This is a genomic window from Tsuneonella sp. HG094, assembly GCF_053819285.1.
In genome coordinates this window covers 112319-337437 of sequence record NZ_JBSORA010000001.1, presented here as the reverse complement: position 1 = coordinate 337437, position 225119 = coordinate 112319, and the positions used below count along the sequence as shown (strand labels likewise).

General features: G+C 67.1%; 219 protein-coding genes, 3 tRNA genes, 1 pseudogene and 1 riboswitch (2 of these 224 running past the window's edge). Of the genes and pseudogenes, 99 read left to right on the top strand and 124 right to left on the bottom strand.

From position 1 onward, the window contains the following. A protein-coding gene (locus ACWPMX_RS01690; RefSeq protein WP_455698318.1) for an outer membrane protein crosses the window boundary here: on the bottom strand, positions 1-97 show its 5' portion. Its footprint begins 575 nt before the window's first position; only the first 97 of its 672 coding nucleotides appear in the window; the start codon lies at positions 95-97; its stop codon lies beyond the left edge, outside the window. Positions 98-391: 294 nt separating this feature from the next. On the opposite strand from ACWPMX_RS01690, the gene rlmN reads away from it, so the two are divergent. Genes rlmN through ACWPMX_RS01675 form a run of 3 tightly spaced genes read left to right on the top strand, consistent with a single transcriptional unit; the run spans position 392 to position 2864 of the window. Then, complete coding sequence (gene rlmN, locus ACWPMX_RS01685; protein WP_455698317.1) at positions 392-1636, top strand: 23S rRNA (adenine(2503)-C(2))-methyltransferase RlmN; 1245 nt, start codon at positions 392-394, stop codon at positions 1634-1636. Next, a complete protein-coding gene (locus ACWPMX_RS01680; protein ID WP_455698316.1) occupies positions 1633-2271 on the top strand; it encodes an MOSC domain-containing protein in 639 nt (212 codons plus the stop codon). The genes rlmN and ACWPMX_RS01680 overlap by 4 nt, the downstream gene beginning before the upstream one ends. Beyond that, positions 2268-2864 carry a class I SAM-dependent methyltransferase gene (locus ACWPMX_RS01675; protein WP_455698315.1) on the top strand — a complete coding sequence of 199 codons (597 nt, stop codon included), beginning with the start codon at positions 2268-2270 and terminating at the stop codon, positions 2862-2864. Before ACWPMX_RS01680 ends, ACWPMX_RS01675 begins: the two co-directional genes overlap by 4 nt. A gap of 4 nt (positions 2865-2868) precedes the next feature. On the opposite strand, the gene ACWPMX_RS01670 is transcribed toward ACWPMX_RS01675, so the two are convergent. Then, positions 2869-3720, bottom strand: coding sequence for a PhzF family phenazine biosynthesis protein (locus ACWPMX_RS01670; protein ID WP_455698314.1), 852 nt, complete (start codon positions 3718-3720; stop codon positions 2869-2871). Positions 3721-3866: 146 nt separating this feature from the next. On the opposite strand from ACWPMX_RS01670, the gene ACWPMX_RS01665 reads away from it, so the two are divergent. From ACWPMX_RS01665 to ACWPMX_RS01635, 7 genes are all read left to right on the top strand, one after another. Beyond that, positions 3867-4220: a glycine zipper 2TM domain-containing protein gene (locus tag ACWPMX_RS01665; protein ID WP_455698313.1), complete on the top strand. Its 354-nt coding sequence runs from the start codon at positions 3867-3869 to the stop codon at positions 4218-4220. A 229-nt stretch (positions 4221-4449) separates the two neighbouring features. Next, positions 4450-4791: a glycine zipper 2TM domain-containing protein gene (locus tag ACWPMX_RS01660; protein ID WP_455698312.1), complete on the top strand. Its 342-nt coding sequence runs from the start codon at positions 4450-4452 to the stop codon at positions 4789-4791. 134 nt (positions 4792-4925) lie between these two features. Then, positions 4926-5684, top strand: coding sequence for an SDR family oxidoreductase (locus ACWPMX_RS01655; RefSeq protein WP_455698311.1), 759 nt, complete (start codon positions 4926-4928; stop codon positions 5682-5684). Next, positions 5681-6349 carry a cytochrome b/b6 domain-containing protein gene (locus tag ACWPMX_RS01650; RefSeq protein ID WP_455698310.1) on the top strand — a complete coding sequence of 223 codons (669 nt, stop codon included), beginning with the start codon at positions 5681-5683 and terminating at the stop codon, positions 6347-6349. Before ACWPMX_RS01655 ends, ACWPMX_RS01650 begins: the two co-directional genes overlap by 4 nt. Then, the gene (locus ACWPMX_RS01645; protein WP_455698309.1) at positions 6339-7076 is read left to right on the top strand and encodes a molybdopterin-dependent oxidoreductase; all 738 of its coding nucleotides are present in this window, start codon (positions 6339-6341) and stop codon (positions 7074-7076) included. Before ACWPMX_RS01650 ends, ACWPMX_RS01645 begins: the two co-directional genes overlap by 11 nt. A gap of 19 nt (positions 7077-7095) precedes the next feature. Next, positions 7096-8391, top strand: coding sequence for a class I SAM-dependent methyltransferase (locus ACWPMX_RS01640; protein WP_455698308.1), 1296 nt, complete (start codon positions 7096-7098; stop codon positions 8389-8391). Positions 8392-8464: 73 nt separating this feature from the next. After that, entirely contained in the window at positions 8465-9289 is an 825-nt protein-coding gene (locus ACWPMX_RS01635; RefSeq protein WP_455698307.1) for a phytanoyl-CoA dioxygenase family protein, read from the top strand. Here ACWPMX_RS01635 and ACWPMX_RS01630 read toward each other — a convergent pair. Continuing rightward, positions 9286-9792, bottom strand: coding sequence for a DUF1801 domain-containing protein (locus tag ACWPMX_RS01630; RefSeq protein ID WP_455698306.1), 507 nt, complete (start codon positions 9790-9792; stop codon positions 9286-9288). The two genes, ACWPMX_RS01635 and ACWPMX_RS01630, sit on opposite strands and share 4 nt — an antisense overlap. On the opposite strand from ACWPMX_RS01630, the gene ACWPMX_RS01625 reads away from it, so the two are divergent. After that, positions 9791-11005 carry an argininosuccinate synthase gene (locus ACWPMX_RS01625; protein ID WP_455698305.1) on the top strand — a complete coding sequence of 405 codons (1215 nt, stop codon included), beginning with the start codon at positions 9791-9793 and terminating at the stop codon, positions 11003-11005. The two genes, ACWPMX_RS01630 and ACWPMX_RS01625, sit on opposite strands and share 2 nt — an antisense overlap. Positions 11006-11823: 818 nt before the next feature. Then, the gene (locus ACWPMX_RS01620; protein WP_455698304.1) at positions 11824-12378 is read left to right on the top strand and encodes a septal ring lytic transglycosylase RlpA family protein; all 555 of its coding nucleotides are present in this window, start codon (positions 11824-11826) and stop codon (positions 12376-12378) included. A 50-nt stretch (positions 12379-12428) separates the two neighbouring features. On the opposite strand, the gene ACWPMX_RS01615 is transcribed toward ACWPMX_RS01620, so the two are convergent. Both ACWPMX_RS01615 and uvrA read right to left on the bottom strand, forming a co-directional pair. Then, positions 12429-12551: a hypothetical protein gene (locus ACWPMX_RS01615; RefSeq protein ID WP_455698303.1), complete on the bottom strand. Its 123-nt coding sequence runs from the start codon at positions 12549-12551 to the stop codon at positions 12429-12431. Positions 12552-12760: 209 nt separating this feature from the next. Further along, positions 12761-15691: an excinuclease ABC subunit UvrA gene (gene uvrA, locus ACWPMX_RS01610; RefSeq protein ID WP_455698302.1), complete on the bottom strand. Its 2931-nt coding sequence runs from the start codon at positions 15689-15691 to the stop codon at positions 12761-12763. Between the two features lie 343 nt (positions 15692-16034). Between uvrA and ACWPMX_RS01605 the strand changes: the two genes are divergently transcribed. The 8 genes from ACWPMX_RS01605 (at position 16035) to ACWPMX_RS01570 (ending at position 26198) form a co-directional block, all read left to right on the top strand. Then, positions 16035-18440, top strand: a complete 2406-nt coding sequence (locus tag ACWPMX_RS01605) for a YadA family autotransporter adhesin (protein WP_455698301.1) — start codon at positions 16035-16037, stop codon at positions 18438-18440. Positions 18441-18617: 177 nt separating this feature from the next. Next, entirely contained in the window at positions 18618-18926 is a 309-nt protein-coding gene (locus ACWPMX_RS01600) for a hypothetical protein (protein ID WP_455698300.1), read from the top strand. Positions 18927-19087: 161 nt separating this feature from the next. Further along, positions 19088-21172, top strand: coding sequence for a M13 family metallopeptidase (locus tag ACWPMX_RS01595; protein ID WP_455698299.1), 2085 nt, complete (start codon positions 19088-19090; stop codon positions 21170-21172). A gap of 50 nt (positions 21173-21222) precedes the next feature. Next, complete coding sequence (gene gntA / locus ACWPMX_RS01590) at positions 21223-21906, top strand: guanitoxin biosynthesis heme-dependent pre-guanitoxin N-hydroxylase GntA (RefSeq protein WP_455698298.1); 684 nt, start codon at positions 21223-21225, stop codon at positions 21904-21906. Continuing rightward, entirely contained in the window at positions 21903-22487 is a 585-nt protein-coding gene (locus ACWPMX_RS01585; RefSeq protein WP_455698297.1) for a DUF1989 domain-containing protein, read from the top strand. Before gntA ends, ACWPMX_RS01585 begins: the two co-directional genes overlap by 4 nt. Positions 22488-22489: 2 nt before the next feature. Beyond that, the gene (locus tag ACWPMX_RS01580) at positions 22490-23440 is read left to right on the top strand and encodes an ATP-grasp fold amidoligase family protein (RefSeq protein WP_455698296.1); all 951 of its coding nucleotides are present in this window, start codon (positions 22490-22492) and stop codon (positions 23438-23440) included. Then, entirely contained in the window at positions 23343-23888 is a 546-nt protein-coding gene (gene thpR / locus ACWPMX_RS01575; RefSeq protein ID WP_455698295.1) for an RNA 2',3'-cyclic phosphodiesterase, read from the top strand. Before ACWPMX_RS01580 ends, thpR begins: the two co-directional genes overlap by 98 nt. 129 nt (positions 23889-24017) lie before the next feature. Continuing rightward, positions 24018-26198, top strand: a complete 2181-nt coding sequence (locus ACWPMX_RS01570; RefSeq protein ID WP_455698294.1) for a M3 family metallopeptidase — start codon at positions 24018-24020, stop codon at positions 26196-26198. 3 nt (positions 26199-26201) lie between these two features. Here the strand turns inward: ACWPMX_RS01570 and ACWPMX_RS01565 are convergent, their stop codons facing one another. From ACWPMX_RS01565 to ACWPMX_RS01550, 4 genes are all read right to left on the bottom strand, one after another. Further along, positions 26202-26930, bottom strand: coding sequence for an ABC transporter ATP-binding protein (locus ACWPMX_RS01565; protein WP_455698293.1), 729 nt, complete (start codon positions 26928-26930; stop codon positions 26202-26204). Continuing rightward, positions 26927-27880: a FecCD family ABC transporter permease gene (locus tag ACWPMX_RS01560; RefSeq protein WP_455698292.1), complete on the bottom strand. Its 954-nt coding sequence runs from the start codon at positions 27878-27880 to the stop codon at positions 26927-26929. Before ACWPMX_RS01560 ends, ACWPMX_RS01565 begins: the two co-directional genes overlap by 4 nt. Beyond that, the gene (locus ACWPMX_RS01555; protein WP_455698291.1) at positions 27877-28608 is read right to left on the bottom strand and encodes an ABC transporter substrate-binding protein; all 732 of its coding nucleotides are present in this window, start codon (positions 28606-28608) and stop codon (positions 27877-27879) included. Before ACWPMX_RS01555 ends, ACWPMX_RS01560 begins: the two co-directional genes overlap by 4 nt. Before the next feature lie 71 nt (positions 28609-28679). Beyond that, positions 28680-30599, bottom strand: coding sequence for a TonB-dependent receptor plug domain-containing protein (locus ACWPMX_RS01550; protein ID WP_455698290.1), 1920 nt, complete (start codon positions 30597-30599; stop codon positions 28680-28682). 103 nt (positions 30600-30702) lie between these two features. Further along, positions 30703-30909, bottom strand: a riboswitch (cobalamin riboswitch). 113 nt (positions 30910-31022) lie between these two features. Here ACWPMX_RS01550 and ACWPMX_RS01545 point away from each other — a divergent pair. From ACWPMX_RS01545 to ACWPMX_RS01485, 13 genes are all read left to right on the top strand, one after another. Further along, positions 31023-32198, top strand: a complete 1176-nt coding sequence (locus tag ACWPMX_RS01545) for a cell wall hydrolase (RefSeq protein WP_455698289.1) — start codon at positions 31023-31025, stop codon at positions 32196-32198. Between the two features lie 110 nt (positions 32199-32308). Beyond that, positions 32309-32608, top strand: a complete 300-nt coding sequence (locus tag ACWPMX_RS01540; RefSeq protein WP_455698288.1) for a hypothetical protein — start codon at positions 32309-32311, stop codon at positions 32606-32608. 80 nt (positions 32609-32688) lie between these two features. Beyond that, on the top strand, positions 32689-34653 hold the full coding sequence (locus tag ACWPMX_RS01535; protein WP_455698287.1) for a putative bifunctional diguanylate cyclase/phosphodiesterase: 1965 nt from the start codon (positions 32689-32691) through the stop codon (positions 34651-34653). Between the two features lie 81 nt (positions 34654-34734). Beyond that, on the top strand, positions 34735-34896 hold the full coding sequence (locus ACWPMX_RS01530) for a hypothetical protein (protein ID WP_455698286.1): 162 nt from the start codon (positions 34735-34737) through the stop codon (positions 34894-34896). Between the two features lie 183 nt (positions 34897-35079). Further along, entirely contained in the window at positions 35080-36042 is a 963-nt protein-coding gene (mdh, locus tag ACWPMX_RS01525; protein ID WP_455698285.1) for a malate dehydrogenase, read from the top strand. A 113-nt stretch (positions 36043-36155) separates the two neighbouring features. Then, positions 36156-36374: a hypothetical protein gene (locus ACWPMX_RS01520; RefSeq protein ID WP_455698284.1), complete on the top strand. Its 219-nt coding sequence runs from the start codon at positions 36156-36158 to the stop codon at positions 36372-36374. Beyond that, a complete protein-coding gene (gene sucD / locus ACWPMX_RS01515) occupies positions 36371-37261 on the top strand; it encodes a succinate--CoA ligase subunit alpha (protein WP_455698283.1) in 891 nt (296 codons plus the stop codon). The genes ACWPMX_RS01520 and sucD overlap by 4 nt, the downstream gene beginning before the upstream one ends. 76 nt (positions 37262-37337) lie before the next feature. Further along, positions 37338-40151 (top strand): 2-oxoglutarate dehydrogenase E1 component, encoded by a 2814-nt coding sequence (locus ACWPMX_RS01510; protein ID WP_455698282.1) that lies wholly within the window; start codon positions 37338-37340, stop codon positions 40149-40151. A 10-nt stretch (positions 40152-40161) separates the two neighbouring features. Further along, complete coding sequence (gene odhB, locus ACWPMX_RS01505; RefSeq protein WP_455698281.1) at positions 40162-41445, top strand: 2-oxoglutarate dehydrogenase complex dihydrolipoyllysine-residue succinyltransferase; 1284 nt, start codon at positions 40162-40164, stop codon at positions 41443-41445. Between the two features lie 2 nt (positions 41446-41447). Then, positions 41448-41786 (top strand): hypothetical protein, encoded by a 339-nt coding sequence (locus ACWPMX_RS01500; protein ID WP_455698280.1) that lies wholly within the window; start codon positions 41448-41450, stop codon positions 41784-41786. A 4-nt stretch (positions 41787-41790) separates the two neighbouring features. Further along, a complete protein-coding gene (gene lpdA, locus ACWPMX_RS01495) occupies positions 41791-43194 on the top strand; it encodes a dihydrolipoyl dehydrogenase (RefSeq protein ID WP_455698279.1) in 1404 nt (467 codons plus the stop codon). 203 nt (positions 43195-43397) lie between these two features. Then, positions 43398-43850: a hypothetical protein gene (locus ACWPMX_RS01490; protein WP_455698278.1), complete on the top strand. Its 453-nt coding sequence runs from the start codon at positions 43398-43400 to the stop codon at positions 43848-43850. Positions 43851-43862: 12 nt separating this feature from the next. After that, the gene (locus ACWPMX_RS01485; RefSeq protein WP_455698277.1) at positions 43863-44474 is read left to right on the top strand and encodes a trimeric intracellular cation channel family protein; all 612 of its coding nucleotides are present in this window, start codon (positions 43863-43865) and stop codon (positions 44472-44474) included. On the opposite strand, the gene ACWPMX_RS01480 is transcribed toward ACWPMX_RS01485, so the two are convergent. The 36 genes from ACWPMX_RS01480 to rpsL all read right to left on the bottom strand — a co-directional run bounded on the left by ACWPMX_RS01480 (position 44471) and on the right by rpsL (position 69259). Next, complete coding sequence (locus tag ACWPMX_RS01480; protein ID WP_455698276.1) at positions 44471-45238, bottom strand: hypothetical protein; 768 nt, start codon at positions 45236-45238, stop codon at positions 44471-44473. The genes ACWPMX_RS01485 and ACWPMX_RS01480 overlap by 4 nt on opposite strands. 114 nt (positions 45239-45352) lie before the next feature. Continuing rightward, a complete protein-coding gene (locus tag ACWPMX_RS01475) occupies positions 45353-45937 on the bottom strand; it encodes a hypothetical protein (protein WP_455698275.1) in 585 nt (194 codons plus the stop codon). A 146-nt stretch (positions 45938-46083) separates the two neighbouring features. After that, positions 46084-47451: a serine hydrolase domain-containing protein gene (locus tag ACWPMX_RS01470; protein WP_455698274.1), complete on the bottom strand. Its 1368-nt coding sequence runs from the start codon at positions 47449-47451 to the stop codon at positions 46084-46086. An 86-nt stretch (positions 47452-47537) separates the two neighbouring features. Then, positions 47538-47963, bottom strand: coding sequence for a 50S ribosomal protein L17 (rplQ, locus tag ACWPMX_RS01465; protein ID WP_455698273.1), 426 nt, complete (start codon positions 47961-47963; stop codon positions 47538-47540). 89 nt (positions 47964-48052) lie between these two features. Beyond that, entirely contained in the window at positions 48053-49105 is a 1053-nt protein-coding gene (locus ACWPMX_RS01460) for a DNA-directed RNA polymerase subunit alpha (protein WP_455698272.1), read from the bottom strand. Between the two features lie 101 nt (positions 49106-49206). Next, positions 49207-49596 (bottom strand): 30S ribosomal protein S11, encoded by a 390-nt coding sequence (rpsK, locus tag ACWPMX_RS01455; protein ID WP_047820301.1) that lies wholly within the window; start codon positions 49594-49596, stop codon positions 49207-49209. A gap of 66 nt (positions 49597-49662) precedes the next feature. Continuing rightward, a complete protein-coding gene (rpsM, locus tag ACWPMX_RS01450; RefSeq protein WP_455698271.1) occupies positions 49663-50031 on the bottom strand; it encodes a 30S ribosomal protein S13 in 369 nt (122 codons plus the stop codon). Between the two features lie 297 nt (positions 50032-50328). Further along, positions 50329-51033, bottom strand: coding sequence for an SRPBCC family protein (locus tag ACWPMX_RS01445; RefSeq protein ID WP_455698270.1), 705 nt, complete (start codon positions 51031-51033; stop codon positions 50329-50331). A 54-nt stretch (positions 51034-51087) separates the two neighbouring features. Further along, a complete protein-coding gene (locus ACWPMX_RS01440) occupies positions 51088-51735 on the bottom strand; it encodes an adenylate kinase (protein ID WP_455698269.1) in 648 nt (215 codons plus the stop codon). Positions 51736-51768: 33 nt separating this feature from the next. Next, on the bottom strand, positions 51769-53133 hold the full coding sequence (gene secY, locus ACWPMX_RS01435; RefSeq protein ID WP_455698268.1) for a preprotein translocase subunit SecY: 1365 nt from the start codon (positions 53131-53133) through the stop codon (positions 51769-51771). A 101-nt stretch (positions 53134-53234) separates the two neighbouring features. Further along, complete coding sequence (gene rplO / locus ACWPMX_RS01430; RefSeq protein ID WP_455698267.1) at positions 53235-53762, bottom strand: 50S ribosomal protein L15; 528 nt, start codon at positions 53760-53762, stop codon at positions 53235-53237. A 75-nt stretch (positions 53763-53837) separates the two neighbouring features. After that, entirely contained in the window at positions 53838-54995 is a 1158-nt protein-coding gene (locus ACWPMX_RS01425; protein WP_455698266.1) for an acyltransferase family protein, read from the bottom strand. A 118-nt stretch (positions 54996-55113) separates the two neighbouring features. Continuing rightward, positions 55114-55290: a 50S ribosomal protein L30 gene (rpmD, locus tag ACWPMX_RS01420; RefSeq protein ID WP_455698265.1), complete on the bottom strand. Its 177-nt coding sequence runs from the start codon at positions 55288-55290 to the stop codon at positions 55114-55116. Between the two features lie 5 nt (positions 55291-55295). After that, positions 55296-56063, bottom strand: a complete 768-nt coding sequence (gene rpsE, locus ACWPMX_RS01415; protein WP_455698264.1) for a 30S ribosomal protein S5 — start codon at positions 56061-56063, stop codon at positions 55296-55298. 2 nt (positions 56064-56065) lie between these two features. After that, complete coding sequence (gene rplR, locus ACWPMX_RS01410; protein ID WP_455698263.1) at positions 56066-56410, bottom strand: 50S ribosomal protein L18; 345 nt, start codon at positions 56408-56410, stop codon at positions 56066-56068. 1 nt (position 56411) lies between these two features. Beyond that, positions 56412-56945 (bottom strand): 50S ribosomal protein L6, encoded by a 534-nt coding sequence (gene rplF / locus ACWPMX_RS01405; protein ID WP_455698262.1) that lies wholly within the window; start codon positions 56943-56945, stop codon positions 56412-56414. After that, positions 56945-57340 (bottom strand): 30S ribosomal protein S8, encoded by a 396-nt coding sequence (gene rpsH / locus ACWPMX_RS01400; RefSeq protein ID WP_455698261.1) that lies wholly within the window; start codon positions 57338-57340, stop codon positions 56945-56947. The genes rplF and rpsH overlap by 1 nt, the downstream gene beginning before the upstream one ends. 11 nt (positions 57341-57351) lie before the next feature. Beyond that, entirely contained in the window at positions 57352-57657 is a 306-nt protein-coding gene (rpsN, locus tag ACWPMX_RS01395) for a 30S ribosomal protein S14 (RefSeq protein ID WP_455698260.1), read from the bottom strand. A 29-nt stretch (positions 57658-57686) separates the two neighbouring features. Further along, the gene (gene rplE / locus ACWPMX_RS01390; RefSeq protein WP_455698259.1) at positions 57687-58277 is read right to left on the bottom strand and encodes a 50S ribosomal protein L5; all 591 of its coding nucleotides are present in this window, start codon (positions 58275-58277) and stop codon (positions 57687-57689) included. After that, positions 58270-58593 (bottom strand): 50S ribosomal protein L24, encoded by a 324-nt coding sequence (rplX, locus tag ACWPMX_RS01385; RefSeq protein WP_455698258.1) that lies wholly within the window; start codon positions 58591-58593, stop codon positions 58270-58272. Before rplX ends, rplE begins: the two co-directional genes overlap by 8 nt. Next, positions 58593-58961 (bottom strand): 50S ribosomal protein L14, encoded by a 369-nt coding sequence (rplN, locus tag ACWPMX_RS01380; RefSeq protein ID WP_057884052.1) that lies wholly within the window; start codon positions 58959-58961, stop codon positions 58593-58595. The genes rplX and rplN overlap by 1 nt, the downstream gene beginning before the upstream one ends. Before the next feature lie 62 nt (positions 58962-59023). Further along, complete coding sequence (gene rpsQ / locus ACWPMX_RS01375) at positions 59024-59314, bottom strand: 30S ribosomal protein S17 (protein WP_455698257.1); 291 nt, start codon at positions 59312-59314, stop codon at positions 59024-59026. A gap of 9 nt (positions 59315-59323) precedes the next feature. Beyond that, positions 59324-59575, bottom strand: a complete 252-nt coding sequence (rpmC, locus tag ACWPMX_RS01370) for a 50S ribosomal protein L29 (protein ID WP_455698256.1) — start codon at positions 59573-59575, stop codon at positions 59324-59326. Next, entirely contained in the window at positions 59575-60009 is a 435-nt protein-coding gene (gene rplP, locus ACWPMX_RS01365) for a 50S ribosomal protein L16 (RefSeq protein WP_455698255.1), read from the bottom strand. Before rplP ends, rpmC begins: the two co-directional genes overlap by 1 nt. 15 nt (positions 60010-60024) lie before the next feature. Next, the gene (gene rpsC, locus ACWPMX_RS01360) at positions 60025-60729 is read right to left on the bottom strand and encodes a 30S ribosomal protein S3 (protein ID WP_455698254.1); all 705 of its coding nucleotides are present in this window, start codon (positions 60727-60729) and stop codon (positions 60025-60027) included. Positions 60730-60732: 3 nt separating this feature from the next. Then, positions 60733-61110 (bottom strand): 50S ribosomal protein L22, encoded by a 378-nt coding sequence (rplV, locus tag ACWPMX_RS01355; RefSeq protein ID WP_067677488.1) that lies wholly within the window; start codon positions 61108-61110, stop codon positions 60733-60735. Beyond that, complete coding sequence (rpsS, locus tag ACWPMX_RS01350; protein ID WP_057884058.1) at positions 61110-61385, bottom strand: 30S ribosomal protein S19; 276 nt, start codon at positions 61383-61385, stop codon at positions 61110-61112. Before rpsS ends, rplV begins: the two co-directional genes overlap by 1 nt. A gap of 5 nt (positions 61386-61390) precedes the next feature. Further along, positions 61391-62227: a 50S ribosomal protein L2 gene (gene rplB, locus ACWPMX_RS01345; RefSeq protein ID WP_455698253.1), complete on the bottom strand. Its 837-nt coding sequence runs from the start codon at positions 62225-62227 to the stop codon at positions 61391-61393. 4 nt (positions 62228-62231) lie between these two features. Further along, positions 62232-62546, bottom strand: a complete 315-nt coding sequence (locus ACWPMX_RS01340; protein WP_455698252.1) for a 50S ribosomal protein L23 — start codon at positions 62544-62546, stop codon at positions 62232-62234. Beyond that, positions 62539-63162: a 50S ribosomal protein L4 gene (gene rplD, locus ACWPMX_RS01335; RefSeq protein ID WP_455698251.1), complete on the bottom strand. Its 624-nt coding sequence runs from the start codon at positions 63160-63162 to the stop codon at positions 62539-62541. The genes ACWPMX_RS01340 and rplD overlap by 8 nt, the downstream gene beginning before the upstream one ends. A gap of 3 nt (positions 63163-63165) precedes the next feature. Then, complete coding sequence (gene rplC, locus ACWPMX_RS01330; RefSeq protein ID WP_455698250.1) at positions 63166-64050, bottom strand: 50S ribosomal protein L3; 885 nt, start codon at positions 64048-64050, stop codon at positions 63166-63168. Between the two features lie 204 nt (positions 64051-64254). Then, positions 64255-64566, bottom strand: coding sequence for a 30S ribosomal protein S10 (gene rpsJ / locus ACWPMX_RS01325; RefSeq protein WP_160610002.1), 312 nt, complete (start codon positions 64564-64566; stop codon positions 64255-64257). Between the two features lie 314 nt (positions 64567-64880). Further along, on the bottom strand, positions 64881-66071 hold the full coding sequence (tuf, locus tag ACWPMX_RS01320; RefSeq protein ID WP_455698249.1) for an elongation factor Tu: 1191 nt from the start codon (positions 66069-66071) through the stop codon (positions 64881-64883). A gap of 91 nt (positions 66072-66162) precedes the next feature. Beyond that, positions 66163-68256 (bottom strand): elongation factor G, encoded by a 2094-nt coding sequence (gene fusA, locus ACWPMX_RS01315; RefSeq protein WP_455698248.1) that lies wholly within the window; start codon positions 68254-68256, stop codon positions 66163-66165. Positions 68257-68345: 89 nt separating this feature from the next. Further along, on the bottom strand, positions 68346-68816 hold the full coding sequence (rpsG, locus tag ACWPMX_RS01310; protein WP_455698247.1) for a 30S ribosomal protein S7: 471 nt from the start codon (positions 68814-68816) through the stop codon (positions 68346-68348). Between the two features lie 71 nt (positions 68817-68887). Next, entirely contained in the window at positions 68888-69259 is a 372-nt protein-coding gene (rpsL, locus tag ACWPMX_RS01305) for a 30S ribosomal protein S12 (RefSeq protein WP_160597809.1), read from the bottom strand. Positions 69260-69643: 384 nt separating this feature from the next. On the opposite strand from rpsL, the gene ACWPMX_RS01300 reads away from it, so the two are divergent. Next, complete coding sequence (locus ACWPMX_RS01300) at positions 69644-71572, top strand: AAA family ATPase (protein WP_455698246.1); 1929 nt, start codon at positions 69644-69646, stop codon at positions 71570-71572. Between the two features lie 292 nt (positions 71573-71864). Then, entirely contained in the window at positions 71865-72347 is a 483-nt protein-coding gene (locus tag ACWPMX_RS01295; protein WP_455698245.1) for a hypothetical protein, read from the top strand. A 370-nt stretch (positions 72348-72717) separates the two neighbouring features. Here the strand turns inward: ACWPMX_RS01295 and ACWPMX_RS01290 are convergent, their stop codons facing one another. From ACWPMX_RS01290 to ACWPMX_RS01270, 5 genes are all read right to left on the bottom strand, one after another. Continuing rightward, positions 72718-73506 (bottom strand): LysR family transcriptional regulator, encoded by a 789-nt coding sequence (locus ACWPMX_RS01290; RefSeq protein WP_455698244.1) that lies wholly within the window; start codon positions 73504-73506, stop codon positions 72718-72720. Positions 73507-73694: 188 nt separating this feature from the next. Further along, entirely contained in the window at positions 73695-74105 is a 411-nt protein-coding gene (gene apaG, locus ACWPMX_RS01285) for a Co2+/Mg2+ efflux protein ApaG (protein ID WP_455698243.1), read from the bottom strand. A gap of 54 nt (positions 74106-74159) precedes the next feature. Further along, positions 74160-75503 carry a PAS domain S-box protein gene (locus tag ACWPMX_RS01280; protein WP_455698242.1) on the bottom strand — a complete coding sequence of 448 codons (1344 nt, stop codon included), beginning with the start codon at positions 75501-75503 and terminating at the stop codon, positions 74160-74162. Between the two features lie 126 nt (positions 75504-75629). Beyond that, on the bottom strand, positions 75630-76841 hold the full coding sequence (locus tag ACWPMX_RS01275; RefSeq protein WP_455698241.1) for a trans-sulfuration enzyme family protein: 1212 nt from the start codon (positions 76839-76841) through the stop codon (positions 75630-75632). Positions 76842-76933: 92 nt separating this feature from the next. Further along, complete coding sequence (locus ACWPMX_RS01270; protein ID WP_455698240.1) at positions 76934-77146, bottom strand: hypothetical protein; 213 nt, start codon at positions 77144-77146, stop codon at positions 76934-76936. A gap of 171 nt (positions 77147-77317) precedes the next feature. Between ACWPMX_RS01270 and ACWPMX_RS01265 the strand changes: the two genes are divergently transcribed. Beyond that, positions 77318-78592: a phospholipid carrier-dependent glycosyltransferase gene (locus ACWPMX_RS01265; RefSeq protein ID WP_455698239.1), complete on the top strand. Its 1275-nt coding sequence runs from the start codon at positions 77318-77320 to the stop codon at positions 78590-78592. On the opposite strand, the gene ACWPMX_RS01260 is transcribed toward ACWPMX_RS01265, so the two are convergent. Genes ACWPMX_RS01260 through ACWPMX_RS01245 form a run of 4 tightly spaced genes read right to left on the bottom strand, consistent with a single transcriptional unit; the run spans position 78593 to position 82040 of the window. After that, on the bottom strand, positions 78593-79684 hold the full coding sequence (locus ACWPMX_RS01260) for a glycosyltransferase family 2 protein (RefSeq protein ID WP_455698238.1): 1092 nt from the start codon (positions 79682-79684) through the stop codon (positions 78593-78595). It abuts the gene before it with no gap. After that, entirely contained in the window at positions 79681-80739 is a 1059-nt protein-coding gene (leuB, locus tag ACWPMX_RS01255; RefSeq protein WP_455698237.1) for a 3-isopropylmalate dehydrogenase, read from the bottom strand. The genes ACWPMX_RS01260 and leuB overlap by 4 nt, the downstream gene beginning before the upstream one ends. Beyond that, the gene (gene recO, locus ACWPMX_RS01250) at positions 80736-81338 is read right to left on the bottom strand and encodes a DNA repair protein RecO (RefSeq protein WP_455698236.1); all 603 of its coding nucleotides are present in this window, start codon (positions 81336-81338) and stop codon (positions 80736-80738) included. The genes leuB and recO overlap by 4 nt, the downstream gene beginning before the upstream one ends. Beyond that, the gene (locus ACWPMX_RS01245) at positions 81339-82040 is read right to left on the bottom strand and encodes an arylesterase (protein WP_455698235.1); all 702 of its coding nucleotides are present in this window, start codon (positions 82038-82040) and stop codon (positions 81339-81341) included. A 55-nt stretch (positions 82041-82095) separates the two neighbouring features. On the opposite strand from ACWPMX_RS01245, the gene ACWPMX_RS01240 reads away from it, so the two are divergent. Beyond that, positions 82096-82785, top strand: a complete 690-nt coding sequence (locus ACWPMX_RS01240) for an ABC transporter ATP-binding protein (RefSeq protein ID WP_455698234.1) — start codon at positions 82096-82098, stop codon at positions 82783-82785. Positions 82786-82795: 10 nt separating this feature from the next. After that, positions 82796-85309 carry an ABC transporter permease gene (locus ACWPMX_RS01235; RefSeq protein ID WP_455698233.1) on the top strand — a complete coding sequence of 838 codons (2514 nt, stop codon included), beginning with the start codon at positions 82796-82798 and terminating at the stop codon, positions 85307-85309. Positions 85310-85313: 4 nt separating this feature from the next. Here ACWPMX_RS01235 and ACWPMX_RS01230 read toward each other — a convergent pair whose 3' ends face one another. From ACWPMX_RS01230 to ACWPMX_RS01220, 3 genes are all read right to left on the bottom strand, one after another. Continuing rightward, complete coding sequence (locus ACWPMX_RS01230) at positions 85314-85781, bottom strand: RDD family protein (RefSeq protein WP_455698232.1); 468 nt, start codon at positions 85779-85781, stop codon at positions 85314-85316. Between the two features lie 107 nt (positions 85782-85888). Further along, on the bottom strand, positions 85889-86338 hold the full coding sequence (locus ACWPMX_RS01225; protein WP_455698231.1) for a DUF805 domain-containing protein: 450 nt from the start codon (positions 86336-86338) through the stop codon (positions 85889-85891). Between the two features lie 117 nt (positions 86339-86455). Further along, entirely contained in the window at positions 86456-89110 is a 2655-nt protein-coding gene (locus ACWPMX_RS01220; RefSeq protein ID WP_455698230.1) for a TonB-dependent receptor, read from the bottom strand. A 251-nt stretch (positions 89111-89361) separates the two neighbouring features. On the opposite strand from ACWPMX_RS01220, the gene typA reads away from it, so the two are divergent. Beyond that, positions 89362-91191, top strand: a complete 1830-nt coding sequence (gene typA / locus ACWPMX_RS01215) for a translational GTPase TypA (protein ID WP_455698229.1) — start codon at positions 89362-89364, stop codon at positions 91189-91191. A 110-nt stretch (positions 91192-91301) separates the two neighbouring features. Here typA and ACWPMX_RS01210 read toward each other — a convergent pair whose 3' ends face one another. After that, a complete protein-coding gene (locus ACWPMX_RS01210) occupies positions 91302-94139 on the bottom strand; it encodes a TonB-dependent receptor domain-containing protein (RefSeq protein ID WP_455698228.1) in 2838 nt (945 codons plus the stop codon). A gap of 183 nt (positions 94140-94322) precedes the next feature. On the opposite strand from ACWPMX_RS01210, the gene putP reads away from it, so the two are divergent. Together putP and ACWPMX_RS01200 are read left to right on the top strand one after the other, a co-directional pair. Then, on the top strand, positions 94323-95765 hold the full coding sequence (gene putP, locus ACWPMX_RS01205; RefSeq protein ID WP_455698227.1) for a sodium/proline symporter PutP: 1443 nt from the start codon (positions 94323-94325) through the stop codon (positions 95763-95765). A 279-nt stretch (positions 95766-96044) separates the two neighbouring features. Beyond that, on the top strand, positions 96045-96818 hold the full coding sequence (locus tag ACWPMX_RS01200) for an NUDIX hydrolase (protein WP_455698226.1): 774 nt from the start codon (positions 96045-96047) through the stop codon (positions 96816-96818). A 133-nt stretch (positions 96819-96951) separates the two neighbouring features. Here ACWPMX_RS01200 and ACWPMX_RS01195 read toward each other — a convergent pair whose 3' ends face one another. Together ACWPMX_RS01195 and ACWPMX_RS01190 are read right to left on the bottom strand one after the other, a co-directional pair. Next, complete coding sequence (locus ACWPMX_RS01195) at positions 96952-97350, bottom strand: PilZ domain-containing protein (protein ID WP_455698225.1); 399 nt, start codon at positions 97348-97350, stop codon at positions 96952-96954. A 109-nt stretch (positions 97351-97459) separates the two neighbouring features. Further along, positions 97460-97536, bottom strand: a tRNA-Arg gene (locus ACWPMX_RS01190). A 92-nt stretch (positions 97537-97628) separates the two neighbouring features. Between ACWPMX_RS01190 and ACWPMX_RS01185 the strand changes: the two genes are divergently transcribed. Further along, positions 97629-98363, top strand: a complete 735-nt coding sequence (locus ACWPMX_RS01185; protein WP_455698224.1) for a queuosine precursor transporter — start codon at positions 97629-97631, stop codon at positions 98361-98363. 12 nt (positions 98364-98375) lie between these two features. Here ACWPMX_RS01185 and virB11 read toward each other — a convergent pair whose 3' ends face one another. The 9 genes from virB11 to ACWPMX_RS01140 all read right to left on the bottom strand — a co-directional run bounded on the left by virB11 (position 98376) and on the right by ACWPMX_RS01140 (position 106680). After that, positions 98376-99362, bottom strand: a complete 987-nt coding sequence (gene virB11 / locus ACWPMX_RS01180) for a P-type DNA transfer ATPase VirB11 (RefSeq protein WP_455698223.1) — start codon at positions 99360-99362, stop codon at positions 98376-98378. Between the two features lie 5 nt (positions 99363-99367). Then, on the bottom strand, positions 99368-100462 hold the full coding sequence (locus tag ACWPMX_RS01175) for a TrbI/VirB10 family protein (RefSeq protein ID WP_455698222.1): 1095 nt from the start codon (positions 100460-100462) through the stop codon (positions 99368-99370). 11 nt (positions 100463-100473) lie between these two features. Then, positions 100474-101271: a TrbG/VirB9 family P-type conjugative transfer protein gene (locus ACWPMX_RS01170; protein WP_455698221.1), complete on the bottom strand. Its 798-nt coding sequence runs from the start codon at positions 101269-101271 to the stop codon at positions 100474-100476. Continuing rightward, positions 101268-102452 (bottom strand): type IV secretion system protein, encoded by a 1185-nt coding sequence (locus ACWPMX_RS01165; RefSeq protein WP_455698220.1) that lies wholly within the window; start codon positions 102450-102452, stop codon positions 101268-101270. The genes ACWPMX_RS01170 and ACWPMX_RS01165 overlap by 4 nt, the downstream gene beginning before the upstream one ends. Beyond that, positions 102449-104881 (bottom strand): VirB4 family type IV secretion/conjugal transfer ATPase, encoded by a 2433-nt coding sequence (locus ACWPMX_RS01160; RefSeq protein ID WP_455698219.1) that lies wholly within the window; start codon positions 104879-104881, stop codon positions 102449-102451. Before ACWPMX_RS01160 ends, ACWPMX_RS01165 begins: the two co-directional genes overlap by 4 nt. A gap of 31 nt (positions 104882-104912) precedes the next feature. Continuing rightward, positions 104913-105197, bottom strand: coding sequence for a type IV secretion system protein VirB3 (locus ACWPMX_RS01155; RefSeq protein ID WP_455698218.1), 285 nt, complete (start codon positions 105195-105197; stop codon positions 104913-104915). 4 nt (positions 105198-105201) lie between these two features. Further along, positions 105202-105501, bottom strand: a complete 300-nt coding sequence (locus ACWPMX_RS01150; protein WP_455698217.1) for a TrbC/VirB2 family protein — start codon at positions 105499-105501, stop codon at positions 105202-105204. Between the two features lie 4 nt (positions 105502-105505). Then, positions 105506-106129: a lytic transglycosylase domain-containing protein gene (locus ACWPMX_RS01145; protein WP_455698216.1), complete on the bottom strand. Its 624-nt coding sequence runs from the start codon at positions 106127-106129 to the stop codon at positions 105506-105508. A gap of 179 nt (positions 106130-106308) precedes the next feature. Next, a complete protein-coding gene (locus ACWPMX_RS01140; protein ID WP_455698215.1) occupies positions 106309-106680 on the bottom strand; it encodes a hypothetical protein in 372 nt (123 codons plus the stop codon). 302 nt (positions 106681-106982) lie between these two features. On the opposite strand from ACWPMX_RS01140, the gene ACWPMX_RS01135 reads away from it, so the two are divergent. Both ACWPMX_RS01135 and ACWPMX_RS01130 read left to right on the top strand, forming a co-directional pair. After that, on the top strand, positions 106983-108575 hold the full coding sequence (locus tag ACWPMX_RS01135) for a hypothetical protein (RefSeq protein ID WP_455698214.1): 1593 nt from the start codon (positions 106983-106985) through the stop codon (positions 108573-108575). A 72-nt stretch (positions 108576-108647) separates the two neighbouring features. After that, positions 108648-111362 carry a TonB-dependent receptor domain-containing protein gene (locus ACWPMX_RS01130; RefSeq protein WP_455698213.1) on the top strand — a complete coding sequence of 905 codons (2715 nt, stop codon included), beginning with the start codon at positions 108648-108650 and terminating at the stop codon, positions 111360-111362. Between the two features lie 69 nt (positions 111363-111431). Here ACWPMX_RS01130 and ACWPMX_RS01125 read toward each other — a convergent pair whose 3' ends face one another. Together ACWPMX_RS01125 and ACWPMX_RS01120 are read right to left on the bottom strand one after the other, a co-directional pair. Continuing rightward, on the bottom strand, positions 111432-112106 hold the full coding sequence (locus ACWPMX_RS01125) for a response regulator transcription factor (protein ID WP_455698212.1): 675 nt from the start codon (positions 112104-112106) through the stop codon (positions 111432-111434). Between the two features lie 54 nt (positions 112107-112160). After that, positions 112161-114647, bottom strand: coding sequence for a DUF2339 domain-containing protein (locus ACWPMX_RS01120; protein ID WP_455698211.1), 2487 nt, complete (start codon positions 114645-114647; stop codon positions 112161-112163). 94 nt (positions 114648-114741) lie between these two features. Here ACWPMX_RS01120 and ACWPMX_RS01115 point away from each other — a divergent pair, with 94 nt between their 5' ends. Then, positions 114742-115506, top strand: a complete 765-nt coding sequence (locus tag ACWPMX_RS01115) for a Crp/Fnr family transcriptional regulator (protein ID WP_455698210.1) — start codon at positions 114742-114744, stop codon at positions 115504-115506. Between the two features lie 9 nt (positions 115507-115515). Here ACWPMX_RS01115 and ACWPMX_RS01110 read toward each other — a convergent pair whose 3' ends face one another. The 8 genes from ACWPMX_RS01110 to ACWPMX_RS01075 all read right to left on the bottom strand — a co-directional run bounded on the left by ACWPMX_RS01110 (position 115516) and on the right by ACWPMX_RS01075 (position 124980). Further along, on the bottom strand, positions 115516-118281 hold the full coding sequence (locus ACWPMX_RS01110; protein WP_455698209.1) for a phosphoenolpyruvate carboxylase: 2766 nt from the start codon (positions 118279-118281) through the stop codon (positions 115516-115518). Next, positions 118278-118892, bottom strand: coding sequence for a bifunctional 4-hydroxy-2-oxoglutarate aldolase/2-dehydro-3-deoxy-phosphogluconate aldolase (eda, locus tag ACWPMX_RS01105; protein ID WP_455698208.1), 615 nt, complete (start codon positions 118890-118892; stop codon positions 118278-118280). The genes ACWPMX_RS01110 and eda overlap by 4 nt, the downstream gene beginning before the upstream one ends. Continuing rightward, the gene (glk, locus tag ACWPMX_RS01100; RefSeq protein WP_455698207.1) at positions 118889-119860 is read right to left on the bottom strand and encodes a glucokinase; all 972 of its coding nucleotides are present in this window, start codon (positions 119858-119860) and stop codon (positions 118889-118891) included. Before glk ends, eda begins: the two co-directional genes overlap by 4 nt. Beyond that, complete coding sequence (edd, locus tag ACWPMX_RS01095; protein ID WP_455698206.1) at positions 119860-121665, bottom strand: phosphogluconate dehydratase; 1806 nt, start codon at positions 121663-121665, stop codon at positions 119860-119862. The genes glk and edd overlap by 1 nt, the downstream gene beginning before the upstream one ends. Beyond that, positions 121658-123118, bottom strand: coding sequence for a glucose-6-phosphate dehydrogenase (gene zwf, locus ACWPMX_RS01090; RefSeq protein WP_455698205.1), 1461 nt, complete (start codon positions 123116-123118; stop codon positions 121658-121660). The genes edd and zwf overlap by 8 nt, the downstream gene beginning before the upstream one ends. A 99-nt stretch (positions 123119-123217) precedes the next feature. Continuing rightward, the gene (locus ACWPMX_RS01085; protein ID WP_455698204.1) at positions 123218-123634 is read right to left on the bottom strand and encodes a secondary thiamine-phosphate synthase enzyme YjbQ; all 417 of its coding nucleotides are present in this window, start codon (positions 123632-123634) and stop codon (positions 123218-123220) included. Positions 123635-123640: 6 nt separating this feature from the next. Further along, entirely contained in the window at positions 123641-124531 is an 891-nt protein-coding gene (locus ACWPMX_RS01080) for an HpcH/HpaI aldolase/citrate lyase family protein (RefSeq protein WP_455698203.1), read from the bottom strand. Further along, complete coding sequence (locus ACWPMX_RS01075) at positions 124528-124980, bottom strand: MaoC family dehydratase (protein ID WP_455698202.1); 453 nt, start codon at positions 124978-124980, stop codon at positions 124528-124530. The genes ACWPMX_RS01080 and ACWPMX_RS01075 overlap by 4 nt, the downstream gene beginning before the upstream one ends. 97 nt (positions 124981-125077) lie before the next feature. Here ACWPMX_RS01075 and ACWPMX_RS01070 point away from each other — a divergent pair, with 97 nt between their 5' ends. Then, the gene (locus ACWPMX_RS01070) at positions 125078-125956 is read left to right on the top strand and encodes a transglutaminase-like domain-containing protein (RefSeq protein WP_455698201.1); all 879 of its coding nucleotides are present in this window, start codon (positions 125078-125080) and stop codon (positions 125954-125956) included. An 8-nt stretch (positions 125957-125964) separates the two neighbouring features. Then, positions 125965-126612: a L,D-transpeptidase family protein gene (locus tag ACWPMX_RS01065; protein WP_455698200.1), complete on the top strand. Its 648-nt coding sequence runs from the start codon at positions 125965-125967 to the stop codon at positions 126610-126612. A 2-nt stretch (positions 126613-126614) separates the two neighbouring features. Here ACWPMX_RS01065 and tilS read toward each other — a convergent pair whose 3' ends face one another. The 5 genes from tilS to ACWPMX_RS01040 form a co-directional block, all read right to left on the bottom strand. Continuing rightward, positions 126615-127517, bottom strand: a complete 903-nt coding sequence (gene tilS, locus ACWPMX_RS01060; RefSeq protein WP_455698199.1) for a tRNA lysidine(34) synthetase TilS — start codon at positions 127515-127517, stop codon at positions 126615-126617. Positions 127518-127611: 94 nt separating this feature from the next. Continuing rightward, positions 127612-128592 (bottom strand): tetratricopeptide repeat protein, encoded by a 981-nt coding sequence (locus tag ACWPMX_RS01055; RefSeq protein WP_455698198.1) that lies wholly within the window; start codon positions 128590-128592, stop codon positions 127612-127614. 144 nt (positions 128593-128736) lie between these two features. Continuing rightward, entirely contained in the window at positions 128737-129594 is an 858-nt protein-coding gene (locus ACWPMX_RS01050; protein WP_455698197.1) for a helix-turn-helix domain-containing protein, read from the bottom strand. A 126-nt stretch (positions 129595-129720) separates the two neighbouring features. After that, complete coding sequence (ptsP, locus tag ACWPMX_RS01045; protein ID WP_455698196.1) at positions 129721-131988, bottom strand: phosphoenolpyruvate--protein phosphotransferase; 2268 nt, start codon at positions 131986-131988, stop codon at positions 129721-129723. Positions 131989-132190: 202 nt separating this feature from the next. Further along, the gene (locus tag ACWPMX_RS01040) at positions 132191-132349 is read right to left on the bottom strand and encodes a YdcH family protein (protein WP_455698195.1); all 159 of its coding nucleotides are present in this window, start codon (positions 132347-132349) and stop codon (positions 132191-132193) included. Positions 132350-132546: 197 nt separating this feature from the next. Between ACWPMX_RS01040 and ACWPMX_RS01035 the strand changes: the two genes are divergently transcribed. Together ACWPMX_RS01035 and ACWPMX_RS01030 are read left to right on the top strand one after the other, a co-directional pair. Beyond that, positions 132547-132744 (top strand): YdcH family protein, encoded by a 198-nt coding sequence (locus ACWPMX_RS01035; protein WP_455698194.1) that lies wholly within the window; start codon positions 132547-132549, stop codon positions 132742-132744. A 234-nt stretch (positions 132745-132978) separates the two neighbouring features. Next, positions 132979-133434, top strand: coding sequence for a DUF1465 family protein (locus ACWPMX_RS01030; protein ID WP_455698193.1), 456 nt, complete (start codon positions 132979-132981; stop codon positions 133432-133434). Here ACWPMX_RS01030 and glpK read toward each other — a convergent pair. Then, positions 133431-134891, bottom strand: a complete 1461-nt coding sequence (glpK, locus tag ACWPMX_RS01025; protein WP_455698192.1) for a glycerol kinase GlpK — start codon at positions 134889-134891, stop codon at positions 133431-133433. The genes ACWPMX_RS01030 and glpK overlap by 4 nt on opposite strands. A 54-nt stretch (positions 134892-134945) precedes the next feature. On the opposite strand from glpK, the gene ACWPMX_RS01020 reads away from it, so the two are divergent. The 5 genes from ACWPMX_RS01020 to nadA all read left to right on the top strand — a co-directional run bounded on the left by ACWPMX_RS01020 (position 134946) and on the right by nadA (position 139855). Next, a complete protein-coding gene (locus tag ACWPMX_RS01020) occupies positions 134946-135818 on the top strand; it encodes an MBL fold metallo-hydrolase (RefSeq protein ID WP_455698191.1) in 873 nt (290 codons plus the stop codon). Continuing rightward, positions 135803-136486: a DUF4230 domain-containing protein gene (locus ACWPMX_RS01015; RefSeq protein ID WP_455698190.1), complete on the top strand. Its 684-nt coding sequence runs from the start codon at positions 135803-135805 to the stop codon at positions 136484-136486. Before ACWPMX_RS01020 ends, ACWPMX_RS01015 begins: the two co-directional genes overlap by 16 nt. Positions 136487-136580: 94 nt before the next feature. Then, positions 136581-137363 (top strand): hypothetical protein, encoded by a 783-nt coding sequence (locus ACWPMX_RS01010; RefSeq protein ID WP_455698189.1) that lies wholly within the window; start codon positions 136581-136583, stop codon positions 137361-137363. A gap of 24 nt (positions 137364-137387) precedes the next feature. Further along, a complete protein-coding gene (locus ACWPMX_RS01005) occupies positions 137388-138695 on the top strand; it encodes an MFS transporter (RefSeq protein ID WP_455698188.1) in 1308 nt (435 codons plus the stop codon). A 170-nt stretch (positions 138696-138865) separates the two neighbouring features. Beyond that, positions 138866-139855, top strand: coding sequence for a quinolinate synthase NadA (gene nadA / locus ACWPMX_RS01000; RefSeq protein WP_455698187.1), 990 nt, complete (start codon positions 138866-138868; stop codon positions 139853-139855). On the opposite strand, the gene ACWPMX_RS00995 is transcribed toward nadA, so the two are convergent. Further along, positions 139852-140742 (bottom strand): DMT family transporter, encoded by an 891-nt coding sequence (locus tag ACWPMX_RS00995; protein ID WP_455698186.1) that lies wholly within the window; start codon positions 140740-140742, stop codon positions 139852-139854. The two genes, nadA and ACWPMX_RS00995, sit on opposite strands and share 4 nt — an antisense overlap. Before the next feature lie 55 nt (positions 140743-140797). On the opposite strand from ACWPMX_RS00995, the gene ACWPMX_RS00990 reads away from it, so the two are divergent. Next, positions 140798-141907: an alkene reductase gene (locus tag ACWPMX_RS00990; RefSeq protein ID WP_455698185.1), complete on the top strand. Its 1110-nt coding sequence runs from the start codon at positions 140798-140800 to the stop codon at positions 141905-141907. Positions 141908-141910: 3 nt separating this feature from the next. Here the strand turns inward: ACWPMX_RS00990 and ACWPMX_RS00985 are convergent, their stop codons facing one another. Both ACWPMX_RS00985 and lipB read right to left on the bottom strand, forming a co-directional pair. Beyond that, positions 141911-142231, bottom strand: a complete 321-nt coding sequence (locus tag ACWPMX_RS00985) for a hypothetical protein (RefSeq protein ID WP_455698184.1) — start codon at positions 142229-142231, stop codon at positions 141911-141913. After that, positions 142231-142896 (bottom strand): lipoyl(octanoyl) transferase LipB, encoded by a 666-nt coding sequence (gene lipB / locus ACWPMX_RS00980; protein WP_455698183.1) that lies wholly within the window; start codon positions 142894-142896, stop codon positions 142231-142233. Before lipB ends, ACWPMX_RS00985 begins: the two co-directional genes overlap by 1 nt. A 67-nt stretch (positions 142897-142963) precedes the next feature. Here lipB and ACWPMX_RS00975 point away from each other — a divergent pair, with 67 nt between their 5' ends. Continuing rightward, positions 142964-143791 (top strand): glycerophosphoryl diester phosphodiesterase membrane domain-containing protein, encoded by an 828-nt coding sequence (locus ACWPMX_RS00975; protein ID WP_455698182.1) that lies wholly within the window; start codon positions 142964-142966, stop codon positions 143789-143791. A 4-nt stretch (positions 143792-143795) separates the two neighbouring features. Here the strand turns inward: ACWPMX_RS00975 and ACWPMX_RS00970 are convergent, their stop codons facing one another. Beyond that, the gene (locus tag ACWPMX_RS00970; RefSeq protein WP_455700709.1) at positions 143796-144398 is read right to left on the bottom strand and encodes a class I SAM-dependent methyltransferase; all 603 of its coding nucleotides are present in this window, start codon (positions 144396-144398) and stop codon (positions 143796-143798) included. Positions 144399-144533: 135 nt separating this feature from the next. Between ACWPMX_RS00970 and ACWPMX_RS00965 the strand changes: the two genes are divergently transcribed. Continuing rightward, complete coding sequence (locus tag ACWPMX_RS00965; protein ID WP_455698181.1) at positions 144534-145907, top strand: MFS transporter; 1374 nt, start codon at positions 144534-144536, stop codon at positions 145905-145907. On the opposite strand, the gene ACWPMX_RS00960 is transcribed toward ACWPMX_RS00965, so the two are convergent. The 9 genes from ACWPMX_RS00960 to ACWPMX_RS00920 form a co-directional block, all read right to left on the bottom strand. Continuing rightward, on the bottom strand, positions 145904-146248 hold the full coding sequence (locus tag ACWPMX_RS00960; protein WP_455698180.1) for an arsenate reductase family protein: 345 nt from the start codon (positions 146246-146248) through the stop codon (positions 145904-145906). The two genes, ACWPMX_RS00965 and ACWPMX_RS00960, sit on opposite strands and share 4 nt — an antisense overlap. 17 nt (positions 146249-146265) lie before the next feature. Then, on the bottom strand, positions 146266-146937 hold the full coding sequence (locus ACWPMX_RS00955) for a Fe2+-dependent dioxygenase (RefSeq protein ID WP_455698179.1): 672 nt from the start codon (positions 146935-146937) through the stop codon (positions 146266-146268). A 40-nt stretch (positions 146938-146977) separates the two neighbouring features. Further along, a complete protein-coding gene (locus ACWPMX_RS00950) occupies positions 146978-149257 on the bottom strand; it encodes a TonB-dependent receptor (RefSeq protein ID WP_455698178.1) in 2280 nt (759 codons plus the stop codon). A gap of 88 nt (positions 149258-149345) precedes the next feature. Beyond that, on the bottom strand, positions 149346-149882 hold the full coding sequence (locus ACWPMX_RS00945; protein ID WP_455698177.1) for a (2Fe-2S)-binding protein: 537 nt from the start codon (positions 149880-149882) through the stop codon (positions 149346-149348). Positions 149883-149895: 13 nt separating this feature from the next. Beyond that, positions 149896-150654: a class II aldolase/adducin family protein gene (locus tag ACWPMX_RS00940; protein WP_455698176.1), complete on the bottom strand. Its 759-nt coding sequence runs from the start codon at positions 150652-150654 to the stop codon at positions 149896-149898. A 31-nt stretch (positions 150655-150685) separates the two neighbouring features. After that, the gene (locus tag ACWPMX_RS00935; protein ID WP_455698175.1) at positions 150686-151675 is read right to left on the bottom strand and encodes a DUF2891 domain-containing protein; all 990 of its coding nucleotides are present in this window, start codon (positions 151673-151675) and stop codon (positions 150686-150688) included. Next, positions 151675-152616, bottom strand: coding sequence for a DUF979 domain-containing protein (locus tag ACWPMX_RS00930; protein ID WP_455698174.1), 942 nt, complete (start codon positions 152614-152616; stop codon positions 151675-151677). The genes ACWPMX_RS00935 and ACWPMX_RS00930 overlap by 1 nt, the downstream gene beginning before the upstream one ends. Then, entirely contained in the window at positions 152613-153290 is a 678-nt protein-coding gene (locus tag ACWPMX_RS00925) for a DUF969 domain-containing protein (protein ID WP_455698173.1), read from the bottom strand. The genes ACWPMX_RS00930 and ACWPMX_RS00925 overlap by 4 nt, the downstream gene beginning before the upstream one ends. Beyond that, positions 153290-156853 carry a hydantoinase B/oxoprolinase family protein gene (locus ACWPMX_RS00920; protein WP_455698172.1) on the bottom strand — a complete coding sequence of 1188 codons (3564 nt, stop codon included), beginning with the start codon at positions 156851-156853 and terminating at the stop codon, positions 153290-153292. Before ACWPMX_RS00920 ends, ACWPMX_RS00925 begins: the two co-directional genes overlap by 1 nt. Before the next feature lie 113 nt (positions 156854-156966). On the opposite strand from ACWPMX_RS00920, the gene ACWPMX_RS00915 reads away from it, so the two are divergent. From ACWPMX_RS00915 to ACWPMX_RS00885, 7 genes are all read left to right on the top strand, one after another. Beyond that, positions 156967-159312 carry a chemotaxis protein CheA gene (locus ACWPMX_RS00915; RefSeq protein ID WP_455698171.1) on the top strand — a complete coding sequence of 782 codons (2346 nt, stop codon included), beginning with the start codon at positions 156967-156969 and terminating at the stop codon, positions 159310-159312. Continuing rightward, entirely contained in the window at positions 159309-159746 is a 438-nt protein-coding gene (locus ACWPMX_RS00910; RefSeq protein ID WP_455698170.1) for a chemotaxis protein CheW, read from the top strand. The genes ACWPMX_RS00915 and ACWPMX_RS00910 overlap by 4 nt, the downstream gene beginning before the upstream one ends. A 66-nt stretch (positions 159747-159812) precedes the next feature. Beyond that, positions 159813-160178: a response regulator gene (locus tag ACWPMX_RS00905; protein WP_455698169.1), complete on the top strand. Its 366-nt coding sequence runs from the start codon at positions 159813-159815 to the stop codon at positions 160176-160178. Between the two features lie 77 nt (positions 160179-160255). Then, on the top strand, positions 160256-161293 hold the full coding sequence (gene cheB / locus ACWPMX_RS00900) for a chemotaxis-specific protein-glutamate methyltransferase CheB (protein WP_455698168.1): 1038 nt from the start codon (positions 160256-160258) through the stop codon (positions 161291-161293). After that, positions 161290-162144: a CheR family methyltransferase gene (locus ACWPMX_RS00895; RefSeq protein WP_455698167.1), complete on the top strand. Its 855-nt coding sequence runs from the start codon at positions 161290-161292 to the stop codon at positions 162142-162144. The genes cheB and ACWPMX_RS00895 overlap by 4 nt, the downstream gene beginning before the upstream one ends. A gap of 78 nt (positions 162145-162222) precedes the next feature. Beyond that, a complete protein-coding gene (locus tag ACWPMX_RS00890; RefSeq protein ID WP_455698166.1) occupies positions 162223-163746 on the top strand; it encodes a putative bifunctional diguanylate cyclase/phosphodiesterase in 1524 nt (507 codons plus the stop codon). Next, positions 163743-165092, top strand: a complete 1350-nt coding sequence (locus ACWPMX_RS00885) for a methyl-accepting chemotaxis protein (protein WP_455698165.1) — start codon at positions 163743-163745, stop codon at positions 165090-165092. The genes ACWPMX_RS00890 and ACWPMX_RS00885 overlap by 4 nt, the downstream gene beginning before the upstream one ends. A gap of 129 nt (positions 165093-165221) precedes the next feature. Here the strand turns inward: ACWPMX_RS00885 and ACWPMX_RS00880 are convergent, their stop codons facing one another. Further along, the gene (locus ACWPMX_RS00880) at positions 165222-168638 is read right to left on the bottom strand and encodes an amidohydrolase family protein (protein WP_455698164.1); all 3417 of its coding nucleotides are present in this window, start codon (positions 168636-168638) and stop codon (positions 165222-165224) included. A gap of 167 nt (positions 168639-168805) precedes the next feature. Here ACWPMX_RS00880 and ACWPMX_RS00875 point away from each other — a divergent pair, with 167 nt between their 5' ends. Genes ACWPMX_RS00875 through ACWPMX_RS00860 form a run of 4 tightly spaced genes read left to right on the top strand, consistent with a single transcriptional unit; the run spans position 168806 to position 174370 of the window. Then, entirely contained in the window at positions 168806-171145 is a 2340-nt protein-coding gene (locus ACWPMX_RS00875) for a DUF305 domain-containing protein (RefSeq protein ID WP_455698163.1), read from the top strand. Positions 171146-171152: 7 nt separating this feature from the next. Beyond that, on the top strand, positions 171153-172007 hold the full coding sequence (gene purU / locus ACWPMX_RS00870; protein ID WP_455698162.1) for a formyltetrahydrofolate deformylase: 855 nt from the start codon (positions 171153-171155) through the stop codon (positions 172005-172007). A 57-nt stretch (positions 172008-172064) separates the two neighbouring features. Further along, a complete protein-coding gene (locus ACWPMX_RS00865) occupies positions 172065-173555 on the top strand; it encodes a flavin-containing monooxygenase (protein ID WP_455698161.1) in 1491 nt (496 codons plus the stop codon). Positions 173556-173593: 38 nt separating this feature from the next. Further along, entirely contained in the window at positions 173594-174370 is a 777-nt protein-coding gene (locus ACWPMX_RS00860) for a competence/damage-inducible protein A (RefSeq protein WP_455698160.1), read from the top strand. 175 nt (positions 174371-174545) lie between these two features. Here ACWPMX_RS00860 and rplA read toward each other — a convergent pair whose 3' ends face one another. Both rplA and rplK read right to left on the bottom strand, forming a co-directional pair. Next, on the bottom strand, positions 174546-175241 hold the full coding sequence (gene rplA, locus ACWPMX_RS00855; protein WP_455698159.1) for a 50S ribosomal protein L1: 696 nt from the start codon (positions 175239-175241) through the stop codon (positions 174546-174548). 4 nt (positions 175242-175245) lie between these two features. After that, positions 175246-175677, bottom strand: a complete 432-nt coding sequence (rplK, locus tag ACWPMX_RS00850) for a 50S ribosomal protein L11 (RefSeq protein ID WP_455698158.1) — start codon at positions 175675-175677, stop codon at positions 175246-175248. Between the two features lie 275 nt (positions 175678-175952). Between rplK and ACWPMX_RS00845 the strand changes: the two genes are divergently transcribed. Next, positions 175953-177002, top strand: coding sequence for an aspartyl protease family protein (locus ACWPMX_RS00845; protein WP_455698157.1), 1050 nt, complete (start codon positions 175953-175955; stop codon positions 177000-177002). A gap of 38 nt (positions 177003-177040) precedes the next feature. Here ACWPMX_RS00845 and nusG read toward each other — a convergent pair whose 3' ends face one another. From nusG to ACWPMX_RS00825, 4 genes are all read right to left on the bottom strand, one after another. After that, positions 177041-177577: a transcription termination/antitermination protein NusG gene (gene nusG, locus ACWPMX_RS00840; protein WP_455698156.1), complete on the bottom strand. Its 537-nt coding sequence runs from the start codon at positions 177575-177577 to the stop codon at positions 177041-177043. Positions 177578-177602: 25 nt separating this feature from the next. Next, the gene (secE, locus tag ACWPMX_RS00835; protein WP_455698155.1) at positions 177603-177797 is read right to left on the bottom strand and encodes a preprotein translocase subunit SecE; all 195 of its coding nucleotides are present in this window, start codon (positions 177795-177797) and stop codon (positions 177603-177605) included. 205 nt (positions 177798-178002) lie between these two features. Next, positions 178003-178152, bottom strand: coding sequence for a hypothetical protein (locus ACWPMX_RS00830; protein ID WP_455698154.1), 150 nt, complete (start codon positions 178150-178152; stop codon positions 178003-178005). Between the two features lie 192 nt (positions 178153-178344). Then, positions 178345-178420 (bottom strand) — tRNA-Trp (locus tag ACWPMX_RS00825). A gap of 80 nt (positions 178421-178500) precedes the next feature. On the opposite strand from ACWPMX_RS00825, the gene aat reads away from it, so the two are divergent. After that, positions 178501-179220: a leucyl/phenylalanyl-tRNA--protein transferase gene (gene aat, locus ACWPMX_RS00820; RefSeq protein ID WP_455698153.1), complete on the top strand. Its 720-nt coding sequence runs from the start codon at positions 178501-178503 to the stop codon at positions 179218-179220. Positions 179221-179255: 35 nt separating this feature from the next. Here the strand turns inward: aat and ACWPMX_RS00815 are convergent. From ACWPMX_RS00815 to ACWPMX_RS00800, 4 genes and pseudogenes are all read right to left on the bottom strand, one after another. Further along, positions 179256-179432 (bottom strand): annotated as a pseudogene (locus tag ACWPMX_RS00815) (DUF2155 domain-containing protein); the annotation flags it as partial. A 218-nt stretch (positions 179433-179650) separates the two neighbouring features. After that, positions 179651-180064, bottom strand: a complete 414-nt coding sequence (locus ACWPMX_RS00810; protein WP_455698152.1) for an NADH:ubiquinone oxidoreductase subunit NDUFA12 — start codon at positions 180062-180064, stop codon at positions 179651-179653. 41 nt (positions 180065-180105) lie between these two features. Next, on the bottom strand, positions 180106-180585 hold the full coding sequence (locus tag ACWPMX_RS00805) for a DUF192 domain-containing protein (RefSeq protein ID WP_455698151.1): 480 nt from the start codon (positions 180583-180585) through the stop codon (positions 180106-180108). Continuing rightward, complete coding sequence (locus ACWPMX_RS00800) at positions 180582-181139, bottom strand: regulatory protein RecX (RefSeq protein WP_455698150.1); 558 nt, start codon at positions 181137-181139, stop codon at positions 180582-180584. The genes ACWPMX_RS00805 and ACWPMX_RS00800 overlap by 4 nt, the downstream gene beginning before the upstream one ends. Before the next feature lie 133 nt (positions 181140-181272). On the opposite strand from ACWPMX_RS00800, the gene ACWPMX_RS00795 reads away from it, so the two are divergent. The 4 genes from ACWPMX_RS00795 (at position 181273) to ACWPMX_RS00780 (ending at position 185473) form a co-directional block, all read left to right on the top strand. Next, positions 181273-183027 carry a fatty acyl-AMP ligase gene (locus ACWPMX_RS00795; RefSeq protein WP_455698149.1) on the top strand — a complete coding sequence of 585 codons (1755 nt, stop codon included), beginning with the start codon at positions 181273-181275 and terminating at the stop codon, positions 183025-183027. Between the two features lie 119 nt (positions 183028-183146). Beyond that, a complete protein-coding gene (locus ACWPMX_RS00790; protein ID WP_455698148.1) occupies positions 183147-184346 on the top strand; it encodes a toxic anion resistance protein in 1200 nt (399 codons plus the stop codon). 18 nt (positions 184347-184364) lie between these two features. Continuing rightward, a complete protein-coding gene (locus ACWPMX_RS00785; protein ID WP_455698147.1) occupies positions 184365-185168 on the top strand; it encodes a hypothetical protein in 804 nt (267 codons plus the stop codon). Next, positions 185168-185473 (top strand): polyhydroxyalkanoic acid system family protein, encoded by a 306-nt coding sequence (locus ACWPMX_RS00780; protein ID WP_455698146.1) that lies wholly within the window; start codon positions 185168-185170, stop codon positions 185471-185473. Before ACWPMX_RS00785 ends, ACWPMX_RS00780 begins: the two co-directional genes overlap by 1 nt. Here the strand turns inward: ACWPMX_RS00780 and ACWPMX_RS00775 are convergent. Next, positions 185470-185910 carry a DUF2721 domain-containing protein gene (locus ACWPMX_RS00775; RefSeq protein WP_455698145.1) on the bottom strand — a complete coding sequence of 147 codons (441 nt, stop codon included), beginning with the start codon at positions 185908-185910 and terminating at the stop codon, positions 185470-185472. The genes ACWPMX_RS00780 and ACWPMX_RS00775 overlap by 4 nt on opposite strands. Positions 185911-185991: 81 nt before the next feature. Here ACWPMX_RS00775 and ku point away from each other — a divergent pair, with 81 nt between their 5' ends. The 5 genes from ku (at position 185992) to ACWPMX_RS00750 (ending at position 190878) form a co-directional block, all read left to right on the top strand. Continuing rightward, the gene (gene ku / locus ACWPMX_RS00770) at positions 185992-186867 is read left to right on the top strand and encodes a non-homologous end joining protein Ku (protein WP_455698144.1); all 876 of its coding nucleotides are present in this window, start codon (positions 185992-185994) and stop codon (positions 186865-186867) included. Next, positions 186867-187337 (top strand): MgtC/SapB family protein, encoded by a 471-nt coding sequence (locus ACWPMX_RS00765; protein ID WP_455698143.1) that lies wholly within the window; start codon positions 186867-186869, stop codon positions 187335-187337. Before ku ends, ACWPMX_RS00765 begins: the two co-directional genes overlap by 1 nt. After that, a complete protein-coding gene (gene ligD, locus ACWPMX_RS00760; protein WP_455698142.1) occupies positions 187334-189952 on the top strand; it encodes a DNA ligase D in 2619 nt (872 codons plus the stop codon). Before ACWPMX_RS00765 ends, ligD begins: the two co-directional genes overlap by 4 nt. Before the next feature lie 51 nt (positions 189953-190003). Continuing rightward, on the top strand, positions 190004-190303 hold the full coding sequence (locus ACWPMX_RS00755) for a TFIIB-type zinc ribbon-containing protein (RefSeq protein WP_455698141.1): 300 nt from the start codon (positions 190004-190006) through the stop codon (positions 190301-190303). Between the two features lie 89 nt (positions 190304-190392). Next, positions 190393-190878 (top strand): PA2169 family four-helix-bundle protein, encoded by a 486-nt coding sequence (locus tag ACWPMX_RS00750; protein WP_455698140.1) that lies wholly within the window; start codon positions 190393-190395, stop codon positions 190876-190878. Between the two features lie 61 nt (positions 190879-190939). On the opposite strand, the gene ACWPMX_RS00745 is transcribed toward ACWPMX_RS00750, so the two are convergent. Next, the gene (locus tag ACWPMX_RS00745; protein WP_455698139.1) at positions 190940-191377 is read right to left on the bottom strand and encodes a nuclear transport factor 2 family protein; all 438 of its coding nucleotides are present in this window, start codon (positions 191375-191377) and stop codon (positions 190940-190942) included. 248 nt (positions 191378-191625) lie between these two features. Between ACWPMX_RS00745 and argB the strand changes: the two genes are divergently transcribed. The 7 genes from argB (at position 191626) to ACWPMX_RS00710 (ending at position 196592) form a co-directional block, all read left to right on the top strand. Continuing rightward, complete coding sequence (gene argB, locus ACWPMX_RS00740; RefSeq protein ID WP_455698138.1) at positions 191626-192525, top strand: acetylglutamate kinase; 900 nt, start codon at positions 191626-191628, stop codon at positions 192523-192525. Positions 192526-192532: 7 nt separating this feature from the next. Next, positions 192533-193078 (top strand): hypothetical protein, encoded by a 546-nt coding sequence (locus ACWPMX_RS00735; protein WP_455698137.1) that lies wholly within the window; start codon positions 192533-192535, stop codon positions 193076-193078. A gap of 80 nt (positions 193079-193158) precedes the next feature. Continuing rightward, a complete protein-coding gene (locus tag ACWPMX_RS00730) occupies positions 193159-193440 on the top strand; it encodes a YggT family protein (protein ID WP_455698136.1) in 282 nt (93 codons plus the stop codon). Next, positions 193440-194336, top strand: a complete 897-nt coding sequence (gene folD, locus ACWPMX_RS00725; RefSeq protein ID WP_455698135.1) for a bifunctional methylenetetrahydrofolate dehydrogenase/methenyltetrahydrofolate cyclohydrolase FolD — start codon at positions 193440-193442, stop codon at positions 194334-194336. Before ACWPMX_RS00730 ends, folD begins: the two co-directional genes overlap by 1 nt. A 45-nt stretch (positions 194337-194381) precedes the next feature. Then, entirely contained in the window at positions 194382-195098 is a 717-nt protein-coding gene (locus ACWPMX_RS00720; RefSeq protein WP_455698134.1) for a hypothetical protein, read from the top strand. A 7-nt stretch (positions 195099-195105) separates the two neighbouring features. Next, positions 195106-195741, top strand: a complete 636-nt coding sequence (locus tag ACWPMX_RS00715; protein ID WP_455698133.1) for a MarC family protein — start codon at positions 195106-195108, stop codon at positions 195739-195741. Further along, a complete protein-coding gene (locus tag ACWPMX_RS00710) occupies positions 195738-196592 on the top strand; it encodes an alpha/beta fold hydrolase (RefSeq protein WP_455698132.1) in 855 nt (284 codons plus the stop codon). The genes ACWPMX_RS00715 and ACWPMX_RS00710 overlap by 4 nt, the downstream gene beginning before the upstream one ends. A 3-nt stretch (positions 196593-196595) precedes the next feature. Here the strand turns inward: ACWPMX_RS00710 and ACWPMX_RS00705 are convergent, their stop codons facing one another. Together ACWPMX_RS00705 and ACWPMX_RS00700 are read right to left on the bottom strand one after the other, a co-directional pair. Next, positions 196596-197204 carry an LON peptidase substrate-binding domain-containing protein gene (locus ACWPMX_RS00705; protein WP_455700708.1) on the bottom strand — a complete coding sequence of 203 codons (609 nt, stop codon included), beginning with the start codon at positions 197202-197204 and terminating at the stop codon, positions 196596-196598. A 5-nt stretch (positions 197205-197209) separates the two neighbouring features. Then, complete coding sequence (locus ACWPMX_RS00700) at positions 197210-198109, bottom strand: tetratricopeptide repeat protein (RefSeq protein WP_455700707.1); 900 nt, start codon at positions 198107-198109, stop codon at positions 197210-197212. A 172-nt stretch (positions 198110-198281) separates the two neighbouring features. Between ACWPMX_RS00700 and ACWPMX_RS00695 the strand changes: the two genes are divergently transcribed. From ACWPMX_RS00695 to ACWPMX_RS00685, 3 genes are all read left to right on the top strand, one after another. Further along, positions 198282-198356 (top strand) — tRNA-Gly (locus ACWPMX_RS00695). A gap of 69 nt (positions 198357-198425) precedes the next feature. After that, a complete protein-coding gene (locus ACWPMX_RS00690; protein WP_455698131.1) occupies positions 198426-199280 on the top strand; it encodes an alpha/beta fold hydrolase in 855 nt (284 codons plus the stop codon). A gap of 174 nt (positions 199281-199454) precedes the next feature. After that, the gene (locus ACWPMX_RS00685; RefSeq protein WP_455698130.1) at positions 199455-201533 is read left to right on the top strand and encodes a TonB-dependent receptor; all 2079 of its coding nucleotides are present in this window, start codon (positions 199455-199457) and stop codon (positions 201531-201533) included. Here ACWPMX_RS00685 and ACWPMX_RS00680 read toward each other — a convergent pair. The 5 genes from ACWPMX_RS00680 to ACWPMX_RS00660 form a co-directional block, all read right to left on the bottom strand. Then, positions 201530-202042 carry a DoxX family protein gene (locus ACWPMX_RS00680; RefSeq protein WP_455698129.1) on the bottom strand — a complete coding sequence of 171 codons (513 nt, stop codon included), beginning with the start codon at positions 202040-202042 and terminating at the stop codon, positions 201530-201532. The two genes, ACWPMX_RS00685 and ACWPMX_RS00680, sit on opposite strands and share 4 nt — an antisense overlap. A 62-nt stretch (positions 202043-202104) precedes the next feature. After that, positions 202105-203307 (bottom strand): saccharopine dehydrogenase family protein, encoded by a 1203-nt coding sequence (locus ACWPMX_RS00675; protein WP_455698128.1) that lies wholly within the window; start codon positions 203305-203307, stop codon positions 202105-202107. A gap of 45 nt (positions 203308-203352) precedes the next feature. Continuing rightward, complete coding sequence (gene dcd / locus ACWPMX_RS00670) at positions 203353-203907, bottom strand: dCTP deaminase (protein WP_455698127.1); 555 nt, start codon at positions 203905-203907, stop codon at positions 203353-203355. Between the two features lie 56 nt (positions 203908-203963). Beyond that, complete coding sequence (locus ACWPMX_RS00665; protein ID WP_455698126.1) at positions 203964-204506, bottom strand: hypothetical protein; 543 nt, start codon at positions 204504-204506, stop codon at positions 203964-203966. Between the two features lie 58 nt (positions 204507-204564). Further along, the gene (locus ACWPMX_RS00660) at positions 204565-206985 is read right to left on the bottom strand and encodes a TonB-dependent receptor (RefSeq protein WP_455698125.1); all 2421 of its coding nucleotides are present in this window, start codon (positions 206983-206985) and stop codon (positions 204565-204567) included. Positions 206986-207113: 128 nt separating this feature from the next. Between ACWPMX_RS00660 and ACWPMX_RS00655 the strand changes: the two genes are divergently transcribed. Then, on the top strand, positions 207114-207758 hold the full coding sequence (locus tag ACWPMX_RS00655; RefSeq protein WP_455698124.1) for a TetR/AcrR family transcriptional regulator: 645 nt from the start codon (positions 207114-207116) through the stop codon (positions 207756-207758). Here ACWPMX_RS00655 and putA read toward each other — a convergent pair. Continuing rightward, the gene (putA, locus tag ACWPMX_RS00650) at positions 207755-210844 is read right to left on the bottom strand and encodes a bifunctional proline dehydrogenase/L-glutamate gamma-semialdehyde dehydrogenase PutA (protein ID WP_455698123.1); all 3090 of its coding nucleotides are present in this window, start codon (positions 210842-210844) and stop codon (positions 207755-207757) included. The two genes, ACWPMX_RS00655 and putA, sit on opposite strands and share 4 nt — an antisense overlap. 53 nt (positions 210845-210897) lie before the next feature. Further along, positions 210898-212094 carry a M20 metallopeptidase family protein gene (locus ACWPMX_RS00645; protein ID WP_455698122.1) on the bottom strand — a complete coding sequence of 399 codons (1197 nt, stop codon included), beginning with the start codon at positions 212092-212094 and terminating at the stop codon, positions 210898-210900. Between the two features lie 86 nt (positions 212095-212180). On the opposite strand from ACWPMX_RS00645, the gene ACWPMX_RS00640 reads away from it, so the two are divergent. Together ACWPMX_RS00640 and ACWPMX_RS00635 are read left to right on the top strand one after the other, a co-directional pair. After that, positions 212181-213161, top strand: coding sequence for a diacylglycerol/lipid kinase family protein (locus ACWPMX_RS00640; RefSeq protein ID WP_455698121.1), 981 nt, complete (start codon positions 212181-212183; stop codon positions 213159-213161). Next, positions 213158-214048 carry a hypothetical protein gene (locus ACWPMX_RS00635; protein ID WP_455698120.1) on the top strand — a complete coding sequence of 297 codons (891 nt, stop codon included), beginning with the start codon at positions 213158-213160 and terminating at the stop codon, positions 214046-214048. Before ACWPMX_RS00640 ends, ACWPMX_RS00635 begins: the two co-directional genes overlap by 4 nt. A 3-nt stretch (positions 214049-214051) precedes the next feature. On the opposite strand, the gene ACWPMX_RS00630 is transcribed toward ACWPMX_RS00635, so the two are convergent. Next, a complete protein-coding gene (locus ACWPMX_RS00630; RefSeq protein WP_455698119.1) occupies positions 214052-214549 on the bottom strand; it encodes a DUF2141 domain-containing protein in 498 nt (165 codons plus the stop codon). A 223-nt stretch (positions 214550-214772) separates the two neighbouring features. Here ACWPMX_RS00630 and rpe point away from each other — a divergent pair, with 223 nt between their 5' ends. From rpe to purH, 3 genes are read left to right on the top strand one after another with little or no spacing between them, the layout of a single operon-like run. After that, entirely contained in the window at positions 214773-215447 is a 675-nt protein-coding gene (rpe, locus tag ACWPMX_RS00625; RefSeq protein ID WP_455698118.1) for a ribulose-phosphate 3-epimerase, read from the top strand. Beyond that, positions 215447-217303, top strand: a complete 1857-nt coding sequence (locus ACWPMX_RS00620; RefSeq protein ID WP_455698117.1) for a heparinase II/III family protein — start codon at positions 215447-215449, stop codon at positions 217301-217303. Before rpe ends, ACWPMX_RS00620 begins: the two co-directional genes overlap by 1 nt. Before the next feature lie 8 nt (positions 217304-217311). After that, positions 217312-218901 carry a bifunctional phosphoribosylaminoimidazolecarboxamide formyltransferase/IMP cyclohydrolase gene (gene purH, locus ACWPMX_RS00615; protein WP_455698116.1) on the top strand — a complete coding sequence of 530 codons (1590 nt, stop codon included), beginning with the start codon at positions 217312-217314 and terminating at the stop codon, positions 218899-218901. A gap of 172 nt (positions 218902-219073) precedes the next feature. Here purH and ACWPMX_RS00610 read toward each other — a convergent pair whose 3' ends face one another. After that, a complete protein-coding gene (locus ACWPMX_RS00610) occupies positions 219074-220684 on the bottom strand; it encodes a phytoene desaturase family protein (protein WP_455698115.1) in 1611 nt (536 codons plus the stop codon). A 62-nt stretch (positions 220685-220746) separates the two neighbouring features. On the opposite strand from ACWPMX_RS00610, the gene ACWPMX_RS00605 reads away from it, so the two are divergent. Genes ACWPMX_RS00605 through ACWPMX_RS00595 form a run of 3 tightly spaced genes read left to right on the top strand, consistent with a single transcriptional unit; the run spans position 220747 to position 222078 of the window. Beyond that, positions 220747-220896, top strand: a complete 150-nt coding sequence (locus tag ACWPMX_RS00605; RefSeq protein ID WP_455698114.1) for a hypothetical protein — start codon at positions 220747-220749, stop codon at positions 220894-220896. Next, on the top strand, positions 220896-221570 hold the full coding sequence (msrA, locus tag ACWPMX_RS00600; protein WP_455698113.1) for a peptide-methionine (S)-S-oxide reductase MsrA: 675 nt from the start codon (positions 220896-220898) through the stop codon (positions 221568-221570). The genes ACWPMX_RS00605 and msrA overlap by 1 nt, the downstream gene beginning before the upstream one ends. 49 nt (positions 221571-221619) lie before the next feature. Then, positions 221620-222078 (top strand): Fur family transcriptional regulator, encoded by a 459-nt coding sequence (locus tag ACWPMX_RS00595; RefSeq protein ID WP_455698112.1) that lies wholly within the window; start codon positions 221620-221622, stop codon positions 222076-222078. Between the two features lies 1 nt (position 222079). On the opposite strand, the gene ACWPMX_RS00590 is transcribed toward ACWPMX_RS00595, so the two are convergent. Then, positions 222080-222616 carry a GNAT family N-acetyltransferase gene (locus ACWPMX_RS00590; RefSeq protein WP_455698111.1) on the bottom strand — a complete coding sequence of 179 codons (537 nt, stop codon included), beginning with the start codon at positions 222614-222616 and terminating at the stop codon, positions 222080-222082. A gap of 129 nt (positions 222617-222745) precedes the next feature. Between ACWPMX_RS00590 and dxs the strand changes: the two genes are divergently transcribed. After that, the gene (gene dxs, locus ACWPMX_RS00585; protein WP_455698110.1) at positions 222746-224665 is read left to right on the top strand and encodes a 1-deoxy-D-xylulose-5-phosphate synthase; all 1920 of its coding nucleotides are present in this window, start codon (positions 222746-222748) and stop codon (positions 224663-224665) included. 1 nt (position 224666) lies between these two features. On the opposite strand, the gene ACWPMX_RS00580 is transcribed toward dxs, so the two are convergent. Then, positions 224667-225119, bottom strand: the 3' portion of a protein-coding gene (locus tag ACWPMX_RS00580; protein WP_455698109.1) for an NnrU family protein. It continues 225 nt past the right edge of the window; only the last 453 of its 678 coding nucleotides appear in the window; its start codon lies off the right edge, out of view; its stop codon occupies positions 224667-224669.

Below are 225119 nucleotides of genomic sequence, written 5' to 3'. Positions count from 1 at the left end.
GGCCGGTGAAGGCCGTGTCGTCCGCCGTCTGGGCCATAGCCGGGGTGGCCAGCGCCGCAAGCGAAGCGGCGACGAGCGAAGCAATCTTGGTATTCATGGGGTACTCCAGTCTTTCCTTTTCCTACCGGCCGAGCAGCCGGCATGGACCCGCTCAACGGGGTGGACAGGGACTGGTTTCATGAACCTCACACAACGACGAACCTGTTGTTTTTCAGTCACATTCTCATCGATGAGACGAGCTTGCTTGCCGACGAACGGCGGGAACCGCAGGCCAAATCGGTTGTTCGCGTGTTGCGCGCGTACGTAATATTGTTTCGCTTCAACGATTTGGCGAAGCGGCTCGTCGACGGGCTTTGCGTGCAGGCTCGGTCCGCCCTATATGCGCCACGCAATGGCCGATACCGCCCTCATGTCGATCCCCGGAACCGTGGATCCGGTACCCGTCGCGCGCGACATTACTCCGCGCGCCGACGGTCGAACCGATCTCATGGGACTGTCAAAGAAGCGCTTGATCGAGTTGCTGGAAAGCGCTGGATTGGATGCCAAACAGGCAAAACTGCGTGCCAAGCAGGTCTTCCACTGGTTGTACCACCGCGGCGTGACCGAGTTCGAGGCGATGACCGACATCGCCAAGACCATGCGGCCGTGGCTTTCCGAGCGCTTCGTGATCGGCCGGCCCGAAGTGGTCGAGGCCCAGCATTCGACCGACGGCACCCGCAAATGGCTGCTCCGCACCGCCGACGGCCACGATTTCGAGATGGTCTTCATTCCCGATGCAGACCGCGGCACGCTGTGCGTATCGAGCCAGGTCGGCTGCACGCTCAATTGCCGGTTCTGCCACACCGGCACGATGAAGCTGGTGCGTAACCTGACCCCGGGTGAGATCGTCGGCCAGGTCATGCTCGCCCGTGACGCGCTGGGCGAGTGGCCCAAGGGCAGCATGGCCGGACTCGAGGACGATGAGAATGCCGGTCATTATTCGTCCGACGGGCGCCTGCTGACCAACATCGTGATGATGGGCATGGGCGAGCCGCTCTACAATTTCGACAACGTCCGCGACGCGCTCAAGCTGGTCATGGACGGTGACGGGCTGGCGCTCAGCAAGCGGCGCATCACGCTCTCGACCAGCGGCGTCGTGCCGATGATGGACAGGTGCGGCGAAGAGATCGGGGTCAACCTCGCGGTCTCGCTCCACGCAGTGACCAAGGAAGTCCGCGACGAGATCGTGCCGCTCAACAAGAAATACGGCATCGACGAACTGCTGACCGCCTGCGCCGCCTATCCCGGCGCGTCGAACGCCCGGCGGATCACGTTCGAATACGTGATGCTCAAGGACAAGAACGACAGCGACGACGACGCGCGAGAGCTTGTCCGGCTGATCAAGCAGTACAAGCTGCCCGCCAAGGTCAACCTGATCCCGTTCAACCCGTGGCCGGGCGCGGCCTACGACACTTCGACCCCCGAGCGCGTGCGGCGCTTCTCCGAGATCGTCTTCGAGCATGGCATCAGCGCGCCGGTGCGCACCCCGCGCGGTCGCGACATCGATGCCGCCTGCGGCCAGCTCAAGACCGCCGCCGAGAAGAAGAGCCGCGCGGAACGCGACCGCGAGGCTGCGGCGCAGGCAGGCGAGGCTTGATCGTCGAGGCGATCTGCGCGGGACGTCCCGCGCCCATTGCCGGGGGCAAGACAAGCGCGATCGCGAAGTCGGCGATTACCGGACCGGCGACCATCGGGTTTGCGGGCGTCGAGGGAGACACGCAGGTCGACCGCGTCCATCACGGCTATCCGGCGATGGCGGTCCATCTTTATCCCGCCGATCATTACGCCTGGCTGCGGGACACGTTCGATGCTCCGGCAGCCCTTAACGGCCCAGGCAGCATGGGCGAAAACCTGTTCGTCCACGGGATCGACGAGATCGGAGTGCGGATCGGCGACCGGTACCGGCTCGGGACCGCATTGATAGAGGCCACCCAGCCCCGCCAGCCGTGCGCGACCATCGAGCGACACTTCGACCGCAAGGGTGTCGTCAAGGCGATCGTCCAGAGCGGCCGCTGCGGGATGTTCTTCCGCGTGCTGGAACCGGGAACGGCCACGGCAGGCGACAGCCTCGAACTGGTAGCACGCGGACCAGACGAGTGGACGATCCGGCGGGCGTTTTTCCTCGTCTACGGCAGTGGCAGGCCCGATCCGGCGGAACTCGCCGATTTGGCGGCGCTTCCGGGCGTGTCCGACCGCCTCGTTCGCGACATCGTGCGCAAGCACCAAGGGTGAGCGCCGATCCCGCTACGATCGCCTGGTACACGGCGAACGCGGCGCGCTATACACCCGGCTTCGACCGGACGCCGAGCCGTGAACTCGACCCATTCCTCGATCGACTGGAGCCCGGCGCACGCGTCCTTGAACTTGGCTGCGGCGGTGGGCGCGACAGTGCCCGTATCGCCGAGCGGGGTTTCGCGCTCGATGCGACCGACGGTACCGCCGCGATGGTCGATGCCACGCGAAGTGTGGCCGGAGTACCCGCGCGCCATATGGCCTTCGATCAATTGGTCGCCGTCGATGCATACGACGCGGTCTGGGCGCAGGCGTGCCTGATTCACGTCCCGCGGCAGTCGTTCGCCGATGTCGTTGGTCGCATTCGCGCCGCAATGCGTCCGGAAGGCTGGCATTTCGCCAGCTTCAAGCTGGGGAGCAGCGAAGGGCGGGACAGCTTCGGGCGGCTGCACAACTTCCCCACGAAGGACTGGCTCGAAGCCGCCTACCGCGCTGGGGGCTTCGACATCAAGGATAGTGTGGTCTTCGCGGGCCAGGGTGCTGATGGAGTCCAGCGCGACTGGCTCGCACTGACGCTCCGCAAGCCGAACTGACCGGTCAACCTCGCGCAAAGGCCGGCAGGTCGGCCCCTGCGGCAATCGTGTCGCAACGTCCCCCGACCCACACCGACCCATCGGGGTCCTGCTCGCATACGACGCGTCCGTTGGCACCGGTCTTGCGCCCTTGCGCGGCGATGTAGCGGCCGCTTGCCAGGCCCGACCCGAACAGGTGGCGCGCGACGCCCGCGTTGAAGCTCCCGGTCACCGGATCTTCGCGCAGGCGACCGTGCTGGTCGGCGAAGAAAGCGCGGAGTTCCCAGTCTGCCCCCGAATCCGCCGCGGCGGGAGCAGCCAGACCGATGTCGGTGCCGATCGGTGCCTCGGGAAGCGGCTTTGCAGACAGGACCTCTGCGGCACTGTCGAGCCGGAGCAGACGCCACTGCGGACCATTGGCGACGTGGACGGCCTCGACGATCGCTGTCGGGTCCACCCCGGCGAGCCGCGCGCATTCGGCCTTCTCTACCGGATCGAGCGGGCCGGACCGCGTAAAGTCGGGTGCCTTGAGCGCAAGCGTTGCACCATCGCCGCGCACGGTAACGAGACCGACACCGCACTCTTGCACGTAGCTTCCAGGCGAGCGCGCCTTGCCCCCTGCCCGCAACCAGGCATGGCACGTCCCCAGCGTCGGATGTCCGGCGAACGGCAGTTCGCCCGCCGGATAGAAGATGCGCACCCGGTAATCGGCCTGCGGATCGATCGGCGAGAGGATGAAAGTCGTTTCCGAAAAACCGAGCCACTGGGTGAGCCGCAGCATCTCGTCGGCGGTCAGGTCGTCCGCGCCGTGCACCACGCCTAGCTGGTTGCCCCTGAGCGGCGCCGATCCGAAAACGTCCACCAGATCGAGTTTCATTTCGCCTCCCTCCGTTTGTCGGCCCTCCGGTGCACTCTGGCGCCCGGTCTGGCCATGGCTAATCCGGCGTTAAAGCGACTTGTTCATCGCAGGTTCGCGGGACGACAGGCAATGTCGTCCCACAGGTTTCCCGGAGGAAAGACAAAATGAAGAAGACCATCCTCGCCATCGCCGCCGCCGCAATCGCGCTGCCGGCCGCTCCCGCCCTCGCCGATCCGCCGCCGTGGGCCCCCGCGCACGGCAAGCGTGCGAAGCAGGGCTATCAGCAGCGCTACTACCAGTCGCCGCGCGGCGTGCAGTATTGGCAGGGCGATGATGGCCGCTATTACTGCAAGCGCTCGAACGGCACGACCGGTCTGATAATCGGCGCCGCCGCCGGCGCTCTCGCCGGACGCGCGGTCGACACGCGCGGCGAACGGACGACCGGCACGATCCTCGGCGCCGCCGCTGGCGCGCTGCTCGGTCGCCAGATCGATCGCGGCGAGGTGCGCTGCCGCTAACGCGGTGCGCGAACCCGCTAGCAAGGCAAAGCGCGTCGCCCGGAAGAGGGCGGCGCGCTTTTTCTTTCGTCCCTGCGGTGTCAGAAATTTGCTCGCTTCACCTTTCCTTGCGGGCGGCTCGTCGTGGAATCGCAAGTACAACGGGGCGTTCATCTGGCGTTGTGGACCCCAACTTCAATTCAATCGTCGTCTGACCGAAACGATTTGAAAGAGGGAAAGGAAGACCCCCATGAAGAAGATGTTCCTCGCCGCCGCCGTCGCCAGCCTGGCGATCCCCACCGCTCCCGCGATGGCCGACCATACGCGTCGCCATTACGAAGAGCAGCGGGCCCAGCGCTATTACACTACCGATAACGGGATCCGTTACTGGCAGGGCAACGACGGTCGCTACTACTGCAAGAAGTCGAACGGTACGACCGGCCTGATCATCGGCGCTGCCGGTGGCGCACTCCTCGGCCGGGCCATCGACACCCGCGGGTCGCGTGCGACCGGTACGATCGTCGGTGCCGCCGCTGGCGCGCTCCTCGGCCGCCACGTCCAGCGCAACTCGTCAAGCGCGCGCTGCCGCTAAGCGACACAGTTTCCGGTCGCATCCGGAAGAACGAGGCGCGTCGTCCCACGGGACGGCGCGCCTTTCGCGTTTCCTGCGCCGTGTAGTTGTGCTTTGATGTGCGCGATGGCCTCTCGATCTCTCGCGACAAACCTTTGATCAAGCCCGCGGTCCTCGTCACGGGCGGCGCCAAGCGCATCGGTGCGGCGGTCGCGCGGGCCTACGCGGCGGCGGGCTGGCAGGTCGTGATTCACTACGGTCGGTCTGCCGATGCGGCGGAAGCACTCGCCGCCGAACTGCCCGGCGCGATCGCGATCCATTGCAACCTCGCCGATATCGACCATTCGCGCGACATGGTCGAACGGCTGGCGAACTATCTGCCCGACTGGCGCGTGCTGGTGAATTGCGCCGCGATCTTCGAGCCCGACGACGTGAAGGGGCTGGAGATGGACAACTTCCGCCGTACCCTGCGCGTCAATGCGGGTAGCCCGGCACGCATGGCCCAGGAATTCCTCGCTCGTGCCCGGGCTGGCGGCGGACGGCGGGTGATCCAGTTCACCGACCAGAAGCTCGCCAATCCGAACCCCGATTTCTTCAGCTACACGATGAGCAAGCACGCGCTGGCCAGCACGATCCCGATGCTCGCGATGGGCGCCGCAGGGCCGCTGGACCGCGTCTATGGCCTTGCGCCCGGCGCGATCCTCGCCAGCCACGACCAGACCGACGAAGAGGTCGAGATCAGCCACCGAATGAATCTGCTCAACCGGCGCACCGATGTGCAGGAAGTCGCGGACGCCTGCCTGTGGCTCGCCGATGGCTGGCTCGCAAGCGGGCAGACGCTGTTCGTCGACAGCGGCCAGCACCTGCTCTCGCAGCCCCGCGACGTGATCTACCTCGCCCGGGGCGCGGGTTGAGGCGTCACGCGCTCTCGACCCGACTGTGGCACTGGGTAAACCTTGCCTGCGTGGTGATCCTGTTCATGTCGGGCCTCAATATCTCGAACGCCCATCCCCGCCTCTACTGGGGTGACTGGGGCTTCGCAGCGGCGGATGCATGGCTGATCCTGCCGCGTTTCCCGGGCTGGATGACAATCCCCGGCCACTACAGCCTGGCGGGCGCACGCGAGTGGCACGTCCTGATGGCCTGGCCGTTCGCGCTAGGGCTCATGTTCATGTGGGCCGCGATGCTGCTCAACCGCCACTTCCGCCGCGACCTCGCGACGGCCCGCGCCGAATGGCGCTGGCCCGCGATCAAGGCCGACGTGATCAAGCACCTCAAGCTCGATTTCCACCACGAAGGATCGAAGTTCAACTTCCTCCAGAAGCTCGCCTACGGCCTCGTCCTGGGCGTACTGCTGCCCGCGATGATCGTGACCGGCATGGGGATAAGCCCGGGCATGTCTCCGCAGCTGTCATGGCTCGTGGATCTGTTGGGCGGACGGCAGTCGGTGCGCTCGCTGCATTTCATCTTCGCCTGGCTGCTGTTCGGGTTCTTCGTGCTCCACGTGGCGCTGGTCCTGTTGTCGAACCCGCTGAAGCAACTGCGCGAGATGATCACCGGAGGCCGGGATGGAGCGTAGGGGGTTCGTCGCCGGAGCCGCGGCTCTATTCCTCGGCGCCTGCTCGAAGGTTGCCGACAGCGCGGCGGGCCAGTCGCTCTTCCGCGCGTCCGAACGCTGGCACCGCGGCGCGCAACGACTGCTCGGCGGTGGCGGCCTCGTGAAGGAATACGCGAAGAGCGAGATCTCGCCGGTGTTTCGCGGGAACGGGTCGCAATCGGTCGATACTCCGGCCTACGCCGCGGCTGAGGCTGCCGGGTTCGCCGACTGGCGCCTGGCGGTGGGCGGCCTGGTTGCGCATCCGCTTTCGCTCAGCCTCGACAACCTCCGCCGCCTGCCCCAGCGCACCCAGATAACCCGGCACGACTGCGTCGAGGGGTGGAGCGCGATCGGCGAATGGACCGGACCGCAGCTCTCCACGATCCTCGACGGGGCGCAGCTGCTGCCCGAGGCGCGCTATATCGTGTTCCGCTGCGCCGATACGCTCGACGGGATAGACTACTACGAAAGCATCGACCTCGACGATGCCTATCACCCGCAGACGATCATCGCGCATCTGCTCAACGGAGAGCCGCTGCCGGTCAAGAACGGCGCACCGCTGCGCCTGCGGGTCGAACGCCAGCTCGGCTACAAACACGCCAAGTACTTGACCGCAATCGAGGCTGTCGCCAGCCTCGACCGGATCGGCAAGGGTCACGGCGGATACTGGGAAGATCGCTCGGGGTATCACTGGTACGCGGGCATCTGAGCTTAGGAGACGAAGACGGATGTGGCTGCTCGATCAATTCCTCTCGCGGGCCATCAAGCGCGGCAAGCTGATCGTCACCGATCACGACGGGAAGGTTTACGACTACGGCCCCGGCCCCGCGCTCGACGACAAGGGACCCATCCGCCTGCGGCTGACCGATGCCAAGGCCGCGAACCACATCGCCCGCTATCCGCAGATCGGCGCGGGCGAGGCTTACATGTGGGGCTGGCTGCTGATCGAGGAGCCGCACGACATCCGCGACCTCGTGCTGTTCGTCACGATGAATTCCAAGAAGCTGGGCGACGCATCGCTTCATGCGAAGGGACCGGTTCGCAAGGCGGTGCAGAAGCTGCTCGCCAAGGCCGACAGCTTCAACCCGCGCGGCAAGGCGGCGGCGAATGCCAAGCACACCTACAACCTGACCCGCCGGCTCTACGAACTGTTCCTCGACGAGGACCGGCAGTACACGATGGCCTATTACCGGGGCGATCCGGAGACGACTTCGCTCGAGCAGGCACAGCTCGACAAGAAGGCGCATATGGCCGCCAAAATGTACCTCAAGCCCGGCATGAAGGTGCTCGACATCGGCTGCGGCTGGGGCGGGTTCGCGCTCTACCTCCACAAGCACTACGGCGTCGAAGTGCTCGGCGTCGCGCTGGCCGAGGACCAGATCGCATTCTGCAAGGAGCGCGCAGAGGCCGAGGGCGTGGCCGACAAGGTCAAGTTCGCGCTGATGGACTATCGCGACGTCCAGGGGCAGTTTGACCGGATCAGTTCGGTGGGCCTGCTCGAGCATGTCGGCACGCCTCACTATCCGCAGTTCTTCGAGCACACCGCGCGGCTGCTTGCCCCAGGCGGGGTCATGTTCAGCCATTGCTGCGGCCGTGCCAACGGACCCGGGGCGACCGACGCGTGGACCCGCAAGTACATCTTCCCGGGCGGCTACATTCCCGCGTTGAGCGAACTCGTCAGCCAATCGGAAAAGGCGGGCTGGCAGGTGATGGACGTGGAGGCGATGCGCTTCCATTACTCCTACACGCTCGAGGAATGGTACAACCGCACCGTCTTGCACAAGGACGAGATCGTCGGGATGTACGACGAGCAATTCTACCGGATGTGGCAGTATTATCTCGCGGGGGCCGAGCAGGCGTTCCGCAACGGCAAGATGGTCAACTGGCAGATCGTCTACGTGAAGGACCGCGAGGCGATCCCGATGACACGTGAGTTCATGCACGAGGAAAGCGCCCGCTTGCGTGCCGGCGACACGCCGCCTGCATGGCACCTCGACCCCGCTCTGCGCGAGGCGGCCGAGTAGCCATAGCGCGCGGGCATACCGCTCCGGCGCGTTCGCACTTGAGCGACGGGCGCGCCGGTCGGAGAATGCGGCGATGACGACCGAGACTGCGCTTGCCGAGCAATATTTCCGCGATGGCTACGCCGTCGTCCGCGGTGTTTTCCCGGCGGGCGCGATCGCCGAATTGTCCTCCGCGGTCGACGAAGTCCACGCGGAGGCGGCGGCGCTGGGCCGGAGCTTTCGCTACGGCAACCTCAACTACCGGCTCGACTGCGGCGAAGTGCGGATGGCGCAGTGGGCGTCGTACCACAACGTCGTGCTCGACCGGTTTCGCATCGCCGCGCGGATCGGCGCGACCCTGCGCCCGCTGATCGGCGAGGACGTCAAGCAGATCATCAACCAGGTTCACTGGAAGAAGCCCGGCGGCAAGGGCGACTTCGCGTTTCACCAGGATTCGCGCTTTCGCCGTCCCGACAGCGCCTATCGCAACCTCGGCACGAGCTACATCCAGACCGGGCTCGCCATCGACCCGCATACCCGGGAAAGCGGTGCGATGCGGGTCCTGCCCGGCAGCCACCTCGCCGGCCCGCTGGAATTGGCAACGAGCGGCACCTCGGTGATGGACAGCGTGGTCGAGACTGCAGCGCTGGAAGCGGCGGGTCTCGATCCCACGCACCTTGTCGACATGGAACTCGAGCCGGGTGACTTGGCGCTGTGGAGTCCGTACCTCGTCCACGGCTCAGGCTCGAACGCTGCCGATCACTACCGCCGGTTCTACATCAACGGCTATGTTCGTGCCGAGGACTGCGGCCGGGGCGAATGGGCGTTCCGGCGCGGCCAGCCGCAGCCGCTGGGTCCCCGCCCCAACCTCGTCCATTTCGAAAGTCTCTACGAACGACCGGGGCCGCATTTCACCTAGTCGGGGTAAGTCGCGTTCATCACGTCCCAGCTCAACCGCACCAGACCTTCCAGCGCGTCCATGTCTACATCGGCGAGCTTGTTGATGTAGAGGCACGATTTGCCGGTCTTGTGCTTGCCGAGCCGGCCAAAAAGCGCATCCGCCTCGGGCTGGCGGTCGCAGTAGTTGCCCATCAGGTAGATCGTCATCGCCCCTTTGCGCGGACTGAACCCGGCGCGCAGCGATTCGCCTTCGTGCCCGCTGTCGTAACGATAGTGGTAGCGGCCGTAGCCGATCATCGACGGGCCCCACATCTTCGGTTCCAGCCCGGTAACCCTGCGGTGGAGCGCGTCGACTTGCGCGGCCTCGGTTCGCTTGCGTTCGTCGGGAAGCGCCGCGATGTAGTCCGCCGGCGCAACCTCGGTCGCCTTCGTTTTCGCCTCGTACTTCGCCAACACCGCCTCCCTTGCCGCAGGGGGCAGCTTGCCATAGGGCGCGCGCGACTCGAACCGGAAAATGCTCATGTCCGATATCAAGAAAGTCGTCCTCGCGTACTCCGGCGGGCTCGACACCAGCGTCATCCTCAAGTGGCTGCAGGTCACTTACAATTGCGAGGTGGTGACGTTCACCGCCGACCTCGGCCAGGGCGAGGAGCTGGAGCCTGCGCGCGCCAAGGCGAAGCTGATGGGCCTGCCCGACGCGAACATCTACATCGACGACCTGCGCGAGGAATTCGTGCGCGACTTCGTGTTCCCGATGATGCGCGCCAACGCCCGCTACGAAGGCGACTACCTGCTCGGCACCAGCATCGCGCGACCGCTCATCTCCAAGCGCCTGATCGAAATCGCGCGCGAAACCGGCGCCGACGCGATCGCCCACGGCGCGACCGGCAAGGGCAACGACCAGGTCCGCTTCGAACTGTCGGCCTATTCCCTCGACCCCGACATCAAGGTCATCGCCCCGTGGCGCGAGTGGGACCTCACGAGCCGCACCGCGCTGATCGCCTGGGCCGAATCGCATCAGATTCCGGTGCCGAAGGACAAGCGCGGCGAGAGCCCGTTCTCAACCGACGCGAACCTCCTGCACACCTCGTCCGAGGGCAAGGTGCTCGAGGATCCGTGGGAGGAAGTGCCCGACTACGTCTTCTCGCGCACCGACAACCCCGAGGACGCGCCAGACGCGCCCGAGTACATCACCATCGACTTCGAGAAGGGTGACGGGGTGGCGCTGAATGGCGAGGCGATGAGCCCCGCAACCCTTCTGGCCGCGCTCAACGATCTCGGCCGTAAGCACGGCATCGGGCGGCTCGACCTCGTCGAGAACCGCTTCGTAGGCATGAAGAGCCGCGGGATGTACGAAACCCCGGGCGGCGAGATCTATGCGCGCGCACACCGGGGCATCGAGCAAATCACGCTCGATCGCGGCGCGGCGCACCTCAAGGACGAGCTCATGCCGAAGTACGCCGAGCTCATCTACAACGGCTTCTGGTTCGCCCCCGAGCGCGAGATGCTGCAGGCGGCGATCGACCTCAGCCAGACGAAGGTATCGGGTACCGTCCGGCTCAAGCTCTACAAGGGGCTGGCGCAGGTGGTGGGGCGCAAGTCGCCGAACTCGCTCTATTCCGAACGGCACGTCACCTTCGAGGACGACGCGGGCGCCTACGACCAGACCGACGCGCAGGGGTTCATCAAGCTCAATGCGCTGCGGTTGCGGCTGCTGGCCCAACGCGATCGGTGAACTTGCGACAGGACGTTGAGTTATCCACTCGCGTCCACAGGCAAAAACGCCGTCGGTGGAAAACCCGCCCGGAATCCGCTTGCGCGACTCGGTCCGGAAGCGCAGCTTTAAGTCATCGAGAGGGCGCGGAAGCCACGGAACTGACAAGCCTAACAACCTGAAAGTTCGAAGTTTTCTTCACCCGATCGAGATGGCGGCAACTGTCCGCGCGGTCCTTTAGATCGCCATGCAGAGGGCTTCGGCTCAAAGCAAGGTCGGTCGTTCGAGAGGAACGCGAAGCGAGCCACCATCGGCCGGTTCGTCCGGCTTGACGCCGAGGAGGCGTGGCAAAGGCTTCGGCCGAAGCGACGCAGCCGTTCGAGGCGGAAGGCCAATGGAAAGCCGGTCTCGGAACCGCCTGGCGGACCAGGAAAGGATCTTCGGATCCGGACCGACCGCCAGACGGAACCGGATGCCGGTGCGAGCACCGGTGACAGCGCCGAACGGAGTCGACTTCGGTCGGAAACCGACGGCACAGACACCGGGCGCCAAGCGCTTCCTTCGGGAAGACCACGCAACGGTGAGAGTGGGGTCGACCTTCGGGTCGGCCCCATTTGCTTTGGACGAGCGGGACGCTCACCAGGCCGATTTCCCGGCCGGTCCGAACCCCTTCCAGATCACGGCGACTCGGGCGCGACTCGCCCTGCCAGACTCGGCGCGTTGTAGAGAAACGGTTTTCCCGACCGGCGGGAATCATGGTTAATCTGCAGACACCCTACGATGAACGGTGGCGAGTCCGGGGTGGGGGGAGCCCGAGGGGGTGCCGAAATGGGAACCGGATGGGTAAACCGCTGCCCATGGACGGAACAGCCAATCGGACCCGCGGCGCGCGTGTGCTGGCCTTTGCCGCAGCCCTGATGCTGCCGGCTTCGGCAAGCGTGCGGGCCGACGACGGCGTGCGTCAGGCGGCTCCCGCTTTCGCTAGCTCGTTCGCCGACATTGCCGCCCCCGCCGCGCACCAGCCGGTCGAGGGTGCGGTCGACGTGACCGCGATCGACCCGGCCGACGAAGCCGCGCCCGGCCTCGGCGGCGGCGACTGGGATGCGATCGGCGGCGGTATCGCCAGCTACTACGCCGACAAGTTCAACGGTCGCCGAACCGCCAGCGGCGAGACGTTCAGCAACGGTGCGATGACCGCGGCGCATCGCAGCCTGCCCTTCGGCAGCAAGGTCCGCGTGACGAACCCGGCGAACGGCCGCTCGGTTGTGGTACGCATCAACGATCGCGGCCCGTTCCACGGCAACCGCCTGATCGACCTCAGCAAGTCCGCCGCTTCAACGCTCGGGATCATCCAGCGCGGCAGTGGCCGGGTCGAGCTCGCCCTGCTCGACTGAGCGACCTTCGGCGCGCTCGCGCTGAACCGGTCCCCAGCCTTTTCCGATCGCTAGCCTTCGGCTCCCTCGTCGAACGAGTGCGCGCGGGCCAGCCATTCGCTGGCGAGATAGGCGAGGCCGCAGGCCGCAACGGCCAGCAGCACCAGGATCATGACGAGGGTAGAATCGGACAAGGACATGCTCCGGAAACAAGGCGGGAGCACATACGAGGCGTCTCTCTGTCGCTGCTGGGGCCAAGGGGGTCAGGTGCAGCGATGCGCGCAGCCCTAGCACAGGTCCCCCGGTTGACCTAATCGCCGCCGCCGAGGCGTCCTCCGCCCAGTGCCATTCATCCGGATCGCCCCCCTCGCCACAGGCTGATGCGCTCCATTTCAGTCACGGCCTACGCCGGGGCAGGCTGTAATTGCCGTTCCAGCATCGGCGCGAGGTAGGAGCCGGTGAACGACCGTTTCACCTTGGCGACCGCTTCGGGTGTGCCTTCGGCGATTATCTCCCCGCCCCGCACGCCGCCTTCCGGGCCGAGGTCGACGATCCAGTCGGCGGTCTTGATCACGTCGAGGTTGTGTTCGATCACCACGACCGAGTTCCCCCCGTCGACCAGCCGCTGGAGCACTTCGAGGAGCTTGCGGACGTCCTCGAAGTGCAAGCCGGTGGTCGGCTCGTCGAGGATATACAGCGTCTGCCCGGTGCTGCGGCGGCTGAGTTCCTTGGCGAGTTTCACTCGCTGCGCCTCACCGCCCGATAGCGTCGTCGCCTGCTGGCCAACCTTGACGTAGCCGAGGCCGACCTCGTTCAGCATGTGCATCTTGTCGCGGATCGGCGGGACAGCCTTGAAGAATTCCTCCGCGTCCTCGATCGTCATGTCGAGCACGTCGGCGATGCTGAGGCCCTTGAACTTCACCTCCAGCGTCTCGCGGTTGTAGCGCTTGCCGTGGCATTCCTCGCACGTGACATAGACGTCGGGCAGGAAGTGCATCTCGATCTTGATGAGGCCGTCGCCCTGGCACGCCTCGCACCGGCCGCCCTTGACGTTGAAGCTGAAGCGCCCCGCCTTGTACCCGCGCGCCTGGCTTTCGGGCAGGCCCGCGAACCAGTCGCGGATCTGCGTGAAGGCGCCGGTGTAGGTCGCCGGGTTGGAGCGCGGGGTGCGGCCGATCGGCGACTGGTCGATCTCGATCACCTTGTCGCACAGCTCGAGGCCGGTGACCTTGTCGTGCGGGCCGGCGATCACCCGCGCGCCGTTCAGCGTGCGCGCGGCGGCGGCGTAGAGCGTGTCGATGGTGAAGCTCGACTTGCCCGAGCCGCTGACCCCGGTGATGCAGCAGAACGTGCCGAGCGGGATCGACGCAGTGACGTTGCGCAGGTTGTTCGCCCGCGCGCCGTGGACGGTGATCTTGTGCCCGTTGCCCTTGCGGCGCGTCCTGGGCATCGCGATCTCGCGCCGCCCGGTGAGGTAGTCGGCGGTGAGGCTGTTCTTGCTCTTGAGCACCTGCTTGAGCGTGCCCTGCGCCACGATCTCGCCCCCGTGGACACCCGCTCCGGGGCCGAGATCGACCACGTGGTCGGCAGCGCGGATCGCGTCCTCGTCATGCTCGACCACGATCACCGTATTGCCGAGGTCGCGCAGGCGCTTGAGCGTTTCGAGCAGCCGGTCGTTGTCGCGCTGGTGGAGGCCGATCGAGGGCTCATCGAGCACGTAGAGCACGCCGCTGAGACCCGAGCCGATCTGGCTGGCGAGGCGGATGCGCTGGCTCTCGCCCCCGCTGAGAGTGCCGCTGGTGCGATCGAGGTTGAGGTAGTCGAGCCCGACGTTGTCGAGGAAGCCCAGCCGCGCGTTGATTTCCTTCAGGATCGCGCGGGCGATCTGGTTCTGCGTATCGGTGAGCTGTTCGGGCAGCGCGAGGAACCAGTCCTTCGCGGCCGTCACGCTCATCTGCACCGGGGTGGCAATGTCGGTCGCCTCGTCCGGCCGGCCGATCTTCACCGCCAGCGCCTTTTCATTGAGGCGCTTGCCGTGGCACGTCTCGCAGGCTTGCGCGGTCTGGTACTTGCCCAGCTCCTCGCGCATCCACGCGCTCTCGGTCTGCAGCATCCTGCGGTTGAGGTTGCCGATCACCCCCTCGAACGCCTTGCGCACGGTGTATTCCTTGCGCCCGTCCTTGAACGTGAGCGGCACCGCCTTGCCCTTCGTGCCGTGGAGGATGACCTGCTGGTTGTCCTCGCCCAGCGCGTCCCACGGGGTGGTGAGGTCGAACTTGTACTCCTTCGCAAGGCTGCCGAGCACCTGCATGTAGTAGGGCGACGGCGGGTTGGACTTCGCCCACGGCACCACCGCGCCTTGCTTGAGCGTCAGGTGCTCGTTCGGGACGACCAGTTGCGGATCGAACAGCAGCTTTTCGCCGAGGCCGTCGCACGCCGGGCACGCGCCCTGCGGGGCGTTGAACGAGAAGAGGCGCGGCTCGACCTCCTCGATCGTGAAGCCACTGACCGGACACGCGAACTTCTCGGAGAACACGATGCGGTTGGGCGGGAGCCCTGCGCCCTTCATCGCGCCACCGGCCGCGTCCTCGACTTCGCGCCCGGGCACCACCCCGTCGGCCAGGTCGACATACGCGAGACCCTCGGCGAGCTTGAGCGCTTGCTCGAAGCTGTCCGCCAGCCGCGTCTGGATGCCATCCTTCACCGCTAGGCGGTCGACCACCACCTCGATGTCGTGCTTGAACTTCTTGTCGAGCGCCGGCGCCTCGCCGATCTCAACCATCTCGCCGTCGATGCGGACGCGGGTGAAACCCGCCTTCTGCCATTCGGCCAGTTCCTTGCGGTATTCGCCTTTGCGCCCGCGCACGACGGGAGCGAGCAGGTAGAGCCGCGTCCCTTCGGGCAAGGCCATCACCCGGTCGACCATATTGCTGACCGTCTGCGCCTCGATCGGAAGGCCGGTAGCGGGCGAGTACGGCACGCCGACACGCGCCCACAGCAGGCGCATGTAGTCGTAGATCTCGGTCACCGTCGCCACGGTCGAACGCGGGTTGCGGCTGGTGGTCTTCTGCTCGATCGAAATCGCGGGAGAAAGCCCGTCGATATGCTCGACATCGGGCTTCTGCATCATTTCCAGGAACTGGCGCGCATAGGCGCTCAGCGATTCCACATAGCGCCGCTGCCCTTCGGCATAGATCGTGTCGAACGCGAGGCTCGACTTGCCGGAGCCCGAAAGCCCGGTGATCACGATCAGCGCATCGCGCGGCAGGTCGATGTCGATGCCCTTGAGGTTGTGCTCACGGGCGCCGCGGACGGAAATATGGGTCAGACTCATCGAGAATGAATGTTCCGCAAATGTTCGGGTTGGTCAAGGCCGCAAAGGCTTGCGGTCAAATGGTGATCGAACCTGAAAATGCCACCTCGCGATTGCTAATATCGAGACTGCGACAACGGTTGATGGTGAAAAAAGTTCGCCGTGCCAGACTAACCAGAATGTCGAATGTTTTCAACCGATCGCCTGTTGTCCAAAATATACAAAATCGAATAGAATCAATATAACAACAGAAGAGATCGACCTGCGTGAAGTCGAGTCCAGTTAAAACTTTCGTTAACCGGAGCCGCATACACCCCATTTTGATCGCACAGCACTTTCGGCAGCAATGTCGAGGAGATGGTTGTTGGCGCTCAACAGATACAACGTCCGCATGGAACTGCTGGTCGGCGCAAGTGCGCTGGCGGCAGTTGCAATTTTCGCACCCGAGAAAACCGAGGCCCAAGCGCTCCAGCCCGTGGTCGATGTCTGCACCGGCGTCGGCATCGACGATTCGGCGCTCCGCACATTGCTCCAGAGAACGCTCGTGCCGACCGCGCAAGGCGTCGAGAACCTGTTCGACGACCTGCTGACGGTCAGCATCCTCGGCACGCCGCTGCTTTCGATCCCGGACGTGAACCTGGGCGTTGCCCAGACGACCGCGGACCTTGCCGCGGGCAACACCGTCTCGCTCCAGGTTCTCGATACCGACGGCAACGTCGTCGGCTCGGGCACCTGCAACGTGACGACCGACGGCTACGCTCTCAATACGCCCAAAGGCGTCTCGATCGGCGGCAACCAATTGACGGGCCTCGGTTCGGGTACGGCGGCCAATGCCGGTGCGCTCGACGCGGTTGCGATCGGCAATGGCGCGACGACCAGCGCGCCCGCCGCCGGCGCGGTGGCGATCGGCAACGGCGCGAGCGTCACTGCCGCAAACGGTGTGGCACTGGGCGCGGGATCGACCAACGATCGCGGCGCCCTTTCGGGATATACCGCCTATGGCATCAGCGGGACATCCAACGCGGCGGGAACGGTCTCGATCGGCGAGGCAGGATCTGAGCGTCAGCTCACCAACGTCGCCCCCGGCACCGCCGCGACCGACGCTGCCACCGTGGGCCAGGTGCAGGGCGCGATCATCGCCGCGACCGACGGCCTGATCGGCTACGACGACGGCACGCACGGCGTGGTCACGCTCGACGGAGCAGGCGGCACGCGGATAACCGGGGTCGCCGCGGGCACGCTCTCGGCAAGTTCGAGCGACGCGGTCAACGGCGCGCAACTTAATGCGACCAACCAGGCCGTGGCTGCCAACGCCGGCGCGATCACCACCCTGCAAGGCCAGGTCGGAACCAACACGAGCGATATCGCGACCTTGCAGGGCCAGGTCACCACGATCGACGGCACGGTGACGACGCTGCAGGGTCAGGTCGGCACCAACACCGGCGACATTGCCACGCTTCAGGGGCAGGTCTCGACCAACACCGGCAATATCGCGAACCTACAGGGCCAGGTGACGACAATCGCCGGCGACGTGACCACGCTGCAAGGCCAGGTCGCCACCAACACCGGCGCGATCACGACCCTTCAGGGACAAGTCGCGACCAATACCGGCGATATCGCCACCCTGCAGGGGCAGGTCAGCACCAACGCGGGCAACATCGCCAGCGTGCAGGCCCAGGTATCCGCCACGAACAGCAATCTTGCCGCGCTCGACGCGCAGGCCGTGAAATACGACGATCCCTCGCGCACCGCGATCACGCTCGGGGGAGGCGCCGCCGGCACCACGATCGGCAATCTTGCCGACGGGGCGCTGGCGGCCAATTCGCGCGATGCGGTGAATGGCGGGCAGCTCCATGCCACCAACCAGCAGGTCGGCGCGAACACCGCGTCGCTGACGATCGCCTATTCGCGGCTCGACGGGCTCGACGCGACCGTGACCACGATCGACAACCGGGTGACCGCCAACACCAGCCAGCTCGCGGTCGTACAAGCGCAAGTGGCCAACATCCCGGTGGGTTACGTATCCAACGCCGACGGCACGACGCCGAGCGCTACGCCGACCGACACCGCTGCGTTCCGCGGCGGGGCGGGCGGCCCCGTGCGGGTCACCAACGTGGCGGCGGGCACACTCGCTTCCGGATCGACCGATGCAGTCAACGGCGGCCAGCTTGCCGCGACGAACGCGCAGGTGGCCGCGAACCGGACTGACATCGACCGACATACGACCGAAATAGCCTCGCTCACGACCACGATCCGCGCGAGCGCAGTGGCCGCGGTGCAGTATTCGGACGCCGGGACCCCGACCGTCAGCAACGGCGGCGCGATTTCGCAGGACGTGACCTTCGTTGGCGCGGATGCGAGCCAGCCGGTGCGGGTCCACAACGTCGCCGACGGTACCGCGGGGACCGACGCGGTCAACGTGCGGCAGGTCAACGCCGCGGTGGCCCAGCTCCAAGGCGGCATCACCCAGGCGTTGAGCGATGCCAACGCCTACACCGACATGCGCTTTGCCGAGATCGGCTTCAGCCTCGACAACGTGCGGCAGGACGCGCACGCCGGCACCGCCGCAGCGATGGCGCTGGCGACGATCCCGCAGACGATGGAAGCCGGAAAGTCCATGATCGGCGGCGCGGTGGGCCACTATCGCGGACAGACCGCCTTCGGCTTCGGCGTCTCGACATCGGGCGAGGAGGTGGCATTCAAGGCCAGCGGGACGATCGATATGAACGGCAAGGGCGGCATCGCGGTCGGCGCGGGGGTCTCGTTCTGACCGCCGGGGGAATGCGGCCGATCGCAGCGACCGCATTTCCGCCCTACCTCTCCGACCCGCCCAGCCGACCCGATCTTGCGACGAAGCGCGATCGGTTTATCGATTACCGCATATTCGATAAACCAATCGCAGCGTAGCTTGGTGACCTGCCCGGAAAACGGGTCAGGGAGGGTCTCAATGCTGTACATCAAGTTCGCCGGTGCGCTTGCGCTGGCTGTCGCTGCCGTCGTCGCCACGCCGTCGCTGGCCGACGATCCCAACGATCCGACGATGCGCTCGGCCGCCGCGCGGGCGCGCGACGCAGCGATCATCCGCAAGCTCAATCAGGATCAGCTTCGCCACGTCCAGCAACGCGATGCGAAGTACGCCGCGGGCAACACCGCCTCGCGCGACTGGGCGGCCAGGGAAAACGCCCGCCGCATGGCGGCGTGGCGGCACGCGGTGAAGATGTGCGAAAGCGGCCAGCATCAGTACTGCGCCCGCTGATCGGCGCTTGCTCCTGTCAGCATAGCCGTTGGTCGAAGCGACCGGTCGTTTGATCGACCGGCGCTTCCGCTTGCGCGCAAAGCGATTTCAGTCGAAACCGGAACAGGAGCGAGGGGGCCGAGTCTGCGGCCCTTTCTCGCATTCAAACCGGGGACTTATCGATGACCGCCAACCGACCTGCCGCGCTTTGCGCACGCCTGCTCGCCGCCGCTTCCGCCGCCGCGATGATCGCCGCCACGCCCGCCTTCGCGCAGGAAGCCTCGGCGGACGGCGCGGGTGGCGGGGGCCAGACCAGCGAGCAGATCGTCGTCACCGGCCGCCCGGCGATCGGTGACTGGGGCGTCGATCTGTCGACCCGCGACCTGACGGTGAAGCCGGGCGACGACTTCGAGAAGTACGCATCGGGCACATGGATCGCGAAGACTGAAATCCCGGCCGACAAGCCGTCGACCGGCTCGTTCCTCGACCTCGACGAACAGGTACGCGAGCAGGTGCGCGGCCTCGTCACCAGCCCAGCCCAGGCGTCGACCAAGTTCGGGACGGCCTATGCCGTTTACATGGACGAGAAGGCGATCGAGCGCGCCGGCCTCGCCCCGCTGATGAAGGACCTCGCCGTGGTCCGCGGGATCGACGACAAGAGCGAGTTCGCCCGCTACATGGGCTCGACCTACGACAAGTTCGGCCGCACGCTGTTCGGCGGCGGACCCTATGTCGACAGCGACGATCCGACGATGAACGTGCTGTGGTTCGGCCAGTCCGGCCTCGGCCTGCCCGACCGCGACTATTACCTGAAGGCCGACTTCGCGAAGCAGCGCGCCGCCTACCAGGCCTATATGGAGCGCACGTTCAAGGCGATCGGGGTGGCCAACCCCGGCATCGCCGCGCAGGAAGTGATGGCGTTCGAGACGTACGTCGCGCAGCTTTCGTGGGCCAATGACGACCGCCGCGACATCACCAAGATCAACAACCCGATGTCGACCGCAGAGCTCGAGGCCTACGCACCGGGCATCGACTGGAACGCCTACTGGCAGGGCGCCGAACTCGCCCCGCAGAAGCGCATCATCGTCAACGAGAACACCGCGGTGAAGGCGCTATCGGCGCTCTTCGCCAGCACCGATCTCGAAACGCTCAAGCTTTGGGAAATGTTCGGGGTGGCCGACCAAGCGACCCCCTTCCTCACCAAGGCAATGGTCGACAGCCGCTTCGCCTTCACCAGCACGATCAGCGGCGTGACCGAACAGCGCCCGCGCTGGAAGCGTGCGATCGACAACGTCAACGGCTCGATGGGCGAGCTGGTGGGCGAAGGCTACGTCGCCGAATTCTTCCCGCCGATCGCCAAGGAGCGGATGGAAGACCTCATCAAGAACCTGAAGCTCGCCATGGCCGACCGCATTCGCGGCAACGACTGGATGGGCGCCGATACCAAGAAGGCGGCGGTCGAGAAGCTCGAGAAGATGGAAGTGATGGTCGGCTACCCCGACAAGTGGCGCAACTTCGGCGGGCTGACGGTCGGCAACACGCTCTACGATAACGCGGTCGCCGCGACCAAGTTCAATGCCGACTACCAGATGGCGGACCTCGGCAAGCCGGTCGATCGCAAGAAATGGGCGATGAACCCGCAGACGGTGAACGCCTACAACGGCGGGCTGGAGAACAAGATGGTGTTCCCGGCGGGCATCCTGCAGGCGCCGTTTTTCGATCCCTATGCCGATCCGGCAGTGAACTACGGCGCGATCGGCGTGGTGATCGGGCACGAGATCAGCCACGGCTTCGACGATCAGGGCCGCAAGATCGACGCCACCGGCGCGGTGCGCGACTGGTGGACGGCACAGGACGCCGCCCGCTTCGAGAAGGAAGCCAAGGTCTTCGGCGACCAGTACGCCAAGTACGAAGCGGTCCCCGGGGCGTTCGTGAACCCCACGCTGACGATGGGCGAGAATATCGCCGACCTGGCCGGCGTGCTCGTCGCCTACGATGCCTATCACAAGTCTTTGGGCGGCAAGGAAGCGCCGGTGATCGACGGCCTGACCGGCGACCAGCGCTTCTTCCTCGCCTATGCGCAGGTGTGGCGCTCGAAGGCGCGCGAGGACGACCTGCGTAACCAGGTCACCACCGACCCGCACAGCCCCGAACGCTTCCGCACGATCGGCCCGCTGCGCAACGTCGATGCCTGGTACAAGGCGTTCGACGTGAAACCCGGCGATGCCTACTACATCGCCCCGGAGAACCGCGCGCGGATCTGGTAAACAAGTAGCAAGATGGGACCCATGGCATGGGCGGCGCGTTTGTGCCGCCTATGCCAGATACTGCCACGCTCGCCCGCCCCGCCTCCGCCGAAGAGGATTTCCGGGACATGATCAAGGACGCCGCCTTTCCCTGCGTGGGCGCCAAGTCGGCGCTCGCGCGCGAGATGCTCGAATTCATCAGTGCGCGCGACATCACCAGCGCGTGGAACGACCTGCAGATCACCCACGACCTGCTCGACTGGTCGTGGCGGTACCGAGACGATCGCGAAGGATTGCGCAGCCTCGTCGTCCTGTTCGACGGTCCGGTCGACCTCAGCGAATCGGAGTTCGAGACGGCAATGTGGCAGCGCCTGCAGTCGATCTCGGACAAGGACCACTGGCTCGGCCAGAAGCCTGATGCGCGGGTGAGCGGCGACCCCGACGATCCACACTTCTCGCTCTCGTTCGGCGGCGAGGCCTATTTCGTGGTCGGCCTCCACCCCGGTGCCTCGCGACCCGCGCGGCGGTTCGGCAGCCCCGCGATGGTGTTCAACCTTCACGACCAGTTCGAACGCCTGCGCGAAGAGGGTCGCTACGAACGGATGCGCGAGAAGATCATCGAGCGCGACGTCGCGTTGGCCGGTACCGCCAACCCCATGCTCGATCGCCATGGCGAGGTGAGCGCCGCGCGCCAGTTCAGCGGCCGCGCGGTCGGCGACGACTGGACGTGTCCGTTTCGGAACCCGCGCGGGTGACCGCCACCGTCGAGATCGCGCCCCGATCGGGTGCCGCGTTCGAACTCGAAAAGGGGCAGGTACTTACCGTCATCGATCCGCAGGGCATGCAGGTCGCGGACCTCGTCGCCTACGCCCGCGACGACGTGCGCGAGGTCATCTCCAACGGACGGACCTTCGATTACGAGGAGACGATCGCGCTCACCACCGGGCACCGGCTATGGTCCAACCGCTCGCGCCCGCTGCTCGCCATCGAAGAGGATACGGTCGGTCGCCACGATTTCCTGCTGACCCCATGCAGCGAGGCAACGTTTCGCCATTTCTACCCACAGCACCCGGTCCACCGCGGCTGCTTCGGCAACCTCGCCGAGGCGCTCGCGCCGTGGGGTGTCGAGCCCGACGCGATCCCCACCGCGTTCAACGTGTTCATGAACGTGCCGGTCGACGGGCGCGGCGCGCTGCGCGTCGATCCGCCGACGAGCAAGCCGGGCGACGAGATCCGCCTGCGCGCGCTGGAGGACCTGGTCATCGGACTGACCGCGTGCTCGGCATATGCATCGAACGGCGGCAGCTTCAAGCCGATCCACTACCGGATAGACTGACGATGGCGACGCTCGCACCCGCGCTCGAACCGGAATTCCAGGCGCACCCGGCGAACGTATCTCTGGCGCGGCTGCGGCTCGAGTTGTGCTATTTCTGGCGGCACGGTCGCAAGCTCGACCTCGCCCGCGCCCCGCGCTTCACCGAGATGGTCCAGCGGCGCAAGCTGTTCGACCGCGATCCCCGCCACGTCGGCCTGATGGACAAGCTGGCCGCGAAAGCGCGCGCGCGAGCCATGCTGGGCGACGCATGGATCATTCCCACGCTCTGGGCGGCGGAAGCCCTGCCGCACCGGCCCCACCTGCCACGGCGCAGCATCGTCAAGGCGCGCCACGGCTGCAACCAGTACGCCGTGCTGCACGCGCCGCCGAACGCGCTGGAGTGGGCCGAACTGGCCATCCGGACCGCACGGTGGACCGCCGCACCCTATGGGGGATGGCTCGACGAATGGGCCTATCGCGACGTTCCCCGGGGGGTATTGGCCGAGCCGCTCATCGGCGACGGCGACCTGCCGGTCGACTACAAGATCTACGTGTTCGGCGGCCAAGCAACCCACGTGCAGGTCCACTATGACCGCGCCCGATCGCACCGCTGGGTGCTACACGATCGCGACTTCCGTCCGCTGGCGGGCGAGGCGAGCGGCCTTCCCGCACCGCGCTCGCTGATCGCGATGCTTGCCGCCGCCGAGGAGCTTGCCGCAGGCTTCGACTTCCTGCGTGTCGATTTCTATGACGACGACGGCGCCCCCAGGTTCGGCGAGTTCTGCCTCTATCCCGGCTCGGGTCTCGACCCGTTCGCTGCGGACTGGATCGACCTCGAGCTTGGCAGCCTGTGGCATCAGGCGCAAAGCGTGTCCGATGCATCGCCTGTTCGTCGCTCTGCGCCCGCCACCACCGGTGCGCGCCGCGCTGCTCACCGCGACCGGCGGAGTCGAGCGGGCGCGCTGGCAGGATGACGGCCAGCTCCACCTGACGCTGCGCTTCGTGGGCGAAGTCGATCGGCACGTCGCCGCCGACCTCGTCGCCGCGCTCGACGAGGTGACCGGACCCGGCTTCGACCTTAGGGTGCACGGCGTCGGCCACTTCGAGAAGAAGGGCAAGCCGACCGCGCTGTGGGCCGCGCTCGCCCCCTGCCCCGCACTTGATGTCCTCGAACGGCGGGTCGAGCGTGCCTGCCGCGCCGCCGGATTGCCGCCGGAAACGCGCAAGTTCGTGCCGCACGTCACCCTCGCCCGGCTCAGCGGGCGAAGCGTCGGGACAGGAGCTTGGCTACCGCAGCACGGCAACCTCGCCGCACCCCGCTGGCCCGTCACCGCATTTCGTCTCTACGAAAGCCGCATGGGTCGCGGCGGGTCGGCCTACACGAGCATCGCGGAATGGCCGCTCGAACCGGCGGACGGTTGACCCGGCTCGACCAGCGACAGCCAATAGGGTTGCGTTGGCAACCATTCACCTGCTGAAGCGTAGCATCACCGTCTACCGCACGCGCAAGGGCGCGGCGCCATCACAGACACCAGACCTTTGGGGACACGCATGAACACCCGTATTTTCGTCGCAGCCGCGCTTGCCGGCACGATGCTCGCAGGATGCACGACCATGGCCGCCACCGAGACCGCAGACCGACCCGCCGTCGCCATCCCGCAAGCCACCGGCTATTTCGCGGCTCCGAGCACGCTTCCGCTGCAGGCACCTGACTTCACCAAGGTGTCCGACGCCGACTACAAGCCTGCGTTCGAGCAAGCGATGGCGATCGAGCGCGCCGAGGTGCAGGCGATCGCCACCAATCCTGCCGCGCCGACGTTCGAGAACACGATCGTCGCGCTGGAACAGTCGGGCAAGATGCTTGGCCGGGTGCAGGCGGTATTCGGCTCGATCACCGGGGCCAACACCAATCCCACGCTCGATGCGGTCGACGCCGAGATCAGCCCGAAGCTCGCCGCGCATAACGATGCGATCAACCTCGACCCGGCGCTCTTCGCCCGCGTGAAGGCGGTCTACGACAATCGCGCCGCGATGAGCATGACGCCCGAGGACGCGCGCCTGCTTGAGGATCGGTACGAATCGATGGTCCACGCCGGCGCCGAACTGACCCCGGCGCAGAAGGAGCAGGTCAAGGCGATCAACGCCCGCCTTTCCACCGTAACCACCCAGTTCGGCCAGAAGCTGACCGAGGCGACCAAGGCCGATGCGCTCGTAGTGACCGACAAGGCGAAACTCGCGGGCCTTTCGGCGTCCGAACTCGACGCCGCCGCCAAGGCTGCCGCCGATCGCGGCGCGGCGAACAGCTATGCCCTTGCGCTGCAGAACACCACGCAGCAGCCTGCGCTCGCCTCGCTGACCGACCGCGCCACGCGCGAGGCGTTGTTCGAGAAGAGCTGGAACCGTGCCCAGCGCGGCGACGCCAACGACACGCGTGCGCTCATCGCCGAGATCGTCAGCCTGCGCGCGCAGAAGGCCGCGCTGTTCGGCGCGCCCGACTGGGCGACCTACCAGATGTGGGACCGCATGGCGAAGGACCCCAAGACCGCGCTCGACTTCATGGAGGCGATGGTCCCTGCGCTCGCCGCCACCCAGCGCAGCGACGCCGCCGCGCTCAATGCCGAGATCAAGGCGAGCGGCCAGACCTTCACGGTCAAGCCGTGGGACTGGCAAATGTACACCAACAAGCTGAAGGCCAAGAAGTTCGACCTCGATGAAGAGTCGGTGAAGCCTTATTTCGAGGTGACGCGCGTGCTGGAAGACGGCGTATTCTTCGCCGCCAACAAGCTCTATGGCCTCAACTTCAAGAAGCGGACCGACCTGCCCGTCTATCACCCGGACGTGACCACCTACGACGTGATCGACCGCGACGGCAGCCAGCTCGGCATCTTCTACTTCGATCCGTTCCAGCGCGACAGCAAGCGCGGCGGCGCATGGATGAGCAACTACGTCGAGCAGTCGAAGCGCGACGGGACCAAGCCGGTCATCTACAACGTGCTCAACATCCCCAAGGCGCCGGCGGGCCAGCCGCAGCTCGTCAGCTTCGACAACGTCGAGACGATGTTCCACGAATTCGGCCACGCGCTGCACGGCTTCTTCGCCGACCAGGAATACGTCAGCCTGTCGGGCACTGCTACCGCGCGCGATTTCGTCGAGTATCCAAGCCAGGTGAACGAGATCTGGGCGAGCTATCCCGACGTCCTGGCGAACTATGCCAAGCACTACCAGACCGGCGCACCGATCCCGCATGACCTGATCACCAAGATCCAGTCGACCGGCAAGTTCGACCAGGGATATTCGTTCGGCGAAGTGGTCGAGGCGGCGCTGCTCGACATGAAGTGGCACGCGCTGACCCCGGCGCAGGCGGCCGAGATCGACACCCCCGATGAAGTGGTCGCGTTCGAAACCAAGGCGCTCGGCGAGCTCGGCCTCGCGGTCGACCTCGTGCCGCCGCGCTACCGGACCAGCACGTTCCGCCACATCTTTTCCGACCCGGCGGGCTATTCGGCGGGGTACTACAGCTACCTGTGGACCGAGATGCTCGACCGCGACACGCGCAAGTGGTTCATGGACAACGGCGGGCTGACCCGCGCCAACGGCGACACTTTCCGTGCGAAGGTGCTCAGCCGCGGCGGCACGATGGACTATTTCGAGATGTACAAGTCGCTGACCGGCCGTTCGCCCGACGTGACCCCGATGCTCGAGGCGCGCGGTCTGACCGCGACGCCGAAGTAAGGGCTACCCGGCGACCAGCGCCCGCGCGCCCGGCTCCCCCAGCCAGCGCGCGGGAACGCCCCAGACCCGGTCGATCGTCTCCCCCGACAGCGCCCTCCCGGGCGTGCCGTCGGCGGCGATCGATCCGGCATCGAGCACGATGATGCGGTCGGCGTGGTTCATCGCCAGCGCAAGGTCATGGAGCACCAGCACGACTCCCGTCCCCGCTTCCGCCGCATGGCGCAGGTGCCGCAGCAGCGCGAGCTGGTGCGCAAGGTCGAGCGCAGCGAGCGGCTCGTCGGCGAGGATCCAGCGCGGTGTCCCCGCGAGCACCCGTGCCAGCAGCGCCCGTGCCCGCTCTCCGCCCGACAGGCGCGAGACCGGACGCTCCGCCAGCGCATCGAGATCGAGCGCGGACAGCGCAGCGGCGACCTCCGCTTCTCCCCGGTCGCGGTGCGGCAGGCGGCCCAGCGCAACGAGCGTGCGGACCGCGACGTCCCACGCGACCTCGCCATCCTGCGGCAGGTAGCCGATCGCCTGCGCGCGCGTGCGGGGATGCATGGCGAAGATGTCGGTTCCGCCGAAGCTGGCATGGCCGCTATCGGGCGCGAGCAGCCCGCCGAGGCACTGGAGCAGGCTCGACTTCCCCGCCCCGTTGGGCCCACAGATCGCGGTAATCGTGCCGGGGCTAAAGCCGGCACTGACACCGGCCAGCCGCCCCGCCAGGGCGATATCGTGCGCGGAAAGGATCATGCGAGCCCCCGGCGCATCCGCAGCAGCAGCCACAGGAAGAAGGGTGCACCGACGATGCTCAGCGCGATACCGAGCCGCAGCTCGGTCACCAGCGGCAGGATCCGGCACAGGCTGTCGGCGACGAGTACCAGCAACGCCCCCGCCAGCGCGCTCGGCACGATGAGCTTCGACGGCCGCCGGTCGGTGAAGGGGCGCACAAGATGGGGCACGATCAGCCCCACGAAGCCGACGATGCCCGCGACCGCGACGCCGCTCCCCACCGTTAGCCCGACGCCGAGGATCAGCCAGAATTGCAGCGCTTTCGGCTCCATGCCTAGACTGCGCGCCGCCGCCTCGCCCAGCACCAGCGCGTCGAGGCCGCGCCCTGCCAGCATGAGGCAGGCAATCCCCGCGAGCGTCAGCGGCGCGGCGAGCCAGACGTCGGCCAACGACCGGTCGGTCAGCGCGCCCATCAGCCACGACACGATCTCGCTCATGGCGAAGGCATTGGGCGCCAGGCTGATCGCCAGGCTCGTCAGCGCGCCCGCGAGGCTTGCGATCATCATGCCCGCCAGCGTGAACAACGCGACCCCGCCCGTTCGCCCCGCGATCGCGGCGAGCATCGCCATCGCCCCAGCCGCACCGGCCAACGCGAACAGCGGCAGCAGCCACGGCGTCGCCGCAAGGCCCAGCCACAACGCGGCGACCGCGCCGAGCGCGGCACCGGGCGCGATACCGAACAGCCCCGGATCGGCGAGCGGGTTGCGCAGGTAGCCCTGCATCGCCGCCCCGCTCGCGCCGAGCCCCGCGCCGATCACCAGCGCCAGCACTGCGCGCGGCAGGCGGAGCTCGGCGAGTATCACCGCCGCATTGGGGGTCGTCGCCGGGTCGAGCCAGACGCGGCCCGCCAACAGCGACAGCGGCACCGCGAGCGCCAGCAGGGCAAGGAGGATCGCGAGAAGGCGGGTCACGCCAGCCCCTTTCGTATTTCCGCTAGCCGCCGCGCCGCGCGCTCGATCGTCGGGCCGCCGCAAAAGAGCAGCGCCGGATCGAGATCGGCGCGCGCCAGTGCGGGCACCGCGTCCAGCGCCGGGTGCCCCTGCCCGCGCTCGCGCCCAGCGATCAGCAAAACGCGCGGGGGGTCGGCGAGCAGGCGTTCGAGCGAGAGATAGTCGGCCTGCGCCATGCCGCGCGCCGCGCTCTGGCTGGCGAAACCGGTGCGGTGCATCAATTCGCTCACCAGCGCGCCCTCGCCCGGTACGATGCCGCCGGGTTGCCACAGGATCGCGGACACCGGCGGACTGTCGCTGCCGGCCTCGTCCAATGCGGCGTCGATCCGCCGGATCAGCGCTTCGCCGCGTTCGGGATGCCCCGCGATGGCAGCCAGTTGGCGCACCTGCGCCTCGCTCGCTTCCACACTCGAAGCTATCCCGATAGTCTCGACCTTGAGACCCAGCCGGTCCAGCGCGGCACGGGTGGCCGGAGCCATGAAGTTCGACCCCACGACCACGTCGGGCGCGAGAGCGATCACTTCCTCGACCGTACCGCCCGTCGCGCGGAACCGCCGCGCCTCGGCCAGCGGCATCGAGGTCGCACGCGGGTCGTGGCTGTAGTGACTCACTGCGAGGATTTGCGCCGGGTCCGCGACCTCGGCAAGGATCGCGTCGGTGCACGGATTGAGGCTGACGATGGTGGGCAACTGGACGCCCGCGCGGTCCGGCAGGGGCGAAGCGCACCCTGCGAGGACCAGGGAGGCGGCGAGTAACGCCCTCACAACTTCAGCCGCGCTCCGACGAACGCGGTGCGCCCGCGCGTGCCGTAACCGGCGACCTCGGTGTAGGCGGTGTCGAACAGGTTCTCGACCCGGCCGTAGAGCTCGAACCTCTCGCCCAGCGGCACGCTGGCGCGCAGGTCGAACAATGCGTGCCCGTCGACCGCGGTGAAGTTACCCGCATCGTCGAAGCTGTCGCCGACCAGCCGCACGTCCCCGCCGAGCATCGCGCCGACCGGCGTCTGCCAGTCGACCGAGCCCGACAGCGCATGGCGCGGGCGGCGAGCGAGACTGGTCCCGGCGATGCGGTCGCTTGACTTGACGTAGCTGTAGGCGACCTGCGTGCGCAGCTTGTCGCTCGGCGACAGGCCCAGTTCCACTTCGAAGCCCTCGGCCCGCGCGCGGTCGACGTTGTCGTAGGTCCCGAACGGACGGTTGGTGCAGATCCCGCCGGTCACGCCGAAGCACGAGACGAAGTCGATGAGGTCGCGGCTGTCGCGGCGAAACAGCGTGACCCCTGCCCAGGTCGGCCGCGAGCGGTCGCGCCAGGCGAGGCCCACGTCGAAGCTGCGGCTGCGCTCGGGCTGGAGCGCGGCGTTGCCGTAGTCCGAAAGGAGCTGGAACAGCGTCGGCGCCTTGAATCCCTCGCCATACGACGCGCGCAGCCGGAAATCGCTCGCAAGGCGGTAGCTGGCGTCGGCGCCGAAGCTGGTCGCGCCGCCGAAGTCGTCGTGCCGGTCGTGCCGCACGCCCGCGTGCGCTGCGATCCCGCCCCACTCGATCCCTGCCTGCGCGTAAGCGCCCCAGATGCCGCTCTTCTTCGGCGTGTCGAACAACGTTTCGAAGCGCGTCCATTCTCGCTCGCCGCCGAAGTGCAGCACGAACGGCCCGATCGGCCGCCATTCGCCGCGCAGGTCCGCGCGCTGCGAATGCCCATCGGTGGTGTAGCTCGGCGCGGTACCGAACGCATGGTCGAGGCTGTCACGCTCGGTATCGGCGAACGAATACGCCGCGCGCAGGTTGAGCGTCGGGGTGGTCACCACCGCGCCCGCCGCGCCGCTATACTGCCGCGTGTCCTGCCGCTCGGTGGTGTCGGCAAAGGCATAGAGCGGCGGCGGATAGCCGTCGATGTCGAGCTTGCCCTTGGCATAGCGCCCTTGCGCGAACAGCTCGAACGCATCGGAGAGATAGGCGCGCGCCTGTCCGCTCGCCGACCATTGCTCGAACCCGTCGGGCTCGGTGCCGGAGGCTGCGGCGGAGAACCCGTCGGACTTCTGCCAGCCCGCGTTGCCGCCGACGAAAAAGCGGTCGCTGCCGACACCGCCGCTCGCGGTGAGGTACGTGCTGTCGTCGCCGCCGTATTCCGCGCTGGCCGACAGGCCGCGTCGTCCGCGCGTCGTCACCAGCAGCACGCCGCCGAGCGCTTCCGATCCCCAGATCGTGGAGTTCGAACCGCGCAGCAGGTCGAGCTTCTCGACCTCGCCCGCAGCAAGGTTGCCGAAGTCGAACCCGCCACCGGGCGCCGCGACGTCGGCCACGCGCACCCCGTCGACGAGCACCAGAAGCTGCTCGGCCGAAGCACCGCGCACACGCACTCCGGTGAACGATCCGGCCGGGCCATTGCGAGTAATCGTGACGCCGGGCGCGCGACGCAGCACGCGGGACATGTCGGCGCCCTGCACGGCATCGATCTCGTCCTGGCCGATCACGGTCACCGACTGGCCGGTATCGGCGATGTTGCCGCGAGTGCCCGTGGCGGTTACCGTGATGGTGGCGTCGTCGACTTCGCGATACGCACCGATTATTCCGCATTCCGGATCGGCAGAATCGGCGCAGTTGAGCGCGAGGACGGGTTCCATATCCTGCGCGGCCACCGGTGCCGACAGGATCGAACCCAACAAAAACAGACATTTACGCATACAATACTCCCGTCATGAACGAACGCCGTCCATGGCGGGAGGCGGGCCGGACATGGCACACCCTCGCTGCATTCCGGTACACCCCGCCCGGCTGCGGAACGACCGTCATCGGCAGGTCTCCTGGCTCCCGGATCGTTGCTCCCGTGCCGCCTTCCCGGGCCCTCCTTCGACAGAGGTAACCAGTGGCGTGTGGCGCAGTCGCTCCCCGGTCACAGTTGCGGGGGCAGCGGAGGCCCAGGGGACAAACCCCATACCTCCTTCCCTCTTCGGCCCGGCAAAGTCGCTTGGACCCGCCGAACAACCCATGACGTCGCGCGCCCGATAGAGCGGAGCCAGCGGCTTGCCAAGCCGCCGTGTGCGTTCACCTGTCCTTAGGCACCCGGCTTAACCCCGTCTTGCGGCCTGTTCCGCCAAGGGACACCGGTGGCCGAGCCCCTCGCGGTAACGGTTCGCGTGCGATACGGCCATGCGGCCGCCGAGATAAGGATCCCATTGACCGCCCTGACCGCCTCCCAAGCCCGCGCGCTTCGCCTTTCCCAGCGGGAAACCAGGCCTGCGCCGCATCGCGGGCGGCGCTTGCTTGCGCTGGCGGCGGCGGTCGCGGTTCCGGCGATGGCTGCGCCGGGCGAGTGGCACACGCTTGGCCTGCTCGATACGGCGGACGAGCCTGCGGCACCGATGCCGTTCGAAACGCCGGGAGACAGTTTTCCGGGTTCGGCGTTCTTTTATCTCGAGGATCTGCCCGCCGCTCCTCTGGACAGCAGCCTGCCGCCGCTGCTCGAGACCGGCGCGCACTCGGATGCCGAGCCGACCAGTGGGCCTGCCGGCCCTGCCGCCCGCGCCTTTGCCGGGGCCGGCACCGGCATGGACAAGGCGCGCGCGCTCCAGTGCATGACGCTGGCGCTGTATTACGAAGCGGCGAACGAGCCGACCGAAGGCCAGCGCGCAGTCGCGCAGGTGATCCTCAACCGGGTCGCGCACCCGAGCTATCCCAACAGCGTGTGCGGGGTGGTGTTCCAGGGCAGCGAGCGCAAGACCGGCTGCCAGTTCAGCTTCACCTGCGACGGGTCGCTCAATCGACAACCCGCCCGTGCGACGTGGGACCGCGCGCGAGGCGTGGCTGCGGCGGCGTTGGCCGGCTACGTCTATCGCCCGATCGGCTTGGCCACGCACTATCATGCGACCTACGTGCTGCCATACTGGGCATCGAGCCTGACCAACGTCGGCACGATCGGCCTGCATACGTTCTACAAGTGGCGCGGCGGTGCCGGCACCGCGAGCGCCTTTGCCGCGCGCTATGTCGGCGGCGAGCCGGTCGCTGCGCCGCATCCGCGATCGTACCGGGATCCGGCAGGATCGGCACCGGATCCGGTCGTCCTCGCGCAGGCCTACGAAGCAGCGCGGGTCAAAGCGGCCGCAGTTACCGCGGCGACATATGCGCCCCCGCCTCCGCCGGTCTACTCCGCCGCGGTCGAGGCGCGCGGCGGAGACCGCGTGTTCTCGGCAGGGAATCTCCCCTCGACGAGCGGGATCAAGGCCGAGTACGCCAATTCCGGACGCTGGATCGCCCAGCCGGGCGGATCGACCTCCAACCCGTAAACGCCAGATAACCTTGCAGGTTACCGACCGCTAACCCTTTCGGCGAACGGGCCTTTAGCCACTTGGCGACTAACGCGGGGTTCCACCTTGCAGGATCCCACGAACCGCCCATGACCATCCGTTTTGCCGCCGCCCGTTCTGCCGTCCATTCGCCGATCGCCCGCGCGCTGGCGCGCCGCGCCCATGGCCGCGCGACGAACGACAACGGCGACGACGTGATCGCAAACGAGGCGGTGTTCCACGCCGCGCTGCGCCACTTCGCAGCGCACGGCGTGGGCGCGGCGCGGGTCGCACTGGGCGAGGCGGATAAAGCGCAAGCCGAAGGCGATGCGCAGGGCCATGACTGGTGGATGGAGATCTGTCGTACGCTCGATCGACGTATCGCGGCCGGCGCCATGCGGCGCGATTGACACCCCGCAAGCCGAAAAAACCGAGCGTAAGCACCGCATTAACCGAACGGTGACGGTCTTCCCATAGGGATGCAGGCCGTATGACGGGGGTCATTGCAACAGGCCGTTTCCGGCGCATGATCGAGTGGCTCGGTAGCGCCGAGCCGCTCAGCGAGCGCGTGCACCGGACGCTGCTCGCGACCGTCTATGCCCAGCCGCTCAGCCTCATCATCGCGACACTGGCATGCTCGATCGTGACCGGCGTCGCTGCGTACGTGACCCGCGTCGATGTACTCTATGTCGGATGCCTCGCGCTGAGCGCGGTCGGCATCATTCGCGTCGCCGTGATGAGCGTGGTCGCGCGGCGGACCGAACGCTTCGCCATCCGCACGCTCGAACTCGGCTATCTCATCGGTGCCTATTTCTACGCCGCGCTGCTCGGCACGTTTTCCGCGGCAACCATCTGGCTTCAGGTCGATCTGCAGGTACAGGTCATGGTGCTGGCCTGGGCCAGCGGATACGCGATCGCGATGGGCGCGCGCGATGCGGGACGACCGCTCATCGCCTTCATCCAGCCCAAGCTGATCGCCCTGCCGATCCTGGCTGCGCTCCTCCATGTCGGATCGCTCCAGTATAACACGCTAGCGATCGCACTCGTGCTCGCGATGCCCGGCATGGGGGCGATCATTCAGACGCTCTACCGCTCGATGCGCGATTCGATCACTGCTGCGGAGACCAGCGAACTGCTGGCCGAAAAAATGCAGGTTCTCGCGCGGACCGACGTCGTCACCGGGCTCGCCAATCGCGCGGGCCTCAACAAACTGCTGTCCGACGCGCTCGACGACCTGGCGGAAGATGCCCTGATCGCCTTGTTCTGGCTCGATCTCGACCGGTTCAAGGAAGTGAACGACGTGCTCGGCCACACGGTCGGCGACCGGGTGCTGGCGGAAGTCGCGCGCAGGCTCGACGAGATCGCCCCCGAAGGCTCGGCGGTTGCCCGCTTCGGCGGCGACGAGTTCATCGTGATGTGCCGCGTGACCTCGCGGCAGGAATGCGAAAACCTCGCCGCGCGGCTGCTTGAGAACGCCACGCGACCGTTGCGGATCGATGGCGAGCGCCTCGAAGTGCCCGCATCGATGGGCATTGCCATGCTGCCCGAGGACGGAGGCGACATCGACGCGCTGATGCAGGCGGCGGACCTCGCGCTCTACCACGCCAAGGTCGGCGGCAAGAATCACTGCCGCTTCTTCGACCATGCGATGAGCCGCAACCTCGTGCGGCGGCGCGAGATCGAGGGCGAACTACGGGCAGCGATCCAGCGCGACGAACTGTCGGTCTTTTTCCAGCCGATCATCGACCTCGGCACGGGACGCATCCGCACGTTCGAGGCGCTGGTGCGCTGGTTCCACCCGGAAAAGGGCGAGCTGAAGCCCGATGAATTCATCCCCGTGGCCGAGGAGACCGGGGTGATCGTCACGCTCGGCAACTGGATCACCGCGCAGGCTGCGCGCGCCGCGCTGCACTGGCCCGCCGACGTGTCCCTCGCGGTCAACCTCTCGCCGCTGCAGATCAAGGCCCCGGGTGCGGCGCTCGGCATCCTCTCGGCGCTTCGCGAGGCGGGCCTCGATCCTGCGCGGCTCGAGCTGGAAGTGACCGAGAGCCTGTTCCTCGAAGACGACCAGGCGACGACGAACTTTATCCGCGAACTTTCGGCCGCAGGGGTCAACTTCGCGCTCGACGACTTCGGCACCGGCTATTCCTCGCTCGGCTACATCGACCGGTTCCCGTTCACGAAAATCAAGGTCGACCGCAGCTTCGTGTCGGGCCCGAACGTGGGCCGCAAGAGCGAGGCGATCATCCGTGCGGTGGCTGAACTCGGCGCGCAGCTCGACATGGACATCGTCGCCGAAGGCCTTGAAACGATCGACCAGGTGCGCGCGGTCCGGGCTGCCGGATGCTCGCTGGGTCAGGGCTACTATTTCAGCCGTGCGGTGCCGGACTACCTCGCCGCGATGCTCTTGGCGCAGGAACGCGAGACGGACCAGCGCGAGCGGGCGGTCGGCTGAGGCCCACGCCTTGCCGCGCCGTCAACCATTCCGCTTGACCCGCCACTAACCGAAAGCTGTGAGACTGATGCCGACATGGGCATGAGACTCCTCCTTGCTGCAGCGCTGCTCTTTGGCGGACTTTACCTCCTGGGCTACAGGCCTGCGGAACTGAAGCAGGCCGCGCACAACGTCAGCGACGCTGGGGCCTCGGGCATTTCGCCCAACGGCGGCGGCGAAAGCGACTGGGGCGAAACGGAGTAACGTCACCCCTTCTGCTATTGCGAACCAATTGCAAAGATAGTTGAGGCACCCGCTTGTTTGACGGTTGCAATCGCGGTTTCGCGGGCCTAGTTCGCCCCTCGTATCAGGGGTCGGCTCCACCCGCGGGAGAGAGTCGTGCCCAGTCGAGACCCGTCCCGCGCGACCGAAGGATTAGCTCCCCCTATGGCCCGCAAGAAGATTGCGCTCGTCGGCGCCGGCATGATCGGCGGCACGCTCGCCCACCTCGCCGCTAAGAAGGAAATGGGCGACATCGTCCTGTTCGACATCGCGGAGGGCATTCCGCAGGGCAAGGCGCTCGACTTGTCCCAGTGCGGCCCGGTCGAAGGGTTCGACGCGAAGATCACCGGGACCAATTCCTATGAAGACATCGCCGGCGCCGACGTGGTGATCGTTACCGCGGGCGTTCCGCGCAAGCCCGGGATGAGCCGCGACGACCTTCTCGGCATCAACCTCAAGGTGATGAAGGCGGTCGGCGAAGGTATCCGCGACAACTGCCCCGATGCCTTCGTGATCTGCATCACCAACCCGCTCGACGCGATGGTCTGGGCCCTGCGCGAATTCTCCGGCCTCCCCCACAATCGCGTGGTCGGCATGGCGGGCGTCCTCGACTCTGCGCGCTTCGCGACCTTCCTCGCCTGGGAATTCGGCGTTTCGGTCAAGGACGTGAACGCGTTCGTGCTCGGCGGCCATGGCGACACGATGGTACCCGTCACCAGCTACACCACGATCAGCGGCATCCCGGTCGACGACCTCGTCGCGATGGGCAAGTCGTCGAAGGAAAATCTCGACGAGATCGTCAAGCGCACCCGCGCCGGCGGCGGTGAGATCGTCGGCCTGCTCAAGACCGGCTCCGCCTATTACGCCCCTGCTACCAGCGCGATCGCGATGGCCGAAGCCTACCTCGGCGACCAGAAGCGCATCCTGCCCGTCGCCGCCTATGTCGAGGGCAAGTACGGTCTCGATGGCCTCTACGTGGGCGTGCCGGCGGTGATCGGTGCCAACGGCATCGAGGAAGTGATCGAGATCAAGCTCTCGGACGAGGAAAAGGCCAACCTCAAGGTCTCGACCGACGCGGTCGAAGAACTGCTGGTGGCGTGCAAAGGGCTGGATAGTTCGTTGGCGTGATTCCAAAACTCCTCCTGTTGCTGCCACCCATTCTCTTGGTGATTTGGCTTGCCGGGCTTCCCGGAGTTTGGCGCGGAAACGCTAGACTCTCCCAGTTGGCGTGTGGGGCCGGCATGGCAGTTGGCCTCATGGGCATTATTGCGGGGATGACCGGCGGACGGAGATCCGAAAGTTTCTGGCTCGGCAACGCCGGTTCAGGAGATGGTTTTGGGCTGATCGGGCTCTTCATCGGGGGTGCCATCGTTGCCGGTGCATCGCTGCTACTCTTTTTAATCGCGACGACGACATCTCGTTTGCGAGCCAACAAGTTAACCGGAGAGATTTCGGAATGAGCATCCTCATCGACAAGAACACCAAGGTCATCACTCAGGGGATGACCGGCGATACCGGCACCTTTCACACCCAGCAGGCGCTTGACTACGGCACCCAGATGGTCGCGGGCGTTACCCCCGGCAAGGGCGGCACCACGCACATCGGCCTGCCCGTTTACGACACCGTCGGCGACGCGGTGAAGGCAACCGGCGCGACTGCGAGCTGCATCTACGTGCCGCCGCCGTTCGCCGCGGATTCGATCCTCGAGGCGATCGACGCCGAGGTGCCGTTGATCGTCTGCATCACCGAAGGCATCCCGGTGCTTGACATGGTGCGGGTGAAGAGAGCGCTGACCGGCAGCAAGTCGCGCCTCATCGGCCCGAACTGCCCCGGCGTGCTGACCCCGAACGAATGCAAGATCGGCATCATGCCCGGCTCGATTTTCAAGAAGGGCACCGTCGGCGTCGTGTCGCGCAGCGGCACGCTGACCTATGAGGCGGTCCACCAGACCACCATGGTCGGCCTCGGCCAGACCACCGCGGTCGGCATCGGCGGCGACCCGGTCAACGGCACCAACTTCATCGACGTGCTCGACCTGTTCCTGAACGACGACGAGACCAAGTCGATCATCATGATCGGCGAGATCGGTGGCAGCGCCGAGGAAGAGGCCGCCGAGTTCATCAAGGAACAGGCGAAGAAGGGCCGCAAGAAGCCGATGGTCGGCTTCATAGCCGGCCGCACCGCGCCTCCGGGCCGCCGGATGGGCCACGCGGGCGCGATCGTCAGCGGCGGCCAGGGCGGTGCCGAGGACAAGATCGCCGCGATGGAAGCGGCCGGCATCCGCGTCTCCCCTTCCCCGAGCGAGTTGGGCACCACGCTCGACGCGCTGCTGAAGGAACTCGCCTGACCGACAAGGCGGCGCGCCTCCTCCCCGGGAGCGCCGCCCCGGTTCGGGCATTGCCTTGTCAAAGGTAGGCCACCCGATGGGTAACGAAGCACACGATTTCCTCCCCGAGGACCCCCAGCCGGGTCCGTCGTGGGCCCGCGCCCCGTGGCGCACCGACGAGGACGACCTGACCCAGGCGCTCGACCCCACCGCGATGCAGGTCGCAGTCAAGGCGGCGGCGGCCAAGGGCGGCCAGGTTCTCGACGACAAGGCGATCGAGCAGGCGGCGGGCGATTCGATCCGCGCGATGCTGCTGGTCCGGACATATCGCGTGCGCGGCCACCTCGGCGCGGACCTCGACCCGCTCGGTCTGTCGAAGCAGGACCTGCCCGCCGACCTCGATCCCGCCTACCACGGCTTCACCGGCGCCGCGCTCGACCGCAAGGTCTACCTCGGCGGCGTGCTCGGCCTCGAATGGGCGACCGTGCGCGAGCTCGTGGACGTCCTGAAGCGCAATTACTGCGGCAAGGTCGGCTACGAATACATGCACATCGCCGATGTCGAGGAGCGGCGTTTCATCCAGGACCGCATCGAGGGCGGTGACAAGTCGATCGACTTCACGCCAGAGGGGAAGAAGGCGATCCTCGCTGCAGTGATCCGCGGCGAGCAGTACGAGAAGTTCCTTGGCCGCAAGTACGTCGGCACCAAGCGTTTCGGCCTCGACGGCGGCGAAGCGATGATCCCGGCGCTGGAAGCCGTGATCAAGTACGGCGGCAGCCGCGGCGTGAAGGAAATCGTCTATGGCATGGCGCACCGCGGGCGGCTGAACGTCCTCGCGAACGTCATGGCCAAGCCCTACAAGGTGATCTTCCACGAATTCTCGGGCGGCACCGCCAATCCCGAGGACGTGGGCGGCTCGGGCGACGTGAAGTACCACCTCGGCACCAGCACCGACCGCGAGTTCGGCGGCACCAAGGTGCACATGAGCCTGGTTCCCAACCCCAGCCACCTCGAGACGGTCGACCCGATCGTGCTCGGCAAGGCGCGCGCACAGCAGGTGTTCCGCGACGACATCGGTGCGGGCAAGCACAAGCAGGTGCTCCCCGTGCTGATACATGGCGACGCCGCGTTCGCGGGCCAGGGCATCGTGTGGGAGTGCTTCGGCTTCTCCGGCGTCAAGGGCTACAACACCGGCGGCTGCATCCACTTCATCATCAACAACCAGATCGGCTTCACCACGAGTCCGCAGTTCAGCCGCGGCTCGCCCTACCCCTCGGACGTAGCCAAGGGCGTCCAGGCGCCGATCCTGCACGTCAACGGCGACGATCCGGAGGCGGTGACCTTCGCCTGCAAGCTCGCCATCGACTATCGCCAGACCTTCGGTCGCGACATCGTGGTCGACATGTGGTGCTATCGCCGCTTCGGCCACAACGAGGGTGACGAACCTTCGTTCACCCAGCCGCTGATGTACCAGCGCATCCGCCAGCATCCGGCGGTCAGCAAGCTCTACGCCGACCGGCTGGTGCAGCAGGACGTAATCGACGGAAAATGGGCGGGCGAGAACGAAGCCGCCTTCGTCCAGCAGTTGGAAGGCGAATTCGACGCTTCGAAAAGCTATAAGGCCAACGAGGCGGACTGGTTCGCCGGGCGCTGGTCGGGTCTGAGCAAGCCTGCCGACCCGGAGACCGCGCGGCGCAACATCCAGACCGGGATCGAGGCCAAGCTGTTCGACAGCCTCGGCCGCACCCTGACGACGATCCCCGACAGCGTGCAGGTCCACAAGACCCTGTCGCGCGTGCTCGATGCCAAGCGCGAGATGTTCGCCAGCGGCCAGGGGTTCGACTGGGCGACCGCCGAAGCGCTCGCCTTCGGATCGCTCTTGTCCGAAGGCTACGCGGTGCGCCTGTCGGGCCAGGATTCGGGTCGCGGCACCTTCAGCCAACGCCACGCGGTATGGGTCGATCAGACCGACGAGCACAAGTACGTGCCGCTGTCGACCGTGCCGCACGGCAAGTTCGAAGTGCACGACAGCCCACTGAGCGAATACGGCGTGCTCGGATTCGAATACGGCTATGCCAGCGCCGATCCCAAGACGCTGGTGCTGTGGGAAGCGCAGTTCGGCGACTTCGCCAACGGCGCGCAGATCGTGATCGACCAGTATATCGCCAGTTCGGAATCGAAATGGCTGCGCGCCAACGGCCTCGTGCTGCTGCTGCCCCATGGCTACGAGGGTCAGGGGCCGGAGCACTCGTCCGCCCGGCTAGAGCGGTTCCTGCAGCTCTGCGCGCAGGACAATATCCAGGTCTGCAACATCACTTCGCCGGCGAACTACTTCCACGTTCTCCGCCGCCAGATGCATCGCGGGTTCCGCAAGCCGCTCGTGATCATGACCCCCAAGTCGCTCCTGCGCCATCCAATGGCCAAGAGCGAGGCGCGCGAATTCCAGGGAGAGGCGCACTTCAAGCGCATCCTTTCGGATCGCAACGGCAGCGCCGACGAGGCGACCAAGCGGGTCATCCTGTGTTCGGGCAAGGTCGCCTACGACCTGATGGAAGCGCGCGACAGCGCCGGGATCTCCGACACGCAGATCATCCGCATCGAGCAGCTTTATCCCTTCCCAGGTGATCCGCTGGCGCTGCGCTTCTCGCGAATGCCCGCGCTCGAGGAAGTGGTCTGGTGCCAGGAAGAACCGCGCAACAACGGTTCGTGGTTCTTCGTCGAGAGCCTGATCGAGGAATCGCTGATCGCCGCCAAGCGCAACGTCACTCGCCCGCGTTATGCCGGACGACTGGGCAGCGCATCGCCCGCCACCGGCCTCGCCAAGCGCCACGAGGCCGAACAGGGCGCGCTGCTCGCCGATGCTCTGGGCCTGTCGGTCCGTTCCGAAATTCGCCGCCGCAAGAAGGCCTGAGGTCAACACGATGTCCACCGAAGTCAAAGTCCCCACGCTGGGCGAATCCGTTTCCGAAGCGACCATCGGCGAATGGCTGAAGAAGCCAGGTGAGGCGGTCGCGCTCGACGAGCCGATCGCCAGCCTCGAAACCGACAAGGTTGCGGTCGAAGTCCCCTCCCCCGTTGCGGGGATCATGGGCGACCAAGTCGTGGCTGTCGGCGACACCGTGCAGGTCGGTGCGTTGATCGCGACGATCGAGGATGGTGCTCCCGCTGCGGGCGCCGAGCCGGTCGCAGAGCGGACCGAAGCGCCCGTCCCGCCTGCCTCCGACAGCGAGGCCAAGGCCGATGCGCCCGTTCCCGCCGAAAAGGCCGACTCGCCCGCCGGTGACGGCAGCCAGACGCTCAGCCCCGCGGTGCGTCGCGCGGTTCTCGAACACGGAGTCGATCCTTCGAGCATCAAGGGAAGCGGCAGGGACGGCCGCCTGACAAAGGAAGACGTGCTCGCCGCCGCCAGCCAGAAGCAGGATATGGCCAAGACCGCCGCTCCGGCTCCGGCCGCGACCGCCGCGGCGTCCCTCGCCCCGGTTGCCGCTCCCGCCGCCACCGGCGAGCGCCGCGAGGAACGGGTCAAGATGACCCGTATGCGCCAGACGATCGCCAAGCGCCTCAAGAGCGCGCAGGACACCGCCGCGCTGCTGACCACCTTCAACGACGTCGACATGACCGCGGTCATGGAAGCGCGCGAGCGGTTCAAGGACACCTTCGCCAAGAAGCACGACATCAAGCTCGGCTTCATGTCGTTCTTCGCCAAGGCCGCGTGCCTTGCATTGAAGGACATCCCCGGCGTCAACGCCCAGATCGACGGCGACGAGATCGTCTACTTCGACTACGTCGACATCTCCGTCGCGGTCAGTGCTCCCAACGGCCTGGTCGTCCCGGTCGTGCGCGATGCCGACAAGAAATCGTTCGCGCAGATCGAAAAGGACATCGCCGAATTCGGCAAGCGCGCCAAGGACGGCACGCTGACGATGGAAGACATGAAAGGCGGCACATTCACGATCTCCAACGGCGGCGTGTTCGGCGGACTCATGTCGACGCCGATCATCAACCCGCCGCAGAGCGCGGTGCTCGGCCTGCACCGGATCGAGGACCGTCCGGTCGTGCGCGACGGCCAGATCGTGATCCGCCCGATGATGTACATCGCCCTCTCCTATGACCACCGCTTGATCGACGGGCGCGAGGCGGTGACCGCCCTCAAGACGATCAAGGAAGCGATCGAGGATCCCATGCGGATGCTGATCGACCTGTGACCATGACCCGGACGGCCATCGCACCCAAGTCGCTGGTTCTCATGCTCGGAGCGCTTGCGCTCGGCGGCTGCGATGCAGCCACGCAGATCGCGGGAGAGGCGGTCCAGGGCGAAATCCGCAACGCGGTGTCGAGCCAGTGCGCGCAGGTTGCCGAGGGCGCCGGAATCGTCGCCGACCGGATTGCGGCCGTCTGCGAATGCACCGCCGCGGCCGTCGCCGCCGACAAGGCCGTCACGCTCGAAGACGTCGTCCCGTCGCGCATCGAAGGCGTCGTCAATCAATGTGCCGCCGAAACGGCTGGCACGACCAATGCTGTCGACCAGCAAACACCCACGGAGTAACCCGGTGGCTGACCAAACTTACGATTACGACGTCCTCGTCATTGGTGCCGGTCCCGGCGGTTATGTCGCCGCGATCCGCGCCGCGCAGCTCGGGCTGAAGACCGCTTGCGCGGAGAGCCGAGAGACGCTCGGCGGCACGTGCCTCAACGTCGGGTGTATCCCGTCGAAGGCCATGCTGCATGCCAGCGAGTACTTCGACGCGGCGAAGAACGGGACGATGGCGGAGATGGGCGTCGAGGTGACGCCAACGCTCAACCTCGACAAGATGCACACCCAGCGCCTCGACGCGGTCGGCGGTCTGACCAAAGGCATCGAATTCCTGTTCAAGAAGAACAAGATCGACTGGAAGAAGGGCCGCGCCACCTTCGTCGATCCGCACACGGTGGACGTCGGCGGCGAGCAGGTAACCGCGAAGAATGTCATCATCGCCACCGGCTCCTCGGTCACGCCGCTCAAGGGCGTCGAGGTCGACAACGACAAGCAAGTCGTGGTCGACAGCACCGGCGCGCTCGAACTGAAGGCGGTGCCCAAGAAGATGGTCGTGATCGGCGGCGGCGTGATCGGGCTGGAGCTTGGCTCGGTCTGGCGGCGGCTCGGGGCCGAGGTCGTGGTGGTCGAATTCCTCGACCAGCTGCTTCCCGGCATGGACATGGATATCCGCAAGGAAGCCGCGAAGATATTCAAGAAGCAGGGCATGACCCTGATGCTCTCGACCAAGGTCACCGGCTGCACCGTCAAGGGCAAGACCGCCTCTCTTACGCTGGAACCGGCCGCAGGCGGAGAGGCTTCGAAGCTGGAGGCCGATTGCGTTCTGGTGTCGATTGGGCGGCGCCCGAACACCGAGGGCCTCGGCCTCGACAAGATCAGGCTCGAGCTTAACCAGCGCGGGCAGATCGAGACAGACCACGACTTCCGCACCAAGGCGGACGGCGTGTGGGCGATCGGCGACGTGATCCCCGGCCCGATGCTCGCGCACAAGGCCGAAGACGAAGGCATCGCCTGCGCCGAGAACATCGCCGGGCAGACCGGCATCGTGAACCACGCAGTGATCCCCGGCGTGGTCTACACTTGGCCCGAAATCGCGGGCGTCGGCCTGACCGAGGACGACGCCAAGGCGAAGGGTGCGGTCAAGGTCGGCAAGTTTCCGATGATGGCCAATAGCCGCGCCAAGACCAACCACGAGCCCGACGGCTTCGTGAAGGTCATCGCCGACGCCGAAACCGATCGCGTGCTTGGCGTGTGGTGCATCGCGAGCGTTGCCGGCACGATGATCGCACAGGCCGCTCAGGCGATGGAATTCGGCGCCACCAGCGAGGACATCGCCTACACCTGCCACGCCCACCCGACGCACTCCGAGGCGATCAAGGAAGCTGCGATGGCGGTCACGGGCAAGCCGATCCATATGTGATCGAGGCTTGACCGCGCAGCCCGGCGGGATCAATGGGCCGCGCGTGAGCATTCTCGTCCTCCGCACCGCGACCCGCCAACCGGCGACCGTTCGAGTGCGCCTGGCGGGCACGCGCGGCTGACGCCGCCGCTCACGCTTCCATCGCACTCGGCCGCCCGGCCGGATGCGAACAAGGTCGGACCGCCTACTCGAGGATTCGACCGATGACACCCGAACACGAAATCGCCCGCATTGCCCTGGCAATGGTCGGCTGCACGCTGCCCAAGCCCGAATGGACCCACCGCGCGCACTTCGCCGCGGCGCTGTGGCTGCTCGCGCACCCTGACGTTCTGGCGCGCGAAGGCGGGATGGCGTCGCTCATCCGCCGCTACAACGATGCCACCGGCACGCCGAACACCGCGACGAGCGGCTACCACGAGACGATCACGCTCGCCTCGCTGCGCGGCGCCGCTGCCGTGCGCGAGTCGATGCCCGGCGCACCGCTCGGCAAGGTACTCGACTCGTTGATAGCGGGCGCGCTCGGCGACAAGCACTGGCCGCTCGCATACTGGACCGAGGCCCGGCTGCTGAGCCCCGAAGCGCGGGCAAATTGGGTCGAGCCCGACTGTGCGCCGCTGCCGTGGCCACCCCTCGCGCTAATGGGCAAAGCGGTTTAAGCCGCGACGACCATGACACCGGACGTGCTCCCTCCCGTGCTCGACCTTCTCGGAACAGCGGTCTTCGCGCTGACCGGGGCGCTGCTCGCCGCGCGGCTCAAGCAGACATTCGTGACGATGGCGTTCTTCGCGCTGGTGACCGGCGTCGGCGGCGGGTCATTGCGCGACATGCTGCTCGGCGCCCCGGCGTTCTGGCTGCACGACCCGTGGGTCGCGCCGGTGATCTTCACCACCGCGCTCGTCGCCTGGTTCACCCCGCGACAATGGTGGGAGGGCGAGTTGCTCGAATGGGCGGATGCAGCCGGCCTCGCCGCGTTCGCGGTTCTCGGGACCGCCAAGGCGCTCGCCTACGGCGTGGCGCCCGTCCCCGCCGCAGTGCTCGGCGTGGTGACGGGCTGCGCAGGGGGCGTTGCACGCGATGTGATCGCAGGTGTTCCCTCGATCATCATGCGGCCCGAAATCTATGTGACCGCGGCGGCGCTTGCCGCAGCGGTGACAGTCGCAGGCCTGCTGGTCGGACTGCCGGACGCGGCGACCTGGGCACTCGCCTGGGCCGCCGGGTTCGGAGTCAGAGGCGCCGCAATCCGCTGGAAGCTCGCGCTCCCCACGTACCGCGAGGTTTAGCCAGGAAAGTCAGGCGCCTGTGCGGTCTCATAGCGGCCGTCGTCGGCGGCCTCGGGTTCGCCCGGCAGCGGCCCGCCGGGATAGGCTGGATCACCCGCCGGATCCTGTGCCGCACGGGCGGCGGCGTAGCGATCGTCTTCCCATTGGCGGTCTTCGATCGGCGTCTCGGTGCCGCTGGCGTCACTCCCGCGGAAGCCCTCTCCCCGGCCGTAGTCGACGCCTTCGATCCGGCCGTCGTTGCCGATGGTGCAGCGGAAAGTTTCGCCAGTGCGCAGGCGGCCGGTCACATCCCAGCCGCTGCCGGTGCGGTTGGCTCCTTCGACGGTGTCGATCCGTGCATTACGTTCGACTTCGCGCGCGCACATGTCGACCGCGCGGTCGAGCCCGCGGCTGTCGTCCCACTGCGCGCCGCCCGAACGGTTGCGGTAGTCGTAACGGAAGTCGCCCTGGCGGCTGGGCTGGCGATAGTCGCGGTCGGGATAGCGATAGTCGCGATCCCGCTGGCTCGCCTTGCTCGCCGCGCTGGCGACGGCGGCGATCGTGCCGAGCACCAGGATGCCGCCGATCACGTCGCCCGCGTCTACGCGGTCGCGGCGGTACCAGCGACGGTGACCTTGCACGTTGACGCTGTCCCCATCGAACACGCCAAGCGCTTCTGCGCCAGCAGAGGCGGCCATGGCCGGAAGCTCGGCAGCCGCCAACGGCGTGGCTGCCATCGACAGGCTGGCGGCGAGTGCCGCGGCGGAAGCGAAACGGTGAAACATGATCTGCAGACCCCCTCGAAACAGATCGTGCGGCACGATGCCGCATAATGGAGATACGACTAGGCGGTCCAGGCTTGCAACAGCCTGAACCGCCCGTCGTGGTCAGAGTGGGACTTACCAGCCGTAACGGTTGTTGTTGTAACCGTAGCGGTTGTCGTTCCTGAGGCCGCTGTAATCGAGGTCGACGACGCGGCCGTACCGCACGTCACAGCTGAACGTGCCGCGGTCGTAGTTCCGGCCGCTGTAGCGGTAGTTGTAGTCACGGCCCCAGCCGCCGCCACGCTCGTTGACGATGACGGTGCCCTTCACCTTGTACCCGTCGCGCTTGCGATCGATGTTCCGGATGTCGGTCACGCGGGCGCCATAGGCTCCGCGCTGGGCGGCGTTGACGCACTGCTGGACGGCCGAGCGCGAGTCGCCATAGCGACCGTAATCGTATCCGTAGCCGTTGTTGTAGTAGCCGTTGTTGCCGTTGTAATACGGCTCGCCGTAGGTTCCGCGATAGCCGCGGTCCTTGCCGATCGAGCTGGCGACAGCGGCGATACCGCCGATCACAAGTGCACCGGCGATGATGTCGCCCGCCGAGATGCCGTCGCCGCGATCGCGGTAACGGTCCTGCGCCATGGCAGGGCTCGCGGAAGCCAGAGCCATCGCGCCAGCCGCGACGGTTCCGACGAGGGCCTTCGAAATGGTCTTCATGACTAACCTCACAGTTGCTCGGGAGAGGGTTCTCCCGCCTTCTGACCCGGTTGTATTCGAGTCGCACTGAGACAAGCCTGAATTGGGGTGAAAGGTTCCGTTCAGCTAGATCCACGCGAAACTGAACGTGGCACGGTTATTGCTGTTTACGACGCCGCCCCCGCGAGAACGTCGCGCACGAACCCGATCAGGTCGAATCGCGCTCCCGGCGGATCCTCGCCGCGGCGGACGATGACCATGTCGCGGCTCGGGACGATCACCACGTACTGCCCGCGATTGCCGTTCATCGCGATCGTATCGGCGGGAATGCCCACGCTCTTGTTGAGCAGCCAGAAACCCGCGCCGTAGCCCTGCTCGCCAGTCGGCTGGGGGCCGCTGGGACTGGAAACGTACGCCAGCCAGTCCGCCGGAATGACCTGCTCGCCGTTCCAGCGCCCCTTCTGGAGGTATAGCTGGCCGAGCTTCGCGAGGTCGCGCGGAGTGGCCCAGACCTGGCTCGACAGCACATAGTCGCCCCGCCAATCGGTCTCGGCGAAGGTCTGCGTCATTCCGAGTTTCGCGAACAGGGCCGCCGGTGGATGAGCGGCAAATGTCGGCTTGATCGCGCGGATCGCCGCCAGCGTGTCGTTGTTCGCGTAGCGGAACACGGTGCCTGGCGCATGCACGAGCGGCCAACCGGTCGCGGTCTCTTCGACGCTCGAGCCGCCGTAGTAGAGCGGATCGGTGCGCGCGCCGACGGTGTCCGAGAAGCGACCCGATGCCATGCGCAGCGCCTGGTCGATGGTGATCGCACGGCGTGGATCGTCCGCACTTTCGCCGAGTCCGGCCGACGCATTCACCTGCACTTCGCTGCGCAGGACGGCCGCGCCGATCATGGTCGCAGCGATGCTTTTCGCGACCGAGAAGGTGCGCTGTGTCGTTTCCGGACCGAAACCGGGGGCGAACGCTTCGCCAAGGATCTTGCCTCCGCGCTGGACAAGGACAGACGTGGTCCGCGCCTTGTCGCCGTAGCGCGCATCGAATCCCGTCCGCGCGAGGGCTGCCAACGGGCCTTTGTCGATGGGCGAGACTGAACGCGCGGCGCGGCTCGCCTCAATGGCACCTTCGCGCAGCACCTCTGCCGGCTTGTCGGCCCCGATCGGCAGGCTCGCGCAACCGGCACCAGCCCGGTTGGCCGCGATGCGCGGCGGCATGTCATCGGCCCACGCGACCGAGACGCTGTCGAGCATTCCGTCGGCGCCATAGTCGATGACATGCGGCAACCCGGCCACGATCGCGTCGAGCGGGGCCTGGATGCCGGTGAGTTCCCACTGGAGGACCGAGTCCGGCTCGCGGCGATGCGCGGTCGCCTCGGTGCTGGCGATCGCGCCGCAGAGCATCAACGCCTTGTAGCCGGCTGCCAGCGCCCGGTCGTACCGCGCCTGCAATCGCTCCTGCTCGGTCTGGGCGGTGGCTGGCCAGAACGGAGCAGTGGCGAGGAGCAGCGCGAGCGCGGCAAAAATGGAGCGGATCATGGCACGCACCTTGCCAGCGGATGCGCAAAAGGAAAGGGCCGGAGGTTTCCCCCCGGCCCTTCGCTTGTCTCGTTGCGAGCGGAGCCTCAGGCGTCCTCGAACTCGTCCTCGTCCTGGTTCATCACCGGACCCGAGTCCTGGCCCTTCGCCTCGACGTCGCGGTCGACGAGCTCGATGACCGCGATCGGGGCGGCGTCGCTCTGGCGGATGCCGGCCTTGATGATACGGGTGTAGCCACCCTCACGGTCGGCGTACCGCTCGGCCAGCACTTCGAACAGCTTCTTGAGCTGGGTCTCGTCGCCGAGACGGCCCATCGCGAGGCGACGGTTGCTGAGGCCGCCGCGCTTGGCGAGCGTGATCAGCTTCTCGACGTAGGGACGCAGTTCCTTCGCCTTGGGCGTGGTGGTGAGGATCTGCTCGTGCTTGATGAGCGAGGCTGCGAGGTTGCGCAGCAGCGCGGCGCGGTGGCCGCTCTTGCGCTGGAGCTTGCGGCCCTTGATTCCGTGACGCATTTCTTCGGTTCCTTCGTTCGTAGGGGGGCCGTGTCAGGTACCCCGATGCAGGCCGGATAAAGGGGTCCGGCCCATGCCCCGTTCGGCTATTAGCCCAGCAGCTCCTGCTCGAGCTTCTTCGCCATTTCCTCGATATTCTCCGGCGGCCAGCCGGGAATGTCCATGCCGAGGCGCAGGCCCATCGAGCTCAGGACTTCCTTGATCTCGTTGAGGCTCTTGCGGCCGAAGTTCGGCGTGCGGAGCATCTCGGCCTCGGTCTTCTGAACCAGGTCGCCGATGTAGATGATGTTGTCGTTCTTGAGGCAGTTCGCAGAACGCACCGACAGCTCGAGCTCGTCGACCTTCTTGAGGAGGTAACGGTTGAGCTGGTTGGCGTCGCTCTCTTCGGCCGGAGCGGCCATGCCGATCATCGGGCTCGAGGCGGCCGGCACGCCGTCCTCGAAGTGGACGAACAGCGCGAGCTGGTCCTGCAGGATGCGCGCGGCATAGGCCACCGCGTCTTCCGGGGTGACGGTGCCGTCGGTCTCGACCGTGAGGCTCAGCTTGTCGAAGTCGAGTTCCTGGCCGACGCGGGCGTTCTCGACCTTGTAGCTGACCTGACGCACCGGCGAATACAGCGAGTCGACCGGGATCAGGCCGATCGGTGCATCGACGGGACGGTTGCCCACGGCGGGGACGTAGCCCTTGCCGGTGTCGGCGGTCAGTTCCATGTTGAGGTTCGCACCCTCGTCGAGGTGGCAGATAACGAGATCCTTGTTCATGACCTCGATGTCGCCCGACACGGCGATGTCGCCGGCTGTGACTTCACCCGGGCCGGTGGCGGCGAGCTGGAGCCGCTTCGGGCCTTCGCCTTCCATCTTGAGGGCGATCTGCTTCACGTTGAGGACGATGTCGGTCACGTCCTCGCGCACGCCGGCGAGCGACGAAAACTCATGAAGTACATTCTCGATCTTGATCGAGGTGATCGCTGCGCCCTGGAGCGAGGAAAGCAGCACGCGGCGCAGCGCGTTGCCGAGGGTGAGGCCGAAACCACGCTCGAGCGGCTCGGCGACGAAAGTGGCCTTGCGGCCCTTCGCGGCGTCCTTGACCTCGAGGTTGTTGGGCTTCTTGAGTTCCTGCCAGTTCTTGGTGTTGACGGCCATGGATATCCCCTGGGGTTCAAATGGGTGCGGGACCGGCCCCGAACGGCGTCCGATCCCCGAGAAAACGGCGGCGGGGAGCGACCCTGCCGCCGGGCAGGCAATCAGACGCGGCGGCGCTTCGAAGGCCGGACCCCGTTGTGCGGGATCGGGGTGACGTCACGGATCGAGGTGATCGTGAAGCCGACCGCCTGGAGGGCGCGCAGCGCGCTCTCGCGGCCCGAGCCGGGGCCCTTGACTTCGACTTCCAGCGTACGGACGCCGTGTTCGGCGGCCTTCTTGCCGGCATCGTCGGCGGCAACCTGGGCGGCATAGGGAGTCGACTTGCGGCTGCCCTTGAAGCCCATCATGCCCGCGGACGACCACGAAATCGCGTTGCCCTGTGCGTCGGTGATGGTGATCATGGTGTTGTTGAAGCTGGCGTTGACGTGCGCGACGCCGCTCGAGATGTTCTTGCGTTCACGCCGGCGAATGCGCTGGGGTTCACGTGCCATGTGGGAATTCCTGTCCTAAATCCAAGAGAGAAGCTGCTGCCGAGGCCACTGGCCCGGGGCGCAGGCTTACTTCTTCTTGCCGGCGATCGGCTTGGCCTTGCCCTTGCGGGTGCGGGCGTTCGTGTGGGTGCGCTGGCCGCGGACCGGCAGGCCCTTGCGGTGGCGCAGACCGCGATAGCTGGCGAGGTCCATCAGGCGCTTGATGTTCATCGCGGTTTCGCGGCGAAGGTCGCCCTCGACCGGATGATCGGCGTCGATGGTCTCACGGATCTGCAGCACCTCGGCGTCGGACAGGTCCTGCACGCGGCGGGTGTGGTCGATCCCGAGCTTGTCGGCGATCTTCACGGCCGTGGTGCGGCCGATACCGTGGATGTAGGTCAGCGCGATGATAACGCGCTTGTTGGTGGGGAGATTGACCCCGGCGATACGTGCCACTTACTTCTCCATGCTCCACAGGGACATTTGGCTGGTGCCGGTCCCTATCTCATCGCTTGCATCCGACGCTCGCGAAACGCCCTGACGGCAAAAAGCCCGGATGGCGTGCACGATGGCAACCGCCTGCCGGACTCACCCCGCTTGTGTCGAATGTGGGCGCGCTTAAGGCGATTCGCCTGCGCCGTCAATGCCCGAGCGCACGAAAACGAGCGCGAGCGCCAGTGAGGCCCCGCTGCTCGATTGATGGACCCGCATTACACCTGTTTGCGCGTCCCGTCAAAGCCCGCTGGCGCGCGATCAGTCGTCCTTCTTGCCCATCGCGTCGAGTGCGGCGCCGACATCGTCCCCATCCTCCAACTTCGCGGCGGGCTTGGCAGGCGCGGGCTTTGCTGCTGCGGGCTTGGCTGCCTCGGCCTTGGGCTCGGCCGGCTTGGCAGCAGGCGGGGCATCGACGCGGCCCAGCTTGTCGGCGAGGCGGCCGAGTTGCAGACTCATCACTTCGTCGACCGCCTTGGAGATCTTCGTCACCTCGAACCGCATGTGCCCGGCGACGACATATTCCATCACCATCTTCGTGCCGCCCGATGCCTTGTCGGGCTGCATCGTGATGGTCAGCACGCCATCGACCGGTTCGGACTGCAACGGACCCAGCCCGCCGCGCATCCGCAGCACCTTCATCGGCTCGGCCATCAGCACCGTCATGTGCTGCGCGCTGCCCGCAAGGCCGACACTGGCGGTGCTGTCCTTTTCGGGGATGCGCTCGCAGAAGCAGCCGCCGCCCTGCGGGACGATCGACATGTTCGCCGCCTTGCCCGACCAGGTGTGGGTATCGTCCCACCATTCCGCCGGAGCGATCAGCGTCAGCCATGCCGCCTTCGGCGCGGCCCTCACCGTGACCGAATCGCGGGTGACGAAATGATCGGTCGAGGTCTGGACGACCTCGGCGGCGGCGGGTGCCGTCAGCCCCAGCGCGAGCGCGGTTGCCAGAATGATCCGGTGCATCGTGCATTCCCCCTTGCGCGCTCTATTCCATGCAAGCGCGCCGGGGAAAAGGGGCTACGACGCGAGGATCGCCTCGATTGCGCCCGAGACCTCGCCGATGTCGGCCATGCCGTCGACGCGGTGAACGATCCCGCGGGCTTCGTAGACCGGCAGGATCGGCGCGGTTTTCGCGCGATATTCTGCCATGCGGGTGCGCACGGTCTCCTCGTTGTCGTCCGGCCGGCGCTTGAACTCGGTCGAGCCGCAGCGGTCGCACGTTCCTTCGACGACGGGCTGCTTGAACACGTCGTGATAGCCCTCGCCGCAACTGGCGCAGGTGAAGCGGCCGGTGATCCGTTCGACCAGAGCGTCCTCGTTCACGTCGAGTTCGATCACGTGGTCGAGAGTGCGTCCATGAGCGTCGAGTATGGCGTCGAGCGCGTACGCCTGAGCTTCAGTGCGCGGATAGCCGTCGAAGATCGCGCCGACCCCGGCGCCCATCGCGGCAAGTTCCGCATCGATCAGGCGGCTGACGATCTCGTCCGAGACGAGTTCGCCGCGCTCCATCACGGCCTTGGCCTCAAGACCGACGGGGGTGCCGGCCTTGACCGCCGCGCGCAGCATGTCGCCGGTCGAAAGCTGCCGCATCCCATGCTGCTCGACGAGCCGCTGGGCCTGCGTGCCCTTGCCCGCTCCGGGCGGTCCCAACAGGATGATATTCACGCTGGCAATCCCCCCTCGTGCGCAAACCTTGCCCTAGCGCAGTCGGCCTTTCAACTTGGCCTTCTTGATAAGATCGCCGTACTGGTGCGCCAGCAGGTGCGACTGAATCTGGCTGATCGTATCCACGGTCACGTTCACGACGATGAGCAGGCTGGTGCCGCCCATGACCATCTGGACGCCCGTCTGGCTGAACATGAATTCCGGAATGACGCAGACCAGCGTCAGGTAGATCGCCCCGATGACTGTGATGCGGGTCAGCACGTAATCGAGATAGTCCTGCGTGCGCTTGCCCGGGCGGATGCCGGGGATGAAGCCGCCGTTCTTCTTCAGGTTCTCCGCCGTTTCCTCGGGATTGAAGACAACCGCGGTATAGAAGAAGCAGAAGAACACGATGCCCAGCGCATACAGCGCCAGATAGAGCGGCTGCCCGTGCTGCAGGTAGAAGTTCAGCGAGTTGATCACCCCGCCGGCAGTGCTTTCCGGATCGATCGACTGGCCGGCAAACTGGCTGACCGTCAGCGGCAGCAGCAGCAGCGAGCTCGCAAAGATCGGCGGAATCACGCCCGAGGTGTTGAGCTTGAGCGGCAGGTGGCTGCGGTCGGCCTGCATCATGCCCTTGGCGCTCGCGCGCTTGGGATACTGGATCAGCAGGCGGCGCTGGGCACGCTCCATGAAGCAGATGAACAGCACGAGGCCGATCAGCATCACGATGAGGCCGACGATCACGAAGCCGCTGATGGAGCCCGAACGCGCGCCTTCGAACAGATTGGCACCGAAGCTGGGGAACTGGGCGACGATGCCCGCCATGATGATCAGCGAAACGCCGTTGCCGATGCCGCGGCTGGTGATCTGCTCACCCAGCCAAAGAAGGAACATGGTTCCGCCGACGAGGCTGATGACCGCGGTGATGCGGAACATCAGGCCGGGGATCACTACTGCCTGCAGGCCGCTCGACGCGCCGTAGGCCTCGAGACCCGAGGCAAGAAACCAGCCCTGGATCGCGCAGAGGAACACCGTGCCGTAGCGAGTGTACTGGTTGAGCTTCTGGCGACCGCTCGCGCCTTCCTTCTTCATCGCGGCGAGCGCCGGATGGAGCGAGGCGGCCAGCTGCACCACGATCGACGCGGTGATGTAAGGCATCACGCCGAGCGCGATAAGGCTCATGCGCTCGAGCGAGCCGCCCGAGAACGTGTTGAACAGGTCGAGGATGCCGCCGCGGGTCTGCTCGTAGAGCGACTCCAGGATCAGCGGGTTCACGCCCGGCAGGGGCACGAAGCTGAGGAAGCGGAAGACGATGAGAGCCGCGATCGTGAACCAGATGCGGTTCTTGAGCTCGGTCGCCTTGCCGAAGTTCGCAAGGTTGAGCGAACTGGCGATATTGTCGGCGCGTGATGCCATGAGAAACCCGTAAAGTCCTTCTGGGCGCCGGTCCCTCCCGGCACAGGGAGGCTACATAGGTAGCGCGGGGTCCGATGTCGAACCCCGCGCCCACACTTTTGTTACTTGGAGGCTTTGGCGGCCTTGTTGGCGGCGGCGCGTTCGGCCTTCTTTTCGGCCTCGGGCTTGCCGGCCTCGATCACTTCGACCTTGCCGCCGGCCTTTTCGACCGCCTCGATCGCGCCCTTCGACGCGCCGGCGACCTTGAAGCTGACCTTGCTGGTCAGGGCGCCCTTGCCGAGCAGGCGAACGCCATGCTTCCCGCCACGCGCGAGGCCGGCGGCCTTGAGCGCATCGTGGTCGAGCACGCCATCGGTCTTGAGCGAACCGGCGTCGATGAACTTCTGGATCATGCCCAGGTTCACTTCGGCGTAGTCCTTGCCGTTGGGGTTGTTGAAGCCGCGCTTCGGCAGGCGCATGTGGAGCGGCATCTGGCCGCCCTCGAAGCCCTTGATGGCCACGCCCGAGCGCGCCTTCTGGCCCTTCTGGCCGCGGCCAGCGGTCTTGCCCTTGCCCGAACCGATGCCCCGGCCGACCCGCATCTTGCGGTGACGGGCGCCTTCGTTGTCGCGGATGTCGTTCAGTTTCATGTCAATGCACTCGCTTTCGCTTTTGTCGCGCTGGTTGGAAGGGCGGCCCCATAGCGAGTCGCAGACCGCTTGTCATCATCTCTCGTTGCCCACGGCATCTCGCTGCATTGAACCGGCGAGAAGCCGCTCGCGCAGGAGGTTGCGCAAGGACGCGGTCTTCTGTTCCGTGACGCGGGAAAAGCACCATGCGAAACCGAATGACAGCAGGTATCCGCCGACAAACACGACGAGCCATACCGAACTCGGTTCGAAACGGCCTCCCGCTATCCCGATGGCAGCGGTGAGCGCGAGAAGCGGAAAATGCGTCACATAGAGCGAGAACGAGGCTTCGGCACCAAATCGAGCGAACGGCGCTGCGATAGGTATCGGGCGCGGATCGTAACGGAGCAGCACCCAGGCAAAGACCGCGAACGAAGCGCCGGTGGCTAGTTGGCCTGCTGCGTGTGGCACCAGCCCCAGGCGCGCAAGCGACATGCACACCAACACGACGGACCCAGCCAACAGCAAATGCCATGCGCTGCACATCATCCTGCCTGCCGGTACGCGGCGGTCGAAATAGAACAGGAGGCTGCCCATCGACCAGACAAGGAAACCAACCAGAAGGTGCGGAGCGACGACAACGACGGCGAGTCCCGCGATTCCGACCGTCAGTTTGCGCAGCCGGATCAGGATCAGGAGCGTGGGAAACCAGACGTAGTACCAGAACTCGTTCGCGAGGCTCCAGAGAGGGCCGTTAGAGCCAAACGTTGGAACCGCGATGGTCTGCAGGAAGAGGATGTTACCCAAGAACGGCCAGAAGCCTAACTGCGGCGCGATATCCCGAGGGAGGGTGACAGCACCCGACAGACCGCGATAGAGCGGCGCATCGACGCCGAAACGGCCGATCCCGTCGAGCAGCCCCCCAAGCATCAGCGCAGGTACGACGACGATCAGTAGGCGAGACAGGCGGTCGACAAGGTACGTCGACCAGAAATCCTTCCGATCGAACCTGCGTTCGACGGCGCCGGTGATCCAGAAGCCCGAAAGCACGAAGAATATCACGACCGCTTCCGCTCCGAAGCCGGTCGCAAAATAGAGAGCTTGCCAACCGACCGAAAGCGCACCCGCCTCGGCCGCCGTCAGCAGGCTGAGGTCGCGCCAGTGTTCGATCACCACCAGCGAAGCGGCAAGCCAACGCAACAGGTCGAAATAGAAGTAGGCTCCGCGCTCGTCCTTTCCGGTAGGGTGGCTCATCGACGGTCCTTATCCATTTGCACGCGCAAAACTGCCATCTGGATTCAACGGCAAGCAAATGAAAAGGGCCCCGGAATCGTCCCGGGGCCCTTCGCAACCGAACAAAACGGTATGTCGCCTAATCGACGATCTCGACCATGTGGGGCAGCTTGGCGATGGCGCCGCGCACTTCGGCGGAGTCTTCGAGTTCCACCACGCGGTGCATCTTGCCGAGGCCCAGGCCGACCAGGATTTTCTTCTGGCTTTCCGGGCGGCGGATCGGGCTGCCGATCTGCTTGAGCTTGATCTTCGCCATCAGACTTACTCCGTGATCGCCGCAGCGTCGGCTTCCGCCTCGGCTGCGCTGGCGCCGCCGCGACCGAGAAGGTCGGCGACCTTCTTGCCGCGACGCTGGGCGACCGACTTCGGCGAAGTCTGGTCCTGCAGCGCGTCGAACGTGGCGCGGATCATGTTGTAGGGGTTCGAAGTACCGACCGACTTGGTCACCACGTCGGCAACGCCCAGGCTCTCGAACACGGCGCGCATCGGGCCACCGGCGATGATGCCGGTACCAGCGGGCGCGCTGCGGACGTTGACCTTGCCGGCACCGAAGCGGCCCTTGCCGTCGTGGTGCAGGGTGCGGCCTTCCTTGAGCGGAACGCGGATCATCTTCTTCTTGGCCGAAGCGGTCGCCTTGGTGATGGCTTCCGGCACTTCGCGCGCCTTGCCATGACCGAAGCCGACGCGGCCCGCGCCGTCACCCACGACGACCAGCGCCGCGAAGCCGAAGCGCTTGCCGCCCTTCACCGTCTTCGAGACGCGGTTAATGTGGACGAGCTTCTCGATGATGCCGTCGTCTTCTTCCTCGCGGCGGTTGTCGCGACGGTCGCCGCGGCCACGGCCACGGCCGCCTTCGCGGTTGCCGCCACGGTCGCCGCCGCGCCCGCCACGGGCACCACGGCCGCGCGGCTGGTCGGCGTCGCCGCCCTGGGTCGGCGTATCCTCGGCGACCGAGGGGGTGTCGGCGATCGCCGGTTCGGCGTTCACGACCGCGTTTTCGGTCTCGGCGGTATTGTTTTCGTCAGCCATCATCAGAACTCCAGCCCGCCTTCGCGGGCGGCGTCGGCGAGCGCTTTCACGCGGCCGTGGAACAGGAACCCGCCGCGATCGAACACGACGGTGGAAACGCCGGCCTTCTTGGCAGCGGCGGCGATGTCCTTGCCGACCTGCGCGGCGGCATCGACGTTGGCGCCACTGGACTTGGCGCCCAGGGTGCTCGCCGTGGCAACGGTCTTGCCGGCGGCATCGTCGATGATCTGCGCATAGATGTGTCGGCCCGTGCGGTGCACCGACAGACGCGGACGGTCACCCGCGCGCGACTTGATCGCGGTGCGCACGCGGCGGCGGCGGCGCTCGAAGAGGGAAAGCTTTGCCATCTTACTTCTTCTTCCCTTCCTTGCGGAAGATGTACTCGCCGCGATAGGCGATGCCCTTGCCCTTGTAAGGCTCGGGCTTGCGCCAGCGGCGGATTTCGGCGGCGAACTGGCCAACGGCCTGCTTGTCGATGCCCGAGACCTCGACCGTGGTCTGGTCGGGAGTCTTCACCTCAAGGCCTTCCGGCACAGCGAGATCGACGTCGTGCGAATAGCCGAGCTGAAGCTTGAGCTTGTTGCCCTGCGCATTGGCACGGTAGCCGACGCCCTTGATGTCGAGCGTCTTGGTGAAGCCGTTCGTCACGCCTTCGACCAGGTTCGACACGAGCGTACGCTGCATGCCCCAGAAGGCACGCGCCTGCTTGGTGTCGTTGGCGGGGCGGACGAGGATCCGGCCGTCTTCGACCGTATAGCTGATCTCGTCGCGCATGGTCAGCGACAGGGTGCCCTTCGGGCCCTTGACGACCAGATTGCCGTCCGAGGTGTCGGCGGAAACACCGGCCGGCACTGGAACGGGAACTTTGCCGATGCGGCTCATCAGAACACCTCCGCCAGCACTTCGCCGCCGACGTTCTGGACACGGGCTTCGGCGTCGGAAAGCACGCCCTTCGGCGTCGAGACGATGGTGATGCCGAGGCCGTTGCGCACCACCGGAAGTTCCTTGGAACCCGAATAGACGCGGCGGCCGGGCTTCGAGACGCGGGCCACGTGCTTGATCGCGGGCTCGCCTTCGAAATACTTCAGTTCGATCCGCAGCGCCGGGTGCTTGCCGGTGGCGTCTTCGCTGAAGCCACGGATGTAGCCTTCGCGCTGGAGCACTTCGAGCACGTTCGCGCGCAGCTTGCTGGCGGGGGTCAGGACAGAGTCCTTCTTCGCCTGCTGGCCGTTGCGGATGCGGGTGAGCATGTCACCCAGGGGATCGGTCATAGCCATCGGTCAGATCCTCACCAGCTCGACTTCGTGAGACCCGGGATCATGCCCTTGTTGCCAAGGTCCCGGAGCTCGATGCGGCAAAGGCCGAACTTGCGGTAATAGCCGCGCGGGCGGCCGGTGGTGGAACAGCGGTTACGGACCCGGGTCGGGTTCGCGTTGCGCGGGATTTCGGCCAGCTTCAGGCGCGCGATCAGGCGCTCGCCATCGTCCTTCGACTCGTCGTCGGCAACGGCCTTCAGCCGAGCGTACTTGCCCGCGTACTTCTTCACGAGCTTCTTGCGCCGCTCGTTCTTGTTGATGGAACTCAGTTTCGCCATGGACTTAAGCTCTCTTCCTTAAATCTGGATCACGCCGCGGCCTGCTGCTCTTCAGCAGCTTCCTCGCGGGGGAACGGAAAACCGAACAGGCGCAGCAGCTCGCGCGCCTCGTCGTCGGTCTTCGCGGTGGTGGTGACGATGATGTCCATACCCCGGACCTTCTCGATCCTGTCGTACGAGATTTCGGGGAAAATGATCTGTTCCTTCAGGCCCATCGCATAGTTGCCGCGCCCGTCGAAGCTCTTCGGGTTCAGCCCGCGGAAGTCGCGGATGCGGGGCATGGCGATCGTGACGAGACGATCGAGGAACTCGTACATGCGCTCGCGGCGAAGGGTCACCTTCGCACCGATCGGCATGCCTTCACGCAGTTTGAACTGCGCGATCGACTTCTTCGCCTTGGTGATGACCGGCTTCTGGCCGGCGATCAGCGCCATTTCCTCGGCGGCGGTCTGGACCTTCTTCTTGTCCTGGCTCGCCTCGCCCACGCCCATGTTGAGCGTGATCTTCTCGATCTTGGGCACTTCCATCGCGTTCTTGTAACCGAACTTCTCGGTCATCGCCTTCGCGATTTCAGCCTCGTACTTAGCCTTGAGGCGCGGGCTGTAGCTCTTCTCAGCCATCGATGGTCTCCCCGGACTTGACGGCGACGCGGACCTTGCGTCCGTCCTTGTTCGTTTCGAACCGGACGCGGGTCGGCTTGCCGTCCTTGGGATCGGCCAGCGCCACCTTGGAGATGTGCATCGGCGCCGGCTTGCGGTCGATGCCACCCTGCGGGTTGGTCTGGCTCGGCTTGCGGTGACGGGCGATCACGTTGATCCCGTCGACGACGACCTTGCTGTCCTTCGGCATCACGGTCTGGACAGTGCCGGTGCGGCCCTTGTCCTTGCCCGAGAGCACGACGACGCTGTCGCCCTTCTTGATCTTGGCGGCGGCCATTACAGCACCTCCGGCGCGAGACTGATGATCTTCATGAAGCCGCGGCCGCGCAATTCGCGCACCACGGGGCCGAAGATACGGGTGCCGATCGGCTCCTCGTTCTTGTTCACGAGCACCGCAGCATTGCTGTCGAAGCGGATCACGCTGCCATCGGGACGACGGACGTCCTTCTTGGTGCGCACGATCACCGCGCGGTGAACGTCGCCCTTCTTGACGCGCGTGCGCGGCTGCGCCTCCTTGACGGAGACGACGATCACGTCGCCGACGCCCGCGGTCCGACGCTTCGAGCCACCCAGCACCTTGATGCACTGGACGCGCTTGGCGCCGCTGTTGTCCGCGACGTCGAGATTGGATTGCATCTGGATCATCGATCCGGTTCCTTCTCGTTCGGCTTGCCGGAACCAGTCCGGCAGTTCCTAAATCTACTGGCTCAGTTGCCGGCTTCGGCAACGTCCAGGTCGGCTTCCACCGCCTGCACACCACCCGCGACGACCCGGTCCTTCACGGTCCAGGTCTTGGTCTTCGAGATCGGGCGGGTCTCTTCGATCCGCACGACGTCGCCCGGGTGGTACGCGTTCGCCTCGTCGTGGGCGTGGTACTTCTTCGAGCGACGGATGATCTTGCCGTAGAGCGGGTGCTTGACCTTACGCTCGACCAGCACAGTCACGGTCTTGTCGGTCTTGTCGGAAACGACAGTCCCGGTGAGGATACGCTTGGGCATATCGGTTCCTTACTTCGCTTCGGCAGCGCGAGAACGCTCGCCCTGCAGCGTCTTGATGCGCGCGATGTCGCGGCGCACTTCCTTGATCCGCGCCGGGCGCTCGAGCTGGTTCGTCGCGGCCTGGAAGCGGAGGTTGAACGCCTCGCGCTTGAGGTCGACGAGCTGGTCCGAGAGCTGGTCGTCGGTCTTGGCGCGCATGTCGGTCGCCTTCGCGTTGCCGGCTTCGGCCTTCACGGCCTTCTTGGTGGCAGTTTTCGCCATCATTCGGCTCCCAGATGCGAGGTGTCGCCCAGGCGGGCAACGACCTTGGTCTTGATCGGCAGCTTCATGGCCGCGCGGCTGAACGCCTCGGCCGCGAGCGGGCCGGGAACGCCGTCGAGCTCGAACATGATCCGGCCCGGCTTCACGCGGGCGGCCCAGTATTCGATCGAGCCCTTGCCCTTGCCCTGACGGACTTCGGCGGGCTTCTTCGACACCGGCACGTCGGGGAACACGCGGATCCACAGGCGCCCCTGGCGCTTGATGTGGCGCGTGATCGCACGACGGGCAGCTTCGATCTGGCGCGCGGTGACGCGTTCCGGCTCGAGCGCCTTGAGGCCGTACGAGCCGAAGTTCAGCGTCGTGCCGCCCTTGGCTTCGCCCTTTATCCGGCCCTTGAAGGCCTTGCGGAACTTGGTTTTCTTCGGTTGCAGCATTGCTCTTGCCCTACCTTAACGCCGGTCGCCGGCGGGCCGGACGCCGGAGGTCTGTGCCTCCATCATCAGCCGGTCCTGCGCGGTCGGATCGTGGCCGAGAATCTCGCCCTTGAAGATCCACACCTTGATACCGATCACGCCATAGGCGGTCAGCGCCTCGGCTTCGGCGTAGTCGACGTTGGCGCGCAGCGTGTGCAGCGGAACGCGGCCTTCGCGGTACTGCTCGACGCGGGCGATTTCGGCGCCGCCGAGACGGCCGCCGCACATCACCTTGATGCCTTCAGCACCCAGGCGCATGGCCGACTGCATCGCGCGCTTCATCGCCCGGCGGAACGCCACGCGGCGAACCAACTGGTCGGCGATGCCCTGGGCGACGAGCTTGCTGTCGATCTCCGGCTTGCGGATCTCGACGATGTTCAGCTTCACTTCGCTGGCGGTCATCGTCGCGAGCTTCGAACGAAGCTTCTCGATGTCGGCGCCCTTCTTGCCGATGATGACACCCGGACGGGCGGCATAGATCGACACGCGGCACAGCTTGGCCGGACGCTCGATGACGACCTTCGAGATCGCCGCCTGCGGCAGGTTGCCGACGATGTACTTGCGGATCTCGATGTCCTCGCTGAGCAGCTTGGCATAGTCGCGCCCTTCGGCGTACCAGCGGCTGTCCCAGGTGCGGTTGATCTGCAGGCGCAGGCCGATCGGGTTGCTCTTGTGACCCATGACTTAGGCCTCCTCGCTTTCGCGAACCACGATCCGCAGCCGGCTGAACGGCTTCAGGATGCGGGTCGATTTGCCGCGACCACGCGTGTGGAAGCGCTTCATGGTGACCGACTTGCCCACCGACGCCTCGGCGACGACGAGCGCGTCGACATCGAGGTTGTGGTTGTTCTCGGCGTTGGCGATCGCGCTCGCGAGCACCTTCGATGCATCGCGCGCCATCGCCTTCTTCGAGAAGGCGAGGATGTTCATCGCCTCTTCGGCCTTCTTGCCGCGGATCAGGCCGGCAACGAGGTTGAGCTTCTGCGCCGAACCACGGATCGTGGTGCCGACGGCCAGCGCCTCGTTGTCGCCCACGCGGCGGGGAGCTTTCTGCTTGCCCATCAGCGCTTGCCCTTCTTGTCGGCGGCGTGGCCGGGGAAGCTGCGCGTGGGCGCGAACTCGCCGAGCTTGTGGCCGACCATGTCTTCGTTGACGGAGACCGGAATGAACTTCTGGCCGTTGTAGACGCTGAACGTCAGGCCGACGAACTGCGGCAGGATCGTCGAACGACGCGACCAGGTCTTGATCGCACCGCGCGCGCTCTTCTCCTGCGCGTCCTCGGCCTTCTTCAGCAGGTGGAGGTCGACGAACGGACCTTTCCAGACGGAACGAGCCATCTCGATTACCTCTTCTTCTTGGCGTGACGCGAACGGATGATCATCTTGTCCGTCGCCTTGTTGTGACGCGTACGGGCGCCCTTGGTCGGCTTGCCCCACGGAGTGACCGGGTGGCGGCCGCCCGAGGTGCGGCCTTCGCCGCCGCCGTGCGGGTGATCGACCGGGTTCTTCGCGACGCCGCGGGTCAGCGGACGCTTGCCCAGCCAGCGGTTGCGGCCGGCCTTGGCGAAGTTCTGGTTCTGGTTGTCGGGGTTCGACACGGCGCCCACGGTGCCCATGCAGTCGGCGCGCAGGTAACGCTGCTCGCCGCTGTTGAGGCGCACGATGACCATGCCGCGGTCACGACCGACGACCTGGACATAGGTACCGGCCGAACGGGCGATCTGGCCACCCTTGCCCGGCTTCATCTCGACGTTGTGGCAGATGGTACCGACCGGCATCTGGCCGAGCAGCATGGCGTTGCCCGGCTTGGTGTCGGTCTTCTCGCCCGCAACCACGGTGTCGCCGACGGCCAGGCGTTGCGGTGCGAGGATGTAGGCGAGCTCGCCGTCCTCGTACTTCACCAGCGCGATGAACGCGGTGCGGTTGGGATCGTACTCCATCCGCTCGACGGTGGCCGGCATGTCCCACTTGCGACGCTTGAAGTCGATGTAGCGGTACTTCTGCTTGTGGCCGCCCGCGATGCCGCGGCTGGTCACATGGCCTTTGTTGTTGCGTCCACCCGTCTTGCGCTTGCCTTCGGTCAGCGCCTTGACCGGCTTGCCCTTGTAGAGCCCGGACTTGTCGACCAGGATCAGGCCGCGACGGGCCGGACTGGTCGGCTTGTAGTTCTTGAGTGCCATGGCCTCAGATCCCGCTCGTGACGTCGATCGAGTCCTGGCCCTCGGCCAGCGTCACGATCGCCTTCTTCATGTCGGTGCGCGTGTAGGGACGGCCCTTCCAGCGCTTGGTCTTGCCCTTGACGACGATTGTGTTCACCTTCGAGACCTTGCGATCGTAGATGGCCTCGACGGCCTCCTTGATCTGGCTCTTGGTGGCATCGCCGGCGACCTTGAACACAATCGCATTGTGCTCGCTCGCCAGGGTCGACTTCTCGGTGATGTGCGGAGCGACGATCACGTCGTAGTGACGCGCGTCCACCTGCTTCGCTGCCTTAGCCATTGAAACGGGCCTCCAGCTTCTCGACCGCGGCCTTGGTGAGGACCAGCGTGTCGTGCTTCAGGATGTCGTAGACGTTGGCGCCCACGGCCGGCAGGACGTTCACGCCCGGCAGGTTGCCCGCCGCCTTGGCGAACGAACCCTCGACCGCATCGCCGTCGATCACCAGCACCTTGCCGTTCCAGCCGTTCTTGCCGAACTGGGCGGCGAGCGCCTTGGTCTTGGCGTCCTTGAGCTCGAGGCTGTCGACGACGATCAGGCCGTCCTTCGCCTTGCTCGAGAGCGCCATGCGCAGGCCGAGGGCACGGATCTTCTTGTTCAGCGAGATGTTGAAATCGCGCTTCTTGGCACCGTGCGCCTTGCCGCCGCCGATGAAGATCGGGGCTGCACGGTCACCGTGACGGGCCGTACCGCCACCCTTCTGGCGACCGAACTTCTTGCCGGTACGGGCAACGTCGCTACGCTCGCGGGTCGGACGCGCGGTCGCGCGGCGGTTCCACAGCTGCCAGGTGACGACGCGGTGCAGGATGTCCTGCCGCGGCTCTACGCCGAAGACGTCATCGTTCAGTTCGATGTCGCCCGAGGCCTTGCCGTCGAGTTTCTGGACCTTCACCTTCACGGATCAGCCCTCCTTGTTTTCATCGCTGGAAGGCGCATCGCCCTCAGCGGAATTGTCGGCGGCAGCTTCAGCCTCGGTTTCGACACCAGCCTGCTGTTCCTCGGCGAGCTGCTCCTGCAGTTCGGCCGGGACCTGCTCGATCACTTCGTGCTCGGCGGCGGCTTCAACCATGCCGGCGGGCGCTTCGTCGTGCTCGGGCTGCGTGCTCTTCTTCTCGAGGATCGCGCCGGGGAACGGCAGACCTTCGGGCAGCGAGAGCTTGACCGAGTCGCGGACCAGCAGCCAGCCGTTCTTCGAACCGGGGACCGAGCCCTTGACGAAGATCAGGCCGCGAGTGGCGTCGGTACGGACGACCTCGAGGTTCTGCTGGGTGCGCTGCTTGTCACCCATGTGACCGGCCATCTTCTTGTTCTTGAAGACGCGGCCCGGATCCTGGCGGTTACCGGTCGAACCGTGGGCACGGTGGCTGATCGAGACGCCGTGCGTCGCGCGCATGCCGCCGAAGCCCCAGCGCTTCATGGCGCCGGCAAAACCCTTGCCCTGCGTGTGACCGGTGATGTCGACCTTCTGGCCGGCGATGAAGTGCTCGGCCGAGATGGTCGAGCCGACGGGGATCAGCCCGCCCTCGTCTTCGACGCGGAATTCCGCGACGCGCATCTTCAAGCCCACCTCCGCCTTGGCGAAGGCTTCGCGCTGCGGCTTGTTGACATTCTTCTGCTTGGCCTCGCCCGCGCCGAGCTGGACGGCGAAGTAGCCGTCACGGTCGCTGGTGCGGTGCGATACGACCTGGCAATCTTCCAGCGACAGGACGGTCACGGGAACGTGACGTCCATCCTCCTGGAACAGGCGGGTCATCCCGACTTTCTTTGCGATCACGCCGGAGCGCATGATCCGTTCTCCTTAACAGAGGCACATGGGACCATTCCCACGTGCTTGCTCGGCCCAGATTGTCATGCGTCGCCCCGTCCGGGCCAAAGTGCCTTCCCGCGAGAGAAAGCGAGACGGGGGACGCTGCCCGGCTACGTGCCGGAGGTATCCCTTGCCGATCTCTCGGCGACCCCGGACCAAATCCAGGGCTGTCGGCAAACTGGCTTAGGCCAGTTTGATCTCGACGTTAACGCCAGCCGCGAGGTCGAGCTTCATCAGCGCGTCCACGGTCTGGGCGTTTGGCTGCACGATATCGAGCAGCCGCTTGTAGGTGCGCACCTCGAACTGCTCGCGCGACTTCTTGTCGACGTGCGGACCGCGGTTCACGGTGAACTTCTCGATGCGCGTCGGCATGGGGATGGGGCCGCGAATAAGTGCGCCCGTACGACGGGCGGTGTCCGCGATCTCGCCAGTGGCCTGGTCGAGTACGCGGTGGTCAAACGCCTTGAGGCGAATGCGGATATTCTGAGCTTCCATGTCCCTACCGATGCGAAAGAGCCAAGTGGATCGTTACCAACCCACAAAAAAGAAAGGCCTGCCCCGCTGGAGCCCCGGTTTCCCGGTAGCGGGCGACCTTCCCTGAAATTCGATTATCCGGAGACGAATCTCCGTCTGTGGGCGGGCCTATACGGATGAGGCGGGTCGCACGCAACCCCAAGAATCGGGGTAATTGCGGCCACAAGCAACATTCCGTCCCGGACCGGCGGCGAACCATCTTGCCCACACTTAAAGGAAAGGGCCCGCCTCCCCGTGGGAAGGCGGGCCCTGAACCCTTGGTCAGATCACCAGGCTTACTTGGTGATCTTCGCGACGACGCCCGAGCCGACGGTGCGGCCGCCTTCGCGGATCGCGAAGCGCAGGCCCTCGTCCATGGCGATCGGAGCGATCAGCTTGACGCCGATCGTCACGTTGTCGCCCGGCATGACCATCTCGGTGCCCTCGGGGAGAACGACCTCACCGGTCACGTCGGTGGTGCGGAAGTAGAACTGCGGGCGGTAGTTGGCGAAGAACGGCGTGTGACGGCCACCTTCGTCCTTCGACAGCACATAGACCTCGGCCTCGAAGTCGGTGTGCGGCTTGACCGAACCCGGCTTGCAGAGGACCTGGCCACGCTCGACCTCTTCACGCGCCACGCCGCGGATCAGCGCACCGACGTTGTCGCCGGCTTCGCCGCGGTCGAGCAGCTTGCGGAACATCTCGACGCCCGTGACGGTCGTCTTCTTGGTGTCCTTGATGCCGACGATCTCGACTTCGTCACCAACGTTGACGATGCCGGTCTCGATGCGGCCGGTGACGACCGTGCCGCGACCCGAAATCGAGAACACGTCTTCGATCGGCATCAGGAACGGCTTGTCGACCGGACGGTCGGGCTGCGGAATGTACTCGTCGACGGCCTTGATCAGCGCAACGACCGAGTCCTTGCCGATGTTGTCGTCACGACCTTCGAGAGCGGCCAGCGCCGAACCCTTGACGATCGGAATGTTGTCGCCGTCGAAGTCGTACGAGCTGAGCAGTTCGCGAACTTCCAGTTCGACGAGCTCGAGGATTTCCTCGTCGTCGACCTGGTCGACCTTGTTCATGTACACGACCAGCGCCGGCACGCCGACCTGACGGGCGAGCAGGATGTGCTCGCGGGTCTGCGGCATCGGACCGTCGGCGGCGTTCACGACCAGGATCGCGCCGTCCATCTGGGCGGCGCCGGTGATCATGTTCTTCACGTAGTCGGCGTGGCCCGGGCAGTCGACGTGCGCGTAGTGGCGCTGGTCCGACTCGTACTCGACGTGCGCGGTCGAGATCGTGATCCCGCGCTCGCGCTCTTCCGGCGCCTTGTCGATGTTCGCGAAGTCGACGGCGGTGCCGCCGTACACTTCAGCCATCACCTTCGTGATCGCCGCGGTCAGCGTGGTCTTGCCGTGGTCGACGTGACCGATGGTGCCGATGTTGCAGTGCGGCTTGTTCCGCTGGAATTTTTCCTTAGCCATTTTGACTCTAACCTCTGTCTGGATTGAATTTCACCAAGTCAGGCTGCGGCACCCGGTGAATCGGGTGCCGCCCCTAGACGCTCACCCCTGCTTAGGCAAGCTTCTCCTTGACCTCTGCGGCGACGTTCGCGGGCACTTCGTCGTAGTGCGAGAACTGCATCGAGTACTGCGCGCGCCCTTGCGTGAACGAGCGCAGTTCGTTGACGTAACCGAACATGTTGGCAAGCGGGACCATGGCCTCGACCGACTGCGCGTTGCCGCGGCTGTCGGTGCCCTGGATCTGGCCTCGCCGGCTGTTGATGTCGCCGATGACGTCGCCGAGATAGTCCTCGGGGGTCACGACTTCCACCTTCATGATCGGCTCGAGCAGCTTGATGCCCGACTTCTGCGCGACTTCGCGCATCGCACCGCGACCGGCGATTTCGAACGCGATCGCGCTCGAGTCGACGTCGTGGTACGCACCGTCATACAGCTCGACGGTGAAGTCGATGATCGGGAAGCCGACGAGGTAGCCGCTCTCGGCCTGCTCGCGGAAACCCTTCTCGATCGCCGGGATGTACTCCTTGGGGATGTTGCCGCCCTTGACGTTGTCCTCGAAGACGAAGCCCTGGCCGCGTTCACCCGGGGTGACCTTGACCTTGACGCGGCCGAACTGGCCGGAGCCGCCCGACTGCTTCTTGTGGGTGTAGTCGACGTCGACCGGCTTCGCGAGGTATTCGCGATAGGCCACCTGCGGCGCGCCCACGTTGGCCTCGACCTTGAACTCGCGCTTCATGCGGTCGACGATGATGTCGAGGTGGAGTTCGCCCATCCCCTTGATGATCGTCTGGCCGCTTTCGTGGTCGGTCGACACACGGAAGCTCGGGTCTTCCTGCGCCAGGCGGTTGAGGGCGATGCCCATCTTTTCCTGGTCGGCCTTGGTCTTGGGTTCCACCGACAGCTCGATCACCGGCTCGGGGAATTCCATCCGCTCGAGGATGATCGGCTTGGCCGGATCGCAAAGGGTGTCACCAGTGGTGGTGTCCTTCATGCCCGCCAGCGCGACGATGTCGCCCGCGAATGCCTCTTCGATGTCCTCGCGGTTGTTCGAGTGCATCAGCAGCATGCGGCCGATCTTTTCCTTCTTGTCCTTCACCGAGTTCAGGACCTGGCCCTTGGCGAGCTTGCCCGAATAGATGCGGGTGAAGGTAAGGCTGCCGACGAACGGATCGTTCATGATCTTGAACGCCAGCGCGCTGAACGGCGCGTCGTCGCTCGAGGGACGCTCGGCTTCCTCGTCGCTGTCGGGCAGCACGCCCTTGATCGCGGGAACGTCGAGCGGGCTCGGCATGTAGTCGACCACGGCGTCGAGCAGGGGCTGCACGCCCTTGTTCTTGAACGCCGAACCGCAGGTCACGGGCACGAACGCGCGCGCCATGGTGCCCTTGCGGATGAGGCCCTTGAGCGTCGCCACGTCGGGCTCGTTACCCTCGAGGTACGCTTCCATCACGTCGTCGTCCTGTTCGACGACGAGCTCGATCAGCTGCTCGCGGTATTCGGCGGCCTTGTCGGCGAGGTCGTCGGGGATCGCGACGTATTCGAACTCGGCACCCAGGCTCTCGTCCTTCCAGACGATGCCGCGGTTGTTGACGAGATCCACGACGCCCTTGAGCTGGCTCTCCGCGCCGATCGGCAGGTAGAGCACCAACGGCTTCGCGCCGAGGCGGTCGATGATCGACTGGACGCAGTAGTAGAAGTCCGCGCCGGTGCGGTCGAGCTTATTGATGAAGCACATCCGGGGCACGCCGTACTTGTCGGCCTGGCGCCACACGGTTTCGGACTGCGGTTCCACGCCCGCGACGCCGTCGAACACCGCGACCGCGCCGTCGAGGACGCGCAGCGAACGTTCGACTTCGATCGTGAAGTCGACGTGCCCGGGGGTGTCGATGATGTTGATGCGGTGCTTGGGACCCTGGCCGTCTTCGGCCTGCCAGAACGTGGTCGTGGCGGCCGAGGTGATGGTGATCCCGCGCTCCTGCTCCTGCTCCATCCAGTCCATCGTGGCGGCGCCGTCGTGGACTTCGCCGATCTTGTAGGACTTGCCGGTGTAGTAGAGGATGCGTTCGGTCGTGGTGGTCTTGCCGGCATCGATGTGCGCCATGATGCCGATGTTGCGATAGCGCTCCAGCGGATATTCGCGGGCCATTTCAAATTCCCTCTGTCTGAGGTGTGGGGGTCTGGGGGACGCCCGCCAAGGGCGACGCGTCCCCTATATAGGTATTACCAGCGCCAGTGTTACCAGCGATAGTGCGAGAACGCGCGGTTGGCGTCGGCCATGCGGTGGGTGTCTTCCCGCTTCTTGACCGCGTTGCCGCGATTGTTGGCCGCATCCATCAGCTCGCCCGAGAGGCGGGCCGCCATGGTGGTCTCCGCGCGGCCGCGAGCGGCGGTGATGAGCCAGCGGATGGCGAGCGCCTGGGCACGCTCGGGGCGAACCTCGACCGGCACCTGGTACGTGGCACCGCCGACGCGGCGCGAACGCACCTCGATCTGCGGCTTGATGTTGTCGAGCGCGGTGTGGAACACCTCGATCGGGTTGGCCTTCGCACGGTTCTCGACCGTGTCGAGCGCACCGTAGACGATGCTTTCGGCGACGGACTTCTTCCCGTCGAGCATCAGGTTGTTCATGAACTTCGACAGCACCTGATCTCCGAACTTGGGATCAGGCAGGATTTCCCGCTTCTCGGGACGACGACGACGAGACATTCTCGTTATTCCTTATGCTGGGCCGCCTCGCCAAGGGGCGCGCGGCCAGAAACCTCGAAAAAGCGAAGCGCTTACTTCGGACGCTTGGCGCCGTACTTCGAGCGGCTCTGCTTGCGGTCCTTGACGCCCTGGGTGTCGAGAACGCCGCGCAGCACGTGGTAGCGCACGCCCGGAAGGTCGCGCACGCGGCCGCCGCGGATGAGGACCACCGAGTGCTCCTGCAGGTTGTGCCCTTCGCCCGGGATGTAGGTGATGACCTCGCGCTGGTTGGTCAGGCGGACCTTGGCCACCTTGCGCAGCGCCGAGTTCGGCTTCTTCGGGGTCGTCGTGTAGACGCGGGTGCAAACGCCGCGCTTCTGCGGGTTCGCTTCCATCGCAGGGACCTTGGACTTGGCCTTCTGCGGAACGCGGCCCTTGCGGACCAGCTGGTTGATCGTCGGCATTAAAGAGTTCTCTCTCTTCACCATGTGAAGGCGACACAAGGGCGAAGGAGGAGGGAAAGGGCCGTGCTATCTCGAAACCGTCACCCCGGACTTGATCCGGGGTCCAGCTGACCAAGGCGCCGCCGAAGGCGACCGCCTGGTTGAGAACACGAGCCTGAAACACTCCACCCGCGTCCACGGACACCGGGTTACTTTGACGGCTGCCCGGATACCCGGACGACACCGCCAACGTTCAGCTCAACCGGACACGAATGCCCGGAAGCGCGCGCCATTAGGGGGATTCGGGTGGGGGGTCAAGGTTTTCGCTTCGGATTGCAGCACTCCGCTTGTGTCGAATAAGACATTTGTCCAAAGAAAGTCGAAATCAATATCTAAGGGCGGGGTATGCAGCTGGAGAATCTAAAACTGCGTGGGTTTCGGCGCTTTGAGGAAGAAACCAATGTTCAGCTGAGCGGCAAGCTCGTCGCCTTAACTGGCCCAAATGAAGCTGGCAAATCCAGCATCCTAAAGGCACTCTCCTCGTTCCGTGATGAAGAGGCGATTGATGCCGTAGACACGACATTCAATTCTGACGTCAAGCCGTGGTTAGAACTCTCGTTCTATCTGAGCGCAGCGGATTTGAAAGCCGCTCAACTAAGCGAGGCTAGTTGGCTCATCGTTCGAAAAGAGCAGAATGGCTCCCTGACCTATCGGCTTTCACCGACGCCGAAGCGTGACACGGCAAAGCGGTCAATCGTCGTGAAGGGACTGCAGAAGTTACTGACTAGCCGATCTTTGCGATTGAAATTTGAGGATGCGGGAAAGCCGATTGCGGACGAGAAATACTCTCAACTTATCGACGAAATTTCTCATCAGAATCCGCTTTCCGATTCGGCCGTCGTCCTACTAAATGAAGCCAAGTCCGCTTTGACCGTCGAGAAAAACGCGGAATTCCCGCAGTATGCTAGGATTTTGCCTCGCGAGATTGAAGCGCTCTTGGAATTTGAAGAGACGCACGATCCAATTGATTATGCAATCGATGAACTGCGTAATCGGATACCCAACATCTTGATGTTTTCGGAAAAAGATCGAAATATCCAGCTTCCGTACAATATAAACCTTTACAACCACCCCCCACAACCGAAACGTCCATCAAAGCCGGTAGCAGAGATTCTTCGCCAAGCGGATGTAAGTATTCCGCAGATAAAACAAGCAAGGGAGGCCGCTAACCAAGGCGCGGTGACTGGCATCATCAATTCTGCGAATGAAAAGTTGGCTGACCTCTCAAGAGGAGTTTGGAGCCAATCAGACGCAGCGCTTGTCTTAGCCCTAGATGGTGCCCAGCTGGACATAGTTGTAGAAAATAAGGAGGGGTTCGAAACTAGAGATCGATACACCGATCTCAAATCTAGAAGCGACGGCTATCGGCAGTTTATTGCCTTACAGGTCTTTGCCTTTCTACAAAGGGATAAGGGCAGCATACTGTTGATCGATGAAGTGGAGCAGCACCTTCACTACGATGCGCAGGCAGATTTGGTCCAACTTCTTCAGAATGAGCAAACGATCCAGAAGGTGGTTTACACCACACACTCTGCTGGCTCGCTCCCAGAGGACCTAGGTACAGGTGTCCGGCTCGTCCATTGGAACTCAACTAGCAAGAAAACGAGCGGCGTCATCAATCGCTTTTGGCACCAACATGACCACGCTGGATTCAGGCCCCTACTTTTTGGTATGGGGGCGGCGACGCTAGCCTTTTTTCCCACTCGCAAGGCCCTGATCGGAGAAGGGCCGACGGAACTTCTCATTCTCCCGAAGCTGTTGCGGCAATCAATGAAATTGGACTCTCTTGATTTTCAGATCATTCACGGCCTTGCAAACATAAGCCCGAAAGGCCTTCCAGCACTAAGCGGGTCGGCAGACGGCGTCGCATACCTTGTCGACAATGACGGTGGGGGTCGTGCAATACAAAAATCATTAGAGGGCGCAGGAGTCGACGCCGATTCAATTTTCTCTCTCAAGAGTGTGGCTACCTCGGTCGTAACGGTCGAAGATTTGCTGGACGACGCCGTGTGGGTACGCGCAATCAACGATTACATCGGGCAGTTTGGCGCCGTGATGGGTTTGCAGCCGATAGCTTCTGCACCTAAGACCGGGCGCATCGCAGCGTTGCCTGTTCAACTCAGAAAGCAAAAGGTTTCTTTTGCTTACAATGTGCTCGATCAGTTGGCCGAAAACCCCGACCTCCAAATCGTTGCGCCGCGATACAGTAAGAAACTAAGCGAACTAGGTGTGCTGATCCGGAATCATCTTGGTCTTTATCCGGCCGTAAATTAGGAATTCTAAGATAGAACTATTTTCCTACACGCCCCAGATCTGCAACCTATCCGCGGTCCATGACCGATTTGCCCGCGCCCACCTCACCCGCTCCTGACTCTATCTTTTGCGCCCCTCACGCGCCGGGCGCAGCGCATCCGCGCTGCTTGGATCCCGGCCAAACCGGCCGAAGCGCGTTCGCGCTTGCGGTCGGCTGGTCGCCAACCGTACCAATCCTTCCCCGCGAGGTCACACTGTGAACGCTCCGCCCTCCCCCGCTCCCCCCGCATCGCCGCCAGTAAGCACCCGGCGGGTGGCCCGGCAAGCGACCTCTGCGGTCGCGTACGCCCCCGCGCCCGAGCCGGAGGAGGACGATCCGCTGCTCGCCTTTGCGCCGTTCCTTCACCCCGCCCCGCGCCGCAATTCGATCACGCCCGCGCTGCAGCGGCGGTTCGTCGCCACGCTCGCGGCGACGGGGATCGTGAACCAGGCGGCGCGCTCCATCGGCAAGAGTATGGAGGCGCTCTACAAGCTGCGGCACCGCCCCGGCGCGGAAGGGTTCGCCGCCGCGTGGGATGCGGCGCTGGGCTGGGGCGCGGACCGGCTGGAGGATTGCGCGCTGGAGCGCGCGCTGCGCGAGGACTGGGATTTCGACGGGTGGAAGGGGCGCGGGCACGGCCTCCTCATCTACCTCATCGAACTGCGCACCCGCTTTCGCATCGACGAGCGCGATGTGGTGCCGGGGCACCCGCTGTACGAGCGGATCCGGCGGGAGGTGCTGGATTCTATTGTCTAGCCTCAAGCGCCGGCGGCCGCCTCCGCGGCCTTAGGCTTCCGCGCCAGTGGGCGCGACGGCCGTTCGGCCTTGCGGTCGGTTGGTCACCGACCGTGCTCTAGCGGATTGGGCGTCTCGCCTTTCCGCACCTGCGAGCGCCCGTTCGGGCTTGCGTTCGACTGGTGTCGTCGACCGTGCTCTCGCGACGCGAACGCGGGGATCGTCGCGCAAGCCCACCCCGCTGCGACTAGACGGCGAGCCGTCAAGTCTCGCACCCCTCCCGCAAGCGGGCGGGGTAACTCAGCGCACAAGTCTCCCCTCCCGCTTGCGGGAGGAGCAGTCATCGCACAAGTCTCCCTCCCGCTTGCGGGAGGGGCCAGGGGTGGGCCTGTCAGGCGGTGAGGAAAGCGACCAGCGTCTTGACCTTCTTCTGCCGCCATTGCGGCAGCGGGGCGACGAGCCAGTAGGCGCGGCGGCCTTCGTCGGGCCCTTCGATCACCTCGAGCCGGCCGGCCTCGACCGCCTCGTCGACGAGCAGCTTGGGCAGCATCGCCTTGCCGAGGCCGGCGATCGCGCTCGACAGCGCCTGGCCGGGGTTGGCGACCTGGACCATGCCTTCGGCCCCTTCGGGCAGCGGCGCGCCGGGCCACGCAATCCACTGGTCGGGCGCGCCGGGCGCGGTCACGACCATGCGGCGCGCGGGCGCGAGTTCGACGCCTTCGAGATCGCCCGGACCGTCGACCAGCCGGATCGCGATATCGAGGTTGGTCTCGGTGAAGTCGGCGTTCTCGTCGGCGATGAGCTGGAAGCGCACGCCGGGGTTGGCGGCGACGAACTTCGCCAGCCGGTGGCTGAGCCACTGGGCATAGAATTCGCGCGGGGCGGCGATCGTGTAGCGGTCGCTCGCCTGGCTGGCCTGCATGGCCTGGACCGATTCCTCGAACTTGAGGAAACCTTCGCGCAGGGCGTCGAGTCCGGCGAGCGCCTCGTCGGTCAGTTCAAGCCCCTTGCTGGTGCGGCGGAACAGCACCGTGCCGAGGTGATCCTCGAGCGCGCGGATCTGCTGGCCGACCGCCGCCGGGGTCACCGCCAGTTCGTCCGCCGCCCGCGTGAACGACAGGTGCCGCGCGGCGGCATCGAACACGCGCAAGGCGTTGAGGGGAAGGTGCGTGCGCTTCATTTGCGCGCTCACGTAGCGAAGCGGTCGCGCAAAGGAAAGTCCGCGCTCAAGTAGCGTAGCGGTAGCGCACAGGAACCCCCGCGCTCAAGTAGCGTAGCGGTAGCGCACAGGAACCCCCGCGCTCAAGTAGCGTAGCGGTAGCGCACAGGAACCCCCGCGCTCATGCAGCGTAGCGGTAGCGCGGTTTGCTAGTGGCCCGCTTCCGCCGGAGCGGCGAGCGGGAAGAACGGGATGCGCACTTCCAGCGGCTCGCCGTGGCCGCCGGTGAGCCGGTGGAAGGTGTAGAACCCCTCCATCGTACCGTGCGGGGTCGAAAGCGGGCAGCCCGACACGTAGTCGTGCGACTGGCCCGGATCGAGCACCGGCTTTTCGCCCACCACGCCCTCGCCATCGACGACGTTCACCGTCCCGCGGGCGTCGGTGATGCGCCAGTGGCGGCTGACGAGCTGCACACGTTCGTGGGAGCCGTTCTCGATGCGGATGTGATAGACCCAGAACCACTTTCCATCCTGCGGGCGCGACTGCTCGGGCAGGAAATTGACCGCCACCCGCACGGTGATCCCGTCGGTGATGGCGGCATGCTGGAAGAGTTCTTTCATGACGAATCGAAGACTAGCGCGGCTGCCGTCGCCCATGCAAGGGCGGCGGGCGTGCTAACCGAGGTTTCGCACCGGATCGGCGATGACCGGCTGCTCGGTCGTCAGATCCCAGACCAGTCCTTCGGGCGCGAAGGTATGGACGACCTGCGCCTGGAGCGCGCGGCGCGGGATGTCCTCGATGAGCTGGCTGCCGAAGCCGCGATGCGTGGGCTCTGCCACCGCCGGTCCGCCGCTTTCGCGCCACGCCATGCGGAAGCCGCCCCCAACGCAGGCCCACTCGATCGCCACGCGCCCGCTCTCGACCGACAAGGCGCCGTACTTGAGAGAATTGGTCGCCAGTTCGTGGAGCGACATCCCGATGATCTCGGCCGCGCGCGGGATCAGGGCGCAATCGGGGCCGCTGCGCGAGACCCGGCGACCGGCTCCGCTGATGAACTGCAGTTGCAGGCGGACCAGTTCGTCCACCGGAACCTCGCGCCAATCGCGGCTGACGAGGATGTCCTGGTTGACCGACAGGCTGCCCACGCGGTCCTCGAACCGCTGCACCAGTGCGGTATCGGCGCCGAAGCTGCTGCGGGCGAGCGCCTGCACCTTGGCCAGCATGTTCTTCGACCGGTGGTTCACCTCGCGCAGAAGGACGGTGATCTGTTCCGACTGTTCGCGCTGCTCGGTGATGTCGGTGTTGGTGCCGAACCAGTAGCGCACGTTGCCCTCTGCATCGCGGATTGGCTGGGCGTGGCTGAGGAACCAGCGCCACTCGCCCGCCGCACTCTTCAGCGGAAAGACGTCCTGCCACTCGGTACCGTCGCGAATCGCGGCTTCGAAGCGACCGCGGACCCGCTCCTCGTGGTCGGGGTGGCGCACGTGCCGGCGCAGTTCCTCATCGACCGTATCGGGCTCGATCCCGGTGAATTCGTACCAGCGCCGGTTGAACCATTGCACCGCGCCGTCCGCGTCCGCGATCCATGCGAGCTGGGCCATGTTGTCGGCGAGCATGCGGAAGCGCGTTTCGCTTTCGCTCAGGCGATCCTCCATCGCGGCGTGCTCGCTGGCATCGCGAGCGATCTTGCTGGCGCCGATGACGTGTCCGTCCGCGTCGCGTACGGGAGAAATGGTGACGGCAACGGGAATTTCGTGCCCGTCCTTGTGCAGCCGCCGGGTCAGGAACAGGCCGATCCGCTCGCCCTTCTTGACGCGCGCGATGATGCGGTCTTCTTCGTGCTGCCGATCGTCAGGCAGCAGGCGGCGGATCGAATTTCCGACCATCTCGCCGCTGGTCCAGCCGAACAGGCGCTCGGCCGCGGGGTTCCAGCTTACGACCCGTCCGTCGAGGTCCTTGGCAATGATCGCGTCGTCGGCCGACTCGATCAGCGCAGCGTAATGATCCTGCGGGTTCATCTGGCGCCCCTGCGCCGGCCGGCGTCGTAGATCACGGCTTCGTCAAATGCCCCCAAGCAACACGCAGTTTACAGTCCGACCTGCCGCAACAATGACGCACTGCACCCCAGGTTCCCGATACCCGCGTCACAGTCCCGCAGCGGAAAGCGCCCGGTCGATATCTTCCTTGAGGTCCTCGATGTCCTCGAGCCCGACATTGATCCGCAGCAGGCCCTCGGTCACCCCCATAGCGGCGCGCGCTTCGTCGCCCATGTTGGCGTGCGTGGTGCTGGCGGGGTGGCACAGCAGGCTGCGGCAATCGCCGATATTGTTCGAGATATCGACCAGCTCGAGCGCGTCGAGCACCGCGAACGCCTGCGTTCGGCCGCCGGGCACTTCGAAGGCGAAGATCGGTCCGGTTCCGGCGGGCATCTGGCGCACCGAGAGGTCGTGGCGCGGGTGGCTCGGAAGTCCGGGGTGCAGCATCTTCGAAACGCGCGGCTCGATGAACTTGCCCAGCTCGAGCGCCGACACGCTCTGTGCCCGCGCGCGCAAGTCGAGCGTCTCGAGGCCCTTGAGCACGACCCACGCGTTGAACGGCGACAGGTTGGGCCCGGTATTGCGCTGGAACGGCAGCAACTGCTCGTCGATGAACGCCTTCGACCCGCAGACCGCCCCGGCCAGGACCCTGCCCTGCCCGTCCATCAGCTTGGTCGCGCTGTAGGCGACGACATCGGCCCCGAATTCGAGCGGGCGCTGCAGCGCGGGCGAAGCGAAGGCATTGTCGACGACCGTCACGATACCGCGCGACCGGGCAAGGTCGCAGACATACTTGAGGTCCACCACGTCGAGCGTGGGGTTGGCCGGGGTCTCGAAGAAAAACACCTTTGTGTTCGGACGGATCGCCGCATCCCATTCACCGTCGACCGCGCTGTCGATCACCGTGGTCTCGATCCCGAAGCGGGGAAGCAACTGGTCGACGAGCCAGCGGCACGAGCCGAACGCGGCGCGCGCGGCAACGACGTGGTCTCCGGCGGAGAGCTGGCACAGCAGCGCCGCGGTCATCGCGGCCATGCCGCTCGCCTGAGCGCGGCACGCCTCTGCACCTTCCAGCAGGGCGATCCGCTCCTCGAGCATGGCGACGGTGGGATTCTGCAGGCGCGAGTAGGTCATCCCCTCGGCCTCGCCCGCGAAGCGGTCGGCGACCGTCTGCGCGTCGTCGTACGTATAGCCCGAGGTGATGAACAGCGCTTCGCTGGTCTCGCCGTGTTCGCTGCGCCAGGTTCCGCCGCGCACCGCTCGGGTGGCGGGGCGCCAGTGCGCCGTGGCGGCGCGGTCCATTCCGGTGGTCTTCTTCATAGCAAGTCGCGCTCTATGGGTGACGCGCTATCCACTGCAAACAAAAACGGGGCCGCATGGGCCCCGTTTCCGTATCGATTTGCACCAGCGCCTTACGGGCTGACCGCATCGTCGTTGTCGTCGAGCAGCAGGATCGCGCCGACCACGACCGCGATGGCGATCGCGATCCAAAGCCAGCTGCCGCCCATTTCGCTTTCCTCGGCGGCGGGTGCCGAAGTGCGTGCCGCGGGAGCGGCTTGCGCGGCCACAGGCGCAGCAACGAGCGTCAGTGCGGCAAGCGACGATGCAATTGTCTTGAGCTTCATTCATCTTCCCCTTGATTTCGAGATGGCGCGACCAGCTCTATTTGTTCTGCGTTGCCGCTTATTAACAGCGTGCAACAAGCGCAAGCCCAATCGACTGTCGATGCGACAATTCGTGCTTTCATCACGCCAAGGGATTGCACACCGCGCCCGGCCCGCTAACGAAGCGCGCGAATGATCCAGGTGCCGCACCATCCCCGCGATCCGCTCGGCTGGTGCGCCGGGATCGCGCTCGCCTTCCTTGCGCTGCTTCTGTTCCGCCTCGGCATCCCCTCGCGGCCCTATTTCGACGAGATCCATTACCTGCCCGCCGCGCGCGGCTTGCTCAACGGCACCGACTGGCTCAATCGCGAACATCCGATGCTCGGCAAGGAGCTGCTGGCGGTGGGCATCGGCCTGATCGGCGACCACCCGTTCGCGTGGCGACTGCCCAGCGCGATTGCCGCTGCCTTCACGGTCTTTGCCGCCATGCGCGCGCTGTGGTTCGCCTCGCTCCGCAGGTTCGCAACGATCGCCTACGGACTTCTCCTCGCAAGCGGTTTCTTCCTGCTCGTCCACGGGCGCATCGCCATGCTCGATGCGTTCATGGTCGCGTTCCTCGCGCTCGCCTTCTGGCAGTGCGCGGCCGCGGTGCGCGAGTCCGAGCACGGACGCCGCAGCCTCGCGCTGGCGGGGGCGGGCATCGGCCTCGCGCTTGCGGTCAAGTGGAACGCTGCCCCGCTCGCGCCGCTGCCGGGCCTCGCATTCCTCGCCATCCGCCTCCACGCCTGCGGCTGGAAGGGACTGCTGGGCCACCGGGGCGCGCCGGTGCCGGGCATTCGCCTCGCCGAAGCCGCCCTATGGCTCGGCCTGCTTCCGCTCGCGCTCTATTCGCTCACCTACCTTCCCGCCTGGTACATCGAGCCCGGCGAAGTCGCCCAGCGTGGTTTCATCGGCCTGCACGAGATGATGATCCGGATGCAGGAAAGCGTGGTCAAGCCGCACCCCTACCAGTCGACCTGGACCGACTGGATCATCGACCGCCGCGCGATATGGTATTTCTACGAGCCCGCCGACGGCGCGCAGCGCGGGGTGCTGCTGATCGGCAATCCGGTGTCGATGATCCTCGGCCTGCCCGCGCTGCTGTGGTGCGCCTGGGCCGCATTGCGCCACAAGCGCGCGGACGCGGGCGCGGTGGCGGTCATCTACGCGCTCAGCCTCGGCTTCTGGATCGTCGCGGCCAAGCCGATCCAGTTCTACTATCATTACTTCGTGCCGAGCATGGCGCTGCTCGCCGCGCTCGCGCTCGCGCTCGACGAACTGCGGCGCGGCAAGCTGGCCTGGATGGCATGGACCGCGCTGGTCGCGACACTCGGAGTGTTCGCGTGGTTCTACCCAATCCTCAGCTCCGCCCCCTTGAGCGGCGAACGTGCGTTCGAGAACTGGATGTGGCTGGATAGCTGGAGGTAGCTAGAACCGCCCCCAGACGAAACGGCTCGACAAGGCGTAGTTCCACACCGAGCCGATGACGATCCCCGCCAGCGCCGCAAGGACCCAGTGGACGCCCCGCCCCTGAAGCAAGGTCGCTGTAGCGACATTGGCAAGAGCGCCGACCGCACAGGTCGCGCAAAAGCCCGCCCAGCCCTTCAGCCACTTGCCCACGCTCCGCAGCCGCTGGTCGCGATAGGTGAGGATATTGTTGAGCCAGAAGTTGAACGTCATTGCGGCGAGCGTCGCGAACACCGTCGCCAGTGCGAACCCTTCGCCGACCACGCGATAGAGCAGCGTCAGCACGGCCATGTGGACCGCCACGCCGAGCGCACCGACCGTGCCGAACAGCGCGAAGCGGCTCGGCACGATGCGCCCGAAGCTGCGATCGTAGAGCCCGACGAGGAATTCGAACGCCACCGCACCGTCGAGCTTGCTCTCGCCTGTGCGCCGCTCGGCGAAGGATAGCGGAAACTCGCGCACCCGCAGCGGCGGTTCGGCGGTGGCCAGCAGGTCGAGCAGTATCTTGAAGCCGATCCCCGACAGCTTGGGCGCCGACGCCCGCAGCCGCTCGGCGCGCAGGAGGAAGAATCCGCTCATCGGGTCGGTCAGTTCGACCCCCGTCACCTTGCGCGCAAGGCGGTTGGCGAGGCGGCTGCCCTTCTCGCGCGTCTCGCTCGACAATCCCGCCGCGCTGCCGCCCTCGACGAAGCGGCTGGCGACGGCGACGTCGCATTCGCCCGCCTCGACCGCAGCGAGCATCCCCGGCAGCAGCGCGGGATCGTGCTGGTGGTCGGCATCCATCACCGCGACGAAAGGGGCAGCGGTGGCGCACATCCCCTCGATCGCGGCGCTGGCGAGGCCGCGCCGGCCGAACCGCTGGAGCACCCGAACGCGCGGATCGGCGAGCGAAAGCACGCGCGCTGCGTCGGCGGTGCCGTCGGGGCTGCTGTCGTCGACGATGACTACTTCCCAGCCGCTCGCGCCGAGCGCGGCTTCGATGCGTGGGATCATCGGCGCGAGGTTGTCGCGCTCGTTGAACGTCGGGAGGATTATTGCGAGCTTGGGGTTCACAGACGGGCGATTACAGCGTCGCCGATGGCAGCGGTAGAGGCCGTGCCGCCCAAATCCCCGCCCAGTATACCGTCGGCGAGCGTTGCCGCCACCGCGCCCTCTATACGCGCCGCCTCGGCCTCGCGCCCGAACGAATGGCGCAGCGTCATCGCCGCCGACAGGATCGCCGCCATCGGATTGGCCTTGCCCTGCCCGGCGATGTCCGGCGCGCTGCCGTGGATCGGTTCGTAGAGGCCGAAGGTGCCGAACGCCGTCTGCCGTTCGCCCAGCGATGCGCTCGCGAGCAGGCCGATCGAGCCGACGCACATGCTCGCCTGATCGGACAGAATGTCGCCGAACAGGTTGCCGGTCACCACCACGTCGAACCGGCCCGGGTCCTTCACGAGCTGCATCGCGGCGTTGTCGACGTACATGTGCTCGAGCGCGATGTCGGGGTACTCCGCCGCCACCTCGATCACCACGTCGCGCCAAAGCTGGCTCGTCTCGAGCACGTTGGCCTTGTCGACGCTGCACAGGCGGCCCTTGCGAACCCGCGCCGCGCGGAACGCGACGTGAGCGATCCGGCGCACCTCGTCCTCGGCATAGGACATCATGTCCCAACCCCGGCGGCGCCCGTCGGGCAGCGTTTCGGTGCCCTTATCCCCGAAATACACGTCGCCATTCAATTCGCGCACGATGAGGAGATCGATGCTGCGGGCGATCTCGGGCCTGAGGCCGCTCATCTGCTCGAGCCCCGCGAAACAGGTCGCCGGACGCAGGTTGGCGAAGAGGCCGAGTTCGGAGCGGAGGCCGAGGATCGCCTGCTCGGGCCGCAAGGCGCGCTCCAAGTTGTCGCAATCGGGATCGCCCACCGCGCCGAACAGCACGGCATCGGCGGCGCGCGCGATCGCGAGCGTTTCGGGCGGCAGCGGATGGCCGTGGCGCTTGTAGGCCACACCGCCCACGTCGCCTTCGAACAGCGTCAGTTCGGGCAGGTCCACCGCCTCAAGCACGCGCACCGCTTCGCGCGTCACTTCGGGACCGATCCCGTCGCCCGGGAATACCGCGACCTTCATGCCCTCAACTTCTCCAGCCGCTCGCCCAGCATTGCGCGCAGGGCCATAGCATCGCCCTTTCGGTCGGCAAGGAGGTACCGGTCCAGCGGGGCGGCGGTGCGGGCAAACATTTGCAGGAGCGCGTCAAGATCGGCTTGTTCGGGCGGGCGGGCCCCGCCGTATCCCAGTTCGCGCAGGACCAGCGCCTCGTACCCGACCAGCGCACGCAGCCACCCGCGCGCCGAGGGTGCATGGCACACCGCATCGAGCGTCGCGCCGAGCGCGGAGTAGAGCGAGGGATACGGATTGCGCTCGGGCAGCGCGAGGGCGGTAAGCGCGGTGACCCAGCCGATCGCGCTCGCCGCCAGCGGCTCGCCGAGCCACGGTCCGCGGCTTTCGACCAGCTCGAGCTTGAGGAATGGCAACTGGCTGTCGCTCTTCGCGCTCAGTTCGGCCGCGACCCGGTTGCCCGGGATCACCACCGGGCGCAGCACCCGCCCCCGCCCGCCCGCGACGTACCCGGCCACGAGGCCGTATTCCTCGGTCAGCACCCGCGCGATCACCGCCGTCTCGCCGTGCTGGCGCGCGGCGACGAGGATGGCGGGGAACGTCAGGTGCACTCAGTCGGCCTGCGGCAACGCTTCGCCGACCGCCGCGGCGGTTGCCTCGACCAGCGCGGCGACGCCCTCGGTCGTCGGGTGGACGCGATCGGCCTGAAGCATCGCGGGGGTCGCGAAGACCGCCTCGGTCACGAACGGGATCAGCGCCGCGCCGTATTCCTTCGCCAGCGCCGGATAGATCGCGTCGAACTCACCCTGCCACGCCGCGCCGTAATTCGGCGGAGCCTGCAGGCTGTAGAGCGCGACCGGAACCTCCCGCTTCTTCAACTCGTCGAGCATGGCGATGAGGTTGGCGCGGGTCTGCTCGGGTGGCAGGCCGCGCAACAGGTCGTTGCCGCCCAGTTCGAGCAGTACGAGGTCGGGCTTCCGGGGCTGGCTGTCGAGCGTAAAGGCCAGCCGCTGGCGCCCCGCCGCGGTGGTGTCGCCCGAGACGCCCGCATTGGCGATCCGCACGTTGCGGCCCTGGCTGCGCAGCGCGGCCTCGAGCCGGGCGGGATAGCTCTGCGTGCCGGGGTCGTCGAGACCGTATCCGGCGAACAGCGAATCGCCGAATGCGAGCACGGTCCGCTCGGGTCCGGCGACCTCGGCGGACGCGCTCGAAGCGGTTGCAGCCACTTCGGTTTCCTGCGGTATCGGTGCCTCGCTCCCGCAGCCCACCAGCAGACCCAGCGCCAGCACCATCGACAATCCGCCTACCCGCATCGACAAACCTCTTCGCAAACTCGCCTTCGCACCCCAGCTATGCCATCGCATGCCAGTGACAAGTCCCGAAGCGGCGATTTCCGCCCGCAACCTCACCCTGACCCTCGGCAACCCCGCCGCGCCCGTCGAGATCCTCAAAGGGATCGACCTTGACGTGATGCCCGGCGAGGTGGTCGCGCTGCTCGGCCCATCGGGTTCGGGCAAGTCGAGCCTGATGGCGGTCCTGACGGGACTCGAACGCGCGACCGGCGGTTCGCTGACCGTCGCGGGCGCGGACTTCGCGGGGATGGACGAGGATGGCCTCGCGATGGCGCGGCGGGGCCGCATCGGCATCGTGCTCCAGGCCTTCCACCTCCTACCCACGATGACCGCGCACGAAAACGTGGCGACCCCGATGGAACTGGCCGGAATGGACGGCGCGCGTGAACGGGCGGCCGCGGAGCTGACGGCGGTCGGCCTTGGCCACCGCATCGATCATTATCCCGCGCAGCTTTCGGGCGGCGAGCAGCAGCGCGTGGCGATCGCCCGCGCCACCGCCCCGCGCCCGGCGCTGATCTTCGCCGACGAGCCGACCGGCAACCTCGATGCCGCGACCGGCCACGCGATCATCGACCTGCTGTTCGCACAGGCCGCCGATACCGGTGCGACGCTGCTGATCATCACCCACGATGCCGAACTCGCCGAGCGCTGCAGCCGCGTGATCACCATCGGCGACGGCCGCATCGCGAGCGACGTGCGAAAGTGAGCCTGGCCAAGTGACCTGGACCGCCGCCTGGCGCATCGCGCGCCGCGACCTGTCGGCCCGTTTCCGGGGGCTGCGCCTGCTGCTCGTCTGCCTGTTCCTCGGCACCGGCGCGCTGGCTGCGATCGGGACGCTGACGGGCACCATCGAGCAACAGCTGACCGATCGCGGGCGCGAGTTCCTCGGCGGCGACCTGCAGGTTTCGCTGTGGCAGCGGGCACCGACCGGCGACGAAGTCGCGGCGCTCGGCGAGTTGGGTACGGTGTCGCAGGGGTCGCGGATGCAGGCGATGGCTTCGACCGAGACCGCCGCCGCCCCGGTCGAGCTGAAGGCGGTCGACGACGAATGGCCGCTATACGGCACCGCCACGCTCATGGACGGCAAGGCGATCGGCGCCCCGCCTGCGGGGCAAGCTTGGGTCGCGCAAGGGGCGGCGGACCGCCTCGGCGTCGTGCCGGGCGATACTTTCTCGGTCGGCACCAAAACGCTGACAGTCGGCGGCATCCTCGATGTCGAGCCCGATCGGCTCGGCGAAGGCTTCCAGCTCGGCCCCACGGTAGTCGTGCGGGCCGACGTTCCTGCCAGGGCCGGGCTCACCGCGCCCGGTGCAATGTACCGTTCGCGCACCAACGTCGCTTTCCCGGGCGGCGGGGGCGACGTGCAGGCGGCGGAAGAGGCGCTCAAGGAGCGTTTCCCCAACGCGGGGTTCGAGATCCGCACCCGCGATCGCGGCGCGCCTGGAGCGGATCGTTTCGTCGGGCGGATGGGCGAATTCCTCACGCTCGTCGGCCTCGCCGCGTTGGTCATCGCCGGGATCGGCATCGGTGGCGGCGTGTCGTCGTACCTCGACGCGCGGCGACAGGGTATCGCCACGCTCAAGGTGCTCGGCGCGACGAGCACCGACATCGCGAAGATCTACACGCTTGAGATCGGCGCGGCGGCGCTGGTCGGCAGCCTCGCAGGAATCGCGACTGGCGTGGCGATCACGCCGCTGCTGGCGATGGCGCTCGAGGGGTTGCTGCCGGTCGGCACCGGGTTCGCTTTCGCACCGGGCGCGCTGCTGATCGCGCTCGCCTATGGCCTGCTAGTGGCACTGGTATTCGCCGCGCCGCCGCTGGTGCGGGCGCGGCACTTCCCCGCGATGGCTCTGATGCGCGAACGGGTGAGCCCGTTGGCGCGCGACAAGAAGGCGCTGATCCCGGTGCTCGCCGGCCTCGCTGCCATCGCCGCGCTGGCGCTGTCGACCGCGCGCGACATCCTGCTGACCGCGGGCTTTCTTGCCGGGGCTGCCGGAGCGCTGGCGCTGCTCGCGCTGCTCGGCTGGGCGATCCGCAAGGGGGCCGCACGCCTCCCCCGCCCGCGCGATCCGCTGTGGCGGGCTGCGCTCGCCAACCTCCACCGCCCCGGTGCGGCGACGGGTACGCTGGTGACCGCGCTCGGCTTCGGCCTTGCCGCCTTCGTCCTTCTCGCCGCGGTGCAGACGAGTATCGATGGCACCATCGCCCGCCGCGTGCCGGCCGAGGCGCCCGACTATTTCGTGCTCGACCTCCCCAAGGACCGCGAGGCAGCGTTCCGCACGCTCGTCGGCACCGACGCGCAAGGCTCGACCGTCCGCACGGTGCCTGCGCTGCGCGGCGCGATCCTCGCCTATGGCCCGAAAGATTCGATGACCCGTGTCGCCAGCCTCGGCAAGGACCTGCCCGAGGGCGCGTGGGCGCTGCGCGGCGAACGGGGGCTGACCTATACCGACGCTGTGCCGCCGGGAAATACCGTGACCGAGGGCAAATGGTGGCCGAAGGACTACGCGGGCGAACCGCAGGTCTCGGTCGACGAGGAACTGGCCGAGGCGATCGGGCTGAAGGTCGGGGACTATCTGACCATCGGCGTCCTCGGGGTCGAGCGCACCGCGCGGATCGCTTCGCTGCGGCGGATCGACTGGCAGACGATGGGCTTCAACTACGTGCTGGTGTTCAGCCCGAACACGCTGCGCGACGCGCCGCACAACCTCGCCGCGACGATCGAACTACCCGACGCAGCGAACAAGGGCGCGCTGCTGCGCGCGCTCGTCGACGCCTTCCCTTCGTCGAGCGTGATCGAGACCGGGCCGGTGCTGCGGCAGGCACGCGACCTGATCGCGCAGGTCGGCATCGCTACTCTCGCCGCCGCTTCTGTCGCGGTGCTGGCGGGGCTGGCCGTGCTGCTCGGCGCGATCGCAGCGGCGCGGGCCCAGAGGACCTACGATACGGTCGTGCTGCGCGTGCTCGGCGCGAGCAGGCGGCAGGTCCTGCTGCTCGCGCTCGCCGAATACGGGGCGCTGGCACTGGTGCTGGCGGGCGTGGCGCTGGCGATGGGCCTCGGTGCGGCGTGGTACATCGTGACACAGATGTTCGAGTTCGAATGGCTGCCGGGCTGGGGCGCGGTGCTGGGCGTGCTCGGCGCGGGCCTCGCGCTCGTCGTGACCTTCGCGCTGGTCGGCGCGCTACCCCTGCTGCGTGCAAAACCGGCGCAGGCGCTGCGGGAGCTTTAGCGCGTCAGGCGAATACGCCCGCGTCGACGGCCGCTTCGCCCGGCTTCGCTTTTACGACCAGTGTCCCGCACATCAGGTCGTGCAATCCCTGCTTGCGCTCGGTGAAACCGGCCATGACGAAGCCGATGCAGAGGATGAGCGCCGACACGAACTTCGCGAAGTATCGCCCAAGCGCACGGAGGAAGGTGATGCGCCCTCCGGCCATGTCGGTCACCGTCAGCCCAAGGATCATCTTGCCCAGTGTTGCCTGCTTGGCACTGCTCTCCATGATTACGAAGTAGAGCACCCCGAGGACGAACATCACGACATACAATCCGACGAACAGGCCTCCGGCCACTTCATCGGACAGCACATGGGCCGCCGGTATCATGCTGAGGCCCAGTGTCATCACGAAGACCATCTGGACGACGTAAAGGATGATGGTGTCGATCAAATAGGCTGCGACCCGCAACCAGAATCCCGCGTAATCCAAATCGGTTCTCCGCTATGGACCCTTCAACGCTGACTCGCGCAATGCCGAACGAAGGGAGACCCGCCAGCGAGCCTCCCTCCGAAACGGCGATGCAAGCCAGCCTTTTGTCAGGCGAATGCTTCCGCCTCGCCCTCGCCTTTGGGATCGGGACCGAACCGGTTCGGTCCCGGTGTCCCCGGCAGCGCCATGAGCACGAGGTAGGCAATCGATGCGAGCATCCCGACAAGCGGAATGAACGAAGCGACCATGATTCCCAGATACCACCATCCGCTCATGTCGCGGTCATGCAGGCGGCGCACCGATACGGCGATGTTGGGAAGCAGAGTAGCTAGTGCGTAAAGCAAGATAAGCAGTCCCGCTCCGCTGAAAAGGCCCGCATAGATCGACAGCGGGTTGTTCGGATCGAGTTCGACCTGCGCTCCGAGAACCCCGAACGCCAGAATCGCCAGCACCGCATAAACGATGACGTTGAACAAGAAGAACATCCAGAACTCCTTGCGCCGCGAGCGTCCGCTGAATTCCGCGTAGCGCTTGAACGGCAAGATCATCCATTCCATCGGAACACTCCCCCTTTTGTTGGTCCCTGCCGCGAAACCAACATACAAGTCCCTCGCGCGCAACAAAAAAGGGCTCCGCGGACGGAGCCCTTCTTCGTTTGCTTCGTGCCTATCCGATCAGAACCGGAAGCGCGCCGAGACGCCATAGGTGCGCGGCTGGTTGGTGTAGCCCGAGACGGAACGGTCCTGCGCGGTCGAATCGAAGATGCCGGTGATGTTCCGGTCGTCGAGCAGGTTGCGGCCCCAGACGGTCAGTTCGAGGCCCATCTCCATCGCGTAGGTGAGTGAGGCGTTGAGATTGTTGACCTCGTTGCGGAACGGCCGGGCGGCAGCCAGATTGGCGGCCACGCTGCCGAAACGCGTCAGGCCCTGCGCCACCTGGACCGGCGCCTGGTAGCTGAAATCGCCGCGCGCGATCAGGTGATCGCCGCTGACCAGTTCCTTGTCCCACTGCACCCCGTACACCGCCGAAATCTTTGGAATGTCGACGAGGTCGGCACCCGAGATGTCGCCGAACGGGGAGCGGGTGTAGGTGTCATACTTGGGATCGAGATACGTCATCGCGAGGCTGAATGTCAGCTCGTCGGTCGGCTTGACGTAGCCGTCGAACTCGATGCCGAACGTGGACTGCTTCTCCGCATTGCCGAGCGCGAAGCCGGTGCCGGTGAAGGTGTTGGTCTGGAAGTTCTTGATCGACTGCTTGAACGCGGTGAGGTTGGCCGCGGCGAGGCCCCAGTTACCTTTGAGGCCGACTTCGAACACTTCCGAATTCTCGGCGTTGGCGAAGCGCGATCCGGACGACAGGTTGGTGACCGCGATACCCTGCGAAATCAGGGCGGTGCGATCGATCGCGGTCGGGCGACTGTCGCGCGAGATATTGAAGCTGGGCGCCTTGTAGCCCGTCGACCAGCTGGCATAGGTGTTGAGCGTCGGGGTGATCTCGTAGGCGAGCCGCGCGGTCCAGCTCCAGTCGTCGTCGTTGGTGCGGCACGATTCGACCGCATTCGGGCAGTTCTGGAACGGCGGCAGGAACTGCAGCGCTTGGAACCCGATGAGCGGCGCGGTCTGGTTGTTCACGCCCGCGACGATCGCCGCGAACTGCGTCGGGAAGTTGGTCTGGAAGAACTGAAGTTGCGCCGCGTTGGCAAGCGTACCCGTCGGCAGGCCGAGGAAGCCGCCCACCGTCTGGGCGATGCCTGCCTGGGTAATCAGCGGGATCGCCCCGGGGATATTGACCGCCGAGAACCGGTCGGTGCTGAACGAGTTCGTCACCAGGCTCTTCTTGTCCTTGGTGTAGTTCGCACCCAGCGTAAGAACGAGGCCGTCGACCGGCTCGAAATCGACGTTGCCGAACGCCGAATAGGCGGTGTTCCGCTGCGTCATGTCATTGAAGAAGCCCTGGCCGGCCTGCCAGAATGTGTTGGGCGCCGCCCCGAACGTGCGTTCGATGCTGTTGGCCGTCTGCGTGCCGCCCGTCAGCCCCTGGATGAGCGCGTTGACGTAGCCGCGGAAATCGGCGCCGTAGACGATCTGGTCGGCGCTGGTGGCCTTTTCCTTGAAGAAATAGCCGCCGAGAAGGAAGTTGATCGGTCCGTCGAAGTCGCTCGCGACGCGCAGTTCCTGCGTGAAGGTCTTGAGGTGGACCTGGCCGATGGTGGCACCGGTCGCGAGGCGGGCGCTGCTGAAGTCGACATCCTGGTTGGCGTCGAGCTTGGTGTCGCGATAGGCGGTGATCGAGGTGAGCGTCAGGTTGCCCAGCTCATAGTCGCCCTGACCCGAGATGCCCCAGTTCTTGACCTTGCTGAACGGAACGACGTCCGAATAGACGACGTCGGCCTCGGGCACGCCGTTGAAGTCGTTGACCCGGCCGCCCAGCGACTCGATCGCCAGGGTGGCGCTCGACCGCTGCAGGTTGAAGGCGGCGCAGCACTTTTCGTCGATGCTGTCGTAGTCGCCGATCACACGGAACTTGAACACGTCCGACGGTTCGAACAGGACCTGCCCGCGCGCGAACCAGCGGTTGCGGTTGTTGAGGTCGTCGCCGTTGAACAGGTTGGTGACGTATCCGTCGCGCTTGTTGTAGCCCGCCGCGATCGAGGCGGCGATCGTCTCGGTGACCGGGCCGGTCAGGTAACCCTTGACCACCATCGCGTCGTAGTTGCCGTAGCTCGCCTCGATGCTGCCGCCCAGGTCGAAGGCGGGGGCTTTCGTCACGATCGAGATCACGCCGGCGCTGGCGTTCTTGCCGAACAGCGTGGACTGCGGGCCGCGCAGCACTTCGACGCGCTGAATGTCGGGCAGGTCGCTGATCTGCGAGATCGAACGGCTGCGGTACACGCCGTCGACGAACATCGCGACCGAGGGTTCGAGGCCGATGTTGTTGCCGCTCGTGCCGAAACCGCGGATCGAATAGGTCGTCGCCGACTGGCTCTGGCTCTGGGTGACGCGGAGCGAAGGGACTACGGTGGCAAGGTCGGTCACGTCGCGGATCTGTGCGCGCTCGATCGTCTCGGCAGTGGTCACGCTGACCGCGACAGGCACTTCCTGCAGCGTCTGTTCGCGCTTGGTCGCGGTGACGATGATCTGGTTGCCGGTATCCGAATCGGAGGCGTCGTCGACGTTGTCGCTGTCGCTGTCGCTGTCGGCCTGCGCCTGCGCATCCGACTGCGCGGCATCCTGGGCGTGGGCGAGCGAAGGCAGCGCGAGCACGGCGGCTCCGGCCAGCAGGGTGAATCGGGCCGTGCCGGCGAATCCGGTGCGCGTCTTGATCATGGGTCGTCCTCTCCTACGCTGGGAGAACGACCGCCATTCAAGCGTGCCCCCTCCCACAACTTACACCAGAGTGAATAAACGTCGGAGATTCCGTGCTCAAGCGGCTTTTCGGTTCCCGATCATCGCCGTCCATACTGTGGCCGCGCAGTCACAGTCGCGGCTTGCCGCGCGCCCCCCGGTAAGCTAGGGGCGCGCCGACTTCGCGGCAGCCCCCGCCGCGCCTTCCCCTGCCCCTTGGCAAAGAGACAATCATGAACCTTCGCAACGTGGCCATCATCGCCCACGTCGACCACGGCAAGACTACGCTCGTCGACCAGCTGTTCCGCCAGTCCGGCACTTTCCGCGACAACCAGCGCGTCGAGGAGCGCGCGATGGATTCGAACGACCTCGAAAAAGAGCGCGGGATCACTATCCTTGCCAAGCCGACTTCGGTCGAATGGGCGCCCGAAGGTTCGTCCGAGCACATCCGCATCAACATCGTCGATACGCCCGGCCACGCCGACTTCGGCGGCGAGGTGGAGCGCATCCTGAGCATGGTCGACGGCGTCATCCTGCTGGTCGACAGCTCGGAAGGCGCGATGCCGCAGACCAAGTTCGTGACCGGCAAGGCGCTTGCGCTCGGCCTGCGTCCGATCGTCGTCGTCAACAAGGTCGACCGCCCGGACGAGCGCATCCAGGAAGTGCTCGACGAGGTGTTCGACCTGTTCGTCAGCCTCGATGCCTCGGACGAGCAGCTCGATTTCCCCGTGCTCTACGCCTCGGGCCGCAACGGCTATGCGAGCGAGGACGCCGACCGCCGCGAAGGCACGCTGATCCCGCTGTTCCAGAAGATCGTCGACCACGTGCCCGCGCCCAAGGTCGATGATGGCGGACCGTTCACCTTCCTCGCCACGCTGCTCGACCGCGACAACTTCATGGGCCGCGTGCTCACCGGCCGCGTCTATTCGGGCAGCATCAAGGTCAACGACCCGATCCGCGCGCTCGACATGGACGGCAAGGTGGTCGAGGTCGGCCGCGCGACCAAGCTGCTCGCCTATCGCGGGCTCGACCGCGTGCCGGTCGACAGCGCCAGCGCGGGCGACATCATCGCGCTCGCGGGCCTGGAAAAGACCACGGTCGCCAACACCGTCGCCAGCCCCGACGTGAGCGAGCCGCTCGCCGCGCAGCCGATCGACCCGCCGACGCTGTCGATGCGCTTCGCCGTCAACGACAGCCCGCTCGCGGGCCGCGAAGGCGACAAGGTCACCAGCCGCATGATCCGCGACCGCCTGATGCGCGAAGCGGAAGTCAACGTCGCCATCCGCGTGACCGAAAGCGCCGACAAGGACAGCTTCGAAGTCGCCGGCCGCGGCGAACTGCAACTCGGCGTGCTGATCGAGACGATGCGCCGCGAAGGCTTCGAACTCGGCATCAGCCGCCCGCGCGTGCTCTTCCGCGAAGAGGAGGGCCAGCGCACCGAGCCCTACGAAACCGTCGTGATCGACGTCGACGACGAGCATTCGGGCACGGTCGTGGAGAAGATGCAGCGCCGCAAGGCCGAGCTCACCGAGATGCGCCCGAGCGGCGCGGGCAAGACCCGCATCACCTTCAGCGCGCCCAGCCGCGGCCTCATCGGCTACCACGGCGAATTCCTGTCCGACACGCGCGGCACCGGGATCATGAACCGGTTGTTCGAGAAGTACGACGCCTACAAGGGCCCGATCGAAGGGCGCCCGAACGGCGTGCTGATCTCGAACGCCACCGGCGAGGCGGTCGGCTACGCGCTCAACAGCCTCGAGGAACGCGGCGTGCTGTTCCTGGGCCCGCAGACCAAGCTCTACGAAGGCATGATCATCGGCGAGAACGCGAAGCCCGACGACCTCGAGGTCAACCCGATGAAGTCGAAGCAGCTCACCAACTTCCGCTCGACCGGCAAGGACGATGCCATCCGCCTCACCCCGCCGCGGATCATGACGCTGGAACAGGCGATCGCCTATATCGACGACGACGAGATGGTCGAGGTGACCCCCAAGAGCATCCGCCTGCGCAAGGCGATCCTGGACCCGCACGAGCGGAAGAAGGCGCGGCGCAAGGCCGACTGAGCCAAAACGCCGTCACCCGAATACCGAAAGGGCGCCCCGCACAGGGCGCCCTTTCTGTTGTTGCGAGTCAGCTTGGCGGAGCGACGCCGGGCGCCGCCCCGCCACGCGGATCACATCTTCATGCCCGCGCGCACGTAGAAGTAGCGCCCGGGAACGTCGTGCGCCGACTGTGCGAAGTTGTTCGCCTCGCAGGTCACGCAGCCGGGCGTTGCAACGTCGAACAGGTTGTTCACGCCCAGCGCGAAGCTGAAGTCGTCGTTCTCGCCTACGAGGAAACGCAGCTGGGCGTCGGTGTAGAACACCGATTTCATCACCGTGGCCGTCTCACGCAGCTTGCTGACATAGCGTCCGGTAAGCGTCAGGCCCCAATCGTCGCCATCCCAGTCGATGATTCCGACCGATTTGAACTTGGGGAAAGCCTGCGCCGGCGAACCGACCTGCGTGCCTTCACGGCTCAGCAGTTGCGGCCCGGAAGGCCCTGGCACGATCACGTCGTAGTTCCGCAGGAACGTGTTGTTCCAAGTGAAGCCGAAGCGCCCGATGCCGGTGTCGACCCCGCGATAGGCGAGATTGACGTCCACGCCTTCGGTCCGGATCGCGGCGATGTTCTGCAGGAAGCCCTCCACCTCGATCAGCTCGCCGTTGACACGAGTGACGAGGCCGCAGGTGGCCGCGTCGCCCGTTAGCAGGCAGTTGGTGACCGTGGTTGCGCGCGGGATCGCCTGGATCGCGCCCGCAACCTTGATATCGTACCAGTTGGCCTCGATCGAGAAGCGCGGGATGAACGACGGGCTGAAGACGCCGCCGATGACCCAGCTCTTGCTGGATTCTGGCAAGAGCGCCTCGTTGCCGCCGGTGGTCACCGAAATCTGGGCGTTGGCCTGCTGATAACTGCCATTGGCGGGTACCCCGGCGGCGATGCACGCGGCGCGGATCTGTGCGTTGTTGGAGAACCGCTGCGGCGCCGCGTTGCTTGAGTGCGAGGAACACGGATCGTCGAGCACTTCGTCGAAGCGCGACTGCGATCCGAACAGCTCGCCAATCGACGGAGCACGGAAGCCTTCGGCATAGGTCGCCCGCAGTCGCAGGTCGTTGATCGGCTTCCAGTTGACGCCGCCCTTGAACGTCGTCGTCGAACCCGACGTCGAGTAGTCCGAAATACGAACCGCGCCGTTCAGTTCGAACAGGCGAATGAAAGGAATGTCCGCCAGCAGGGGGGCATTCAATTCGGCATATGCCTCTTTGACGTTGTAGCCGCCGCGGGTCGGCTGCGCCGGAATGTCCGAACTGAAGCCCGCCGAAACGATCGGGTCGGGATCGAACCGGCCCTTGAGGTCGCGGTACTGCGCGCCAAGTGCCAGTCCGAGGGGACCGCCGGGAAGCTGGAACAGCGTACCCGAAACGTTCGCGGTGATGTCGAACTGGCTCTGCTGGCTGCTGTCGTTCTGTTCGAACGTCACGAAGTCGATCATCGGTTGGGTGATCGAACCGAACCCGCCGAACAGGTTGAACGGCACGCACGGTGCGGTGCACCCGGCGATTGGGCCGAGCGCCTGGCGCAGTTTCGACGAATCGATATTGCCGAACATCGTCTGCTCGGCCTTGTTCTTGCCGTACGACGCGTTGACGTCCCAGTACCAGCGGTTGCCGGCAGCGCCGAATTCACCCTCGAGAGTGGCAACCCCGTAGTACGTGTCGACCGACTGCTCGAAACGGCGGGGCCCGCCTTCGAGGAAGCGCCGGAACACCGCGCCGACGTTATTGTTCGAACCGCCCAGATCGACACCGAACGGATTGAACGGATTGGTCGCGCTGACGACGATGTTGCTGAGGACCGGTGTCAGACCCGACGTCGGGCCGAAGCCGAACGGCAGCGGCGCGGCCTGGTTCTTGGACTTGCGCTGGTTGTAGAGGGTCTTGACCGAAAAATTGATCGCGTCCGACACCTCGTAGCGCAAATTGGCGAAAGCCCCCATACGCTCGAGCGGCACCTGGAGGTAGTTGAACGGCTGGAAATTGAACCGGTCGGACGGACTGCTGAAGGCGCGGAAATCGGCCGGGGTCGGGCGGCGGCCGATGACGGGCGCGATCAGCGTGGCGTTGCCGCCGACGAAGATCGATCCGGTGTAGCGGCCGTTGGGCGTGAAGCTGGAACAGGTCGCCTCACACGCCGTGGTGTAGGGTTCGGGGAATGCCGACAGCGCCCGCGTGCCGGAGAAAACCGGACGCTGGTTGATGTAGCTGCCCCCGACGACGATTTCGAGCGGACCGTCGGTTCCGTTACCCCAGCTCAGCTGATAGTTCTGGGTGACGCCATCGCCCTGCTCGTAACCTCCGATCTGGGCCGACCCCAAGAACCCAGCCTGGCTGCGTTTCGTGATGATGTTGACAACACCCGCGATCGCATCCGAGCCGTAAATAGCCGATGCGCCGTCCTGCAGCACTTCCACCCGCTCGATCGAGCTTTCGGGAATCGAGTTGAGGTCGGTGGAACCCGGCACGCCGCTCGCCGAAGCGCCGTTCACGAAGCGCAGACCGTCCACCAGAACGAGCACGCGCCGCGAGCCGAGATAGCGCAAATCGATCTCGGCCGAGCCGGCACCGACACCGCCGCCGTCGGGAGGATTGCCGAGGTTGCCCGAGTTGTTGAATTTGGAATTGAGCCCGCCACCGGAGCTCGGCAGCCGTTGCAGGACATCGTTGACGGAGTTGAGGCCGGTCTTGGCGATATCATCCTGGTCCACGAACACGACCGGCGCGTCCTGGTCGAGGGGGTCGCGGCGAATGCGCGAACCGGTGACCACAATGGCTTCGCCGCTCTCGGTGGCCGTCGCCGCATCGGCGGGCGGCAGCGTGCTCTGCGCGAAAGCCGGGACAGTGTACGCACCGACGGACAGCGCCGTCGCCGCACAGCCGAGCCGGGCGATCTGCTTATAATAATGTTTCATTGGACCTCTCCCTGCCAATTCAAACTGCGTCGAGAGAGCCACAAAAGATCATACCTGAACAGCCGTCAGCCAAAGCGGTCGCAACAATCGGTGCCGACGTTGCAAATTCGTTACAGTTGCGACGTTCGCTGGTGCGGCCGCCCCGCTTCCCACGCCCCGCCCGGGCCGCTAAGCCCTCGCCCCATGCAGACAGGCGTCCTCATCTCGCTCGGCCTCTACTTTGCGGCCATGCTCGGCATCGGCATCTATGCCTGGCGCAAGACCGCCGCGGACAGCGAGGGGTACCTCCTCGCCGGGCGCGACCTGTCGCCTTCGGTGACGGCGCTTTCGGCGGGAGCCTCCGACATGTCGGGGTGGTTGCTGCTGGGCCTGCCGGGCGCGCTCTATGCGAGCGGGCTGGTCGAGGCGTGGATCGGTATCGGGCTGACCGTGGGCGCGCTCGTCAACTGGATCGTCGTCGCCCCGCGCCTGCGCCGCCAGACCGAGGCGCTGGGCGATGCGCTGACGATCCCCGAGTTCCTCGGCAACCGCTTCCCCGACAAGGCCGCGCTGCTGCGCCTGACGAGCGCGGTGATCGTGGTGGTGTTCTTCACCGTCTACACCGCGGCGGGCATGGTCGGCGGCGGCAAGCTGTTCGTGATGGCGTTCGGCGGCGGCTACATGACCGGCATCTGGATCACCGCCGGGGTGGTGATCGCCTATACCACGATCGGCGGCTTCCTCGCGGTGAGCCTGACCGACTTCGTGCAAGGCGTGATCATGTTCGCCGCGCTCGTCATCATGCCGCTGGTGGTGGTGCTGGGCAGCGGCGTCGACGTGACGGCGGTGCCCCAGGAGGGGTTCCTGAGCCTCACCCACGGGCTGACCGCAGTGGGATGGCTCTCGGCGGTGACGTGGGGGCTCGGCTATTTCGGGCAGCCGCACATCATCGTGCGCTTCATGGCGATCCGCTCGGCCGACGAAATGCCCGTCGCACGCAACATCGCAATGGTGTGGATGGCGGTGTGCCTCGCGGGCGCGGTCAGCGTCGGGCTGGCGGGCCGCGCCTATGTCGAGCAGAACGGGATCGCGCTCGCCGATCCGGAGACGATCTTCATCCTGCTCGCCAATGCACTGTTCCACCCGCTGGTGACGGGCTTCCTCTACGCCGCGCTGCTGGCCGCGATCATGAGCACGATCAGCTCGCAGCTGCTCGTCTCGTCGTCCTCGCTGACCGAGGATTTCTACCGCCTCGTCCTGCGCAAGCAGGCGGGCGAGCGCGAAGCGGTCATGGTCGGGCGTCTGAGCGTGCTGCTGGTGGCGGTCATGGGCATCGCGATCGCCGCCGACCCGGAGAGCGAGGTGCTCGGCCTGGTCGCACACGCGTGGGCCGGCTTCGGCGCGGCGTTCGGGCCGCTGATCGTGCTCGCGCTCACCTGGCCGCGGATGACCGGCGCGGGCGCGGTGGCGGGACTGGTGACGGGCGCGGCGGTGGTGATCGCGTGGATCGCGCTCGGCTTCGACCAGGCGCTCTTCGGCGGGCCGGGGGTCTACGAGATCATTCCGGGCTTTATCGCCGCATGGCTCGCGATCGTGCTGGTGAGCAAAGCGACGGCGACCGCGCCAACCACCGAACCGACCGCATAAACAAATACCCGTCCGGCTGGGTAGGCCGGACGGGATTTGGGTTTGGGTTCGGTTGATCGGGGAGGCCGGATCGGGAGACCAGTGATCCCGCCTCGTAGAAGACCGTTGGGGTATCGGTTTATTTGCACGGACCGTGCCAAACCAAACGAGCCACGCATTTCCGCCGCTTTCGATGGTTAATCGATTTAACCTGACGCGCACCATGTAAGGTTTTCCGACAGGTCGCCCCGCGGAATTCGGTCTTGGCAAGCAACCGGTCCGTCTCCACAGTCCCATGCGATGAGCGACACTCCGCCGAACTCCATCCCCGCCGCCACGGTCATCGTATTCCGCAACGATCCCGATGGGGGCCCGCCGCAGATCCTGATGGTGACGCGGGACCGCGCGATGACGTTCGCCGGCGGCATGGCCGTGTTCCCAGGCGGGCGGGTCGATCCGGAAGACTACGCGCTCGCCGATGTCATCGCGCACGGGCTGGACCGTGCGGAGGCCGCCAACCGCATCGCCGCGGTGCGCGAGACGCTCGAGGAAACCGGCCTCGTCATCGGCATTCGCGAAGCGGTCTCGGCCAGCGATGCGATCGCTGCGCGTAGCCGCCTGCTGGCGGACGGACACCTTTCCGGAACGCTCGAGGCGATGGGCTGGACGCTGGACCTCGCCGCCGTCGTCCCCTTCGCGCGCTGGCACCCACGGAACGAGCGCCTGCCGCGCGTATTCGACACGCGGTTCTACCTCGCCGACCTCGGCACGGGTGCGGTCGATCTCGAGATCGACGGCAGCGAGAACACGCACCTGTTCTGGATCAGCGCCGCGGGTGCGCTGGAAGCGGCCGAGCGCGGCGAGCTGTCGGTCATCTTCCCGACCCGCCGGAACCTCGAACGCCTCGCCCAGTTCGCCTCGTTCGAAGAAGCACGCGCGCAGGCCGAAACGATACCGGTGCGCGAGATCACCCCGTGGGTCGAGGAACGCGGCGGCGATCGCTGGCTGACGATCCCCGGCGACACCGGCTACCCGGTCTGCGAAGAACGCCTCGACCGCGCAATGCGGCAGTAGGCTGGCGCGCCCGGCAGGACTGTCGGCGAAGCATGGGTCGCAACCAACGCCGAAAGCGCAAAGCTGGAGCCTGGCCGGCAGGTCGAAATCTGCCGCCGGACGTAGTGGCTGCGCTGATCGGCCCGGAACTGAGCTAGTTGTCTATCGATCGCTCCAGCCGCCGCAGTCCGCGTAACCAATGCGGCGCGCCCTGCGACTGATCGGGATATTCGTACTCGTCGGGAGGTTGGGTGGTGACCGTCGCGGTCTGATCGTTGAGACCGATATCCGCAGCGGTTTCATCATCCAAAGCTGAGTCGAACGCGACACCGCATGAAAGGGTGTCCACACGAAGAACCCTGCCGGTTACGACCCGCCCACTACCAAGATCGATATGGCATGTCGTTCCGACCTGAACCGGGACCCAATGCTTGAATGCGAGCCTGCAACCCGTTGTCGATAGGTCGCGAATTACGGCTTTTTCCGGAGTGGCTGGGACGCGACAGATCGTCGCGATCTGAGTTCGCGTGCGGTCATTGCTCCGGCGCTCCATACCACGCTCCTGCACAATAGATGGCCGGAGCTACCACTGTTGCGTTAAACACGAGTTATCGAGATTGATCTGCAACCAGACGGTGGTGACGGGCACGACACTGATCTATTGGCGCGCCCGGCAGGACTCGAACCTGCAACTCCAAGCTTAGAAGGCTCGTGCTCTATCCAGTTGAACTACGGGCGCGCGCTGGCCGCGCATAGCGTGCTTTTCCCGCCGCACAAATCGCGATAACCGGTTCTCATGGGGGTTTCCGGGGCCATGGGGGATTTCGGCGCATGAGCGATATCGCACGGATCGAGGGGGACGCCGCTGCGCCGCGGCATTTCCGGTATTACGACCTCGTCATGGCGGCGTTCGTCGCCATCCTGCTGCTGTCGAACGTGATCGGCGCGTCGAAGCCGAGCTTCGTGACGCTGCCGGGCGGGACCGAATGGTCGTTCGGCGCGGGCGTGCTGTTCTTCCCGATCAGCTACATCATCGGCGACGTGCTGACCGAGGTGTACGGCTATGCCCGCGCGCGGCGGGTGATCTGGACCGGGTTCGCCGCGCTCGCCTTCATGGCGTTCATGGCGTGGGTGGTGGTCAGGTTGCCGCCCGCCGCGGGATGGCCGGGGCAGGAAGCGTACGAGTTCGTGTTCGGCAATTCGTGGCGGATCGTGCTCGCCTCGATGACCGCGTTCTGGGCGGGCGAGTTTGCCAACAGCTTCGTGCTCGCCAAGCTCAAGGTCTGGACCGAGGGGCGGCACCTGTGGCTGCGGACGATCGGGTCGACCTTCGTGGGACAGGGGCTCGACAGCCTGATCTTCTACCCGCTGGCGTTCTACGGCATCGCCGGGTGGCCGCCCGAGCAGCTGATGCAGGTCGTCCTGTCGCAGTGGGCGATCAAGACCGCGTGGGAAGTGGTGCTGACGCCGGTGACCTATGCCGTGGTCGGCTTCCTCAAGCGGCGCGAAGGGGTCGAGGTGTTCGACCATGCGACCAACTTCTCGCCCTTCGGCAAGGCGGCCTGAACCGCCGAACCGTCAGACGAGGCTGGCGCTCTCCGCGATCGCGGTGATGCCGCGCTTGCCGTTCTCGCGGCCGAGTTGGACGATCACGTCGATCACCCCTGCGGCATAGGCGATCGTGTCGCTGCGGGTGAGGCCGATGCCCGTCTGCATCACCATCAACGACAACTGTTCGAGCGCGCCGCGCAAGGAATTGGCGTGGATGGTCGAGAAGCTGCCCGGGTGGCCGGTGTTGATCGCGCGCAGGAAGCTGACGCTCTCCGCGCCGCGCAATTCGCCGAGCACGATCCGGTCGGGTCGCAACCGCAATGCCGCCTGCAGCAGTTCGTTGGCGGTCACCTTCGCTTCGCCCAGTTCGCCCTTCACCGCGACGAGGCCGACGCCGTTCTCGCCCGGCAGGCGGAGTTCGGGGGTGTCCTCGACCAGGATGACGCGCTCGCCCTTGGGGATTTCTCCCAGCATGGCGTTGAGGAAGGTCGTCTTGCCGGTGCTGGTGCCACCCGAAATCAGGATCGTGCGGCGCTGGCGGATCGCCTCGCGCAGGAAGGCGATCGGCTGCGCCTGCGCATCGGGCATGTCGGGGCGATGCTCGCCGCCGAGCGGACCCGAGTCGTAGGCGTCGAGCGGCAGGTCGAGGCGGCGGTGGCGGCGGATGGCCATCGCCCAGTGCCGCCGCGCGGCGGGCGGGCCGCAGAACTGGACGCGCGCGCCGTCGGGCAAAGTCGCGCCGAGCAGCGGGTGTTCGCGGTTGATGCCCTGGTGGCTGACGCGCGCGACCTGTTCGGCCAGTCGTTGGACGAGACGGTCGTCGATCTCGGGCGCCTCGATCCGCTGCATCCCGGGATGCGCGGCATCCTCGATCCACACCTCGCCGGGGCGGTTGACGAGGATCTCGGTGATCGTGTCGACGTCGAGCCAGCGCTGGAACGGCGCGAGGTAGGCGTCGAGATAGACGCTGCGCTCGCCGCCGGCTCCGGTCGGCAGAGGGTGGACGTCGGCCATTCGGCTTACTTGACCGCCGAGAAGTCCAGGTCGCGCGCGGTGAACACGCGGATCGGCTCGCCCGCGCGCACGCGCACGGTGGGACCGATCTGGCCGTCCTGCTGCGCCGCGGTCTGCGCCGCGCTGGCGCCGCCGCCGAGGATCACCGACGCGCCGCCGGTGGCGAGCCCGCCGATCACCGACAGCAGCATCGAGGAGCCGAAGCGCTTGAAGAAGTGGCTGTTGACCTGGCCTGCAAGTCCCGTCGTGCCGTCGAAGCCGACCGCGGGCGAAGCGAGGTTGACCGAGGCACCATCGGGCCGGATCAGCCGCGTCCAGATCACGTAGGCGCGCTTCTGCCCGCCCTGCAGGCCCGACTGGTACTGGCCGATCAGGCGGCTGGAGCGCGGGACGAGCACGCGGGTGCCGTCGAAGCTGCGCACGTCCTGGCTCACCACCGCGCGCACGAAGCCGGGCACGTCGGTGTTGATCGCGGTCTCGAGCACGGCGGGGATCAGCGTGCCTTGCGTGACCGTGGTCTGCGGATTGACCATCGCGCTCGCCCGCGCCGGAGCGCCGCCGACGCCGCCGACCTTGCTCGCGAAATCGCTCGCGTTGCCCGCGCCGGTCGCGGCCTCGCCCGGCTGTCCCGGAGCGGCCTGGCCGAGCCCGCCGCCGATATTGCCCGCGTCGAACACGACGGTGGGATTGGCATAGGGATTGGCTCGCGGGCCGACCGCCTGGGTCGGCATCGAGGCGAGGACCGGCTGCGGCGCGGGGTCGGCGCGCGGTACGCCCGGTGCGGGCTGCACCGGAACCGGCGCCACGTTGGTCACGGCCTGCGGCGGCACCGCGGGCGCCTGCTGGACCGCCTGCGGATTGCCCACGCCTTCGCGCTGCTGGGTGCGCGCGGAGTTCATGCTCCACAACGTGATCGCGCCGATCAGGCCGATGAAGGCGACCCCGGCGGCAAGGCCGAGACCGTCGGACTTGCCCTTGCGCTGGGTGACCGCGGGAAAGGCGTTGCGGCTGGCGAGATCGATGATCTCGGCGCTTTCGCCTTCGCGCGGGTCGTGGTCGTTGGCGGTGTGGTTGCCCGCATTCTTGGCGGGTAGGCGCATGGCGAGACGCATTATCGGTGCTCCCCTGGAACGGTCATGTCGGAACGGGCGAGCGAGGCCTGCGGACTGGCGGGCGTCACGGTGGGCCGGACGGGCCCGGCGTTGAGCAGCGTGGCGGCCTGCTTGCCCGAACGCAGCACGATCTCGCGCGGGACGCCGTCGACCACAATCACGTCGCCGCGCACGGTGAAGTTGACTGGCCCCTCGGTGCCCTTCTCGTCCTTGATCAGGATCGCCGGGACCGGGCTGCCCGCGGGCCAGGCAAGGAATGTCGCGCTGCCGTCGTCATAGGTGCGCGCGGGCAGCAGCTTGCGATCGCCGGTGCCGTTCCACGCGAAGTTGAGTTCGGCCGGATCGGTGACCACGGGCGGGCTTTCCGCCGCGGCGAGTTCCTCGGCGGTCGGCGCGCCGGGACCCGCCATCGCGGGCGTCGCGGCCTTGGGCTCCTCGGGATAGGTGAATTTCAGGACGTAGAGCGGCTTCGCCGAACCCGATGCGACGAGGTCGAACAGGTAGGTCCGGCGGTCGGTGACCACGGTCATGTTGGTCGACGCGGTCGCGGCGAGTGGCTTCACGAACAGCAGGTTCGCGCGCTTGTTCGGGGTGACCTGCCACGCCTCGCTGTCGCCGATGGCGACGTTCTCGATATGCTCGTCCTCGGCGAACTGGATCGTCGCCTGGACTTTGGTCTTGCCCTCGATGCGGACGACCTTGCCCGCGTCGTAGAACTTCTCGACGATGCGGGTGTCCTGCGCGGACACGGCGGCCGAGGTGACCATGAGGGCGAGCACGAGGCTGGCGCGGATCATTTCATCTTCTCCGATAAACGCGGCGGCGGAGCGCGGAAGCGGCTGCCGATCCCCCGTGCGCGCGTCGAACCCGGCATGGCGGCACTTGCCTGACCGGGGGCTGAAGCGACGGTGTTGGTGATCACCCGCGTATTGCGGCCACCGCCCGCACCCGCCATTCCGGCGTCGTTCGCGGCGGGCGCGGTGGCAAAGGCGGCGACGGGAATGCGCCGGTCGCTCGCGGGCGAGGAAGCGGCGGAGGCCGCATTGGCGGTCGCGGCGGGAACCACCGTGGTCGCGGCCACCGTCGAGGTGCCCCCCTCGCTGCGCTCGCCCTTCTCGGGCACCAGGCCGAACACGCGCCAGCCGGCGACCATCGTCCCGGCGACCTTGAGCACCAGCACCATCAGCGCCATGTGCACCGCGCCGACGACGAAGAAGCCCATCGCCGCCTGCGGATCGACCTGCCCTGGCGTCGCCACCAGCGCCGACAGGATCGGCACCGCGAGTTCGAGCATCACGCTGCCGCCGAGCACCGCGAACAGCGGCACCAGCGCGAGCATGACCAGCCCCTTGAGCCAGCCGGTGAACAGGCCGCGCGTGCCGTTGAACAGCGCCATGACGACGAAGATCGGCCCGATCGCGACGAGCACCGCAAGCGCGATGCGCGCGGTCACCAGCACGCCCACGGTGCCAAGCAGGAGGAGCATCGCGCCGAGCCACATCATCCCCTCGGGCGAGAACGCACCGATGTTCTTGTTCTCCGCGGTGGGCGGAGAGGCCTGCTGCAACGCTTGGAACACCACGTCGATCTTCTGCGCGAAGACCTGCGTCGCGCTTTCCCGCGCGCTGCCGGTAATCACCCCGGCGATCCAGTCGGGTCCGCCGACCGCCAGGTTCCAGACCAGCGTGCTGTATGCGATCCAGCTCGTCACCAGCGTGAGCACGAGGCCGATCGTCATCATGCGCGGAGTGACCGAGCGCACCGACAGGCTCGCGCGGCCGAGCATCAGGTTGATCCCGAACCACGCGATGACCAGCGTGAGCAGGATGGTGAGGACGGTGACCATCGCCCCGCCTGGGGCGAACAGGCGCCCGAACGATGCGGCCATCGCCTCGTTCGCAACGCAGTCGACCGCCTGCAGCGCCGCGGCGACGCCGTTGCCGACTCCCTGCGTGACCTGGTCGCAGGCGGCACTCATTCGGCAGCGAGGCGGAAGGGCACGACGGCCTCCCCACCTTCCTCGATAGTCGTACCGCCGGGCCAGCCGTGGCCGGTGAGCGCGGGGAACCAGTCGGCGGGATTGTCGCCCACCGCCTCGCGCAGCAGGTCGAGGCGGCGCACGGTGCTCTCGCGGCCCGAAAGCACAGCGAGCACTTCGGGCGCGCCCGAGAGGTCGAGCCGCACGACGACGCTCGCATCGGGCTGGCGAATCAGGAACGCGCGGCTGTGCGCGGGCAGGCTGCGGATCAGCGCAAGCTCGTGCGTGGTGAGGCCGAACCCGTCGCAGTAGTCCTCGGACCGAGCGCGAGCGTTGGGCATGAACACCATCGTCGCGGTCTGTTCGACCAGCGCGGTGGCGATGCGGCTTTCGAGCGCATCGCGGGCCGACTGCGTGGCGAACCCGACCAGCGCGTTGCGTTTCCGCAGGGTCTTGAGCCAATCGCGGATGCGCGCGGCGAACACCTCGTCGTCGAGCGCCTTCCAGCCCTCGTCGATCAGGATCATCGTCGGCTTGCCGTCGAGCCGCTCCTCGATGCGGTGGAACAAGTACATCATCGTCGGCGTGCGCAGCCGCGGGTTTTCGAGCAGCGCGGTCATGTCGAAGCCGAGCACCCGCTGCGTGAGGTCGAGCTGGTCGCGCTCGTTGTCGAACAGCCACGAGTTCTCGCCACCCGCAATCCACGCGCTCAGCCGGTCGGCAAGGTCGCCCGGCTGCGGACGCTTGGCACCCGACAGCAGTTCGCGGAAGTGGCGCAGGCGGCGCAGCGAAGCGTCGTTGGCGTAGGCCGCGTCGACCGCGCCCGCGATCGTCGCCAGTTCCTCAGGGCCCTCTGCCTTGAGCAGCACGCCGAGCCAGTCGCGCAGGAACGCGCGGTTGCCGGGGCTGTCGGGCAGCGCCAGCGGGTTGAAGCCGGTCGGCTCGCCGCTGGCGATCCGGTCGTAGCGCCCGCCTATGCCGCGGATGAACAGCTCCGCGCCGCGGTCCTTGTCGAACAGGATCGTGCGGGGGCTGAACTTCTGCGCCTGCGCGGCGAGGAAATTCATCACCACCGTCTTGCCCGAACCCGACGGGCCGATAACGGTGAAGTTGCCGAGGTCGCCGGTATGGAAATTGAAGAAGAAGGGCGTCTGGCTGGTGGTCTGCAGCAGCGTCACCGCGTCGCCCCAGTGGTTGCCCTCGGCCTGGCCGAGCGCCATGCCGTGCAGGCTGCCGAAGCTCGCCATGTTGGCGCTTGAGATCATCGCGCGGCGGGCGATGTAGGCTTCGTTGCCCGGGAACTGCGACCAGAACGCGGGTTCGAGGTTGGTATCCTCGCGCACCACGATGGCGCCGGTATCGGCGAGCGCGGCGGCGCACGAGGCGGTCGCCTCGTCGAGGTCGGCGAGGCTGCGCTCGCGCACCAGAACCGTCAGGTGATGGTCGCCGAAGCCCACCGCGCCGTTGCCCAGCGCGTCACGCGCGGCGAGCATGTCGTGCCGCTCGGCCATCGCTTCCTCGTCGGCCGACTTGAGACGTCGAATCGCGAGGTCCATCCGCTCGCGCGCGGTGGTGCGCTCGGACGGGGCATAGCTTTCGCTGACGACCATCTCGTAGGGCTGGCGCAGTAGTGCATCGAGCAGGCCCGGGCTGGTCGCCTCGGGGTAATCCTTGAGGCTGAGGATCGCGGCGAAGTCCGGCTCGCCGCTCCCGCGCAGTTCCATCGCGTCGAGCCCGAAGCTCGCCCGGCGATAGGGGAGCATCTGGCCGATGTCGGTCTCGTCCGCCGGACGGCGCACGGGGCGCATCTCGCCGTTGTAGAGCGCGGAGAGGAGCTCGAGGATCTCGTTGTTGGTCGCGCCACTCGGCCCGGTGTAATCGCCCAGCAGTGCCGCGCCGTAGGCCTGCAGCGAAGCGACGAGGCCGGTTGCCGCCGCCTTCAGCGCGCGCACGTCCTTGGGGTCGGCGTCGATATCGCGCTGACCTTTACGGCTCCACAGCTTGGCGGCCTTTTCCGCGAGCCCCGCCTTGCCCCGCGCAGGACGCCGGATGAGCGTGACGAACTGGTCGTTGACGAACAGCGAGCCGCTGCCGAGCCGCTCCTTCCAGCGGCGGTCGATGTGCGCCGACAGGGCATCGGGAAACTCGGCCTCGATCTCGATCTGTACCCGCCGCCGGACGACGTGGTGGTACATCACGAACCGCGCATCGAGCGTGGAGCGCAGCATCACCTCGCGCGTGGCGGCATGGTGGTTGAGCGCGTCGGAATCCTCGGTCTCGAACAGCAGCCCGGGCACCTGCAGCGCCATCAGCACGCTGCCGTCGCGCAGCAGCGCGGTGTTGCCGTCGATCAGGCGCGCATAGGGCAGCCGGTCGCCCGCGCGCGCTTCTTTCGCGCTCCACGCGGCGGCCCCGAGCCACTTAGTCATGCCATTTGCTCATGTCGCCGTCTCCTTCTCGTCAGGCGGCGTAGCTGTTGCAGCCCCAGCGCTTCCAGTTGGGTACGCGGGGACACTTGCTGACCTTGGTCAGCCACAGGTCGAAAATGCGCGGTTCGCGCAGGCAGGCGAAATAGCCGACGGCGTGCAGCACGATCGGGATCGGCACGATCCAGAAGCTCTTGAAGATCAGGAACAGTTCGGACGACACGAACAGCCACACGATGATGAAATAGTTCAGCGTCACCCCGGCGAACATCTGCGGTCGGGTCAGCGCGCGATGGACGGGATGGCGGACCAGTTCCATCGCCTCAGGCTCCCGCCGCCGCGCCCTGGATGCCGGCGACGATGCTCGCGGCGCCGAACAGGATGAACACGCCGATGATCACGGTCGCGCCGAAGCGCCAGTTGAGGCGGCCGGTCAGCATCATGAAGCCGATCGCGGCCACCGCCATTACCGCGATCGCGGTGGCGACGTTGCCCAGCAGCGTCCCCTGCAGCCAGCCCAGCGCGGCGACGATCGGGCCGGAACCGGCGGGATCGGCCTGCGCGAACGCGGCGCTCGGCGAAGCGAGCAGGGCAATCGGAAACAGGTGAATCAAGCGCTTCATCGAACTACTTTTTCTCTCGTGAATGATCTGACAGCCGGCCCATGATCGCGGCCACGTATCCTTGCGTTTCGCGGATGCGCGGGATGCCGCCCGCGGCGATAACACGCCCCGGTCCGGCATTGTAGGCCGCAAGCGCCTTTTCGATATTGCCGTCGAAGCGGTCCATCTGCTCGCGCAGATAGCGCGCCCCGCCTTCCAGGTTGGCGAACGGATCGTCGGGGTTCACGCCCAGATAGCGCGCGGTGCCCGGCATCAGCTGGGCCAGGCCGCGCGCACCGACCGGCGAGCGGGCGGCGGCGTTCCAGCGGCTTTCCTGCCAGACCAGCGCCTCGATCAGCGTGGGCGAGAGGTCGAACCGCTGGGCAAGCTCGGCCACCTTGGCGGCGTAGAGCCCGGGCACCACGCCCGCCTGCATCGCCGCATCGGCGATCGCGTACGGCGGCACGGCAAGATCGGCCGACAGCTCGACCAGTTCGGCATCGGCAAGCAGGTCTTCGGCAGGGGCAGATGCGGGCGCAATCGCCCGCGCGCCGGAAATCCAGCGCGGACCGGCGGGTCCGATCTCCATCACGTCGGCGTGTGCGGGTGCCGCGGCGCCGATCAGCGCCAACGCGGTCAAACCACCCATCCGGCCAAGAATCACTGCGACAAACCCTCCGTCCAGAGGCCCGTGCCTACACTAAGTGACAGCGGAGTGACAGATTCCTGAACCGGGATCGGCAAATGATCGGATAACCATCGGCCCGCCGGATGGTCCGACGGGCCGGTAAGGCTGCTTCGAGTTCGCTGTTTGTTATGTGCGACCGGTCAGCGGCGCGCGGTGCGCACCGAGCCCGCATTCCGAAGGGCGCCGCTGTCGAGCGCGGCAAGAGCCTTGAGCGCGAGCGTGCGGCTGTCGACCCACGCCCCGCCGGCAGTTTCCAGTTCGTAGCGCTGGGTCATCGAAGCGGCGCGTGCGAACAGGCGGCGCGCTTCCGCCTCGTCACCCTGGCGGGCGTGGGCGATACCGAGATTGATGAGGCCCGCCGGGTGCCCGTCCCCTTCGGCACCTGTCGCGTCCATCTGCGCGATCGCCGCTGCGTTCCTGCCGCTGCGAAGATCGTCGTAAGCCACGTCGACCTGCTCGACCTGCGGAACGGGTGCGATCACGAGGATCGAAGCGGCAAGGATCAACGACATCTTTCTCTCCCCGGCTCGGATGGCCTGTGCGAGTATAATCCGCTTCGCGCGAACGAAATGCAACAGAACTGAAACATTGTCATGGAGTTGTAACATTGGCGCGCCGACGGGCCGATCGAGCGATTCCTTCGGAGGACGACCGCCGTTCCCTTTACTTGCGACGATAATGTATAGTTTACGTCATAATTCAGTCATGTTTGAATCACGACGAAACTGCAAACAAACTGTCACCTCCCCCGACTAGTTGCCGAGTCGCGGCGACCAAGTCTCGCCAGTTTCCGCGACATGAGGGGAATTCAATCGTGAAGAAGTTTCAGGGTCTGGTTCTTGCCGGATGCAGTGCGCTCGCTCTCGCTGGCTGCGGTGCCGACGATGTCGTCGCACCCGGCGGCCCGATCATCGTGAACCCGGCGCCGACGCCGACCCCCACCCCGACGAGCATTCCGGGCGGCTCCGTAACCGCTGCCGCATCGTGCACCCCCGGCACCACCGACGGCGGCACGGTCGCCCTTCAGAACGGCCGCGGCACGATCCGCAACTGCGTCGTCCCGACCCAGATCAGCGGCACCCTGACGCTGGGCGGACGCCGCGCCGACGGCATCATGTACTCGATCAGCGGCCGCACCGACGTGGGCCGCGACATCGACCTGACCGGCGGCGCCGCCGCCACGCTGAACGTGCTGCCGGGCGTGACCGTGTTCGCCGCCACGCGCGAAACGACGCTGGTCGTCAACCGCGGTTCGCGCCTCAACGCCGACGGCACGCAGGCCCAGCCGATCATCTTCACCGCGCTCGCCAACCTCACCGGCTCGGGCATGACCGAGGCGACCGACAACCTGTGGGGCGGCCTCATCATCAACGGCCGCGCGCCGGTGTCCGACTGCGACCCGACCGTGTCCACCTCCACTACCGGCGGCGCCGCGGGCTGCTGGCGCAAGGCCGAGGGCGTGTCGCAGGACACGCTGTTCGGCGGCAACGTCTCGAACGACAGCTCGGGCACCCTGCGCTACGTCCAGGTGAACTTCACCGGCGTCGGTTCGGGCGGCAGCGAGATCCAGGGCATCACCACCGGCGGCGTCGGTTCGGGCACCGTGATGAGCTACCTGCAGATCCACAACAGCCTCGACGACGGTATCGAATCGTTCGGCGGCACGCAGAACATGGATCACCTGGTGATGACCGGCATCGCCGACGATTCGCTCGACACCGACAACGGCTACATCGGGGCGGTCCAGTTCCTGTTCGCCGCGCGCCGCGCCAACGGCACCGTGGGCGACACGATCGGCGGCCAGAACATGCTCGAGATCGACAGCTCGGCGGCCAACGACGCCGCGCCGCGCCAGTACCTCAAGCTCGCCAACTTCACGCTGCTCCAGACCACGCCCAACGAGCCGGCGATCCGCCTGCGCGGCGGTGCGGACGTCGACTTCGTGAACGGCGTGGTCGTTGCCCGGGTGGGCGGCGCGCAGGGCTGCCTCGACGTCGACAACGGCGAGACGGTACAGGCGGCCGGCACCTACAACGGCACCCCCGATCGCGGTCCGCCGCGGTTCCTTTCGGTGGTGTTCGACTGCCAGGTGCTGATCGATGCCGACAGCGACACGTTCGAGGATACATCGCTGAACAACGCGGCCAACTCCAACGTCAACCGCGCCTTCACCAACACGCTCCAGTTCCTCACCGGATCGACCGTGGGCCGGGTGGCTAACGGGGCGAACGAGGCCGCTGTCGTCGCCGCGTCGAACCTCGGTTCGATCAGCAGCTACTTCACGCAGGTCAACTACATCGGCGCGTTCAGCGGGCCGAGCGACACCTGGACGCGCGACTGGACCTGCAACAGCGACGTCGCCGACCTGCGCGGCGCGCTCGCCTGCATCGACATCCGCGTCTTCTGATCAATGCCTTGCGGACGGGGAGGCTGCGCGACGGGCGCGGCCTCCCCGTCCAGCTATCCGGGGGAACCCACAATGCGCCGCCTGCGACCCTTCGCCGCCGTTCTCCTCGCGGGGACCGGCCTTGCCGCCGCGCCTGCCTTCGCGCAGGCCGAGCCCCAGCCCCTGCCGACCGCCGGCGAACAGGTTGCCGAACCGGCCCCTGAACCGGCCGAGGCGGATGCCCAGGTCGAGGAAGAGGTCGAGGTCTCCGCCCCCGGTTCCGAGGGCGCCGAGATCGTCGTCACCGGCCGCTTCATTCCCGAGCCCGTGCGCAACACCGCGCAGGTGGTCTCGGTCATCTCCGCCGCCGAGATCGCCCGCACGGGCGACGGCGACATTGCGGGCGCGCTGGTCCGCGTGACCGGCCTGTCGGTCAACACCAACGGCTTCGTCTACGTCCGCGGCCTCGGCGACCGGTACAGCCTCGCGCTGCTCAACGGCCTCGCGCTGCCCTCGCCCGAGCCGCTGCGCCGCGTGGTGCCGCTCGACATCTTCCCGACCAGCATCGTCTCGAGCGCGGTCGTGCAGAAGAGCTATTCGGTGAACTATCCCGGCGAATACGGCGGCGGCGCGATCAACCTTACCACCGCCTCGCTGCCCGACGAAAGCTACCTGACGCTCGGCGTCGGCCTCAGCGGCGACAGCGAGACGACCGCCCAGCTCGGCTACACCTATTACGGCAGCAAGCGCGACCTGTTCGGCTTCGACGACGGCACCCGCGACCTGCCCGCCGCCCTGCGCGACAACGCCGGCGGCCTTGTCGATGCGGGCGTGCTCGAGAACGAGGACACGTTGATCCTTCAGCGCAACCGCCAGGTTCCCGCCAACTTCAGCGCCTCGCTCGCCGCGGGGTACGGCGCCGACTTCGGCGACACCCGCTTCGGCACAATCGCTTCGGCGAGCTTCTCGAACGGCTGGAAGACGCGCGGCGCGACCCAGCAGACCGCCACCGCCGGATCGCTGTTCAACAGCAGCTACGGCGTGCGGACCGAGAACAAGATCCAGGGCAGCGGCCTTCTCGCGCTCGGCCTCGACCTGCCGCAGGGGCACAAGATCCGCCTCACCAACGTGTTCATCCGCGACACCTCGAAGGTCGCGCGGGTGCGCGGCGCGTTCGAGAATATCCAGACGCCGTTCACCGATCTGGAGGACGACCGCCTGACCGGCCCCTACGATTCACTCAACTACGAAAGCAGCTACGTCCAGCGACAGCTGCTGACCTCGCAGGCGGTCGGCGAGTTCGAGTTCGGCGCGGTCGAGCTCGACCTGCGCGGCAGTTATTCGAAATCCGACCGCGATTCGCCGTACGAGCGCACGACGCAGTACCGCTACGTCGGCTCGACGGGCGGCTATGCTGTGCGGCTCGGCGCGCCGACGGGCGTGATCTTCAGCGCGCTCGACGAGACGGTCTGGGCGGGCGGCGCGGACCTCGCCTACGACCTCACCGGCCTCGTCAACGGCAAGCTGTCGGCGGGCTACGCCTACAGCGACACCGGGCGCACGTTCCAGAGCCTCAACTTCGTCTACGACGACGGCGGGGCGCCGATCACCGGCACCGGCCAGTCATACCTGCCGATCTACTCGCTTCTCACGCAGGAGCTGATCGACTTCGAGGACATCAGCCTGCGCCAGGTCAACCGCGCGTTCGGCCAGGCGCAGTACAGCGGCGACCTGACCGTGCACGGCGCCTATGTTCGCGCCGACGTCGAGGTCGCGACCGGGATGCGGCTGGAAGCGGGCGTCCGCTACGAGGACGCCAGGCAGCTTCTCACCCTGCCCGATCTCTACGGCAACAACCCGGCGGGTGCCGGCACATCGGCGGTCATCGCCAAGGAGAATGCCTACTGGCTGCCCGCTGCGACGATGACGTGGAATTTCGCCGAGGACTTCCAGTTCCGCCTGCACGGATCGAAGACGATCGCCCGCCCGCAGTTCCGCGAACTGGGCACGATCCCGGTGCTCGACGTCGAATCCGACCGCCTGCTCGCGGGCAACCCATTCCTGACCGATAGCACCCTGTGGAACGCCGAAGGCCGCGTGGAATGGTATCCCGGCCGCGGCGAGCGCGTGTCGCTCGCCGGCTTCTTCAAGTCGCTCGACAAGCCGATCGAGACGATCGCCACGATCGACGCGGCGGGGACGCTGCAGGTGACCAACGCCAACGCGCCCAAGGCGACGCTCTACGGCATCGAGGCGGAAGTGGTGAAGTACGTCGGTCTTGAAGGCCTCGGCGACGGCTTCGCGCCGTTCCGCCTGGCGCTGTCGGCCAACTACACCTGGAGCAAGTCCAAGCTGAAGGTCGGCGCGGACGACACCACGGTGCTGTTCCCCGGCAACATCGACAGCCCGCTGATCGCGCCCGCTTCGCAGGTGTTCACCGACGGCAGCCCGCTGACCGGCCAGTCCGAGCATCTCGCCAACTTCCAGTTCGGCATCGAGAACACCGACCGGCTGGAACAGCTCACGTTCCTGCTGACCTACGCCAGCGAGCGCGTGACATCGCGCGGTGCCAACACCGGCGGCGTGCTCGATCCCGACATCATCGAAAAGCCCGGCTTCAACCTCGACATCGTCGCGCGGCAGGGCTTCGAATGGCCCGGCTTCGGCGAGCTGGAGCTGAAGGTCGAGGCGCGCAACGTGCTGGGCACCGACCATGTCGAATACCAAGACTACGGCACCGGCCGCGCGGCGATCAACAACTACGCGATCGGCCGCACGCTCGCCGGATCGCTCAGCGTCAAGTTCTAGGGAATTTGCGTCCCTCCCTGCCTGCGGGGCCGCTTCATTCGAGGAGCGGCCCCGTTTTTTGTCGGCAGGTCAGGGAAGGTCGAGCACGTAGCCCAATGAGCGCACGGTGCGCAGCGGGTTGCCCGCCCCCGCACCTTTGAGCGCGCGGCGCAACCGGCCGATCCACACGTCGACCGTGCGCGCGTCGATGGCCGGTTCCTGCTTGCCGAGCCCGGCGATGAGCTGTTCGCGGGTCAGCACCCGGTTGGGGTTCTCGGCGAAGAACAGCAACAGGCGGAATTCGTTGGGCGGCAGCGGCACGGGCTTGCCCGCCCAGCGCGCCTGCAAGGCGGACAGGTCGACGGTCAGCTCGCCCACCTCGAACCGCTGGCCGATGGTGCGCTGCTGCTGGTGCGGATCGACCGCGATCACCCGGTCGAGCACGCGCGTGCGGTCGATCGGGCCGAGCATGTAGTCGTCCGCCCCGGCCTTCAGCGCGCGGCGGCGATCCTCGGGGTCGTCGGCCTCCAGCACCATCGTGATATGCGCTTCGCTGGTCCGCGGGTCGGAGCGCAGGCGGCGGCACATCTCGAGCCCCGCAAGGTCATCGAGCACCCAGTCGACGAAGGCCCACACGGGCCCTTCGACCAGCCGCTGCGGACCTTCCGCCCCGATCTTCGCGAACGTGTAGCGCCGCCCCGCGTGGATGAAATCGTCCATCCGCTCTGCAGTGCTGTCGGTGAGGAAAATATTGACCACGTCCATCCATGCCCCCGGCCTGAAAGCATGGATTGGCCGCTGGATGTGACGGGCGCGTGACTATGATGACGGTGCGGCGATTTCCTTTGCCGGCGCACGCAACTGGCGGTTGTAGAACCAGCCGATGCCGATGAGGCTGAAGCCCAGCGCCATGAACGATGCGATCCGCGCAAGCCCCTCCAGCCCGGCCGCGTCGACGAGGAACACCTTGAGCACCGCGACGACCATCGCCGCGAGCGAGCCGATCCGCCAGGTGCGGCTGCCGGTCCGCGTACCCCACAGCAGGAACCCGATCGCCAGCAGGATGCCCATGAGCGAACGCAGGAGGTCCTCGGTCGGCGAGACTGGCACCGAGCCGAGCCACGATCCCGCGAACGCCTGCCGGAGCTGCGACATCGCGAACAGCGCGATGACGACCATCGTCGCGGCGTCGATCGCCCAGCGCAGGTACGACGACTCGGCAGGCAGCCATCGGCGCAGGAGCACCAGCGCGGCGATTCCGGCGGCGTAGGCGGGCACCAGCGCATTCGCGAGCGGCAGCGCACCGACGAGCTGGTGCGCCCACAGCGGATTGTGGAGGCCGATCGCGAACCACGCGAAGTGCGCCAGCGACGCGAGCGCGAGGATGACGGCGGCACGGGTCGACCCGCGAGCATGTGCGATCCATGCGCCGCCGAGCAGCAGCGCTTCCCAGACCGCGCGCTGAATCACCCCGGTCGCTGCGAAATCACCGCCCGCCACGCCCGCGAAGGCGTGGCGATACGCGACGTGCGCGGCGATCGTAAGCGTAGTGAGCGCGATCGCGGCCACGATCCGCGCACCGATGACCGATCCCGGTCGTGCCAGGACGAACCAGCCTGCCGCCGCCACTCCCAGCGGCAGCAGCAGCTTGCCCGTCTCGGTCACGGTCGGCAGCGCGGCGGCGAGGATCGGCGTTCCGACGAGGCCCGTCAGCGTGGCCTCCAGCCAGATCGCAACGGGAGAGGATGCCCACGCCGCGGCAATTGCGACGAGCATGGCGAGCGCTCCCACAAGGCTCCGCGACCGCCAGGCGGCCGCCACCGCCACGAGCGCGGCGACCCACGCGAGCCACGCGTCGGTTGCCACTTGCGCAAGCGCATCGTACGCGACCAGCACCGCGACCGCCTGCGCAGCCCACGCCCAGCGGACATCGCCTCCGGTGCGGCGCGACAGCCATGCGGCCCCCGCTGCCACGCAGGCCAGCCCCGCAAGGCCCAGCGCGAGGAGCGGCTCCGGGCCGCCGGTCGCGCTTTCGGAAAAGTGCATGTGGCTGGTCGCCGCCAGCCCCAGCGCGACGCCGCTTGCCTGCCCGACGTCGAGCAGGCGGCCGTGACCGCGCGCAAGCTGCGCCAGGGGCACCCCTGCAAACAGCGCCGCGATGCCGAATGCGACCGCGGCGAACATCGCCGAGGCCGGAGTCGGCCAGAACGCGGTCAGACCCACCGCGACCACCGCCGCAACCGCATTGCCCTCTCGCATGGCCGGCTCGCGCCAGCCGAACCACGCGAGCGCCGCGCCGAGCAGCAGGTAGAGTCCCCATTCGAGCCCGCCGAACCCGCCCTGCTGGACCAGTGCCGCAAGCTGGAGTGCGGCAAGCCCGGCGGCCGCCATCCGCACCCAGCGGTGCGTGGCCATGCCGCCACCCGCCAGCGCGGGAACGATGCCGCCGAGCAGCACGAGGTACGCGCCGAGAACGGCCACGTCGGGCGTGCCCGACGGACCGTTCGCGATCAGCAGTGCGCCCCAGCCGAGCCCTCCCGCGAGCGAAGCGATGGCGAGCCATGAGCGGTCCTGCCTACGGCCGGTGAAGGCGAGGCCCGCGGTGACCAGCGCGAGGTAGAGCGTGAGCAGCGGCAGGTTCGCCTCGTCGCCGCCGACCAGCGCCGGGGCCGCGAAGCCGCCTACGAGCGCGAGCACCGCGCTCGGCAGGCCGAAGCGGAACGACAGCGCGATCGCCGCCCCCGTCACCGCCGCCAGCCCGACGAAGGCGAACGCGGGACCGATCAGGCCGTAGGTCGTACCCGCGAGGTAAAATGCGGCATAGAGCGTCGCGAGCCCCGCCCCGGCGAGCGCCTGCGCCACGCGCGGGTCGGCGACCTTCTCGCGCCAGCGATAGGCGACCTCGGCTCCGACCACGAGCGCGACCCCGAAAAGGCCCGCGAGCAAGACCCGCACGCCCGGCGTCAGCAGGCCCGCATCGATCGACCAGCGGACAAGGAAGAACCCCGCCACCGCCAGCGTCACCCCGCCCGCCCAGATCGGCAGCAGCCGCCCGAATACGTCTTCGATGTCGAAGCGCGGCATGGTGGGTACAGCCACGCGGTCGCGCCAGGTTTCGGTTTCGGGCGCCAACATAGGTGTCGGGACCGGCTCCCGTTCGGCGGGCGCGGCGGCAGGTTCAGGTTCGGATAAAGCCTCGACGCGGGCAGGTGCCACAGGCCGATCGAGGGTCGCCACGAACCTCTCGAGCGCACCCACCCGCCGCCACAGGACGAAGGTGATCACGCCGAGAACGAGTACCGCCAAATATACCATCGTGATGCAGGGATGACGCACCCGGCAGCTTTTTCAAGCGCGACCGGAACCGAATGCACATTTGGATAGCTTGAGAGGCGACGTGGTGGATGATGTCGAACAATACCCCCTGACGGGACGCTTCCTGCTGGGCCGCTCGCGGCACGCCATGGGCGAGCGCGAAAAGGACCTGCTCGAAAGCTCGATCGGACAGGTCGAGGAGTTCGACAAGCCGACCCGCATCCTCGCACGCGGCGAACCGGCCGACCGGTCGACGATGCTGATCGACGGCTTCATTTTGCGCACTATCGAGGAAAACGACCGGCGCTATGTCGTCGGCATCCAGGTGCCCGGCGATTTCGTCGATCTCCACGCCTATGCGCTGAAACGGCTCGACCATGATGTTGTAACCGTCGGCCCGACCCGCGTCGGATATGTGCCGCACGACGTTATCGGCCGGATCCACGAGAACGAGCCGCACCTGTCGCGGCTGTTCTGGTTCTCGACCCTGCTCGACGCCGCGATTCATCGGCAATGGACGCTCAAGCTAGAACAATTGAAGGCCAGCCGCCGCGTGGTGCACCGGCTTGCCGAGATCTGGGCGCGGCTGGAAATGGTCGGGCTCGGCCGCCCGACCGGTTTCCGCTCGCCGCTGACGCAGATCGACCTTGCCGACATGTGCGGGACCACCCCGATCCACATGAACCGCGCGCTGTCCGAACTGCGGCGCGAGGACCTCGCCGAATTTCGCCGCGGGCTCGTCGTGGTGCGCGACCGCGAACGGTTTGAACGCTTCGGCGACTTCGATCCCGCCTATCTTTACGGCGCGGGACCGCTTCACGTGGAGCACGAACTCGACGGGGTCGACTAGCCTCCCGCGCTAACCGTGCGCGCCGAACAGGTTGGCGATCGCGACCGAGACCCTGAGGTTGAGCTGGTGCGCGGCGTCGATGGCGTCGATGTAGTCGCGCTGGATCGCCGCGTAGCCTTCGTTGCCGCCGTCGGGATAGTCGCCCGCCTCGTCCACCGCGAAGTCCTCTGCCCGCGCCACCTGCGCCGGATAGGCGCGGCGTAGCTGCGCGAGCGCGTCGTCGATGCGGAGCGTGAACACCATCTCCAGCACGTCGTCGCGGCTGATGTCGTTGGCGCGGGCGAAGGCGGGAATGCCGACCGCCTTCAGGAACATGTGCTGCATCAGCGCGAGGCGGAGCGCATGCAGCACCCCGATCTCGCGGCGGACCTGCTCGCGGGTGGCGAGCGGGCTGTCGTCGGGGATCAGCGAGAGCAGGCGGTGAAGCTTCAGCGCATCGACCCGCAGCCGCGAGGCGAGGCGGCGGAAAACGCCGTTGCGATCGTCCTTGGTGAGGTACTCGGCGAGCGCGGCGCAGGGCGCGGCCAAGTGATCCTCGGTCCCGCGATAGGTGCGGCTGGCCCAATAGGCCGAATTGAACAGCTCGCCATAGGCGGCAACGGTCTTGATGCTCGCGAGCGAGTTCGCCGCGCGCAGCAGCCGCACGATCTGCCTCCCGCGCGGGCTCTCGCGGAGCAGCGCGGCCAGCTCGTCGAGGTTGCCGTCGGCCGCGGTGCCCACTCCGGCGATCACGTTCACCGGGTAGCCGAGCTGCTGCAGGATCGCGTTGTGCGGGATCGCGCGAATCTGGCGCAGGCTCATGTCGCGGTCGGCCGCGAGGTCCGACTGGCGGCGCGACTTGCGGCTGCCGGTCTCGACCAGCGTGCCCAGTCCGAACGCGGTGATTGCGCGCGAATAGGTCCGGCTCTCGAGGTGTTCGCGCTGGTGATCCTTGATAGCGCGGTAGAAATCGAGGCTCAGGTCGGTGCGGCGATAGAACGGGTCGGCCGGGGCATCGCTGTCGGTGTCGGCGGGCCGCAACCCTGCGATCCGGGTCAGCGTCGCCAGCGCGAGTTCGGGCGTTGCAAAGAACAGGTAGCCGTCGCCGCCCTGAAAGCTGACCTCCGGCTCGAGCGCGATCCCGGCTCGCACGAAGCGCCGCCGCGCCCACGGGCTCAATGGCCATTCGAGGCGATCGGCAAAGCTCGCCGGGTGCGCGCCGCGGCCCATGCTCTCGCCGTGGGTGTCGAAGATCAGGGCGGCCACATCGGCCAGCCCATTCGCCTCCATCGCTCCGGCGAGGCGGCCCTGAAGGCGTTCGATCGCGAGGCTCGCGGGAATCTGGCCGACGAAGCGCCCCGCGTCGGAAAAGCCGGTCTGCACCGCCACCCGTCCCCGCTCGCGGGCATAGGCTTGGTAGGCGGGCTCGGCGAGCAGCGCTTCGAGCAGGCGGCCGCCGTGCTCCAGCGCGCTTTCGGTCTCGAAAAGCGGCGAGACATCGACCTTGTCGGCAATGCCGAACAGCCTGGCGAAGTAGAGCGCGGACAGCACCGTCGCGGGCTGCTCGCATTCGGCGATCAGCATCCGGATCGGCGCGTCGGCGTCCACGTGGTGGAGGATCTGCGCCATCGACAGGAACTGGCGGATCGCGGTCGAGCTCTCCACCGCGAGAGCGGCGAAGTTGGCGCGCAGCGGCACGATTCCGTCGAGCATCGCGCGCAGCGTGGCGATAGCGCCGCGGCTGCCGATGTCGATCTCGTGGTCGTCGGGCAGGCGGCGGCGGATCGCGTTGTGAAGCTGGCTCGCGTTCACGCGGAAGTGGATCCAGCCCATGCCGAGACCGTCCGCGCGCATCGCGGCAGCCAGGGTGCGCAGCGCGACGCCCCGCGCGTCGTCGCCCGCTTCGGCTTCCAGCCGCTCGATCACCGGCGAAAGGCTGAGCAGCTTGTCGGGATGGTCGGGGGTCAGTCTGTTAGCGGCGGCGGCGAGCGCTGCCGGATCGTCCAATTCCCCGGTGAAATCGCGCGCGTGGTCGCCCGCGCGGGCCGCGGCCCGGCGCAACAGGCCGGTGAGGTCGTGGTCGGGAACAATGCCTTCGAGCCGGTCGGCATAGCGCGCCAGGCGCTCGGCCTTTTCGGCGAGGCGATAGGCGATCGAGGTGTGCCACTTGATGTCGGTCCGCCCGTCCATGTCGTAACCGACCCAGGTGGCGAAGCGGAACGGCAGTGGGGCGAATTCGCGCCAGCGATCGGGCCAAGCGGTCCGCGCCCGGGCGATCAGGTCGCCGACGATTCGGTCGCGAGCGTCCTGCGCATGGGCGATCGCCGCCATCGCCTGCTCGTGCTCGTAGTCGAGTGTGATCGCCGCCCTCTCGCCGGGCACGGCACACACCGCCGCATCGACGGGACCGGGCCCGCCCGCCGCAAACGCCACCGCGTCGGACTGCGCGGGCGCGAGCAGGAACGTCGGGTGCGCGGTGAACACCGCATGGAGCTGCGGCCGCGACCAGCGCGCGGCAAACGCATCGAAATCGGCCTCATCGGCGACGAGTTCACTCAGGGCGCTGTCGGCGCGGGCCGGCTCGACGAGGCATTGCAGCCGCTCGGCGCGGCTCTTGAGGCCGGTGCATTCGAGCTCGGCAACGATGTTAGCCACGCCTTCCAGCGTCAGGTCGCCGCCCTCCAGCGCGCGCGACAGGTCCAGCGAAAGCTGGAAGACCGGATTGAACAGCGGGGTATCGGCGGTTTGCCGATGGTGGACCTGCAGGCGCTCGACCAGCTCGTCCACGGTCTTCATCGGCCGAGGCTCGCCGCTTCGCGTGCGAGGCCTTCGACCTGTGCCCGGTCGGGCGGCCCCTTCGGCGAGACCCAGCTTCCGCCGACGCAGAGCACCGGCTCGAACGCTAGCCATTCGGGCGCGGTATCGACCCCGATTCCGCCGGTGGGGCAGAACCGGCACTGGCCGAACGGCGCGGCGAGCGCCTTCAGCGCCGGGAGCCCCCCTGCGGCCATCGCCGGGAAGAACTTGAAGTGGGTGAGGCCGAGGTCGAGCCCGCGCATGATGTCGCCCGCGTTCGCGATGCCGGGCAGGAACGGCACGCCCGAAGCGATCGCCGCCTTGCCCAGCGGCTCGGTGAGTCCGGGGGAGACGATGAACTCGCTACCCGCCTCGAGCGCCTCGTCGAGCTGGCGCGGATTGGTCACCGTGCCCGCGCCGACGATCGCGCCGGGTACCGCCTTCATCGCGCGGATCGCGGCGAGCGCATCGGGGGATCGCAGCGTCACCTCGAGCACCGGCAATCCGCCCGCGACAAGCGCTTCGGCCAGCGGCACCGCGTGCGCTAGGTTGTCGATAACAATCACCGGGATGACCGGCGCGGTGCGCATAACGGTGGCGATATCGGTCATGCGTGCTCCGAAACGTAGGCTGCGGCGGCCCCGAAGAGGCCGGGTTGGGGATGGACGATCAGCTTGACGGGAATCCCCGCCATCAGTTCGGCGAAGCGGCCCTTGGCGCGGAAGCGCTCGGCGAAACCGGACTTGAGCAGCGTGTCGCGGATCCGCAGACCCAGACCGCCCGCGATCACCACGCCCGCGAAGCCGCCCTGCACCAGCGCGACGTCGCCCGCGACCGAGCCCAGCGAGAGGCAGAACCGGTCGACCGCCGCGGCGGCGAGGCTGTCCTCGCCGCTGGTGCCGCGAGTCCAGATGGCGATGTCGTCTTCCTCCAGAACCGCCCGCCCCTCGAGAGCGGCGAGCGTGTGGTAGATGTCCGAGATCGCCGGTCCGGCGACCACGCGTTCGACCGAGACGCGGTTGTGCCGCTTGCGCAGCCGGGCAAGAATCGCGTCCTCGATCTGGTCGAGCGGGGCGAAGTCGATATGGCCGCCCTCGGTCGCCTGCACGTGGTAGCCGCCTGCGCCATCACGCCACAGGTGCGCCACGCCGAGGCCGGTGCCGGGGCCGATCACGCTGATCGTGCCCTTCTCGCCCAGCGGCGCGTCGGGTCCCGCTAGGGGGAGGAACTGGTCGTCCGGCGCGCGCGCGACTGCGTGGGCGACCGCTTCGAAATCGTTGACGATGGTGAAACGGTCGACATCGAGCTTCTCGCGCACGAGCGCCGGGCGGATGATCCACGGGTTGTTGGTGAACCGGATCACCTCGCCGCCCACCGGACCCGCGATCGCCATGCCGACCGCGCGCGGCAGGGTGCCGCCCCGCCGGTAGCGGAAATCCTCCCACGCGGTCTGGAAGCTGGCGTGATCCTCGGTGTGGAGCGTTTCGACAGCGCCCAGATCGATCCGCCCGTCATCCGCCACCGTAGCGATGGCAAAGCGCGCGTGGGTGCCGCCGATATCGACCGCGACGAGTTCCATCAGAGCCCTCCCGCCGCCAGCATCGCGCTCGCCCCGCGCTCGGCGGAATCGGCGCCCAGCCGGAACATGGCGTAGAGTTCGCGGCCCATGCCGTGGAGATCCTCGCGCATCGTTGCAGGTTCGCGCGCGGCGAGGTCGGCATCGGTCGACAGCGCGCCGGTGGTCGCGCAGAGCCGCACCATGTCGCCGTCGCGCAGGCGGGCGAGCGGGCCTCCACCGAGCGCCTCGGGCGTGACGTGGATCGCCGCGGGCACCTTGCCGCTAGCGCCGCTCATCCGCCCGTCGGTGACGAGCGCGACTCTGTAGCTGCGGTCCTGCAGCACGCCCAATGGCGGGGTCAGCTTGTGGAGTTCGGGCATTCCGTTGGCGCGCGGCCCCTGAAAGCGCACGACGACAACGACGTCGCGGTCGAGTTCGCCTTTAGCGAAGGCTTCGGCCACGCTCGCCTGATCATCGAACACTCTGGCCGGCGCCTCGATCGTCCAACGCGCTGGGTCGACCGCGCTGGTCTTGAAGCAGGCGCGGCCGAGGTTGCCCTCGACCAGCGTCATCCCGCCATCGGGCAGGAACGGATCGACGGCAGGGCGCAGCATCGCGGTATCGCCGCTCGCGCCGATTTCGCGCCAGGCGAGCGTCTCGCCGTCGAGCCACGGCTCCTTCGCGTAGTCCGACAGGTCGCCGCCCCACACGGTCACGATGTCACGGTGGGCCAGACCCGCCTCGAGCAGCTCGCCCACGACGAAACCCATGCCGCCAGCGGCCTGGAAGTGGTTCACGTCGCCCGCCCCGTTGGGATAGACTCGCGCGATCAGCGGGACGACCGACGACAGCTCCGAAATATCGTTCCAGTCGAGCACGATGCCCGCCGCGCGCGCCATCGCGGGCAGGTGGATCGCGTGGTTGGTCGATCCGCCGGTCGCCAGCAGGCCGACCACTGCGTTGACGAAGGCCTTTTCGTCGCAGGTGCGCGCCATCGCGAAGTCGGGATTGTCGGCGATTTCGGCCAGCCGGTGGACCGCCGCGCGGGTCAGCGCCTGCCGCAGCGGCGTGCCCGGCTGCACGAAGGCCGCGCCGGGGACGTGGAGACCCATCATCTCCATCATCATCTGGTTGGAGTTGGCGGTGCCGTAGAACGTGCAGGTGCCGGGCGAATGGTAACTCGCGCTTTCGCTCTCGAGCAGTTCGGCGCGGGTCGCCTTGCCTTCGGCATAGAGCTGGCGGACCTTCTGCTTTTCCTTGTTACCGATCCCGGTCGGCATCGGGCCGCTGGGCACGAACACCGCCGGCAGGTGGCCGAAGCGCAGCGCGCCCATGACGAGACCGGGGACGATCTTGTCGCAGATGCCGAGCAGCGCCATGCCGTCGTACATCGCGTGGCTCATAGCGATGGCCGTCGCGAGCGCGATGGCATCGCGGCTGAACAGCGACAGCTCCATGCCGTCCTGCCCCTGCGTCACTCCGTCGCACATCGCCGGTGTGCCGCCCGCGACCTGCGCGGTCGCCCCCGCCTCGCGCGCCCAGACCTTCATCTGCGGCGGGTAGGCGCCATAGGGCTGATGCGCCGAGAGCATGTCGTTGTAGGCGGTGACGATCGCCAGATTCGGGCCGCGCCCCGACTTGATCGCCGGCTTGTCCTCCAGCGCCGCGGCAAAGCCGTGCGCCAGGTTCGAACAGCCGAGCGAGTGGCGATCGGGGTGCCGATCGCGCTCTCGGTCCATGAGGTCGAGGTAGCGCGCCCGGCCGTCGCGGCTGTTGGCGACGATCCGCTGGGTGACGCGGTGGACGGTGTCGTGGAGGTTACTCATGCCAGCTCACCCCGTCGCGTTCGGCAAGGGCGATGGCGGCGCTCGGCCCCCAGTTGCCCGCAGCGTAGGGCTTGGGCACGCGGGCCGCCTTTTCCCAGACGCGCCGGACGCTATCGATCCAGTCCCACTGCGCCTCGACCTCGTCGCGGCGGACGAACAGCGTCTGGTCGCCTTCGATGAGGTCGAGCAGCAGCCGCTCGTAGGCGATGCGCTTGACCGCACCGGCGAATGCATCAGGCATCGAGATGTCGAGCGGGACCGGACGCAGGCGCAGCCCCTCGCGATCGAGCCCCGGCACCTTGGCCATCAGCGACAGGCTGATGTTCTCTTCGGGCTGGATGCCGATGACGAGGCGGTTGGGCCGGGTCTTCGCGCCACGACTTTCGAAGATCGAATAGGGCACGCAGCGGAACTGGACGACGATCTCGGTCACGCGTTCGGGCAGGCGCTTGCCGGTGCGCAGGTAGAACGGCACGCCCTTCCACCGCCAGTTGTCGACGTGCGCCTTGATCGCGACGAACGTCTCGGTATCCGAATCCTTGCCCAGCTCCTCGTCATATCCGGGCACGGCCTTCCCCAGCACGGCGCCCGCGCGGTACTGGCCGGTCACCGTCTCGGCCTCGGTGATCGGGCGCAGCGAGCGGAGCACCTTCACCTTCTCGTCGCGCACCGCGGTCGCATCGAAGCTGGTCGGCGGCTCCATGCAGACCAGCGCGAGGAGCTGGAGCATGTGGTTCTGCACCATGTCGCGCAGCGCGCCGCTGTCGTCGTAATAGGCGACCCGGCTTTCCAGCCCGACCGTCTCGGCGACGGTGATCTGCACGTGGTCGATGTAGTTGGCGTTCCAGATCGGCTCGAACAGCAGGTTCGCGAACCGCAGCGCAAGGAGGTTCTGGACCGTCTCCTTCCCGAGGTAGTGGTCGATCCGATAGATGCGGTCCTCGCTGAACGCTGAAGCGACCGCATCGTTGATCTCTCGGCTTGAGCCGAGATCGGTACCGAGCGGCTTTTCGAGCCCGATGCGGACGTTCGCCCCCGCCAGCCCGGCGGACCTGAGACCCGCGATCGTCGGCTCGAACAGGCTCGGCGCGGTCGACAGGAAGATGGCGAGACCTTGCTTCGGCTTGCCGACCTTCTTCGCCAGCGCATCGAATCCATCTGTCCTAGACGCATCGAGCGCCTGGTAGCTCAGCCGGTTGAGGAAATCGGCCATGCCCCCGCGGCGCGCGGCGGGAAGGTATTTCTCGAGCGCGGCCCGCGCGAAGTTGCGGAATTCCGCGTCGGACATCTCCGACCGCGCGGTGCCGACGATCTTGAGGTCGGGCGACAGCAGCCCGTCGTGCACCAGCGCGGCGAGCGAAGGAAGCAGCATCCGCTGGGCAAGGTCGCCGGTCGCGCCAAACAGCAGCAGGCGGTCGGCGGTGAAGTCGGCACTGGCTCGGGCGTCGGTCATGGTGCTCCCGCGGAAATGTCCGGGCGATTACGATTACCGGCCTAGCAATGCTGCGCCTGCGAAACCAGCGCGAGCATACTTATTCATGCATTCGCCCGGTCATTCTCCCATCGCGGTGACGATCAACTCGCGCCGATGGCTGCGCGCCCGGTGCTCGGCGAGGAAGATGCCCTGCCATGTGCCGAGCAGCAGGCGGCCACCCCCGAAGGGGATCGTCAGCGCGCTGCCGGTCAGCATCGCCTTGATGTGCGCGGGCATGTCGTCCGGGCCCTCGTCGTCGTGCTCGTACTGCGTGCCCTCGGGCGCGAGCCGGTCGAGCCAGCGCAGGAGGTCGCGCTGGACCGCCGGGCTGGCGTTCTCGCTGATCAGCAGGCCCGCGCTGGTATGGCGACAGAACAGCGTCAGCGTGCCTTTGACGAGGCGCGATTCGGCGAGCCACAGCGCGACTTTCGAGGTGACATCGGTCAACCCGGCGCCCGCGGTGTCGATCCGGAAGGCGCCCTGTTCGACCCGCATCGGCCCCTAGACCTCCCCGGCGAGACCCAGCGTCCGCCGCGCCGCCTTGAGGTGCGGCATGTCGAGCATCTTGCCGTCGAGACCGACGACCCCCGCGCCCGGCTCGGCATCGAACGCGGCGACCACGCGGCGGGCGAAGGCGATCTCGTCCTCGCGCGGAGTGAAGCCTTCGTTGATCGGTCCGACCTGCGCCGGGTGAATCGCCAGACGGCCCGAAAACCCTTCCGAGCGCGCCTGACGGCTGCTGGCGAGCAGGCCCGCCTCATCCTTGAAATCCGCGTGCAGCGTCTCGATCGCCGGCACCCCGGCAGCATGGGCCGCCATCAGCGTGAGCGAGCGCACGAGGCGGAAGGTATACAGAAATTCGCCGTCGGGGCCGCGATTGCCGGTCGCGCCGAGCGCCGCAGCAAGGTCCTCCGCCCCCCAGGTGATCCCGCGCAGCCGGGTGAGGCCCGCGGTGGCATAGTCGCCCAGCTTGAAGGGCGCGATCGCGGTCTCGCTCGCGACGGGGATGATGCCGATCGATTCCGGCGGTACGCCGTGGGCGAGTTCCATGTGGTCGAGCAAGCTCGACAGCTTGGCGCAGTCCTCCGGTCCGTCGGGCTTGGGCAGCATGATCCCGGCGGGCCTGACGGGGACGACCGCGGCAAGATCGGTCTCGGCTAGGCCGCTATCGAGCGGATTGATCCGCACCCACAGCTCCGGCGTGCCCGGCGCCGCACGATCGAACGCATGGAGGAAATCGGCCACCTTGTCGCGGGCGGCCGCCTTTCCCGCGGGCGCGACCGAATCCTCGAGGTCGAGGATCACCGCGTCGGCGCCCGATGCGGCGACCTTGGCGAGCTTCTTGTCGCTGTCTCCGGGAATGAACAGGAGCGATCGCAGGGTGCGGGTCATGCCGGTTTCCTCCGCTGGAGGCCGCTGCGCTTGCAGGTCGCGACGAGCGTGCCGTCCTGGTTGTAGGCGCGGTGGGCGAAGGTGACGATGCCCGCCTCGGGCCGCGACCTGCTCTCGCGCAGGTCCAGCACCTCGGTTTCTATCCGCAGCGTATCGCCGATGAAGACTGGCGCGGGAAACCGCACCTCGTCCCAGCCGAGGTTCGCGACCGCCGTGCCGAGCGTGGTATCGCCGACCGAGACCCCCACCATCAGCGACAGCGTGAAGCACGAATTGACGAGGATGCGGCCGTAGTCGCTGTCCTTCATGTATTCGGCGTCGAGGTGCAGCGCAGCCGGATTGTGGCTCAACGTCGTGAACAGCAGGTTGTCGGTCTCGGTCACCGTCCGGCGGATCGGATGATCGAACGTCAGCCCCACGGAAAGTTCATCGAACCACAGGCCCGGCATATGCATCTCCTTATTGGAACGGCGCCTAGCGCGGCCCAATTCAAAAAGACAGGACTCGCGTGAAACCGGCGGGTCTGCCAAGCGTTCGCCCCGCACCATGGCCATAGTCATTTCCACCCGCTTCGATTTTGCGCTCGACCAGCCGACCGACCTGATCCTCCAGTTCGAGGCGGCCGACATTCCCGAACAGAGAATTCTCTCCAGCCGCACCCAGATGACCTGTGGCGCGGACTGCGCGCGCGTGCCCGCACAGGACGGGATCGGCGAGCGCGTACTGGTCCACGCCGACGGCAAGTTCGAGGTCGCATTCGACGCGGTGGTCGAGGTCGATCGGTTGACGCCCAATCTCGCGCCCCTCGCCCAGCTCGCCCCGCACGACCTGCCGGGCGAGACGCTCGAGTACCTGCTCGATTCGCGGTACTGCCCGGCCGACCGGTTGCAGTCGTTTGCCGAGGACGAGTTCGGCGGCACGAGCGGCGGCGCTCGCGTTATCGCCATCCGCGACTGGATCGCGGCGCATTTCACCTACGAGCCAGGAAGCAGCACCTCGACCACCACCGCGCTCGATACGTTCGTCGAGCGGCGGGGCATCTGCCGCGATTACGCACATGTGCTGATCACGCTCGCCCGCGCCTCGACCATTCCGGCGCGCTACGTCTCGTGCTTTGCGCCGGGTGTCACCCCGCCCGATTTCCACGCGGTCGCCGAGGTGTTTCTCGCCGACGAGACTACGCCGGGCGGCGGCGCGTGGTACCTCGTCGATGCGACCGGCATGGCCGAGCCCGACGAGACGGTGAAGATCGGGGTCGGACGCGACGCAGCGGACGTCAGCTTCCTCACCAGCTTCGGCCCGTCGCACTTCGGCGACAAGACCGTGACGGTCACGCGCGAGGATCGTTACCTTTCGGACGGGCAGCGTCCCGCCGAGGGACGCGGCGAGGCGGCCTCTGGAACCGCGGAGCCCGCCGGCGCATAACGCCGGTTATGGATTCGGTAACCAAGTGGATCGTCGCCGCTCTCGCGGCAATCGCATTCGGCCTCGCCGCGGCTTTCGCCACCACGAGCGTGCTCGCCGCCTCGATGGACAAGGCCCTGCGCGCAGAACCGATCCCGGTCGATCCGGCCGCCCTCTCCGCCAAGCCCGAAAAGGCCGTGGCCAAGGCCGATGACGCCTTCACCATCAAGCGCATCCTGCCGATCAACGGACCGATCAAGTACGGCGAGTGGCACTGGGACGACGCGAACGTGCCCGACGGCCCCATCGTGATCACCGTCGACCTCGACGCGCGCGTGCTCTCGGTGTTCAAGGGCGGTTACGAGATCGGCGCCGCCGCGGTCCTGCTCGGCACCGACGAGTACCCGACCCCGCTCGGCACCTTTCCGATTCTGGCCAAGCAGCGCCACAACGTGTCGGAGAAGTACGACAATGCACCGATGCCGTGGAGCATGTTCCTGACCGACGACGGCGTGGCGATCCACGGAGGCAGCCAGGTCGAGAACGGCTACGCCAGCCACGGCTGCATCGCCGGACCCGACCAGTTCGTCGAAAAGATCTTCGCCGCCACCAGGCCCGGCGACAAGGTGATCATCACCCGCGGCGCAACGATGGGTCTCGGCGACTCGATCGTCTGATCTCAGCCCGACCGGCGCGGCGGTTCTCGCTCGAACCGCCAAGCGTCGTGCTTGGTATTGGCATCGGCCTGGTGCCAATTGCGCCGGACCATGACCCCGCCCAGCGTCCCGTGTCCGTCGCGACGCACCTGCTCGATCAGCTTCGCCACCGCCGAGCGAGTGACCTCGGCACCGAATTCGGCAAGGATGTCGGCCACGACCTCGAGCTCGACCAGGCGCGGCCAGCCCCATTGGTACCAGACCGTATCACCTTCGCGCGTAACCTTGAGCGCGCGGACATAGGCGATCTGGTCGGTGACCACTTCTTCGGCATCCTGCAGGAATTCCGCGCTGCGGGCGATCGCCAGCGGATCGAGATCGGGCAGCGAGGCGAGCACCTTGCGGATGCGCGCGCGGTCGAAGCGGTCGTCGTCGTTCGACGGGTCCGTCACGGGTTCGAGCCCCGCCTTCGCGACGATTTCGCCGAGTTCCGCGCGGCGCCAGTGGAGCAACGGGCGCACGACGAAGTATTCGCCCAGCGGGTCCTCGTTTACGATCACCCGCCGCGCGCGCACTCCGGCCAGGCCCGCGAGCCCGCTGCCGCGCGTTAGCCGCATGAGCACGGTCTCGGCCTGGTCGTCGGCGTGGTGCGCGGTCGCGAAGGTATCGATCCCGCGCTTGCCGAACACGCTGCACAGCGCCGCGTAGCGGGCATCGCGGGCGCGGTCCTGCAGGTTGCCCGGTTCCAGCTCCACCCGCACCGTTTCGTGGTCGATGCCGAGATCGCGGCAGACCCGCGCCACCATCGCCGCTTCCGCCACGCTCCCGGCGCGCAGGCCGTGGTCGACGGTGGCGGCAGCGACCCGCCCCGGCAGGGCGGCATGGGCGAGCAGCAGCAGCGCAAGGCTGTCAGGGCCGCCCGACACGGCGACGCCGATCCGGTCGCTATCGTCCCAATCCAGACAGACCCGCGCGAGATCGGCGCGGAACCGGTCGATCAGCCCGGGATCGAGCGCCGTATCAATTGCACTTCACCTTCGCCCGGCTGGCGTCGTACTGGCTCTTGAGCCGTCCCGAGGCGACCGCGGGATAGGTTTCGGCGAATTCGGCGAGCGCGATGCAGGCGCGCTTGGTGTCCTTCATGGCGATCATCGTCTCACCCAGGAACAGCAGGCTGTCGGGCGCGCGGGCACCCTGCTTGTCGGACTGGTAGTTCTTGAGGAACCACGGCGCGGCTTCCTTGGCCTTGCCGTCATCGAGATAGGCGCGGCCTAGCAGATTGCGCCCGTAGCTGATCTGGCGATGGTTCGGATACTTCTCGACGTAGAGCGAGAGCTGCTGCTGCGCCTCGGGATAGAACTTGGCGTCCCACAGGCGGAAGCCGTAGCTGTACTCGTCGTCCGCCGCATCGTCGGTCTGCGGCTTGGCGATCGCCTGCACCGCGGCGAGGCGCTGCGCGGTCGGGCCGCTCGGTCGGGTCGCCGCCGGGGTCGGCGTAGCCGCGGCCGGACGCGTGGCGGCGGGCGTCGGGGTCGGCGTCACGGTCGCCGGGCGCGTCGGCGTGAGCGTCGTGACGCCCGGTGTCGTGACGGCTGGCGTCGTCGTCGCGGCGGAGGTCGCCGCAGCGCCGCTCGTCACCTCGAGCGCGCCGAGCCGCGTGCCGAGCTGGCGGATCGCATTGGAGTTCTCTTCGGTCTGCGAGGTCAGCCGGGCGATCTGCGATTCCATCGCGTCGAGCCGGGCGAGGATGTCGGTCACCGCGGTGGTCGAAGGCGCGCTGGTGTTCGCCGGACCGGTCGGCTGCGCGGCGGTGATCTGCGGTTCGAAGTACTTGCCGCTGTCGCCCGGAAAGACCTTGCGCTGCAGCGCGCGGATTTCGGACTCAGCCTTTTTCAGCCGCGCGTCGGTCGCCGCGTCCTGTGCCTGCGCCGAAGCGAGCGAAGCGCCCATGGCCGCCAGCGCCAGCGAAGCGGCAAAAGCGCGCGTTATCGTGATCCCCATCAAACTATTCCCGTCACTCAGTCGTTATGATCCCGAGGTCCCTTTCACCCGCGGCCTGCGAACCGCCGATGAACGGATACGCGAGGGTTAACGCCGCGCGGTTCGCGATGTCGAGCGAGACGCGCGGCAAACATGGGGACAGCCTCAGGTCCCGGCAGTGGCGCCCGGCGCGGGCGATGCGGCCGACGTAGAAGCCGCCGTCGGCGCAGTGCGGGCGAGCAGCGCGCTCGCGGTCACCGGCACGTCGCGCATGACCGTCTCGGCCTCGGCGAGCTTGGGCACTGCCTTGCCGCCGATGGTGATCGACAGTGCATCGGGGCGGCCGGTCCAGACCTGCGGCCCGCTGGCGTCGGCGGGCACGGTGTAGGCCTCGCCCTTGGCCATCTGCTTCTGCATGAGCTGGGCGCCCGTGCTGTCGTAGAACTTCACCCAGACGCCGTCCTCGAGCGCCGTGAACACCACGTCCCCGCCCTGCGGTGCGGCGGCAACGGCGGCCGCCGCGCCCGTCGGCGCCGCCTGCGCCTGCGCGGCTTCGGAGGCGAGCCGCTCTTCCTCGAGCAGCGACCCCGGGCCGGCGCCCGGCGCGATCACGCGGGTATAGAACATGAACCCGCCGACCAGCAGGATCACCACCGCCACCAGGCTAGCGAGCGCGAGCCCGCGCGAGGGGATGCGCGCCGGATCGCCCGGCTCGAAGGTGGCGGCGCGGCCGCGGTCGCCCGGCTCGCTCGCGGCGAGCTCGGCGCGCACGTCCTCGACCGTCTCGCGCGGGTCGAGGTCGACCGCCTTGGCATAGGTACGCGCGAAGCCGGTGGCATAAGTGCGCGCAGGCAGCGCGTTCCAATTGCCGGCCTCCATGAATTCGAGATGCCGCTGCGGAATGCGCGTCTCCGCAGCGAGCTGCGCGAGCGTCATCCCGGCCTTCTCGCGCGCCATGCGCAACCTGTCGCCGACGCCATGCAGCGGCAGCTGTCCGTCAAGCGAACCCGTTATCTCGTTCATGCGGTGTCCCGAAGAATTCCAACCGCCCCCGGCGGCCCATCAACCGGTCTGGCGGAGACGTGTCAACCTTTCCGACACAATTTACTCAGTGACCGAGCGACGAAGCGCGCCCCTTGCACGATGAAATCAGTCGGTTTCGATGCCGCGCTGTTCGGCCCAGGCCTGCAGCTCCACGCGCAGGCTCGGCGGCGGAGCGGCGAGCCACCCGCTCATCGCCGCGGTGATCTCGGCCAGATCGACCTTGCGCACGAGTTCCTTGATCGGCCCGACCGCGACCGGGGTGATCGACAGGCGCCGGAACCCGATGCCCATCAGCGCGAGTGCTTCCAGCCGGCGCCCGCCCATCTCGCCGCAGATGCCGAGGTCGACGCCCGACCCGGCGATTGCCAGCGACACCCGGCGCAGGAACCGCAGGATCGCCGGACTCAGCCAGTCGTAGCGCTCGGCGAGCTTGGGATTGGCGCGATCGGCGGCGAACAGGAACTGGGTCAGGTCATTGGTGCCGACCGAGATGAACGACACTTTCGGCAACAAGAGATCGAGCGTTTCGGCGAGTGCGGGGACTTCGAGCATCGCACCGAAACGGATCGAATCGGGCAGCAGCTTCTTCTGCTGCTTGAGGAAGGCGAGCTGGTGGTCGAACACCTCCTTCGCGGCGTCGAACTCCCACGGCTCCGACACCATCGGGAACATGACGTTGAGCGTCTTGCCGGCCGACGCCTCGAGCAGGGCACGCGCCTGCGCCTTCATCAATCCTTCGCGCTCGAGACCCAATCGCAAGGCGCGCCAGCCCATCGCCGGGTTCTCGTCCGCTTCGGCCTCGGCGCTGTCGAGATAGGGCACCGCCTTGTCGCCGCCGATATCGACCGTGCGGAAGATCACCGGCTTGTCGCCCGCCGCCTCGAGCACGTCCTTGTAAAGCCGGGTCTGCCGCTCGCGCTGCGGCAGGGTGGCCGAGACGAGGAACTGGAACTCGGTGCGGAACAGCCCGATGCCGTCGGCGCCGACGAGGTTCATCGCCGCCACGTCGTCGCGCAGGCCCGCGTTGACCATCACCTGGATGCGCGTGCCGCAGCGGGTGAACGGCTCGACATCGCGGAGCTCGGCATAGGCCGCCTGGCGCTGCTTGCTCTGGGCGAAGCGCTCGGCGAACAGGTCCTGCGTCTGCTGGTTCGGGCGAATGTGCGCGACCGCCTTGTCGGCATCGAGCAGGATCTCGTCCCCTTCGCGCACCACGCCGCGCAGGCCCCGTACGCGGCCGAGCACGGGCACGCCCATCGCCCGCGCGACGATGACGACGTGCGAGGTGAGCGAGCCTTCCTCCAGCAGCACACCCTTTAGTCGCCGCCGGTCGTATTCGAGCAGCTCCGCCGGGCCGAGGTTGCGCGCGATCAGGATCGTGTCGCGCTTCAGCCCCTGCGTCGCCGCGGTGCCGAGCTGGCCCGAGACGATCCGCAGCAGCCGGTTCGACAGGTCTTCCAGGTCGTGCATCCGGTCGGCGAGCAGCGGATCGTCGATCTCGCGCATCCGCATCCGGGTGCGCTGCTGGACGCGTTCGATCGCGGCTTCGGCGGTCAGTCCGGAATCGATCGCCTCGTTGATGCGGCGGCGCCAGCCTTCGTCGAAAGCGAACATCTTGTAGGTCTGGAGGACCTCGTCGTGCTCGCCGCCGACCCCGAATTCGGCCTGGTTGGCCATCGTATCGATCTGGTCGCGCATCTTGTCGAATGCGCGATAGACCCGCTGGCGCTCGGCCTCGGTATCCTCGGCGACGACCTGGTCGATGTGGACGCGCGGCTGGTGGAACACCGCGCTGCCCCCGGCGATCCCCTTGACCAGCGTGAGCCCGTCGACGAGCTGCGGGCCCGACAGCGCCTCGCCGAGCGGGCCGGTTTCCTCGTCGACGAGCCCGGCGCTCGCGATCAGTTCGCTGAGGACCATCGCGACGGTCTGCAGCGCCTCGATCTCGACGTCCTCGTACCGGCGCGGATCGGCGTGCTGGACGCACAGCGTGCCCACCGCGCGCTCGCGGTGGACGATCGGCACGCCCGCGAACGAGTGGAATTTCTCTTCGCCCGTTTCGGGGCGATAGGCGAAGTCGGGGTGGGCCGCCGCCTCGGCCAGGTTCAGCGTCTCGATATGTTCGGCGATGATCCCGTTGAGGCCTTCGCCCACCGCCAACCGGGTGACGTGGACCGCGCCCTGTTCCAGCCCGCGCGTGGCGAACAGTTCGAGCATCCCTTCGCGTAGGAGGTAGATCGAGCACACCTCGCTATCGAGGCTTTCGCCGATGATCTGGACGACCTGGTCGAGCTTGCCCTGCGGGTGCAGGCGCGAGGCCATCACCTCGTGCAGGCGGGTGAGGATTTGGCGGGCGGCGGCAACGGCGGACATCGGAGCCCTGCCTAGCCTATCGTCCGCCTCGATGGGAAGGGCAGCAGGCCGCCCGCGTCATAAAAACCAATGGCGCGCAGCAGCCGCGCATTTGCGCAGGCCGTCGCGCGCCATCCCTCCCATCACCAACCGGTGCCGGTCAGCACGGTGAACGCCGTGCGGGTACGTTCGCTTCTGGCCCGGCGGCAGCCGGGCGGGGGTATCAGATGTCGCTCAGCTCTTCCTTGATGCGGAGCTTGGCGACCTTGAGTTGCTTGATCATCACCGCGTCCGGCGCGGGCCGGTTCATCTCGTCCCGCAAGCGGGCTTCGAGCCCTGCGTGCTTGGTTTCCAGAGCGTTGGCGTGTGACGATGACAGCATCTGTGTCTCCTTTCAGGTTGCGACCCAATCAGGCGACTCGTGCCAGTGCGGGCACGGGCCGCGCATTCATCATTCAATCACAACGAAGATGACTTGCGAAGCCCTTACGATTGCCTAAGCGACCAAATGCCGGACGAAGCGCGACGAGGCGATTCCCGGCCCGCGTATCTGGATCGCGGAGGGGAGACGGGACGGGCGTGACCGAGCAGGAACTGAAGAAGCTGCTGGCCATGCTGCGCACCGAGCACCGTGACCTCGACGCCGCGATCGATGCGCTGTCGGCCGCCGGCTCGACCGACCAGCTCCAGATCGCCCGCCTCAAGAAGCGCAAGCTCCGCCTGCGCGACCAGATCGCGGTGGTCGAGGACCAGTTGATACCGGATATTATTGCGTGATTGTGTTTCGAAGGCGCCTCCGCGCCTTCGTCCTCGACGCTGATCCTTTCGCTTCGCTACAGGGCACCTGCGGGCGGCCGAAGCGAAGCGGAGGAAATCGCCGCGAGGACGACCCCGCGGAGGCGGGGTCGCAAACAAAAACCGTTCCATCGCGGGACGCCTCGAAATTGCCGCAGGATTGTTCGGTTAAGTCCTTTGCCGCGCGACTCGGCGAGGCGTAGCGAATCGTGCACCATGAGTAGCCCGACCGACATCAGCCAGCCGATCATCGAAACGCTGTACTGCGAAGCCCTCGTCCTGGCCGACGAGGTGCGCGCTGCGTTCGACCTGATGCCCGCCCGCGCGGGTGCCGAGGACATGATCCGTATCGCCCTGTCGGTCGAAGGCTTGCGCACGACCACCCGGATGATGCACGTGCTCGCCTGGCTGCTCAATCACCGCGCCTATTTCAGCGGCGAATTGAGCGAGTTCCAACTCCGCCGCCACGGCGTGCTGCCGCCCGATCGCCCGGCCGATCCCGAGCAGCTCCGCCTGCTTCAGCCCGAAACCTGCGCGCTGATCGCCGAGACCGAGGCGTTCCACGGACGCATCGCCCGTCTCGACGCCGCCTGGCGCGACCGGTTCGCCGTGAAGCCCGTCGCCGTTCTCGGCCTGCGCGAGCGGCTCGGCCGCGAATTCGGCGCGGGCTAAACCGCCTCGAGCGCGCGGGCCCAGCGGGCCAGCCGCTCCTTCCTGACACCTGAATCCATCGCCGGTACGAACCGCCGCACCGCGCCGCGCATCGATACGGCCGCGTCTTCCAGCGAGCCGAACAGGCCCACTCCGACCGCCGCGAGCATCCCTGCGCCGAGCGCGGTCGTCTCGACCATGTCGGGCCGCTCGACCGGCAGGCCGAGCACGTCGGCAAGGTCCTGCGCCATCCAGTCGTTCGCGCTCATCCCGCCGTCGATCCGCAGCATCGCCCACGGTGCGCCGTCGGCGGCGAACGCGGCGGCAAGGTCGTTGGTCTGGTGCGCCATCGCCTCGAGCGCAGCGCGCGCGACCTGCGCCTTCCCGGTGGCGAAGCTCAAACCGGTGATCAGTCCTCGCGCGGCGGCGTTCCAGTGCGGCGCGCCGAGGCCGGAGAGGGCCGGCACGATCGTCACCCCGCCGCTGTCGGGCACCGAACGGGCGAGTGCCTCGGTCTCCGCTGCACTCGTCAGGATGCCCATCGCATCGCGCAGCCATTGGACCAGGCTGCCCGCGACGAACACCGACCCCTCGAGCGCGTAGGTCCGCCGCCCGTCCGCCTGCATCAGCACGGTGCCGAGCAGGCGGTTCGCCGAATGCGGCACCGTCTCGCCCATGTTGGTGAGCACGAACGCGCCGGTGCCGTAGGTCGACTTGGTCTCGCCGCGCGCAAAGCAGGCCTGCCCGATGGTCGCCGCCTGCTGGTCGCCCGCGAGACCCGCGATCGGGATGCGCCCGCCGAGCAGCGTCGTTTCCGCCAGCGGTCCGTGGGTATCGACAACTTCGGGCAAGGCGCCGCGCGGCACGCCGAGGAGATCGCACAGCCCTTCGTCGAACCGCGAGCCGTCGAGCGCGAGCAGCATCGTCCGGCTGGCGTTCGAGGCATCGGTCAGGTGCCGGCCGCCCGACAGCTTCCACACCAGCCAGCTTTCCACCGTGCCCAGCGCGAGCCGCCCCGCCTCCGCGGCGGCGCGCACCTGGCCTTCGTTGTCGAGCAGCCAGCGCATCTTGGTGCCCGAGAAATAGGGATCGAGGACGAGGCCGGTGCGGCGCTGGACCTCGGTTTCGTGGCCCGCTTCGCGCAAGGCATCGCAGAAATCGGCGGTGCGCCGGTCCTGCCACACGATCGCGCGGGCAAGCGGCTCGCCGCTCTGGCGGTCCCACGCGACCACCGTCTCGCGCTGGTTGGTGATGCCGATGGCGGCGATGCCTCGGGTGCCGAGCTTCGCCACCACCTCCTGCGCGCAGGCAATTGTGTGCCGCCAGATCTCGCCGGCATCGTGCTCGACCCAGCCCGGCTGGGGGTAGTGCTGTGTCAGCGCGCGCTGCGCGACGCTGGCGACCTTGCCGCTCGCGTCGAAGGCGATTGCCCGGGTCGACGTGGTGCCCGCATCGAGCACGAGGATATGGTCGGACATCGCAATCTCCCTCGGCAGGTGACATGGGGCAGAGCGATGGCCATATGCAAGCGCATGGCAGGTCCACCCCCCCAGCCCTGGCCCACCGGCAAGGTCGAACAGCTCGAGCCGCTGGTCCGCCGCGTGCTCGCGCCGAACCCCTCGCCCTATACCTATACCGGGACGCAGACCTACCTCGTCGGCGCGGGTCCGCGGATCGCCGTGATCGACCCGGGCCCGGACGAGCCAGCACATCTCGATGCGCTGGTCGAAACGATCGGCGAGGCCGAGGTCGCCGCGATCATGTGCACCCACACCCACCGCGACCACTCGCCCGCCGCGCGGCCTCTCGCGACACGCACCGGCGCCCCCATCGTCGGCTGCGCGCCGCTGGTGCTCGACGACAGCGGCCCCCGGGCCGACGCCGCGTTCGACCGGACCTACGCGCCCGACCGCGTGCTCTTGCACGGCGAGGCGATGACCGGCCCGGACTGGACGCTGAGGGCGGTCCACACCCCGGGGCACACCTCGAACCACCTGTGCTTTGCGCTGGAGGAAAGCGGGGCGCTGTTCACCGGCGATCATGTGATGGGCTGGTCGACCAGCGTGGTCGTGCCGCCCGACGGCGACATGGGCGCCTACATGGCGAGCCTCGACCTGCTCTACGGCCGCGAGGACACGGTCTATTATCCAGCGCACGGGGCGCAGATCGACAACCCCCGCCAGCTCGTGCGCGGCATGATCGGCCACCGCCGTAGCCGAGAAAACCAGATCGTGCGCATCCTGACCGAAGGCCCGCGCACCGCCGCCGGATTCCTGCCCGCGATGTACAAGGGCCTCGACCCGCGATTGAACGGCGCAGCGGAAATGAGCGTGACCGCGCACCTGATCGATCTGGAACGCCGGGGCCTCGTCACCCGTTCGGGAGAGGTATGGAACGGCCCCTGACTACCGACCGCCCCGACGTCGATCTCCGCGAGCCGGTGGTGGACGAGCGCCCGCTCACCCGCGTGCAGGCAACCCCGTGGCTCCTGGTGATCTTCCTTCTCGCCGCAGTCGCGTGGCTCGGCTGGCGGGCGTTCTTTTACAACGAGGAAGGCGATCCGGTCGCGAGCGCGATGCTGGCGTTCGAGAAGCAGAATTCGCTGAATGTGTTTTCGAGCCGCTTTGAGGTGGTCGCCGAAAGCACCGACGCGCGCGGGGTCATGGGCCTCGACCTCCTCAAGAGCCGGCAGGCGACGATCATCCCCGCCGACGTGACCTATCGCCTCGACCTCGCCAGCATGGACCGCGACGCGTTTGCGTGGGACGCGGCCACGCAGACCCTCAGCGTGGTGCTGCCGCCCCTGCGGATTTCGCGCCCCAATCTCGACGAGGGACAGGCGCGGGTGTTCACCGAGGGCAACTGGGTCACCGCGACCGCCCAGCGCGATCTTTCGCGCAACAACTCGCTGCAGGCCGAGCGCAAGGCGGCGGTGTTCGCCAAGAACCCCGAGGTGCTCGCACTCGCCCGGCAAGCCGCCAAGGACGCGATCCGCCAGAACCTCGCCATCCCGCTGCAGGTCGCCGGATACGGCGAGGCGAAGGTGACCGTGCGGTTCGATGGCGAACGCTGAGCCCCCCTTTCGCCGCCCGGCAATCTATAATATCCAATAGCCGCGCACGGGCCAGAGCCCGGCGCGATCGGTCGCATCGAATGGAGGGATTTCGATGGCTACCCTGCACGCGGGCTCCGTCCCGCAGACAACCGAGATGGCCGAGCGCCGCTTTTTCCTGATCATGGCGGTCGTGATGGCGGTGGTGACGGTGGCCGGGTTCGGGCTGAACCTGGCGATGGGCCGGTCGACCTTCGCGGTCCCGGCAATGTATCATGTGCACGCGTTGATCTTCATGGGGTGGCTGGCGCTCTATGTCGCGCAGGCCGCGACGATCGCGACGGGCCGGCGCGCATTGCACATCCGCCTTGGCAAGGTGGGCTACATCTACATTCCGCTGATGGTCGCGGCCGGCATCGCGATCGTGGTCACCGTCGCGCGGCGCAACGGGGGACCGTTCTTCTTCGCGGTCAACGAGTTCCTCGTGAGCAACATCGCCTTTCTCCTGGCTTTCGGTTTCGTGGCGATCCACGCCCTGCGGCGGCAGCGCCACACCGGGTGGCACCGCAGGTTGCTCCTGTGCTCGATGTCGGTGCTCAGCGGCCCCGGACTCGGCCGCATCCTGCCGATGCCGCTGATGGTTCCCTATGCGTGGACGATCTCGTTCGCCGCGTCGCTGATCTTCATCGTGATCGGTATGATCGCCGACAAGCGCCGTCACGGACGCGTGCACCCCGCCTACTGGTGGGGAGCCGGAGTCTACGTCGGCGTCTTCGTGCTCTCGATGCTGCTGGCGTTCAGTCCCATCGGGTACGCCCTCACCGACGCGGTGGTGGCGGGAACGCCCGGCGCCGAGCGGCCGATGGAGGCATTTCTGCCGCCGGGATTCACGATGTAGGTTTTGATCGAGGGGGGAAGCGGGATGGAACCGGACGCCAGCATCGGTCGCCGCGCGATGAACAAGGCGCTGTGGCGGATCATCCCGCTGATCGCGCTCGCCTACCTCTGCGCCTACATGGACCGCGTGAACGTCAGCTTCGCGGCGACGCAGATGAACGTCGACCTCGGCTTTTCGGCGACGATCTATGGCCTCGGTGGCGGGCTGTTCTTCCTCGGCTATGCATTGTTCGAAATCCCGTCGAACCTGATGGCGGTCCGCTTCGGCCCGCGCCGCTGGATCGCGCGGATCATGATCACCTGGGGCCTGCTGTCGGCGGGGATGATGTTCATCCAGACGCCGATGCAGTTTTACGTCGTCCGCTTCCTGCTCGGCGTGGCGGAAGCGGGATTCTATCCCGGCGTGATCTACTATTTCGCGAGCTGGTTCCCGGTCTGCCACCGGGGCCGCGCGGTGAGCCGGTTCTACCTTGCGAGCCCGCTCGCCGCGATCGTCATGGGCGGCATTTCGGGCTGGCTTCTTTCGCTCGACGGGCGCGGCGGGCTCGAAGGCTGGCAGTGGCTGTTCCTGGTGCAGGGCCTGCCGAGCGTGGCCGTGGGCCTGATGGTCCTGTTCCTGCTGCCCGACAATCCGCGCAGCGTCGACTGGCTGACCGAACCCGAGCGCGACTGGATCGAGGGCGAACTCGCCCGCGAGCAGGCGCTGATCGGCGAACCCCCGAGCCACAACGTCCTTGCCGCATTCCGCAATCCGCGCGTTCTGTTGATGGGCGTGATCGGGGTGCTGATCATCGGCGCGGTGATCACCTTCAACCTGTCGGCCCCGATGATCCTAATGGAATCCGCAAGGCTCGACGTGACGACCGCGGGTTATCTGACCGCGGTGGGCGGCCTCCTCGGCGTGGTCGCGATCGTCTGGGCGGGCAATCACGCCGACCGTCATGGCGACCGCTGGATCAACGCCTTCTGGATGATCGTGGTGCTCGCGATCTCGTTCTTCGTGATGGCGCTCGCCCCGTCGCCGATGCTCGTGATCGCCGCGTTCCTCGCCTTCGCGACGGTGTGTTTCACGATTCCCATGCTGCAATCGTCGGGCTGGGCCGAGGTGATCCACGTGCGCGAACTGGCCGTGGGCGCGGCGGCGATCAACACGATGGCGCAGATCGGCGCCTTCGTGACCCCGTTCGCCTGGGGCGCGGCGAGGGACGCGACCGGCAGCTTCACCGCGGGGCTCTGCGCGATCGGCGTGATGACACTCGTGCAGGCGGCGCTCATCCTGGTACTCCGACGCCAGATCCGCGCGCGCCGGGCCGAGCGGCTCGCGATCGCCTGAGTTCGAAAGCGCTTTCCTACCGGCGTGTCTGCGTGCCATGCGCCGGCGCGATGCAATCGTGCTGCTTCCGCCCTATATCGCCTCTGCCGGAACCCGCTTCGGGACCGGCGACTTTCCTGCTTCAGGACTGTGTGAGAGGTGTGACATGCCCTCGGTAAACCGGAGTTGAGATGAGCCTAGAGACCAAGCTTCCGACCGGTCACGACCTGCTGGCCGAGATCGACCGCCTGCGGAAAGAGCGCAACGCGGTGATCCTGGCGCATTACTACCAGACGCCCGCGATCCAGGACATCGCGGACTTCGTGGGCGACAGCCTCGAACTCAGCCGCAAGGCGGCGGATACCGATGCCGACGTGATCGCTTTCTGCGGGGTCAAGTTCATGGCCGATACCGCCAAGATCCTCTCGCCCCAGAAGATCGTCGTGCTGCCCGACATGGATGCCGGGTGCAGCCTCGAGGATTCCTGCCCGCCCGAGAAGTTCAAGGCCTTCCGCGAGGCGCACCCCGATCACATCGCGCTGACCTACATCAACTGCTCAACCGAGGTTAAAGCGCTCAGCGACGTGATCGTCACCAGCTCGAGCGCCGAGACGATCCTGTCGCAGATCCCCAAGGACCAGAAGATCATCTTCGGCCCCGATCGCCATCTCGGCGGCTACCTCAGCCGCAAGTTCGGGCGCGAGATGCTGCTGTGGCCGGGGGTGTGCATCGTGCACGAGGCCTTCAGCGAGACTGAACTGCTCAAGCTCAAGGCGCAGCACCCCGGCGTGCCCGTCGCCGCGCATCCCGAATGCCCGCCGTCGATCATCGATCACGCCGACTACGTCGGCTCGACCAGCGGCATCCTCCAGTTCGCCAAGACGTTCGAAGGCGACACCCTGATCGTCGCGACCGAGCCGCACATCATGCACCAGATGGAGCTGGCGCTGCCCGAGAAGGCCTTCATCGGGGCACCCGGCGCCGACGGCAACTGCAGCTGCAACATCTGCCCCTACATGGCGCTCAATACGATGGAGAAACTCTACGTCGCGCTGCGCGACCTCGAGCCGCGCATCGAGATCGAGGAAGGCCTGCGCCTCGCCGCCAAGAAGAGCCTCGACCGGATGCTCGAGATGGCGAGCGGCACGGTGGGAAAGGGCGACCTCGGCGCGCGGGACTAGTTTCGCGCCTTTGCCAGCAAGAGCGCGGCACTGACCAGCGCCATGCCCACGATATCGATCGCCCCGAGCGTCTCGCCGAACGCCAGCCAGCCCACCGCCGCCGCGATCGCGGGCTGGGTCAGCAGCGCCATGCCGACGACCAGCGGCGAGAAGTGCTTCATCGAATAGACCAGCAAGCCCTGCCCCACGACCTGGCTCGAGATCGCGAGGCCGATGACCGGGACCCAGCCTGCCGCGCCCGGCATCACCGGCTCGCCCAGCGCCAGCGCGATGGCCAGCAGCGCAGGCGAGGCGGCGGCGCAGACCAGCGCCAGCACGGTCCACTGGCCCATGGTATCGCGTGCGCTCTGAGCGGGCACGAGGTAGAATACGTAGAACACGCCCGCGAGCAGGCACAGCAGGTCGCCCATCAGCGTGGTCGTCGATATTTCGAGGCTGCGGCCCATCAGGATCGCCGCTCCGCCGACCGCGGCGGCGAGCGCGATCCACTCGCGGCCCGCGGGTGCGCGGCGGATCGATACGAACGCCCATACCATCAGCAGCAGACTGCCCGCGTTCCCGAACAGCGTCGCGTTGCCGAGCCGCGTCTGTTCGATGCCGATGTGCCAGCTGGCAAGATCCGCCGCGAAGAACACCCCCGCGACCAGCAGCAGCAATACCGCGCGCCGCGTCAGCGTGTTGCCGTGCCGCTCGCGCCAGCCGAGCCACACGAACAGCGGCAAGGGCAGCAGCATCCGCCAGAACCCCGCCGCGACGGGGCCAGTATCGGTCAGCCGCACCAGCCACGGGCCGAGCGCCAGTGCCGCGTTGCCGCCCAGCAGCGCGGCCAAGTGCCACGCGCCGGCCTGATACCCAATCTTGTCCGGCGCGCCGGTTGCACTGTCCATTTGGCGCCCCTAGCTCGGTTGCGAAACGAAACCAGCAAGAAAAGGCTTGCCCCCTATGCATGAGGTTCTCTTCCAGCCGATCGAACTCGGCGCGATCCACACGAAGAACCGCATTCTGATGGCCCCCCTTACCCGCGGGCGCTCGAACTATCCCGAAGCCGATCCCAACGACCTGATGGTCGAATACTATCGCCAGCGCGCCACCGCCGGCCTGATCATCAGCGAGGCGACCGCGATCAGCGCGGAAGGGCGCGGATGGCCCAATGCCCCCGGAATCTGGACCGACACGCACGTGGCAGGATGGAAGAAGGTGACCGACGCGGTCCATGCCGAAGGCGGCGCAATCGTGCTGCAGCTCTGGCACATGGGCCGCACGGTCCATCCCGACATGCTTGGCGGACAACCGCCAGTGTCGGCGAGTGTCACCACCGCGCCCGACCACGCCCACACGCCCACCGGTCGGCAGGACTATCAGCCCGCCCGTGCGCTCGCGGTCGAGGAGATCGGACGCGTGATCGAGGATTATCGCAAGGCCGCCGAAAACGCGAAGGCTGCGGGTTTCGACGGGGTGCAGCTCCACGGCGCGAATGGCTATCTCGTCGACCAGTTCCTGCGCGATTCGACCAACCTGCGGACCGACGAATACGGCGGTAGCCCGGAGAACCGCACGCGCTTCCTGCGCGAAGTGCTGACCACGCTGGTCGATGTCTGGGGCGCGGGCCGCGTCTCGGTCCGCCTCAGCCCCAACGGCGAGTCGCAGGGCTGCGACGACAGCGACCCGGCGGCCACCTTCGGCGCGGCGGCCCGGGTGTGCGAGGACCTCGGTCTCGGCTTCGTCGAATTGCGCCAGCCCGGTCCCGAGGGCACCTTCGGGCGGACCGACGTGCCGCAGCAGGACGGCATGATCCGCAGCATCTACACCGGGCCACTGGTACTCAACAGCGACTACTCGGCTGCCGAAGCGGAGCGCGATATTGCGAGCGGGCGCTGCGACGCGGTGGCGTTCGGCCGGCCGTTCATCTCGAATCCGGACCTGCCCGCGCGCATCGCCGCCGGCGCCGAATTCGCCCCCAACGTAAACGTGCCGCAAAGCTGGTACTTCCCGGGCGAGGCCGGTTACACCGACTACCCGACGATGGCCGAAGAGCGGGTCGCTGCGGAGTAGCGCCTAACCTTCGTCGCTTTCCTCGACCGCGTCGGCATCCGGCGCGGCCGCGGGTTCTTCGGGCGCGTCGGCGGCTTCGCTTGCCGAGCCGGTCGCGCCCGCCGAAGGCCGCGCGCCCGGTGCTGCCGAATTGCTTTCGCCCGCTTCCCGCAGCGGCGGGCTTTGCGAAGTCACCGTGTCGAGCGGCAGCATGTCGTCGGTGATCGACCCGCCAAGCACTTCGCCCGCGGCGGTCCCGCGTTCCTCGCCGCCCTTGCCTCCTTCATCGCCGCACCCAGCGAGCAGCAGGACGAGCGGAAGAGTGATCGAGGCAAGGGTCTTCATCAGGTATTCTCGCAAGACTTCAATCCGCCGAGGAACGCACCGGCGCGGGCGAGCAATGCCGCATCGAAGGCCTCGGGCGCAAGCGGCTTCCCCAGCCGTTCCATGCTGGTGACGCCGAATTCGGCGATCCCGCACGGCACGATGCCACCGAAGTGCGCCATGTCGGGCGACAGGTTCACCGAGAAGCCATGCATCGTCACCCAGCGCCGCACCCGCACCCCGATCGCGCCGATCTTCGCCTCGCTGCCGTCGATGTCGCGCGTCCAGATGCCGATGCGGCCCGGTGCCCGCCAGCTCTCGACCCCGAGATCGCCGAGCGTGTCGATCACCCAGCCCTCGATCGAATGGACGAAGTTGCGCACGTCCTTGCCGCGCTTCGACAGGTCGATGAGGACGTAGCCGATTCGCTGGCCCGGCCCGTGATAGGTATAGCGTCCGCCCCGCCCGGCCTCGACCACCTCGAACCGCGGATCGAGCAGTTCGCCCTCTGCGGCGCTGGTTCCCGCGGTGTAGACCGGCGGATGCTCGAGCAGCCACACGAGCTCGCGCGCCTCGCCCGCGGCGATCGCGCGGTTGCGCGCTTCCATCTCTGCCAGCGCTTCGCGGTAGGGTATGAGTCCGGGCGAAACGCGCAATTCGATTTCGGGCGGCAGCGTTGTGGACATCGCCGATTGCGTGGGGCCACTCGGCGCGCTTATCAAGGGGCAACCGCGAGATGGAGGGGTCCCACCGATGAAGTTCGACATGAGTGCTGCCTGGAACGAGGCGACGCGCCTGATGGGCGCGAACCGCGACGTCCTGCTGATCGTGGCCGGGGTGTTCTTCTTCCTGCCGAACGTCATCTTCAGCCTGGTTTTTTCAAACGAGATGGCCGCGCTGGAAGCGGCGCAGGCGAAGAAGCCGGATCCCGAAGCGATGGGCCAGGCGATGGTCGCGTTCTACGGCGACATCTGGTGGATGGTGCTGATCATCGCGGTGATCCAGGGCATCGGCATGCTCGGACTGCTGGTGCTGCTGTCGGACCGCAGCCGGCCGACCGTCGGCGAAGCGCTCAAGACCGGGGCCAAGTTGCTGCTGCCCTACCTCGGCGCGCAGATCCTGATGACCTGCTTCTATGGCCTTCTGGCGCTAATCCCGATTTCGATCGGGGTGGCCGGTTCGCCCGCCATCGGCGTGGTCGTCGGCCTCTTCGCCTTCGTGCTGGTCTGCTACCTTTTCACCAAGTTCCTGCTGGTCAGCCCGGTGATCGCGGTGGAGCGCATGGCCAATCCCATCGGCGCGATGGGCCGCTCGTGGCGGCTGACCAAGGGCAATTCTCTGCGGCTGTTCTTTTTCGTCCTCCTGTTGCTGGTGGCCCTGATCATCGTCGGCGGCGTGGTGAGCGCGATCCTGGGCCTCGGCTTCGCCCTGGCGGGCGCCGAGATCGCGATGGTCGGCAACGCGATCGTGTCGGGCATGGTCAATGCCGTGTTCCTGGTGATCTTCCTGGCGGTGCTGGCCGCGATGCACCGCCAGCTCGCCGGGCCCGCTCCCGAAACGGTGAGCGCGACCTTCGACTAGGGGATCAGTCCTTCCAGCCCCAGAACAGGCGGCAAGGCAGGACGTTCAGCGCTTCGAACCCGCTGTCGATGCGGTGGAAGTGCTTGGCCATGAAATCGCGTGCGGCGGCGCTGAACTGGTAGACCAGGAACGCGCCGCCCGGTCGCAGCACCCGGTGGGTCGCCGCCGCGATCGCCGGGCCGACGCCATCGGGCAGCGTCGAGAACGGCAGGCCCGACAGCACGTAGTCGGCGTGATCGAACCCGTGCGCGCGGACGATCTCTTCGACATCCGCCGCGCTGCCCAGCACCGCGTGGAAACGGCCGTCGGGAATCGTCTTCTTCAGGTAGTCGATATAGAGCGGGTTGGTGTCGATCACGATCAGCGTGCCGTCGCGCCGCATCCGCTCCAGCACCGGGCGGCAGAACGTACCGACGCCGGGGCCGTATTCGACGAACAGCTTGCATTCTTCCCAGTTCACCGGGGCGAGCATCTTCTCGATCGTGAAGCGCGACGAGGGGATGATCGAGCCGACCATCTTGGGATGTTCGAGGAAACCGCGGAAGAAAACGCCCCACTGGCCGAAGAAGCGCGCCGCGCGCTGGCCGATGGTCTCGCCGCGAAGAATCGCGAATTCGTTGGGATTGGTCAAGCAACGCGCCCTGTCCGGCACCCCGTTGGACAGGGGCATATTTCGGGGCGGGGAAGTGGCAGCTTCGCGGCCCGATTGCAAGCATCGACCCGTCCCTCTAGCGGATCGTCCATGACCGGGACATTCCCCGACCTTGACCCCGACCTTGGCCCCGAGCGGCCGCCCGTCGAGGCACCGCGCAAGCCGATCTCGCGCGAGCGGATGGCACTGCTGTTCCTCGTCATGCTGACGACAGCGGCGGGCAATACCGCGATGCAGTCGGTCATGCCGTCGATCGGTACGGCTCTTGGCGTGGCCGACGTCTGGGTCAGCCTGGCCTACACCTGGTCGGCGCTGCTGTGGACGATCTGCGCCCCCTATTGGGCCCGGCGTAGCGACCGGCGTGGTCGCAAGGCGATGATGGCGCTCGGCCTGGTCGGTTTCATCCTCAGCTTCGTGCTGTGCGGGATCGTGCTGTGGTTCGGGCTCAACGCCGTGCTGCCCGCAATCTGGACGCTTTTGCTCTTCGCCGCGGCGCGCAGTCTCTATGGCCTGTTCGGATCCGCCGCGCCGCCCGCGGTGCAGGCTTATGTCGCCAGTCGGACGCCGCGCGCCGAGCGGACGCAGGCGATGGCGATCATCGCGTCGAGCTTCGGCCTCGGGACCGTGCTCGGCCCGGCCGTCGCGCCGCTGCTGGTATTCCCCGCGACCGGCCTCGTCGGACCGTTCCTGGCGTTCGGGATTGCCGGTGTGGTGGTGCTGGTTGCCCTGCGCGCGAGCCTGCCCAACGACGATCCGCAGTTCGCCGCTCGAGGCGACGTGGTGGCGGCACCGTTCAGCGCGAATTCGAACCCGCGGGTCGAGGATACGAGCGAAGATGACGACGGGACCGGCGGGGTAATCCCGGACCTGTCGTGGTACGACCGGCGCTTGCGGCCATGGCTGGTGGCGGGTCTCGTCGGCGGTCACGCGCAGGCGGCCTTCCTCGGCATCGTGGGGTTCTTCGTCCTCGACCGCCTGGGCCTGCGCCAGAACCCCGACGCAGGGACGGAATCGATCGGGCTCGTGCTGATGTGCGGTGCCATCGCCACGCTGCTGGCGCAGTGGGGCCTGATCCCGATGCTCAAGCTGGGCCCGCGCTCATCGACTCTGTGGGGTATGGCGCTGGCGATCGTGGGCACAGTGGTGTTCGCCCTTTCGGCGACGCTTAACACCATGGCGCTCGGCGTGGCGATCGCCTCGATGGGGTTCGGGCTTTACCGCCCCGGCTTCACCGCGGGAGCTTCTCTCGCGGTCACGCGGGCCGAGCAGGGCCAGATCGGCGGCATCGTCGCATCGGTCAACGGCGCGGCCTACATTGCCGCACCGGCCATCGGCGTCTGGCTCTACGGCCATCACGAGACGATCGGATTCGCCACCATCGTCGCTCTGTGCGCCGCGGTGTTCATCCACGGCATCGTGGCGCTCGATTCGGACAGGACGCTCGAAGCGCCGCTGCCGCGCTAGAGGATTTCGAGCACCGCTTCGGGCGGTCGGCAAAGCCGCACACCCTTGTCCGTCTCCACCAGAGGCCGCTGGATGAGGCGCGGGTCCGCCTCCATCGCATCGAGCACGGTCGCATCGTCGGCGGTGGTCAACCCGCGCTCCTCGGCGTCGGTCTTGAACGTCCGAACGCCCTCGCTCGCGCGCATCCCGGCGTCCGCGTAAAGCTGCGCCAGCCTGGCGCGGGTCGGCGGCGTCTTGAGATATTCCACGACCGTCAGATCAACGTCGCCGCGCTCCTCGAGCAGCGCGAGCACCTTGCGCGAGGTGCTGCATTCCGGATTGTGCCAGATCGTCGCCTTCATCGAATGCCTCCCGCCGGTCAGGTCCAGCGACGGACCAGGTTGTGATAGAGCTGGGTGAGCTTGAGCACCTGCACATCATCGCCGCCGCGTTCCGCGACGAGTGCCTGCACCGTCTGGTCGAGGTCGAACAGCATCTCGCGCGCCGCTCCGTCGCGCACCAGCGATTCGATCCAGAAGAACGCCGCGATCCGCTCGCCGCGCGTCACTTCGGACACACTGTGGAGGCTGGTCGAGGGATAGAGCAGCAGGTCACCGGCGGGTTGGCGATAGGACACGCTGCCGAAGTTGCCCGAGACGTTCAGCTCGCCGCCGTCGTAGTCTTCGGAGAGGAACAGCGTCGCCGACAGGTCGGTGCGGATCTGCCGCCCGCTTGCGGCGTCGATACGCAGGGCGTTGTCGATGTGCTCGCCGAATTTGTCGCCGACACCGTAGCGATTGAACAGCGGCGGCAGGACGGCCTTTGGCAGCGCAGCCGAGAGCAGCAGGGGCGACGCGGCGAGCGCCTCGCCGATCCGCTGTTGTGCACGGCGGGCGGCGGGCGAATCCGCCGGGAGCTGGCGATTGCGCTTGGCGAGCGCCGCGCCCTCCCCGCTCGTTACGTTGCCATCGACCCAGTCCGCCGCCGCGAGGTCCCGGCCAAGGGCCAGGGCTTCGTCGCGGGGCAGGACGGACGGGACGACGATCAACACGGCGCGGCTCCTAGCGGGGTTCGTCTTGCCGCAACAGTGCTCAGTAGCGCGCGGTCAAAGTAAACACCGCCGAGCGTCCCGGCGCAACGTAGGCGAAGGGCGAACCCGACCGGTAGATGGCGTCGTAGTACGTCTCGTCGGTCAGGTTGTTCACGTTGAGCCGCGCCTCGAGCCACGACAGCGGCTTGTACCGCGCCACGGCATCGAGCCGCGTGTAGCCCGGCACCCGCGCGGTGCCTGCGGCGAACGATCCGCCGAAGAACTCGCTCTGGTAGTGGACCTGCCCGCCAACCTCGAGGTTCTGTGACAGCAGGAACGTAGCCAGCAGGTTCGCGCTATGCTTCGGAATGTTGGCGAACGCGCGACCGACGTTGGCGGCATTGATCGATTCGACGATCTTGGCGTCGGTGTAGGTATAGCCGCCGAATAGCTGGAGCACGTCGAACAGCTTGCCGCTGGCACCCAGTTCGAACCCGCGCGAGCGCAGCTTGCCGACGAGTTCGTAGACGTTGCCGCCGATGTTCTCGCGGGCGTTGTTCTTGGTGATCTGGAACGCCGCCGCGGTCAGCAGCAGCTTGCCGTCTGAGGTTTCCCACTTGGCGCCGGCTTCGAGGCTTTCGTTCCGCTCGGGATCGAGGTTGGCGGTCTGGGGCGCTAACCCGTCGTAGGAGATGCCGTTGCCGTCGAGCTGCTCGCCCGAGGGATTGGCCGAGGTCGCCCACGAGGCGTAGAGCGTCATCGCGTCGACGGGCTTGAACGTTGCGCTCGCCTGCCAGTTGGCGAACGTGGCCGAACTGCTGAGCTGTGCAGTCGTGGGCAGCTCGTTGGCGCGGAAGGTGATGTCGTAGGCATCGATCCGCGCGCCCAGCGTCAGCCAGAATTGCGGGGTGAACTTGATCGTGTCGATGGCATAGGCGGCCAGAGACTTCACCTGTGCCCGGCTCGGACCGTTGGTGGTGTCGGGCACGACCGGGAAGTCGAAGCCGAGCACCGGGTCGGGGGTCAGCAGGTTGCGGATGAACGTGCCCGGCGCGGGGATCGGGTTGCCCGCCGAGTCCTCCACGAACGCGGGGATCGCCAGCGGCAGGTTCTCCACCGTCTCGCGGGCGAACTCGCCGCCGAGCACCAACGTGTGGCCGATGCCGCCGGTATCGAACCGCGCAGTCGCGTCGGTGACGTTGGCGACGTAATTGTTGGTCGCCCAGCGGCGCTGGCCGCCGGCGGTGATGGTGTACTGGTCCTCGGGAATCGCGGCACCCGTCGTCGGGCAGGCACCCGTTGAAGTCCGCGCGAAGCGGCAAACCGATCCCGGGGTCCCGACGATGTAGCGATTGTATGTCTCGCCGACACGGGTGACCGAGCGGAGCTCGAGCCCGTCGACCGGCTGCCAGTCGACCCGGAAGGTGCCGATGTCGGCTCCGTTGCGGAGGAAGTCGCGGCCGATCACGCCGTAGAAGTTGTCGCGCCGAACATTGTAGGGTTGCTGCGTGGTAACGTCGAACGGGTGGCCGAAGTCGGGGATGCCGTCGAGCCGGGCACGGTAGTAGTCGGCCGACAGTGTCATCGTATCGGTCAGGTTGAGCGTTGCGGCGGCGGCCACGCCCCATTTCTCCGACTTGGCGAAGTCGCGACCCGGCGTGTCCGCCGTGTGGTACAGCGCGTTGACGCGGATCGCGAACTTGTCCGACACCGCGTGGTTCGCATCGACCGTGATGCGGCCGAACTGGTCCGTGCCGACGCCGAGATCAGCGGTCACGAAGCTCAGACCCGGGGTGGCCCGCTTGGATTCGAGGCTGACGAGGCCGCCCGTCGTGCCGCGACCACCGAAGCTGCCCGAGGGGCCCTTGACGATCTCGATCTGCTCGACCGCGAAGATCTCGCGACTGGTCACGCCCGGATCGCGCAAACCGTCGATGTAGACGTCGTTGCGCGCCTCGAAGCCGCGGATGAAGATGCGGTCGCCGAAGGCGTTGCCCCCCTCGCCGGTGCCGAGGGTGATGCCGGGGGTCGAGCGGACGACTTCGCGGAAGCTGTTGGCGCCGAGGTCCTCGATCACCTCCTTGGAGATGACCGTAACGCTGCGCGGGGTGTCGCGCAGGCTCTCGGTGAACTTGTCGTTCTGCGAACGCTCGACCTTGTAGGGAGCGTCGGGGTTGGCGTTGGGGTTGAAGTCCTCCGGCCGGTCACCGCGAACGACGATTTCGCCCGGATTGTCCGCGTCCTCCGCTGCAAGGGCAGCGGCGGGCATGACGAGTGCCGACAGCACGCTCCCCAGAAGACAGGCGTTGGCAGCGGGACGGACGGGAAAAGACACAGGCATTGAGACCCCTCATTGATTTCGAAGGGGTCTCTATTGCGAGTCAGTTGCATTAGACAAGCACTAATTGCGAATGGTTTGCATTATCTCATCATTCGCGTTGCATCGCCGGAACCGCGCGGGCGGCATCCTCGGCGCTGATGCCGGGCGCAGGCGCGGCGCTGATCGTTTCGGTTCGCCGCGCCACCCGCGAGGCGCGCTGCACCGCGCGGACGAGTCGCGGATAGACCCCGCAGCGACACAGGTTGGGCAGTGCCGCCTTGATCTGCTCCTCGCTCGGGTCGGGGTTCTGCGCGAGCAGCGCCGCAGCGGCCATGACGATGCCCGGCGTGCAGAACCCGCACTGGATTGCCGCTTCCGCGACCATCGCCTGCTGCACCGGGTGGCTGCGATCCTGACTCAGGCCCTCGATCGTGGTGACGTACCGCCCCTCCGCCTCGGCAAGGCTGACGAGGCAGCTGCGCAGCGCCTCGCCGTCGACGATCACCGTGCAGGCATGGCAATCGCCGTCGCCGCAGCCGAATTTCGTGCCGGTGAGGTTCGCCGCTTCGCGCAGCGCGTGGAGCAGCGGGGTCGCCGGATCGAGTTCGAAGGCCAGCGGCCGTCCATTGACGGTGAGCGCGGTCATGCGGGCCGGAAGCTCAGTCGCGCCACGAGCGGTCGATGCGGTCGACCTTGCGCTTCCACGCCTCGAAATCGGCGTAACCGGGTCCACCGGGCAGCGAAACCATGCCAAGGTCGCGCTGGTGCACGTCGATCACCTCTTGCGGCACGTCGATCGGATCGCCCTGGCTGAGCACGGCGATCTGGATTTCGCAGGCGCGCTGGAGCGCCCAGGCCTGGACGAACATCTCGGGGATCGTGCGGCCCATCACCACCGGGCCGTGGTTGCGCAGCATCAGGATGCGCTTGCCCCCGAGATTGGCGAGCAGCCGCTCGCCCTCTTCCGGACGCACAGTCACGCCCTCGAAATCGTGATAGCCGATCTGGCCTTGGAAGTTGCAGGCATAGAAGCTGATCGGCAGCAGCCCGCGGCTGTGGCTCGACACTGCCATCCCCGCGGTCGTGTGCGTGTGGCAGATCGCGTGCGCCCAATCGAGATGGCGGTGGAAATAGGCGTGCTGGGTAAAGCCCGCCTGGTTCACTGGGTAATTGCCCGACAGCACCTTGCCGTCGATGTCGATCTTGACGAGGTTCGACGCGGTCACCTCGTCATAGAGCAGCCCGAACGGGTTGATGAGGAACGCGTTGTCCTCTCCCGGCACCTTGAAGCTGATGTGGTTGTAGATCGATTCCGACCAGCCCATCAGGTCGAAGATGCGATAGCAGGCGGCAAGGTCGAGCCGCGCGTTCCATTCGGCTTCGCTGCATTCGATCCGGGGCTTGAGCTGGGTCGCCATCTGGACTCTCTCCTGTGTGCGTTTCTTGTCGCTACCTATCGCACGCGGGCGCTTCAAGCGCCAGAAGCGCGAAGCTGCCGAGCCAGTGCGAGCCCATGTAGTCCTCGCCGATATGGGGCAGGCTGGCTGCGATATGCCGCTCGGCGACGGAGGCGAACCGATCCGGCTCGCCCTGTGCGGCACCGATCCCGCGCCAGCACCACGCCCGCGACAGGTTGAGCCCGTCGAGATGGGCGATCTTTCCGTCCGTCCGGTCGGAGACGTGCGCGGGGGTGAACAGCGGCGCGGGCTCCTCACGGTCGGCGTTCGGAAGGAAGGCCTCGAACCATGCAGCAAAGCCACCGCAATCGAGTGTCCGGCCCATGAGGTGCGCCACGGTCAAGGCGGGCGAGAGGAACTCGTCGCCGCCCGGCTCCCACCCGCGATAGTTGGTCCGATCGCCGAACCAGGTCACCGCCCGCGCGCGGATCTTAGCGGCCAGCGCAGGATCGCGCCCCCCAGCCCAGTCGAGCGCGAGCACCATCGCAAAGGCGCTGTTGAAGTGCGTGCCGACGGTGATCGGATAGGTCATCCGCTGGAGGTACTCGCCAAGCATCGCGGCAAGCTTCACCGCGAGCGGCTCGAGCGCGATGCCCCAGTTCGCGTCATGCCGCTCGGCTTCGGCATGGAGCGCGAGCAGCCACGCCCAGCCATAGGGGCGCGAGGCCATGCGTCCGTCGGGGCGATCGAACCGTGCCACCTCCCCCGCGACCTTGCCCGGCACCAGCATGGCGTTTGTCAGCACGCGAATGTCGGCCGCCTCGGGCATCCCGGGGAAAAGCCGCAGCAAGCGCAGCACCTGCCAGTAGCCGTGGACGCACGAATGCCAGTCGAAGCTGCCGTGAAAAACCGGGTGCAGGATTGACGGCGGAATAACGTCGTCGGGACCGTAGATCTGCTGGTCGAGCTTGAACGGCCACTTCCGCGTCAGGTTCGGCAGCGTCATCCGCGCAAAGGTGCGCGCGTGGGTCTCGGTCAGCATCACGGAAACGCCAGAAAGTAGATCAGCAGGACGTTGGCGATCAGCAGCGGGATAGCGGTCGGCACCTGCGCCTTGATCACCGCGTGCTGGTCCTTCAGCTCCAGCAGCGCGGCAGGCACGAGGTTGAAGTTGGCCGCCATCGGGGTCATCAGCGTGCCGCAGAAGCCCGCGAGCATCCCGATCGCCGCGACGCGGATCGGATCGCCGCTCCACAGCCCCACCAGCACCGGCATTCCCACGCCCGCGAACATGACCGGAAACGCGGCGAAGGCGTTGCCCATGATCATCGTGAAGCCCGCCATGCCCAGCGCATAGACCGCCACCGCGCCGAAGCGGCTGCCGTCGGGGATCACCCCTTGCGCTATGCCGCCGACGACTTCGCCCACGCCTGCCAGTGCGAAAACCGCGCCCAGCGAAGCGAGCATCTGCGGCAGCACCGCCGCCCAGCCGACGCTGTCCATCAGCCGCGCGCCCTCCGCCAAGGGCACCAGCGGCCGGTCGCGCAGCCATGCGAGGCAGGCGGCAAGCGCGAGGAGGACGCCGAGCGTCAACCCGACGAGCGTCACCTGCTTGACGTCGAACAGGCCGGGCATCTGCTTGAACAGGAGCGTGCCGACGAGCGCGACCGCCGGGATGATGAGCGCGGGCAGGAACAGCCAGTTGCCCCGCGCCGCCGCCTCGGCCCGGCGTTCCTCGGGCGAGGTCGTCGGCCGCCCGCCGCGTCCCATCAGCTTGAACCCGGCGATGAGCACGAGGCCGAGAACAAGCACGCCGTTGCCCATGTCGCCCAGCCGGTCGCCCGCCCAGAAGCTCGCGGCGAGCAGCGCATAGAATGCCGCGTTGCCCCACCGCTTCGGGTTGGCCGGGTCGGTCGCGGAGATCAGCGCGTAGGCGAGGAACACCGCGCCGCCGACGGTATAGACGAGGTTGAGGCCGATCATGCGCCCTCTCCCTTCGTCGCCGTGCTGGCGCGGGCGAGCCTGCGATCGAACAACCACAATCGCGCGGCGTGGATCGCGAAGGCGCAGATGGCGGTCGGGATCGCCCACAACGCCAGTTGCAGCGGCTCGGCCGCAATGCCGAACCCCTGCAGCACGCTGACCATGAGGAGGATCGATCCGATCGCGATGAAGATGTCCTCGCCGAAGAACAGCCCGACGTTGTCGGTCGCGGCGGCGAGCGCGGGCACCGTGTCCGCGTCCGGATCGGCGCCCTGCTTCTCCGCTGCCGCCTGCGCCATTGGGGCCACGAGCGGCCGCACCGTCTGCGCCGGTCCCGCGATCGAGGTCAGCCCCAGCGCCGCGGTCGCCTGGCGCAAAACAAGGTAGCCGATCAGCAGGCGGCCGACGGTCGCGCCCTTCAAGGCGGCGATCGCGGCGCGGGCGCGTTCCTGCAAGCCGTGCCGTTCGAGCAGGCCGATCACCGGCAGTACGATGTAGACCACGCTGACATAGCGTGCGTCGTTGAACGCCTTGCCGAATGCGGCCAGCACCGCGAGCGGATCGAGCCCGGCGGCAAGCCCCGTCACCAATGCGGACGCCGCCACCACCAGCAGCGGGTTCAGCCGCAGGACGAAGCCCACGACGATCACCGCGATCCCCAACAGAACCCACATCAGCCCTTGCTCCCCCAACCGCCGCCGCCCGGCGTCTCGATCACGAACACGTCGCCCGCCGCCATTTCGACCGAGGCGGTCGCGCCGAGCGTTTCCTCGCTGCCGTCTGCGCGTTCGACCCGGTTGACGCCCAGTGCGCCGTCGCCGCCCCCGGCGAGGCCCGCCGGGGCTATGACACGTCGGTTCGACAGGATGTTGGCGCGCATCGGCTCGCGGAAGGCGATCCGCCGCACCGCGCCGTCGCCGCCGGGCCACTCTCCCGCGCCGCCCGATCCTTCGCGGACCGAGAATTCTTCGACCAGCACCGGAAAGCGTGCCTCCATCACTTCGGGATCGGTCAGGCGGCTGTTGGTCATGTGCGTCTGCACGACGTCGGCCCCGGCGAAGCCGGGACCCGCACCCGATCCGCCCGCGATCGTCTCGTAATACTGGCGCGCGTCGTCGCCGAAGGTGAAGTTGTTCATCGTGCCCTGGCTGCCCGCCTGCGCACCGAGCGCACCGAGCAGCGCGTCGGTGATGACCTGGCTCGTCTCGACATTGCCCGCGACCACCGCGGCGGGCCATTCGGGCGACAGCATCGATCCGTAGGGCACGCGGATCTCGATCGGGCGGAGGAACCCGTCGTTGAGCGGGATCGCGCTGTCGATCAGCGTACGGATCGCATAGAGGCACGCCGCGCTGACGACGGGGCGCGGGGCGTTGAAGTTGTCGCGCTGCTGCGGGCTGGTCCCGGCGAAATCGATCGTCGCGCTTCGTTTCGCGCGGTCGACCGTGACCGCCACCGCCACCTGCGCCCCGTTGTCCATCGCGACCCGGTGCCTCCCGTCGGACAGCCCTTCGAGCAGGCCACGCACCGCGCCCTCGGCATAATCGAGCAGGTGGCCCATGTAGGCGGCGACCGTCTCCTGCCCGTGGTCGGCGACCAGCCCGAGCAGCCGCTCCGCACCCCGCCTGCACGCGGCGACCTGCGCGGCGAGATCGGCGAGGTTCATCGCGGGATTGCGCGCGGGGTGCGTGCCTGCCGTCAGCAGCGCGGTGAGGTCGTCGGCAAGAAAGCGCCCGTCCCGCGCGATGACCACGGTGTCGAGCACGATCCCTTCGTCTTCGATTCGGGTCGAATTCGATGGCATCGATCCAGGCGCGATCCCGCCGACATCGGCATGGTGTCCGCGCGCGGCCACGAAGAACGCCGGTGCCCCGCCTTCACCAGCGAACACCGGCGCGACGACGGTTATGTCGGGCAGGTGCGTGCCACCCGCGTAGGGGGCGTTGAGCGCATAGGCGTCGCCCGCGCGCATGGCCGCCCCGGCACGCGCGATCACCGTCCGCACGCTGTCGCCCATAGATCCGAGGTGGACCGGGATATGCGGCGCGTTGGCGATGAGGTTGCCCGCCGCATCGAACACCGCGCACGAGAAATCGAGCCGTTCGCGGATGTTCACCGAGCTCGCAGAATGCTGGAGCGCGGCGCCCATCTCCTCGGCGATGCCCATGAACAGCCCGCCGAATATCTCGAGCCGCACGGGATCGACCTCGCTGCCTGCCGCGCCGGTGCGGACAGCTTCGGCGCGGTTCATCACGAGCATTCCATCCGCCGCGAGACGCGCGGTCCAGCCGGGTTCGACCACCAGCGTCGCGACGGGGTCGATCACCAGCGCCGGGCCGACGATTGCCTGCCCCTCGGCCAGATGCTCGCGGAGGAAGATCGCCCGCCCCTGCGCCTGCGCGACCGGCTCGGCCGGTGTCGCCGCGGCCGCGAAGTCGCCAGCCCTACCTCGCTCGGTCGGCGCGACAGCGTCCACCCGCAGCATGTCGAGCGTGAGCGGCGCATCGGTATCGAACCCGAAGCGCGCGCGGTGATCCTCGGCGAAGGCGGCGCGCATCGCCGCCTCGCTTCCCGCCACTACCGGCACCGCGGCATCGCCCGCGGTAAGGCGCACGAACGCCTGCGCTTCGCAGCGAACCGTAGCGGGATCGACGCCCTGTCCCGTGAGTTCGCCCGCTGCCGCGATCGACAGCCGAGCCACCGCGGCATCGAGCGCCCCGGCGCATCCGTCGAGCGGGATGCCCAGCGTCTCCTCGCGCACCGCGCGCCGGTCGGCGAGGCCCATTCCGTAGGCCGAGAGCACCCCGGCGAGCGGGTGGACCAGCACCGTCTGGATCCCCAGTGCATCGGCGACGAGGCAGGCGTGCTGCCCGCCAGCGCCGCCGAAGCAACTCATCGCGAAACGCGCCACGTCGTGCCCTTTGGCGACCGATACACCGCGGATCGCCTGAGCCATCTGCGCGACAGCCACCGCGACGAAACCGTCGGCCGCTTCCTCGCGGGTCATCCGCCGACCCGTCGTTGCAACAACGTCGTCCAGCACTGCATCCATTCGACGGTACGAAGCAGCCACATCGAGCGCTTCATTCGCACCTTTACCGAACACCGCCGGGAAGAATTCGGGCTGCAGTTTGCCGAGGATCAGGTTGCAGTCGGTCACCGTCAGCGGTCCGCCCTGGCGATAGCAAGCGGGGCCCGGTTGCGCGCCCGCACTCTCCGGTCCCGCAAGGAACCGCGCCCCGTCGAATCGGCACACCGACCCGCCGCCCGCCGCGACGGTGTGGATGCGCATCATCGGCGCACGGATGCGGACGCCCGCCACGCGGTTCTCGCTGTCGCGCTCGTAGGCCCCGGCGTAGAGCGACACGTCGGTCGAGGTGCCGCCCATGTCGAACCCGATCACCTGGGTGAACCCGGCTGCCTTCGCGGTCTCCGCCATGCCCACGATCCCGCCCGCCGGGCCCGAGAGGATCGCGTCCTTGCCCCGCAACGCGCCCCCTGCCGCGAGCCCCCCGTTCGACTGCATGAACAGCGGATAGTGGCCCTCGCCCAGCATCGCCGCCAGCCCCTCGACATAGCGGCCGAGGACCGGCGAGAGGTAGGCATCTGCCACCGTCGTATCCGCCCGCCCGACCAGCTTGGCGAGCGGCGAGACGCGGTGGCTGACGGCGATCTCGGTGAAGCCCGCCTCAGCCGCGAGTTCGGCGAGCGCCGCCTCGTGCGCGGTGTGGCGGTAGCCGTGCATCAGCGCGATGCCGATGGCGGCGATGCCTTGCGCGCGCACCGCTTTCATGGCGGCAATCGCGGACGCGCGGTCGAGCGGGCGGATCACCTTACCCTCGGCGGTCACGCGCTCGTCGATCTCGATCACCGCTGCCGCGAGCGGCGAGGGTTTATGGATGGCGCGGGCGAAGATGTCGGGACGTTCCTGCGTGCCGATCGCCAGCAGGTCGCCAAAGCCCCGCGTCACCGCCAGCGCGACCGGTTCGCCCTTGCGTTCGAGCAGCGCATTGGTGGCGATCGTCGTACCGATGCGGATCTCCGCCGCGGGCAGCGGTCCCGCGCCCGTCCCTGCCAGGCGCCGCATCGCCTCGATCGCCGCATCGGGATAGCGCGCCGGGTCCTCCGACAGCAGCTTGGCGGTGACGAGCGTGCCGTCGGGCCTCTGCGCCACGACGTCGGTGAAGGTGCCGCCGCGATCGATCCAGAACTGCCAGCGCGCGGGGGAATCGACCATCGCGCCGCTATGCCGCAAGTGCCTGCTCGCGACAAACGACCCGGTCGAACATACCGGGCGTTAACCATCGCCGGGCCATACGCGCATCCGTGGGGCACCCCGGGGGCGCATTGATGGACGATCTTCTGGCCGATTTCCTGGCCGAAACACGTGAGATGATGGAGGCGATCGGCGGCGAGCTCGTCGCGTGGGAAGCCGACCCCGCCGACCGCGCGCGCCTCGATGCGATCTTCCGCTTCGTCCACACCGTGAAGGGCAACTGCGGCTTCTTCGACTTTCCCCGGCTCGAGGCGCTGAGCCACGCCGCCGAAGACGCGCTGGGCGAAGTGCGCGCCGGACGTCGCATACCCGGCCCGCGGCTCGTCACCGCGGTGCTCGCCATAGTCGACCGGATCGGCGCGATGGTCGATGCCATCGAGGCGGGGGAAGACTTGCCCGATCGCGGCGACGACGCGCTGATCGCCTCCCTTGCCGACGATGGCGAAGACGACGGCTATGCCGTGCTCGCCGAACCCGTCGCGGCCCGATCGCCCGCCGTATCCGCCCAGCGCACCATCCGACTGCCCGTCGGCCTGCTCGACGACGTGATGGCGAGCGTCTCCGACCTCGTCCTTGCGCGCAACGATCTTGCCCGCCGTATCCGCGAGTCGGGTAGCGACAACACGCTGCACGGGCCGTTCGAGCGGCTCAACGGCATCCTCGACCAGGTCCGCGAGAGCGTCACGCGGATGCGGATGCAGCGCATCGACCACCTCTACACCGCGTTGCCGCGGCTCGTGCGCGACCTTTCGGCCGAACTCGGCAAGCAGGTGATGATCGATCTCGAAGGCGGCGAGGTCGAACTCGACCGCGAGATGATCGAGACGATCCGCGATCCGCTGACGCACATCATCCGCAACGCCATCGACCACGGGATCGAGCGGCCGTCTGATCGCCTGGCGCAGGGCAAGCGCGAGATCGGCACGCTGACCATCTCCGCGCGCCAAAGCGGCAACCGCATCGGCATCCTCATCTGCGACGACGGGCGCGGCATCGACGGCGATCGCCTCGCCGCCAAGGCCGTCGGCGCCGGGGTGCTCACGAATGCCGAGGCCGAGGCGCTGTCCGACGGCGAGCGGCAGGACCTCATCTTCGAACCGGGGCTTTCCACCGCAGACGCGGTGACGGCGGTATCGGGCCGCGGGGTCGGCATGGACGTCGTTCGCGCCAACATCGAACGGGTCGGCGGCGCGATCGAGGTCGGCAGCACGCCCGGCGAAGGCACCCGCATCCTGCTGCGCCTGCCGCTGACGCTCAGCATCATTCCCTCGCTCACGGTCACCGCGGGGGGGCAGTTGTTCGCCATGCCGCGCAGCTATGTCGAGGAAATCGTCCATGCCCGCGCCGGACACATCGAGTTCGCCCGCGCGGGCGATGCGCTGCTGGTGACGGTGCGCGGCAAGCGGATCGCCTGCGTCTCGCTTGCCGCGATGCTCGGCCTCCCCGCAGCGGTCGCCGACGAAGCGGCAACGCTGGTGCTGGTGAAACTCGTCGGTGGCGACCTGTTCGCGCTGGCCTGCGACCGCGTGCTCGATCACGAGGAACTGGTCATCAAGCCGCTGGTGCCCGCCGTGATGGCGACCGGACTCTATGCCGGCAGCACCCTGCTCGACGACGGTAACCCGGTGCTGATGCTCGACGTCGCCGGTATCGCCCGCAAGGCCCGCCTGATGAGCGAAACCCGCGCCCGCACCCGCGCACCCGTCGCCGAAGAGAACCGGGCCGCGGAGCGTGCTACCGTTCCGGCCATGCTCTTCATCGGCCGCGACGGCCGCCGCAAGATCGTGCGCCTGTCGCTCGTCCGTCGCCTCGAACGCATCCCCGCGGGCGCGATCGACCTCGGCGGCGAGCGTCCGCAGGCGGTCATTCACGACACGATCTACGCCCTCGCGGGTGCCGAAGGCGGCGCTCCCGCCGAAGGGCAGGTCAGCCTGCTGCGACTAGGCGACGGCCAGAGCGAGATCGCCTACGTGTTCGACCGGGTAATCGACACTGTCGACCTGCCCGAAGAGATCGTGCCCGCCGGACGCCCCGGGCCGGTCGAAGGAGCCGTACTGATCGACGGCGAGCCCGCCGACCTCATCGACGCGCACTGGCTGTTCGCTGCCCACGCCGCGCCGGTTCGCGAGACCGGGCGCCTTACGTGCCAGTTGCCCGCGGGCGACCAGTGGGCGCAGACCATCCTCGCCCCGCTGGTGGAAAGCGCGGGCTACCGCGTGGTCGACGAAAGCTTTGACGGCCCGGCGGATGTCGCCATCGTCAGCGATGGGACAGCCCCGGCGACGCTCGCGGCCGACACGCTGATCACGCTGACCGGCGATCCCGACGCCTGCCCACCGGGCAGCGACCATCTTTACCGCTACGATCGGGCGGGCCTCATCGCCCGGCTCGCGACGCTCCGCACCGGGAGGGCGGCATGACCGATCTCGTCCTCGTCTTCACGCTCGCCGGACGGCGCGCCGCGCTGCCCACCGCCGACGTCCAGTCGGTCGTCGAACTCGATGCGGTGACCGCGATCCCGCAGGCGCCCGGCTACGTCCTCGGTCTCGGCGCGCTTCGCTCGATCACGCTCACGATCATCGATGCCGCCGCCGCGCTCGGCCTGCCGCCCACCGCGGTGAATCCGGTCGGTGCCCGTGCCGCGATCGTCGAACACGGCGGCCACCTTTACGCCCTCATGGTCGACGAGATCGACGACGTGGCCGAACAGTTCTCCGCGCCAGAGCCGGTTCCGGGTGAAGCCGGACCCGGCTGGCAACGCGCCTGCCACGGGCTGGTCGAAACCGCGCGCGGCCCAGCCCTGCTTCTCTCGCTCGACACGCTGCTGGCGGGTCCGCTGGCGCAGGCAGCTTAACGAGATGCTTACTCCGCGCAGTCTAGGGTCGCTCCAAAGACTGAAAACAGGTGGGATCGCACCGCTATGAAGCACTGTCTCGTCGTCGATGATTCGCGGGTGATCCGCAAGGTTTCGCGGCACATCCTCGAATCGCTCGGTTTCACGGTGGACGAAGCCGAGAACGGTCGCGAGGGCCTCGACCGCTGCGGCCAGGCGATGCCCGACGTGGTCCTTCTCGACTGGAACATGCCGGTGATGAGCGGGATCGAATTCATCGTCCAGCTGCGCCAGCGGCCCGGCGGCGACAAGCCCAAGGTCGTCTTCTGCACCACCGAGAACGACGTCGCCCACATCCGCGAAGCAATCAGCGCAGGGGCCGACGAGTACGTGATGAAGCCGTTCGACCACGAGACGCTGCAGATCAAGCTCCAGCTCGTCGGCTTCGCCTGACACCGGCCATGGCAGGGGTCGCGCCCACCCATAGCAGGCCGTCCGGCTCAGGGGCACGCCGCGATCCCGTCCGGATCATGGTTGTCGACGATTCGCTGGTCGCGCGCACCGCGGTCTCGCGCATCATCGAGGCAGAGCCAGACTTCGCAATCGTCGCCAAGGCGACCACCGGCGAGATGGCCATCGCGCGCCTCGCCGAAACGCCGGTCGACGTCATCCTGCTCGATCTCGAAATGCCGGGCATTGGAGGGATGGGCGCGCTGCCGCGCATCCTCGAGCTTGCCCGCGAAGCCAAGGTGCTGGTGGTCTCCTCGCTCACCGAGCGCGGGGCCGAAGCGACCTTGTCGGCGCTCGCCATCGGTGCGGCAGACACCATGCTCAAACCGCGTTCGGGCGAGTTCGATGCGACGTACGCGCGCACGCTGGTCTGCAAGGTCCGTGCGCTCGCTCCGAACGCAGGTGCGCGCCGCTCGCCCGCGCCCAGACCACCGAAGTCCGTGCTTCCTCTGTCGTCGGGCCTCGGCGAACCGCAGGTGCTTGGTATCGGCGCTTCGACCGGAGGTATTCACGCAATGTGCCTGCTGCTCGGCGCGTTGCCGAAGCAGTTCGCACTGCCGATCCTCGTCGTCCAGCACCTGCCCGAAAGCTTCATGCCTACGCTCGCGCGGCAGCTTGCGCTCGCCTCGGGCAGGCCCGCCTCGGTTGCCCGGCCCGAGATCGCGCTCGAGCCAGGGGCGATCCTTGTCGCGCCGGGAAGCGGCCACCTCGTCGTCCGCCGGACGGCCGGTCGGCTGGTTACCGGCGTCGCTCACCATGCGGTACCGAGCGGATGCACGCCTTCGGTCGACCCGCTGTTCGAATCGATCGCGGATGCGACTTCGGGCCAGGCCATCGGTGTCGTGCTGTCGGGCATGGGCCGCGACGGGGTGATCGGCGCCGAGCGGCTTGCGCGCGCGGGTGGCACGCTATTCGCACAGGATGCCGCGACGTCCGCCGTGTGGGGGATGCCGCGTGCGATCGTCGAAGCGGGCCTCGCGACCGCGGTCCTGCCGCCCGAGGCCATCGCCCGCCGGCTCGCCGCGCTGTGCCACGTGCCCCTGGCGCTGCGCGCATGAGCGAGATTTCGCAACGCATCGTCGCCGAACTCCTTTTCGCGCGCACCGGCCAGCACCTTGCCGAGAACCGGCGCTGGCGCATCCAGACCGCGCTTGCCGGACTGTTCCGCGAGCGCGGTATCTCCAACCTCGACCAGCTCGTCTGCCTGCTCGCCGACCCGCGCGAGGAGTCGCTCGCGCAGGACGTTGTCGAGGCGCTGCTCAACAACGAGACCTATTTCTTCCGCGACCGGATCATGTTCGACCTGCTCGCGAAGGAGGTCCTGCCCGATCTCGCCGCCAAGCGCGCGGGCACGCGGCGCCTGTCGATCTGGTCGGCGGGATGCTCGACCGGGCAGGAGCCGCTCTCGCTGGCGATGCTGTTCGCCGACAACCCGAAGGCGTGGGATGGCTGGCGGATCGACATCCTCGGCACCGACATTTCGGCAAAGGCGATCGAAACGGCCCGCCTAGGCAATTACTCGCAGTTCGAAATCCAGCGCGGCCTCGGGGTGACGCAGATGCTCCGGTGGTTCGACGAGACCCCGACGGGCTGGCGGCCGCGCCGCGAGCTCGCCCGGCGGGTGCGCTTCGAACAGCGCAATGTGCTCGACGAGCCCCCCGGCAGCGGCCGTTTCGACCTTGTCCTGTGCCGTAACGTCCTGCTCTACTTCGACCGCGCCAACCGCGCGCGGGCGTTCGAGCGCCTGTCGGCGGCAGTTCCGGGCGATGGCTGGCTGATGATTGGCGCGGGCGAGACCGCCACAGGCCATTCGCACGGGTTCGTGCCCGCTTGCGACACCAGCGGACTCTACCGCCGCGCCGGCGACCCGGTGCGCGCATCGGCGAGGGAGCGCCGCAATGCAGGGTAAACATCGCCTCAACGGTTCCTTAGGGCTTCGCGGCTACTTCCGCCCGGGGTCGCCGCGAACGGCGCGAAGGGGGCACGCGTGATTGCACAGGCACGCCAGGAAACACTGGGCGCGAAGATGCTGGTCTTCGCTCCCATTGTCGTGCTCTCCGGCCTGTTCGGCGCGTTCACCGCGATGGTCGTCGTCGGAGCGCGGGTGTCGAACTTCTCGGCCGTCTCGATCGCCGCGACCGGGATCGTCTGCTACGCCGCCACGGTCGCGCTGCTCGGCCGCATCGGCCTGAGCCAGGTCAACCGCCTCACGGGCCTCAGTCGCACCGACAGCCTCACCGGCCTGCCCAACCGCCGTGCGCTTCACGACGACGCGGCGCGGCTGGCGCCGGCGGGCGAGGAACTCGCCATCGCGCTGGTCGATCTCGACGGCTTCAAGCTGGTCAACGACTATTACGGCCACGTCGTGGGCGACCAGGTCCTGCGCGAATGCGCCGAGGTCCTCCTCGACATCTGCGGCGACGAGGCCAAGCCCTATCGACTGGGCGGCGACGAGTTCGCCATCCTGAAGCACGGCCCGGTCGCAGGCACCATCCTCGAAGGCATTTCCCGAACACTGATCGACCGGTTCGGCGCGCCGATCCCGATCGAGGAACGCCGAATCCCGATCGGCGCGAGCGTCGGCCTGGCCCGCTCGACGGGCCGCGACGGTATCTCCTCGTCCGAAGTGCTGCGCCGCGCCGACGTGGCGATGTACGCCTCCAAGAGCGGCGGCAAGATGCGCTGCACCTGGTTCTCCGACGATTTCGACCGGTCGCGCCTCGCCACCCGCGAGCTCGACAACGAGCTGCGCGACGCGCTCGCCAAGGGGCAGTTCGCGGTCGCCTACCAGCCGCTGGTCGATGCGCGCACCGGCGCCATCGTCGCGGTCGAATCGCTGGTCCGCTGGGAACGGCCGGACGGCAAGCGCATCGGGCCCAACGTGTTCATCCCGGTCGCCGAGGAATCGGGCCTGATAAACGCGATCGGCATCTGGGTCCTCGAACGCTCGTGCCGCGACGCACTCGGCTGGAACGACATCAAGCTGTCGGTCAACATCTCGGCCGCGCAGTTGCGCAACCCGGAATTCCCGATCCAGCTCGGCCAGATCCTCGAGGATACCGGGTTCCCAGCGAATCGCCTCGAGCTGGAGATCACCGAGACCTGCCTTGTGCTCGATCCCGTCGTGGCCGAGCGCAGCCTCAACCTGATCCGCCAGTTCGGCGTCGATGTCGCGCTCGACGATTTCGGCACCGGCTACGCCTCGATCGGATTCCTGCGCCAGTTCCGCTTCGAGAAGCTCAAGATCGACCGCTCGCTCGTCACCCAGGCCCAGATCGACAACGGCAGCCGGGCAATGATGATGTCGAGCATTTCGGTCGCCCGCGCGATGGACATGGATGTGACAGCCGAGGGCGTCGAAACCGAGGAACAGGCCGATCTCGCCCGCGCCGCCGGGTGCGACCAGATCCAGGGCTGGCTCTATTACAAGGCAATGCCGGCTGAGGAGATCTCGGCGCGGCTCGACGAAATCGTGGGGCCCAAGCGCCGCACTGCAACGAGGGCAGCATGAACGCCGTTACCGCCATTGTCCCCGACGATATGCATCGCGAAATCGCCGAGGTGAGCCTCGAGGACGCCAGTTTCGCCGACAGCCGGAAACGCTGGGTCGCTGCCCGTTGGTACAACGACCTTCCACTGGTGCGTAAGCTCGGCTTGCTCGTCGGTGGACTGCTGTTCGGGCTGACCATGGCGACGCTCGATGCCCTCTTGGGCTTTTATGGAATCGTCTCTCCGGCAACGGCGATGATGCTGATCTTCTCGGCGTGGTTCCTGGGCCTGGGCCTCGGCGGCATCGCCCTGCGCCGGATCATGATCGACACGGCCTTTCCGCTGCGCCGGATGAGCGCCGACATGCAGCGTCTCGCCCGAGGCGACCGGGCGTTCACGCTCGACCACCTCGACCGCAAGGACGAGATCGGCGACGTCGCGCGCGCCTTCCAAGTGTTCCTGAAGTCGGGCCACAAGCTCGACGAGATGTTCGAACAGCGCAAGTCGTCGCGCGAGGACCAGCAGAAGATGCTGCTCCAGCTCGCCGCCAACTTCGAGCGCGAGATCGGCGACGTCGTCGCCGCGCTCGCTTCGGCGGCCGACCAGCTCGAAGTCGCCGCCAGCTCGATGGCTGCGGCCGCCGACCAGTCGGCCAACCAGGTCGACGCGGTCTCGCACTCGATGAACGATGCCTCGTCGGGCGTCGCGGCGGCGGCTGCGGCGAGCGACGAGTTCGCCATGTCGATCGGCGAAATCAGCCGCCAGGCCGCGCAGTCCGCCGGCCTCGCCCGCGACGCCACCACCGCGGCCGAGCAGGCCGACGGCACGGTCAAGGCACTGGCTAGCTCTGCCGACCAGATCGGCGAGATCGTCGAACTGATCAGCTCGATCGCGCGGCGCACCAACCTGCTCGCATTGAACGCCTCGATCGAGGCGGCACGCAGCGGCGAGGCGGGTCGCGGGTTCGCGGTCGTCGCCAGCGAGGTCAAGGAACTCGCCGCGCAGACCAGCAAGGCAACCGAAGCCGTCGCCGCGCAGATCCGCGCGATGCAGGATTCCACCGGCGCCAGCGTCGGTGCGCTCAAGGCGATTGCCGGACAGGTCCAGCAGCTCGAGGCAACCGCTGTTTCGATCGCCTCGGCGGTCGACCAGCAGTCGGTCGCGGGTCAGGAACTCGCGCGCAACATCGACACCGCCGCGCGCGGGACCGGCGATGTCTCGGCGAACGTGGTACAGGTCCGCCAGACCGCCCTCGCCACCGGTGCGACCGCGAGCCAGGTGCTGAGCTCGGCGAGCGAACTCAAGGGACAGGCGGCCAGCCTGCGCAGCCAGGTGGACGGCTTCCTGCGGCATGTGCGCGCGGCCTAGGGACAACGCTGATTAACGCCGTAGTCCGCTCACCCTGAGCCTGTCGAAGGGTGTTGCGCTGCGCCAGTGTTGGCGAAGCGTCCTTCGACAGGCTCAGGACGTGCGGGGGTTGCAAACTAGGTAGGCGCGCTAGTGCGCGTCCCCGTCACCGTGGCTGTCGGTCGCAGCACGACCCGGTGAGTCCGAGCCGCCCGCGCCGCCGTTCTCCCACCAGTAGGGCGCGCGCTGCGCGGTGCCGGTGCCGACCTCGTTCATCGTCTTCGCGTCGTAGAGGCGGCCGCCGACCATGACGCGGGCGATCTTGTCCGAGTTGCGGATGTCGGCACTGGGATCGGCATCGAGTACGACGAGGTCGGCGAGCTTGCCCGGTTCGAGGCTGCCGATGTCGCGGTCCATGCCGAGCGACTGGGCGGAGACGATCGTGCCCGCCCTTAGCGCCTCGATCGGGGTCATCCCGCCGCGCACGAAGCTCCACAGCTCCCAGTGCGCCGCTACGCCCGGCTGCTGCCCGTGCGCACCGATGGCGACCTTGACGCCCCGCTCGGCCAGCTTCTTCGCCTCTCGCGCATTGTCGTCGTCGACGAAGGCCCACTCAGGCGCCGTCGTGCGGCGCGCGGTATCCGCCAGCAACTGCTTGGGCGGCGTGTGGACCATCAGCGGGTTCTCCCACACGTTGGTTGCCTGCCGCCAGTAGGGGTCGCCCGCAAGCCCGCCGTAGGTGACCACGAGCGTGGGCGTGTTGTTGGACTGCGACTGCTGCCAGAACTGGAGCACGTCCTCGTAGAACCGCTCGACCGGCACGTTGTGCTCCACGGTCGAGTTGCCGTCGGCGACCAGGTTCATGTCCATGCCGAAGAGGCTGCCACCTTCGGCCACGACCAGCATGTCCTCGGCCCGCGCAGCGGCAACGACCTGTTGGCGCTGCTCGCGCCGGGGCTGGTTGTAGTTCTTGATCGAAACCGCGCCTTGGGCCTTGAGCCGCTTGATGTGCGCGAGCGCATCCTCGTAGCTGTCGATCCGCGCGTATACGTCCGCCGCCTTGGCGCCGTAGACGATCTCGCCGGTCGAGAAGATGCGCGGGCCGAGCATCAGCCCGGCGCGCTGGCGTTCTGACGCGGCGAAGATCTGCGCCGGGCGAGCACTGGGATCGTGGATCGTCGTGCTGCCCATCGCGAGCGCCTGAATCAGCGCCCAGTTCTGCTGCGGCACCAGCTCGCCCTCGCCCTGCGCACCATGGGCGTGGGCGTCGATCAGGCCGGGCATGATCGTCTTGCCCGCCGTATCGATGACCGTCGCGCCTGCCGGGACCGAGGTCGAGCCGCGCGGGCCGACCGCCGCGATGCGGTCGCCTTCGATCACCACCACGCCGTCATCGATCGCGCCCGCGCCCTCGCCCGTCATCGTCAGCACCCGCGCGCCGACCAGCGCGACGGTGCCGCGCGGCTTTGCAGCGGTGACCGTGCGCCCGAGCGCGATGCCCGAGGTCGGCGTCACGAACTTGGGCGCATCCTTGCCCAGCGGCGCATCGGCGAAGAACGCCCCGCGCGCTGCGGTGTAGACCGTCGGGCCAAGGCTCCAGTGAAGCTGCGCGCCGCCGTTCGACCAGTGGATCCAGTCGGCCCCGCCACTCGAGACCTTGGTGACCGGAAGCGCGCCCGATTTCTCGTCGACGGTCACTGCCTGCCCGCCGGGCATCAGCGGCATCGCGAAGACTTCGTAGTTCTGGCGAAAGGCGATCGTGCGCCCGTCCGGCGAAACCGAGAAATCGTTCACCAGCTCTCCTTCGGCGTGGACCCGCTTCGCTTCGCCGTTGAGGTCGGTCGAGACCAGCTGCTGCTTGCCCTTATCGCTGCCGATCATGAACAGCCGCGTCCCGTCCGCGCCGAACTGGGGCGAGCTGTTGCCGCGACCGACGAGCACCGGCGCGCCGCCCCCTGCCGGTACGCGGTAGACGCCGGGGTTCTCCGACCAGTCCGGCGAGGTGACGAAGCCGCCCCCTCGCTTTTCGAACACGACGGTGGTGCCGCCGGGCGACCAAGCGGGGCTCGCGTAGTGGCCGGGCTGCGTGGTCAGCGCCCGCGCCGCGCCGCCACCGGCGGGCACGACCATTACCTTGCCGAGGCCGCTGTCCGTCCACGAGACGAAGGCGATACGCTTTCCGTCGCGCGACCAAGACGGGTAAAGCTCGAGCGCGTCACCGCCCCCCGAGACCAGTCGCTTCGGCGCACCGCCGCCCACAGGGCGCAGCCAAAGCTGGCCGAGCGTTTCGTAGACCACCTGCCGCCCGTCGGGCGACACTTGCGCGAACCGCACCATCTTGGACTGGAAGCTCGCCTCGCCCACCGGGATGCGCGGGTGCGGGGCGTCGGCGATGGCGCGGGTGTCGTCGACGCGAAACGGGATCACGCGCGAAGTGCCGCCAGCCGCAGCGATCCGGCGAAGCTTGCCGCCCGACCAGAACACGATCTCGCGGCTGTCGGGCGTCCAGTCCATGTTCGGATAGACGCCGGTGACCGCCCAGGTCTCCTGCACGTCACGGTCGAGTTCGTCAGTCAGCTTGCGCTCGATCCCGCTGGTCAGGTCCTTGACCCACAGCCCGGTCTTCTCGGCGTCGCGGCGGACGAATGCGATCGACTTGCCGTCAGGCGCTGGCGTCGGACGGACCGCTCCGCCGAGGCCCGCGACCGCGCCCGTCGTTTCGCCGGTGGCGATGTCGTAGCGCTCGATCTCGAAGATGCCTTGCGTCGAATCCTGCGCATATTCGAAGATCGGGCCGGGGGTGTTGTTCCTGGTGAAATAGACCGACTTGCCGTCGGGCGCGAAGATCGGCTCGCCCAGTTCCTTCTGGTGCTGCTCGTTGGGCCGCGCGACGAGCTTCACGCCGCCCCCGCCCGACACGTGGTAGAGCCACACCTCGCCCGTGCCCGCCGAACGGCCGGTGGTGAAATGCTTTTTGGCGACGATGAACTGGCCGTCCGGGCTCCAGTTCGGCTGATTGAGGAGGCGGAAGTCCTCCTTGGTCAGCGCGACCTTGTTCGATCCGTCGGCGTTCATGATCCAGATGTTGTCGCCGCCGCCGCGATCGGTGACGAAGGCGATGCGACGCCCGTCGGGGCTGAAGCGCGGCTGCACTTCCCAAGCGAGGCCGTCGGAAATGCGCGTCGGCGTGCCGCCGCCGATGGGCATCGTGTAGATGTCGCCTAGCAGCGAGAACGCGACCGTCCGCCCGTCGGGGCTGACGTCGACGTCCATCCACGTACCCTCGTCGGTGCGGATCGTCGCCTGCCGCAGGTTCGCGCCGCGCGGGGCGGTCACGTCCCACTTGTCGTCTGCGGGAGTCGCGGCGGCGGGCGCGGGGGTCGCGGCGGCGCGCTGACCGCTTCCGGGCAGCGGCAGCTTGCCGGTCTGGGTGTCGGGGTCGGTGGCTTCGTTCTCGGGCGCCTGGGTCGCCTCGACCGGCGTGGGGGCGGGCGGCGCGGCTTCCTGCGCGTGCACGGCAGACGCGGCGAACAGTCCGGCAAGAACCGAAGCGACGGATGATTTCATGTGAAGGCAGCCCCTGGATTTGTCTCTCTGCATAAAGGTCTAGGGCGCGCGCCGACGAACGTCACCCCGCTAATCGACCAACGGCATACGGCCCGGGCGCGGCACGCTTGACGTTCCCCGGAGCGCGCGTGACAAAGCAACCAGCAGATTCACTGGGGACATTTCACATGACCGTTCGACTTTCCGCGCGCCTGCGCGCCGCACTGCTTGCGGGCGCCGCCCTGTGCACCGGCACCGCGGTTTCCGCGCAACCCCAAATCCTGCAGCCGGGCGCTCCCGGGCAGCCGGGCCGGGTTCTGACCGCCGAGGACGCGATCAAGCTCGCCGACATGCGCTATTCCCCCGGCGACGTCGCCTACATGCAGCACATGATCGGCCACCATAAGCAGGCGACCGAGATGGCCGCGCTGGTCGATGCACGCACCACGAATGCAGACATCCGCCGCATTGCCCGCCGCATCGCCGCGAGCCAGGCGGACGAGATGAAGTTCATGACCGACTGGCTGACCAGCCGCGGCGAGCCGCTCGCGATGCCGGGCATGGGCCGCGAGATGCCGATGGATCACTCGGGTATGGATCACTCGGCGATGGGCCACGAGATGCCGTCGGCCGCCAAGGGCATGGTCATCATGGAAGGCATGGCGACACCGCAGCAGATGACCGCCCTCGCCGCGTCGAAGGACACCGCGTTCGACCGCATGTTCCTGCAGCTCATGATCTCGCACCACCGCGGCGCGGTGACCATGACGAAGAACCTCCTCGATTGGTACGGTACCGCTTCGGACCCCGAGATGAACCAGTTCACCGCCGACGTGGTCAGCGACCAGGAGGCGGAGATCACCCGCATGAACAAGCGCCTTGCGACGCTGTCGGCGGATCCGCGCGCCACGCTGAAGCCCGGGTTCCGCGATGCGGGCGAAGCGATCAGCGGGCTGAAGAAGCTCGCCAGCCTCGAAAAGCCCGCCGGCTTCTACGACCCGCTCAATCCCGCCGGCCTGCAGCTTCCCGCCGCGAAGTCGAAGGAGGAACTCGAGAAGGAGGCAAAGGCCAAGGCCGAAGGCAAGCCCGCCGACAAGAAGGACGAAAAGCCCTTCGACGCCAGCGACCCGAAGTCGCTCGCGCTCGACGAGCGCGAACCCGAAAAGCCGAAGCTGTCCGACCGCGGTTCGATGCTCGACTTCGCGAACACCGACATAGCGTTCGCGGGCGACCTGATGGTCGCGGGCAACTACCACGGATTCAACGTCTACAGGTTGGCCGCCGACGGGATGCCCAGCCTCGTCAGTTCGGTGGTCTGCCCGGGTGGCCAAGGAGACGTCTCGATCGCCGGCAAGCTCCTCGTCATGAGCGTCGAGGAAGGCCGCGGCCGCATCGACTGCGGGCTGCAGGGCAACATGACCCTGGCGAGCAGCGAGCGGTTCCGCGGCCTGCGACTGTTCGACATCTCCGATCCCGCCGTTCCTCGCCAGGTCGGCCAGATCCAGACCTGCCGCGGCAGCCACACCCACTCGATCGTCAGCGCCGACGACAAGCGCCTCGTCATCTACGCCTCGGGCACCGGCGGCGTGCGCAGGACCGAGGAACTGACGATCTGCACCGACAAGCCGGGCGACGATACCGCGCTGTTCTCGATCGACGTGATCGAGGTGCCGGTTGCGAACCCCGCCGCCGCGCGCATCGTCGACCGTCCGCGCGTGTTCGCGACCGACGGACAGATCGCCGGCCTGTGGAAGGGCGGCGACCACGGCGAGGGCACGCAGGACACCAGCGAGACCAACCAGTGCCACGACATCACCGTGTTCCCGGCGAAGAAGCTGGCCGCCGGCGCCTGCTCGGGCAACGGCATCATCCTCGACGTATCCAACCCGTTGAAGCCCAGGCGGATCGACGACGTGTCCGACAAGGGCTTTGCCTACTGGCACTCGGCGACCTTCAGCAACGATGGGTCGAAGGTGCTGTTCACCGACGAATGGGGCGGCGGTGGCCGTCCGCGCTGCCAGGCCGGCGACCCGGCGACCTGGGGCGCGAACGCCTTCTACGCGGTCGAGGGCGACAAGCTGGTCTACCGCGGCACCTACAAGCTGCCCGCGCCGCAGAGCGACAAGGAAAACTGCGTCGCGCATAACGGCTCGATCATCCCGGTGCCGGGCCGCGATATCTTCGTCCAGGCGTGGTACCAGGGGGGCATCAGCGTGATCGACTTCACCGACCCGGCGAACGTCAAGGAAATCGCCTATTTCGACCGTGGCCCCGTCGACAAGGACCAGCTCGTGACCGGCGGCTACTGGTCGGCCTACTGGTACAAAGGCAAGATCTACGCGACGGAGATCGCGCGCGGGATCGACGTCTTCGCGCTCGAGCCGAGCGAGTTCCTGACCGCCGCAGAGATTGCCGCGGCCGAAGCGGCGCAGTACCCGGGCGACGTGTTCAACCCGCAGACACAGACGCAGGTGACGTGGCCCGCCGGGGTGGTCGCTGCCGCCGAAGCAAGCCGCAAGGGAGGCTGAGGCGTCCATGGCCGAGCCGTGCATCCTGTCGTTGTCGTGCCCCGACCGTCCGGGGCTCGTCGCGCAGGTCGCCGGCTTCCTGGCCGAGCGGGGCTGCAATATCCTCGATGCCGAGCAATACGACGATCCGCTGACCAATCGGTTCTTCATGCGGGTGGAGTTCGATGCGGCCGGTCACGGCCCCGAGGATCTGCGCGACGCGTTCGCAGCGCTCGGCGCGGCGAACGGGATGGACTGGACAATCCGCGACCTCGGCTACCTGCCGCGCGTGCTGATCCTTGTCAGCAAGTTCGATCACTGCCTTGCCGACCTGCTCTATCGCCAGCGCATCGGCGAATTGCGGATGGAGATTGCGGGGATCGTCTCGAACCATCCGCGCGAGGCGCTGGTCCACGCCACCATCGGCGACCTGCCCTTCCACCACCTGCCGGTAACCGCCGCGACCAAGCCCGAGCAGGAAGCAGCGATCCGCGCGCTGGTCGGGGAAGCCCGGGCGGACCTCGTCATCCTGGCCCGCTACATGCAGATCCTTTCGGACGAGATGGCTGCATTCCTGTCCGGTCGGTGCATCAACATCCACCACTCGTTCCTGCCGGGGTTCAAGGGCGCCAAGCCCTATCATCAAGCGCACGCGCGCGGGGTGAAGATGATCGGGGCGACCAGCCACTACGTCACCACCGACCTCGACGAAGGGCCGATCATCGCGCAGGACGTGGTGGCCATCGGCCACCGCGACAGCCCGGACGACCTCGTCGCGCGCGGCCGCGATGTCGAACGGAGGGTGTTGGCCCGCGCAGTTAAAGCGCACCTTGAAGACCGGGTGTTCATCAACGGCGCGCGGACGGTCGTCTTCGCGCATTGACTCCGGTTGCACACTGCAACGGATAATCCTACCCTTCCGCGCATTGGGAGATCGACGATGGGTGTGACCGCCTGCGACCACGACGTGCTGATTATCGGGGCCGGGATTTCGGGCATCGGAATGGCTGCGCACCTCGAAATGTTGTGCCCGCATCACAACTATGCGCTGCTCGAACGGCGCGCCGACCTGGGCGGCACTTGGGACCTGTTCCGCTATCCCGGCATCCGCTCGGACAGCGACATGCACACGCTGGGCTTCGTGTTCGAGCCGTGGCGGCACGAAAAGTCGATCGCCGACGGGCCGACAATCCTCGAATACCTTCACCGCATCGTCGACGAGCGCGGCATCCGCGAGAAAATCACGTTCGAAAGCACGGTGGTCGCTGCAGACTGGCGGTCGGACGAGGCGTGCTGGCACTTGACCGTCGACCGCCGCGGCCAGCGCGAGACCGTCACAGCGAACTGGCTTTACCTCGGCACCGGCTATTACGACTACGACGATCCCTACGACGCGGGGTTCGACCTGTCCGCGTTCGAGGGGCAGGTGCTCCACCCGCAGTTCTGGCCGCAGGACCTCGATTACGCGGGCAAGACCGTCGTGGTCGTGGGGTCAGGAGCGACCGCGGTCACGCTGGTGCCGGCGATGAGCGACAAGGCGGCCAAGGTTACCATGCTCCAGCGGACGCCCACATGGATGTTCTCGCGCCCCGCGAAGGATCGCATCGCCAACACCCTGCGCAAGTTCCTGCCCGATACGCTCGCCTATCGGATCACCCGCTGGAAGAACGTTCTGTTGCAGGACATCGGCTTCAAGCGCGCCAAGGCCCAGCCCGAAAAGGTGAAGGAGTTCCTGACCAAAAAGGTCCAGGCCGCGCTCGGCGACAGGTACGACGCCGCCACGTGGACCCCGCCCTACAACCCGTGGGACCAACGGCTGTGCCTGGTGCCCGACGAAGACCTGTTCGCGGCGATCCGCCACGACAAGGCCGATGTCGTCACCGGCCACATCGCCGCGTTCGAAAAGGACGGGGTGCGGCTTGTCGACGGCCGTTTCCTGCCCGCCGACATCGTGGTGACCGCGACCGGCCTCAGTCTCGCTATCGCGGGCAAGATCGCGGTCAGCCAGGATGGCATCCCGGTCGATTTTGCCGAGCGGTTCTACTACAAGGGCTGCATGTTTTCGAACCTGCCGAACTTCGCGGTGGTGTTCGGCTACCTCAATGCCAGCTGGACGCTGCGCGCGGACATCAATTCGGAATTCGTGTGCAAGGTGCTCGCGCACATGGAGCAGGTCGGCGCGAACGTGGCGACCCCGGCGCTCGCCGAAGATCATGACCTCGTCGAGGACGATCTGTTCGACTTTTCGAGCGGCTATATCCAGCGCGGCAAGCACCTGATGCCCAAAAGCGCGACCACGCTGCCGTGGCGACTGAACCAGGATTACCGCTTCGATCGCAAGGCGCTGGCGACATCGCCGATCGCCGACGGAGTGCTGCGGTTCGACCATGTCGGAGCGGTCGGCGCGGAGCGACTGGAGGCGGCGGAGTAAGGCTGGCGCGGCCTTTCCGTTTCGCCTAGCGATCCGGCATGACCGCGACCGACCGCATCTGGACTGCCGCCCTTATCGTGATCGGCGACGAGATCCTCTCCGGCCGCACGCACGACAAAAACATCGCCCAGATCGCCAGTTGGCTGCAGGTCCAGGGTATCCGCCTTGCCGAAGTCCGAGTGGTGCCCGATTTGGAGGATCGCATCGTCGAGGCGGTGGCCGCGCTGCGAGCGCGAAACGACTACCTGTTCACCACCGGGGGGATCGGCCCGACGCACGACGACATCACCGTCGATGCAGTCGCGAAGGCGCTCGGCGTGCCGGTCGTGGTGCACCCCCAAGCGCGGGCCATCCTCGAGCGGTACTATACCGGTCGCGGCCTCGAACTGACCGAGGCGCGGCTGCGCATGGCACGCGCGCCCGAGGGCGCCGAACTGATTGCCAATCGCATGACCGGAGCACCCGGCATCCGCATCGGCAATATCTTCCTGATGGCGGGCGTACCGCACATCACCGCCGGGATGCTCGAGGCGCTCACCGGCTCCCTCGAAGGCGGCGCGCCGGTCCTGTCGGAGACGATCGGCTGCTGGACCGCCGAGAGCGAGGTGGCCGATGTCCTGCGGAGCACCGAAAAGGATTTCGCCGATGCGCCGGGGGGAGTCCAGATCGGCAGCTATCCGTTCTTCCGCGAGGGGCGGACGGGGGCGAACTTCGTCGTGCGATCGACCGATCCGGGCACCCTCGTCCGCTGCGTCATCGCGCTGATGGAGGCTCTGGAGGAAGCGGGGCGAGCGCCGGTGCGCCACGAAATCTGATGGCACCGTGCCGCAAACAAAGAGGGCCGGCGGATCGCTCCGCCGGCCCTTTTCGTATCGCTTTCGCTTTTCAAGCCATCGGACCTGAAAGGTCCGCAAAGCCGACCGGCCGCCGCGCGGTTAGCGCGTTAGCCAAGGTCGCGGACGCGACAGCCGGCGCTTGAGGCGTATCGAATTAAGCGCCTTCGACCTCGGCCAGGTCGACCTTGAGGCCGGGGCCCATGGTCGTGGTCAGCGAGATCTTGCGGACGTACTTGCCCTTCGAGCCCGAGGGCTTGGAGCGCACGACCGCTCCGGTCAGCGCGTCGAAGTTCTTCTTCAGCGCTTCATCGGTGAACGACAGCTTGCCCAGGCCCGAATGTATGATGCCCTGCTTTTCGACGCGGAATTCAACCTGCCCGCCCTTGGCGTCCTTCACGGCCTGTTCCACGTTCGGGGTCACCGTGCCGAGCTTCGGGTTCGGCATCAGGCCCTTGGGGCCGAGCACCTTACCGAGACGGCCGACCACACCCATCATGTCGGGGGTGGCGATCACGCGGTCGTAGTCGAGGTTACCGGCCTGCATGTCTTCCATCAGGTCTTCGGCACCGACCTTGTCGGCCCCGGCGGCAAGCGCCTTGTCGGCGTTGTCGCCGCGGGCGAACACGGCCACGCGAACGTCCTTGCCGGTGCCCGAGGGCAGCGACACCATGCCGCGGACCATCTGGTCGGCGTGGCGCGGGTCGACGCCGAGGTTCATCGCGACCTCGAGGGTCTCGTCGAACTTCTTCGAGGCATGTTCGCGAAGCGTCTTCAGCGCATCGGCGAAGCTGTAGTTGGCATCACGGTCGATCGAAGCGACGACCTTGTCCTTCTTGCTCTGCTTGGCCATCTGATCAGCCCTCCACCACTTCGAGGCCCATCGAGCGCGCGGAGCCCTCGATGATGCGAGTCGCCATTTCGATGTCGTTGGCGTTCAGGTCCTTCATCTTCACCTCGGCGATTTCCGAAAGCTTCGAGCGTTTGATCGTCCCGGCCTTGACCTTGCCCGGCTCCTTGGAACCCGACTTGAGGTTGGCAGCCTTCTTGATCAGGAAGCTCGCCGGGGGCGTCTTCGTGACGAAGGTGAAGCTGCGGTCGGCGTAGACCGTGATGACGGTCGGGATCGGCATGCCCTTTTCGAGCTCGCCGGTCGCCGCGTTGAACGCCTTGCAGAATTCCATGATGTTGACGCCGCGCTGGCCCAGCGCGGGGCCGATCGGGGGCGACGGGTTGGCGGCGCCCGCGGGCACCTGCAGCTTGATATAGCCGTCGATCTTCTTGGCCATTACTGGCCTCCTTTCTCACTGTCGCCTCGGTGCTTTCCACCTTGGCTCATGGTAAGCGGTCGAACGAGACGCCTTGCGGCGGCTCTCCCGCGTGGATTTCCCGGTGCTGTCGCGTGGGAAGGCGCGCACATAGCGCCGACGGGCGAAAAGGCAAGCATTGTGTAGGCGGACCGTCGACGAGCGGCGTTGGTCGAACGGTATTGGCGTGGACCGCCGACCTGCCGTATCGTCCGCGTGGGATGAGGACCGGCCGACACAATTTCGCTTTGGCGCTTATGCGGGGTTCCGCACTGGCGGCTGCAACCCTGTTCGCCCTGGCAACCGGCGCCGCGGCTGCACAAACGCAGGCAACCGCGCCGCCTGGCAACGCGCTCGCCCCGCCCGCCAAGATGCCGGAGCTCCCACCCGCGAGGATCGACGACACACTGGCGGTGGGCGGACAGGAAATCGACGCGCGCAAGCTGCGCACCCGGATGACGGTTGAGGTCAAGGTCAACGACACAGGCCCCTATCGCTTCGTGGTCGATAGCGGCGCGGACAGCTCGGTCGTCGGCGAGCGCCTCGCCGCCGCGCTCAAATTAAAGCCCGGCCAACCGACGATGCTGAACGGAATTACCGACACGCAGCTCGTCAATCGGGTCTTCGTCGACGAGCTCGAACTCGGCCTCACGCAGTTCTACAACCTCGAGGTGCCGGTCCTCAAGGAACGCGATATCGGTGCCGAGGGCATGCTGGGGCTGGACGCATTGGTCGAGCAGCGCCTGATGCTCGATTTCGAAAAGCGGCAGATCTCGGTCGACGATGCCGCGACGCCGGCAGCTAGGATGGACGGTGAGATCGTCGTCCGTGCGCGGCTCCAGCGCGGCCAGCTGATCCTGACGCAGGTCAAGGCGGGCGCCGTCCCGGTCGACGCGGTGGTCGACACCGGGTCGGAAATCACCATCGGCAATTCGAAGCTGCGCGACCTGCTGATTCGCAGGGGATCGCGCAAATTCACGAAGATCGGAGTGATCGGCGTGACCGGAACCGAAATCGAGCTGGAAGTGGCGCGGGTTGACGTGCTCAAGCTGGGCTCGATTACCCTGCGCAACGTGCCGATAGCGTTCGCCGACATTCCGCCGTTTGCGGTGTTCGGAATCGACGATCAGCCGTCGCTGCTCCTCGGCACCGACGTGATGGAGGTGTTCCGCAAGGTGCAGCTCGATTTCCGCGACCGGCGCGTGCGGTTCCAACTCCGCAAGTGCGAGGCGGTGGTGCGGCTGAGCACGAACACCAATTTCGGTTCGCGTCTCACGACCGACAACGAGGCGACCTGCGGGCGCTGACGTCTTGGCGCTGATGGGCGAGCTTGCCGCCCGGCGAGTTACTTGACCAGTTCGACCTGCTCGAAGTCGAGTTCGACCGGCGTTGCGCGGCCGAAGATCGAGACCGAGACCTTGACCTTCTGCTTGTCGAAATCGAGTTCCTCGACCAGCCCGTTGAAGCTGGCGAAGGGCCCGTCGAGCACTTTGACCTGGTCGCCGATCTCGTAATCGACGTTGACGTGCTTCTTGGGCTCGGACTTGGCGGCTTCGACCCCGCCGAAGTACCGCGCCGCTTCGCGCTCGGAAATCGCCTGGGGCTTGTTGCCCGAGCCGAGGAAGCCGGTGACCTTGGGGGTGTTCTTGACGAGGTGGTAGACGTCGTCGGTCATGGTCAGCTTGGCGAGGACGTAGCCGGGCATGAACTTGCGTTCGACCTGGACCTTCTTGCCGCGCTTAACCTCGGTAACGGTTTCGGTCGGAACCTCGACCGCCTCGACCGCTTCGGACAGCCCGAGGCGCTCGGCCTCCGAGATGATCGAATCGCGGACCTTGTTCTCGAAGCCGGAATAGGCGTGGATGATGTACCAGCGAGCCATGATGTTGCGCGTGTTCCGTTGTTGCTCAGGCGAGCGACAGCAGCCAGCGCATTACTGCGCCGAACAGCGTGTCGACCCCGAGGAAGAAGACCGACAGGATCACCATCATGATACCGACGAAGATCGCGGTGCGAACCGTCTCCTCGCGGCTCGGCCACGCGACCTTGCGCGCTTCGGCACGCACCTGAGAGATGAATTCTGCCGGACTGGTCTTGGCCATGATGATGAAGCTCTCGCCCCCGAAGATTGAAACGCTTCTTCAGGGATGGGGTCAGCGCCGCCCCGGTTCAAGTCCGGGAGGGCATTCGCGTCGCTCATCTGCTGGAAAAAGCGACGCCGCCCTAGACCCCGCTCCGGTCAAAAGCAAGCGGGGCCGGTCGCGCCGTGGCGGCCGGCCCCTCACCCTCGTTCGAGCGAGGATGTCCTCAGCGAAAACCGAACAGCCGCGCGAAGAGGCTAGGCTCTTCCATCGGGCGGATCGGGCCGTGCATGCGAAAGCGCTGCGAAGCATCGGTGAAAGGACGCGGCTGGACCCACGGATCGGGCCGGCTGCTGCGAAACGACAAACCTGACATGGGAGCCTCCATGAACCGAATGTTTTGCCCCTCCGGCTGTCCATCACAATGCACGATTCGTCGCTGGAGTTCCCGGCTAAATTTCCGCTAACCCTTTGTTAACCATGTAAGTCCGCCGCGCGCAGGCGATATTTTTCGCGCGCGCACGGGTTCCCCGGCCGGGGTTAGTAGACGACGTCGAAAATCGGAAATTGGCAGGGGTGACAGGATTCGAACCCGTGGCCCTCGGTTTTGGAGACCGATGCTCTACCAGCTGAGCTACACCCCTGCGCTGGAGAGGCCGCGCATTAGGTGCAAACGAAACGCATCGCAAGCGGGCAAAGACTGCTATCGTATCGCACGGACTCCATGCACGCCCCCGCAAGCCCCCTGATTCCCAGCGACCTGCTGCTGCTCGCCTATCGCAACGGCATCTTTCCGATGTCGGACAGCCGCGACGATCCGGAGATTTTCTGGGTCGAGCCGCGTCGGCGCGCGATCCTGCCGCTGGACGGCTTCCGCCTGTCGAAATCGCTTGCGAAGGTCATTCGCCAGGATCGCTTCCGGGTGACGTGCGATGCCGCGTTCGACGCGGTAATCGGGGCATGTGCCCAGCCGCGGCCAGGCCACCCCGAAAGCTGGATCAGCGTGCGAATCATGGCGAGCTATCGCGAGCTCCACCGGCAGGGCCACGCGCATTCGATCGAGTGCTGGCAGGGCGAGGAGCTGGTGGGCGGGCTCTACGGGGTGGGCTTCGGGGCGGTTTTCTGCGGCGAATCGATGTTCAGCCGCGCCACCGATGCCAGCAAGGTCGCGCTCGCTTGGCTCGTAGCGCTGATGCGGAGCGGCGGCGGGCGGCTGCTCGACTGCCAGTTCATGACCGAACATCTCGCCTCGCTCGGCGCGGTGGAAATCCCTCAGTCGCGTTACGTCGCGTTGCTGGGCGAGGCTGCGGGCGCGGGTTCGGGAGCCGCCGGAGCGGGTGCTGCTTCGCTGCCCGTGGCCTTCGGCGCGCTCGAGGCAGCGGCGGTGGGCGCGGGCGTGTCGCCGTCGAAGCTCATTTTGCAGTCCTTGACCCAGACGTCGTAGATCGGGTGTTCGACCACGTTCAGGCTCGGCGATTCCTTGAACAGCCAGCCCGAAAAGACCTTCGACCAGTTTGCCGTTTCGCTACCCGCCTGCTGCACGAAGACCTGCGCGAACGCGCCCGTCTGGCGCGGAAATTCCCACGGCGCGGTGCGCTCGCAGGCGGACAGGCGCACGATGACGTCGCCCCAACGGCGTGATTCGCCCGGCTTCATCTCGAAGTTCTGAGACAGGTTGTTGCGCTTGTTGAGCACGCCGATCACCGCGATGCGGTCTTCCATCGCCGTGCCGACGGACGGATCGACCGGTTGGACCATCTTGGGCGCACGCATTTCCTCGGGCACGTCGGTAGCGACCGCGCGCGTTTCGGGTGGTGCCTGGTTGCAGGCCGCGAGGGCCAGCGCACCGACGAGGACGAGCGACACGCGCACGATCAGGCGTCCGGGCTCCATGCTTCGTAATCGCCGGTCGCCGCAGCGCGCTTGCCGCCCCGCTCGAGCGCGCCCTGCGGGCGATAGGCGGCCTGAGTGCCGGTGGCGTTGGGGGTGTAGTCGGCCTCCCAGATGCGCGCGGGCGGCAGATGGCTTTCGGGCACGCCCTCAAGGCTCCCGTGGAGCCAGCCGTGCCATTCGGCGGGGACGTTGCTGGCGTCGTTGGCGCCCGAATAGATCACCCAGCGCCGCTCGCTACCCGCGAAGGGCTGGCCGGCGGGCACGCGCTTCTTCGCACGGTAGTACTTGTTGCCAGCGAAATCGGTGCCGACCTGCTCGCCGTTGAGCGAACTCCACAGCGACGTGCCGATGGTGGCGCCGTCCCACCAGGTGAAGATCTTCGAGAGGATACCCATGGACCGCGCGCCTAGCCGATTCGCCCTACAGCGCCAAGCGCCTACCAATCGACTTTCGTGCCAGCCTCGATCCCGAGCTGCGCCGCGCGGCCCGCGTTAAGTTCGAGGACCGCGCCGGTCAGCCCTTCCGAGCCGACGGGGGTCAGCGAATAGGGCACTGTGTTGGCGGCGACGTTGATCACCCGCCGATCGCTGCCGATGAAGATGATGTCGAGCGGTAGAGGCGTATTCTTCATCCAGAAGCTGGCCATGTCGGGCGGATTGCGCGGGAAGATCATCCCTTCGTTTACGCCCATTTCGGTGCGGAACATGAGACCGCGCGCCTGTTCCTCGCTCGTCGCGGCGACTTCCACGCGCAGCGCGTGCCTTCCGCTTGCTGTGGTTACGGTCAGCGCGATGACGCGCAGGCCCGAGACCGGATGCGCAGCAGGTGCCTGCGTTGTCGCTGCGGCTTCGGCGGGGGGCTGCGACGAGCAGGCTGCAAGCAGCGCGGCGAGCGCCAGCGACGAAAGGCGAATCATGGAATCTCCTCGACCTCGTGCGCCCAGTCCTCGGCCTCGGCGACACTCGCAGCGTCGATTACCGCGCGGGCGGCGTCGAATCCATGCCCCGCGCGCACCATAGCGGCGATTTGCTTCTGGCGCGCGGCGGAATCGGCCGCTCCGGCTCCCCACGGCCCGAATCGGCGCCGCGAAGCGAGCGCGATCGCGGCGTGGCGCTGCTCTGCCTCGCCGCCGCGTACTTCGCCGCGAATGTCCTCGGAAATGCCCGCCGCGCCCAGCGTCTGGTCGACGCGGCGCGTACCGTAGCCGCGCCGCAAAAGGCTGCCGCTCTTGGCGCGCGCCCACGCCGCGTCGTCGATGTAGCCGAGCTCAACGAATCGCTCGACGATCCCCCGCGGATCGGCCGGTTTCTCGCCCGCCCAGCCGCGCTCGCGCAGCTTGCGAACGAGATATTGCTCGACTTTTGCCGCGCTCGTTGCAAAGCGCGCCACGTAGGCCAGCGCCAGTTCCTCGAGACGCTGGGGCTCGAGTGGAAGCGGTGGACGACGCTCTCGATTGCGATGTTCGGGCATGGTTTCGCCATATTCGTGCCACAGTGTGTAACGAATGGGAAACCTTGAACCTCACGCGCGTCGGGTCGCACCACGCGGACTGCATTCCAGAAGCGCCTGAAGAGCGCGCAGACAACGGGTTTTCGTTCCAGATATGATCGACACCATGATGAAGCCGACGCCGAACGATTGTCCCCTGCCCCGCCGCAGGTCGGACTTCGCGACCTTTGCGGAAGCCGTGGACTATGCCGCGCTGAGCGAGAAGGGCCTCAACTTCCACGACATGCGCGGCGATCTCGAGCGGCCCTATCCGTTCTCTCAGATGCGCGACGACGCCCTGAAGATGGCCTATCGCCTGATCGCTGCGGGTATCGAGCGCGAGGACCGTGTCGCGCTCGTGGCGGAGACCAGCGCCGAATTCGCCGCGCTGTTCTGCGGCTGCGTCTATGCTGGCGCGTGGCCCGTGCCGCTGCCGCTGCCGACGACGTTCGGCGGCAAGGACAGCTACATCGACCAGCTTTCGGTCCAGCTCGAAAGCTCAGACCCCAAGATGCTGATCTATCCCGGCGAGATCGCCGAGATGGCCAAGGCCGCGGCCGACCGGCAGGGCTGCCAAGGGATCAGCTGGGAAGAGTTCGCCGAGAACGACGCGCCCGAGGTGGAACTGCCCGCGCTTTCGCCCGACGATATCTGCTACCTCCAGTATTCGAGCGGCTCGACCCGCTTCCCCACCGGGGTCGCGGTCACTCACCGCGCGCTGCTGCACAACCTCTATGGCCACGCGACCGGGGTCGACCTCGGCACCAACGACCGCGTGGTGAGCTGGCTGCCGTGGTACCACGACATGGGACTCGTCGGCTGTTTCCTCTCGCCGATCGCCAATCAGGTCAGTTGCGACTATCTGAAAACCGAGCACTTCGCGCGCCGCCCGCTCGCCTGGCTCGACCTCATCAGCCGCAATCCCGGCAACACGATGAGCTATTCGCCGACCTTCGGTTACGACATCTGCGCGCGGCGCATCTCGTCGCAGAGCCATGTGTCCGAACGCTTCGACCTGTCGCGCTGGCGCACCGCGGGCAACGGGGCCGACATGATCCGGCCCGACGTGATGCAGAACTTCGTCAACGCCTTTTCCGAAGCGGGCTTCCGCGCGAGCGCATTCACGCCGAGCTACGGCCTGGCCGAAGCGACGCTCGCGGTCACCGTGATGCCGCCGGGTGAAGGCATCCGGGTCGAGCTGGTCGAGGAAGAGCGCCTGTCGGGCGCAGACCGCGATCTCAGTCGCCCCGCGCGCTACCGCGCCATCGTCAACTGCGGCAAGCCGCTTCCCGGCATGGAAGTCGAGATCCGCGGCGAGAGCGGCGCGCTCAAGGGCGACCACCAGATCGGCAAGGTCTGGTGTCGCGGCGAATCGGTGATGCACAGCTACTTCCGCAACGAGGAAGCGACGAACGACTGCCTCGTCGCCAACGCGGACGGCGAAGTCTGGCTCGATACCGGCGACATGGGCTACCTCGGCGACGGGTACCTGTTCATCGTCGGACGGGCGAAGGACATGATCATCATCAACGGCAAGAACCACTGGCCGCAGGACATCGAGTGGGCGGTCGAGCAGTTGCCCGGCTTCAATCACGGCGACGTCGCCGCGTTCAGCTTCGAGACCGAGGGCGGCGAGGAAGCACCAGCGGTGCTGGTCCACTGCCGCGTATCGGACCCCGAGGAACGCGTGCGCCTGCACGAACAGATTCGCGACAAGGTCCGCTCGATCACCGGCATGAATTGCGTGGTCGAACTGGTCCCCCCGCGCACGCTCCCCCGCACCTCGTCGGGCAAGCTCAGCCGCGCCAAGGCCAAGCGACTCTACCTCGCGGGCGAGATCGAGCCGATCAAGCTGCTCGAAGCGGCCTGAAATCAGCGCACAATCGGTTCAACCTCCCGCCTGGCAATGCTAGACGGGCCTTGAAACGCGCGCGAACTGTTTTATGTTCGCAATACAGTGCGCCGATTTTGGGGTGCCGAGAGGGAACCATGGCCGAGACGAAAACCGCTACCGCCGTCGAACTCGAACTGACGCCGCCCGATCCGGTGCCGGTCGTATCCGCCGAGAAGGCATCCGGCCTGGTCCCCGTGACCGACGAGAAGAAGTCCAAGCTCGAGGAAAAGGCCGACGCCTTCGTCGCCGACCTCGTCGCGCAGGATGCCAACTCGCCCGAGTTCGGCAAGAAGGTCGACCAGATCACCAACATGGGCCGCAAGGAAATCATGGCGGCGGCCGGCATGTCCAACCGCTTCCTCGACCGGCCGGTCCGGGCGATGGACAAGGACGAGGGCGTGGGCGCCAACCTCGCCGAACTGCGCCGCGTGGTCGAAGACCTCGACCCCGGCAAGCGCGGCGCGAAGAGCGGGCCGCGCAAGATCCTCGGCATCATCCCGTTCGGCAACAAGCTGACCAACTACTTCCGCAGCTACCAGTCCGCGCAGACGCACATTCAGTCGATCCTCGGCAACCTGTCGAGCGGCAAGGACGAGCTGCTGATGGATAACGCCGCGATCGATGTGGAGCGCCAGAAGCTGTGGGAGGCGATGGGCAACCTCGAGCAGATGATCCACATCTCGAAGGTGCTCGACGAGAAGCTGGAGGAGAAGGCCGCCGATCTCGACGCGACCGACCCGGCGAAGGCCAAGGCGATCCGCGAGACTGCGCTGTTCTATGTTCGCCAGCGCACGCAGGACCTGCTCACCCAGATGGCCGTCAGCGTGCAGGGCTACCTCAGCCTCGATCTCGTCAAGAAGAACAACGTCGAGCTGGTGAAGGGCGTCGACCGCGCGAGCACGACCACCGTGGGTGCGCTGCGCACGGCGGTGACCGTGGCCGAGGCGATGACCAACCAGCGGCTGGTGCTCAACCAGATCACCGCGCTCAACACCACGACCGCGAACATCATCGACAGCACGTCGACCCTGCTGCGCGAGCAGACCGGCAAGATCCACGAGCAGGCCGCCGCGAGCACGATCCCGCTCGAAACCCTGCAGCGCGCGTTCCAGAACATCTACGACACGATGGACGAGGTCGATGCGTTCAAGCTGCGCGCGCTCGATTCGATGAAGCAGACGGTCACCACGCTGTCGGCCGAGGTCGAGAAGTCGAAGGGCTATATCGCCCGCGCCGAAGGCCAGGCGCGCGCTTCGGCCTCTGTCGAAGAATCCAAGCTCCTGACAGCCGAATAGTGATCGGGGAGTAACCACTTGGGCGACCTCACCCGCCAGTCGGATCGTATCCTTTCGGACGCAAGGAGCCTGCGCGACGACAACCGCGACGGCGGGCGGCACCGGCGTGCGCTCGGCCGTCCGATCGGCGAAGGGTCGAAGCGGCTGCGCCAGCGGCACTTCGGCAAGAAGATTCGCAACATCCTCATCGCGCTTGCCGCGCTGTGGGTGGCGAGCGGGATCGTCGGCACGATCATCAGCGGCATCGGCTTCATGGGCGTGATGGCGCTGATCGTCGCGAGCGTGGTCGCGGTGGCGGTCCTCGGCCAGTATCCGAAGCTCAAGGTGCCGCAGCGCGCCGACCTAACCCGCACCGCCGACGCCCGCCAGCTCGTTGGGCGAACCGAACTGTGGCTCGAGGCGCAGCGCCCCGCGCTACCCGCGCCAGCCGCGGATATGGTCGGCAAGATCGGCGTGCAGCTCGATGCGCTCGGCCACCAGCTCGAAGGGATCGATCCCAATCATCCCGCCGCGCGCGAGGTCCGGACCCTCGTGGGCGAGACGCTGCCCGAGATGGTCGACAGCTATCGCAAGATCCCGCAAGCCCTGCGCTCCGAGGAGCGCGCCGGGGCCACGCCCGATGCGCAGCTCGCCAACGGGCTCGGGAAGATCAGCGACGAACTGGGCCGGGTAACCCGCCAGCTCGCCGAGGGCTCGCTCGACGACCTGGCGATCAGGACCCGTTACCTCGATTACAAGTACGGCGGCGAGGATGTCGCCCTGCCCGCCCCCGAAATCACCGGTCCGGACCCAACCCCCGATCGAACCAAGGACATCGCCTGATGCGCGTCGCCATCCCCCACAGCCTCGACAAACCGACCGTGCGCGAGCGGCTGCGGTCCAACACCAGCTCGGTCGGCGATCACATTCCCGGTGGCGGCATGGTCTCGACCCGCTGGCCGAGCGAGGACCGCATGGTGATGGACATCGGCGCGATGGGCCAGACGTTGACCGCCAACGTCGATATCGAGGAGGGACAGGTCGTCCTCAACGTCGACCTGCCGCCTGCGCTGTCGTTCATCGAACCGATGATTTCGGGCGCCATCCGCCAGCAGGGCGAAAAGCTACTCGCCCCGCCCAGGCACTAAAGGGGACGATCCCGCTCGAGGTACTCGTCGGGAATCCGCAACGCGTCGGACGCCGCCTGCGTCTCGCGCAGGAACAGCACCAGCGCCCACATCATCAGGCCGACCGCGAGCAGGAAAGTGCCCGCCGCGATCCGCTGCAGATCGACCCGCGCCAGTTCCTCGAGGAACAGCAGCGCCACCGTCAGGCCAACCGCAAGGCCGCTCGTGACCAGCAGCCGCAGCGCGCGCCCGATCAGGTTGATTCTCCGGTCGATCAGGCGGATTTCCCGCACCACCTCGTCGTGCGCCATGCCCTCGGTCTCGCCGTGGCGATTCTGCAAGGCGCGGCTGCGGTCGACCACGCGGCCGAGCCGGCTCGAGAGCAGGTTCATGATGTTGCCGATCGCCACCAGCACGAACACCGGTGCGAGCGCGAGCTGGATGGTCTGCGCGATCATGGCCGCCGAATAGCTTTCCCGCTCTGCTTTGGAAACGATTTGCCGCCCTGCGAGTCGAGCATGGTGAAAAGGGGAAACATCATGGCGGCACGCGCCTATTGGCAGGGCCAGATCCGACTGGCGCTCGTATCGATACCGGTGGAGATTTATCCCGCGACCAAGTCGGGCGCGTCGATCAGCTTTCGCCAGATCCACGAACCGAGCGGCAAACCGATCAACTACGAGAAGGTCGTCGCCGGGATCGGCCCGGTCGATCGCGACGAAATCGTCAAGGGCTACGAGGTGTCGAAGGGCAACTTCGTGCTCCTTGACGACGACGAGATCGAGGCGGCGAAGGTCGAAAGCAAGCGCACGCTCGAGCTGGTCCAGTTCGTCGACGCGAACGAGATCGACGTGTTCTACTTCGAGAAGCCTTACTACGTCGTCCCACAGGATGAACTGGCCGAAGAGGCGTTCATCGTGCTGCGCGATGCGCTGAAGGCGAAGAAAAAGGTCGCGCTGGGCCAGCTTTCGGTGCGCGGGCGCGAGCAGCTCGTGTCCCTCAAGCCGTGCGGCAAAGGCATCGTGATGGAGACGCTGCGCTACGAGGACGAGGTCCGCACCGCGCAGGGGTACTTCAAGGACATCGCGACTTCGAAACCGGCCAAGGCCATGCTCGACCTCGCCGGTTCGCTGATCGACCAGAAGACCGCTCCGTTCGATGCGGGCGAGTTCCACGACCGCTATGTCGACGCGCTCAAGAAGCTGGTCGCCAAGAAGGCGAAGTCGAAGGGCAAGAAGGTGCTCGAGGATGTCGACGAGCCTGCACCTTCGGGCAAGTCGAACGTGATCGACCTGATGGCCGCGCTGAAGCAGTCGGTCGGTGGCAAGGAGAAGGCACCAGCCGCCAAGGAACCCTCAAGGAAAGCCGCGGCGAAAAAGGCCGCGCCCGCCGCCACGGCGAGGAAGCGCGCCTGATGGAGCTCAACCCGCCGGTCCTTGTTCACTGGATCGACACCGATATCCTCCTGCGGATCGGCGTGGCGGCAATACTCGGCCTGTTGCTCGGGCTCGACCGCGAGGTGCGCGGCCGCGCGGCGGGTATGCGCACCCACGGGCTGATCTGCGTATCGTCCGCCACGATGACCGTGTCGATGATCGCGCTCTACAACCAGGCGGGCGGTCAGGGCGCCGATGTTCTGCGCATCTTCGAGGCGACCGGATCGTTCATCGGCATCGTCGGCGCGGGGCTGATCGTGTTCAGCCGGGGCAAGGTGAAGAACCTCACCACCGCAGCCCACCTGTGGCTGACCGCGGTGATCGGCATCGCCTGCGGTGCGGGCCAGTGGCCGCTGGTGCTGATGGGATCGGTGATCTCGCTACTGATGCTAACCATCCTCGGCGTGATCGCGCGGCGGTACTGGCCCGACGAGGACTTCACCAAATGAGCCGTGCCGACCCGCTCAAGGAATACAACCGGAAGCGGGACTTCAAAAGGACTGCCGAACCGGCCGGCAAGCGCGCGACCAGCGAAACCGGCAACCGTTTCATCGTCCAGAAGCACGACGCGACACGGCTCCACTGGGATTTCCGGATCGAGGCGGACGGCGTGCTCAAGAGCTGGGCCGTCACGAAGGGCCCCAGCCCCGACCCCGAGATCAAGCGCCTCGCCGTGCGGACCGAGGATCACCCGCTGTCGTACGCCGAGTTCGAAGGCTCGATACCCAAGGGCGAATACGGCGGCGGCACGGTGATGCTGTGGGACAAGGGCACGTGGGAGCCGGTCGAGGGCAAAAGCTGGCGCGACATCGACAAGGGGCACCTGCACTTCACGCTCGAGGGTGAGCGGATGAACGGCGAGTGGATCCTCATCCGCCTCAAGCCCCGCCCGGGCGAGAAGCGCGAGAACTGGCTGCTGCGCAAGGTCGAGGACAAGTTCTCCGAAGAGGGCGACCCGCTGGTCGAACACGCACTCACCAGCGTCCTCACCGGGCGCACGATGGCCGAGATCGAGGCCGACTCGGGCGGGGCGCATTCGCTCGCGGGCAAGAAGGGCAAGGCTTTCGCGGCCGAGATGGCCAAGGCGGCGGACCACAATGCAAAAGTCATCCCCCGCCGGGGGAGGGGAACCAGCGAGGCTAGTGGAGGGGTACCGGTCGATGGTGTCACGACGGCCGAGGGTGCGCCTCCACCCCGCCGCGGTGCGGCACGGTCCCCCTCCCCGTCGCGGGGAGGAACAAAGCCACCGAAATTCCGCGCTCCGCAACTCGCCACGCTGGTCGACAGCGTTCCGGCGGGCAACCGCTGGATGCACGAGATCAAATTCGACGGCTACCGCGCGCAGATCGCCGCGGCGGGCGCGGATGTTCGGGTCTATACCCGCAGCGGCAAGGACTGGACCGACAAGTTCGCGCCGCTGGTCGAGGCGGTCGCCGCACTCGACCTGCCGCCGTGCCTGATCGATGGCGAGATCGTCGCCTACGGAAGCGACGGAAATCCCGACTTCTCGTCGTTGCAGGCGGTGCTCAAACGCGGGCACGGTTCGCAGACGGCGACGGACAAGCTGAGCTTCCACGCCTTCGACCTGCTGTCGGCCAATGGCGAGGACCTGGCGAAACTGCCCAACATCGAGCGCAAGGAACGGCTGGAAGCGCTGCTCAAGCTCGCCGAGCCGCCGATCCACGTCGCCGACCACGTTCTCGGCGCGGGCGAGAAGCTGTTCAAGGCGATGTGCGACGCGGGGCAGGAGGGCATCATCTCGAAGGCGATCGACGCCCCCTATCGCTCGGCGCGCACGAAGAGCTGGGTCAAGGTGAAGTGCACCCGGCGGCAGGAATTCGTGGTGATCGGCTGGAAGAAGTCGAGCGCCAAGGGGCGACCGTTCTCTTCGCTCCTGCTTGCCCAGCACGAAGGCAAACGCCTCGTCTACAAGGGTAACGTCGGCACCGGGTTCGACGCCGGTACGATGGCCGATCTCGCTGCGAAGTTTGCCAAGATCGAGCGCAAGGAGCCTGCCGCCGAGGTCGACCGGGTCGCCGCGCGCGGAGTCACCTGGCTCGCGCCGAAGCTCGTCGCGGAAATCGCCTTTGCCGAATTTACCGCCGACGGAAACGTGCGCCACGGCAGCTTCCTCGGCCTGCGCGGCGACAAGGCGGCCGCCAAAGTCACGCCCGAAACGCCGCAGCCCGCGCCCGAGGCGGACGAGCCGGTCGAAGTTTCCAGCCGAAACCGGGTGATCTTTCCCGAAAGCGGGCAGACCAAGGGCGAACTTGCCGACTACTACGAGGCGATCGGCCCGCTCATGCTGCCGTGGGCGGCGCGGCGGCCGATCAGCCTCGTCCGCTGTCCGCAGGGTCGCGGCAAGAAGTGCTTCTTCCAGAAGCACGACAGCGGCTCGTTCGGACCGCACGTCCACCATGTCCCGATCACCGAAAAGGACGGCGGGGCGGAGGACTATCTCTACATCGAGGATGCCGCGGGCCTCGTTGCCTGCGTGCAGATGGGCACGATCGAATTCCACGGCTGGGGTTCGCGGTCCGATGCGGTCGAAAAGCCCGACCGGATGATCTTCGACCTCGACCCCGACGAAGGGCTCGACTTCGGCGACGTGAAGGCGGCGGCGAAGGACATCCACGACCGGCTGTCCGACCTCGGCCTTGCCAGCTACCCGATGCTCTCGGGTGGCAAGGGCGTGCACGTGGTGGTTCCGCTCACGCCGGGCCATTCGTGGGACGCGCACAAGGATTTCGCCAGGCGCTTCGCCGAAGCGCTCTCGCTGGCCGAACCGGAGCGCTTCGTCGCCACCATGAGCAAGGCCAAGCGCAAGGGGAAGATCTTCATCGACTGGCTGCGCAACCAGCGCGGCAGCACCGCCGTGCTGCCCTATTCCGCCCGCGCGCGGGAGAACGCGCCGATCGCGATCCCGATCGCCTGGGGCGAGCTCAAGGATTTTTCCGACGCGCATCCGTTCTCGATCTCGGACGCGAAGAAGCTACTCACCCGTGCCAAAAGCAAGGCGCTCACCGGTTGGGGCTTTGCCGAACAAGCGCTGCCGGACCTTTAAGTCGGCAGACCACACCCCATCTCGAACAAAGCAATCACAAGAGGAGCCTTGATGCGCACCGAAGCCGAAGTCGCCGCCATGTCCTGTCCCGTCTGCACCGTGCCGCTGGCGATGAGCGACCGGCAGGGGATCGAGATCGATTATTGTCCGCAGTGCCGCGGCGTGTGGCTCGACCGGGGCGAGCTCGACAAGATCATCGAGCGCAGCGCTCCCGCCCCGCAGCGCGGCACCGCGCGGCCGGAACCGAACTATGCCCAGCACGGCGGGCAGTCGCATTCGGGCTTTGGCCACGGACACTATGGCAAGCCGTACAAAAAGAAGCGCAGCTGGATCGAAGACATCTTCGACTGATCGGGGCGCTGCGGCGACAGGACGCCGGAACGTTCGCGGCTGCCCCCCATTATGTTCATGTGTCCCAATTCCCGAAAGGAATCAAAACCATGACCAATGATGATTATGTCGTCGATAACGACAATCGCACAGCCGACACCGACGATACCGCCACGCTCAACACGCTGATTGGTACCCTTATCGATTCGATCGACGGGTATCAGAAGGCGGCCGCCGATACCGAGAATCAGCGGTTCGCACAGATGTTCAACGCCCGCGCGCAAGAACGCCGCGGTGCGGTGACCGCACTGCAAGCCGCCGTCGCCCGGATGGGCGGCAACCCGGAAGACGACGGCACCACCGCCGGCGCCATTCATCGCGGCTGGATCAACCTCAAGGAAGCCGTGCTGGGCCGCGACGACGAAGCGATCGTGAATTCGGTGGAAGCGGGAGAAGACTATCTCAAGGAGAAGTTCGAAGCCGCTCTCAAGCACAAGGACCTTCCGACCGACGCTCGTGCTGCGGTGGAAGAAGCCTGGACCTCGGTCCGGGCCGGCCACGACGAGATGAGCGCGCTCAAGCACGCGATCGACTGATCCGCTCGGCGGATGAAACGGGGCGGGCAGCAGGCGATGGCCTGCTGCCCGCCTTGTTGCGTCAACTTGCGGCCAGCGCGTCGTTGGTGCCGGTCACGTTGGCGTAGGCGAAGCTGTCGAACATTTCGAAATAGCGGATCGCACGGTCCTGCCAGACGGTCCAGACGTCGATCTTTGGCGAAACCAGCTCGCGCAGTGTGCGGCGATGGCGCCAGCGCACTCGGCCGACCCACACGAACCGGTCGCCCTCACCCACGATCGCCTCGGTCTTGCTCGAAAGCATGTCCCAGCTTTCCGCGATGGCCGTCCAGTAGCCGATGACCGCGGCCCGGCCGAGGAACGGCCCACCCAGCGGATCGCCGGGGAAGCCGCGCTCGAGCACCGAATGGAACTCGATCGCTTCGTCCATGAGATCGAAGAAGCGCGCGGGAGTCGTGCCCGAGCTCGACCCCCAATCGTCGTAGGCGGCAGCGAGGCGCTGCCGGAAAAGTTCTGTCACGTGCGACCCGTTTTCGGTTTTGTCTATACAAGTGCATATCACCCGCTTCGGACCGCTCGCAACCGGCTTGCGATAGAATTCCCACGCTGCGCTAAGTTACGCAGGGAAAGTGGTTTGTTTCCCTCGATGCGCTTCGCCGGAAAGTCGGACGTTGCAAGCCGGTCACAGTCGGGACGGTGCTTTCCTCCGCTCGCACTTGGCGCTAAGCGCCGCGACCAAGCCCCCAGGCTGCGAAGGACCCACCAAGGATGACCGGCGAAACCCAGGCGATGCTCGCCAAGGCCGAAGTGCTGATCGAGGCGCTGCCCTATCTCCAGCGCTATGCCGGTCGGACGTTCGTGGTGAAATACGGCGGCCATGCGATGGGCGACCCGGAAGCCGCACGCGATTTTGCCGAGGACATCGTGCTGTTGAAGGCAGTGGGCATCAACCCCGTGGTCGTTCATGGCGGCGGGCCGCAGATCGGTGCGATGCTCAAGAAGCTCGGCGTCGAGAGCACCTTCGTCGACGGACTGCGCGTGACCGACAAGGCGACCGCCGAAGTGGCAGAGATGGTCCTGTCGGGTGCAATCAACAAGGAACTGGTCGGCTGGATCGCGCAGGCAGGCGGCAAGGCGCTGGGCGTGTCGGGCAAGGACGGCGGCATGGTCACCGCGACCAAGGTCAGCCGCACGCAGAAAGACCCCGACAGCAACATCGAAATGGCGATCGATCTCGGCTTCGTGGGCGAACCCGCGCATGTCGACACCACGCTGATCGACACCGCTGTCGCCGCCGGGATGATCCCGGTAATCGCCCCGATCGGCGCCGGCGAAGACGGCCACACGTACAACATCAACGCCGATACCATGGCCGGTGCGGTCGCCGCCGCGCTCGGCGCGGCGCGGCTGTTCCTGCTGACCGACGTCGCCGGCGTGCTCGACAAGCAGGGCGAACTCCTTACCGACCTCACCCCCGCCGACATCGCCGAGCTGCAACGCGACGGGACGATTTCAGGCGGGATGATCCCGAAGCTCGAAACTTGCGTCCACGCGGTCGAAGCGGGATGCGAGGCGGCGGTCGTGCTCGACGGGCGGGTGGCGCACGCAATGCTGCTCGAGTTCTTTACCGCGCGCGGTGCGGGCACCCTCATCAAGGCCGCGCGTTAAGGAGGGGATGAAGACCCTTCCGCTATTGCTCGTCGCGGCGCTGGCAGCGTGCCAGCCCGCTCCCGAAACCGCCCCTGAAGGCGAGGCGTCCGCAACGGGTGCCGCTCCCTCTGGCAACACATCCCCGCCCGGTGCATCCGACACCGCACCCGCTCCGGTCGCAAGCGCATCGCCCGCCACGCCTCCGCGCTTCGAACCGCCCGTCCTCACCCCGGATGCGGAGAAGGGCGAAAAGGGCGCGCGCAACGTGCTTCTGAGCTGGGGCGCGGCGATGGAGAACCGAGACTTTGCCGCCGCCAGCGCGCTGTTCGGCGGCGGGCGGAGCGACGCGAACGACTATAAGGGATACCGCGACATCACTGTCGGCTTCGGCGATGGCGATGTCGAAGGCGGCGCGGGTTCACTCTACTACCAGGTGCCCGTGTGGCTCACCGCGACCGGACCCAAAGAACCGGTGCGGCGCGAGGGCTCCATCACCTTGCGCCGGGTGAACGACGTCGACGGCGCGACGCCCGCGCAGCTTCGATGGCACATCGACTCGCTGAACTGGTAGCAGACCCGCGTATTGCCCCATTGATACACCCCCGCCCCCTCGGCTAGAGGGGCGCGGCATTCCCCGCACGAGGACCCCTGATGGACGCCCTGATCCAGATTTTCATCATGCTTGCGAACACCGCGAACATGCTCGTCATCATCTGGTTCATCATCGGACTGCTGTTCAGCTTCAACGTGATCGGCCGCGACAACCAGTTCTTCGTCGCGGTGCACGATGCGATCGCCCGGCTGTTCGAGCCGGTGCTGCGCCCGATCCGGCGGATCCTGCCCGATACCGGCGCGATCGATTTCTCGCCGATGGTCCTCCTGCTGTTGATCTACGCCATCGTGATCGTGCTCGAGAGCCTGCGACCGATCTGATGCCGGCCGACCTGATCGACGGAAAGGCGTTCGCCGCCTCGTTGCGCGGGCGCGTGGGCGAAGCGGCGCGGGCGTTCGCAGCGCGGGCGGGCCGCAAGGCGGGCCTCGCGGTAGTCCTCGTCGGCGACGACCCGGCGAGCCAGGTCTATGTCGCCAGCAAGCACAAGGCGACGATCGCCGCGGGCATGGAAAGCTTCGAGCACCGCCTGCCCGTCGACGCCGCCCAAGGTGAACTCGAAGCGCTGGTGCGCCGCCTCAACGCGGACCCGGCGGTCGACGGCATCCTCGTCCAGCTGCCGCTGCCCCGGCACCTCGACGACAAGGCGGTGATCGCGCTGATCGACCCCGACAAGGATGTCGACGGGTTGACCGATACCAACATCGCGCGTCTCGCGAACCAGCAGCCGGGCCTGTTCCCGTGCACTCCGGTGGGATGCATGATGCTGCTCGAGGACCGGCTGGGCGACCTGTCGGGCCGCGACGCGGTCGTGATCGGCCGTTCGCAGCTCGTCGGGCGCCCGATGGCGCAGCTCCTCGTCAACGCCAACGCCACGGTGACGATCGCGCACAGCCGCACGCGCGACCTCGCGGACCGCCTGCGCCGGGCGGACATCGTGATCGCGGCGGTCGGGCGGCCGGAGATGGTGACGGGCGAGATGATCAAGCCGGGCGCGACGGTGATCGACGTCGGCATCAATCGCCTTCCTCCCGCGGAGGGCGAGAGCAAGGGGCGGCTCGTCGGCGACGTGGATTTTGCAAGCGCGTGCGAAGTCGCGGGGGCGATCACCCCGGTCCCGGGAGGTGTCGGCCCGATGACGATCGCGGTGCTGCTGCGCAATGCGGTGGTCGCAGCCTATCGCCACGAAGGCATCGAGGCTCCGACAACGCTCCCATAAGCGCCGCCATTGGCACGCTGGCAGCGGGACGCTAGACCGCTTCGCATGATCCGCACCGTTATCGCCGCCGCCGCCCTTCTCGCAATCGGCGGCTGCGCGAGCGGCCCTCGCCCCGACCCCGCCGCCCGCACGCTGAAGCTGCGCGGAGAACCGAGCACGGTGATCGCCGCCGAACTCGCCTTCGCCCGCGCCGCGCGGGAGAAGGGCACGTGGACCGCGTTCCGCGAGTACGCGACGCGCGACGCCGTGTGGCCGGGACCGCAGTGGGAGAGCGTCCAGTCGGCGCTCAAGGGACAGGCCGATCCGGCACAGGCGATCGTCTGGGGACCCGACATGGTCTGGGTCAGCTGCGACGGCACCTTCGCGCTTTCGACCGGCCCGGCCACCTATCCCAGCGGTCGCCAGTCCCGCTTCGCCACCATCTGGCAACGGCAGGACAACGGCGAGTATCGCTGGGTCCTCGACCAGGGCTTCGATCTCGAGGATGGCTACGCGCAGCGCGAGATGATCTCGGGCCGGAAGGCCGAATGTCCCAAGGGTATGTCCAATCGCGTTCGGAGGGAAGCGCGGGCGCGGCGGGGAGAGGCATGGCAGAGCGGCAAATCGGACGACGGCACGCTCGTCTGGACCACCGAACTTGCCGCCGACTGCCGCCGCACCCACGTCGTCTCGGCGATGACGGACGGTGCCATGAGCGAAGTGTTCCGCCGCGTATCGGCCACCCCGCCTGCCCCCGCCGGCGGCGCGGCGCCGCGCTGCTGAGGCTGCGATGGTCGAACTGTTCCTCTCCGCCTTCATCACCTTGTTCGTGGTCATCGATCCGCCCGGCTGCGCGCCGATCTATGCCGGGCTGACCAAGGGTGCGACACCCGCGCAATCGCGCATCATGGCGATCCGGGCATGCCTGATCGCGGGTGTGATCCTGGTGATCTTCGCTCTCTTCGGCGAGGACCTGCTCGGCGCGCTCCACATCGAACTCGACAGCTTCCGCATCGCGGGCGGGCTGATGCTGTTCCTTATCGCGCTCGACATGGTGTTCGAAAAGCGCACCGAGCGCCGCGAACAGCGCGCGGAGAAGGTGGCCGCCCAAAGCGGTCCGGGGTCCGAAGTCGAGGACGTGTCGGTATTCCCGATGGCCATGCCCATGCTTGCCGGGCCGGGTGCGATCGCCTCGATGATGCTGCTCACTGCGAAGGCGCAAGGGTGGGAGAACACCGCGGTCGTCCTCGCCGCGCTCGCTGCGGTGCTGGTGCTGACCATGCTGGCGCTGATCGCCGCGAGTCCGCTGATGAAGCTGTTCGGCGCGCGCGTGGAAGCGGTGATCACCCGCCTCCTCGGCGTGCTGCTCGCGGCGCTGGCGGCGCAGTACGTGATCGACGGCTTGCGGGCGAGCTTCGGGTTGTGACCCGAACGGGCCGCCTGCTCGCCGCGGTGGCCCTGTCCCTGATGTCCAGCGCCGCGATGGCGCAGTCCATGCAGATCAGCTCGAAGGACGGCACGGCCATCGCCTACGAGTGCGCGGGGACAGGTCCCGAACTCCTCATAGTGCACGGCGGCGCGGGCGACCGGACCCGCTGGACACCGATGTTCGCGCATCTGGCGGATCGCTTCACCGTGTGCGCGATGGACCGCCGGGCACATGGCCAGAGCGGCGACGGCCCCGCCTACAGCCTCCAGCGCGAAGCGGAGGATGTTGCGGCAGTCGCGAAGGCCCGGGGCAAGCGGGTGACAGTGCTCGGCCACTCGTTCGGCGGCGTCGTGGCCTACGAGGCGGCGTTCCTGACCAGACGGATCGAGCGCCTGATCCTCTACGAACCGCCGATGCAGGTGACCGGCCACGAGCCGATCCTTGCGCGGATGGACGGACTCCTCGCGGCCGGAAACGGCGACGAGGCCATGGCTGTCTTCATGCGCGAGATCGTCCAGATTTCGCAATCCGAAGTCGAAGCGATGCGCAAGCGCCCGCAGTGGCAGGCGATGGTCGCGGGCGCGAAGCGGTCGATCGAACAGGATCGCGCGCTTGCTACCTATCGCTGGGATGCACGGCGGGCGGCGAAGCTGCGGCGGCCGGTCCTCCTGCTCCTGGGCGAGCGTACCAAGTCGGCCGACTTGCGCGGTGCGATCGAGCAATTGTCGAAGGCGCTACCCGACGACCGCGTCGTCACCTTGGCAGGGCAGGAGCACAACGCGATGGATACCGGCCGCGAAGCGCTGGCGGCAGAGATCAAGCGATTTGCGCTGGAACCCGAACGCTGACCCCTACTGCAGCGTAACCCGCTCTTCGTCGGGATCGCTTCGGCCGAAGAACTGCATGAGCTGGACTAGCAGTTCGCAGCGCTGCGACAGGGTCTCGGCCTCGAGCAGTGCCTGCTTGGCGGCGGGGTCGAACGGGGCGATCTGGCTGACGCCGTCGATCAGCGTCCGATCATCGAGCCGTTCGACCGAATCCCAGTCGACGATATAGCCCTGCGCGTCGGCGAAGGCGCGGGCCTCCTGCTCGAAGCCTGCGCGCTCCACGCTGGCCAGCGCGGCGAGCGGGTCTTCTTCCAGCAGGTCGGCCTCGACCTGGCGGAACGGGGTGGTGACGTCGAGTTCGCGGCGCACGCGGAAGCGCGCCTCGCCCGTGAGAACGATGTTGTAGCGCCCGTCGTCGAGCGCCTCGACCTCATCGATCTTGCCCACGCAGCCCACCTGGAACAGCGGCGCGCCCTCTACCGCCGTCTGCGGCTGGATCATCGCGATGCGCCGGTCCCGCGCGAGCGCATCGCCCACCAGCGCACGATAACGCGGCTCGAAGATGTGCAGCGGCAAGTGCAGTCCCGGAAACAGGATCGCGCCGGGCAGCGGGAAGATCGACAGGCGGGTCAGCGCCGCTATCCGAACAGGACGGTCGAGAGCTTGCGCCTGGTCGCGACGACCCACGGGTCTTCCAGTCCGACCGCCTCGAAGATCTTGACCAGCCGCGCGCGGGCGGCGCCCTCGTTCCATTCGCGGTCGGTGCGGATCATCGCCAGCAGCGTGTCGGCGGCGGCATCGCGCTCACCGGCGGCGAAGGCGGCTTCGGCGAACGCAAGCTGGGCATCCATGTCCGCCGGTCGCTCGGCGGCGGCTGCCCGCAGTGCCTGCAGTTCGCTGTCGTCGACCTTGTCGCCCGCAAGGTCCAGCGCAGCGCGCGCGGCGGATACGCCTGCATCGCCCGCCAGCTTTTCATCGAGCCCGTCGGCATGGGCGCGTGCCTCGTCGGTGCGGCCCGCGAGCACGAGCGCGCGGATCAGGCCCGCGTGCGCGGCGGCGTTGTCGGGTGCCATCTCGATGACCTGGCCGAAGATACCCGCGGCCCGCTCGCCGTCGCCGCCTGCGAGTATCTCGTCGCCCATCGCGATGAACTCGCTGACGTCCGGTCCCGCTTCGGCAGCCGCGCCGACTGGAAGCTGGCCGAGAAGCTGGTCGAGCATCGCCTTCAGCTGCGATTCGGTCCGCGCGTTGGTCAGGTCGGCGACCGGCTGGCCATGGAACATGGCATATACCGTCGGGATCGAGCGCACCTGGAACTGCGCCGCAATGAACTGCTCCTCGTCGACGTTGATCTTGGCGAGGATCACGCCCTTGTCGGCGTATTCGGCGGTGACCTTTTCCAGCACCGGGGTCAGCGCCTTGCACGGGCCGCACCATTCGGCCCAGAAATCGAGCACCACGAGCTTCGTCATCGACGGTTCGACGATATCCGTGCGGAAGCGGTCGACCGCTTTCTGTTCTTCGAGGTTCAAGCCCATCGTGGCCACGTGTTCATCCCCTTGTGGATCGCATGTCGCCGCCAATGTGGGGCTTCGCACGCGATTGTGAAGCGAAAACCGTGGCTGCGATATTAGCGCTTGCGGCCTCACGGACCTGTTGCTAATCGCGCGCCTCCCCGGCCCGGGCAACGCCCTCGGCCAGCGCCAGTGAGCGGGCGTAGCTCAGGGGTAGAGCACAACCTTGCCAAGGTTGGGGTCGAGGGTTCGAATCCCTTCGCCCGCTCCATGTCCTTCGTTTATCCGGTGATCCGTCGGTGCCCTTGCGGCAGCGGCGGCAATCGCCGTGGAGGAATGCTTGCAGACGAATTGCCGCGCCGAAGTCGGGGTCCAGCAGCCGTTTGCGCTGGTGGAGGTGGGCGGCACCACGCTTGCGGTGGCCCGGCGGGGCAGCGGCACACCGGTGATATGCCTCCACGCGACCGGGCATGGGGGCCGGGACTACGAGCCGTTCGCAAACCGCGTCTTCGGTGAAGGCTTCGAGGTGATCGCAGTCGACTGGCCGGGACAGGGCGCCAGTCCCGCGGATGCCAGCGGTGTGCCCGCAAGCGCGCAGCGCTATGCTTACCTGCTCGAATCGCTGATCCCCGCGCTGAAGCTGGATGAGCCGCCGATCGTTATCGGCAACTCGATCGGCGGCGCGGCGGCGCTCGAACTGGCTTTGCGGAAACCCGACGCTGTGCGCGCGCTCGTGCTGTGCAATCCCGGCGGGCTGGCTCCGCTGACCTGCCTCGCCCGGACCGGTATCGCGGTGATGGTCGCGCTGTTCATCGGCGGTGAGCGTGGGCAAACATGGTTCGCCCCCGCGTTCACCGCCTACTATCGGATGGTCCTGCGCACCGTGCCCGCCGAGGCACAGCGCCGCCGCATCGTCGCCGCCGGATACGAGACGAGCACCGTGATGCGGCAGGCTTGGGAGAGCTTTCGCGACCCCGCCGCCGACCTGCGCGCCCGCGCTAGGGCACTCGCAACGCCGGCCCTGTTCGTCTGGGCGCGGCACGACCGCGTCGTCGCCTGGCGCTGGAGCCGTGCAGCGGTGACCGCAATCCCGCGCGCGCAGATCACCCCGCTCGAGGGCGGTCACACCGCGTTCCTCGAGAGCCCTGATGCCTTCGCGGCGGAGTTCCTCCGCTTCGCCCGCGGGCTGGCCTGATCGCCACGCGGTTCGTCGGCCCGCCGCGCCGTTTCGTCCGATGCAGTGCAGCAAGCGCTTGCCAATGACCGCGCGGGCGCTACTGCGCGCCGCGTGACTATATATCATAATCTCACGCGCCGAGCGCTTTCGCCCCTTCTTTTCGCTTCGACCGCCTTCGTCGCCGTCCCCGCTATGGCGCAGGATGCATCATCCACCCCGCCCGCTCCGGCGCAGGATACCGACGACTATCACAACCGGTCGAACGACCAGATCGTCGTCACGGCCGGCGGCCTGACCCAGCTCGATACGCTCGCCGGCACGTCGGTCATGGAGGGCATCGAGCTGCAGCGCAGTCTTGCCGGCCAGATCGGCGAAGTGATCGCGCGCGAGCCGGGCGTGACCGCCTCCGGCTTCGCCCCGGGTGCATCGCGACCGATCCTGCGCGGTTTCTCCGGAGAGCGGGTCAAGGTGCTGGTCGACGGCATTGGCGCGATCGACGTCTCCAATACCTCGGCCGACCACGCCGTCTCGATCGACCCGCTGACCGCCGAGCGGATCGAGGTCCTGCGGGGTCCCGCTGTCCTGCTCTACGGCAGCCAGGCGATCGGCGGCGCGGTCAACGTGATCGACAAGCGCATCCCGCAGCGCCGCCTCGACGAACCGTTCCATGTCGATGCCACCGCTTCGGCGGACACCGCGTACGACCTGCGGGAGGCAGGCGCTTCGATGGACGTCAATGTCGGTGGAGGATTCGTCGTCCACGCCGACGGATCGTGGCGCGACACCAACGACATGCGCATTCCCGGCTATGTCGTGTCGCCCGGCCTGCGCGCGGAGCTGCTTGCCGAGGCCGACGAAGAAGCCGCCGAAGGCCACGGCGACGAAGCGGCCGAGCTGCGCGAAGAGGCGGACCGGTCGGGCGTGCTCGCCAACAGCGCCACCCGCACCTGGAGCGCCAACGGCGGGTTCGCGTTCTTCGCGGGCGAGAGCAACCTCGGCGCGTCGGTCGGCGTGTACGACACCCTGTATGGCGTGCCCGGCCGACCCGGCGCGGGCCATGCCCACGGCGGCGAAGGCGAGGCCGGCGAAGAAGAAGGCGACGTGCCGATTTCGATCGGCCTGCGCCAATACCGCGCCGACTTGCGCGGGCGGCTCGACACCGGCGGCGGCCTGTTCGACGCGCTGACCACCCGCGTCGGTTATTCCGATTACACCCATACCGAGTTCGAGGGCGACGAAACGGGCACCGTGTTCGACGTCGAGGGGCTGGAGGCGCGCGCCGAGCTGGTACAGGCGCGGCGCGGCACCTGGCAGGGTTCGATCGGCGGGCAGTATTACTTCCGCGACTTCCGGGCGACCGGCGCGGAAGCCTATATCCCGCCCAACCTGACCGAGCAGATGTCGTTGTTCTCGCTGCAGGAAGTCGGCGTCGGGCCGGTTCAGCTCGAATTCGCCGGCCGCTACGAGCGCACCAAGGTCGAAGCGGCGACCGTCGGCTTCGCGCGCGACTTCGATGCGCTGTCCGGCGCGCTCGGCATCGCGCACGAGACCGAGCGCGGCCTGCGCTTCGGCGTCAACCTCAGTCGCGTGGCGCGCGCGCCGAGCGCCGAGGAGCTGCTCGCCGACGGCGCGCACATCGCCACCCAGGCGTACGAGATCGGCGACCCCGGCCTCGGCGTCGAACGGGCATGGGGCGTCGAAGCCTTCATGCGCGGCCGCGTCGGCCCCGGGACCGTGAGCCTCGCCGCTTATCGCAACAAGTTTTCGGGCTACGTCTACCAGGAAGCCACCGGCCTGGAGATCGACGGGCTGCCCGTGCTCCAGACCGTGCAGCGCGACGCGACCTACAGCGGGGTCGAGGGCGAATTCAGCTATCCGGTGATCGAAAGCGGACCGTTCACCCTGCTAGCCGACGTGCGTGGGGACTATATTCGCGCGACGCTCACCGACGGCACCCCGCTGCCGCGCATCCCGCCGATGTCGCTGCTCGGTGCACTGGAAGCGCGGACCGACCGGATCGACCTGCGCGGCGAAGTGCAGCGCACGTTCGCGCAGGATCGCGTCGGGCAGAACGAGACCGCAACGCCCGGCTTCACCTTCGTCAACGCCTCGATCGCGTGGAAGCCGATCACCGGCAGCGATACGGTGACCGTTCTGCTGCAGGCCGACAACATCTTCGATGTCGATGGCCGCCGCCACGTCAGCTTCACGAAGGACTTCGTGCCGCTGGCGGGCCGCAACGTGAAGCTGAGCGTGCGCGCGAGTTTCTAGCCGATCCGGCCGTCGCCGTCGCGGTCCACCACGCGAGTGGTCCCGACTTCGGCACGTCCTTCGGCGCGAGCAGCGCGAAGCTCGGCTTCGTGCGCGCGGGCGTTGGCGTCGGCGGCAGCGACTTCGCCCTTCCGGCGCGCGCGCATGTTGTCGTAGCTCCAGCGCATGTTGCCATAGGCGAACACCATCAACAGGCCGCCGGTGATCGCGACGTTCTTGAGCGCCATTGCCGCCTGCAGAGGGTCGCCGAACTGGTTATGGAAGAAGAAGGTCGTCAGCAGGGTGAAACCGGCCAGCGCCAGCGAGACCAGCCGGCTCATGAAGCCGAGTGCCAGCAGGAGCCCTGCGACCACCTCGAAGATACCCGTCGGCTGGGCGAGGCTTCCCGGCAGGCTCGCCGATTCGAGCATCGCTGCGGCGCCGCTCGGGTCGATGATCTTCGGGATACCCGCCATGACGAACAGCAAGGCAAGCATCAGGCGGCCGATAAATGCAGCGATGGCGGACATCGTGGTTCCTTTCCCCGTTTTCGAACCCGTAACGCGTGGAGCGCGCAAAAAGTGCCGAACCGTCAGGCAGCCTTTCCGGCGTCCTCTGTCCCGAAAGTGATCTCGGCATGGTCGCGCAGCCGCTCGACCAGTTCCTCGCCGAGGATCGACCCCGGAGTTCCGATTCCACCCGGCGCGTCCGAGGCCAGCAGTGCCAGGCCCGTTTCCGCCAGCATCCGGCTGGTCGATCCGTAGCCCGGATCGTAGCGGCCCTTGACCGCGTAATGCAGCCGCTCGCCGCCGGGCATCTCGCCCACGAACAGCACGTCGTAGTGGCCGGTCTCGCGTTCCTCCGCACTCGGTCCTTCGCCGGGCGCGGGCGGCTTGGCGCCGAACGGGTTCTTGAGCAGGCCGACCACCGCGTTCGCCGCGGCCTTGCCCGCCTCGCCGGGGCTGGTGAGCATCATCTCGTCGTACCTGAAATCGGTGCCCCACGGGTGGCCGAGCAGGAAGTTTGTACGGTGGACGTTCTTGGTGTTGATCGTCGCCATGATGAACGGCGCGGCCCAGCGGTCGAGGTCGTCCTCGTGGCGTGGGATCAGGCCGTTGGGCTGGTCGGGACCCTCGAAGCCCGGCGTCAGCGCGAACGGATCGTTGAGCACGCCGATCAGGCTGGGGTTCTTCGCCGCCGCCTTGACCGTCGCACCAAGGCTGGCCGCGGTCCCGCCCGAGAAGGTCCCCTTCATCGCCCGTACGCGCCCGCGGACGCGCGGCGCGGGTTTGCCGAAGCGGGCGACCGCCTCTTTCTGGAGCATCAGCACGCCGAGGTCGAAGGGGATCGAATCGAACCCGCTCGAGAACGAAATCCGCGCGCCCGACGCCTTCGCGTGTTCGTGATGCGCGGCGATCATCTCGTGCATCCAGCCGGGCTCACCGCAGAGGTCGGCGTAGTCGGTGCCGCTGCGCGCGCAGGCGGCGACGAGTTCGCTGCCGTAGAGCTGGTAGGGGCCGACCGTCGTCAGCACCACGCGGGTGCGGTGGCACATGGCATCGAGGCTGCCCGGATCGCTCGCGTCCGCAACCACCAGCGTCGTATCGGCGGGCGCGCGGATCGCGTCGCGGACCTCGGCGAGCTTGTCCTTGCTGCGGCCCGCCATCGCCCATTTCGGCGCGCCGGGCTTGCCGGAATACTCACGCACGAAGTGTTCCGCCACCAGCCGCCCGGTGTAGCCGGTAGCCCCATAGACGACGATGTCGAATTCGCGATCGGACTTGTTGGCAGCCATGCACCCTCTCCTCTGGCCAAGGAGTGCGCTACCGCGCGCCGCCTGTCAAAGCCGCGGCAGGGTGACCCCGCGCTGGCCCATGTATTTGCCCGCGCGGTCGCGATAGCTCGTCTCGCACCGCTCGTTGCCCTGCAGGAACAGGAACTGGCACGCGCCTTCGTTGGCGTAAATCTTGGCGGGCAATGGCGTCGTGTTCGAGAATTCGAGCGTCACGTGTCCTTCCCAGCCCGGTTCGAGCGGGGTGACGTTCACGATGATCCCGCAGCGGGCATAGGTGCTCTTGCCGAGGCAGATCACCAGCACGTCCTCCGGCACGCGGAAATATTCGACCGTGCGGGCAAGCGCGAACGAGTTGGGCGGGATCACGCAGACGTCGGTCTTGCGGTCGACGAAGCTGTTGGCAGCGAAGTCCTTGGGGTCGACTACCGCCGAATCGACGTTGGTGAAGATCTTGAACTCGTCCGCCACGCGCGCGTCGTAGCCGTAGCTCGACAGGCCGTAGCTGATGCACCCCTCGCGTCGCTGCGCCTCGACGAAGGGTTCGATCATCCCTTCGGTCGTCGCGTGCTCGCGGATCCACTTGTCGGAAAGAATCGCCATGCGCGGGTCATTCCCCACCTGCCGCCGCCGGGCAAGCGAGGGCGGGCGCTTATCCGCTACAACTGCTTGGCGCCGAGCCGCGGATTGCGCGCCGATATGTGGTTGAGCCAGGCCTTGGGCTTGCGGAGCAGGTCCTGCGGGTAGTCGACCGTGATACCCACGATCTCGGCCATGGCGCCCACGAAATGGATGCAGTTGCGCGAATCGAGGCTGTAATACTTGCCCGGAGCATTGCGCCAACGCGCGACTTCGGCGGTGACGCGGCGAAACTGGTCGTCGCTCAGTTCGACCGAAAAATGGCGGTTGGTGGTTTTGATGTACTTCGCCTTCTCGGTCATCACGATATGCGCGACCGGCCCGGCCAGCACCGCTGGCCCGGCGGACCTGGCGGAGAAGCCGTAGTTCTCGTTGACCGTCCTGCCGGTGGCGTCGTCGGTCCCTTCCAGCACGATGAAGGTGTGCGGGTAGCGCCCGAACGGGAACGAGCCGTTGAAGCTGTGGAAGCTCATCGTGACCTTGGCGAAGGCGGCAGGCGACCACGCTCCGGCAAGGCACGCCAGGACAAGCGACAGAATCCGAACGAAAAAGGCGCGACGCATTGCGCCGCGCCTTATCAGGGGCCGCCGGAGGTTTGAACCCCCGGCGGCATCGTATCGATCAGAACTTGACCGTGCCGGTGACGAACACCTGGCGCGGGTTGCCGTAGAACGCCGTCAGCACGCCCTCACGCCCCAGTGCCGGAACCGGATTGCCGTTCGCCAGCACGGGCACACCGGTCGTGGCGTTGGTCGCGATGAACGGATAGCCCGAGGTGATGTAGCGTTCGTTGGTGAGGTTCTTGCCGTAGACGCCCAGCGTGAGGCGGTCCCCGGCGAAGCGATACGTCACGCCGGCATCGAGCAGTTCGTAACCGGGCTGGTCGAGATAGGGGTTGGCGATCTCGAACTGCTGGGTGCTGGACTTGTGCGACAGCGTGACATTGGCCGACAGGTTCCCCTCGCCCATCGGCACGTCGGCCCCCAGCGTGGTCGAAGCGGTGAACTTCGGCGTGTTCTGAATTCCACGGAACGGCGCCACGTTGACCGGCGCCCCGCCGATGATCGTGTTGTATTCGAGGTACTCGGCATCGATGTAGCCAGCGGTAGCGCCCAGCGTGATCTGCGACCCCGCCCCGGCGAAGCCGCGCGCCATCCGAGCGAACACTTCGGCCTCGACACCCTTGAAGCGTGCCTTGCCCGCGTTGGTCGTCACGCCCGCGAACCCTTCGAAGATGCCATCTCCGTTGGCGTCGACGCCCACCGAGCCGGGAATCTGCACGTTCGTGTAGTCGGCGTAGAACCCGGTCAGGGCATAGGTGAACGCGTTGTCGAACAGCGAACCCTTCACGCCGACTTCGTAGCTGTCGACCGTTTCGGGCTCGAACAGGAAGAAGTCGTAGATTTCGGCATAGCTCGGCGGACCGGCCACGCCATCGGTGTTCGGCGTGATGTTCGCGCTGCCGCGCGGATCGAAGCCGCCGCCCTTGAAGCCTTGCGAATACGAGGCGTAGACCATCAGGTCTTCCGACGGCTTCAGCGAGACCGAGACCCGCGGGGTCCACTTTTCGAACTTGGCCTTGCCGGTGAAATTGGTGATCGGCGCGCCCAGGTCCACCCCGGTGCCGCCGAACTGCGGCGAAGGCAGGAACACGCGGTTGGCCTTGTAGATGATCGAGCGACGGCTGTCCTTGGTGTAGCGGATGCCGCCCGACACGCTCAGCCAGTCGGTCACGTCGAACGTGAAGTCGCCGAACGCCGACCAGGTTTCGGTATTGACGTCGCCGCTGGTGAACTGGCCGAAATTGGATGCCTGCGGAATGCCGATCAGCGGCCCGGTCGTGGCCAGGACCACGTCGAACTGCGTCAGCGCGTTCGCTTCGAGGTAGTAGAAGCCGACGAGGCCGTTCACGCGGTCGCTGTTGTAGAGGAGCTGGAATTCCTGGCTCGTCTGGTCGTTGAAGTAGATGCCCGGCACGTCGACGTCGATGGTCGGCAGCGCGTCGAAATCGATCGGAACGAAGCTCTTGTCCTCGCGCCACGCGCTGATCGACCGCAGCGTGAGCGAGTCCGACAGCTCGGCGGTAACGTTCATCATCAGGCCGTAGGCCTCGATATCCTGCGCGGGCACGGTGAGGCCGGCGCGGGTGTCGTAGACGTTGTCCAGCACCGGGGCACCCGAGAACTGGCCCGGGATCAGCCGGTGGCCGTTTCGCGGGTTGGACTTGTCGTGCGTGTAGTCGCCCGCGACGCGGATCGACATCCGGCCATCCGGCGATTCGAATTCCATCGAGGCGCGCCCGGCCCACACGTCCTTGTTGTAGTTCTCGATCCCCAGGTTGAGGTTCTCGCCGAAGCCGCCGCGGCTCAGCCGCGCACCCGATACGCCGAACTTGAACATGTCCCCGACCGGGGCTGAAATGCTGGCGACGAGATCGGCCTGGTCGTACGAGCCATAGGTCGCGCGAACCTTCGCCTCGAAATCGTCGGGCAGGCGCTTGGTCACGTACTTGATCGCGCCGCCGATCGTGTTGCGACCGTAGAGAGTACCCTGCGGACCGCGCAGGACCTCGATGCGCTCGACTTCGTAGACATCCAGAACGGCGGCCTGCGGACGGTTGAGGTAGACATCGTCGAGGTAGATGCCGACGCCCGCTTCGAAGCCGCCGACCGGGTCCTGCTGTCCGACGCCGCGAATGAACGCCGACAGGGTCGAGTTGGTGGCGCGGCTGTTTTCGATCGTGACGTTGGGCGTGGTGTCGCTGATGTCCGTGATGTCGACCGCGCCGCTGTTCTCCAGCGCCTCTGCACCGTACGCAGTAACCGCGATCGGCACGTCGAGCAGGTTTTCCTCGCGGCGGCGGGCGGTGACCACGATGCCCCCGGTATCGTCAGCTTCGGCGGCGACCGCATCCGCTGCAGCGTTGGCAGCCGCATCGACTTCGGTTGCAGTGTCCTGTGCGGCCGCGGGAGTTGCGAAAGCTCCCAGCGCGATCAGGCTCGCAAGGGCAACATGGCTGGCGCGAACGGGCAGGCGGCTCATGACATCTCTCTCCTGGAACGGCCGCACACGGAACCGGCGGCTTGTTGAGGAACGCTGATATTGAAAGTTGAACCACCTTTCAACTTTATTCATTGCCGGAGATGTCGAGTGCGCGTATCCGTTGCGCCGTGGCCACAGTCTCGACCCCCTCGCCAGCCAGCCCCGGCCCCAGCGCGGCAAGCCCGGGCAAAGAGCCGCGCACCGCGCGCGGTCGCGAAACCCTGCGCAAGCTGCTCGACGCGGCGGCGCACGAATTCGGCGAGGTCGGTTTCCACGCGGCATCGATCAGCGGGATAACCCGCCGCGCCGGGACCGCGCTGGGCAGCTTCTACACCTACTTCGACAGCAAGGAGGCGATCTTCTCCGCGCTGGTGTCCGACATGAGCCGATCGGTCGCCGAATCGGCCGCCGCCGCGATGGCGCCCGGCTCGTCGGGCGTGGTGCGCGAGCGTGAGGCGCTGACCGCGTTCCTCGGCTTCGCGCGCGAACACAAGGAAATCTACCGCATCATCGACGAAGCGGAGTTTGCCGACCCCGCCGCCTATCGCGCGCACTATGGCGACGCGGCCGCTCGCATTGCGGCGCGGCTCGATGCGGCGGTGGAGCGCGGCCACCTGCTGCCCGGCGACAACGAGGTGCGCGCCTGGGCGATCATGGGGGCCAACGTCTTCCTCGGCATGCGCTTCGGCGTGTGGGACGACAGTCGGCCGGTCGGAGAGATTGCCGACGTCGTCGCGGACCTCCTGACGCGCGGCATCGCGCGCCGCGACTAGCTCGCCAGCAGGCTCGCGTTGCCGCCCGCGGCGGTCGTGTCGATGCACACCACCCGCTCGGTCGCTAACCGCAGAACGTAGTGCGGGCCGCCCGCCTTCGGCCCCGTGCCCGACAGCCCCTCGCCGCCGAACGGCTGGCTTTCCACCACCGCGCCGATCTGGTTGCGGTTGACGTAGAGATTGCCGACCTTGGCGAGGCGTTCGACCGTGCGGCGCGTCTCGGCGATGCGGCTGTGGAGGCCCAGCGTGAGACCGTAACCGACGGCGTTGATGTCGCCGATCACTTGGCTGAGCTCGCCGCCCTTGAACCGCGCCACGTGGAGCACCGGGCCGAAATTCTCCCGGGCCAGTTCGCGGATCGAAGCGATCTCGATGATCGTCGGCGCGACGAAGCAGCCCTTGTCGGTGCCTTGCGGAAGCGCGCGCCGCCAGACCTTCGCGGCCCCCGCGATGTGCGCTTCGAGCGAGGCCTTGGCTTCCTCGTCGATCACCGGGCCGACGTCGGTCGCGGGATCGCGCGGGTCGCCGATCACCAGCGCCTCGAACGCGCCGCGGATCATTTCGAGCATCGCGTCGGCGACGTCGTCCTGAAGGTACAGAACCCGCAGTGCGCTGCAGCGTTGGCCCGCGCTCTGGAAGGCGGAGGCCACCACGTCGCGCGTGACCTGCTCGGGCAGCGCCGAGCTGTCGACGATCATCGCGTTCTGCCCGCCGGTCTCGGCCACCAGCGTGGCGATCGGTCCGTCGCGCGCGGCGAGGCTCCGGTTGATCGCCTGCGCGGTCTGGGTCGATCCGGTGAAGGCGACGCCCGCGATCGTGGGATCGGAGGTGATATGCTGGCCCACCTCGCCGCCGCCGGGCAGGAGCTGGAGGACTTCCGGGGGAATGCCCGCCTCGTGGCACAGCCGCACTGCCAGCGCGGCGATCAGCGGCGTCTGCTCGGCCGGCTTGGCGACGACCGTATTGCCCGCCGCGAGCGCGGCGGCGGCAGGGCCGATGAAGATCGCCAGCGGGAAATTCCACGGGCTGATCGTGGCGAACACCCCGCGCCCGGCGAGCGTCAAGCGGTTTTCCTCTCCGGTCGGACCCGGCAGCGGGATCGAAGCGGAAAACAGCCGCCGTGCCTCGCCCGCGTAAAAGCGCAGGAAATCGACCGCCTCGCGCACCTCGAGCACGCCGTCGACCGTGGTCTTGCCGGCCTCGCGCTGGCACAGCGAGATGAATTCGGCCGTATGCGCTTCGAACGCGTCGGCGCAGGCTTCGAGCAGCAACGCGCGCTTCTCGCCGCCCAGCGCGTTCCAGCCGGGCTGGATCGCATCGGCCCGGGCGATCGCCTCGGCCACTTCGACCGGGGTGGCATCGCGGCAGGTGCCGACGAGTGAGCCATCGATCGGCGACGTGATCGGCGTTGCCCCGCCTTCTTCCCCGAAGGTCGGCACCGCACTCCACTCGCGGTTTGCCAGCGCCCCCAGCCGCTCGAGCAGCGGCGCGCGGACCAGCGGATCGGCGAGATCGACGCCCGCGCTGTTGGCCCGGTTGCCGAAAATCTCGGCCGGAAGCGGGATCGACGGATTGCGCTTCGGCGAGAGCCCGGCGAGTTCTGCCACCGGATCGCCGGTCAGCTCGGACACCGGCACGTCGGCATCGGCCATGCGGTTGACGAACGAGGAGTTGGCCCCGTTCTCCAACAGCCGGCGCACGAGGTAGGCGAGCAGGTCCTTGTGCCCGCCGACCGGCGCATAGATCCGCACCCGGGTGCGCGCGTTGCCTTCCAATTTGCCGAGCTCGTCGTAAACGTCCTCGCCCATCCCGTGGAGGCGCTGGAATTCAAACTGGCGCTCACCGGCCAGCGCCTTGATCGCCGCGATCGTGTAGGCGTTGTGCGTCGCGAACGCGGGGAAGATCGCGTCCTCGGCGTCGAGCAGCTTGGCCGCGCAGGCGAGGTAGCTGACGTCGGTGGAAACCTTGCGGGTGAACACCGGATAATCGTCGTAACCGCCGACCTGGCTGAGCTTGATCTCGCTGTCCCAGTAGGCGCCTTTGACGAGCCGCACGAACAGCCGCCGCCCGTGCCGCCGGGCGAGCTTGGCGACCCAGTCGCACATGTGCACCGCGCGCTTCTGGTAGGCTTGCAACGCGAGCCCGAACCCGCCCCAACCGCCTTCGAACAGCGAATCGTCGGAGACCAAAGCCTCGATGATATCCATCGACAGCTCGAGCCGCTCGGCCTCTTCGGCATCGATGGTGAAGTGCATCCCGCCGTCGCGCGCCTTCCCCGCGAGATCGCGGATCATCGGCACCAGCGCGGCCTTCGCGGCTTCGGCGTGGAGAAAATCGTAGCGCGGGTAGAGCGCCGACAGCTTGACCGAGATACCCGGCGAATCCTCCCACCCTGCACGGGTCTCGCCCGAGAGACGCGCGATCGCGCCTTCGTAGCTTGCGCGGTAGCGTTCGGCGTCGGCGAAGGTCATCGCCGCCTCGCCGAGCATGTCGAAACTGTGCTGCAATCCCTTCGCCCGCTCGGGTGCGGCGCGCTTGAGTGCCTCGTCGATCGTCCGCCCGAACACGAACTGGCCGCCGAGGATGCGCATCGCCTGGAGCGTCGCCTTGCGGATCACCGGCTCGCCCATCCGGCCGATCGCGCGCTTCAACGCCGCGCCCGCCCCGCGCTGGTGCGCCTCCGGCGGGTCGAGCACTTCGCCGGTCAGCATCAGCGAAAACGTCGCCGCGTTGACGAAAGTGGAGCTCGATTCGCCGAGGTGCTCGCCCCAGTCGATATGGCCGATCTTGTCCTTGATCAGCGCGTCGGCGGTCGCCGCGTCGGGTACGCGTAGCAACGCTTCGGCAAGGCACATCAGCGCGATGCCCTCTTCGGTGTCGAGGCCGTAGGTCTGCAGGAATGCGTCGAGCCCGCTGGCCTTGCGCGCGCGGGCGCCCTCGATCAGCCGGCCCGCGATCTTCGCCGCTTCGCCGTGCGCGCTTTGCGCGGCAGCGGCCATGCGGATGCGCTCGGCGACGCAGGCCTCCTCTTCCATGCGGTAGGCGAGGCGCAGGGCGTGGCGGTCGATCGAAGCAGGCGCGGTCATTTCGCGCCCCTGCACCCGGTTTCAGGTGCAATCAAGTCGTCTGGCAAGCGGGCCTAATCGAAGCCGCGCTCGAGGAACCGGAGCGCACACCCGGCAAGCAGCGCGGTGCCGCGCGGCAGCACGCTTTCGTCCACCACCATGCGCGTCGAATGGATCGAGCAGCACGACCGCCAGTCGTCGCCTTCATGCGCCACGCCGAGGAAGAACATCGCTCCGGGCACCTTTTCGAGCAGGTACGAGAAATCCTCCGCGCCCATGATCGGCGCGGGCATCGGCGTCCAGGCCGCATCGCCGAACAGTTCGCCGGTCACCGCCTGGCCGAGTTCGACGGCGCGCGCATCGCAGACCGTCACCGGAAAGCCGTGTCGGATCGCGATCTCGGCAGAAAGGCCGTATCCGGCGGCGACGCCGTGCGCGGTCTGCTCGACCAGTTCGTGCACCAGCGCGCGATTGTGGGCCGACAGCGTTCGCATCGTTCCGCGCAGGCGGGCCTGGTTGGGGATCACGTTGTGCGCGGTCCCCGCCTCCAGCATGGTCACCGTCACCACCACCGCGTCGGCGGCGTTGAAGCGGCGGGTCACCGCGGCTTGCAACGCGCTCACCACCGCGCAGGCTCCCGGCACCGGATCGAGCGTGTCGTGCGGCATCGATGCGTGGCCGCCGCGCCCGATTATGGTAATGTCGAATTCGTCCGCCGCCGCCATCAGCGGTCCGGCCCGCCCGGCCACCGCGCCGTGCCGAGCGTTGGGCATGATGTGGAGCGCGAAGGCGGCATCGGGAAGCGGGTCGATCAGCCCGTCGTCGAGCATGTGCCGCGCACCGTGATAGCCTTCCTCGCCGGGCTGGAACATGAACTGCACCTCGCCCGCCAAGTCGTCGCGCCGGGCTGCGAGCAATTCGGCTGCACCGGCGAGCATCGCGGTGTGGGTGTCGTGCCCGCACGCGTGCATCCGGCCCGGGATGGTCGAGGCGAAGTCGAGCCCAGTCTCCTCGGGCATCGGCAACGCGTCCATGTCTCCGCGCAGGAGCACCCGGCGACCGGGCTTGCCGCCCTTGAGCGTCGCCACCGCGCCGGTCGTCGCCCCGCCCTCGCGCCATTCGAGCGGCAGGTGCGCCAGTGCGGCGCGGACCTTCGCCAGCGTCAGCGGGGTCTGCAGGCCGATTTCGGGCTCGGCGTGGATCGCCCGGCGCAGGGTGACGATGCGGTCGGCGAGCAACTGCGCCGAATCGAGGATGTCGGGGTGAAGCATGCGCCACGATAACCCGACTTTTCCCTCGCACAGGCAAAAACTTGTGGTGGAGGCCCTCGCGCCCGCGCGCTAAGGGCGCGTGGAGCATGGACATCCCAACCGCCTCGTCCCCACCGGCCAGTCCTGCCGCCGTGACGCCAAGGATCGGCGTCGTGTTCAATCCGCGCAGCCGCCGCAACCAGGGCCTTCGCGAGCTGGCCGCGACGCTACCCGGCGTCCACGTCGCCGCTCCCGAACGACGATCGGACCTGCGCGCCACGCTCGAGGATTTCCGCGCCCGCAACATCGATTGCATCGCCATCAGCGGCGGCGACGGCACCGTGCGCGACGTGCTGACCGCGGGCCTGTCGGTCTATGGCGACACCTGGCCAGAGCTCGCGGTGCTGCCCGCGGGCAAGACCAACGCGCTCGCGGTCGACCTCGGCGCGCCGAAGGACTTCGACATCGTCAAGCTGGTCGATGCGTTGGCAGACGGCAGGCGGATCGAGCGGCGACCGCTGATCGTTCGCGAACTCGAAGGCAATGGTGCGCTGGCCGGTTTCGTCTTCGGCGCGGGCGTGTTCACGACGGCGATCAACGCCGGGCAGGACGCGCACCGGCTGGGCGCGTTCGATTCCATCGCTGTCGCCGCCACCGCCGCGTGGGGCGTCCTCCAGGCCCTGTTCGGTACCGATCGCAACCTCTGGCGCCGCGGCGTGCCGATGACAATCCGCGTCGGTGAGGACCGGGCGGACGTGCCGCGCAGCCGCTGGGGCGATCCCACGCGGCGGCTGTTCGTGCTGGCCGCCACGATCGAGAATTTTCCCGCGGGCGTGCGCCCGTTCGGCTCGCTCACCGGCATGAAATACGCGATCATGGATCATCCGCGCCGCCGGGTCATGGCGGCGATTCCGGCGATCGTCGCCGGATGGGAGAGCGGCTGGCTCGTCCGCAACGGCATTCAGCGCGGCACGACCGACCGCATCGAGATCGACGTGGAGGGGAACTTCATCCTCGACGGCGAGGCTTTCCCCGCTGGCCGCTACGAGATCGTGCCGGGCCCGGCGCTGTCGTTCGTGGCCCCGTGACGGACGCGCTCGCTGCCCGCATCGCGGCTGCGCTCGACGCGCCCATCGCCCCCGAAGTCCGCGCCATCGCCGCCGAACTGGGGCGCGAAGGCGGCGCGCGCGCGGTGCTGTTCTACGGATCGAACCTGCGGACCGGTTCGCTCGAGGGCGTGCTTGATTTCTACGTCCTGCTGCCGGGCGCGCAGGTCGAGCGGATCTGGCCGCGGGTGTCCTATCGCGAATGGGAGATGCCCGTCGGCACGCTGCGCGCCAAGATCGCGACGATGGCGCTTGAGACCTTCTTGCGCGCCGCCAGTGGCATTTCGCGCGACACCACGATCTGGGCCCGCTTCGTGCAACCTGCGGGCCTTGCCTGGGCGGCCGACGACGCGGCGCGCGGCGAGGTCAATTGCGCGATTGCCGCCGCGGTACAGACCGCCGGGCGGCTCGCCGCCGCGCTCGGCCCGCCCGAGGGCTCCGCGGCAGAATACTGGGCGGCGCTGTTCCGGGCGACCTATCGCGCCGAGTTCCGCGTCGAGAAGCCGGGGCGGGAGAACGACATCCTGTCGGTCAACGCCGCGCATTTCGACGGACTGCTTCCGCTTGCGTGGGACAAAGCAGGCATCCCGTTCGACACGACCGGCCCCCGGCTGCGTCCGGCATTGTCGCCGGCCGAAAAGGCCCGGATAGTGCGGTGGTGGAAGGTGCGGGCCCGCTTCGGCAAGCCGCTCAACCTCCTCCGGCTGTCGAAGGCGAGCACGACGTTCGACGGTGCGGCCGCCTATGCCGCGTGGAAGATCGAGCGCCACACCGGGGTGGCGGTCCCGCTGACGCCGTGGCGCGAGAAGCACCCGTTCCTTGCTGCTCCGGGCGTGCTGTGGCGCGTATGGCGCGCGCGTCGAGGTTGAACTCTATGAGCCCATGTAGCGCATGCGGATGGTGATCGACTTCACGCCGTCACCCACCGCGAACGCCGTCTTCGAAACGCTCGGCTTGCCGAGGTTGAAGATGTTGATCGACGGATTGTTCGACATGCCGCCGCCGTCGCTCGACAGGTCGGTCTCGCCGTCGCCGTCCTTGTCGTGGCGGACCGCGATCGCATACTGGCCGGCGCTCGGCACGGGGACGCAGAACGTCATCGTCCCGGCGCGGGTCGGCGCCTCGATCCGGTTGATCCAGCGTCCCTTCTTGAGCCAGTCCGACGCGGTCGCGCGGTAGGCCTGCACGCGGACCTTGCCGCCTGCCTTGAGCCCGCTGACCGTGACCTGCACCGCGGGACCGCTTCCCTGCCGGCATTCGCTCATGTCGTTGGAAATCCGCTCGCGGTACTGCGCCGCGCCGGACGCTCCGGTCGCGAGCGAACCGGCGGCGAGCAGGACGGCAGTCAGGCGGAGAATCTTCGAATTCATGGGAGGTCCCTATGGCGGGGCATGGCGCACGGCTCAAGCCGGCGGCGGATGTGGCCCCTGTTTATGGCGGCGCAAATGGCGCTCGCGGCCTGAATTTGCCCTGAATTGGGACGTGGGGGCGGATTTACCTCCGGGGCGGTGTGGAAAAGGGGGGTCTTTCGCTTGTGCCCTCTCGGCGGCAATGGTTAAGCGCGGGGGGGCAGGCAGCAGGAGCCGATCCCGCATGGCACGTCCGTTGATCAGCCCGTCGATCCTTTCCGCCGACTTCGCGCGGCTGGGCGAAGAAGTGCGCGCGATCGACGCAGCCGGTGCCGACTGGATCCACATCGACGTGATGGACGGGCACTACGTCCCCAACCTCACCATCGGCCCCGGCGTGGTGAAGGCGCTGCGCCCCCACACCGCCAAGCCGTTCGACGTCCACCTGATGGTCAGCCCGGTCGACAACTGGCTGGAGGCGTTCGCCGAGGCGGGCGCGGACATCATCACCGTCCACCCGGAGGCCGGACCCCACGTCCATCGCACGGTCCAGGCGATCAAGGCGCTCGGCAAGAAGGCCGGGATCAGCCTCAACCCCGCGACCCCCGCCAAGATGCTCGATTACCTGATCGAGGACATCGACCTCGTCCTCATCATGAGCGTCAACCCCGGGTTCGGCGGGCAGAGCTTCATCGCGAGCCAGCTCCGTAAGATCGAGGCGGTGCGCAAGATGATCGACAAGACCGGCAAGGCGATCCACCTCGAGGTGGACGGCGGGGTCGACGCGGTCACCGCACGCCAATGCGTCGAGGCGGGGGCGGACGTGCTCGTGGCGGGTTCGGCCACGTTCAAGGGCGGACCGGATCGTTACGCGGCGAACATCGAAGGGCTGAAGGGCCCGATCGAGGTCGCCGCCTGATGGCGACAGTCGAAAAGGTCCGCGCCAAAGGGGCCAGCGACGCCCGCCCTTCCGAATCGCTCGCCCTGCCGCTGCGCAAGGGCGGTGAGCTCCACGCGCTGACCGCGACCGGCGACGAACCCGGCGAAGTGCTGGAGGCAGGCCGCGCGCTCGCCATCGCCGATTTCGCGCCGCCCTCGCTCGGCGCCGGGGAAGCGTTGATCCGCCTCGCCTATCGCATGGGCGTCTCGGGCAGCACCCTTTCGCGCCCGTTCGGCAAGGCGGCCAAGCCGCGCCTGCTCGGCACCGTCGAAAGCCCGCTGACCGGCGAGCGTGCGGCGGGCGTCGCCCTGCGCGCAGGCCATTTCTTCGTCCACGGGGTCAAGGCGCCGATCGCGCAGATGGACTTCCAGCCGGTCGCCAAGCTGACCCCGCCGTTCGAGCGGACGGTCCACGGCTTTACCTGGCTGCGCGACCTGGCCGCCTGCGCCCCGCGCGAACAGTGCACCGCCACCGCCGAGCGCGTACTCTCGAGCTGGCTCGAAGTGAATCGCAAGCCCGGCAAAGGCGCGGCGTGGCAAGTCGAGAACGCGGGCCAGCGCCTGCTGATGTGGCTGGTCCATGCGCCGCTGATCCTGTCGGGCGACGGCAAGCTGCGCGCCAGGGCGCTCGCCGCGATGGGCGAGACCGCGCGCTGGCTCGACCGCAACGTCACAAAGGCGCCGGATCGCCTGGGCGAGGTCGCCGGGTGGACCGCGATCGTCGCCGCCGGGCTGCTGCTCCCCGACGGCAAGCCGCGGCGGCTGTTCGGCGAAGCGGGTCTCGTAAGGGCGCTCGGCGAGCTGGTCGCAGACGACGGCGGCACGCTGTCGCGCAGCCCGCTCGCGCAGATGAGCGCCATCGCGATGCTGACCGACCTCAAGGCCTGCTACCGCGCGGTACGCCGCGATCCGCCGCAAGCGCTCGAGACGATGCTGGCGATGCTGGTACCGCCGCTGCTCGGGCTGACCCACGGCGACGGCGGGCTCGGCTCGTGGCAAGGCGCGGGGGCCGTTACCGCCGAGCGGGTCAGCGCGCTCGTCTCGGCGAGCGGGGTGCGTACCCGTCCGCTCAAGGAAGCGCGCCAGTGGGGCTACCAGCGCGCGACCGGCGGCAAGGCCGTGCTCCAGTTCGATGCCGCCCCGCCGCCGCTCGCCAAGCACGCGCGTGCCGGTTGCGCATCGACCCTCGCGTTCGAATTCAGTCACGGCCCGCAGCGGCTGGTCGTCAACTGCGGCGGCGCGGCTTTCGCCGGCGGGCAGGTGCCGGTTCGCATCGAGCAGGGCCTGCGGGCGACCGCAGCGCATTCCACCCTCGCGCTCGACGATGCCAATTCGACCGCGGTGCTGCTCCACGGCAAGCTCGGCGCGGGTGTCGGCGAGGTCGAGGTCGACCGCCGCGTCATGCCGCTTGGCAACGGGACCGCCACCCGGCTCGAGGCGAGCCACGACGGCTACGCCAGCCGCCACGGCCTCATCCACCGCCGCATCCTGATCCTGCGCGACGACGGCAGCGAACTGCGCGGCGAGGACCTGCTCGTGCCGTCCGGCAAGAGCGCCAAGCGCGGCAAGATCGGCTTCGCCTTGCGCTTCCACGTCGGCCCGGGCATCGAGCTCGGATTGTCGGAGGACAAGCGCGGCGCGGGCCTCGCCCTGCCCGACGGCAGCTATTGGCAATTCCGGCTCGGCCAGGCGGCCGAAGGCGTGGAGCTCTCGATCGAGGAAAGCCTGTGGGTCGACGGCCAGGGCCGCCCGCAGCCGATCGAGCAGATCGTGATACAGGGGTTGACCCCGAGGAGCGGCGGCAGTTTCGCCTGGCTCCTCAAGAAAATGGGATAATCTTCGAAGTGACAGACGTGACGATCAAGCGGGCGCTGCTTTCGGTGTCCGACAAGGACGGCCTTGTTTCGCTCGGCATGACGCTGGCGGATGCCGGCATCGAGCTGGTCTCCACGGGCGGCACTGCCCGCACGTTGCGCGACGCGGGCCTGACGGTGCGCGACGTGTCGGACCTAACCGGCTTTCCCGAGATGATGGACGGCCGGGTCAAGACGCTGCACCCGATGGTCCACGGCGGCCTGCTCGCGGTGCGCGACAACCCCGATCATGCCGCCGCGATGGAAGCGCACGAGATCGGCGCGATCGACCTCGTCGTGGTCAACCTCTACCCGTTCGAGGCGACCGTCATGCGCGGGGCCGACCGCGACGAGATCATCGAGAACATCGACATTGGCGGGCCGAGCATGGTGCGCTCGGCGGCGAAGAACCATGCCTACGTCACGATCCTGACGGACCCTGCCGACTACGATGACCTGCTCGCCGAACTCGGCGCGCACGACGGCGCGACGACGCTCGAATTCCGCAAGAAGATGGCCGCCAAGGCTTTCAGTGCCACCGCGACCTACGATTCGATGATCAGCCAGTGGTTCGCCTTCGCCGACCAGCAGCAGCTGTTTCCCGACATGCTGGCGGTCAACGGCAAGGCGCCGGTGACCCTGCGCTATGGCGAGAACCCGCACCAGCAGGCGGCGCTCTACACTCCCGGCGGTCCGCACGGGCGCGGTATCGCGCAAGCGACCCAGCTCCAGGGCAAGGAGCTCTCCTACAACAACTATGCCGATGCCGATGCCGCGCTGGAACTCGCGGCAGAGTTCGCCGGGCAGGAACCGGCGGTGGTCATCGTCAAGCACGCCAACCCCTGCGGCGTCGCACAGCGAAGAACACTGTTGGATGCATGGAATGAAGCGCTTCATTGCGACGACGTTTCGGCGTTCGGCGGGATCGTGGCGGTCAACACTGTGCTCGACGGCCCGACGGCAGAGGCGATCTGCGAGATCTTCACCGAGGTCGTCGTCGCCCCCGATGCCGACGATGCCGCCAAGGCGGCGTTCTCGAAGAAGAAGAACCTGCGCCTGCTGCTGACCGGCGACCTCCCCAATCCGCGCCGCGGCGGCCTCTCGGTCAAGCCGATCACCGGAGGCTTGCTCGTCCAGACCCGCGACAACGGCGCGATCAGCGCGGCCGACCTAAAAGTCGTGACGAAGCGCGCACCGACCGAGCAGGAGCTGAAGGACTGCCTGTTCGCGTGGACCGTGGCGCGCCACGTCAAGTCGAACGCCATCGTCTATGCGAAAGACGGCGCGACAGCGGGCATCGGCGCGGGCCAGATGAATCGCCGCGATTCCTCGCGCATCGCCGCGATGAAGGCCGCCGAAGCGGCCGAGAAGTTCGGCTGGGACGCCGCGCGCACGGTCGGCAGCGCGGTCGCTTCGGACGCGTTCTTTCCTTTCGCCGATGGCCTCCTCGCCGCGGCCGAGGCGGGCGCGACCGCGGTGATCCAGCCGGGCGGCTCGATCCGCGACGACGACGTGATCAAGGCCGCCGACGATGCGGGCCTCGCGATGGTCTTCACCGGGATGCGGCACTTTCGGCACTGAGGAGACGCGAAAGCGCTTTCCTACACGGCGGCGCTCGTGCCATCTCGACGGGTCGGCTCTTTCACAATTGTTCGCAAATCTCGCCCGCCACCGTCACATCACTCGGTCAGGGGCGCCGCGTCCGTTGGTTTTGGTGTATACTTCGTGTCACCTTTCGCGGCTTCGTCGGTGGTCAGCGCCGCCATCTGCCTTGGCGAAGAATTGCGTGGGCGCAGTTGTGGCCCGGCGCGCCGGTGACGCCGCCGCCGGGGTGGGCGCCCGAGCCGCAGAGCCATAATCCCGGCACCGGCGTCGCATAGCTGCCCGCGCCCAGCGCGGGGCGCGCGGCCCAGAGCTGGTCGAGACTCATCCGGCCATGGAAGATGTCGCCGCGCCAGAGGCCGAACTTTGCCTCCAGCGCGCGAGGACTGTGGACCTGTGTGTGGAGAACCTGTGCACGGAACCCCGGTGCGTGGCGCTCGATCGCGGCGAACACGGACTCGACCGCCTCGGCCTCGCGCTCTTCGGGAAGGTCGGGGTCGACGTGCTGGCAAAACAGGCTGGCGACGTGCTGCCCTGCCGGGGCAAGGCTGTCGTCGACGAGGCTGGGGATGAGCATCTCGACGATCGGCGCGGTGCTGAACCCGCGCTCGGTCGCGTCGCGCCAGGCGCGGTCCATGTAGTCGAGGCTCGGCGCGATCACGATCCCGGCCTTGAGGTGTTCCTCGCCCGGCGGCGCATGACGGAAACGCGGCAGGCCCGACAGTGCGACGTTCATCCGCAAGGAGCCCGAACCGCCGGCATAACCTTCCATCGCCCGCGCGAAATCGGCCGGAACCGCTTCCGGAGGAACCAGCCGGTCGAACAGCGGCTTCGGCCCGAGGTTCGCGATCACTCGCCTGGCGCGGACTTCCTCGCCGCTCGCGAGCCGCAATCCCACCGCGTTTCCGTCATCGACCAGCACCCGCTCGACCGGCGCGTCGGTCGCGATCTCGCCGCCGGCCTCGCGCACCGCCTCGCTCATCAGGCGAGTGATCGTGCCCATGCCGCCGGGTACATGACCCCATGCGCCCTTCTTGCCGTTCACTTCGCCGAAGACGTGGTGGAGCAGGACATAGGCGCTGCCCGGCGCATCTGGGCTGGCGTAGGAGCCGACGCAGGCGTCGAAGCCGAACGCGGCCTTGACCGGCTCGCTCTCGAACCAGCGGTCGAGCACCTCGCGCGCCGAGCGGGTGAACAGCGCCAGCACGTCGCGCTTCTGTGCGAGCGACAGCTTCGCGATCCTGCGCGATTGCATCGCCGCGTCCGCGAGCGCCATCAGGCCGCCATCCACCCGCGGCGGTATCCGCAGCGCGAGGTCGCGCAGCACGTCGGCCACGGTCTCCAGCATGGCGTAATAGCCGGGGAGCGCCGCGGCATCCTTCGCCGAGAACCGGGCGAACTCCGCCTGCGTCGCCTCCAGCCCGCCGCCAAGCACGAGATGGCCCTCGTCCAGCGGCAGGAAGTTCGACACCGGTCGCTCGATCACGCGGTATCCGCGCCGTTCCAACCCCATGTCGGCGATCACCTTCGGCTGCAGCAGGCTGACCGTGTAGCTCGCGGTCGAATTGCGGAATCCGGGCGCGAATTCCTCGGTCACCGCCGCGCCGCCGACCACGCCGCGCGCCTCGTAGAGCCGCACCTTCAGCCCCGCGCGGGCGAGGTAGAAGGCGCACACCAGCCCGTTGTGCCCCGCCCCGATGATCACCGCGTCGAGCATCCGTCCCTCGTCCTCGCCTTCCTGAACCGATCGCAACCGCCGCATTAAGGCCGGTGCAACACCGCCTCCTCTAGCCACTCGAGGGCAAGCAAGGAAAGAGTGACGCCATGGGCCTGTTCAAACCCGACCTCTATCGCAACTTCGCCATCGGTTTCGCGCTGGGCGCGGGCCTCGTCGTGTGGCAGATTGCGCCCGGCATGGCCGGCAAGATCATCCCCGAGGCGCAAGCCGCCACCTTGAGCGCACCCTCAAAGTGATGCGCGGGGCATTCGCCCTTGCCCTTGCGGGCCTGACCCTCGCCGCCTGCCAGCAACCGGCGATCGCGGGAGAGGCGGCGGTGAACGCCCCCGCCGCCAAGCGCACCGCCAGCGAGAAGCCCGGCCTCAAGACCGCGATCTTCGCGGGCGGCTGTTTCTGGGGCGTGGAAGCGGTGTTCAGCCACATGAAAGGCGTGAAGAGCGCCGTCAGCGGCTATCACGGCGGCAATGCCCGATCGGCAACCTATGATGCCGTGTCCTCGGGCGTGACCGAGCATGCCGAGGCGGTGAAGGTTACCTACGACCCGTCGGTGATCCGATACGATCAGCTCCTGCAGGTGTTCTTCTCGGTCGTCGCCGATCCCACACTGAAGAACCGGCAGGGGCCCGACGTCGGCGCGCAGTACCGCGCAGCGCTTGTCCCCATGAGCGAGGAACAGCGGCAGGTCGCCAGCGCCTATCTCAAGCAGATGGCCGCATCGGGCGTGTGGAAGCGTCCGATCGTTACCGGCCTCGAACGCGCGCAGGCGTTCTATCCGGCGGAGAGCTATCACCAGGACTTCGCACAGAAGAACCCTCGGCATGCCTACATCGTGCGGTGGGACGCGCCGAAGGTGAGCGCGCTCAAGGCGAAATACCCGGCGCTCTACAAGGCGGACTTCACCCGCAACTGAACCGCCACATGATCTGGCACTTTGCCGCGCCTCGCCCTACATTGGGGACATGGCCGGTCATCATCATCACGAACACTCGGGCAGCGACCTGACCCATGCCGCCGAGTCGGCGCTGATCGCCGCCGGTGAGCAGTGGACCGAACTGCGCGCCGACGTGTTCGGAGCGCTCTCCACCCACGCCTCGCCCGCAAGCGCCTACGACATCGCGGACGAAGTGTCCGCCAAGCGCGGCAAACGCATCGCGCCCAATTCGATTTATCGCATCCTCGACCTGTTCGTGACGAACAACCTCGCCATGCGGGTCGAATCGTCGAACGCCTACCTCGCCAACAGTCACCCGGGCTGCCTGCACGACTGCATCTTCCTCGTCTGCGACGAATGCGGCGAAGCGACCCACATCGACAACGACGCGGTATCGAAAACGGTGCGCGGCCTTGCCGAAGCGGCCGATTTCAAGCCCGAACGCCCGGTGATCGAGATTCGCGGGCTTTGCTCGGATTGCCGCTAGGTTAGAGGTCTTTCGCCATCACAGCGCCGGGGACGGCGATCCCGTCAGGCGCCATGCGGTCGACACGCTGCACCACGTGATAGCCGCACGCTTCGTAGAGCGGTTCACCTGCAGCGGTCGCCATCATCTCCAGCCGCTTGAAACCCGCGCCGCGCGCGGCAGCCTCGCAGGTGTCGAGGATCAGCCGCCCAATTCCGCGGCGTACGAACGCCGGGTCGGTATACATCGCGCGAATCCGCGCCGGTTCGGTAGCGGGATCGAGCAGTCGGTCGTCGCGCGTTTCGAGCGAATGGTTGCCGCCATAAAGCGTCGCCCGGCGGCTCCACCCGCCGCATCCGGCGAGTTTATCGCCGACCTCGACACAGAAGTACGTCCCGTCCGCGACGAGCTGGGTATCGAGACCCATGCTGCGGCGGCTGGCGGCGATCTGGCCGGGGTCGAGGAACGGCTTCTGCAGCTCGGCGATCGACCGCTCCATGACCGCCGCGACCGAGTCGAAGTCGTCGGGAGTAGCAAGCCGGATGCGGGGCGATTCCATCGACCGGCATCTGCGACCGGGTCCCGGTCCGCGTCAACGGGCGAATGGCGGCCATTGCTCACGAAATGCTCATGGTTACATCGGCAACCGTTCATCGACAGGCGGTGCGACCGGGTGTAGGGCGATGGGATGACGCGACCTGACACGCCGCTGCTCGACACCGTCGACACGCCCACCGACCTTCGCAAGCTCAAGCCCGAACAGCTCCGCCAGCTGGCCGACGAACTGCGCGCGGAGATGATCAGCGCGGTCGGCACGACCGGTGGCCACCTCGGCTCGGGCCTCGGCGTGGTCGAACTGACCGTGGCCATTCACTACGTATTCGACACGCCGACCGACAAGCTGGTGTGGGACGTCGGCCACCAGGCCTATCCGCACAAGATCATCACCGGCCGCCGCGACCGCATTCGCACTTTGCGCCAGGGCGGCGGCCTGAGCGGCTTCACCAAGCGCAGCGAGAGCGAGTACGACCCGTTCGGCGCCGCGCACTCGTCGACCTCGATCAGCGCCGCCCTCGGCTTCGCGGTCGCCAACAAGCTGCAGGATCGCCCCGGGAAGGGCATCGCGGTGATCGGCGACGGCGCGATGAGCGCAGGGATGGCCTACGAGGCGATGAACAACGCGGAAGCCGCGGGCAACCGGCTGATCGTGATCCTCAACGACAACGACATGTCGATCGCGCCGCCGGTCGGCGGTCTTTCGGCCTACCTCGCGCGGATGGTTTCCTCGAGCGAGTACCTGGGTCTGCGCAGCCTCGCCTCGAAGCTTGCCAAGAAACTCAGCCGCCGGGTCCATCACGGCCTCGAGAAGGCCGAGGAATACACGCGCGGCATGGTCACCGGCGGCACATTGTTCGAGGAACTCGGCTTCTACTACGTCGGGCCGATCGACGGACACAACCTCGACCACCTCATCCCCGTGCTCGAGAACGTGCGCGACAGCGAGCAGGGCCCGATCCTGGTCCACGTCGTGACGCAGAAGGGCAAGGGCTATGCCCCGGCCGAGAACTCCGCCGACAAATACCACGGCGTCCAGAAGTTCGACGTCATCACCGGCGAGCAGAAGAAGAGCGCCGGCGGACCGCCCGCGTACCAGAACGTGTTCGGTGATACCCTCGCCAAGCTCGCCGAGACCGACCCGCGCATCTGTGCGATTACCGCCGCCATGCCGAGCGGAACGGGTGTCGATCGTTTCGCGAAGGCACACCCGGAAAAAGCGTTCGACGTCGGCATCGCCGAGCAGCACGCGGTGACGTTCGCCGCAGGCCTCGCCGCGGAGGGCATGCGTCCATTCTGCGCGATCTATTCGACCTTCCTGCAGCGCGCGTTCGACCAGGTGGTCCACGACGTCGCGATCCAGAACCTGCCGGTCCGCTTCGCGATCGACCGCGCGGGTCTGGTGGGCGCCGACGGTTGCACCCACGCCGGGTCCTTCGACGTGACGTACCTCGCAACGCTGCCCAACATGGTCGTGATGGCCGCGGCCGACGAGGCCGAGCTGGCGCACATGACCAAGACCGCCGCGGAATACGACGCGGGTCCGATCGCGTTCCGCTACCCGCGCGGGAGTGGTGTCGGCGTGCCGCTACCCGAGACCCCGCAAGTGCTCGAAATCGGCAAGGGCCGCTTGGTGCGCGAAGGCACGAAGGTCGCGCTGCTGTCGCTCGGCACGCGCCTCGCCGAAGCGCTGAAGGCCGCCGACGCGCTCGAGGCCAAGGGCCTCAGCACCACCGTCGCCGACCTGCGCTTTGCAAAGCCGCTCGACACCGACCTGATCGACCGCCTGATGCGCAGCCACGAGGTTGTGGTTACAGTCGAGGAAGCCGCGATCGGCGGCCTCGGCGCGCACGTCCTGACCCACGCGAGCGACACGGGCCTGACCGATACCGGCTTGAAGATCCGCACGATGCGCCTGCCTGACGTGTTCCAGGACCATGACGACCCGGCGAAGCAGTACGACGAAGCCGGGCTCAACGCCCCGCAGATCGTCGACACTGTCCTCAAGGCGCTGCGCCACAACAGCCCGGGTGTGGAAGAAGCGCGGGCCTGATCTAGCCGATCCAGCGCCAGATCCCGGCGGGCACTTCTGCCGTGCCGATGTGCGCCCAAGTCAGTGCGACCCACAGGATCGTCGCCGCGAGCCACAGGAGAAGCCCTGCTCGGGGCAGTGCGGTCAGGCGCGGCCAGTAGCTGGTCTTCGCCTCCCACCCGGCCCAGCTCGCGCCCATCAGCGCCGCCTTCTTGCGATCCTGCATGTGCGCGCCGACGAGGGCGAGGAACAGGATCCCGAGCGCGACGATCGACGTCCGCCAGCTCCACATCAGGATAAGATGCGAGAGCGCCCAGAGCGCGAAGCCCCACATCATCGGATGGCGCGTCACCGCAAACACTCCGGTCGGTGCGCGGTCGATCGCCTGCGCGGCGCCGGGATTGGGCAGCGCGGGGTTCTTCCACAGCGAGCCCAAGAACAGCACCAGCGCGGGCAGCGTCAGCACCGAGGCGAC

Coding starts and splice junctions, on each gene's coding strand:
- ACWPMX_RS01220 (WP_455698230.1), bottom strand. CDS start 89,110: ATGATCAAGACGCGCACCGGATTCGCCGGCACGGCCCGATTCACCCTG.
- rplP (WP_455698255.1), bottom strand. CDS start 60,009: ATGCTGCAACCGAAGAAAACCAAGTTCCGCAAGGCCTTCAAGGGCCGG.
- ACWPMX_RS01080 (WP_455698203.1), bottom strand. CDS start 124,531: ATGACCCGCACCCTGCGATCGCTCCTGTTCATTCCCGGAGACAGCGAC.
- ACWPMX_RS00750 (WP_455698140.1), top strand. CDS start 190,393: ATGACCAATGATGATTATGTCGTCGATAACGACAATCGCACAGCCGAC.
- ACWPMX_RS01150 (WP_455698217.1), bottom strand. CDS start 105,501: ATGAAGCGCTTGATTCACCTGTTTCCGATTGCCCTGCTCGCTTCGCCG.
- typA (WP_455698229.1), top strand. CDS start 89,362: ATGAACCTTCGCAACGTGGCCATCATCGCCCACGTCGACCACGGCAAG.
- rplN (WP_057884052.1), bottom strand. CDS start 58,961: ATGATCCAGATGCAATCCAATCTCGACGTCGCGGACAACAGCGGCGCC.
- ku (WP_455698144.1), top strand. CDS start 185,992: ATGGCGGCACGCGCCTATTGGCAGGGCCAGATCCGACTGGCGCTCGTA.
- ACWPMX_RS00800 (WP_455698150.1), bottom strand. CDS start 181,139: ATGCCCGAACATCGCAATCGAGAGCGTCGTCCACCGCTTCCACTCGAG.
- ACWPMX_RS00735 (WP_455698137.1), top strand. CDS start 192,533: ATGAAGACCCTTCCGCTATTGCTCGTCGCGGCGCTGGCAGCGTGCCAG.
- putP (WP_455698227.1), top strand. CDS start 94,323: ATGCAGACAGGCGTCCTCATCTCGCTCGGCCTCTACTTTGCGGCCATG.
- ACWPMX_RS01670 (WP_455698314.1), bottom strand. CDS start 3,720: ATGAAACTCGATCTGGTGGACGTTTTCGGATCGGCGCCGCTCAGGGGC.
- ACWPMX_RS01635 (WP_455698307.1), top strand. CDS start 8,465: ATGACGACCGAGACTGCGCTTGCCGAGCAATATTTCCGCGATGGCTAC.
- ACWPMX_RS01130 (WP_455698213.1), top strand. CDS start 108,648: ATGCGCCGCCTGCGACCCTTCGCCGCCGTTCTCCTCGCGGGGACCGGC.
- eda (WP_455698208.1), bottom strand. CDS start 118,892: ATGACCGATATCGCCACCGTTATGCGCACCGCGCCGGTCATCCCGGTG.
- ACWPMX_RS00605 (WP_455698114.1), top strand. CDS start 220,747: ATGGGCCTGTTCAAACCCGACCTCTATCGCAACTTCGCCATCGGTTTC.
- rpmC (WP_455698256.1), bottom strand. CDS start 59,575: ATGGCGAAAACTGCCACCAAGAAGGCCGTGAAGGCCGAAGCCGGCAAC.
- ACWPMX_RS00685 (WP_455698130.1), top strand. CDS start 199,455: ATGGCGCAGGATGCATCATCCACCCCGCCCGCTCCGGCGCAGGATACC.
- ACWPMX_RS00860 (WP_455698160.1), top strand. CDS start 173,594: ATGACCGCGACCGACCGCATCTGGACTGCCGCCCTTATCGTGATCGGC.
- ACWPMX_RS01200 (WP_455698226.1), top strand. CDS start 96,045: ATGAGCGACACTCCGCCGAACTCCATCCCCGCCGCCACGGTCATCGTA.
- ACWPMX_RS01640 (WP_455698308.1), top strand. CDS start 7,096: ATGTGGCTGCTCGATCAATTCCTCTCGCGGGCCATCAAGCGCGGCAAG.
- ACWPMX_RS00630 (WP_455698119.1), bottom strand. CDS start 214,549: ATGAATTCGAAGATTCTCCGCCTGACTGCCGTCCTGCTCGCCGCCGGT.
- rplX (WP_455698258.1), bottom strand. CDS start 58,593: ATGGCCGCCGCCAAGATCAAGAAGGGCGACAGCGTCGTCGTGCTCTCG.
- ACWPMX_RS00910 (WP_455698170.1), top strand. CDS start 159,309: ATGACCGATCTCGTCCTCGTCTTCACGCTCGCCGGACGGCGCGCCGCG.
- ACWPMX_RS01210 (WP_455698228.1), bottom strand. CDS start 94,139: ATGAAACATTATTATAAGCAGATCGCCCGGCTCGGCTGTGCGGCGACG.
- ACWPMX_RS01580 (WP_455698296.1), top strand. CDS start 22,490: ATGGCGACGCTCGCACCCGCGCTCGAACCGGAATTCCAGGCGCACCCG.
- rplV (WP_067677488.1), bottom strand. CDS start 61,110: ATGGGCAAGCAGAAAGCTCCCCGCCGCGTGGGCGACAACGAGGCGCTG.
- rpsC (WP_455698254.1), bottom strand. CDS start 60,729: ATGGGTCACAAGAGCAACCCGATCGGCCTGCGCCTGCAGATCAACCGC.
- glpK (WP_455698192.1), bottom strand. CDS start 134,891: ATGTCCGACCATATCCTCGTGCTCGATGCGGGCACCACGTCGACCCGG.
- ACWPMX_RS00845 (WP_455698157.1), top strand. CDS start 175,953: ATGCGGGGTTCCGCACTGGCGGCTGCAACCCTGTTCGCCCTGGCAACC.
- ACWPMX_RS00920 (WP_455698172.1), bottom strand. CDS start 156,853: ATGGTCGATTCCCCCGCGCGCTGGCAGTTCTGGATCGATCGCGGCGGC.
- nusG (WP_455698156.1), bottom strand. CDS start 177,577: ATGGCTCGCTGGTACATCATCCACGCCTATTCCGGCTTCGAGAACAAG.
- ACWPMX_RS01160 (WP_455698219.1), bottom strand. CDS start 104,881: ATGACTAAGTGGCTCGGGGCCGCCGCGTGGAGCGCGAAAGAAGCGCGC.
- glk (WP_455698207.1), bottom strand. CDS start 119,860: ATGGAACTCGTCGCGGTCGATATCGGCGGCACCCACGCGCGCTTTGCC.
- ACWPMX_RS00765 (WP_455698143.1), top strand. CDS start 186,867: ATGGAGCTCAACCCGCCGGTCCTTGTTCACTGGATCGACACCGATATC.
- ACWPMX_RS01425 (WP_455698266.1), bottom strand. CDS start 54,995: ATGAGCCACCCTACCGGAAAGGACGAGCGCGGAGCCTACTTCTATTTC.
- ACWPMX_RS01535 (WP_455698287.1), top strand. CDS start 32,689: ATGACGGGGGTCATTGCAACAGGCCGTTTCCGGCGCATGATCGAGTGG.
- ACWPMX_RS00805 (WP_455698151.1), bottom strand. CDS start 180,585: ATGATTCGCCTTTCGTCGCTGGCGCTCGCCGCGCTGCTTGCAGCCTGC.
- ACWPMX_RS01265 (WP_455698239.1), top strand. CDS start 77,318: ATGATCCAGGTGCCGCACCATCCCCGCGATCCGCTCGGCTGGTGCGCC.
- ACWPMX_RS01530 (WP_455698286.1), top strand. CDS start 34,735: ATGAGACTCCTCCTTGCTGCAGCGCTGCTCTTTGGCGGACTTTACCTC.
- ACWPMX_RS01140 (WP_455698215.1), bottom strand. CDS start 106,680: ATGTCGTTGATCCTTGCCGCTTCGATCCTCGTGATCGCACCCGTTCCG.
- rplA (WP_455698159.1), bottom strand. CDS start 175,241: ATGGCCAAGCAGAGCAAGAAGGACAAGGTCGTCGCTTCGATCGACCGT.
- rpsH (WP_455698261.1), bottom strand. CDS start 57,340: ATGGCTATGACCGATCCCCTGGGTGACATGCTCACCCGCATCCGCAAC.
- rpsG (WP_455698247.1), bottom strand. CDS start 68,816: ATGTCTCGTCGTCGTCGTCCCGAGAAGCGGGAAATCCTGCCTGATCCC.
- rplK (WP_455698158.1), bottom strand. CDS start 175,677: ATGGCCAAGAAGATCGACGGCTATATCAAGCTGCAGGTGCCCGCGGGC.
- ACWPMX_RS00640 (WP_455698121.1), top strand. CDS start 212,181: ATGGACATCCCAACCGCCTCGTCCCCACCGGCCAGTCCTGCCGCCGTG.
- ACWPMX_RS01280 (WP_455698242.1), bottom strand. CDS start 75,503: ATGAACCCGCAGGATCATTACGCTGCGCTGATCGAGTCGGCCGACGAC.
- ACWPMX_RS00905 (WP_455698169.1), top strand. CDS start 159,813: ATGAAGCACTGTCTCGTCGTCGATGATTCGCGGGTGATCCGCAAGGTT.
- ACWPMX_RS01595 (WP_455698299.1), top strand. CDS start 19,088: ATGACCGCCAACCGACCTGCCGCGCTTTGCGCACGCCTGCTCGCCGCC.
- rpsK (WP_047820301.1), bottom strand. CDS start 49,596: ATGGCACGTGAACCCCAGCGCATTCGCCGGCGTGAACGCAAGAACATC.
- dcd (WP_455698127.1), bottom strand. CDS start 203,907: ATGGCGATTCTTTCCGACAAGTGGATCCGCGAGCACGCGACGACCGAA.
- ACWPMX_RS00935 (WP_455698175.1), bottom strand. CDS start 151,675: ATGCTGACCGAGACCCACGCGCGCACCTTTGCGCGGATGACGCTGCCG.
- fusA (WP_455698248.1), bottom strand. CDS start 68,256: ATGGCCCGCGAATATCCGCTGGAGCGCTATCGCAACATCGGCATCATG.
- ACWPMX_RS01540 (WP_455698288.1), top strand. CDS start 32,309: ATGACCATCCGTTTTGCCGCCGCCCGTTCTGCCGTCCATTCGCCGATC.
- ACWPMX_RS01645 (WP_455698309.1), top strand. CDS start 6,339: ATGGAGCGTAGGGGGTTCGTCGCCGGAGCCGCGGCTCTATTCCTCGGC.
- ACWPMX_RS01550 (WP_455698290.1), bottom strand. CDS start 30,599: ATGCGTAAATGTCTGTTTTTGTTGGGTTCGATCCTGTCGGCACCGGTG.
- rlmN (WP_455698317.1), top strand. CDS start 392: ATGGCCGATACCGCCCTCATGTCGATCCCCGGAACCGTGGATCCGGTA.
- rpsE (WP_455698264.1), bottom strand. CDS start 56,063: ATGGCTGACGAAAACAATACCGCCGAGACCGAAAACGCGGTCGTGAAC.
- ACWPMX_RS00880 (WP_455698164.1), bottom strand. CDS start 168,638: ATGAAATCATCCGTCGCTTCGGTTCTTGCCGGACTGTTCGCCGCGTCT.
- mdh (WP_455698285.1), top strand. CDS start 35,080: ATGGCCCGCAAGAAGATTGCGCTCGTCGGCGCCGGCATGATCGGCGGC.
- ACWPMX_RS00720 (WP_455698134.1), top strand. CDS start 194,382: ATGATCCGCACCGTTATCGCCGCCGCCGCCCTTCTCGCAATCGGCGGC.
- secY (WP_455698268.1), bottom strand. CDS start 53,133: ATGGCATCACGCGCCGACAATATCGCCAGTTCGCTCAACCTTGCGAAC.
- gntA (WP_455698298.1), top strand. CDS start 21,223: ATGCCAGATACTGCCACGCTCGCCCGCCCCGCCTCCGCCGAAGAGGAT.
- ACWPMX_RS00665 (WP_455698126.1), bottom strand. CDS start 204,506: ATGCGTCGCGCCTTTTTCGTTCGGATTCTGTCGCTTGTCCTGGCGTGC.
- ACWPMX_RS00795 (WP_455698149.1), top strand. CDS start 181,273: ATGATCGACACCATGATGAAGCCGACGCCGAACGATTGTCCCCTGCCC.
- ACWPMX_RS01300 (WP_455698246.1), top strand. CDS start 69,644: ATGCAGCTGGAGAATCTAAAACTGCGTGGGTTTCGGCGCTTTGAGGAA.
- ACWPMX_RS01445 (WP_455698270.1), bottom strand. CDS start 51,033: ATGCACCGGATCATTCTGGCAACCGCGCTCGCGCTGGGGCTGACGGCA.
- ACWPMX_RS01085 (WP_455698204.1), bottom strand. CDS start 123,634: ATGCGGGTCGAACAGGGCGCCTTCCGGATCGACACCGCGGGCGCCGGG.
- ACWPMX_RS01065 (WP_455698200.1), top strand. CDS start 125,965: ATGGATTCGGTAACCAAGTGGATCGTCGCCGCTCTCGCGGCAATCGCA.
- tuf (WP_455698249.1), bottom strand. CDS start 66,071: ATGGCTAAGGAAAAATTCCAGCGGAACAAGCCGCACTGCAACATCGGC.
- ACWPMX_RS01275 (WP_455698241.1), bottom strand. CDS start 76,841: ATGAAGAAGACCACCGGAATGGACCGCGCCGCCACGGCGCACTGGCGC.
- ACWPMX_RS00675 (WP_455698128.1), bottom strand. CDS start 203,307: ATGGCTGCCAACAAGTCCGATCGCGAATTCGACATCGTCGTCTATGGG.
- ACWPMX_RS00875 (WP_455698163.1), top strand. CDS start 168,806: ATGACCGTTCGACTTTCCGCGCGCCTGCGCGCCGCACTGCTTGCGGGC.
- ACWPMX_RS00775 (WP_455698145.1), bottom strand. CDS start 185,910: ATGATCGCGCAGACCATCCAGCTCGCGCTCGCACCGGTGTTCGTGCTG.
- ACWPMX_RS01050 (WP_455698197.1), bottom strand. CDS start 129,594: ATGAACGAGATAACGGGTTCGCTTGACGGACAGCTGCCGCTGCATGGC.
- ACWPMX_RS01520 (WP_455698284.1), top strand. CDS start 36,156: ATGGCAGTTGGCCTCATGGGCATTATTGCGGGGATGACCGGCGGACGG.
- virB11 (WP_455698223.1), bottom strand. CDS start 99,362: ATGGCCGACGTCCACCCTCTGCCGACCGGAGCCGGCGGCGAGCGCAGC.
- ACWPMX_RS01005 (WP_455698188.1), top strand. CDS start 137,388: ATGGAACCGGACGCCAGCATCGGTCGCCGCGCGATGAACAAGGCGCTG.
- ACWPMX_RS00895 (WP_455698167.1), top strand. CDS start 161,290: ATGAGCGAGATTTCGCAACGCATCGTCGCCGAACTCCTTTTCGCGCGC.
- ACWPMX_RS00810 (WP_455698152.1), bottom strand. CDS start 180,064: ATGGGTATCCTCTCGAAGATCTTCACCTGGTGGGACGGCGCCACCATC.
- nadA (WP_455698187.1), top strand. CDS start 138,866: ATGAGCCTAGAGACCAAGCTTCCGACCGGTCACGACCTGCTGGCCGAG.
- ACWPMX_RS01475 (WP_455698275.1), bottom strand. CDS start 45,937: ATGAAGACCATTTCGAAGGCCCTCGTCGGAACCGTCGCGGCTGGCGCG.
- rpsL (WP_160597809.1), bottom strand. CDS start 69,259: ATGCCGACGATCAACCAGCTGGTCCGCAAGGGCCGCGTTCCGCAGAAG.
- rpe (WP_455698118.1), top strand. CDS start 214,773: ATGGCACGTCCGTTGATCAGCCCGTCGATCCTTTCCGCCGACTTCGCG.
- ACWPMX_RS01055 (WP_455698198.1), bottom strand. CDS start 128,592: ATGGGGATCACGATAACGCGCGCTTTTGCCGCTTCGCTGGCGCTGGCG.
- ACWPMX_RS00975 (WP_455698182.1), top strand. CDS start 142,964: ATGAAGTTCGACATGAGTGCTGCCTGGAACGAGGCGACGCGCCTGATG.
- ACWPMX_RS01110 (WP_455698209.1), bottom strand. CDS start 118,281: ATGAAGACCGTGGACGAGCTGGTCGAGCGCCTGCAGGTCCACCATCGG.
- ACWPMX_RS01165 (WP_455698220.1), bottom strand. CDS start 102,452: ATGAGTGCCGCCTGCGACCAGGTCACGCAGGGAGTCGGCAACGGCGTC.
- dxs (WP_455698110.1), top strand. CDS start 222,746: ATGACGCGACCTGACACGCCGCTGCTCGACACCGTCGACACGCCCACC.
- apaG (WP_455698243.1), bottom strand. CDS start 74,105: ATGAAAGAACTCTTCCAGCATGCCGCCATCACCGACGGGATCACCGTG.
- ACWPMX_RS01630 (WP_455698306.1), bottom strand. CDS start 9,792: ATGAGCATTTTCCGGTTCGAGTCGCGCGCGCCCTATGGCAAGCTGCCC.
- ACWPMX_RS01625 (WP_455698305.1), top strand. CDS start 9,791: ATGTCCGATATCAAGAAAGTCGTCCTCGCGTACTCCGGCGGGCTCGAC.
- ACWPMX_RS01340 (WP_455698252.1), bottom strand. CDS start 62,546: ATGGCTAAGGCAGCGAAGCAGGTGGACGCGCGTCACTACGACGTGATC.
- leuB (WP_455698237.1), bottom strand. CDS start 80,739: ATGAAGGTCGCGGTATTCCCGGGCGACGGGATCGGTCCCGAAGTGACG.
- ACWPMX_RS01470 (WP_455698274.1), bottom strand. CDS start 47,451: ATGATCCGCTCCATTTTTGCCGCGCTCGCGCTGCTCCTCGCCACTGCT.
- ACWPMX_RS01155 (WP_455698218.1), bottom strand. CDS start 105,197: ATGGAACTGGTCCGCCATCCCGTCCATCGCGCGCTGACCCGACCGCAG.
- msrA (WP_455698113.1), top strand. CDS start 220,896: ATGCGCGGGGCATTCGCCCTTGCCCTTGCGGGCCTGACCCTCGCCGCC.
- rplO (WP_455698267.1), bottom strand. CDS start 53,762: ATGAAACTGAACGACATCCGCGACAACGAAGGCGCCCGTCACCGCAAG.
- ACWPMX_RS01185 (WP_455698224.1), top strand. CDS start 97,629: ATGAGCGATATCGCACGGATCGAGGGGGACGCCGCTGCGCCGCGGCAT.
- ACWPMX_RS01225 (WP_455698231.1), bottom strand. CDS start 86,338: ATGGAATGGATGATCTTGCCGTTCAAGCGCTACGCGGAATTCAGCGGA.
- rpsS (WP_057884058.1), bottom strand. CDS start 61,385: ATGGCTCGTTCCGTCTGGAAAGGTCCGTTCGTCGACCTCCACCTGCTG.
- ligD (WP_455698142.1), top strand. CDS start 187,334: ATGAGCCGTGCCGACCCGCTCAAGGAATACAACCGGAAGCGGGACTTC.
- purU (WP_455698162.1), top strand. CDS start 171,153: ATGGCCGAGCCGTGCATCCTGTCGTTGTCGTGCCCCGACCGTCCGGGG.
- rplQ (WP_455698273.1), bottom strand. CDS start 47,963: ATGCGTCACGGAATCAAGGGCCGCAAGCTCCAGCGCAAGAGCGGCCAC.
- ACWPMX_RS01510 (WP_455698282.1), top strand. CDS start 37,338: ATGGGTAACGAAGCACACGATTTCCTCCCCGAGGACCCCCAGCCGGGT.
- ACWPMX_RS00680 (WP_455698129.1), bottom strand. CDS start 202,042: ATGTCCGCCATCGCTGCATTTATCGGCCGCCTGATGCTTGCCTTGCTG.
- ACWPMX_RS01040 (WP_455698195.1), bottom strand. CDS start 132,349: ATGCTGTCATCGTCACACGCCAACGCTCTGGAAACCAAGCACGCAGGG.
- argB (WP_455698138.1), top strand. CDS start 191,626: ATGACCGGCGAAACCCAGGCGATGCTCGCCAAGGCCGAAGTGCTGATC.
- putA (WP_455698123.1), bottom strand. CDS start 210,844: ATGACCGCGCCTGCTTCGATCGACCGCCACGCCCTGCGCCTCGCCTAC.
- ACWPMX_RS01020 (WP_455698191.1), top strand. CDS start 134,946: ATGGCAGGTCCACCCCCCCAGCCCTGGCCCACCGGCAAGGTCGAACAG.
- ACWPMX_RS00645 (WP_455698122.1), bottom strand. CDS start 212,094: ATGCTTCACCCCGACATCCTCGATTCGGCGCAGTTGCTCGCCGACCGC.
- ACWPMX_RS01290 (WP_455698244.1), bottom strand. CDS start 73,506: ATGAAGCGCACGCACCTTCCCCTCAACGCCTTGCGCGTGTTCGATGCC.
- ptsP (WP_455698196.1), bottom strand. CDS start 131,988: ATGTCCGCCGTTGCCGCCGCCCGCCAAATCCTCACCCGCCTGCACGAG.
- ACWPMX_RS01010 (WP_455698189.1), top strand. CDS start 136,581: ATGGCTACCCTGCACGCGGGCTCCGTCCCGCAGACAACCGAGATGGCC.
- ACWPMX_RS00990 (WP_455698185.1), top strand. CDS start 140,798: ATGCATGAGGTTCTCTTCCAGCCGATCGAACTCGGCGCGATCCACACG.
- ACWPMX_RS01570 (WP_455698294.1), top strand. CDS start 24,018: ATGAACACCCGTATTTTCGTCGCAGCCGCGCTTGCCGGCACGATGCTC.
- ACWPMX_RS01565 (WP_455698293.1), bottom strand. CDS start 26,930: ATGATCCTTTCCGCGCACGATATCGCCCTGGCGGGGCGGCTGGCCGGT.
- ACWPMX_RS00985 (WP_455698184.1), bottom strand. CDS start 142,231: ATGAAGACCCTTGCCTCGATCACTCTTCCGCTCGTCCTGCTGCTCGCT.
- edd (WP_455698206.1), bottom strand. CDS start 121,665: ATGAGTAACCTCCACGACACCGTCCACCGCGTCACCCAGCGGATCGTC.
- sucD (WP_455698283.1), top strand. CDS start 36,371: ATGAGCATCCTCATCGACAAGAACACCAAGGTCATCACTCAGGGGATG.
- ACWPMX_RS01270 (WP_455698240.1), bottom strand. CDS start 77,146: ATGAAGCTCAAGACAATTGCATCGTCGCTTGCCGCACTGACGCTCGTT.
- ACWPMX_RS01070 (WP_455698201.1), top strand. CDS start 125,078: ATGGCCATAGTCATTTCCACCCGCTTCGATTTTGCGCTCGACCAGCCG.
- ACWPMX_RS00915 (WP_455698171.1), top strand. CDS start 156,967: ATGGACGATCTTCTGGCCGATTTCCTGGCCGAAACACGTGAGATGATG.
- folD (WP_455698135.1), top strand. CDS start 193,440: ATGCCGGCCGACCTGATCGACGGAAAGGCGTTCGCCGCCTCGTTGCGC.
- ACWPMX_RS00790 (WP_455698148.1), top strand. CDS start 183,147: ATGGCCGAGACGAAAACCGCTACCGCCGTCGAACTCGAACTGACGCCG.
- ACWPMX_RS00660 (WP_455698125.1), bottom strand. CDS start 206,985: ATGAGCCGCCTGCCCGTTCGCGCCAGCCATGTTGCCCTTGCGAGCCTG.
- rpsJ (WP_160610002.1), bottom strand. CDS start 64,566: ATGGAAGCTCAGAATATCCGCATTCGCCTCAAGGCGTTTGACCACCGC.
- odhB (WP_455698281.1), top strand. CDS start 40,162: ATGTCCACCGAAGTCAAAGTCCCCACGCTGGGCGAATCCGTTTCCGAA.
- zwf (WP_455698205.1), bottom strand. CDS start 123,118: ATGACCGACGCCCGAGCCAGTGCCGACTTCACCGCCGACCGCCTGCTG.
- ACWPMX_RS00610 (WP_455698115.1), bottom strand. CDS start 220,684: ATGCGGCGGTTGCGATCGGTTCAGGAAGGCGAGGACGAGGGACGGATG.
- ACWPMX_RS01500 (WP_455698280.1), top strand. CDS start 41,448: ATGACCCGGACGGCCATCGCACCCAAGTCGCTGGTTCTCATGCTCGGA.
- ACWPMX_RS01480 (WP_455698276.1), bottom strand. CDS start 45,238: ATGTTTCACCGTTTCGCTTCCGCCGCGGCACTCGCCGCCAGCCTGTCG.
- ACWPMX_RS00755 (WP_455698141.1), top strand. CDS start 190,004: ATGCGCACCGAAGCCGAAGTCGCCGCCATGTCCTGTCCCGTCTGCACC.
- ACWPMX_RS01075 (WP_455698202.1), bottom strand. CDS start 124,980: ATGCCGGGCCTGTGGTTCGATGAACTTTCCGTGGGGCTGACGTTCGAT.
- ACWPMX_RS01620 (WP_455698304.1), top strand. CDS start 11,824: ATGGGTAAACCGCTGCCCATGGACGGAACAGCCAATCGGACCCGCGGC.
- ACWPMX_RS00715 (WP_455698133.1), top strand. CDS start 195,106: ATGGTCGAACTGTTCCTCTCCGCCTTCATCACCTTGTTCGTGGTCATC.
- ACWPMX_RS01175 (WP_455698222.1), bottom strand. CDS start 100,462: ATGCGCCTACCCGCCAAGAATGCGGGCAACCACACCGCCAACGACCAC.
- ACWPMX_RS00930 (WP_455698174.1), bottom strand. CDS start 152,616: ATGATCGGCCTCAACCTCGTCTATACCGTCGGCGGCGCGGTGTTCCTC.
- ACWPMX_RS01600 (WP_455698300.1), top strand. CDS start 18,618: ATGCTGTACATCAAGTTCGCCGGTGCGCTTGCGCTGGCTGTCGCTGCC.
- ACWPMX_RS00700 (WP_455700707.1), bottom strand. CDS start 198,109: ATGGGCTTGAACCTCGAAGAACAGAAAGCGGTCGACCGCTTCCGCACG.
- cheB (WP_455698168.1), top strand. CDS start 160,256: ATGGTTGTCGACGATTCGCTGGTCGCGCGCACCGCGGTCTCGCGCATC.
- rplF (WP_455698262.1), bottom strand. CDS start 56,945: ATGAGCCGCATCGGCAAAGTTCCCGTTCCAGTGCCGGCCGGTGTTTCC.
- ACWPMX_RS00945 (WP_455698177.1), bottom strand. CDS start 149,882: ATGACCGCGCTCACCGTCAATGGACGGCCGCTGGCCTTCGAACTCGAT.
- ACWPMX_RS00940 (WP_455698176.1), bottom strand. CDS start 150,654: ATGGCGACCCAGCTCAAGCCCCGGATCGAATGCAGCGAAGCCGAATGG.
- ACWPMX_RS00780 (WP_455698146.1), top strand. CDS start 185,168: ATGCGCGTCGCCATCCCCCACAGCCTCGACAAACCGACCGTGCGCGAG.
- secE (WP_455698155.1), bottom strand. CDS start 177,797: ATGGCCAAGACCAGTCCGGCAGAATTCATCTCTCAGGTGCGTGCCGAA.
- rplE (WP_455698259.1), bottom strand. CDS start 58,277: ATGGCTGAGAAGAGCTACAGCCCGCGCCTCAAGGCTAAGTACGAGGCT.
- ACWPMX_RS01195 (WP_455698225.1), bottom strand. CDS start 97,350: ATGGAGCGCCGGAGCAATGACCGCACGCGAACTCAGATCGCGACGATC.
- ACWPMX_RS00885 (WP_455698165.1), top strand. CDS start 163,743: ATGAACGCCGTTACCGCCATTGTCCCCGACGATATGCATCGCGAAATC.
- ACWPMX_RS01125 (WP_455698212.1), bottom strand. CDS start 112,106: ATGGACGTGGTCAATATTTTCCTCACCGACAGCACTGCAGAGCGGATG.
- rplB (WP_455698253.1), bottom strand. CDS start 62,227: ATGGCACTCAAGAACTACAAGCCGACCAGTCCGGCCCGTCGCGGCCTG.
- uvrA (WP_455698302.1), bottom strand. CDS start 15,691: ATGAGTCTGACCCATATTTCCGTCCGCGGCGCCCGTGAGCACAACCTC.
- rpsQ (WP_455698257.1), bottom strand. CDS start 59,314: ATGCCCAAGCGTATCCTCACCGGGACTGTCGTTTCCGACAAGACCGAC.
- ACWPMX_RS00950 (WP_455698178.1), bottom strand. CDS start 149,257: ATGCCTGTGTCTTTTCCCGTCCGTCCCGCTGCCAACGCCTGTCTTCTG.
- ACWPMX_RS01665 (WP_455698313.1), top strand. CDS start 3,867: ATGAAGAAGACCATCCTCGCCATCGCCGCCGCCGCAATCGCGCTGCCG.
- thpR (WP_455698295.1), top strand. CDS start 23,343: ATGCATCGCCTGTTCGTCGCTCTGCGCCCGCCACCACCGGTGCGCGCC.
- ACWPMX_RS01170 (WP_455698221.1), bottom strand. CDS start 101,271: ATGATCCGCGCCAGCCTCGTGCTCGCCCTCATGGTCACCTCGGCCGCC.
- rplC (WP_455698250.1), bottom strand. CDS start 64,050: ATGCGCTCCGGCGTGATCGCAAAGAAAGTCGGGATGACCCGCCTGTTC.
- ACWPMX_RS00620 (WP_455698117.1), top strand. CDS start 215,447: ATGGCGACAGTCGAAAAGGTCCGCGCCAAAGGGGCCAGCGACGCCCGC.
- ACWPMX_RS00590 (WP_455698111.1), bottom strand. CDS start 222,616: ATGGAATCGCCCCGCATCCGGCTTGCTACTCCCGACGACTTCGACTCG.
- rpsN (WP_455698260.1), bottom strand. CDS start 57,657: ATGGCGAAACTGAGTTCCATCAACAAGAACGAGCGGCGCAAGAAGCTC.
- ACWPMX_RS00830 (WP_455698154.1), bottom strand. CDS start 178,152: ATGTCAGGTTTGTCGTTTCGCAGCAGCCGGCCCGATCCGTGGGTCCAG.
- ACWPMX_RS01145 (WP_455698216.1), bottom strand. CDS start 106,129: ATGGGTGGTTTGACCGCGTTGGCGCTGATCGGCGCCGCGGCACCCGCA.
- aat (WP_455698153.1), top strand. CDS start 178,501: ATGCACGCCCCCGCAAGCCCCCTGATTCCCAGCGACCTGCTGCTGCTC.
- ACWPMX_RS00960 (WP_455698180.1), bottom strand. CDS start 146,248: ATGAAGGCGACGATCTGGCACAATCCGGAATGCAGCACCTCGCGCAAG.
- ACWPMX_RS01490 (WP_455698278.1), top strand. CDS start 43,398: ATGACACCCGAACACGAAATCGCCCGCATTGCCCTGGCAATGGTCGGC.
- ACWPMX_RS01460 (WP_455698272.1), bottom strand. CDS start 49,105: ATGGCCGTCAACACCAAGAACTGGCAGGAACTCAAGAAGCCCAACAAC.
- ACWPMX_RS00730 (WP_455698136.1), top strand. CDS start 193,159: ATGGACGCCCTGATCCAGATTTTCATCATGCTTGCGAACACCGCGAAC.
- ACWPMX_RS00595 (WP_455698112.1), top strand. CDS start 221,620: ATGGCCGGTCATCATCATCACGAACACTCGGGCAGCGACCTGACCCAT.
- rpmD (WP_455698265.1), bottom strand. CDS start 55,290: ATGGCGAAGATCAAGCTCAAGCAGATCGGCAGCCCGATCCGCCGCCCG.
- ACWPMX_RS00865 (WP_455698161.1), top strand. CDS start 172,065: ATGGGTGTGACCGCCTGCGACCACGACGTGCTGATTATCGGGGCCGGG.
- ACWPMX_RS01015 (WP_455698190.1), top strand. CDS start 135,803: ATGGAACGGCCCCTGACTACCGACCGCCCCGACGTCGATCTCCGCGAG.
- ACWPMX_RS00925 (WP_455698173.1), bottom strand. CDS start 153,290: ATGTGGGTTCTGTTGGGGATCGCGGTGATCGTCGTGGGCTTCGTCCTG.
- ACWPMX_RS01485 (WP_455698277.1), top strand. CDS start 43,863: ATGACACCGGACGTGCTCCCTCCCGTGCTCGACCTTCTCGGAACAGCG.
- ACWPMX_RS00965 (WP_455698181.1), top strand. CDS start 144,534: ATGACCGGGACATTCCCCGACCTTGACCCCGACCTTGGCCCCGAGCGG.
- ACWPMX_RS00995 (WP_455698186.1), bottom strand. CDS start 140,742: ATGGACAGTGCAACCGGCGCGCCGGACAAGATTGGGTATCAGGCCGGC.
- ACWPMX_RS01245 (WP_455698235.1), bottom strand. CDS start 82,040: ATGCGGGTAGGCGGATTGTCGATGGTGCTGGCGCTGGGTCTGCTGGTG.
- rplR (WP_455698263.1), bottom strand. CDS start 56,410: ATGGCAAAGCTTTCCCTCTTCGAGCGCCGCCGCCGCCGCGTGCGCACC.
- lipB (WP_455698183.1), bottom strand. CDS start 142,896: ATGTCCACAACGCTGCCGCCCGAAATCGAATTGCGCGTTTCGCCCGGA.
- ACWPMX_RS01030 (WP_455698193.1), top strand. CDS start 132,979: ATGAGTAGCCCGACCGACATCAGCCAGCCGATCATCGAAACGCTGTAC.
- ACWPMX_RS01660 (WP_455698312.1), top strand. CDS start 4,450: ATGAAGAAGATGTTCCTCGCCGCCGCCGTCGCCAGCCTGGCGATCCCC.